We start from the raw sequence: 230,686 nt of genomic DNA, 5'->3' as shown, positions 1-230,686 counted from the left end.
CTGGGCGAGCCAATCGGCGGCGAGGAGGCCGAGCGCATCGGGCTCATCAGCTTGTGCGTGCCGGAAGACGAACTGCTGCCCAAGGCTTTCGAGGTCGCGGGGCGGCTGAGTATCAGCAGCCAGAGCGCCGTGCGCTGGACCAAGTACGCCCTCAACAACTGGCTGAGACTGGCGGGGCCGAGTTTCGACGCCTCGCTGGCGCTGGAATTTATGGGCTTCTCGGGGCCGGACGTGCATGAGGGGGTAGCCTCACTGCGCGAAAAGCGCCAGCCGAATTTCAGCGACGACCCCGATGTTTGAGCGCCAGACTCACTGGCAACCGAACTGAGCGAAGTCTGATATAACCGCATCTCCAAGCTCCACAGGGTGTTCACCCGTCCCAGCAATCCGGCATACCCGCACGCCGAGGTTGTCTAGAGAGGCGGCCTCCGCCTAAAATGACCGCACCGACATGCTTACGACCGTTGCCAAAGCCTTTCAGGTGTTGTCTTTATTTACCCCGACCCGTCCGGTCTGGGGCGCGACCAGTGTGGCGGCAGAACTCGGTCTTAAAAAATCCACCGCCCATGATCTGCTGGGCAGCCTCGCCGAACTGGGGATGCTGCACCGGCAGGGTGGGCAGTACACCGCTGGCCTCAAGCTGCTGAGCCTTGCCCGCAGCGCTGAGGGCACTTTTCCGTGGCTGGACGCCACCCGCCGCGAAATGGTGACGCTGGCGGCTCAAACGGGTGAAGCCATTCACCTCAGCACCTTGCAGGGCTACCGCCTGCTCGATTTGGAAGAAGTGCAGGGCGTCGGGGCGGTGCGGGTGGTGTTCGACAGCCAAATGCCGCCGCACTGCACCGCTATGGGAAAGGTGCTGCTCTCCGATGTACCGCCGGAAGAATTGGCCCGCCTGACCAGCAATTACAATCTGCGGGCGCTGACGCCCAACTCGATCACCACCGCCGACGAGCTGCACGGCGAACTGGCGCGGGTGGCCGAGCAGGGCTACGCCTACGACGTGGAAGAAGTCTACGAAGGCGTGTGCTGCATTGCCGTGCCGGTACGCAGTGAGCGCGGCAAAACGCTGGCCAGCATCAGCGTTTCGGCTCCGGCTTTCCGGTTTTACAAGCACAAAGATGAGCTAAGAAGCGCCGTGCTGGCTGCCGGAGCGCGGTTGTCATCGGCCCTGAGCAGCCCCACTCCCAGCATTTCAGCCCACAGCACCTCGGCACACAGCAGCCCCCCTTCAAACCGCGCTTAGGTTTTTTCTTTTCCGCTGACCCCGCCCCTTTTCTTTAGGAGGTTCCACCATGACCGCTGCCCTAACACTGCCGCCCGATCCACGTTTAGAAGGCACCCTCAGCGTCCTCTCGCCCTCCGGCGAACTGCTGCGCCCCGACTTGGTGCCAAGCGACGAAATTCTGCTCAAGCTCTACAACGGCATGCGCCGCGCCCGCGTTTTTGATGACCGGGCGATGGTCTTACAGCGCCAAGGCAAACTCGGCGTTTACCCATGCTTCGGCGGCATGGAAGCCACCCAGGTGGGCGCGGCGCTGGCCCTACAAGACGGCGACTGGGTACTCCCCACTTACCGAGGCACGGCGCTGGCCATGATGCGCGGCATGACGCTGGCCCAGATTTTGCTGGCTTGGCGCGGCCATCCGGCGGGCTATCAAGTCGACCCCAAGCTCCACATCCTGCCGTTTTACATTCCGATCGCCAACCAGATTCCACACACGGCGGGCATCGCCTTGGCTGAAAAGCGGCGCGGCACTGGCCTGCTGGCAATGTCCTTCATCGGCGACGGCGGCACCTCCGAGGGCGACTTCCACGTCGGCGTCAACTTCGCGGGGGCGTTTTGCGCTCCGGCCATCTTCGTGATCGAAAACAACGGCTGGGCCATCAGCACACCGACCAGCGTTCAAACGGCGGCCAAGAACCTCGCTTCACGCGCCGAGGGCTACGGCATGCCGGGTATTCGGGTCGACGGCAACGACGTGCTGGCCATGTATCACGTCACCCGTGAGGCCGCCGAGCGTGCCCGCAGAGGCGAGGGGCCGACCCTGATCGAAGCCATCACCTACCGGATTTTGCCGCACACCAGCAGCGACGATCCCAAGCGCTACCGCCAAGAAACCGAAGCCGACGCCTGGCGCGGACGCGATCCTGGCATGCGGCTCAGGGCGTACCTCGAAAGCCGGGGAATGTGGTCGGAGGAGCAGGAACAAGACGTCATGAAGGGCATGGAGGCCGAGATCAAAGCCGCCATGTTGGAAGCCGACCAAGCCGCGCCCATTGAGCCGGAAGCCTTGCTGGAACACATTTACGCCGAGCCGCTGGCCGAGATGAAAGATCAACTCGCCGAGATTCGGGCACTGGAGGCCCTCAAATGACCGTTGCCGCCGAGCGCCAAGCTGCACAAGAACAAATCAAAACGATGACGATGGTCGCGGCTGTCAACGACGCCCTGCGCGTCGCCTTGGAGCGCGACGACAAAGTCATGCTGTTCGGTGAGGACGTCGGGATGGGCGGCGTCTTCCGGGCCAGCGACAACCTGCAAAACCTCTTCGGTGAGGAGCGGGTCTTCAATACCCCGCTAAGCGAAGCCGGAATCATGGGCCTCGCCGTGGGTCTGGGCATCGCGGGCGAAAAGCCGATTGCCGAACTTCAATTTGCCGGTTTCATTTATCCGGCCCTAGAGCAGATCAACGCCCAGATAGGCCGCTACCGGCAGCGCACTCAGGGCAACTTTCCGCTGAGCATGGTGGTGCGTGCGCCCTACGGCGGCGGCATCCACTCGCCGGAAATGCACGCCGACAGCCCCGAGGGCTTGGTGGCGGCGGTACCGGGCGTCAAGATCGTGATTCCCAGCACCCCCTACGACGCCAAAGGTCTGCTGCTGGCCGCCGTGGATGATCCTGATCCGGTGTTTTTCTTCGAGAGCATTAAACTTTACCGCTCGGTGAAAGGCGAAGTGCCCACCGGTCACTACACCGTGCCGCTCGGCAAAGCCCGAATTGCCCGTGAGGGCGACGACTGCACCGTGCTGTGCTACGGCGGCATGGTGGAAATCTGCGAAGAAGCAGCGGTGGCGGCGGCGGCGGCGGGCGTGAACGTCGAAGTGGTTGACCTGCGCAGCATCGTGCCGCTGGATTTTGAAGCGATTTCCGAGAGCGTCAAGAAAACCGGACGGGTGGTCATCGTTCACGAAGCGGCCCGCCGGATGGGATTCGGCGCGGAGTTGTCGGCGCGAATCGCCGAAGAACTGATCGAGTACCTGCACGCCCCAATCACCCGCGTGACCGGCTGGGACGCGCCGTATCCGCCGTTTACAGCTGCCGAGCACATGTACCGTCCCGATGCGGCGCGGGTGGCAGCGGGCATCCGTAAGGTGCTGGATTATTAAGGGCTGGAGTAAAGGCGGGGTGGCCGAATGAAGGAGATTCCCGAAGGCCACACCGCCGAACTCAGTATTCTCGTGACCGACAGCATGACCGTGAATTTTGAAGAACTCGGCGCGGGGCATCCGGTTTACGCGACGTACTGGATCGCCAAGCACTTTGAGGAAGCCGGACGCAAACTGCTGCTGCCTTTTTTGGAAGAAGGCGACGGCGGCATCGGCACCAACGTCAGCGTCGAGCACACCGCTTCGGCGCTGCCGGGAATGCGGGTGAGCGTCACGGCGGTGGCCGTCAAGACCGAGGGGCGGCGTCTATACGCCGATCTGCGGGCCATTTCCGAACTCGGAGACGTGGTGGCCACCGGACAGACCGTGCAGTACATCACTCAGGCCACGAAACTCGAACACGGCTTTGACACGTTGCGGCAGCGCTGGAACGAGTACCAACAAGAGGAGAAGCATCATGCGTGATTTAACGCTGCCTACTTTGGCCGAATCGGTGGTTGAAGGCGAAATTTTGGCTTGGCTGGTAGAAGAAGGCGACATCATCGAAGAAGGCCAGCCTGTGCTGGAAGTCATGACCGACAAAGTGACGGTGGAGTTGCCCGCCCCGTTTGGTGGCAAGGTCGTCAAGCGGATGGTCAGCGTCGGCGACATCGTGCCGGTTCACGGCGTGCTGGCGCAGGTGGAAGAAATTCTAGACGGTGTGGTGGCGAGTAAACCCGAAACCACCCAACTCGCCCCCTCCCCAATCCCCGACGCGCCCACTCAGGACAGCGAAGCCGAGATTGAACTCGACGCCGAGCGCAGCATTATTGAAGGCTCAGCCGCCCACCAGAGTGACCCGAACAAAGCCAAGGCGGCGTTTGCGGGATTCAGTAAGGGCGGCAAGTCGGGCGCAACAGCGGTGGCGACCAAGCCCGCGCCCGCCGCGCCCCAACCTGTTGCCGCCGCACAGCCCACCACCAAGGGCTTATCCGAAACCACGCCTGCGCCCGGACAGGTGCGGGCCGTACCTTCGGCGAGGCGGCTGGCCCGCGAACTGGGCATTTCTATTGCGGAAGTGCTCGGCAGCGGCCCGAATGGCCGGATTCGCTCCGGCGACGTGCACGCCCACGCCAGCGCTCCAGCGAGTGCGCCGGTTCAGGTTCAGGCTCCGGCCCAAATGCAAGCGCCACTGCCAGCCAAAACCAGCAGCACCGACTGGCCCCCGCCTGCGCCGCCGGTTTACCGCACGCCTGCCGGATACGAAAGCCGCGAAACCCGCACCCCGCTGCGGGGCGTGCGCCGCGCCACTTCGCAGGGCTTACTAGCCGCCACGCTCCACAGCGCCCAGACCCACACCATCGAGGAACTCGACTGCACCGGCCTGATGGCCCTGCGCGACGAGCTCAAAGCCGACGCGCAAAAGCAGGGCGTCAAGCTCTCTTACCTGCCGTTTTTCCTCAAGGCGGCCAGCTTGACCCTGCGCGAGTTTCCGGCGGTCAACAGCAGCCTAGACACCGCGTCGGGCGAAGTGGTCTACAAAGACTTCGTACACTTGGGCATGGCCGTCAATACTGAGGGCGGTTTGGTGGTGCCGGTCATCCGCGACGTAGACCGCAAGGGCCTGCTGACCCTGGCCCGCGAAATCAGCGAGTTGGCCGAAAAAGCCCGCAGCAACACGCTCAAACCCGCTGAGATGAGCGACGCCACCTTCACGGTGTCCAATATCGGCTCGGTGGGTTCGATGATGGGTGTACCGATTGTCTCGCCTCCGGCAGCAGGCATCATGTCGGTGCACAGCATCGTCAAGCGGGCAGTGGTCGTGGAAGAAAACGGCGCGGACGTGATCGCCATTCGGCCGATGATGTACCTGACGCTGAGCTTCGATCACCGCCTCGTGGACGGCGCAGACGCGGCCCGTTTCCTGAAAAAAGTCCTGTGGCTGCTCGAAAAACCTTCCCGGTTGGTGTTGGGCGACTAAAGCAAAAGCGTTCAAGATACCTAAAGCAACGTCCAGACTGCCCGGTTAAGAGCCGTGTTAGAACACATCCTCTAAGGTCATCATCACACCCCGAAGTTCAACCGGCACAGCGAGCCGGTGGGAAGGAGATGATGGCCTTGTTGATGTTTGGACGCACCCTACTTGTTTCACTACTCTTCAGTGCTCCAGCCTTCGCTCAAAGCAGCGGCGTCAGCGGGCGGCTGCTTTTTTTTAATGATGAATGCTCGTTTATGCTCGACCTCGGCCTGAATACCCCCAGCAGCAGCTTGGGCGGCAAGCTCAGCGGCGTCAAGTGCAAAGAGGGTTCTGCCGCCGCCGTCAGAAAGCTCATCACCAAAGACGCCCGCGTGCAATTCAAAGTCACCAAAGTCAGCAGCTATCCAGAAGGAACACTGACGTTTAGAAACCAAGACATTGCCGATTGGCTGGTCAGCAAAAAGCTGGCGGTGCGCGGCTCTTAACACATCAGCCGAACAGCACAATAAATATAGCCCTCCGTGGTTTTTCGTATTCCACTCGCCAGCAATCTTTGGTGAGTTTCTAAACGCTCTCCCAAGCTGCTCTTTTGAGTGCTGATGTGCCAAGCTTGGAGCATGAATCCTCTCACTTCAAAGCGCGTAACGGTCATTACTGGCGCGGCGCAGGGCATCGGGCGCAGGGCGGCAGAGCTGTGCGCCGAACGCGGCGACGCTTTGGCCCTTTTGGATTTGCAGGCCTCTCCCCTGCCCGCCGGAGCCGACGCCATTTCGCTTGAGGGCGACCTCAGCGACGAAGGGGTGGTGCTGGCCCACACGCAGGCGATTATGCAGCGCTGGGGGCGGGTAGACGCGCTGGTCAACAATGCCGGGATCAGCTTTATTACGCCCGCCGAAGACACCACGGCCACAAATTTTAAGCGGGTGCTGGACGTCAACCTGACCGCGCCGTTCTTGCTGTGCCGCGAACTCGGCAAGGTCATGCTCTCGCAGCGTGGCGGCAGCATTGTCAACGTGGCCTCGGTGGCGGGACTGCTGGGCATCATTGATAGGGCGGCTTACAATGCCAGCAAACACGGCTTGATTGGCCTGACGCGCACGCTGGCCGCCGAGTGGGGCGCACGCGGGGTGCGGGTCAACGCGGTGTGTCCCGGCTGGGTCAAAACCGAGATGGACATTCATGACATGGGATCGGGCGCATACACCGACGCCGACATCAAGGGCCGGGTGCCGATGGGCCGCTTTGCCTCACCCGACGATATCGCGCGGGCCATTTTGTATTTGACCGATCCGGCGCAGAGTCCGTTCGTCAATGGCGTGAGCCTCAGCGTGGACGGCGGCTGGGCTTCGGACGGCAGTTGGGAGCAATTGCGGCGCGGCAAACAAGCACTTTAGATAAGGATGTTCACTTTGACCGAGCAGGCGGGCTTGGCAGATGCCGCTTTGCCTGAGAACAAACAAGAGTGAACTAAAGAGAGCGTTTGGAAGGATGGACAGCTGAGTATGCTTCTGGCTCAGCTCATTACCCTGACAAGCGCTCTAAAGCTGTGCCAGCACGAAGAAAACCTTTGAGAGAAAACAGCAGTAAACGCCTGCTCAAACGGCAAAAATTTCATTTAAACATTATTTGAGGGTCATACGTTACCACCGTGAAACATTTCCACCCTGAAAACAGTTACAGCCCAGAGGAGGTGGACTCAGGACAGCTCGAAGCGCTGCTGACGCTGGTGAGCGAGTTTGGGCGCGTGAAATTCAGCTCGCAGGATATTGCTCCGCCGTGGAGCCGCCGGATGCAGGCGCAGCTTCAAGCGGCCGGGCTGAGTGACGTGGCCGGCCCTGAGCAGATGGGGTTGCTGTGGCAATTTTACCGCTCACACCGGATGCTCGGGGGCGTCAGCAACGAAGGGCAGCGCATGAGCGAAGTCAGCGGGCGACTCGGGATTCCGCTGAGCAGCGCCAGCCGCACGGTCGATCTGCTGGTGCAGCGCGGCCTGCTGTCACGCCGCAGCGACGACCATGACCGCCGGATCATCTTGGTGAGCGTCACGCCGCTGGGCCAAGCTGTCTACGCCATTTTTGACGACGCCTTTCGCCACCACCTTGCTGGACTGCTCAGTCAACTCACGCCGGACGAGCGCGGCCAACTGCTGCACATCGGCACGCGGGTCTTTGAAATCTGGAGCAGGGCAGTCAAAGGTGAAGCGGCTGAATTGACGTAGCCGTAACCGCCCACTTCAGCAGACTGCTTTTGGCTCTTTTCAGCACGACTTGGCACCACGTTTGGAGGCCCGCTTTGTTCCACCACTCTGCTTTGAAATGGCTCATTGTCAGCGCTGCCTTGCTCGGCCCGGCACAGGCCCAGACCGAAACGGCAGCTCCACCCGTGCCGCCCACAGCTCCCACAGTCCCGACCTCAGCACCCGCCATCACCCCGCTCAGCCAGTTTTTTGCGCCGCTGCAACAGTATCCCAGCTTGGTGCAAGCTCGGCTGGCGCTGCAAGCGGCCCAGATTCAGCAAAACGGCGCAGACTTTCCGGTGAGCGGCTCGGTGTCGGGCGGCTTGTCTGACATCTTGAATGCCGACAGCCTGCCTGCCGTGTGCGCCACCTCGCCGCTGGCGCTGCTGACCAGTCCGTGTGCGCCAGTGGGCGGCAACACCGGCACGCTGAATCTGGCGATTCGGGCCACACCTTACCCGGTGGGCGACACGGCGGCGCGGCAACAGCAGGCCGCCCTCGCCACCGAACAGGCCCAGCTTGGCTACCGCTCGGCGGTGGCCGCTTTGGAAGCGCAAGCGCTCTTGGCCGCTCAGCGCGAAACCCTGAGCCGCAGCACCGTGAGTCTGGCCCAGCAGGTGCAGGCCACCGCCCAGCTCGCCCTGCAAGCCGCCCAAAACCGTTTGCAAGGTGGCGGCGCGACCCTCACCGACGTGCAGCAGGCCCAATTGGTGCTGGCCCAAGCCGCCAGCGGCGCGGCGCAGGCACAAGAAAACCTGGCGCTGGCTCAGGCCACCCTCAAGGACTTGACCGGCAACGCCGACGCGCCCAATTTGCCCGCCGTGTTGCCGCCCACCAACGGCCTGCCCGTCAGCGTCAGGCATGCCCAGTTTGGGCTGAGGCGTGCCCAGATCACTCAGGCGCAGGTCAGTTGGAACGCGCTGCCGAATGTGCAGGCCAGTTACACCCACTACACCTCCGACACCGCTGGAGTGGGTCTGTCGCTGGACTCACGCAACTTGTCGCCTGCAGTGACCTTTACCTATTCGCCGCGCCCGCCGCCACTGAACCGGGTGCGCGATCAGGTGAGTTTGGGCATCAACTTCGACGCTTCGGCCAGCATTCTGAGTGCGCCGGAATTGGCTCAGAACGCGGTCAATCAGGCGCAGGCAGGCATAGACGCCGCCCGCCGCCAAGCGGATTTGCAACTCTCAGCGCTCAATGCCGCGCTAACGCAGGCGCAAAGAGGTCAGCAACTGGCCCAGCAAGCCCTCAGCCTCGCCCAGCAGCAGCAGCAAAACGCCCTCACGCGTCAAGACCTTGGCCTCAGCGCTCCGCTGGACATCGCGCAGGCCGCGCTGACCACCTATCAAGCGCAGTTGGCGCTGAACCAAGCCGAACTCGTGGTCACCGACGCCACCACCAAGTTTTACAGCTTCTTCGCCCTGCCTTTGGACAGCGCCGACCAAAAAGCCGCTTCCACACAGCCTTAATCACCCTCCTTCTTTAGAGGTCACCATGAAACGAATCCCCCTGCTTCCCCTTGCCGTTTTGCCGCTCACCCTGATGCTCAGCTTCGCAGGCGCGGCCAAAGCCCAAAACGCTCTGACGCTGGCCAGCGCACTGAACCAAAGCGCCGCCCAGCCGAGTGTCACCGCCGCCCGCGCCGCGCTGGTGACGGCCCAAAGCGACTACGCCAAAGCCAAAGCCGATCCGCTGGCGACCAAAGTCACTTTGCTTAAAGCCCAGCAGGCTTACGACCTCGCAGTGGCCAACGTGAAAGCGGCAGACGCGCAGGCTGACAGCCAGATCGTGATGGCCTATACCCAGGTGCTCGAAGCCCAAGACGCCGTGAAACTGACCCGCGCCGGACTGGATCTGGCCCAGAAAGGCGCTCAAGTGGCCCAGACCCAGTATGAGAAAGGCGGCGGCACCCAGATCAGCGCTCAGGTGGCCCAGAATCAGGTGCAGGCCGCCCAACAAGCTGCCAACGTGACCGAAGACGGCTTGGCCCTCGCCACCGCCAACTTGCGGAGCTTGGTCGGCGCTTTCACGGCGGTGGCCCCAATTCCGGCCAGCAGCTTACCCGCCTCGGTGGGCGCGAACACCGTGGAAGACGTGCTGGGCCGCAACCCCACCTTGATTCAGGCCCAGCAGAGCGCGGCGGCGCTGCAACTGCAAGTCAACTTGCTCGACCCGCTGGCAGTCTCGGCCTCACAGATCAACACCCTCAAAACCCAGCTTCAGCAAGTTCAGTCCGGCGCGGCCACCGCCGAGCGCGGCTTCCGGATTCAAACGCAAGCACTTTATAACAGCTACTTGCAAGCGGGCAAAAACCGCGCCGTCAAGCAGGCCGCCCTCCAAAACGCCGATAAGCAGCTGAGCGCCGACCAAGACCGCTTTGCTAAGGGTCTGATTTCGCAGCTTTCTTTGCTGCAAAGCCAGATCGCCGAGCAGCAGGCCGCGCTCGCCAAAGAGCAGGCCGACGACGCGGCCCTGAGCGCCTACTACGCGCTGGTGGCCGGGCCGGGCGGAGTCGGAGGAGTGGGAGCGGGCGGACGCTGAGGGAAGGCAACCGATTCGCTCAGCCACCCCCCTAACCTCTCCGGAAAAGGGGGAGGAAAAACAAGGGTGGGCAGAGCGAACTCTCTCTCGCTCCCTTCCACCAAAACCCCACTTTCAAGGAGACTTCATGACCACCGCTTCCGCCCCCTCGTCTCCGCCTGTTCAGCCGAGCGCCGCCACCGGGCAGCTAGAAAACTGGCGAGCGCCGCTGCTTATTCTGGTGATCGGCGCGTTTATGGCCGTGCTCGACACCAGCATCGTCAATGTGGCGCTGCCAGATATGATCAACGTCTTCGGAGTAGATCAGGCAGGCATCGAATGGGTGTCTACCGCCTACACGCTGGCACTGGGCGTCATCACGCCGCTGTCAGGCTGGCTCGGGGCCAAGTTCGGCATCCGGTCTATGTACGTGGTGGCGCTGATTATTTTTACCATCGGCTCCGGGCTGTGCGCTTTGTCGTGGAGTCTCAACAGCATGATCGCCTTCCGCATCGTGCAGGCAATCGGCGGCGGCTTAATCATGCCTGCCGTACAGGCCATGATGATCCGGATGGTGCCGCGCAACCAGCTCGGCGCGGCGGGCGGCATCTTCGGCATGGCGATTTTGCTGGCCCCCGCCATCGGCCCCACGCTGGGCGGCTACCTGGTGGAATTCGTGGACTGGCGCTGGATTTTTACCATCAACTTGCCGGTGGGTGTGCTGGCCATCTTTATGGCGCTGCGCGGCGTGCCGAACGTGGCTCCGGTACACACTGAGGCGTTCGATTGGTGGGGCGCGGGCGCGATTGCCGTATCGCTGTTCAGCTTGCTGCTGGCCACTTCCGAGGGCACCGCTTGGGGCTGGGGATCGGAGAGCATCGTGCTGCTGCTCTACACCAGCGCCATCAGCATGGCCTTCTTTATCTGGTGGCAGCTTCACATTCCGCACCCGCTGCTCAATTTGCGCCTCTTCAAATACCGCTCTTTTGCGATTGCCAATATTCTTTTGATGGTGATCAGCATTTCCCTGTTCGGCGTGCTGTTTTATCTGCCGGTGTATATGCAGAGCATTCGCGGCCTCGGCGCATTTCAATCGGGGTATTTGCAATTGCCGCCCGCCCTCTTGACTGGCATGGTCATGCCGTTCGCGGGGCGTCTTTATGACAAAATAGGGCCGCGTGTCCTGGTTCCGGTAGGCCTGTTGTTTATTGCGATGGGAATGTTCTTCTTTAGGCAGCTCACCATCGAAACAGCCTTCTTTTCGATTATCTGGTGGAATTGCGTGCGCTCAGTCGGGATGGGCCTGGCCATGATTCCCACCCAGTCGGCCTCGGTCTCCGAGATTCCGCCGATGCAGGCGGGTCAGGCCAGCGCCATCACCAACGTGATCAACCGCCTCGGCGGGGCGTTCGGCGTAGTGCTGATGGTGCAACTCTTTGACCACTACAACCACACCGAGCAGGCCGGATACACCAACTTGCTCCAGCAGGGCAATGTGGCGCAGCAAAACACCATCAGCACCATCATGGCCAAGCTGCAAGCCAGCGGCCTCGATCCGGCCCATGCTCAGGCCGCTTTCAGCGCTCTGTTGCAGCGCCAAATCGGCACCACCGTCTTTACCAACACCTTTGACATCGTGATGGTCGTCATTGCGCTGGCGCTGGTAGTCTGCGCGGTGGCAGCGACTGCACTTAAAAAAGGCAAGGTGGCGGCTGAGCCGGGTCACGCGGCGATGGACTGAGGGCCGTTCTCAAAAGTGAGTTGGTTTTGCTTCATTCATTCACGCCCGCCCCATCTCCAATCCAAACTTTTGAACCCAGCATGTTCTGAGAGGAAACCACACCATGACAGCCGCACAAACACCCGAAGGCAATACACCCGATCTGAAAAAACCTGATCTTCAAGCGCCCGCTCCGCAAGCCAAAAAAACGCCGCCCGCTCGCCGCGCTTTGGGGCTGACCGTCGGCCTGCTGGTGGCGCTCGGTGCGGGAGGCATCGTCTGGTGGTACGCCTATAACGGCTCGCAACACGTCAGCACCGACAACGCCCGCGTGGCCGCCAACACCGCCAACATCGTGCCGGAAATTCCGGGCCGGGTGCTCCAGTGGAACGTCGCAGTGGGCACCACTGTCACGGCGGGGCAAGTCATCGGGCAAATCGACACCTCCACCGTGGCGCAGTCGAGCGCCGCCAACGCGGGGGCGCTCTCGCAAACCGCGCCGCTGACGGCCTCGCGCTCGCTGATTCGCGCTCCGATCAGCGGGCAAGTCATTCAGTCCAGCGCTCTGGTGGGGCAACTGGTCGCCACCGGGCAGTCGCTGGCCGTCATCGCCGACGATTCCAGCGCTTACATTTCGGCCAATGTCAAAGAAGACCAGATCAGCAAAGTCAAACTGGGCCAGCCGGTGCATGTTACGCTGGACGCCTTGCCGGGACAGACCTTAAGCGGGCGGGTGCAGCAGATCGGGCAGGCCACCGCCAGCACCTTTTCACTCCTGCCCAGCGGTGGGGCCGACAACGGCAACTTCACCAAAGTCGCGCAGGTGATCCCGGTGTCCATTTACCTGAGCACTGCCGACCGCTCCAAGCTGCTGCCGGGTTCGAGCGCCAGCGTCACCATCGATCTGACCGATCCGCCCAGCACGCCCACCAGCGTCAAAACCGCGACAGCCGCTCCCGAGCCGCTCAAGGTGCAACTCAACGTGGTCGGCACGCTGACGTCCGGCAATGACGTCACCATTGCCGCGCAGGTGGCGGGCAACGTCACCAAAGTCGGAGCGCAGGTCGGCGACAACGTCACCAAAGGCGAAGTGCTGGCCCGAATTGACGACAGCAATTTGCAGGCGCAGCTCGCCGGAGCGCAGGCGGCGCTCAGCCAGGTGCAAAACGGCGGCAACTCGGCGCAGGCCAACTTGCAACTGGCGGCCAGCACCCTTGACCGCGTTTCGGCAGTCTACAAACTCGGCGGGGTGTCCAGACAGGACTTGCAAAACGCCCAGACCCAGTACACCAACGCCCAGGTCGCAGCTCAGAACGCGGGCGGCGGCGCGGTGGAGGCGGCTCAGGCCAACGTGCAAAACCTCAAGCTGATGATCGGCAAGGCAGTCGTGGTAAGCCCGATTGACGGCGTGGTGTCGGCGCGGAACGTGGAGGTCGGCGAGGTGGCGGCTCCCGGCGTACCGTTGATGACGATCGTGCAAAACGACCCGCGCAAAATCGTGGCGACCATTCCGGCGGCTCAGGCCAATCTGATCAAAGCAGGTCAGCCGATGCAGATCAAGTTCGACGCCTTCCCCAACCGCAGCTATTCGGCCAAGATCACGTCTATCAATCCCGCTTCGGTGGCGACCGGCGACTTTTACCCGATCGAAGCGAGGCTGGACGCGGCCAACGCCGAACTCAGAGCAGGGATGGTCGCCACCGGCACCATTAACGCCGATGTCAGCGCCGGTTCACCCACCGTGCCGAGCAGCGCGATTGCACGCATCGGAGCGCAGAATTACGTCTATGTGGTCAAGGACGGCAAAGCGGTTCGCACGCCGATTCAAACCGGACTCAGCGGCACGGCAGGCGGCCAAGCTGAAGTGGCCGTCAACGGTGGATTGCCCAGCGGAGCGCAGATCGTCACCAGCAACGTGAACGCCCTCTGGGACGGCGCTCCAGTAAAGGGCAACTGAAGAATTGGGCTCCGAGACTTAGAAAAAAGCGGTGGCTTGGCGTTGCGTCGGGCTGCCGCTTTTTGATGACACGGCCTTGTGTGGGGCGGAATTGTTACACCCTCACCTCCTCCCATAAGGCGCGATGGGTGAAAAGAACCCACTTCACACCTGTAAATTAGGTCAAGCCAACAATTCCCCTCGCCGCACTTTCCCGCGCAGAGCGTCCAACTCCGGCTTGAAGTAGCGGTCTTCGGCCAAAGTCGGCACCACTTCGCGGATCACTTCGTGAGCGGCTTGCACGCCCGCGCCTGCCGTGAGCGGCTGAAAGTCAAGCGCCTGAGCGGCGCAGAGCAGCTCAATGCTGACGACAGTGAACACGTTCTCCAGCACCTCACGCAGCTTGCGGCAAGCGTGTGCGCCCATGCTCACGTGGTCTTCCTGGTTGGCGCTGGTGGGAATGCTGTCTACGCTGGCCGGATGACACAGCACCTTATTCTCACTGACCAGTGCGGCGGCAGTATATTGGGCGATCATCAGGCCAGAGTTTAGGCCGCCGTGCGGGGTCAGGAAAGCAGGCAGGCCCGAGAGCGCCGGATTGAGGAGCTGCTCACAGCGGCGCTCGGAAATGCTGCCGAGTTCGGCCAGCGCCACACACAGCGCATCAGCAGTCAGCGCCAGCGGTTGGCCGTGAAAGTTACCGCCGCTGATGACCTCATTCGTTTCGGGCAAAACCAGTGGGTTGTCAGTGACAGAGGCGAATTCAATCGCCAGCACCCGCTCGGCGTGCCGGATCACGTCCAGCGTGGCTCCGTGAACTTGCGGCACAGCCCGCAAACTGTAGGCGTCCTGCACCCGCCCACAGTCGGCATGCGAGGGCGCGATTTCACTGCCCTGCAAATAAAAGCGCAGCTCGGCGGCGACTTCGAGTGCCCCCGGATGGGGCCGCAACCGCACAACGTCGTCGCGGAACGGCTGGTGACTGCCGCGCATGCCTTCCACCGTCATGGCGGCGGCGAGGTTGGCACTGGTCAGCAGGGTTTGAGCGTCCAGCACGCTGAGGGCCAGCAAACTGCCCATCAGCTGGGTGCCGTTGATGAGGGCCAGCCCTTCTTTGGCTTGGAGTTGCAGCGGCTTCAACTTCAGCTCGGCCAGCACCTCGGCAGCCGAACGGACTGCGCCGCCGTAATCCAGCTCGCCCAGCCCGATCAGCGCCAGAGCAAGGTGGGCCAGCGGCGCGAGGTCGCCCGACGCGCCCACCGAACCCTGCGCGGGGATGACCGGCAGCGCGTCGGCATTGAGCAGGGAAAGCAGCAACTCCACGACTTCTTCGCGCACGCCGGAATGCCCCAGCGAAAGCGACTGGGCGCGGAGCAGCAGCATCCCGCGCACCACTTCACGTGGCAGCGGCGCACCCATTCCAATGGCGTGTGAGACGATCAGATTGTGCTGGAGCTGGCCGAGCTGGGCAAGGTCGATGCCGATGGTGGCAAACTTGCCAAAGCCGGTGTTGACGCCGTAAACCGCCGCTGAGCCGTCCACGATCTTTTCAATGACCGCCCGCGCCGTTCGGATGCGCTGACGGGCGGCGGGAGAGAGTTCCACGACTCCAAATTCGCGCACCACGCGCTGAAAATCGCTGAGGGTCAGGGTTTGGTCTAAAATCATAATAATCTGCCTTTGATCCAGCTTGATTGAATGGGATTTGCGCCCAGCGTGTAGGGAAGGTCGCGCCAATCGGCGGAGTGCAGCGCTAAGAAGTCGGCCCGCTGGCCCACGCTCAAGGCTCCCCTATCGGTCAAGCCCAGCGCGGCGGCGGCATTGACGGTGGCGGCAGTGAGGGCTTCGGCGGGGGTCAGGCGGTCAAGGCGTACTCCCAGGGCCAACGCCAGCTGAGCCGAGAACACGGGCGCACTGCCCGGGTTGAGGTCGGTGCCGAGCGCCACGCACGCCCCCGCATCGACCAGCGCACGGGCAGGGGCGGCGGGTAAGCCCAGATGCAGGGTCACGCCCGGCAGGACGGTGGCGACGGTTGGACTGGCGGCCAGCGCGGCGATCTGCGCCTCCCCGCTGGCTTCCAAGTGGTCAACGCTCAGCGCACCGAGTTCGCAGGCCAGTTCGGTGCCGCCCAGCGCGTGAAACTGGTCGGCGTGCAGTTTGAACTTGAGGCCGCACAAGCGGGCCGCTTCCAGCATGGCGCGGGTCTCTGGAACGCTGAAGGCTTCCGTTTCGCAAAACACGTCCACCGCTTCGGCCAACTGTTCACGGGCCACGCAGGGAATCAGACTGTGGCAGACCTCCTGAACATACTCGGCACGGTTTTCTTCGGGTGGAACGTGAAGCAGCAGCGTCGGGCGCAGGTCGGCGGGAACCTTAGCCCGTAACAGGCGCACCGCTTCCAGCATTCGCACTTCGGTTTCAAAGTCGAGGCCGTAGCCACTTTTGATTTCGATGGTCGCTGCGCCTGACGCCGTAAGTGCTTGCAAGCGTGGCAAGGCCAATGCCACCAATTCGTCCAAACTGGCTTGCCGGGTGGCCCGCATGGTGCTGCGAATGCCGCCGCCCCGCGCCAGAATGGTCTCGTAGGGGACGCCTTCCACGCGGGCCTCGAAGTCGCTGAGGCGGTCTCCGGCCCAGACAGCGTGGGTATGAGGGTCAATCAGTGCTGGGACAACGGCCACGCCGCCGAGGTCGTGCGTCTGCTGAGCCTTGGGGGCGTCTTTTGCACGGCCCACCCAGGCGATCAAGCCGTCGCGGACAAGCAGGGCGGCGTCGGGGAGGATGGTCAGCTCGCGCATGGCCGCGCCGCGCTGGGGGCCAGCTTCGGGCGTGACGAGCTGGGCGATGTTTGTGAACAGAACTTCAGTCATCCAGCGCCCCGCACAGCGTTTCCATGATCAGCCGGGCCGCGATCAGCTCGCTGCGTCCGCTGGGATCGAGGTTGGGGGCCAGCTCCACCACGTCTAGACCAACCAGTGTGTTGCGGGCGGTCACGGCGCAGATGAGACGCGTGGCGAGCGCGTAACTCAGGCCATCCGGTTCGGGGCTGCTGGTGCCGGGCAGTACGGCGGGATCGAGGCCGTCTACATCCACGCTCAAATAGACGGATTTCCCAGTGGGCAGGGCGTCCAGCACGGCACTGAGGTTGGTTTCCAGCTCGGTCATGGTGACCAGAGTGTGGCCGCGCTGACGGGCCGCCGCCACCGCTTCAGGATCGAATCTCAAGCCGCGTAGCCCCAGCGTGGTGATGTGCTTAAGGTTGGGTAGGGCGTCGCAAGCCCGCCGAAACGGACTGGAATTGCTGAATTTGGTGTCGTTGCGAACGTCGGTGAAGTCTAAATGGGCGTCCAGTTGAACGATGTGCAGATCGGGAACATCGTCGTAGGCGCACAGCAGCGGGAAGGTGACGCTGTGATCGCCGCCCAGAAAGACTGGCAGGCGGCAGCGACTCCGCACGGCTCGGGCGGCTTCGGTGGTGCGCTGACGCATCAGTTCGGGTTCTAAGCTGGGCAGCACCACGTCTCCAGCGTCTACGAAGCTCACGGCCTCTAGGCGGGTTCGGCCATCCAGCCCCGTGAAGGGCGGGACATACCGCAGGGACGCTTCCCGAATGGCACGCGGCGCAAATCGAGCGCCGGGGCGGAAGCCGAGGGCGATGTCGTAGGGCACGCCCAGCACGGCCACGTCGGCTTGCCAGTCGGCGTCGGGGGCGTGGTGCGGAGCACGGGCGAAGGTGGCAATTCCAGCGAAGGGGAGGTGGCTAGGAGTCATGTTTTGGTTTCACAACTCTCTTGAGAAGCTGAAACACCGAGTAACACCCTACAGACCACTGTTAAAGCCTGCTGTCTCATGCCCGTTCCTCGATCCCCAGGCTCGGCAAATCCAGCCCGCGTTCCCGAGCCACATCCTGCGCCAGCGTGTAGCCGGCGTCGGCGTGGCGAATGACGCCCATCGCCGGATCGTTGGTCAGGCAGCGCGACAGCCTCCAGGCGGCTTCCTCACTGCCGTCGGCCACCGCCACCAGACCCGAATGCTGGCTGTAGCCCATGCCCACGCCGCCACCGTGGTGAAAGCTCATCCAGCCCGCGCCGGAGGCCACGCCCACCGCGAAGTTGAGCAGCGGCCAGTCGGATACCGCGTCGGAGCCGTCGAGCATCGCCTCGGTTTCGCGGTAAGGACTGGCGACACTTCCGGCGTCGAGGTGATCGCGGCCAATCACGATGGGGGCCGAGAGTCGCCCATCAGCGACCATTTCGTTGAAGAGTTTGGCGGCCCTGTCACGCTCACGGTACCCCAGCCAGCAGATGCGGGCGGGCAGACCCTGAAAGGCAATCTCTTTGGCGGCGTAGGTGAGCCAAGATTGCAGGCGCTGGTCGTCGGTGAACAGCTCCAGCAAAGCCTGATCGGTGGCGTAAATGTCGGCGGGATCGCCGCTGAGCGCCACCCAGCGGAACGGCCCGCGCCCCTCGCAGAAGCTGTCGCGGATAAAGGCAGGCACGAAACCGGGGTAGTCAAACGCATTGGCGACGCCAGCGATGCGGGCCTGTTCGCGCAGATTGTTGCCGTAATCGAAAGCCACCGCTCCGCGCTTCTGGAGCTCCAGCATGGCCCGCACGTGCTCGGCCATGCCCGCTCTGGCGCGTTCCAGATAGGTTTCGGGCTGACTGCGGCGCAACTCGCCCAGATCTTCGTCAGCCTGTGCGGGCGGCAGATACCCCCACATCGGGTCGTGGGCGCTGGTCTGGTCGGTCACCAGATCGGGCGTGAACCCCCGGCGCACCAGTTCCGGCACGATTTCGGCGGCGTTCCCGAGTAAGCCGATGCTGAGCGCTTGGCCTTCCCGCTTGGCGTCCTTGGCCAACTTGAGAGCCGCGTCCAGATCGGGGGCCACCGTGTCTAAGTAGCGGGTGTCCAATCTCTTTTGAATGCGGGTCGGATCCACCTCAATATTGATGCTGACTCCGCCCGCCAGCTTGACCGCCAACGGCTGCGCTCCGCCCATGCCCCCGAGACCCGCCGTCACGGTGATGGTGTGCTTGAGCGTGCCGCCGAAGTGTTTGTTGGCCGCACTCGCAAAGGTTTCGTAGGTGCCCTGCAAGATGCCCTGGGTGCCGATATAGATCCAGCTTCCGGCGGTCATCTGGCCGTACATCATCAGCCCAGCTTGGTCGAGCTTGTCGAAGGTTTCCCAGTTGGCCCAGTGCGGCACCAGGTTGCTGTTGGCGATCAGCACGCGCGGCGCGAGGGCGTGGGTGGTCAGCACCGCCACCGGCTTGCCCGACTGCACCAGCAAGGTCTGGTCGTTCTCCAGGCGGTCAAGCACTTCCACGATTTTGTGAAAGCTCGGCCAGTCGCGGGCCGCCTTGCCGCGCCCGCCGTAAACGATCAGGTCTTCAGGGTGCTCGGCCACTTCAGGATCGAGGTTGTTCATCAGCATGCGCTTGGCGGCTTCCTGAATCCAGCCTTTGGCGGTGCGGTTTGGCCCACGCGGAGCGCGAATCTGGGTTGGAGTGGTCATGGCTCAGTCTGGGCTGATGGTGAGACAGGCTCAAGAGGAGTGTCCAGCCATGCGGGACAGCTAGACTTTAAGAATGCAGACCCTGACCAAAGCCGGAACCGTTTTGCGGGCCTTCAGCGCCGCGCAGCCGCAGTGGGGCGTGCGGGCACTGGCCGCCGAGTTGGGCTGGCCCCGCGCCACCGTTCAAGCTTACCTGTCGGGCCTGCACGACGCCGGATTCGTGCGGCGCGTCTCCGGCGGCCAGTACCGCCTGAGCTGGCAACTCGCTGAGTTCGGCGCTCAGCTCAGCGCGGCCCTGCCCTGGTTCGGGCCAGCCAGAAGCGCCCTCGCCAGCTTGGCCGCCGCCACCCAGTCGCTCGGCTTCATCTGCGTGCTGGAAGGACCGCAAGTCATCTGCATCAACCGCGCTTTGGGCGACGCCAGCGCCGATCACCGCCAGGTTCAGACCGACGTGACCTTGCCGGCCAACGCCACCGCCGCCGGGAAGGTGCTCTACGCTTTTGCTCCGTTGCCCGCACCAGATTTTGAGCGCTTCACCGCCAGCACCATTACCACCCCCGACGAATGGGCAGGCGAACTCCAAAAGGTGAGATCGGACGGTTCCGCGCTGGCCATCGAGGAGTGGGTGGCAGGTCACTGCGCCGCCAGCGTGCCGCTTTGGTGGGAGGGCGAAGTGGTGGCCGCCTTCGGGATTCAGCTTCCGACGGCGCGTTTTCTGGCGCGTGAGCGGGCGCTGCTGGCAAAGGTTCAAGTGGCGGCGCGTGAGTTTGGTGGGCCGAGTTAGAAGACGACAAACGCTCTAATGGGTGATCAGCACATCCACCAGCGCGGCGCGGCTCACACTCAGGCCCACGCTGCCCGCCAAGTTGGCACTCAGGGCGGTGGTGTGTCGCCTTCCCAGCACAATGAGGTCAGCCCCAGTTTCGGCGGCGATATCCAAAATCACGTCGGCGGCTCTGGCGGCGCTGCGAAGGTGAGGGTAAACATTCAAACCGGCTTGTTCGGCGCGGGCCACCACCGCCTTCAAATGGGCCTCACGAACGTCGTGGAGGCTCTGGGCAATCTGCTCTTCCATTTCGCCGCTGCCGGGAATGCCGGCGGCCATACTGGCCATCACGCCGCGCTGAGTGGGCACCACCACGACCACGTCCAGCACCGCTCCAAACTGCTGGGCCAAACCAATCGCCCGTTCCACTGCTTTTTGAGAGTGGGCCGCGCCGCCCGTCGCCACCAGAATCCGGTGATAGCTCTGGGGCGCGGCCTGATCTGCGTCATTGTTTAGCATGGCCTGAGCTTAGAGCATCCCCCCGAAAATAAGGGCGAAATAAACTTGAGGATGACTTGAACGAAAGCTGATTGATTGTAAGTTCACCGATCAAACTGTACAGTACGGTTTGAAATGAACAAATCCGTTATTCTCGAATCTCCCCGCGCTACCGCCAAACGTCAGCAGATCATGGCGGCGGCCCGGCAGCTCTTTTTGTCGCAGGGCTACGGACGCACCTCCACTGAGTCCATCCGGCAAGTGGCGGGCGTCAGCAAGCAAACGCTGTACGTGTATTTTCCGGCCAAAGTGGAGCTGCTCAGCGCGGTGGTCATGGCGGAACTCTGGGCTTTTGACGCTCCGCAAGCGCCCGCTGCGCCAGTGAGTCTCAGCGAACTCCGCGCCCGGTTGCTCGGCCTCACCCACACCTTCACGGCTCAGGTGATGCAGCCGGACGCCCTCGCACTGCTGCGCCTCTTGATCGGCGAGGCGGTGCACCTGCCCGAACTGCGCGGCACGTTGCGCCGGGCTTTTCCAGCTCGGCTGCTGGCCGGCGTGGAAGCCCTCCTGAGCGCCGCCCACCAAGCCCGGCTCATTGACGCGCCCAACCTCAACCTCAGCGCCCGCATGTTGATCGGGCCAGTGATCAGTTTCGTGGCGTTAGACGGTCTGCTCAGTGACCAGCCGATCAGCCAGGGGCCTCCCACGCCGCCGAGCCGGGAGACGCTGGCCGAGCTGGTGGATTTGTTTTTGCTGACCGTAAAAAAGTGAGTACCGCAAAAGGAGGAAGCCAGTGAACACCACACAAGTGCTGATCGCGGGCGCTGGCCCGACTGGGCTGATGCTGGGGCTGTGGCTGACCAAGTTGGGCATTGATGTCAAGATCGTTGACCCCAAGCCCGGCCCGGCGGAGGAAACCCGCGCCATCGTGGTGCAGGCCCGCACGCTGGAATTTTATGATCAACTGGGCCTCGGTCAAGAAGCGCTGAGTCGGGGCCGACATATTGACCGGGTCAACTTGTGGACGCGGGGCGATCTGCGGGCCTCCGTGCGCTTTGACGGCGTAGGCCGGGAGCTGACGCCGCATCCGTACTTGTACATTCTGACCCAAGATCAGAACGAAGCCCTGTTGGTGGAAGCACTAAAAGCGCTGGGTGTACAAGTGGACTGGGAAACGGCGCTGAGCGGCTTTGAGCAGGCTGAGAGCGGTGTGACGGCCAGCCTGACACACGCGGAGCACACCCAGACGGTGCGGGCGGCTTACCTCGCGGGTTGCGATGGAGCGAGCAGCGCGGTGAGGCACCAATTGGGCATACCACTTTCGGGCGGCACCTATTCGCAGCGCTTTTTTGTGGCGGACGTGGTTGCCAGCGGCGAGCTGCACGAAAACGATTTCAATATGTCGCTGGACGGCGATCAGTTTCTGGCTTTCTTCCCGCTGCCGGGCCGCCACCACCACCGCATCGTGGGGCAACTTCCGCCGGACGCTGGCGAGCATCCGAGTGTTGAAGCGGTGCGACCGCAAATTGACCGGCAGCAGATTGCCAAGGTAGAAGACGTGCAGTGGTTTTCGACCTACAACGTGCATCACCGCGTGGCGGATCAGTTTCAAGCGGGGCGGGTCTTGCTGCTGGGCGACGCGGCACACGTCCATAGTCCGGTGGGCGGACAGGGCATGAACACCGGACTGGGAGACGCGGCCAACGCGGCTTGGAAGCTGGCGCAGGCGGTAACAGGTGACCCGGCAGCCCTCGCCAGCTACGGCCCCGAGCGGCGGCCCTTCGCCGCGACGCTGGTCAAAACCACCGACCGCGCCTTCAGCGGCGTCATCAACCCCTCGCCGCTGGCCCGCTTGATCCGTAACGAGTGGGCTCCGGTGGCCCTGAAACTGCTGGGCCGCTCTCCGATACTGCGCCGCCTGCTGTTTTTGACGCTTTCACAGCTCCGCATTCGCTACCCCACCAGCCCGCTGAGCGTGGGCCGAGCAGGCAGGGTCAGCGGCGGCGAGCGTCTGCCCTGGGTGAACAGCGAAAGCGGCGGGAATTTTGAGGCCCTCCAATCGCTGAGCTGGCAAGTTCACGTCTACGGCGCACCATCGCCGGAGATTTTGACGTGGTGCGGACAATGGCAAGTGCCGCTGCATGTCTTTGGGTTTGGGCGCGGAGCGCAGCAAGCCGGCTTCTCAGAAAACGCTTTTTATCTGGTGCGACCAGACGGATATGTGGGAATGGCCGCACCAGAATTCGAGTGGACGGCGGCGGAAAAGTACGCGGAGCGCTGGCTGCCAGCGGCGGCCGAAACTCAGAAGGTTGGACAGCAGGTAACAGCGCTGGTCTAAAGCGATCGTCGCACTTGCGCTCACCGTCCAACCAAGAGCTTCTTTTTGACCAGCGCTCTAACAAAACAAGTCAGGCCAGCACGCTATTCTTAAAGCATGTCCGATTCGGCCCCGCCCGCGCTCCGCGCTGATACCTTGCTTGAGCGCTTGTGGGAACGGAGCCAAGCCCTGAGTGCCGCCGCCGATTTTGCACAGGTTTACACGTTGACGCTCAGCGCCCTCCAAACCGACTTGGGAGCGACTTCAGCGGCCATCGTCTTGAATGAGCCGCGCGGATCAGGCGTGCGGGTGGTGGCCCAACAAGGCGCGGCGCTCTCTGCCGATCTGCTGCGCCCAGAAGCCGATCCCGAGTCCGGTAAAGGCGTGATTGTACGTTTGCAGGGCCACGCGACATCCGGCCATCTGGCATTTGAAGTCCCCGAAGCGCTGAGCCGCTCCGAGCGGCACTTTGTCGGCAGCTTGGCCGCTCACATCATCGCCGCCCTAGACCGGCTGGAGGAGCAAGACAAAAGCGCCACACCTCCGCAGGCTGGGCCACCACTTTCAGCTCCAACCGGCACCGAACAAAGCCTTTCCGGGGCGGCCAACCAAGCAGCGGCCAGCCAAGCCGAAGCGCTCGAAGCTTTTGTGCGCTTCACCGAAGTTTCGGCGCAGAGCAGGGAAGTGCCGGTGCTGGCGCAAAAGGCCATTGAAGTTTTGCAGAGTACGCTGGGCGGCGTCAGCGCGGCCTACTATCAGCCCGAAGAAGACCACTGGCAGATGAACGTCTGGTCGGCCGATCTGCCGCCCGAAGCGGTGGCGCGGCTGCGCTCAGGGCGCTACGACGCGCCGAGTTTCCGGCAAGCCCTCGCGCTGGGTGAGCCCCTGTTCGTGGACGGCTGGGATCCCCGCGACGATGGAATGGAGCCGTCTCAGGCCTACCGAGCGGTGGCGATTTACCCGTTTTTTCAGGATGGAGCAGCCTGCGGAGCGCTGACCGCCGCCAGCCGCGACACCGCCGTTTGGACAACCCGTGAGCGCACCGTTTTTCGGGCGGTGGGCCGCAGTTTCGGGCTGGCCCTGGAGCGGGCCGAACACCGCCGCGCCTTAGAGGAGCGCACCGAGGCGCTTGACGCCTTCGTCCGTTTTTCCGAAGCCAGCAGCCAGACCAACGACCTCGCGGCCCTCTCGGAGCAGGCCTTCAGCGTTCTGGACACCTTCTTTCCGAATTTCAGCGGCACCCTGCACGAGCGCTCAGATGAACACTGGGAACTCCGCGCGTTCACGCCCAACCTCAGCAGCGACCTGACGCAGCGGGTGGTGTTGGGTCTGCCGCTGGGCACGCCGCTGTTTACCGAGGCGCTGGAAAGCGGCGAGGCGCATTTCGTGGACGACTGGCACGACTCGGTGCCGGGCAGCGGCGAGCCGTTCCGCACCACTGGCGTCTATCCGGTGCTGATCAGCGGTCAGGTGCGGGCCTTTTTGAGTGTCTGGCTCAGAAACCGCGTGCAGTGGCATGACCGTGACCGGGCCATCGTGCGGGCGGTGGGGCGCAGCCTGAATCTGGCGCTCGAACGTGCCGACGCCGACGCCGCGCTGCGGACGCAGGGCGCTGAACTCGCCGCCCGCACCAAAGCGCTCGAAGCCTTCTCCGCGCTGACCCGCGACCTGACTTTGCAGGCCGAGGAGCTGAGTCTGGTACGGCGGGCGCAGGAAGTGGCGCTGTCGATGTTGCCGCCGGGAACCGCCCTTTACTACCGGCTTGAAGGTGAGCTGTGGCGGCTCAAATCGCAGGTGGGCGACCTCGGAGAGCCGGAGTTGCAGCGCTTGATCGACGCGGGCCTGCCGTTTGAGGCCACCCAGAACCTGCTGATTCCCTGGACGACCCGGCAGCCGTACTATCAGGGCCGCTACGACCCCGACACCGACAACCTGGCAGAATTTACCCACGAAGTGGGAGCCACGGCGACCTTGCCGGTGATGGTGGCGGGCGAGCCGACCGGCGTTTTCGTGGTGGCGCTGTTTGGTCAGCAGATCTGGAGCGCCGCCGAACGCGCCACCTTAGAAGCGGTGGTGGGCAGTCTGGGGCTGGCCAAAGAAGGCGCAAGGAGCGTGCTGGCGCTGCGTGAGCGCTCCGGCGAGTTGGAGCGCAGCAACCACGAGTTAGAGCAGTTCGCCTACGTCGCCAGCCATGACCTCCAAGAACCACTCCGCACCGTCACCAGTTTCGCGCAGCTCTTGGTGGGCAAATACCGGGGCCAGCTCGACCCCAAAGCCGACGTGTACCTGAGCATGATCACCGAGGGCACAGGCCGCATGAGCCGCCTGCTGCAAGATTTGCTGGCTTTTTCGCGGGTGTCCACCAGCGCCCAGCCGATGAAGGCGGTGGCGCTCAGCAGTGTGCTGGAAGCGGTCGGCCATGATCTACAAAACCAAATCCAGCGCAGTCAAGCCACGCTTGAGGTTGGCCCGCTGCCCAGCGTGCAGGGCGACGCGACCCAGCTGCGCCAAGTCTTTCAGAATCTGGTCGGCAACGCCATCAAATTCAGCGCTCCTGACCGGCTGCCTGCGGTGAGCGTGATTGCCCAGCCAGACGGCCCGCATTGGCGCTTTGCCATCAGCGACAACGGTATCGGCATCGCTCCCGCTTTCTTCGAGCGTATCTTCACCATTTTTCAGCGCCTGCACAGCCGCGAGCAGTATGAGGGCAGCGGCATCGGGCTGGCGATTGCCCGCAAAATCGTGGAGCGGCACGGCGGGCAGATGTGGCTGGAATCCGAGGAAGGCCAGGGCAGCACCTTCTTTTTTACCCTGCCGGACGCCGACAAGACGGTGGCAGAGGTGCAAGGGTGAACTTCGATAAAGCTTTTGGAATATTGGACGCCAGCTCTATTCCTGCCGTCGCCGCCAGCATCGTCACGGCTGAGGGGGAGCAGGTTGAGCACCAGCGCGGCGTCGCCAACCGCCTGACCGGTGAGGCGCTGACTCCCCAGCATCAGTTCGACCTCGCCAGCTTGACCAAAGTGCTGGTGACGCTGCCGGAAGTGCTGGCCCTGATCAGCGAAGGCAAACTGAGCCTGACGACAACGGTGGGCGAGGTGCTGCCGGAAGCGGGCTGGATGCAGGAAGGCGGCCTCAAAACCCAGAGCATCGCAGCGCTGCTCAGCCACACGGCGGGCCTCAAAGCGTGGGCACCACTCTACCTTTATCCAGCAGACCGCAGCACCTTGATTCAGCGGGTGCTACAGGAGCGCCAGTTCTGGACGGGCGGAGCGGGGCCGCTCTATTCGGACTTTGGGTTCATGGTGCTGGGCGCGGTGGCCGAACGGTTGCGTGGGCAGCCTTTAGATGAACTGGCGGCCAAGCGCAGCGGCCTGACGTTCAATCCGGCTGGCCCTGCTGTCGCCACCGAAACCGATCCCTGGCGCGGGCAAACCTTGCAGGGCGTGGTACACGACGAAAATGCCTTCGCCATGCAGGGCGTCAGCGGCCACGCCGGAGCGTTTGGGACGCTGGGCGCGGTGACGGATTTGGCGCGGCGATACTTGAACGAAACTTTGTTGCCGCCGCCAATCTTGCGCCTCGCCCGACAGGAGTTCGCCGCCAACGCCGAGGTGCGGCGCGGGTTGGGCTGGCAACTCAGCACGCTGGACAGTTTCGGCGGGAACCTTGCCAGCCCCGAAGGCTACGGTCACACTGGCTTTACCGGAACGAGCGTCTGGATTGAGCCGCAGCGCGGATACGCCATCACGCTGCTGACCAACCGCGTCCACCCGGCGCGGCACGGCACGGCGGGCGAGATCGTGAGGCTGCGGCGCGAGTTCCACGACGCGGTGCATTCGACTTTGTCGAAATAACCGAACACCGGCTGAGCTGTCTCCACAAACCGCGCTATAACAGCTTGTCTACTCAACTCAGCAGGGAGCAAATTATGAATCTCAACGATAAAACCATTTTAATTACTGGCGCGGCCTCAGGCCTCGGTGCGGGCACGGCCCGGATGATCGCGGGCGCGGGCGGACGGCCCATTTTGCTGGATTTGAACGCGGAACTCGGACAGGCGCTGGCCGAAGAACTCGGCGGCTTGTTTGTCAGAACCGACGTGAGCAGCGAAAGCGAAGTGCAAGCGGCGCTGGCAAGTGTGCAGGACAAGTTCGGTAACTTGCACGGCGTGGTCAACTGCGCCGGCATCGCGCCCGCCGCCACCACCGTGAGCAAGCGCGGAGCGCACCCGCTGGAACTCTTTGAAAAAGTGATTAAGGTCAACTTGATCGGCACTTTCAACGTGGCCCGGCTGGGCGCGGAGATGATGCAGCGCAACGACCCCGGCGAAGACGGCGAGCGCGGCGTGATTATCAACACCGCCTCGGTGGCGGCGTTCGAGGGCCAAGTCGGACAGGTCGCTTACAGCGCCAGCAAAGGCGGCATCGTCGGCCTGACCGTGCCGATGGCCCGCGATCTGGCCCGCTTCGGCATCCGGGTGGTGACAATTGCGCCGGGCATTTTCGGCACGCCGATGCTGTCGGCCATGCCGCAAGACGTCCAGGACTCGCTGGCGGCGCAAGTTCCCTTTCCGGCCCGCCTTGGCACACCTGAAGACTACGCCGCTCTGGCCAAGCACATCTTTGAAAACCGGATGCTCAACGGCGAAACGATTCGGCTCGACGGCGCGGTGCGGATGGGAGCGCGGTAAGAAAACTGGAGGGCGTGCAGGCGCTCTAAGCGGGCGCTCCTAAGAAAGTCTAAACTCCTGTCCCGCTCTCGGCCCGCTTTCTTGTGCTTTTAGCTCCTAGACTCGGTTTATGAAAATTGGCATTCTGGGAGCAGGACACATCGGTAAAGCGCTGGCAAGGCTCCTCGCCGAAGCGGGCCACGACATCGGCATCAGCAATTCACGTGGGCCCGACACCCTGCGGGAGCTGGCCGAGCAACTCGGACACGGCGTCAAGGCCTACACCAACGAGGACGCCGCCCGTTTCGGTGAGCTGGTCATCGAAACGGTGCCGTTCGGCCACTACGCCGACTTGCCCGCCGTGCAAATGGAAGGCAAAATCGTGATCGACACCGCCAACTACTACCCCGAGCGCGACGGCCAAATCGACTTGGGTGGCCTTTCCGAGAGCGCTTTTATGGCCCGTCACCTGTCGGGGGCGCGGGTGGTCAAAGCGTTTAACGCTATTCAAGCCTCCCACCTGGAAACGCTGGGCGATACCAGCAAGCCGCTGGGCGAGCGCCGCGCCATTCCGATCGCCTCGGACGACGCGGAAGCCAAAGCAGTGGTCAGCACATTGATCGAGGAGATCGGCTTCGCGGCGGTGGACAACGGCAATTTGGAGCGCAGCAAGAACCAGCAGCCCGGCACGCCGATCTACGGCGCGGAAGTCAATGCGCAGCAGGCGCAAGACATTTTGGCAAAGCAGTGAGTTAAAAGCCCAACGCATTCAGGCCCTTCCCTTTGGTGGGCGGGGCCATCTTGTTGAGTGCCGCGCCCGACTTTCCCGCACGCTCTCACACTCGCAGCGCTGCATTTTGCCTACCCTGAAAGGTATTCGCCCCGCTTCTCAAAACCCATTCAAGGAGTCCCCCATGTCCAAAGCCGTTATCGTTGCCGCCTCCCGCGTGCCCACCGCAAGATTCTTGGGCGCTTTGCAAGATGTCAGCGCCGTCGAACTCGGCGCAACCACGCTGCGGGCCACTTTAGAGCGGGCTGGAATAGACGCCGCCCTGATCGAGGAAGTCATTATGGGCCAAGTCGTGCAGGCGGGCAGCGGCCAAAATCCGGCGCGGCAAGCAGCGCTCAGGGCGGGCCTCAGCAACGAGGTCGGAGCGCTGACCATCAACAAAGTCTGCGGCTCGGGCCTTAAAGCGGTGATTCTGGCCGCGCAGAGCATTCGGGCGGGTGACCAGAGCGCGGTGCTGGCAGGCGGTATGGAGAGCATGAGCAACTCGCCTTACCTGCTGCCCGGAGCCCGAAAAGGCTACCGCGCCGGAAACAAGGAAGTCATCGACGCCAATACCCAAGACGGCCTGTGGTGCAGCATCAACGACGAGGGCATGGGCATGACCGGCGAGCGGGTGGCCGACAAGTACGGCATCGGGCGAGAAGCCCAGGACGCGTACGCGGCGGGCAGCCACGCCAAAGCGGTGGCCGCTCAGCAAGCCGGGCACTTTAACGACGAGATCGTGCCGGTGACGGTTCACGGGCGCAAAGGCGACACGGTGGTGAGTCAGGATGAAGGCCCGCGTGCCGATTCCACCGTAGAAAGTCTGGGCAAGCTCAAGCCCGCTTTCAAAAAAGACGGCGGTACGGTGACGGCGGGCAACGCGCCGGGGCTCAACGACGGCGCGGCCAGCTTGCTGATCATGAGTGAGGAGGCCGCGAAGGCGCAGGGCCTGAAGCCGCTGGCCGAGATTCTGGATTACACCACCAGCGGCATGGCCCCCGAGTGGCTGATGATGACGCCGGTTCCGGCCACCCGCAAGCTCTTGGGAAAATTGAAGATGCAGGCCAGCGACATAGACCTCTGGGAACTCAACGAGGCCTTCAGCGTGCAGAGCTTGGCGGTCAGTCAGGAACTCGGCTTGGACGCGGCGCGGGTCAATGTCAACGGCGGAGCGGTGGCGCTGGGCCACCCCATCGGCGCTTCGGGGGCCCGGATTTTGGTGACGCTGCTGTACGCCCTCAAGCAGCACAACAAGGAACTCGGCGTGGCGACCCTCTGCATGGGCGGCGGCAACGGCCTAGCTCTGGCTATTCGGCGCTTGTGAGCGGGTTCGGCTTTCAGCCCGACGACGATCAGCGCCTCATCGTTGAGCATGTTCGGCAGTTTTGCCGCGAAAAAGTCGCGCCCAAAGCCGCCGAGTACGACCGCAGCGGCGAGTTTCCGTGGCCGCAACTCAAAGGGATGGCCGAGCTGGGCCTGCTGGGAGCCAGCGTGCCGGAAGAGTGGGGCGGCTCGGGCCTAGACAGCGTTACCTACGCGCTGTGCTTGGAAGAAATCTCGGCGGCGGACGCCAGCGTGGGCGTGATCGTCAGCGTGCAAAACGGATTGCCGACGCAGATGCTGCTCAAGTTCGGCACAGAGGCGCAAAAGGAAAAGTACCTGCGCCCTATGGCCACAGGACAGCATATCGGCGCGTTTTGCCTCACTGAGTCAGGAGCCGGGTCGGACGCGGCGGCCTTGAAGCTGCGGGCCGACCCGGACGGAGACGGCTGGGTCTTGAACGGGGCCAAAGCCTGGATCACCAGCATGGGGCAGGCGCAGACCTACCTGGTGCTGGCCCGCACGGGCGGCGCGGGGGCCAGTGGCGTGTCTTGCTTCGTGATCGATAAAGACACGGCGGGCCTCTCCTTCGGCAAACCAGAAGAAAAGCTGGGCCTTCACGCGGCCCACAGCGGCGCGGTGAACTTCGACGGTGTGAAGGTCAGCCAAGATCAACTGGTGGGCGAGGAAGGGCAGGGGCTCAAAATCGCTTTGGGCAGCTTAGATGCTGGGCGCATCGGGATTGCCATGCAGGCCGTCGGGATTGCCCGCGCCGCTTTTGAGGCCGCTGCCGATTACGCTCTGGAGCGCGAGCAGTTCGGCCAGAAGATTTCGGAGTTTCAGGGCGTCAGCTTCAAGATTGCCGAGATGGCCGCCCGCATTGAAGCCGCCCGCTTGGTGGCCCTCAAGGCCGCTTGGCTTAAAGATCAGGGGCAACCTTTCAGCAAGGAGGCCAGCATGGCCAAACTGCTGGCCTCAGATACGGCGGTGGAAGTCACGCGGGACGCCATTCAGGTGTTCGGCGGCAACGGCTACAGCCGCGACTTTCCAGTCGAGCGGCTTTACCGCGACGCCAAAGTCACCGAGCTGTATGAAGGCACCACCGAGATTCAGAAACTGGTGATCTCGCGGGCGGTGTTTAGGGAGCGGGCGGAGTAGAAGTGCTCGGCAACATGACGGAGCTTGAAGTCATGTTGAACGTATATGGGCCGCAGCAGGCCGGGGTGTTTCAGGACTAGGCCAAAGAAAATAGGCTGGATATAAACGCCCGCAGCCGCTCTTCTAATCAACGAGCGGCTGCGGGCAACAAAGTGAATCTTAGGTTTTAAGCCAGCGCTTCACGATTTCAGCGAGGCCATATCAATGACGAAGCGGTACTTCACATCGTTTTTGAGCATCCGCTCGTAAGCCGTGTTGATGTCCTGCATGTCAATCATTTCCACGTCGGCCACGATGTTGTGCTCGGCACAAAAGTTCAGCATTTCTTGCGTCTCGGCCACGCCGCCGATGTTGCTGCCGGCCACGCTGCGGCGGTGCGAAACCAGCTGTCCACCGTTGAGGCCCACCGGCTCCAGCGCTCCCACGATCACGAGTTGGCCGCCGCGCCTGAGGGTCTTGAGATAAGGCGCGAGGTCGTGCGAGGTGGGCACGGTGCTGAGGATGAAGTCGAAGGCGTTGCGAACCGTTTTCATGGCTTCCCGGTCGCTGCTGATGACGACTTGGTGTGCGCCGAGCCGCTTGGCGTCTTCCACTTTGCTCTGAGAAGTGGTGAACACGGTGACTTCGGCCCCCAGCGCCCGCGCAAATTTGATGCCCATGTGGCCCAGCCCGCCCAAGCCCACCACGGCGACTTTGTGTCCGCTGCCGATCTTCCAGTGGCGCAGCGGCGAGTAGGTAGTGATGCCGGCGCACAGCAGCGGGGCCACACCCTTGAGGTCTAGGTTGTCCGGAATGCTGACCACGAATTTGTCGTTGACCACGATCTGCGTGGAGTAGCCGCCGTGGGTCGGCTCTTTGGAACCGCGCTCGTAGCCGTTGTAGGTCGGGGTAAAGCTGTTTTCACAGTACTGCTCCTCGCCCCCCTCACAGGCGTCGCAGTGCTGGCAACTGTCCACCATCACGCCCACGCCCGCCAAGTCGCCCACTTTAAAGGCGCTGACCTGCTGGCCCACTTCCGTGATCCGCCCCACGATTTCGTGGCCCGGTACCAGCGGGTAGATGCTCGGCCCCCACTCGCTGCGGGCTTGGTGAACATCGGAGTGACACACGCCGCTGTAGAGAATCTCGATTTGAATATCGTGAGGCCCCACGGCGCGGCGGGTAATCTGGTGCGGCTCAAGCGGAGTCGATTTGTCGGGCGCGGCGTAAGCCTGAATGGGAGCGGAGGTCTTTGCCTGCGGATCAGAAGATAAAGTCATAACTTCCACTCTAGAGCAGTGCCGGGCAATTGAATACAGCAGAACTCCCACAAAGCCTGCGATTGAACATCAAAAAACGGGGCAAGGCAAACCGTCTCCCCTGCCCCTGTAAAGCAGAACACGTCCAGCCGCGTCAGCACGGTGTTCGAGCTGTATTCGGACGGGTTGGAGACGCTCTAGGCCGTGCAGGGCGCAGATACCCTGAGCCACTCGGCAGCCTCATCGAAGCGCTGGATTAAGGCGCTTGAGCCGGAGCAGGCCGCCTGAACGCGCTAAATTACGGCATGACCCTCCCTTCACCGGAGCATGTCCATGTGGCATGACACCTACTTGCAAACGGTCTTGCGGCCCGACTACGACTACGCCCGCGCCCACCTGCTCCCGCACCTGTTCGACGCCCTGAGCGCCCACGCCTGGATGCTGGATCAGCAAGGTGTGACGGGAGCGGCCAGAGCGCTCGAACTCCTGCGTGAACTGCGCCGTGAACCATTTCCGGCCTACGATCCCAGCATCGAGGACGTGTTTTTTACCTTGGATCTGCGGCTCGGCCAAGCCGACGCGCAGGCAGCCGGAGCGCTGCGAACCGCCCTGTCGCGCAACGATCTCGACATGACCATTTACCGCCTCAGCGCCCGCTCACGGCTGATGCGGGCGGTGGTGCGTCTGATCACTTTGCGCCTGACTTTGCTTGATCTGGCCGGACGCGAACGCGAAACGCTGATCGTGGCCTACACCCACCACCAACCCGCCCAGCCGACCACGCTGGCGCATTATCTGTGCGGCCTGGAAAACGTGCTGGCCCGCGATGTGGAGCGGCTTTTTTCGGCGCTGACTCGGCTCAATCTGTGTCCGATGGGCGCGGTGGCCCTCGGCGGCACCAGCTTTCCGATTGACCGTGACCTGACCGCCGAGCTGTTGGCCTTTGACCGCCCCATCGAAAACACCTACGACGCCGTGTCGACCAGCGATTGGCAAGTAGAAATTGCCGGAACCATCACCACAGCGGCCACCACGCTCTCAAGAGCGGTTCACGACCTGCTGTTCTGGGCCTCGCGGGGCCTGCTCACGCTGGCAGACGGCTTGGTGCAGGGTTCCAGCGTGATGCCGCAAAAGCGCAATCCGGTGGCGCTGGAACACGCCCGCACCAAGCTCAGCAAAGCCATCGGCGCGTCGGGAGCTGTCGTGCTGAGCGCCCACAACGTCCCGTTTGGCGACATCAACGACCCCGGCCCCGACATGCAGCCGCCGCTGCACACCATGTGGCAAGAATTTGGCGAAGCGGTGGACTTGCTGACCGTGACGCTGCTTTCGCCCGGCATCAACCGAAGGAAGTGGCGTGAGGAAGCCGAGGGCGGTGAAGCAGCCATTACCGAGCTGGCCGACGCGCTGGCCCAACACGATCAGGGCGGATTCAGAGAAGCCCACGCCGCCGTCAAAGCGCTGCTGCTGCGGCTGCACCAAGCTGGGCGCAAACTGAGCGAAGTCACGGGTGATGATCTGGCGGCGGTGGGCGTGAATTTACCGGAAGCGGTTTGGCGTTCGGCGCTCGATCCGGCCAATTTCGTGGCGCGGCGCACGACGTACGGCGGCCCAGCGCCCGAAACGATCAGCCAGCATCTCACCTTTGCCCGCCAGCGCTTGGAAGCCGACGGTCAGCAGCACGAAACGGCGACAGCGCGGTTCGCAGCAGCCCGCGCTGCTTTAGCGGATGTTCATTTAGATAGTGTGCCCACCGCTCCCAGCAGCGCAGATTAAGACTCATCTCACGGCCAAACGTGAGCTAACTTGAGAAAATAAAGCGGCATTGGCCTTATGCTGCACCACATCTTCACTTCATCTCAATTTTTTACCGGAGGATTCTTATGAATAAACTTCTACTCAGCTTGGCCCTCGGCGGCCTCTCAGCGGCCAGCTTCAGCCACGCCGCGCCCGTGACCATCACTTACTGGCAGTACGACTACGCCAGCAAAGTCACCGCCATCAACGAACTGATTAAAAAGTTCGAGGCTGCCAACCCCGATATCACGGTTAAGCAGGAGAACTTTCCCTACGACGCTTACAGCCAAAAAGTCGCCTCCAGCGTGCCCGCAGGACAAGGGCCGGACGTGGTGAACTTGTATTACGGCTGGCTGCCGCAGTATGTGGACGCCGGATATTTGCAGCCGCTGCCCACCAAAGAATTCCCCACTGTTTTGACCGATTCGAACTATGCGCCGATGGTCAAGACCGCCAAGATGAACGGCAAGTACTACGCGCTGCCCACCGCCGTGCGCACCCTGGCTATCTTTTACAACAAAGACCTCTTCAAAGCCGCCGGCATCAAAGCGCCGCCCAAAACCTGGGAAGAACTGATTGCTGACGCTGGGAAAATCGTGCAGGGCACCCCGCCCCGTTACACCACGCTGGGCTTCGGCATTCAGCCGGACGGCCAGGATTACCACGTGCTGCGCGAAGTGCTGGTGCGGCAGTTCGGAGGCCAGCCTTACAGCAAGGACGGCAAGACGGTCACCTACAACTCGGACGCAGGCACCAAGGCCATGACTTTTTACACCGACCTGATGACCAAGTACAAGCTGGGCGTGCCGAACTTCTTCCCCGGCAACAACAGTTACCGTGACGCCTTCATCGCTGGCAAGGTCGGCATGATCATTGACGGCTCGTTCGCCATCAACACCATCAAAAGCGGTGCCAAGTTCGACTGGGGCGTGGCTCCCTTGCCAGTGCTGACCGCCAATTCCAAGGAAAAGGACAACTTCGGCTCCTACTGGGTCAACGGCATCACCAAAAACGCCAAGGGCGATAAGCTGGCGGCTTCGATCAAGTTCCTGAAATTCTTGACCAGCGCCGATACTCAGCGCTACTGGCTGCAAAACGTCGGCGAAATTCCCGCCAGCCGCAAGCTCGCCGCCGATCCTGCCCTGCGCAAAGACCCGGTGTTCGGGCCGTTCGTCAGCAGCTTGCCGTACGCTTCTTCCACCATCTTCGTAGATGAAGCTGGACAGCGCAAAGCCTGGGTAGACGCCATCAATACCGTGCTGCTGCAAGGCAACGCGCCTGCCAACGCCGTGAAGGCCGCCGCTGCCAACGAGCAGAAGATTCTGGACGATTACTACAAGAAATAAGGCGTTTGAGCTCAACAACTCGCTGAAAATTCATCTCCTATAACTCGCTTTCAATTCATATATCCCTTCTTTCACAACTTGCCTCTTCCTTCTTTCAAGGGACAAGTCAGGTTGTGAAAGATTTTGTTGAGGCCAGAATGAGCAAACCAGTCACCGCTAAGTATCAAATAACTCATCTGCCTACTCTCTTGAAAAAAGTCGGCAGTCCGTGACGACTTCTCCCGCTACACCAGCTCTTAAACGAACTGGCAGCCTTAAGCGCAGACAAACCATCACTGCCTATACTTTCTTGGCTATTCCGCTGATCTTCTTTTTGGTCGTGCGCTTTTTACCGACTTTTGTGGCGTTGCGGCTCAGCCTCTACGACTGGAACATTCTCAAAGAAGTGCAGCCTTACGTGGGCGGCAAAAATTACAGCCGCCTGATTCAAGACGGTATTTTTGGCAAAGCGCTCGTCAACACGGCGCTGTATACCATCATCGGTGTTCCAGCACAGATTGTCATTGGGCTGATTGTCGCGCTGCTGCTCGGCAAGATTCGGGCGCTGCAGGGCGTTTTTCGGGCGCTGTATTTCGCGCCTTACGTCACGCCCATCGTGGCGGCGGCGTGGGTCTGGCAGTGGCTGTTTAGCCCGCAGTTCGGCCCGGTCAACACCTTCCTGATTTGGCTGCACATTCCGCCGCAGTCCTTTCTGACTTCCCCCAGTCAGGCGCTGGCCACTACGGCGGCGCTGGTGGTCTGGCAAAATCTGGGATTTCAAGTGGTGCTGTTTTTGGCTGGACTCGCCGCCATTCCGAGCACTTTTTACGAAGCGGCTGAAATTGACGGCGCGTCTGGCAGTCAATCGTTTTGGAAGATCACCCTACCACTGCTCAATCCCACAATTGTCTTCAGCGTGGTCACCGGAACCATTTCGTATCTGCAATTGTTTACTCAAGTCGTCAATCTCAACTTCACCGATCAAGGTGGGCCACTCGGCAGCACCATGACAGTGGCGCTTTACATCTATCAGATGGCTTTCGGGCGCTTTCAAACAGGTTACGCTTCAGCTATCACGGTGGTTCTGTTTGCGATTATTCTGGTCATCACCTTATTGCAGCTGCGTTTTCTGACCAAGCGAGTGAACTACTAATGACCGTTACCCAAAACAGCGAAATCAGCACGACAAGCTTGCCAAAACCGCCAAAACGCCGTGACTACAAAACAGTATTGGCTTACTTATTCCTGACGGTGGGTGCAATCGTCACTCTCTTTCCATTCGCTTGGATGATACTGACCAGCTTAAAAAGTTTTCAGGAACTCTTTAACTTGGGCTTTTGGCCCGAATCGCCCACGCTCGCCAACTACTCGCAGGTCATCACCCAGACCAAATTCCTGACCTGGTTCGGCAACAGCTTATTAATTGCGGGCGTCACTACGCTCAGCGTATTGTTTTTTGATTCGTTGGTGGGTTATACACTCGCCAAGTTCGAATTTCCAGGCAAGAATATAGTCTTTATTCTGATGCTCTCCACCCTGATGATTCCTACCGAAATGCTCATTATTCCGTGGTTCGTGGGCGTCACCGATATCCATTTGCTCAACTCCACGCCGGGTGCCTATTTCTCGATCATATTTCCGGGCCTCATCAGTGCTTTCGGGGTCTTTTTGATGCGGCAGTTCTTTGAATCACTGCCCAATGATTTGATAGAAGCGGCCCGCATTGATGGTATGAGTGAATTCGGCATTTTCTGGCGAATCGCCTTGCCGCTGGTGCGCCCCGCCCTGGCCAGCCTCGCCATCTTCACCTTTTTGGGCAACTGGAATGCCTTCTTGTGGCCGCTGATCGTCATTCAAAAGCCGGAGTTTAGAACGCTACCCGTCGGCACCGCCCTTTTTAACGGCGAAGCGGGCACGCAATGGGGACTCATCATGGCGGCTTCCAGCTTGGCGGTCATTCCAGTTTTGTTGGTATTCGCTTTCTTCCAAAAACAGATTATTGAAGGGATTGTACTGACGGGACTCAAGGGCTAAACCGTCTCCCCCGCGCCGTAAGGTAGACGAGTGCGCCGCCGTCAGCAGGCTCACAGGCACGCGAATGACAGCGCACTCCAGACTGCCGCTTCCAACTCCTTCATCTTGGGCAATCAGATAAACGCTATCGCCCTCAGCGGTATTTCAGGGCTTCCATCAATTCTTCGACCAGCTCAATGCTGTCGCCGCGCTGATGGGCGGTGGCCACGTGCGCTTCCAGATGACCACGCAACACCACCTCGCCTGCCCCCGCCAGCGCCCCCTGCACCGCTTTAATCTGTCGGAGCACGTCCACGCAGTACACCTCTGGGTCATCGAGCATCCGCACGATGGCGTCGAGGTGGCCACGGGCAATTTTGAGGCGGTGAGAAGCGCGTTTACGTGAATCCGGCGGCATACACAGTTTGCCCGCCGCGCTGCAAGTATCCGGCTGAGAAGACTCGTTCGACATAATTAGAGTTTATACCCTCCCCCCTGGGGTGTCAAAAGTGGATGTCAAATGTGATGTTCTCTGCTGCGCCTTGCGGCCCGTCTGTTCTATTCTTCTTCTATATCCCCCCTGGGGGGACTGGAGGCAACGAAATGACGCAAACGCTTGAGTTGGGTATCGAGGGCATGACCTGTGCCAGTTGCGTGGGGCGAGTAGAGCGGGGGCTGAAAAAGGTCGCGGGAGTAGAAGACGTTGCCGTCAATCTCGCCACCGAGCGGGCCAGCGTGCGCTTTGATCCGGCTCAAACGGACGCCCAAGCACTGCTGACCAAAGTGCGCGACGTGGGCTACCTTCCCGTGACCGCCGAACTGGATTTGCCGATCACGGGAATGACTTGCGCCAACTGCACGGGCCGGGTGGAACGGGCGCTGAGTAAGGTGAGCGGGGTGCTGAGTGCAAGTGTCAACCTCGCCAGCGAACGCGCCCACATCGAGTATTTGCCTGCCAGTACCGCGCCCAGCCAACTCAGGGCGGCGGTGCGGGAAGCGGGGTACGGCGTACTGGAAACGCAGAGCGGCGCGGGCCAGGAAGACGCCGAGCAGGCTGCCCGCCAAGCCGCGACGGATAAACTGCGCTCGCAAGTCATTTTCAGCGCTGTATTTGCCATGCCGCTGCTGCTCATCAGTATGCTGCCGATGCTGATTCCGGCCCTCGACGCCGCCCTGATGCGGGCTTTGCCGATGAGCGCCCTCAACTGGGTGATGCTGGCACTGGCCGCACCGGTTCAATTCGGCCCCGGACGCCGCTTTTACCGCCTCGGCTGGACTGCCCTGCGCCACCGCAGCCCCGATATGAACACGCTGGTGATGATCGGCACTTCCGCCGCCTTCTTCTACAGCCTCGCAGTGACGCTGTTTCCCGGCATTTTTCCGGCAGGCACCGCTCACGTTTACTTTGAAGCGTCGGGCGTGGTGATTACCCTGATTTTGCTGGGCAAGTATTTTGAGGCTATCGCCAAGGGGCGCAGCAGCGAGGCCATGAAAACCTTGCTGTCGCTGCAACCCAAAGAAGCGCGGGTTGTGCGCGGGCAGACAGAAACTCTGCTGCCAGTTGACGAGGTGCAGGTCGGCGACGTGCTGCGGGTGCTGCCCGGCGAAAGCCTGCCGCTCGACGGTGAAGTGCTGAGCGGCGTGAGCTTTGTCAACGAAAGCATGATGACCGGCGAGAGCCTGCCGGTGCAAAAGGCCGTGGGCGCGTCGGTGGTGGGCGGCTCCCTCAACGGCAACGGAGCGCTGAGCGTCCGGGTCACTCGGGTGGGGGCCGACACGGCGCTCTCACAGATCATCAAATTGGTGGAAACCGCGCAGGGCAGCAAGCCGCCGATTCAGGGGCTGGCCGACAAGGTCGTGGCAGTGTTCGTGCCGGTGGTGCTGGTGATTGCCGCCGTGACCTTTGCCGCTTGGTTCTTTTTGGGCGGCGCACTTTCTGGAAACGGGGGAGCGCTTGGTCAGGCACTCATCAACATGGTGGCAGTGCTGATTATCGCCTGCCCCTGCGCCATGGGGCTGGCGACGCCGGTCAGCGTGATGGTGGGCACCGGCAAGGCGGCTGAACTCGGCGTGCTGTTTAAGAGCGGCGCGGCGCTGGAAGGTTTGCAAGCCGCCGGGGTCATCGCCTTTGACAAAACAGGCACCCTGACGCGGGGCCAGCCCGAACTGACCGACTTGGAACTGATGAGCGGCTTTGAACGGGCTGAAGTGCTGCGCCTGATCGCCAGCGCCGAGCAAGACAGCGAACATCCGATTGCCCGCGCCATCGTGGAAGCCGCCAAACGAGAAGGGCTGCCGCTCACCGCGCCGCAGTCATCTCAGGCCATACCTGGCTTCGGCTTGGAAGCGGTGGTGGGCGGCGTGCGGGTGCAGGTCGGCGCAGACCGCTACATGGTCAAGCTGGGGCTGAGTCCAGACGCTTTTGCGGCGCAGGCCAAGCGGCTGGCCAATGAAGGCAAAAGTCCGCTCTACGCGGCGGTCGACGGTCAGGTAGCGGCGCTGCTGGCGGTGGCCGACCCGGTCAAAGCGGGGAGCCGGGAAGCGGTGGCGGCGCTGCACCGAGCGGGCCTTCAAGTGGCGATGATTACCGGAGACAACGCCCGCACCGCTCAGGCCATCGCCCGGCAACTCGGCATCAATGAAGTCAGGGCCGAGGTCTTGCCCGCTGACAAAGCGGCCACCATCAAGGCGCTACAGGCGGGCGGCCAGAAAGTGGTGTTCGTGGGCGACGGCATCAACGACGCTCCAGCGCTGGCTCAGGCCGACGTGGGAGTGGCGATTGGCACCGGAACCGATGTGGCCGTAGAAACTGCCGACGTGGTGCTGATGTCGGGCGACGTGCGCGGCGTACCCAACGCGCTGGCCCTCTCCCGCGCCACGTTACGCAACATCCGGCTGAACTTGTTCTGGGCCTTCGCTTACAACGCGCTGCTGATTCCGGTGGCGGCAGGCGTGCTGATTCCGGCCTTCGGCATCCGGCTCAGTCCAGTGCTGGCCGCCGCCGCGATGGGTTTTTCGAGCGTGTTCGTACTGAGCAACGCGCTAAGGCTGCGGCAATTTAAGCCGCCTGTCCGGGTGGCAGAGGTGGAAGCGCAAGCGGCTGACGGACGGTTGGCCCGAACCTGAGCGCTCAGGAAACTAAAAGTAACCTGACCTCCCCTTTTGCCTGATTGACAGGGCAGACTTTAGACAATCGACTCACGCTTCTCACGCCCATTGAGTCTTCTTGAGCCATGACCTTTCAAATCAGTTCACGGCTGCGCCCACTCAAATACGGCGGCTTAGCTCTGGCCCTCAGCGCCGCGCTGGCTTCCTGCGCCTTCGTAACCGGCCCCAACACCGCCGCGCCGGATTTGGGCCTGAAGCTGCCCAACGGCTTTCACACCGAGATTTACGCCAGAGGCTTCAAAAAGCCGCGCATGATGGCCACCGCTCCCAACGGTGATATTTTTCTGAGCGACAATGACACCGGCAAAGTCTGGGTGCTGCTTGACCGCAACAATGACGGTAAGCTCGACAGCAAGCAGGTCTATGCCCAGAACCTCAACGAGCCGAGCGGCTTGGCCTTTCACGGCGGCTATTTGTACGTGGCCAACACCGACGCGGTGGTGCGCTTTGCCTACAAGTCCGGTGACACGATGGCTTCCGGCGCACCCGAAAAGCTGGTGGACTTGCCCAATAAAGGTAAGCACTACTCGCGCACAGTGGTCTTCGGGCCAGACGATAAAATGTACGTGGCGGCTGGCAGCGACTGCAACGCCTGCGAGGAAAGCGACCCCAAACGCGCCGCCGTGTGGATCTACGACGCCGATGGCAAAAATGGCCGCCCATTTGCCACTGGCCTAAGAAACGCAGTGGGCCTGGCTTGGCAAGGCGGCACGCTTTACGCCACCGCCAATGCCCGTGACTTGCTCGGCAACAACACCCCGCCCGAGTCTTTTTTCAAAGTCAGCGACGGCAAGAATTATGGCTGGCCCTACTGCTACCCGCTGGCGGCCAACGCTACTCAAGTCTGGGACAAGGACTTCGGCAAGAAAGATCAGGCGTACTGCGACGCGGCTCAGCCCGCCTTTGCGACCACCACCGCCCACGCCGCACCGCTGGGACTGGCCTTTTACAACGCCGCAGCCTTTCCCGCCGAGTACCGAGGGCTGATGTTCGTCGGCCTGCACGGCTCTTGGAACCGGGTGGAGAAGTCCGGTTACAAAGTCGTGACCGTCAACCCCCAAAGCGGCGAGGTCAAGGACTTTATGACCGGATTTGTCGCCAGCCCGAGCACCAGCGTGACCACCTCCGGGCGGCCCGTGGACTTGCAGGTGACGCCGGACGGGTCGCTGCTGCTGAGCGACGACGGCAACGGCCTGATCTACCGGGTGTCTTACGACGGTAAGTCCTGAACCCGGTCTAGAGGCGAGCGTCCAACTCGCCTTGTTCCAGCGCCAACACACCCAAAACATACGGATGAACGGCTGAAATTCCGGCTCCTTCGCTGAAGCGCCGCAGACCTTCCAAACCCAGATGAAACTCCCTCACAGCGCGGCCCCGCTTGGCTTTGACGGCCCGCGCTTTGAGGCGCACGAGGTGTTGCGGCTGAGTATATTCTGGGCCGTAAATGATTCGCAGGTACTCGCGCCCGCGCACCTTGAGGGCCGGTTGCAGCAGGCGCTTGTCGTCTTGGCGAAAGTGGAGCGGCTTGACCACCATGCCTTCGCCGCCCTGAGCCGTCAGCGAAAGCCACCAGTCGGTGGCGGCTTGCTGGCTGGCCGGGTCATTCAAGTTGAAGATCTGCGCAGCAGTGCTAATAAATAAATCCGGCGCGGCGTCGACCAACTGACCCAGCATCTCCAGATGCCACAGGTGCGTCTGATCATCGTGGACGGCACCCTTTGAGGCCAGCAAATGAAACGGCGCGACTTTGAGATCAGCCGGAGTATCGACTTGCCGCACATACGCCCGGTAAGCTTGGCGGTACGCGTGGAGGTCTTCGGCCCGCGTCTGGGTGTGGCTCAGCACCTCGGCAAGGGGCAGGCCGCGCCGCTGGGCTTGCTCTAAAAGCTGCACGGCAGCGCCGAGGGCCGTTTCTCCAGCGGCGGCGACTGGCGCGTATTGCCCGCGCAGCAACTCGCCCGCTTTGAAGTTCCACGGCAAAATCTCGGCGTCCAGCAGCAGCCAGTCGGTTTTGAGCGCTTCCCAAAGTCCGGCCCGCGTCGCCGCCTGAGTCGCCCGTTCCAGCAGATCACGCTCCCAGGCCGCGTCTTTGAAGAAAGGCCGCCCAGTGCGGGTGTAAATCGCTCCGCTGGCATCTTGCCTGAGCAGCAACAGGGTGCGTGAACCCATGTGCTTTTCTTGGCAGATCACCTCGGCTTGACCCTCAGCGCGGTAGTAAGCGAAGGCTTCGTCGGGGTGTTCGAGGTAGTCTGGGCGCGAACTGGTTTCCACCGGACTCATGGTCGGCGGCAAATACAGGGCGTCGGCGGGATCAATTCCGAAACGCCCGAAGACTTCCAGCGCCCCGCGCATCTCGGCGGCTTTGAGGTTGACGCTGCCAAAAGTGCGCGTCTCCAAGCGCTGATCGCCGCTGAAATCGGCCCACTCCAGCGGAGCATCGGCTCCTCCAGCAAGCGGTAAAAAAGGGCGACTGGGCGCGGCGTACTGGGCCAAAGCAGGCACGCTGACAAGTTCCAACTCTGGATAGCGAAGGGCCGTCAGTGCGCCGCCGAAGACGCAGCCTGTGTCTAAGTTGAGGGTGCGGTTGACCCAGACTGGGCGGGCGACTGGCGTGTGGCCGTAGATGACCCGTCCTCCGCCGCTGTATCCCTTGGCCCAGTCGCGGCGCACCGGCATTCCCCACTCATCGGTGGAGCCGTCCACGTCGCCGTAGAGGGCAAAACTGCGCACACGGCCCGATGAGCGCCCCTGATAAGCTTCGGGCAAGCCCGCGTGGGCGACCACCACCGCGCCGCCGTCCAGTTGCAGATGGCCGGTCAAACCGCGCAGAAAAGTGCGAACTTGGGTTTTGAAGGCCTCGCCGCGCTCCTCAAGCTGGCGCACGGTGTCGGCCAAGCCGTGCTTGAGGGTGGCCTTTTGGCCGTCCAGCACCCGCATCAGCTTGTCGTCGTGGTTGCCGATCACGCACAACGCCTGACCCGAATGCACCATTTTCATCACCAAGTCCAGCACACCCGCCGAGTCTGGCCCCCGGTCAATCAAGTCGCCCACGAAGACTGCCGTGCGGCCCTGTGGGTGCTGGCCGTTTACATAACCCAGCTGGGTCAGCAGCGCTCGCAATTCGCTGAGGCAGCCGTGAACGTCACCGATAAAGTCGAACGGCCCCAAGAGGTCTTTTTTGTTGGCGTTCAGCGGCACCCGCCGGATTTGAGCGGCGCTGATCTCCTCCTCGGAGCGCAGCGCCCAGACTTGCCGGAAACCTTCTTTGGACAGGCCGTTGAGGGTGCGCCGCAACTCCAGATGCTGGCGCTTGATCACGTCCGGCGATAAGGCCCGGTCAGAGCGCTCGGCGTGGCGGGCTTGCAGCACCTTCAATGGCAAATCCAGCACGATGGCCACTGCCGGTACATCGTATTGGCGGGCCAGCTTGATGAGGCGCTGGCGATCATCCGGGCGCACGCTGGTGGCGTCAACGACGGTCAGGCGGCCCCGCGTCAGGCGCTTGCCCGCCACGAAAAATAAGCTGTCGAAGGCGTCGGCGTTGGCGTCCAGCGCAGCTTCATCGTCGCTGACCAGCCGCCGGAAAAAATCGCTGGAGAGTGTCTCGCTCGGCAAAAAGTGCTGCGCCGCGAAATGGGTTTTGCCTGCCGAGGACGCACCGACCAAGGCCACCAAGCAGAGTTCGGGGAGGTCAATCGGGATTTCAAGCGGAGACACATCAGACATGAGCGGGTTCATCCTTACTGGGGCGAGAGATTTGAGGAGTGAGCCGCTCAAACACGCCCACCTGAGTCAGCGCCCCGAAGTCTGGATGCTCCTCGCCGACGCCCTCGAAGCGCACCGCGTAACCGTACTGCGCTGATGCCGCTCGCGCCCACGCCTCAAACTCGGCCCGCGTCCACTCGAAGCGGTGGTCAGCGTGACGCAGGTTTGGGTGGAGGGAATCCGCGTGGGCAAAGATGGCGTTGTACTCGCGGTTGGGCGTGGTCACGATGACAGTTCTCGGCTGCGCGTCCCCAAACACATTGGCGCTGAGCGTGTCCAGCCTCGACGGATCAAGGTGTTCAATGACTTCCACCAGCGCCGCCGCGTCGTAGCCGTGCAGGCGGGCGTCCCGGTAGGTCAGCGAGCCGTGCAGCAAAGTCAGACGCTGCTCAAGTTCGGGGCGCTCATCCAGCTTGAGCTGGCGGCGGGCAAATTCCAACGAGCGGGCGCTGACATCCAATCCGGTCAGTTGGCGAAATTGGGCGTTTGGCAGCAAGCGGCCCAGCAATTTGCCCTCGCCGCAGCCCAAATCCAGCACCCGCGCCGCGCTGCTCTTTCTTAGCAATTCGGCCACCCGCTCAAGCCGCTCTTCGTGAACCTGAGAGCGGGGCGGGGCCGCCGGAATGCCCAGCCGCTCGCCCGCCTGCTCGATCAGCGAGCGCAGTTGCAGGTAGCGCCGCACGATCAACTCGCGCTCCGGATGGGTTCCGAGCCAGCCCGCACCGCGCCGCAGCAATTTGTCCACTTCCGTTTCATCCAGAAAATACGGCTTGCGGCTGCCGTCCAGCACTGGCAGAAGGATGTAGAGGTGTGCCAGCACCTCACTGAGTTTGAGCGTGGCCGACAATTTGAGGCTCAGGTAAGGCCGCTCGCCCCATTCTGGATAAAGCGGGTCGAGGGCAATCGGAGTAGCCACGATTTGGTAGCCCAGCGGCGCGAACAAGCGCTCTACGAGGTCGGCGGGGCCGCGTGCGGCGAGGCAGGGAATCTCCACGCTCAGCGGCAAGGGAAGGTCGGCCAAGGCTTGCCGCTCCTTGCTGCGCCCGCTCATGGCCGTGCTGAAAGTGTCCAGCAGCGCGGCGGCCAGAAAGTGACCGGAGGCGTACGGGCGGTCATTGACGTAAGGCTCTAGGGGCGCACTCTGCTCGGCCTTGACCTGCCGCGAGAGGGCCACCGGATCCACGTCCAGCAGCAGCGCGGCGGTGGCCCGCTCGTCACTGACTTCAGGGAAAAAGACCCGCGCCTGACCGAACGGCAAGCTGGCCTGATGGACGCGGTCAGGGTGCTTGTAGAGCAGATAGCCAAGGTCGCTGGCCGGGTAATCCGGCGAGCCGAGTTCGGGCGCGGGGCAGGTGAGGGTCAGCGTCAGCAACATTCTGGGTACAGGCTAGCAGGCGGGCCGGCAGGGGTGCGTCGGCCAAATGGCGCAGCAGTTAGGCGGGCAATTCCTCCGGCAAGAAGTGCAAGTCCAATTCGGGCAGACCCTCCACAAACTGCGTCAGCAACTCCACAGCGCCCAGCAAGTCGCGTTCGTCCACCACTTCCACCGGGCTGTGGGTGTAGCGGTTGGCCACCGACACCGCTCCCGCCGGAATGCCCGCGCCCGAGTGTTGCAGCGCCCCCGCATCGGTGCCGATACCGCGCAGGAGTTCATACTGCACCGGAATTTGGCCCGCTTGCGCCGCCGCCGCCAAACCGCGCCGGACGGCCGGATGAGCCAAAGTAGAAAAGTCCATTACCTTGATAGCCGCGCCCGCGCCCAGCACCAAATGATCGCCGCCCGTTTCGGGGGTGTCGTCGGCTGCCGTCATGTCCACCGCGAGGGCCACATCTGCCGGATAAGCCTGGGCGACGGCAGTGGCTCCGCGCAGACCAACTTCTTCCTGCACCGTAAACGCCACGATCAGGGTGACGGGCGGCGCATCGGTCTGGTAGCGCTCCAGCAAGGCCAGCAGCACCGCGCAGCCGGCCCGGTCATCGATGGCGTGAGCGGTGTAGCGCCCGCTGCCCCTGCCCAACTCAGCCAGCTCCCCGCAGAAGCCCACCGCGTCACCGAGTTGCACACCCATTTCGGCAGCTTGTTCGGCACTTTTCGCGCCGATATCCACATACAGTTCGGGATAAGGCACCACCCGCTGCCGGTCGGCGTCGGCCAGCAGGTGAGCGCTTTTGGTGCCGATGACGCCCAAAAGCCGCTCCGCTGCCGTGCGAACCCAGACCCGCTGGGCCGGCAGAATCCGGTCATCGGTGCCGCCGACTTTTTCAAGCCTTAAAAAGCCCTGCGGTGTGATCTGGCGCACCCGGAAGCCCACTTCGTCGGTGTGGGCGGCCAGCAGCAGTCGGCGCGGCTGCCCTTTGGCCGCATGGTCACCTGCTGTATGGTCACCCGCCGCCCGGCGTGTGGCGATCACGTTGCCGAACGCGTCCACTTCGACGCTGTCGGCCAGCGGAGCCGCCAAGCGCAGCAGCGCCCTCACCACGTCTTCCTCCGCGCCGCTGGGGCCAGTCAGGGCGACGAGTTGGCGCAGATAAGAAAGGAGCGTGGCTGTCCCCGAATCAACTAAAGGCGTGTCAGACATACCGCCAGCATACAAGCCGATTGAAGCTGCACGCCACTTCGCCTCCCTGCACGGCCCTATTCATGAACCGGCCCAGCGCATGGTGAACAGATCAGCCAACTTGGGCGCGAACGGTGAGGCGAGCGCCGCGCCCAGCAGCGCGTGGTGGGCCGCCTTGATCCGCGCCGACGCCGGACGGCCAAAGCCCATATTGATCTCGGCCTGCTGCGCCCCGCGCTTTGCCGCTTGCCGCCGCGCCGCGCTGAAACGGTTAAAGGCAGCTTTTTGTCTGTTACTCAGTTGCTCGCTGTGCGCTGCCTCCGAGAGCAGCGGGGCCAGCGCCGCCGCGTCCAGCCAGCCGAGAGTCATACCTTGCCCGCCAATCGGACTGACTTGGTGGGCCGCGTCACCGATCAGAGACACCCGGCCCCGCACCATCTCAGCGGCCAGCATCCGCCGCGTCTCGAAGGCGCTGAGCATCTGGCACTCGGCGGTGGGCAGGGGCAGGCCGAGCCGCTCGCGCACGGCGGCGGTCAGATCGACTGGGGTCGCGTCGGGAAGATGCTCAGATGTCCAGACCACCCAGCGCCGCAGACGGTTGGGCAAAGGAAAGGACTCCACCACGCCCTTTTCCGAAAGCTGAATCAGGGCGTGCTGGCCGTAAACGGTGGTGTCGGGGAAATCGCCCATCAAGTAGGTGTCGGCGTAGCGGCGACCCTGATAGGCGATTCCGGCGAGTTGGCGCACCGCACTCCGCGACCCGTCAGCCCCGACCACGAAGCGGGCGCGGAGGTGCTCGACTGCTCCGCTCGTATCTTCAACCGTAACTTCAACACTGTGGCCCTCATCCTTGAGACTGAGGAGCTTGAGGCCGCGCCGCAAAGCATCGGGAGCCAGCTCGGCCAGCCGCTCAGCCAGCAAGCGCTCAGTTTCGCGCTGCGGCAAGCTGAGAATAAACGGATACCGCTCCGAGACGCCCGACAGCGACAGCTCACCGATCACGCCTTGCTTGCCGCGCAGCACGCCGCCCAGAATCGGCAGGCCAGCGCGGATCAGGGCGTCCGTCACGCCAATCTGCTCCAACACCGAGAGAGCGGGCGGGTGCAGACCGATGGCCCGCGAGTGGGCGCTGACCGACAAGCGCTGCTCCAGCACCTGAATATTCAAACCGCGCTGCGCCAGCAAGCTGCCCAGAAACAAGCCAACTGGGCCGCCACCCACGATCAACACGTCAAGCATGGCGGGTGTACTGGTAAAGGAGGAGATGACGAAATGGAAACTGCCGCCTGAGCCGCCAGCCGCTCGGCAGCATTCGGCGCAACTCCGAGGGCGTGAAGCTGCGCCGAATGGAGAGCAGACCGTCGGCGCGGATGAATGAGTCTTTAAACAGGGGCAGAGTCAAGGTGCTGAACACCGCGTAAGGCAGCGGGTGGCGCTCCAAGTCGCTGTGGATGACTTTGCCAAGGCACAAGCGCTGGCAATCGTCCAGTAGAGCCGCCAGCTCCTCGGCGCGGAGGTGGTGGAGCAGGTGATTGGAGATCACGAAGTCGAAGAGGCGGCCCTCGCGCACCAGATCGTGGCTCATGGCCTGCCGGAAACGAATCGGGGAAGCGCCCACAAGTTGCGGCAGGGCCGAGGCGTAGCGAATGGCCCGCTCGTCGGCGTCGATGGCGGTGATGTCGAGCCGCAGACCATCCTGAGCCGCCCAGCGTCCCAACTGACGCGGCACGTCGCCGCCGCCGCAGCCGATGTCGAGCAGGCTGCTGGGCCGGGTGGCCGACAACAGCGGGCGCAACTCACGTTGGTACACTGCACGCCAGCCTGAAACCACCGCATTGACCTGTCCGAAATTCCGGTAAGTCTGCTCCAGCTGGGTCAAATCGCAGTCGTCGGCGTCCATCGCTTCCGGAACGCCGGTCAAGCGCCGCCGCAAGTCGGGAAAGAGCGGTGAGGGGCCGAGTGTCAAGCTAGCTCCCTCGGCAAACAGTCATCAGGCCCATCTCGACGGTCAGGCCGGGGCCGAACGCCATGGCGCACAGCCGCTGGTGGGGCTGGGACTGCTCAGCAGCGCTGTTCAGGTGCTGTTCCAGAATGAACATCACCGTGGCACTGCTCATGTTGCCGTAGTCGCGCAGCACTTCCCGCGAGGGCGTAAGCTGCTCCGCGCTGAGTTCCAAGCTGGCCTCTACCTTGTCGAGAATGCTGCGCCCCCCCGGATGAATCGCCCAGCGCTCGATCTGAGAGTAAGGCGCGTCGGTGAGCGCCGATTCGCGGGCCAGCATCGGTGCCAGCGCTCCCTGGATATGGGCCTCGATGATGTCGGGCACGTAGGTGCTCAGCACCATCTCAAAGCCCTGGTCGCCAATGCGCCAGGCCATATCCTTCTGGCCGATGCCCACCGGGGTCAGGGTCGTCTCGAAGTCGTCGAAGCGCAACTTGGCGCGGTGGCCCAGGTCGGTGCGGGCGCTGACGATAGCGGCGGCGGCTCCGTCGGCAAACAGGCTGCTGGCAATCAGGGTATCGGGGTCGTTGGCGACGCGCATGTGAATTGAGCACAGCTCAGCGCAGATGACCAGCACGGTGGCGTCCGGTTGGGCCTCGCAGAAGGCTTTGGCCATCCGCAGAGCCGGAAACGCCGCGTAACAGCCCATGAAGCCGACGTGAAAGCGCTGGGTGGTGGGAGCAAGGTCGAGCGCCCGAACCACGTCGTATTCCGGCCCCGGCGCGTAAAAGCCGGTACACGACACGGTGATGACGTGGGTGATGTCGCTGGTCTGCACTTCCGGGCAAGCAGCCAGGCTGCGGCGAGCCGCCTCGATAAACAGCTTGGGCGCTTCCTCGGCGTAGAGTTCGTTGCGCTCCCTGGTGCTGGGTTCCAGCAGTCGCCGCTCGGCGGGGTCGTAGAAGAGTCCGGCAGGCAGACTCTGATCGGCGCTTAAGTTGGCCTGCTTGAGTTCGGAGATGACGCTGGCCCGCCGGTCAATGCCGGAAGCATTGTAAATCGAGCCGACCAACCGCTGCGAGAGGCGCGTGAGCTGCGGCTGAATCTTGACCATGTCGCGCAATTCGGACTGGTCGTACACCGTTTCAGGAATGGCGCTGGCCAGCGCGTGAATATAGACAGACATAGCTTAGCCTAGAGACTTGAGCTGACCCAAGCTGTAACAAAAGCAGAGACGGGCTTAAGCAAGGCTTGGGGATTGAATGTATGGATCAGAGAAACGCCGATTTCAGGCCAGCCGCACCGCCAGATGATAAACCTTAAGCATGACCACTCTCCGCTTCTTCGCGGGCAGTTACACTAGCCCGCTGCCGCACGCTCCCAAAGCCGAAGGTAAGGGCATTTACAGCCTGAATCTGGATCTGGACAGGGGCCTGCTCACCGCGCCCCACCTGGCCGCCGAGGTGGCTCAGCCGTCCTTTTTGGCATCCCATCCCCACCTGCCAGTCCTCTACGCCATCAGCGAGCTGGACGAGGGGCAGGTCAGCGCTTATGGCATTGAGCCAGATGGAAGTTTGCAACTCCTCAACCAGCAGTCCACTCAAGGCGCGTCTCCGGCACACGTCAGCGTGGACGCGGCGGGGCGCTACGTCCTGTGTACCAACTATGTCAGCGGCCTCTCGGTGCTGGCTTTTCCGGTATCCGGTGACGGCAGCCTAGAGCCGTGCGCGGCCAGCGACACCCACCACGGGCACGGCCCGAATGCCCAGCGGCAAGAAGGCCCGCACCCCCACAGCGTCACGCCTTCGCCAGATGGCCGACATGCTTACGTGGCCGATCTGGGCACCGACGAGGTGGTGGGCTACGACCTTGACCCAGATCGGCTGCTCAAACGAATTGGACGGGCCAACCTCCCGCCCGGCAGCGGCCCGCGCCACACCGCTTTTGATCCGGCGGGGCTGTTCGCCTTCGTTACGCTGGAACTCTTACCGGGAGTGGCAATTTTGCGACGCGAACCGGAGAGCGGTGAACTGGCCCTGATGGACATCTGCCTGGTTCAGCTGCCCGATTTCAGCGGCACCAACGCCCCCGCCGAGGTGATGGCCAGCCCCGACGGGCATTTCGTGTATGTCTCCAACCGGGGACACGACAGCGTGGCCGTCTTCAGGTTTGATCCGGCCAGCGTCCGCCTGACCTTGCTTCAATACGCTCCGACGCTGGGCCACACACCGCGCGGCTGCGTCCTGACGCCAGACGGCTCACTGCTGCTAGCGGGCAATCAGGACAGCTCGAGCATCACCGTTTTTCGCCGCCAGCATGACAGCGGCTTACTGCAAGTCATGGGCACCTTTGATTGCCCCACGCCGACCAGCTTCTGCTTTGGGTGAAGTGTGTTGGGGAGAGGGTCAGCTTTTCGCTCGTCCCACCACCGCCCACAGAGGATCGCCGCCGCGCCGCCCTTGCATGGGGCTGCGGTCGAGTTGCACGATGTCCGTCCAGTTGCCCGCTTCCTCCAGATAATGCTGCACCAACGCCTGCTGCCCCGCACTGCCGAGCTGATGCCAGATCGCCACCGCCTTGCTGGGAAAGCAGCGGTTGGAAAAGGTGATGACCACCGGCCCGCCCGCCGTGACCACCCGTCCCAGATCGCGTAGCACCGCCACCGGGTCGGTCAGGTAATCCACCGAGACGCACAGGCCTGCTGCGTCGAAAGAATTATCCTCGAAGGGCAAGTGAGCGTCGGTATTGAGGTTTTGCACCACGTAAGCGTTCAGGCACGGGTTGCGGGCCAGCTCAGCTTCGTTGAGGCCCAGCCCGACCACCCGGCCATACTCCACTTCCGGCGGCAAGTGGCTGATCCAACTGCTCATCACATCCAGGACGCGCCCGCCCGCCGGAAAATACTCGCGGTAAAGCTGGGTCACGGCGGCGATGGCCCCGTCGTCGATGTGGGTCACGAAGCGCGGAGAGCGGTAAAACAGCTCGTCGGGCGTCTCGTCTTGCCGCCGGAAGGCATTGGGGAGCAGTTGACTGGTGAGCGGCTTGTCCATGCCCATAGTTTTGGCCGGTCGAGCGGGCCGCGCCGTAAGCTGTACGGCAAAGTCGGCCTCCCGCGTTTTGAGCCGCAGTCGCGCTGCCTGAAGCGTGCTACGGTAGCGCCAGAACACTCAAACCACGAATGAGGACTGACTTTGCCCATACACTCCAGTGACTATTCAGGCGCACACCCCTCCCCAGCAGGAGGCCGCCCGTGATGCTCTCCGGCGTTCGGGTGGCCGACTTTACCCGCGTGCTGACCGGGCCATTTTGCACCATGCTACTGGGCGACCTCGGTGCGGACGTGATCAAGGTCGAGCCGCCACAGGGCGACGACACCCGCGCCTGGGGGCCGCCGTTTCAGGTATCAAGTAGCGGGCGCGAGTCCAGCTATTTTCTGAGCGTCAACCGCAACAAGCGCAGTCTGGTACTGGATCTCAAGAGTGAGGCGGGTCTGGAGGCGGCCCGCGCTCTGATCGCCAGCAGCGACGTGGTCGTCGAGAACTTCCGGCCCGGCACCTTCGAGCGGCTGGGCTTCGGCTGGGAAGCACTCCACGCCGAGTTTCCGCGCCTGATCTACGCCAGCGTTTCGGGCTTCGGACAAAGCGGGCCTTACCGCGAGCGGGCCGGTTACGACGTGATCGCGCAGGGCATGGGCGGCATGATGAGTTACAACGGCGAACCCGGCGGCCAGCCCCTGCGGGTGGGCGTGGCAGTGGCCGACGTGTTCTCGGGAGCGCTGCTAACGCAGGCGATTCTGGCGGCCCTTTACCAACGCGAAAAGACGGGTCAAGGCGAGCGCTTAGACGTGAACCTGCTCGAAAGCGTCATCGCGCTGGGCAGCAGCCAAACCGGGCGCTATCTTGCCACTGGCGAAATCCCCGTGCCCGTCGGCAACGAGCACCGCAGCATCGTGCCTTACGGCACATATGAATGCGGCGACGGTTTTATCAACATCGCGGCGGGCAATGACGCGCTGTGGCGCAAACTGGGCGTGGCTCTAGACCGACCCGAAATGGCGGCTGACGAGCGCTTTGCCACCAACGAGCGGCGGGTGCAGCAGCGCCCCGAGTTAGAGCGTCAACTGGCCGAGGCCCTCTCGCATTTCGGGCGCGAGGAAGTCACCCGGCGCTTGGAAGTGGCGGGCGTGCCGTGCGGCCCAGTCAATGACATGGCCGAGGTGTTCGCCGACCCGCATGTGCAGGCCAGGGGCGTGGCGGTAACGGTTCCGCACGCCTCACTGGGCCATACCACCGTCACGGCTCCCCCGTGGGAAATCGGTGGAGTGACGCCCACCGTGCGCCTCGCTCCGCCCACTCTCGGCCAGCACAGCGAGGAGATTTTGAGCGAACTCGGACAAGACACGCAACCTTAAATCTCTCTTCCCTACCCTACCTCAAGGAGACTTCATGCTCGACTATTTCCAAACCCGTTCGCTGCTCGGCCCCGATGAGCAGCTTGTGATGCAGAGCGTGCGCGGCTACGTGGACGCCAAACTGATGCCGCAAATTGCCGAGTGGTGGGACGACTCCGATTTGCCGGTGCGCGAGGTCATGCGTGAGTTCGGCGCTCAGGGCCTGCTCGGCCCGACCACGCCCGAGGAATACGGCGGCTCTGGCGCGAGTTACAGCGCTTACGGCGCGATGATGTATGAACTCGAGCGCTGCGACAGCGGCCTGCGGAGTGCGGCCAGTGTACAGGGCAGCCTGGTGATGTACCCAATTTTCACCTACGGCAGCGAAGAGCAAAAGCGGCAGTATTTGCCGGGTCTGGCGTCCGGTGAGCTGATCGGCTGCTTCGGCCTGACCGAACCCGACGGCGGCTCCGATCCCGCCGCCATGCGGACCCGCGCCCGCAAAGACGGCGGCGATTACGTGCTCAACGGCAATAAAATGTGGATCACCAACAGCCCGGTGGCCGACCTGGCGGTGGTCTGGGCCAAAGACGACGAGGACGTGATACGTGGCTTCATCGTGCCGAGGGACGCCAAAGGTTTTTCCACGCCCAAAATTCAGCGCAAGATGAGCCTGCGGGCCAGCGTCACCGGCGAAATCGTGCTGGAAGACTGCCGCATTCCGGCTGAAAATATGCTGCCCGGCTCCGGCGGTCTCAAAAGCCCACTGGGCTGCCTGACTTCGGCCCGTTTCGGCATCGCCTGGGGAGCGATGGGCGCGTTGGAGGCGGTGTATCAGACGGCGCTGGATTATTCGGTCAGCCGCACCACCTTCGCCAAGCCGATTGCCTCACGCCAACTGGTGCAAGACAAGCTGGTGCGGATGGTCACCGATCACTCGGCGGGCTTTTTGCTGGCGGCGCAACTCGGGCAGCTCAAAGACAGCGGCAAGATGACCTTCGGGCAAGTTTCGCTGGCCAAGCGCAACAACGTGCGGGTGGCGCTGCAAGGTGCGCGTCTGGCCCGCGAGCTGCTGGGCGGTAACGGCATTACCACCGAGTATCCGGTGATTCGCCACATGCTCAACCTCGAAACAGTGGACACCTATGAGGGCACGCACGACATCCATACGCTGATCGTGGGGCGCGATCTGACGGGTTTGAACGCTCTGGGATAGTCAGTAGGGCAAAGAAATCGGGGCGAAAAGGCTGTCAATATGCCTTTTCGCCCCGCTCTCATGCTGCTCTTTTTAGTGGCCCAGCACTTTGCTGAGGAAGGCCTTGGCCCGCTCGTGTTTGGGATTGTTGTAAAACTCTTCGGGGGTGGTGTCTTCGACGATGTTGCCCTCGTCGAAAAACACCAGCCGGTCGGCCACTTCGCGGGCAAAGCCCATTTCGTGGGTGACGCACAGCATGGTCATGCCAGACCGGGCCAGGCCCTTCATCACGTCCAGCACTTCCTTGATCATCTCGGGATCGAGCGCCGAGGTCGGCTCGTCAAACAGCATCACCTTGGGTTCCATCGCCAGGGCGCGGGCAATCGCCACGCGCTGCTGTTGACCACCGGAGAGCTGCGCCGGGAACTTGAGCGCCTGCTCCTCGATGCCGACCCGCGTCAGCAGTTCCATCGCTTGCTTTTCGGCGTGGGCTTTGGGCGTCTTGCGAACGCGCATGGGAGCCAGCGCCACGTTTTGCAGCACGGTCAGGTGCGGAAAGAGGTTGAACGACTGAAACACCATCCCGACTTCGCGGCGAATGGCGTCGAGGTTCTGGCCTTCTTTAAGTTCGATGCCGTCCACGATGATGGTGCCCTTGTCGTGTTCTTCGAGGCGGTTGATGGTGCGAATGAAGGTGGATTTGCCGCTGCCCGACGGCCCGATGATGACCACCACCTCACCCGGCTGCACGGTCATGTTGACGCCGCGCAGGGCGTGGAAGCTGCCGAAATTCTTGTGAACGTCCACCGCTTTGATGATCGGCTCGGCGTTGGGCTGTAAAGCGGGTTTTTGCAGGGACGCGGTCATGGGTTGGCTCCTTGTGGCAAAGGGTCGGGCGGATGGGCTTGGGCAGTAGACTTGGTGTTCAGCTTACCGCGCTCCCGCCGGCGCTTCCAGCCTGCGGGCCAGCAGCGAGAGCAGGTAAGCAAAGATGAAATACAGCAGCGCCACCGTCAGGTAAATTTCAAAGGTCGCCGTGACCACCCGGTTGGCGGTGATGCGCCCGGCCCCAGCCAGTTCGATCAAACCGATGATACTGACCAGCGAGGTGTCTTTGAAGAGGCTGATAAATTGCCCGACCAGCGGCGGAATCATGTTGCGAACCGCCTGCGGCAAAATAACTTGCAGCATAGTCTGGGTGCCCGAGAGTCCCAGCGCCCGCGCCGCCTCGGCCTGCCCTGTCGGCAGCGCCTGAATGCCTGCCCGCACGATTTCGGCCACGTAAGCGCCGGTAAACAGCGCCAGCGCCGCCACCACTGCCCAGAACTGAGTCCCCTCGCCCAGCACGTAGGGCACGAAGATGAAAAACCAGAAAATCACCGTGATGAACGGCAAGCTGCGGAACAGCTCCACGTAAATGGTGCTCAGGCCGCGCATCACCGGCAAGGTGTTGGTGCGGCCCACTCCGAACAGCAGGCCCAGCGGAATCGCGCCCACGATGCCCAGAATCGCCAGAATGAGGCTGAGCGCCAGCCCGCCGATGTTGACCTGCGGGCTGATGGTGGGAAACAGCATGACCACGCCGATTACGACGCCCAGTACCAGCGGCACCCAGGCGAATTTGGCTTTGAGCTGCGTCATCAAGAAGGCCGCGCCGCCGCCCAGCACCAGCGCCCCAAAGCCCCACAGCCGCCAGATCTCGTCGGCGAACTGCTCGGAACGAAAGCGCCCGATCAGCAAGAACAAGAAGTTGCGCTGCACCTCGTTCCAGCTCGGCAAAGTCACGATCCAGCGCACCAGCAGTCCGGCGATAAACAGCACCACCGCGCTGGCCACGATCACCGACCAACGCTTGTAGGTCTGCTGGGCGGCGTAGGTGAACTCGGCACCCTGACGGCGGCGGTGATCGGCGGCGGCGGTGATGCCCGCGCCGAGGTGCAGCGCGGCAATGGCGATGAGGGCCAGCACCCGCCCGTCCCAGCTTCCGCCCTGCAAGACGGGAAAGGCGATGGCCCACACCAGCGCGGCCGCCGCCAGAAACTGCACGCCGTAGAGGGTTTGCCCGACCAGCAACTGGCCCAGTCCCGGCACGAAATACGAGAGCCACGCCAGCGAAGCGCCGCCGCTGGGCTGAACCGAAGGTTTAACGGTCATCTATTCAGCTCCCTTAACGGCCCGGCAGCGCCAAGCGGCGGCTGAGCAAGTTGAGTAAGAAAGTAATGGTCAAGCTGAGAACAAGGTAAGCCACCGTGATGGCGGTAATGCTCTCGAAGCCCCGGAAAGTGTAGCTCTGCACCTGCGTGCCGTAATAAAACAGCTCGGCCACCCCGATCTGCGAGGCCAGCGAGGAGTTTTTGGTGAGATTGAGAAACTGGCTGCCCAGCGGCGGCAACACCGCCCGGAACGCCTGCGGCAGGGTCACGAGGCTCAGCACCTGCGAGCCGCTCAGACCCAGCGACTTGGCCGCTTCAGTCTGGCCTTTGGGCACGCTGAGAATCCCGGCGCGAATGGTTTCGGCGATGTAGGAACTGGTGTAGACGCTCAGCGCCGCGATAACGGCCCACTGCTCGGGCGAGTGATCAAACAACCAGTTCTTGATCGGCGCGGGCAAGACATTGAGCACCCCGAAGTTCCAGAAGAAAATCTGCACCAGTAAGGGCGTGTTGCGGAAAAACTCCACGTAGGCGGCGGCCACCCGGTTGACCACCGGATTGAGGCTCAGCCTTGAGACGCCCACCAGCGTGCCGAGCAGCATGGCGAACACGATGCCGATCAGCGCCAGCCGGATGGTCAGCAGCATCCCGATCAGGATGGTGGTGAGGTAAGTGCCCTGGGTCAGTTGGCTGGGCTTGCTGAAAATGCTCCAGTCTAGGGTGATGCTGTTGGCGGCAAAACCCGCCCGCACCCGCAGAAAGGCAAACACCGCCAAGGCCACGACCACCACCACAGCGATCACTTGCTGATACACGCTTCTTTGCATGGCGCTCCTTTGGCCGTGAATCCACCAAAAAGGGGAACGAAACATCTGCTCCGTCCCCCCCGACTTGAGGTTAAGAAACGCTTAAGTACAGCAAGATTACCGTTTCGGGATTCCGCATAGAGCGCTCTATCCCTCCACTCCCATCTAGCCGTACTTTTCCCATCTCTCGCTCCGCTCGGCTTATCTAAAGATAAACATTGGCGTACTTAGATCAGCGGCGCACGGGGAACTGCGCGGGAATTTCCTGAGCACGCTTGGGATCGGGCAAGGCGTACTTGGTCTTGGGGCCAAACCACTTGGTAAAAATCTTTTTGTAGGTGCCGTCGGCCCCGGTGCGGCTGAGGCTTTCGTTGACGAAGTTACGCCACTTGCTGTCGTTTTGCTTGAGGATCATGCCGTACGGCTCGGAGCTGAAAAACGGCCCGACGATGGCGTACTTGCTGGGATCAGGTGCACTGGCCTTGAGGCCCAGCAAAATGGTGCTGTCGGTGCTGACGGCGTCGACCCGGCCCTGCTGGAGGGCGGTGAAGGCGTCGGTGTACTGCTGGAGGCTCACGACATTGGACTTGGGCGCGGCGGCCTTGAGGTTGAGTTCGGAAGTGCTGCCCTGCGCGGTGCCGACCCGCTTGCCTGCCAAGTCGCGGGTGCTCTTGATCGGGCTGCCCGCCGGAACCAGTAGGCGCTGACCGTCGAGGAAGTAGGTGTTGGAAAAGTCCACCGTGTCCATGCGTCCGTAGGTGGCAGTGGCGGTGGAGGCGGCGATATCGACGGTGCCGTTTTGCACGAACTCGATGCGGTTTTTGCTGGTGACCTGCTTGAGCACCACTTTAATGGGCTTTTTGCAAACTTCGGTCAGGTCTTTGCCGATTTCCTTGACCAGATCAACGTCAAAACCGGTCACGTCGCCGTTCTCGTCCACGAAGCCGAAAGGCGGGCTATCGTATTTGACGCCAGCGTTGAAGACGCCGTCAGCGCAAATCTGATCGCGGATAGAGGCGGCCGAGGCGACGCTGCCGAGCAGGGTCAGCGCAGTGAGGGCAAACAATTTGGTGGCGAATTTGGTCATGATTTCTCCTTGAAATAATGTAGCGATAAAATGAAGATAGCATAAATACCGAATGCTGAGAATTTTGCTGCGCCCAGACGTACACCGTCTTTACGGAAGCTGCGCTGAGACCAAGACCCACCTCTAAAGAAAATGAGACACCAAATTCATTTGATTTTGACCAATCTGATAGTTCTTAGCGGCTCTGGGTATCCGCTGCGTCACGCAGAGCGTCGCCAAAGAAATTAAAGGCCAGCACCGCCACAAATAAGAAGATTCCCGGCAGCAGCAGCCAAGGATACAGATTGACGGTCTGCAAGTTGCCCGCATCTTTGAGCAGCAGGCCCCAACTGGTCATCGGTTCCTTGATGCCGAGGCCCAGAAAGCTGAGGGTGCTTTCGCCGAGGATGTAGCCGGGCAAGCTGAGGGTGGCGGTGATGACCAGAAAACTGGACAGGTTCGGCACGATGTGGCGCAAGATGACCCGCAAATCCGACGCGCCCACCGCCTGCGCCGCTGAAACGTACTCCACATTGCGTGCCGAGAGCACCTGCCCGCGCACCACCCGCGCCAAGCTCGCCCAGCCGATCAGGGCCAGCACCGCCACGATGCCGAGGTAGACATACGTGGAAGGCCAGCGGGCCGGAATCAGCGTCGAGAGGGCCAACAAAATCGGCAGTCTCGGAAAGCTCAGCAGCACTTCGACCAGGCGTTGAATCAGGTTGTCAGTGCGCCCACCGTAGTAGCCGCTCAGCCCGCCCATGACGATGCCGATGGCAAAGCTGATGAGAATACCCACCACGCCCACCGTCAAGCTGACCTGCCCGCCGACCAAGGTGCGCGAGAACAGATCGCGGCCCAGTTGGTCGGTGCCGAACGGGAAGTAAAACCGATTGGTTTCTGGGCCGGCATCGACGCCGAAGAGGTGCAAAGTGGTTTGAATCCCGAAAAAGCTGTACGGCTCACCGCGCACCAAAAATTCAATCGGTACGGGCGTAGAAGTGTCAGGCACGCTTGTTTTGGCAAACGTCACCGGATCGCGTCCCGTTTTGGAGCCGTAGACGAAGGGGCGCATGAATTGGCCCTGATGCACCCAGTGCAGCGGCTGAGGCGGCTGGTATTCAAAGCCCTGATGCTGAGTGGTGATGCCGTAGGGCGCGAGGAAGCCGCCGAGCAGGGCGCTGAGATACAGCACGACCAGCATCCAGCCGCCCACCACACCCAACTTGGATTTGCGGAATCGGCGCAGGGCCAGCGAAAACGGCGAGGGCGCGGCGGCCGTAGGAGTGGGCAGGGTGGTCACGAGTACCGCACCCGTGGATCGACCCAGGCCAGCACCAAGTCGGCCAGCAAATTGCCGATCAGCAGCAGCACCGCCGAGAGCATCAGCAGGGTCAGCGCGGTGTACTGGTCTTTGTTGAGCAGCGATTCGTACAGGAGCGGCCCGATGGTCGGCAGGTTCATGACGATCGAAATGATGATGGTGCCAGAAATCAGGGTCGGCAGACTCAGCCCAGCGAGGCTGATCAGCGGGTTGATGGCGTTCCTGACTGCGTGACGCCAGATCACGGTGCGCTGAGCGGCTCCCTTGGCCCGCGCCGTCCTTATATAGTCTTGCGACAGCACGTCGAGCATCGAGGCCCGCATCTGGCGCATCAGGCCCGCCACGCCCTCTAGCCCCACCGCCAGCACCGGAATCCACAGGTGGGCCAGCAGATCGCCGAGTCTGGCCCACGACCAAGGCGCGTCGATCATCTCCGGCGAAAACAGGCCGCCCACATTGCGGCTGCCCAGCCTGAGCGTGAGAACGACCAGCAGCAGCGCCAGCAAAAAGTCCGGCACGGCCAGGCCCACGTAGCCCAGAAAGTTCGCCACGCTCGCCGCCACGCCGTGACGGTTAAAGGCGGTGTAAATGCCCAGCGGCACGGCGACAATCCACGAGACCAGCAAGGTCAGCAGGGCGATAAACACCGTCCAGCCCAGCCGCTGACCGATCTGGGTAATCACCGGGGCGTTGGACGCAAACGAAAAGCCGAAATCCAGCCGCGTGATGACGCCCCACAGCCACCGCCCGTACTGCACGATGGCGGGCTGGTCGAGGCCGAGCTGCCGGGTAATAGCCTCTACAGTGGCCTTGGTGAAACGCGGGTCTTCGAGGTACTGATCGGTAAACGAACCGGGTTGAAGTTTAATCACGGTAAAACACACCGCGCTGATAATCAGCAGGGTGGGAATCATGCCGAGAATGCGCCGCAGAGCGAAGATCAGCATTCGGCGTGCGGCGCGTGGCTGATGGGGTGTGAACGGGACAACATCGGGTCAAGCATGGTTGGGGCCACCTCAGCGGGATTCATTCTTGAACACTTGTCAAAACCAAACATGTGGCTTAGCAAAAAAGGCCGCGCCTTTCCCACAAGCCACACGTTGTACGCGGTAAGTCTTACTTCTGGTACACCAGCGGCACCGGATTGTAGCCGGGAATCACACCGAGGTTGTAGATGTAATTGCCGTACTTATTGCTGATGACTCCGATGTTGTCGGGCTTGGCAATCGGCGTGACCGGCAGGTTCTGGGCAAACAGGTTCTGCCAGCGGGCATACAGGGCCTTGCGCTGGGTTTTGTCGGTGGTGACGCTGCCTTTGTCGAAGATGTCGTAGATCTGCTTTTCCCACGGCTGCATCTTGGCGAGGTTGGGTGTTTCGCCGTCTTTGGCGGGTTGCAAGCTGCGGTGCCAGTAGTACAGCGCTCCACCGGGTTGCCAGATCGGCTTGCGGAGTTCGGGGTCGGGCTGATCGCCAAAGGCTGCCAGAATCACCTGCCAGTCGCCGCTCAGGCCGGTCGAGAGGAGCTTGCTCGACAAAACGCCCTTGAGGTTGACCTTGACGCCAATTTGTTTAAAATCGCTCTGCAAAATAGTCGCCATCGGCGGGTAAACGCTGGAATCGGTGCCGTAGGTCAGATCGAATTCCAGATTCTTGCCCTTGCTGATATTGCGGACGCCGTCACCGTCGGTGTCTTTAAGGCCCAGCGCGTCGAGCGCCTTGCCAGCGGCGGCCAGATCGAATTTGCCGAGCTGGGCAGTCGTCTTGATGTAGAAAGCAGTGTTGACTGGCGCAACGCCGTGTCCCGGCAAGGTGGCGAGGCTGTTGTACACCGTGTCAATGATGCGCGGGCGGTTAATCGCCGTTTGCATGGCACGCCGGAAGCGGGTATCGGAAAAGATTTTAGCCAGCGCGGGGTCGGCGGCGTCGAAATTGTACGCCAAGAAGGGCGGGCTGCCGAACAGCGCCTGACTGCGAATGACCTTGAAGGCTGCGCCCGCCACTTCTTTTTGCTTGAGGTCGGGAAACTGAGCGCCGGAAATGTTGATCTGGTCTATGTTGCTCGCCAGAAACGAGGCGACCTGCGCCTGCGGATCGCGGATAATCAGGAAGTCCAGCGAAGCGAGGTAAGGCAGCTTGTTGCCAGCACTGTCGACTTTCCAGTAGTTGGGGTTGCGCACCAAGCTGACTTTCTGACCCGGCGTGTAGCCTTGCAACTTGAACGGCCCGGTGCCCACGATATCGGCAGGCGGGGTGGTGGTGGGCCAAGCGTTGTTGACGTCCGCACCCTTATATTTGCCGAGTTTGTGCTGCGGCATGATGAAATTGCGGAGCTGCAACAGAAAGGTCGGGCTGGGCTGCGGCAAGTTGAAGCGCACCGTGCCCGCGTCCACCTTCTCCACCGTGATCTGTTTGCCGCCGAGCATGAAGCTGGCCGCGTCTCCGGCCCGCGCCTCGGGGTTCATGATGAGCTGCTGATAGGTGAACACCACGTCGTCGGCGTTAAAGGCCTCGCCGTCGCTCCACTTGACGCCCTGACGCAGCTTGAAGGTGTACGCTTTGCCGTCGGGGCTGATCGTCCACGACTCGGCCAGCGCGGGTTCAAGCTTGTAGGTGTCGAGGTTGAACTCCACCAGACCGTCAAAGAGCTGCTGGGCGATCAGGCCGAGGTTGTTGTCAATCACGCCGTAGTACATCAGACTCTGCGGGCTGTCGCCGAGGGCCAACGTGTAGTTGCCCCCCGCCTTGCCGGTGGTGACGCCGAGCTTGGGATAGGCCGCCATTTTCTTGGGCGCGGCGGCGGCGCTGCCAACCAGAATCAGGGCGCTGAGCAGCACCGTAGAAGTCAGCAACGTGGAAGAGAACGTGGAGCGGTATGTCATGGAGAACCTCCAAAAAGTAGGTGAAGGGGCTGAACGCGGGGAAAGCGAACCGATCCGAACTGAATTTCAACTGAAGCTGCCGCCCACTATAAGACCATTCCTAGACCACTTGCAAGCGTGGTCAGCGGTAATCGGCGTGTTCCTGCTCCCAGTTGGTACGGAAGTGGTACGGTAAATGAAGATGCCTGCCCGCCTTTCTTCTCCAGTGCCCTCAGCGCTTGCAGCGGCCTTGCCGAGCGGGGCGGGGCTGTCGTCGAGCCCACGCTACTTGCAGGTGGCCGGAGCGCTGCAAGCCGCCATCGAGCGCGGCGAGTACCCTGCCGGAAGCGCTCTGCCTGCCGAGCGCGAATTGGCCGCGAGGCTGGGCGTCTCGCGGGTCACGGTGCGCCAAGCCACCCTCAAGCTGGCCGAGCGCGGCTTGGTGGTGCGGCGGCACGGCAGCGGCACCTTTGTGGCCGCCAGCGGGCCGGAGCGCATCCAGCATCCCTTATCGCGCCTGACCAGCTTTACCGAAGACATGCACTCACGCGGCCTGAGCGCGGGCGGGCAGGTGCTGAGTTTTGGCGCGGGCCACCCCAACCCGCAAGAAGCCATGCAGCTCGGCCTCTCGCCGGGTCAGCGGGTCTACCGGGTGCGGCGGCTGCGCACGGCTGGCGGGGAAGCGCTGGCCGTCGAGGAGAGCATTCTGAGCGCCGAGCGGCTGGGCATTCTCAGCGCCGCCGACGTGCAGGACGTGAGTTTATATGCCTTGATGCAGCAGCGCGGCGCGGCTCCAGTGCGTGCTCTGCGGCAACTGCGGGCCGTCAATGCCGATCAGGAGTTGGCTGAGCTGCTGGGTGTGCCTTTGGGCGCGGCTCTGCTGTCCACCGAGCGGGTGGCGTGGGACGCGGCGGGAAGAGCAGTGGAACTGGCCCGCGCCTCTTACCGGGGCGACCGCTACGACTTCGTGATGGAGCTGCGCGAAGCGGGGACGTAAGACGGCAGCCGCTGAAATCGGTTCAATGCCTTGATCCTAAGCAGCGTGTTGACTTCCAGTCCGTTCACTGACGTGTCCCCTTTTGCAAGCGCCAGACCAACCGGGTCGGTCAGGTCAGACTCGGTTCATTTGATGGCGCTATCCGGCACAATGCTCTACCCTCAGCTCATGCCTAGCGCTCACCGCTCTGACTTGCTCATCGTTACTCCGCATTCGTCTGGGGCGCTGCCGCCGGAAGTGCTGCGAATCATGCTGGGCGCAGACGCTTTTGATACCGACAAGCGCGAAGCCTTTTTGCGCCGCGTCTTCTTGGAAGGCGACCCGTATACCGACTTGATTTTCAATGTGCCAAACGCCGCGCACCTGAGCGCACCCTGGAGCCGCTTTGCCGCCGACCTCAACCGCGAGCGCGACGATGAGAGCGACAACGGTGTGCTCAAACTCTTTGATTTTGCCCGCTCGCCGCTGTACCCCTCAGGATTCAGCTTCTCGCCGGAAGCCAGAGAAGCGCGGCTCAGGGCGATTTGGGATCCTTTTGAAGCGGGCCTGAGTGCGGCGCTGATCGGCAAGCGCCTACTGATTGTGGGCCACAGCATGGCTCCCTACGGCCCGTCACTGGGCCCAGACACCGGAAAGCCGCGCCCCGGCATCACCTTGATGCTCGGCACGCCCGCCGAACCCTCGTTTCCAGCAGCCCAATTCACGGCCCTTCAAAACGCCGCCGAACAAGCCTTCGCGCAGGTGCTGACCGGCGAAACCTTTACGCAAGTCGCTGTCAATGATCCGTGGAGCGCCGACGCCATCAGCGTGCGCCACGCCCGTCAAAGTGGCGCGGCGGCCTTTGGAATAGAAGTCAACGCGGGTCTTTACCTCACGCCGGACGGTCAGGTGCGGCCTCAGCAGTTGGCAAGGCTCAACGCGGCGTTTGAGGTGTTTGCCGACTCAGCGCTGGCGGTGGTGGGCTAAATCAAAGCGGCAAATTGGTGGGGCATCGCTCAAGACCAAGACTGAACCGGAGGTGAGCAGATGACCAATCAACGGGTACTTCTGACCGGCGGAACGGGAAAGCTGGGGCAACGGGTGGCGCGTGAACTGGTGAAAGAGGGGTTGAGGGTACGCGTCCTGACTCGGCAGCTTCCAAGTCACCCTGATCCCGCTTACGAGTGGGCGCAGGGCGATTACGTCAGCGGCGCGGGCTTGGCGGACGCCTTCAGAAATATAGACACCGTTGTTCACACCGCCCACGACCCGCAGCGGCCCAAGCGCGATCTGGCGGGGGTGGCGCGGCTCCACAGTTACAGCCTCGCGGCGGGGGCGCGTCACTTTATCCAGGTCGGGATCGTGGGCGCGGCGCGGGTGCCGGGGTTTGGCTATTACGCTGCCAAAGTGCAGGCCGAGGCCATGCTGGCAGAGAGCGGCTTGCCCTTCTCCATCTTCCGCGCCGCCCAGTTTCATCCGTTCGTGGCCGGGTTGCTCAGCAGTTTGGAACGCGGGCCGCTCGTTGTGGTTCCAGTGGGAACGCTGCAACCTGTAGACATCGGCGAAGTGGCCGCCGCACTCGCTCAGCACGCCCTCAGAGGTCAACCCGGCGTGGAAGAATGGGTGGGGCCGCAGGTGCTGACCCTAGAACACTTGGCCCGCCAGCACCTCAGAGCCAGCAAAAAATCCAAGCCCGTCAAAGCCTTGAACTTGCCTCTGCCTGTCTTTAAAGCCATTGCGGGCGGCGCACTCACTGATGCTCAAGCGGCGCGGGGGCGCAAGACGTTTGAAACTTGGCTGGCCGAAACACAGCCCGCCTGAGACACCGGGTTCTTGAGAAACTAGGTCAAAGTGCCCGTTGCAACTCATCTAAACTCACCGACTGCACGCCCTGCACCGCTTCCAAATCAGGAATGCGGGCCGCGTCCATTTCACCGCTAAGAATGCCGTAGCGCTCCACGCGGCGGGTATTTTGACTCACCAAGCCCGCCACCCGCTCAATGTGCTGCAACGTTTCTTGCAAAGCGGCAGGTGAAGCGCAGACCTCAGCTCTCAAAGTGACGTGCACTTTTTGAACTTTGCGCCCTTTTGAACTGCTTTGTCCCTGAAGCGGCTGGTTTCGTTCGGCCTGAGCAGGTTGTTTGGTGAGTGCTGGACTGGACATCGTAACGGGCCTCCATGTTACAGCTTAATCCAAAAACCGCGTCCAATTGCTGCCAACACACGAAAGTTCTTTGGGCTCTCTGCGTCTTCTTCAAGGAAAGTGTGCTTTAATATAATACGGATATTATATTATGATCTAAGCAGAACAATTGCCGAACAGTCGAGTGCAAAGACGGTTCTCAATCTTTAAATGGCCTGAAAAGCGAAGGGAATATCGCTGCTAATTCCCAAAAATATGAACCAAAAGAAGGAGCGACCCTGACATAGTCGCCCCTTTTCGCTCACTTCACTTCATAGAACTTCATACTTGTGGGGGTGGCACCTGAACCACGCCCACGCCCACATCGGTGGCGGGCGCGGCGACCTGGCGGACGTGCTGTTTGAGGCTGTTCCACAAAGCTTGGCCCGAAAGCTCAGGAAACTGCTGTAGATAATGCGGCGTCGCCATGCTGATGCCGGAAATCCGCTTGTAACCGCCGCCAACCCACGCCGAGTACACGCCGACGCCCGGCGCGGCCACTTCCACACTGCCGACTGCGTCCACCGCTCCGCAACTGAAGAACGCCGGTTGGTCGCGGCCATCCACCGCCGCCACCGCCAAAATAGACGGACAGGCCGCCGGGTTACCCACCGGAGCGATCAAAGCTGGGCGCTGGCTCTCGTTGCCCGCCGCCGCGATCAGCAAAATGCCCTGCGAAAGCAGCGTGGACGCCACCCGCTCGTAGGGGTCGCTGTAAGGCTGTCCGACTTGCCGGGCGCTGCCAAGGCTCATGGACAAGATGTCTGCACCCTGATCGGCGGCCCAGTCGATCGCGTCCAGAATCTGATCGTCGTAGCCGTGCCCGTACTGATCGAGGACTTTGGCAATCAGCAGTTCGGCATCTGGAGCCACCGAGTAACGGAAGCCGCCCGCCGACACCGCCTTGCTTGCGATCACGCCCGCGCAGTGGGTTCCGTGTCCGTTTTGGTCTTGCACGTCCGGTTCGCCCGGCACAAAGCTCTGGCTGTTGCCGGGCAGTACGGCAAAGTCGGGATGCATCAAATCGAGGCCGGTGTCGATCACCGCCACCTTGATATTTTTGCCAGTCACGGTTTGCCGAGCGGGGTCGAGGCCGATCTGTTCTAAAGCGCGGTTGACAGGTGAAGAAGCAGGCAGCGTTTCGGCATGTAGCGCAGACTGACCAGCTGGATCTAGCAGCACCAGCGGCGGCAGGTGACGGCGCTGATTACGGGCCACCGCGGCCATCAACTCGTCTACTTGCTGCGGGGTCAGGTTGGCCACCGCCACCGCCAAGCGTGAATATACGCGGGCGTGAACACCGTTGCGCTGCTGCAAAATGGTACGCGAGGTGCGGCCTTGCGCGGCGGGGCCGGCCAACTCAGCCACGTTCAGCACGCGGGCCAGCACGGTTTCATTGTCGCCAGTCGCCGACTCGAACACGATCACGTATTGGGGATTTTCGCGCAGCAAGAGTTCCATAACGCTGATTGTCGCTCAAAAGTGGCAATGGCAGCACGGCCAAGCCGAAAGAGATTCGGGAGCTGATCCACAAAAGTGAAGAAGAAGTAAAGCCGACCTTCTCTGAGCTGACATTAAGTCAACGGCTGGACAGCGCACACTGGGCCATGCGAGTGCACGTTCGAACTTTACTTGGCTTTTTTGCTCTGCTGGGCGGCTTCACCCACGCTCAGGAGTCGGCACCACCCTCCTCACCTCAGGCCGCACCCCAAACTGCGCCGCTCACCCCACAAACCGTACCGACTCGACCTGAATCTACCCAACCAGCAGACAATCTAGCGCTTCCCGATCCCGGCACCATCATTCAGGCGAGTGTGACCTCAGGACTGTTGGGCGGGCGCGAAGTGGCGGGCGTCAATCAATTTCTGGGCGTGCCTTACGCCGCGCCGCCGCTGGGCGACCTGCGCTGGAAGGCCCCCCAGCCCATGCCCGCTTGGCCCGGACGGCGCGACGCTTCACGCCCCGGTGACATCTGTATTCAGCGGCCCAACGCCATCACCGGCAACCCTGACCGGACGCTGAGCGGCAGCGAGGACTGTTTGTATCTCAACGTGTACGCGCCACTCAACGCCGCGCCTGAGAGTGCCACACCTGAAAAGAATGCTGCGCCTAAAACTACTGCCGCTCCGGTGATGGTCTGGGTTCACGGCGGCTCGTTTGACACCGGCACCGGCAGTATTTATGACGGCTCGGTGCTGGCCCGCGAGTACGGGGTGGTGGTCATCACGCTCAATTACCGCCTCGGGCCGCTGGGCTTTTTGGCCGCGCCCGCGCTCGGCCCGGAAGGAACCGGCAATTACGGCCTGATGGATATTCAGGCGGCGCTGCGGTGGGTGCAGAGCAACGCGGCGGCTTTCGGCGGCGACCCGCACAATGTCACCGCTTTCGGTGAATCGGCGGGCGGCATTGCGCTGTGCGGCTTGCTGACTTCACCTTTGTCGCAGGGCCTGTTTCAAAAAGCCATTTTACAAAGCGGCCCTTGCGCGGCGGGCATCAACACCGCGCCGCTCAGCCAAGCGCTGGACATCGGCGCACGCTATACCCAAGACTTGGGCTGTCCCAATACCCCCGCCGGAGCCGGGTGCTTGCGCGGCAAAACCAGCACCGAACTGATGAACGTCACGGTGCCGGGCAGCCGTGCGCCCAACGCAGTGGCGTTGCCGCCCGTCTACGGCGACACTGTGTTGCCCACCTCGCCTTATCAGGCGTATCAAACCGGCCTGTTTATGCATGTTCCGGTGCTGATCGGCACCAACCATGACGAGGGCACCCTGTTCACCGCTTATCTGGCCGGTGCAGACCGGGCCATGAGCACGCCGCTGTACTGGGGGCTGTTGACAGTTCTCAACCCGCCCAAACTGCTGACCCTCATCAAAGAATATCCAGACACGCTGCGCCCGACCACCGGCTTGACCGCCGCCGCCGTCGTCACCGATGGCCTGTTTGCTTGCCCAGTGGCCAGTGTGACCCAGCAGCTCAGCCGCTTCGTGCCGACTTACGCTTACGAATTCAGCGATCCGCAGGCCGTAACCCAGCTCAGCACTACCCGCAGCGTGCCGAGTTTGGGCGCTTACCACGCCTCCGAGCTGATTTATGTGTTTGGCACGGCGCTGAGCGGACTGGCTGACCCCGCCGATTTCACGCCGGCTCAGCGCCAACTCTCTAAGCAAATGCAGCAGTACTGGACAAATTTTGCCAAAACCGGCAATCCCAACGGCGCGAAGTCGGCACCAAAACTGACCCCATGGAGGGCCACCACGCCGCAGCGCCCCAATTGGTTGACGCTCGCGCCGCAGGGCAACACCCAGAGCGGCGACTTTCTGGCCCAGCATCACTGCGCTTTTTGGGATGAGCTGGACGGGCGCTGAGGGGCTAGAGGGTAGACAGGCGGTTGCCAAGCTGCCTCCTTTTGTTACCTTGTCCCGTCCTGCTAAGCCCTAAACTCGCGTGTGACTTTTCCGCAGCGCTCCGCGCCCAAAATTTCTGCCGCCAGCGAGACTTCAAAGCGCCAGCAACTCAAAGACTTGGCGGCCACCCTGCGGCTAGTGTGGCGGGCCAGCCCAGCCCAGACGACTTGGTTTGCTCTCACCACTTTGCTGGCCTCGGTGCTGCCCGCCGCCAACTTGTATGTCAGCAAACTGCTGCTCAACGCGGTGGCGCAGTCGGTGACGGGCGGCGAGTCTTACGCTTCACTGCTCTCGCTGCTGGGCCTACAAGTCGGCTTGGTCATCACCAGCGGCGTGCTGAGCACCGTGCAGAACTCGGCCCGCGAACTGCTGGGCGACAGCCTCCAGCACCAGATCAGCGCCATGATTTTGCAAAAAGCCACTGAGCTGGAAGTCGAGCGCTTTGAGAACGCCGAAACCTATGACCGCCTTCAGCAGGCCTACCGCGAGGTCGGCGCGAGGCCGGTGCAGGTGGCGACCCAGATTGTCGGGCTCGCAGGCGGCCTCGTCACGCTGCTGTCGGTGGGCGGCCTGATGGCGCAGCTCGGCCCGCTGATCGTGCCGCTGATTTTGCTCTCGGCGCTGCCGGGGGTCTACGTCTCCAGCCGCTTTGGAGTCGAAAATTACCGGATGCTGCGCTGGCAAACCCACGACGCCCGCGTCCAGAATTACTTCGGCAGTATCCTGACCAGCGACACCCTGGTCAAAGAAGTGCGGCTCTTTAATGTGGAGCCGTACCTGTTGGCCCGCTGGCGCGAGTATTACCTCGGCTTCCGCAAGCAGCTGGAAAGCATCGTGCGGCGGCGCGGCTGGGGTAATCTCGGCGCGTCGCTGGTTTCGGCGCTGCTGGTGGGCGCGGCCTCGGCGCTGGTGCTGCGCCGGGCCGCTGCCGGGCAGCTGACGGTGGGCGACTTCTCGCTGTTCGCGCTGGGCATCGCTCAGATTCAGGGCACCCTGTCGGGCCTGCTGAGCGGCATCAGCGGCATTTACCAGAATCTGCTGTATATGCGAAACCTCTACGAGTTTTTGGAGTTGCCCAGCCGCGACCTCAACGCAGGCGAAGTTTGGGAAGGCCCGATTGACACCATCGAGTTTCAGGAGGTGGCTTTCCGCTATCCGCTGACCGAACGGGACGTGCTGCGCGGCCTGAGTTTCACTGTTCGGCGCGGCGAGGCGCTGGCGCTGGTGGGCGAGAACGGCGCGGGCAAGACGACGGCCATGAAACTGCTGACCCGCCTCTTCGAGCCAACGGCGGGCAAGATTTTGCTCAATGGACAAGACGCCGCACGCTTCAGTCCGCGCAGCGTGCAAAAGCAGATGAGCATCATCTTTCAAGACTTCGGCCAGTACCAGATGCAGGCGGGCGAGAATATCTCGCTGGCCGAAACTGAGCGCCTGGGCGACGAGGCCGGCCAGCAACTCGCCGTGGAGCAGGCCGGGGCCGACTTCGTCAACGAACTGCCGGAAGGCCTTAAAACCCCGCTGGGACGGCTGTTTCAGGGTGGGCGGCAACTCTCGGGCGGACAGTGGCAACGCTTGGCGCTGGCCCGCTTGTACTTCCGCGACGCCTCGGTGCTGGTGTTTGACGAACCCACCGCCGCGCTGGACGCCCGCGCCGAGTTCGACACCATTCAGGCGCTGCGGGAGCAAGCCCGTGACCGCATCACTCTGCTGATCTCGCACCGCTTCTCCACGGTGCGGCTGGCCGACCAGATCATCGTGCTGGACGAAGGCAAGGTGATGGAAGCGGGCAGCCACGACGAGCTGATGACGCTGAACGGGCGCTACGCCGCGCTCTACAATTTGCAGGCGGCGGGCTATCTGGACAGGGCCAGCCAAACCACTTGAGAGCAGCAGCCTAACGGATTGGCTTAGCGGGTTGGCGGCACAATCACGGCCAGCGTGCAGCGCGACACGCAGACCATTTTCCCCGCTTCGTTTTTAATTTCAATGTGCCAGACCTCGGTGGTGCGGCCCTGAAAAATCGGCGTTCCGGTGGCCGTGACCGTGCCGGACGCCACGCTGCGCAGGTGATTGGCATTGATCTCTAGGCCCACCGCGACCATGCCGCGCTCCCTGACGTTCAGGTAAGCGCCGATGCTGGCCACCGTTTCGGCCAAGACCACGCTCGCGCCGCCGTGCAAAATCCCGAACGGCTGATGCACGCGGGCCTCGACCGGCATGCTCGCCACCACTTTTTGCCCGCTTTGCTCAGAAAAGGTGATGCCCAGATGCTCCACCAGCGTGCCCTCTGTCAGAAATGCGTCTTGGGTCATCCGTTTGCTCCTTTGGCGGCTGGCCGCAAGATGAGGCAGGTGGTGGTAGCCGTGGCACAAACCTTGCCCGCTGCGTCCAAAATTTGCGCTTCGGCGGTGGCGACCCGCTGGGAGACGCTGATGACTTTGCCCACCGCCCGCACCTCGCCCATACCGACTTTGAGGGGCCGCAGGTATTTGACGGCCAGATCGAGCGTGGTGTAACCGACGCCAGCCGGCAACTTGGTGTGAATACAGCAGCCCAGCGCCGAGTCGAGCAGGGCCGCATACACGCCGCCGTGAACGCTGCCGATGGGATTGTAGTGAAACTCTTCGGGCGTCAGGTAAAAAGTCACTTGGCCGTCTTGCACATCGGCTTCGCGGGGCAGCCGGAAGCCCAGCGTATCGCCGATGGGCGGCGGCGCATACTCGCCTCTGGCCATACCGCGTAGGTATTCGAGGCCGCTGAGCTGCTGAGCGGCTTCCGCGCCGATCAAGGGGTCTTGCCAGGTGTAGGTGCGCTGCCTGGCCTCTAATGCAGGCGCGGCAGAAGTAGAAGTCGACTCGCTGATACTCACTTTCTCAGCATAGCCAAGTCCGCCTTCCTCCAACAGCAAGCGCGTGCGGTTTATCCGTTCTTCGGGGTGATCGGGGCCTGAAGTCGTTGGGGGGCGAGTAAGCTAAAGGGATGCGCCTAACGTGTTTGCACTTTCTTTCTCAGCGGGGTGTGTCTTGACCCGCGTCTTAATCACCGGAGCGCTCGGCCAGGTCGGCACCGAGTTGACGCTGGCCCTGCGGGAGCGCTACGGCGTCTCGGAAGTGCTGGCCACCGATATTCGCAGCCCCAGTCCCGGTCATCCGGCAGCGAACGGCCCGTTTCAGCTGCTCGACGGGCTGGACGCGGCGGGTCTGCTCGCCACCGTGCAAGCCCAAGGAATTCAGGAGATTTATCACCTCGCCGCGCTGCTCTCGGCAGTGGCGGAAGCCAAACCCGCGCTGGCGTGGCACCTCAACATGCAGAGCCTCATCAATGTGCTGGACGCCGCCCACACCTGCGGCTGCCGGGTGTTCGCACCCAGCTCGATCGCGGTGTTCGGCCCCGACACGCCCCGCGACCTTGCGCCGCAGCTCACCAGTTTGCGGCCCACCAGCATGTACGGCGTCACCAAAGTGGCGGGCGAACTGCTGTGCGACGACTACGCCCGGCGCTACGGGGTGGACGTGCGCGGCCTGCGCTATCCGGGCCTGATCTCAGCCTCGGCCCCGCCGGGCGGCGGCACCACCGATTACAGCGTGGAGATGTATCACGCGGCGGCCAGCAGCCAACCGTACGCCTGCTTTCTGGCTCCCGACACCGCGCTGGAGATGCTGTTTATGCCCGACGCCGTGCGGGCCACATTGGAACTGATGGACGCGCCAAAGTCGGCGCTGCGCTACCCCAACGCCTACAATTTGGCCGGAATGAGCCTGACCCCCGCCGCGATTGCCGCCGCCATCCGACGCCAGCTGCACGCTTTTGACTTGCCGCACTTCGAGGTGAGTTATGCTCCCGATCCTGTGCGTCAGGCAATTGCCAATGGCTGGCCGCGCAGCATAGACGACGCGGCGGCCCGTCAGGATTGGAGCTGGCAGCCTGCTTACGACCTCCAGCGCATGACCAGCCAGATGCTCGCCGCGCTGACCCACCACACCACCGGAGGACTTGCCCATGGCGCTTGACCGCTTTCACCCGCTCGCCCAGCAAGAACTCGATTCTCTCCGCGCCGAGGGCAAACGCAAGAGCTTTGAAGCGGTTGGTGGAGCGCGTCATCCAGCCGCAGGGCGAAAGCGGCCCGCGCTTCGTGCTGCGCGATGACCCCGCGCCGTATCTGCGGATGAACGCCAACAGCTACCTCGGCCTGAGCTTTCACCCCAAGCTGATTGAGGCCGACGAAGCGGCGGTGCGGGCCTACGGCGTCGGCCCCGGCGCGGTGCGTTTTATCAGCGGCTCGTATTTGCCGCATGTGCAGTTGGAAGCGCGGCTGGCGGCGTTTCACGGGCGCGAGGCTTCCATGATTTTCAGCTCGGCCTACGCCACCGTGCTGAGCGTGCTGAGCGTGCTGATTACGCCGCAGACCGCTGTCATCAGCGACGAACTCAACCACAACTGCATCATCAACGCCGTGCGGCTTTCGCGCCCCCACAGCAAAGCCGTTTACAAACACCTCGATCTGGACGGATTGGACACCCAACTCACGGCAGCCAAAGGTGCGGCGCGTGCCCTCGTCGTCACAGACGGCATTTTCTCGATGCGCGGGGCGCACGCGCCGCTGGCTGAGATCGCCGCCATCTGCCGCGCCCACGACGCCGATTTCCCCGAGGGCGTGCTGCTGGTCGTCGACGACTCGCACGGAGTCGGGGCCTTCGGGCAGACCGGGCGCGGCACCGAGGAGTTTACCCACACGCAGGTCGACGTTTTGATCGGCACGCTGGGCAAGGCGTTTGGGGTCAACGGCGGCTACGTGACCAGCAGCCACGTCCTCATCGATTATTTGCGCGAGAAGTCGCCGACCTACATCTACTCCAACCCCATCACCGCCGGAGAAGCCACCGCCGCCCACGCCGCGCTCGATTTGACCGATAGCGAGTGGGGCCGTGAGCGGCTGACCAGATTGCGCTCGCTCACCGAGCAGTTTCGCAGCGGCCTCAAGGAGCGCGGCTTTGAAACTTTGGACGGCCAGCATCCGGTGGTGCCGCTGTTCGTGCGCGATCAAGCCAAGTTGGTGGCGCGGGTGGCCGATCTCAAGACCAAAGGCATCCTGGCCACCGGCATTTCTTATCCGGTGGTACCGAAAGGCGACGAGAGCGTCAGATTCCAGATCAACGCCGACCACACTCCCGCCGACGTGGATGAAGTTCTGGCAGCGCTGGGCAGGGCCACTCCCTGAACTGAGCGCCGTGCGCTAATGTTGGCTTAATGTTCACTGCTTCCCTGATCAGCTGGCCGCACGGTTGGCGTTTGTTTAGTTCTCCTCTTGGCATGAGTGCCGCCTGATGACTGCTCGAGCGGCTGGCAAAAAACCCGCGCCGAGCGGCTACGCCCGCGTGTCGTGGTGGCTGTTCATACCGACCCTGCTTCCCGTGGTGGTTTTGTCGGTGTGGCCGCTGCTTCAGGGCGTCTATCTGGGCTTCACCGATTACACGCTGGGCGCGCAGAGCCGGAAGTTCATCTGGTTTGGCAATTTCGCCAAGATGTCCTCAGACCGCCAGTTCTGGAGTTCGTTTCAAATTGGGGCCGTCTGGACGGTGACGGTGACGGCGGGCGTGATCGTGCTGGGTATGGGTCTGGCGCTGCTGCTCAACGCCCGCTTGCCCGGACAGGCCGTGGCCCGCGTGCTGGTACTGATTCCCTGGGCCATTCCGCCGGTCATCAAGGGTATGATCTGGCGGCTGATTTACCATCCCAGCAGCGGCTTTCTCAACGGCTTTTTGGTGTCGGTGGGTATTCTCAAATCGCCGATCGACTGGCTGGGCAGCTTCACCTGGGCTTTGCCCGCCGTGATCGTGGTGGGCATCTGGACGGGACTCCCGCAGGCGACGGTGGTGCTGCTGGCGGGCCTCCAGACCATTCCCGAAGACCTCCACGAAGCGGCCTCGCTCGACGGAGCTTCAAGCTGGCAGCAGCTTCGCCACGTCACTCTGCCGCTGATGATGCCGGTGATTCTGGCGGTTTCGGCGCTGGAATTTATGTGGAATTTCAATTCGTTCGGTCTGGTCTACACCCTCACCGAGGGCGGGCCTGCCGGAACCACCCGCCTGCCGATGCTGTTCGCCTACGAGGAAGCCTTCCGCTACGGCAACATCGCTTACGCCTCGGCGCTGGGCCTCGCCATCGTGCTGATCATCGGGCTGGCACTGCTCTACAGCGTTCGCAGCCAGTTTTTGTCGGCCACCAAGGCGGCGGCGTGAGCGCTCCTGAGAGCTTTTACCGCCGCAAATCCAAGTTTTCCGGCTCCCGCTTGCTGATGTCGCTGCTGATGTGGGGCTTCGTCCTGTTCTTGGCGTTTCCGGTGGTGTGGCTTCTCTCCACCGCCTTCAAACCCAACGCTGAAATCTTCGGCGCGGCCAGCTTTTTTCCCAAAGCGCCGACGCTGAGCAATTTCTCGGAGGCCATCAGCGACCTCGGGGTCTTGCAGAGCGCCTTCAATACCTTCAAAGTCAGCATTATCTCGGCGGCACTGACGCTGGCGATTGCCACGCCGGCTTCCTACGCGCTGGCCAGACGGCCCAGCGGCATCAACAAAGCGGTGCTGATCTGGATTTTGGTGACGCAGACCTTTCCCGTCATCTTGGTTCTGGTACCGCTGTTCCTGATTCTGGCCCGCTTCGGCCTGGTCAATACCCACCTCGGCCTGATTTTGGTGTACGTAGTGTGGAGCCTGCCGTTCGTACTGTGGATGCTGCAAGGCTACATCGCGGGCATTCCGGTTGAGCTGGAAGAAGCGGCGGCGGTGGACGGAGCCACGCCTCTGCAGGCCATTCGCCACATCCTGGTGCCGCTGATCTTGCCGGCACTGATCGCCACCGGCTTATACGCTTTCATCAACGCTTGGAATGAGTTTTTCTTCGCGCTGGTGCTGCTCAAGTCGCCCGAACTGATGACCATCCAGGTCAATTTGTCGCGGCTGCGGGGCGTCGAGGGCCTAGCCCGTTGGGGGCCGCTGGCGGCGGGCAGCGTGCTGGCCACCATTCCCACGCTGATTTTGTTCGCCTTTATGCAGCGCCGCTTGGTGTCGGGCCTGCTGGCGGGCGGGGTCAAGGCTTAAGAACCGTTAAGATAAATTTCCACCTTCAACGTTCAATCTATTCTCCAGCTCACAGCTCAGCGAGGACGCTTATGCAAACACCTAAAAAGATCGCCCTGATGACCGCCGCTTTGCTCGTTACCGTGCAGCCCGCCGCCCTCGCACAAAACAACGCTCCGGTCAAACTGCGCTTCGTCAGTCTGGCGTGGCAGACCCAAGCGATTGCGGCGGTCAAGACGGCAGTGGCCGGCTGTAACGCCCAGAGCAAGAGCTATCAGGTGGATTACCAGCAAGTCTCCTGGGACTCGGTTCAGGACTACCTGACCACCTCATTCGAGGCCAAGAGCGTGCCGGACATCTTTCACTACGAATCCACGCCGGTCATGGAATTCGGCGCACGCGGCTACCTGACCGACCTTTCCAAAATGATTCCGGCAGAAATGAAAAAGGACGTGGCCAAAGGCGCGTGGGAGACTGTCACCGCCGACAACGGCAACATCTACGGCGTGCCGTTCTTGTGGGAGTCGCTGATTACCCTCTACAACAAAGACCTGTTCAAGGCGGCGGGCATCCGGGTGCCGACGGTGGCCAAGCCGTGGAGCTGGACCGAGTTTCAGCAGGCTTCCAAAAAGCTGACCATCGACAAAAATGGCGACGGCACGCCGGAGCAGTACGGCTCGGCTTTCGGGCTGCGCTCGCCCACCAACCGGATTTTGAATCTGGCGCTGGGCTTCGGCGGCAACTATTTTTACAAGAGTGGCAACAAGTACGTCATCAAGGTAGGCGACAAAGAAAAAGCGCTGCTCAAAATCCTGCTGGACATGCATTACGCCGACAAATCGGCGGCCCCAGACGGCCTGACCGCCCAGAGCCCCGAGCTGTTCGCGGGCTTTTTCTCCGGCAAGTTCGCCATGCTGCCGGGCATCGGGGTGTGGGCACGTCAGACCATCGCCGAGAGCGGCCCCAAGAACTTTAACTGGGGCGTGCTGCCGCCGATGAAGGCGCTCAGTCAGGCGCAGGGATCGGCCACCCAGACCTTGAGCATTCCCGCTTCCAGCACCCACAAAAAAGAAGCCATGCAGTTCATCAACTGCTTAACCAATCGCACCAACGACGGCAAGCTGGCGGCAGGCGACTGGCTGTTTCCCACCCGCACCTCATCCCTCAAAGGCTCTTACTTTCAGTCGCCCAACAACGGCTGGAAGACTGCTTCCGAATCGGCCAAATACCTGACGATGGCTCCGTTTCAAGAAGTCAGCGGCTTTACTGAGGTCAAGAGTAAAGTGCTGACCCCTACCTTTCAGCAACTGCTGGCCAACCGAATCACGCTTGACGACGCTGCCAAGCAAATTGAGCAGCAAGGCAACGACATTCTGGCCAAGTATTACAAATAAGAGGGTGAGCCGTGGGGAAGGGGCAGAGCGCTTTGCTTAAGCCCCCTCCCCTATTTGCCGCGCTCCTTCTTCGATGAGGGCTTGGGCCTGCTCACCGAGCAGAGCAAAGCGCTCGTCGGTGGTTTGTCCGGCGTGGTAGCGGGCGTAGATCTGCTGCAAAATCACTGCGAGCTTAAAGACGCCCAGCACTTCATACCAGCGCAGGTTCGAGAGGTCGCGTCCCGTTTGCTCGGCGTAGCGCTCCAGAAATTCGGCACGGGTCAAAAAACCCTGCGCGGCGGCAGGTTCGCCAACCGGCGTGCGCTGGTGCTCCGGAAAGCCGCGCTGCGTCCAGTAGGCCATGGTCAGCCCCAAGTCCACCAGCGGGTCGCCGATGGCCGTCATCTCCCAGTCGAGCAGGGCCACCACTTTGGACGGATCATCTGAAGCGAGCATCAGGTTATCCAGCTTGAAATCGTTGTGGACAATGGTGTGAGCGCTTTCAGCAGGCACGTTGGACAGCAGCCAGTCAACCACCTGCTTGCTGTGGACGCTCGGGTGCGTCTCGGCGCGTTGCCAGCGTCCGGCCCAGCCTTCGACCTGGCGGCGGTTAAAACCTTCGGGCTTACCTGAGTTGCTCAGGCCGCTGCTGACCAGGTCTACGGCGTGCAGCCGCGCCAGCGTGTCGACCAGCGCTTCGGACGCTTGGCGGGGGGCGCTGGGCAAGTCGGCGTATTCGGGCGGCATGGAGGTGCGAATGATCACACCCCTGCGCCGCTCCATCAGGAAAAAGGGAGCCCCCAGCACCGCCGCGTCCTCGCACAAAAAGACGGGACGCGGCGCTTCGGGGAACACCGGATGGATTTTTTCGAGGAGGTGAAACTCGCGCACCATATCGTGGGCTTTGGGCGCAACCGGCCCCAGCGGAGCGCGGCGCAGCACGTACTCGGCTGCACTGTCACCTGCTCCGGCCTTCACCAGATACGTCAAGTTGCTGTGGCCGCCGGGAAACTGCTCGACTTCAAGCTGGACGTCGCCCAGCACCGGCCGCAAAACCGCATGCAGAGCGTCCAGATCAAGTTCCTCACCCCTGCGGACGCGGGCCGTATCAGAGGAAGGGGCGCTCACTCTGGTTTGCTGCCAACGCTGGCATTTTGTAGCAGCGCCATCGCTTTACCGCGCAGCCGCCGCATTTTGCCGATCCAGTTGTCGTAGTTCTCCGCCTTGACTTGAAAACTCTGCAAGGTGCTGGCGTGGGTGGTGATCAGAAATTTTTCCTCGCGCAGCGCTTCCAGCACGGCTTCCACCAGCACGTCGGTGGTCACAGCGGTCTGCTGGAGCAGAGGAGCATTCTGAATCATCGGTGTCCAGACGCCTTCCGGGCACAGGCACGACACTTTAATACCCCGGTCTCCGTAGGTGATGGCCAGCCACTCGGCAAACGCCAGCGCGGCGTGCTTGGTCACGGCGTAGGGCGCGGAGTGCAGCTCGGTCAACAGGCCCGCCGCTGAGGCAGTGTTGAGCAGGTACCCCTCACCGCGTTCCAGCATGCGCGGCAGCAGGTGGCGGGCCGCCCAGACATGGCTCATCACGTTGACGTTTTCAATCAAGCGCCACTGTGAGTCGGGCGACTCCGGCCCCGCGCCGATGGCGATGCCCGCGTTGGAGCAAAACAGATCGATCTCGCCTTCATTGGCCCAGACATCTTCGATGAGGCGCTGAATGTCTTTTTCGTGGCTGACATCTACTGCCACGAATCTGGCTCCAGCCGCCTCGGCCTCGTGCTGGCCCGCCTCGGCGCTGCGGTCTGAGGCGATCACCCGCGCTCCTTCCTTGACGAAACGCTCGGTCAGGGCCTTGCCGATGCCGGACGCGCTGCCGGTGACGACAACGGTTTTACCTTTAAGCTCCATTTCCTTTCCTCCGGGTGTCCACGCCTTGCCGCTTGAGTTCCATTTTGGCTACCGTTTCCAAATGCACGATGTCGGGGCCGTCGGCCAGCCGCAGAGTGCGGGCCTGAGCGTACATCTGGGCCAATGGTGTGTCGCCGCTGACGCCCGCGCCGCCGAACACCTGAATGGCGCGGTCGATGACTTTAAGGGCCACGTTTGGCGCGACCACTTTGATGGCAGCGATCTGCGAGCGGGCGGCCTTGTTGCCCACCGTGTCCATCATGTGGGCGGCTTGCAAGGTCAGGAGGCGGGCTTGGTCAATCTCGATGCGGCTCTCGGCGATCAGCTCATGAATGTGCTGGTGAGCGGCCAGCGGTTTGCCGAACGCCACACGCTCAGCGGCCCGCGCCACCATCAATTCCAAAGCCCGCTCAGCCTGCCCGATCAGGCGCATGCAGTGGTGAATCCGGCCCGGCCCGAGGCGGCCCTGCGCGATTTCAAAGCCGCGCCCCTCGCCCAGCAGCATGCTGGTGATGGGTACACGCACATTCTCGAAGATGACCTCGGCGTGGCCGTGCGGCGCGTCGTCGTAACCGAACACCGTCAGCATCCGCTTGACGGTCACGCCTTTGGCGTCCAGCGGCACCAGAATCATCGACTGCTGCAAGTGGCGCTCGGCGTTGGGGTCGGTCTTGCCCATGAAGATGACGACTTTGCAGCGGGGATCGCCTGCGCCCGAGGTCCACCACTTGCGCCCGTTGAGTACATACTCGTCGCCGTCGCGGGTGATGCTGGATTCGATGTTGGTGGCGTCCGACGAGGCCACTTCCGGCTCGGTCATGGCGAAGCAGGAGCGGATTTCACCGTTCAGCAGCGGCGTCAACCAGGTTTCTTGCTGCTCTTTGGTGCCGTAGCGGGTCAGCACTTCCATGTTGCCGGTGTCAGGGGCATTGCAGTTAAAGATTTCGGGTGCCCACCAGACCCGGCCCATGATCTCGCACAGCGGCGCATAGTCGAGGCTGCTCAGACCTGCACCGAACTGGCCTTCCGGGTCGCTTTCACGCGGCAAAAACAGGTTCCATAAGCCCGCTTCACGCGCCAGAGGCTTGAGGTCTTCAATGAGCTGCACGTGTTCCCAGCGGTTACCGGTGTCGACTTGCCGGGCAAACTCGGCCTCGTTGGGATAGATGTGCTCCTGCATAAAGGCGCTGAGGCGCTGCTGCAAGTCTTGGGTGCGCCCTGAGCGGGTAAATACCGCAGTGGTCTGATCTAATGTACCGGTCATGGTTGACCCTCCGAAGATGCGAAAAGGTGGGAGAGAAACAAGGTTGGATGCTCCTCAACCCTAACCTGTCTGATAGGCTGTTGCAAGGGCAGGAGTTTGAGTCCGCTCTGCTCACCACCAGTGATGACTAAACTTCCCACCACCGACCAAACTGCTGACAGCCGCGCTTTTCAGGTCAGCCGCTACTTGATGGAATACATCCGTCACGAGCGCTTGAAAGCAGGTGACGCGGTGCCAAGTGAAGTGAAACTGAGCCGTGAGCTCAATGTCAGCCGCAGCGTGGTGCGCGAAGCTTACCGGACGCTGGCGGCCACCGGGGTGATCGACATTTCCAACGGCAAGACCCCCAGAGTCAGCCGGATCGACTCGCTGCCGGTCAGCGCCCTGATGCGCCACGCCATGTACACCGGACAGGTCACGCCGCTGCAAATCATGGAGTTGCGCTCGGCGCTCGACACCCAGGCGGCGCGTTTGGCAGCCCGTCACGCCACGCCCGACGCGCTGGAGTCACTTCAGCGGGCGCTGGACGCCATGCGTGAAGCGGGGCCGATTGGAGGCGCGTACATTCGCCACGACGTTCACTTTCACGCGCTGTTGGCCGAGGCGTCGGGCAACCCTTTGATCGCGCTGCAAGTCACAGCGCTGAGCAAAGCTGCCCGCTACAGCATCCGCGCCGGGCGCAATGCCGAGCCGTCGGCGCTGGGGTTTGCCGAGCTGCTGATGCGCCACCAAGTGCTGCTCGCCGCAGTGAAAGCGGGCCACGAGCAGGCCGCTGTGGAGGCCAGTCAGATGCATTTCACGGCGGCGGAAGCAGCACTCGACCTTGCCCTGCAAGAGGAATGAGCATTTCGGTCAGTCTGTTTTGAAAGAACTGTTGAACCGGAAGGTCAACAGGCGCAAGAGGTACCGTTCTGCCCAAGACAGCGGAAGAAGAAAAGAGCGGTCGTCAGGAAAAGAATTGTAAAAATGACGGGGTTGCATTTTTGGAACGGATTGAACGGCAACCGTATACTCTAAACCTTATGACTTCATCCAATCCTGTTCTTTTGTCTGAAACCAAGAACGCTGTCCTGACGCTGAGTCTCAACCGCCCCGAGCGCCTCAACGCCGCCAATGACGAGCTGCTTTTCTCACTGACCGAGGCCCTCAAAGCTGCCGAAACCGATCCCGCCGTGCGCGTTGTTGTCATCACCGGGGCGGGGCGCGGCTTTTGTGCCGGGCAGGATCTGGGCGACGTGCAAAACCGGGAAGGCAGCACCAACTTCACCGAGCACCTGCGCCACACTTACATTCCGCTGATTCAAACCATTCGGAGCCTGAAAAAACCCGTTATCACGGCGGTTAACGGCGTGGCGGCGGGCGCGGGCGCGAGTCTGGCCCTCAGCGGCGATGTCCGGCTATGGAGCGAGAACGCCACCCTGATCGAGGTGTTTTCCAACATCGCCCTGATCCCCGACGCGGGCAGCACTTGGTTCTTGCCCCGTTTGGTAGGCGCGGCCAGAGCTTTTGAAATGATGGCCTTTGCCGAAAAAGTAAGTGCCGCAGACGGGTTGAACATGGGCCTGTGTGAACAGGTCTACAGCGCCGAAACCTTCGCAGATGATGTGCAGGCCTACGCCGAGCGCCTAGCGGCCCGCCCACTGAACGCCCTCGCCCTTACCAAGCAGGCGCTCAACTTTGCCCTGAGCAGCTCACTAGACGCCGCGCTGGACAACGAATCGGTCTTGCAACAACTGGCAGGCGACCATGCTGAGCACGAAGAGGGCGTGCGGGCCTTTGCCGAGAAACGCAAGCCGGAGTTCGGGAAATTCTGAGCGCCTGAGCTTCCCGAACTCGCAGACGGGCGGCTCTTCTCTGAGAGCTAAGAATCTACTCCGCCCGTCTGCCCGCCCGGTAGCGCCGAATCAAAGCGTTGGTGCTGCTGTCGTGCTGCAAATCCGGCTCGGCCCCGGCTTGCAGCTCCGGCACGATTTTGGAGGCCAGCACCTTACCGAGTTCTACGCCCCACTGATCAAACGAATTGATGTTCCAGATCGCGCCCTGCACGAAGACTTTGTGTTCGTACAGGGCGATCAAGCTGCCCAGAATGCGCGGGGTCAGTTTGTCGGCCAAGATGGTATTGGTGGGCCGGTTGCCTTCAAAGACGCGGTGCGCCACTTGTTCAGCCTCGACACCGTCGGCTTCGACTTCCTGCCGGGTCTTGCCGAACGCCAGCGCCTCGGTTTGAGCGAACACGTTGGCCATCAGCAGATCGTGGTGCGGCGTCAGCGGATTGAGCGTCTGAATAAAGCCGATGAAATCGCAGGGAATCAGCTTGGTGCCCTGGTGAATCAGTTGATAAAACGCGTGCTGGCCGTTGGTGCCGGGCTGTCCCCAGATGACTGGGCCGGTCTGATAATCCACCAGATCGCCCTCAAGCGTCACATGCTTGCCGTTGCTCTCCATATCGAGCTGCTGCAAATAAGCGCTGAAGTGCGAGAGGTATTGGTCGTAGGGCAAAATAGCAACGGTCTGGGCGTCAAAAAAATCGTCGTACCACACGCCCAACAGGGCCAGCAGCATCGGCAGATTTTTGTCGGCGGGCGCGGTGCGGAAATGCTCGTCCATCTCGTGAAACCCGGCCAGCAGCTCTTGAAAGTGGGCGGGGCCAACGGCAATCATCAGCGACAGGCCGATGGCGCTGTCCATGCTGTAGCGCCCGCCCACCCAGTCCCAGAAGCCGAACATGTTGGTGGTGTCGATGCCAAACTTGCTCACCGCCTCCGCGTTGGTGGAGACGGCCACGAAGTGCCGCGCCACCGCCGAGTCGTCTTTCAACGTTCCCAGCAGCCAAGCCCGCGCCGAGGTCGCGTTCGCCATGGTTTCCTGCGTGGTGAAGGTCTTGCTGGAGACGATAAACAGCGTCTCGGCGGGGTCAAAACCGTGTGTTTTTTCGACGAGGTCGGTGCCGTCCACGTTCGAGACGAAGCGCACGGTCAGGTTGCGCTGACTGTAGAACTTAAGGCCCTCGTAAGCCATCACCGGGCCGAGATCAGAGCCGCCGATGCCGATATTGACGATATTTTTGATCGGCTTGCCAGTGTAACCCAGCCATGTCCCAGCCCGTACCTGATCAGCGAAGGCGGCCATCTTGTCCAGCACCGCGTGAACTTCCGGCACCACGTTCACGCCGTCCACCATCACCGTGCCGCCCTTGGGAACGCGCAGGGCGGTATGCAGCACGGCTCGGCCTTCGGTCACGTTGATTTTCTCGCCCGCAAACATGGCGTCGCGCTTGGCGGCCACGCCGGTCTGTTCGGCAAGCTGTAGCAGGAGCCTGAGCGTTTCGTCGGTCACCCGGTTCTTGGAGTAATCCAGAAACAGGCCCGCGCCCTCGGCAGTCAGCTTTTCGCCGCGCCCGGCGTCGTCGGCGAACAACTCCCGCAACTGCTTGTCTTTAAGCTGATCGTAGTGACGCTCTAAGGCTTGCCAAGCCGGCTGTTGGGTTAGAGAAGTGGGTTTTGTCATGGGTGCTGCCTCCCGGCGGGCACAAAGCAGTGGAGGAAAAGTGTGCCGAGCCAAACAGTTTCAGGATAGCAGCGCCGCATAAACCTGTTTACCCAAACTTTCTTTAGAAATAACAGTGTTGAGCAATGCGGCAGCAAAGAACCCCGCGCTAATCTGCCGCGCTCTGCTACACTTTTTGCGGATAGAGTTGCGCCAACCGTTCATATGAGCGCTTTCTGTCGGCCAAATCGGGGATCATGCTGCCGATCATCAGCTCATCCGCGCCGGTCATCTCCAGCACTTGATCCAGCCGCGCTTTGACCGTTGCCGAACTGCCAGCCACAAACCGGCCCGTTCGGCGCATGGTGGCGAGCTGGGCGCGTTCGGCGGGCGTGTACGGATAGCGCTCCGCTTCCTCCACGCTGGCAAATGGCTCGGTCTGGCCGCGCACCAACCGCAAGAACATCAGGCCCAGCGGCAAGGCCAGGCGCTCGGCTTCGGCGTCGGTGTCGGCCACGATCACGGTTTGCGCCACGATGACTTTGGGAACCGGGAACTGCTCGGAAGGCCGGAAGGCTTGTCGGTAGGCTTTGATCGCCTGCGCCGCCAAGTCGAAGTCGGGGTTGATGTGGGCGGCAAAAGCCAGCCCCGCGCCGATTTCGGCGGCCACCGACGCGCCGTGACCGGAGCTGCTCAGCATCCACAGTGGCGGAAGCGGTTGATCATAAGGCGCGGCGATCACGCCTTCAAAAGCGCTGCCCGCAAACGGATGCTTACCCGCGAACTCGCGCCCACCGAAGGCCAGCAGTTCGGTGAGTTGAGACTCGAAATCGTCTGCTTGCAAAGCTTCACGCGACCTTCTGAGGGCCAGCGCCGTCCTCATGTCGGTGCCCGGAGCGCGGCCCAGTCCCAGATCGATGCGGTCAGGGGCCAGCGCTTCGAGCGTGCGGAACAGTTCAGCGACTTTGAGCGGCGAGTGGTTGGGCAACATCATGCCGCCCGCGCCCAGCCGCAGCGTGGTGGTGCGCTGGCTCAGCGCGGCGATCAGCAGTTCGGGAGCGCTGCTGACCAGCGACTGCATGTTGTGATGCTCGGCCAGCCAGTAGCGCTGATAGCCCAAAGATTCAACGTGCTGCGCCAGTTCCACAGTGTCTTTAATGGCCTGAGCGCTGCCGCCAGCGGTAAGCGGCACCAAATCGAGAACGGAAAGAACAGGAGAGGTCATGCCCATAGTCTGCGCCGCACGGGGAAAGTCAACCGCAGACGCGCTCTCTTTTGGAATACTTCACTGGCTTGCTTTGTTCCGGAGCAGGTAACAGGCGGCCAGAACACGGACAATGTGCTATCAAAGCGGGTATGTCCTTTGTCCTGCCCCCACCCGAGCGCCACGCCCTCGCCGACGGCACTTTGATTTACAGCTTTCCGGTGCGGGTCTTCGGCGACTTTTTGGCCAACATCTACGTCGTGCGGCGCGGCGAATACACGGCCCTGATCGACACCGGCAGCGGCACCGAGCAGAGCAACGCCGACTTGCTCACAGGCTTTTCGGCGCTCAGCGAAATGGACGCCCACATCACCTGGGTAGGCTTGTCACGCATCGTGATTACCCACGGCCATATCGACCACCACGGCGGCTTGGACTTTGTGCGGACGTTGACTCAGGCCCCCGTCGCCGTTCACGAGCTTGACCAGCCAGTGCTAAGCGCTTACCGCGAGCGAATTGTGCTGACTTCACGGGCCTTGAGGGCCTTTTTGCACGGAGCAGGCGTGGACGCGGCTGGGGTAACGGCTTTTATGAAGATGTACGGCGCGGGCAAAATCCGTTTCGTGGGCGGCCCCGTTGACACCGAACTCCATCACGGCGACCTACTGGACGGCCTTTTTAAAGTCATTCACACGCCGGGACATTGTCCGGGGCAAGTCTGCTTGCGCGTGGGTGAGGTGCTGCTGAGCGCCGATCAGGTGCTGGCCCACACCACACCGCATCTCTCCGCTGAGAGCATCACGCCCGGCAACGGCTTGTCGCATTACTTGCACTCGCTTGACCTTCTGGACGCCGAAGAAGGCATTGTGCTCACGCTGGCTGGACACGAGGAGCCAATTTCAGATTTGCGTGCCCGCACCGCCGACATTCGCGCCTCACACACCCGCAAAATGAACCGCATTCTCAGCATTTGCGCCGCTCCCAGCAGCTTGCAGACCATTACCAGCCAACTCTATCCGCGTGTCAAAAGCTACGACACCTTGCTGGCGCTCGAAAAGGTAGGGGCTTTGGTGGAGTATCTCAGTGCACGCGGCGAAGTGCGGGTGGCCAACCTTGAGCAGATGGAGCGCGACGAAGAAGCTTCACCGCTCTACCAGACAGCCTGAGCCAAACTTTTCTGGCTTTTGTAATACCTTTGTCAGATCAGGTGAGCTAATTTTGGAGCACAAAAAAACCAGCGCCTAGAAAGACGCTGGAGGAATAAAACGTAGGTTGTAAGGCATTTTTTTAGTTTCCGAAATCTTTGATAGCTTTATTCATATTACCCTCTTGATAAATCTCTAGCAAGCTTATTTAGCTTTGAAGATGTGCGGCAGGATGTAAGTTATTACTTAGTTTCCGAAGTCTTTGATGGCTTTGCTCATGATTCCCCCCTGATGGTTCTGTGATTGACTCGATTGAAAGATAAGTGGTAGGGTGTAATCTGCTACTTAGTTTCCGAAGTCTTTGATAGCTTTGTTCATGATTCCCCTTCTATAATTTGTTATGAACGAATGCGAGATTTGTTCTTGCCCTGAAGGAATTAATCTTTTACGGTAACCGGAAAACTCTTAACGTTTTCTTACTGCTCATACAGCTATAGTATTGATAATTTTATGACTACCGAAGCGAGAACGATTAACGAAGCGTTGGCTGCTTTTGAACATGGTCAATACAAAACCGTCATCACGCTTCTGACAGGCCAAACCGACCTCAGCCCAGAGGGCTTGCGTGTACTTGGAAATGCCTATGTATTTAGCGGCCACTTTGAGCAAGCTGAAGAACCGCTCGAAAGAAGCAGCCGAGCAGGCGACGCAGAAGGGATGGTCGAATACGGCAATCTTCTCCGCTTGACTGGCCGATTGGCTGAAGCAAGCACCCATTTTATGGAAGTCACCCCAAAATTGTCGGGCGAATTGTTTCTACGTGCCCAGCGTTGGTGGGGAACGGTTGATTTCCTTGCGGGCCGTACTGAAATGGGCTTACAGCGCTGTGAGATAGCATGGCACGGTTACATGGCGCTGGGCGATGATGAACTCATTGGCCGCGTCACCCAAACTATTGCTCAAATGCACCTTACAGCTGGTGATCTCAATAGAGCTGGACAACTCTACCAAGAAGCCATACGCCGCTTGCCACTGACAGATCAACCCATTTTCCGAATTTCAGCTTTAGGAGGCTTAGCAGAAGTTCAGATATCACTGGGAGAAGTCAAAGAGGCCCGAAAGACTTTAGATTCTACACAAGAAGCGCTTCAATTTACAGATTCACTCAAATCCCACGTTCATATTCTCTCTGTCGAGGCTGAATACTACCGTTTGTTCGGAGATCAAGAAAAATACACCAAAATTCTTCATGAACTTCAAAGTGTAGTAGAAGATTTGCAGGATTTCGAGTCTTCTACGTGGACAGCCGCTAGCCTCGCTGACCTCTATAGCTTGCGGGGCGATCACAGTTTGGCCATGGAAACGCTCTACGAACTCGCGCCCGAGGGCCATCACCCGCTGGTCATTGCCACGCGGGGCATGTTGCTGCGCCGCCGCCGTCTTTACGGAGCGGCCATTGAAGCCCTTCAGGAAGCGCTCGATTCGCCGCGTCTAGAATCCCGCGCCCAACTGCGCTCGCTGCTGCATTTGGCCGATGCTCAGGCCAAGAATGGCGACACCGAGGGAGCAGGCACGTCGCTCAAATTGGCGATGGAAGGCTTGCTGTCGGCCCGCGACCTGATTCTTTACTCGCCAGATATCACCGAACTCTCGGATTTGGCGCAACACGCCCTGCTTGAGCCGGATTTGTCGCCCTACATGGAAGTCTTGCTCGGTAAGCTCGCAGTGTTGATGGGCCGCGACAGCGTACCAGACAACACCGCACTGCATCTGCGGATTCAAACATTGGGCCGCGCCGCCGTGTTCAAAAACGGTGAGGAAATCAAATTGAGCTTGCAGGGTAGCGTCCTCACTTTGGTGTATTTGGCCCTCAATCCCAGCTCGACGCGCAAAGAACTCGAAGCCACACTCTACCCAGACCGTGAAGGCAAAACGGCAGGCGATTATTTTCGGGCGGTGTTCCGAGAACTGCGCGTCAAACTCGGTCAGGAAGTGCTGTGGATGGACGGCAGCCCCAAATCGCCGCACTACCGCATAGGGCCGGGCGTCCACGTTGACCTCGACACCGAACACCTGCGCGAAGCCCTCAGAAGCGGCGACACGGCGCGGGCGCTTTCGCTTTACCGGGGGCCGTTTTTACCGGATTCCAAAATGGAAAGTGACTGGGTGGACGACACCCGCGAGGAGTTGCGCCGCAGCCTTTCGGCTGAGCTGCGCTCCAAACTTCAAAAGGCGCGTGATGATGGGGATTTGCGCCGCGCCCTGCTGCTGGCCAATCAATCGCTTAAGCTCGACCCCGGCGACCTCGACATGCTCGAAACGCGGGTGGCGGTGGCCCGTTTGGTGGCTTCACCACAAGACTTGGCCCGCTACGTCGTCGAGTTGCAGCGGCAAATGAGCTAAAACCTGCTCCAACTCAGCTGCTGCCGGATATAACTGAACGGATTTACATCCGGCAGCAGCTGAGTTGATTTTGGCCTCTCCACCCACTTGAGGAAGGGATGAAAACCCCAACCTGTGATTGTCGAATACTTAACAAAATGGTTTGAGGCCTACTCCCTCATAGTGGCGCTTCACCCAGCACTCAGCGCCCGTTCATGTGACGCAGTCTATCAGTTTTTGCCCGCTCGGGAATGCGGGAAATAATAGGGCACTTCACTCATATTGGCAAGCGGCGACTCGCCAACGCCTTGCTATGATGCCGACCATGACTTCCACCCTCAACGCCCGACCCTGGTTCAAAGACGCAGTGGTGTACCAAATTTATCCGCGCAGCTTTCAAGACTCTAACGGCGACGGTATCGGCGATTTGCGCGGCATTCTTTCGCGCTTGGATTACTTGGCGCGGCTGGGCGTAGACGTCCTCTGGCTCTCCCCTATTTTCGCTTCACCCAACGACGACAACGGCTACGACATCTCGGATTACCGCGCCATCATGGCCGAGTTCGGGACGATGGCGGATTTTGACGAACTGCTCGCCGCAGCGCACCAACGCGGTCTCAAAATCATGCTGGATCTGGTGGTCAACCACTCCAGCGACGAGCATCCGTGGTTCGTGGAAGCCCGCGACCACCCCGACTCGGAAAAGCGCGATTACTACATCTGGAAACCGCCTGTGAACGGTGACATGCCGACCCACTGGCAGGCCTTTTTCGGCGGCCCAGTCTGGCAGCTCGATGAAGCGTCGGGCGAGTATTACCTGCACTTGTTCAGCGTTAAGCAGCCGGATCTCAACTGGGAAAATCCCAAGCTCCGCGCCGAAGTCTACGACCTGATGCGCTTTTGGCTCGACAAGGGCATCGACGGCTTTAGGATGGACGTGATCAACCTCATTTCCAAAGACCAAGCTTACCCAGACGCTGAGCCGATAACAGGCACGGCGCTGACCTCCGGCTACCCGTATTTTATGAACGGCCCCCGCGTGCATGAATTCTTGCAGGAAATGAACCGCGAAGTGCTGAGCCACTACGATTTGATGACGGTGGGCGAAACGCCGGGGGCCAGCGTGGACGACGCCGTGCGCTACTCCGATCCCCAGCGAGGCGAACTTGATATGGTGTTTCAGTTTGAGCACGTGGGACTGGGCAGCGGCGAACGTGGCAAGTGGAGCAACCTACCTTGGACACTGCCGGAACTGAAAAGCATTCTCAGCCGCTGGCAAACTGGTCTGCACAATCGCGGCTGGAACAGCTTATATTGGGACAACCACGACCAGCCCCGCGCCGTTTCGCGCTTCGGTAATGACTCCCCCGAATTCAGGGTGCCCAGCGCCAAGATGCTGGCGACTTTGCTCCACTTTATGCAGGGCACGCCGTACATTTATCAGGGCGAGGAATTCGGGATGACCAACGTCCGTTTTGAGCGCGTCGATCAGTACGACGACCTTGAGACGCTGGGAGCCGAGCGTGAGCTGCGTGAACTCCACGGTTGGAGCGAAGAGCGCATCATGGCCAGCATCCACGCCATGAGCCGCGACAACGCCCGCACGCCGGTTCAGTGGGACGCCTCACCCAATGCCGGATTTACCAGCGGCAAACCCTGGCTGGAAATTAACCCGAATTATCCCAACATCAACGCGGAAGCCGCCGAGGCCGATCTGGATTCGGTCTGGCACCACTACAAGCACCTTATTGCCCTGAGAAAATCGCTGGACGTGGTGCGGGACGGCACGTATGAGCTGCTGGACGCCGAGCATCCCAGCATTTACGCTTACCTGCGCAGTGACGGCCACACCAAGCTGCTGATCGTGGCCCACTTTTCGGCCAAGGCGGGCCAGTACCGCATTCCTGCCGAGTTCGTGGGCGGCGAAGTCTTGAGCAATAACTATTCAAGCTTGCAACTGACCGAAAAATTGAACTTGGAGCCATATCAAGCTGTGGTGATTCGGGCAAAGTAAGATGTGACAAAAATGGGGTGTCCGCAAATCAGCGCGGACACCCCATTTTTGTGCAACGGATTAGACTGGTTGCGGCTCCAGCGTCACCACTTCCAAAAGGTGCCACAAGGCCAGCGGCGCAGCGGCGTCCCAGCCCTGCGGGTGGCAGGCGGCAGGATACGGCACCGGCACGTCGGCCTGCCCTTCGCGCTTGAACCCGGCCAGCAGCTCGCTGAGGCGCTTGTCGCCGGCGGCGCGGGCCACGTCAAACAGAGCGCGGGCAACTTGCTGGGCCTCGCGGCTCAGGCCGTAGCGGGCCATCCCCAGCGCGGCGGCAGCGGTGTCGTGCGGCCAGACGCTGCCATTGTGGTACGACACCGGGTTGTAGCGAATTTCGCCTTCGCCCAGCGTACGAATGCCCCAGCCGCTCCAAAGCTGCTCGCCCAGCGCGGTGGCCGCCACTTTGGAAGCGAACTCCGGCGGAATGATGCCTGTCCAGAGGGTGTGGGCCGGATTGCTGACCAGAACCTTCATCGGCTGCTTGTCACCGTTGAGGCCATGAACATAATACTGACGCTCCGGCCACCAAAAGGCGGCATGGAAGCGCTGGCGCAACGCCGAGGCCCGCTGTTCCCACTCGCCAGCCAAGCCCGCTTCACCGAGCTGACGGTACAAGCTGGCGGCGGCCAGATAAGCCGCGTAAGCGTAGCCCTGCACCTCCACCACCGCGATGTGGCCGCTAGCGTCTACACCTTCAGCAGTAAAGGTGCTGTCGCCGCTGTCTTTCCACACCGCGTTGGTGATCCCGCCGCTCGGGTCAGGAGTGTACTCGATGAAGCCGTCTTGATCGGGGTCGCCGTCGGTCAGGCACCAATTCAGGGCCGCTTCCCAGTGCGGGCGCAGCTCAGCAGCCAACTCGGGGTGCTGGCCGCTGAGTTCGCCCACCAACCAGACAAACAGCGGCGTGGCGTCAGCGGTGGCGTAGTAAGGACGGTGCGGAGTGCGGCCCAGGCGGGTCAGCTCCCCGACGCGCTCCTCGTGGAGAATCTTGCCGGGTTCTTCCAAAGTCGCTCTGTCGTATTTGGTGCCCTGCTTAGCCGCCAGATACCGCGCCACCGAGAGCGCCATTTCCGGTAAGGCGTCTTTGACCATCAGGGCGATGATGAGGCTGTCGCGGCCAAAGGGAGCCACGAACCAGGGCAGGCCCGCCGCTGGAAACGGGCCCTGCGGCGTATGAAACGACAAACTGCGGAGGTCTTCCACGCTCTGGGCCACCACCTGCTGATCGAGCGGGTCACTGAGCGGCGCGGAGCTGAGGCGGGCGTGGAGGGCATCGTACTCGCTGGCCAGTGCAGCGGCGTCGCCGGAGGTCGCTGTTTCGTCTCCTTCCAGTAAAAAGGTGCTGACCTTGATGTGGGTTTCGGCCTCGCTCAGCGTCCAAATCAACTTTTCGCCGTCCCACTCGGCAGCGGGCGAGACTTGCACCAGGGCGCGGCACAGCAGGCCGTCTTGAGCGGTGTAACGGAACTCCACGCCGCCGTCTGCCGCCTCGGCGCTGACCTGACGGTGTTCGATGCCCTGCGGCCAGCCACGCACCTCGAACATGTCTGCAAAGTCGGCGGCCAAGCTCAGGCTCAGCGTCTGCGGCCCGCTGCCGATATAGCGGGTGACGCTCAGCACGTCGCGCACTTCGCTGCCCAGCACCGTCAAATCGCGGGCAATTCCGACTTTCATGGTGTAACCCACGTTGGCGTTGGCGCTGTGTTCGCGCAGCCAGAACGGATAGCGTTCATGCTGCATCAGGGCCTGAGGAGTTTCGTTACCGAGTTGCCACTGATAGCGGCTCAGAAAGCGGGTATCCCGGCGGTAAAGGCCGCTTTCACCTTCGGCAATGGCATACTGAGCGTCACCTACAAAATACAAATCATTTTCTTTGAGAACAGTGCGGGTATTCAGCATGAACATCCTTGTAAGGAGGAGGGAAATAAAGGAGAGTTGGAAGGCCAGCTTATAGGCGGCGACAAGAGAAAGCAGACGAAGGGGGCGCAGGCTTTTGTCGTTCTCCTCCGCCCCAAAACTGTACTAAACGGAGGCGGCTTAGCCTTTGACGGCGCTGTCAGATCCAGTGTCCACAAAATAGCGCTGGAAAATCACGAAGACGATAATCACTGGAATGGCGCTCAGCACCGCGCCGGCCAGAATCAGGCCGTAATCGCCCTGCCCACCGTAGGCCGAGCGGAAGTTCGACAAGCCGACTGTCAGCACGAAGTTGACCTGATTTCTGAGCAGCACCAGCGGCCAGAAAAAGTCGTTCCAAGCGCCCTGAAACTGGGTGATGGAAAGCGCGATCAGCGCCGGGCCAGCTTGCGGCAACATCACTTTCCAAAAGGTGGTGAACGGCCCCGCACCGTCGATGCTGGCCGATTCTTCCAGCTCTTTGGGCATTCCCTCAAAAAACTGCTTCATCAAGAAGACGCCGCCAGCGGCCACCAAGCCGTTGAGCCACAGCCCCCACAAGTTGAGCAGCCCGAGTTGCTTGAGCAGCACATAATTGCTGACCAAGTTGACTTGACTCGGCACCATCTGCACAAACAGCACGCCCAGCAAAAAGATCAGGTTTTTGCCGGGAAAGTCCAAGCGGGCCAGTGCGTAACCGGCCAACGAGCAAAAGACGATGGCCGACACCACCCGCAAAAAAGCGTACAGGAAGGTGTTGAGCACCCAGCGCATAAACAAGCTGATGCCGCTGCGCGGATCGGTGGTTTCGTTGAAGGCGCGGCGGTAGTTGTTGAAGGTGTAGCCGAGCACGCCGGGCGTGACGTTGCGGTAAGCGAAACTGCGGTCAAAATTCTGCTTGTCACTGGGCGGCAGAGTGCTGGCCACGATGCTCTGGCCGCGCTCCACGTCCACTTCGAGGGGGGTGCGTTCGAAGACCGGGCCGCGCAGATAATACTTCTCGCCAGACTTGATCAGTTCGACTTGTTGTGTTTCGTTGAGGTCGTACTGCTTGGCCTGCGCCTGCGGCGTGTCGAGCGTCACATCCACCGCTTTGCCGTTTGCCAAAATAGCCGTGAGCTTGTCGGTGGGCACGCCCAGTTTGGCCCGCACGACCTCGCCAGTCTGCTGGGTCAGCGCCGGGTAGTCAATGCTGACTTTGTAAGTGCGCTGGTCGCCCGTTTCTCCCGTTTTTTCGGTCTTGACGGTGCTGTAGTCTTTGGCCTGCGCCTGACGGGCCAGCGCCACCAAACTGGTCGGCTGATACGGAAACAAGAAGATGGTCGGCGGGGTTTGCGGCGCATCTTTGGGAACGGCCACCGTCACGTCGAAGGTCAGGCTGCGCCCCGGTTTGAGGCCGCCGTTCCAGCCGTCGCCGCCGCCCTGCACGCCGAGGCTGTAGGCCTTGCCGATAAACTCCGGGGTGACTTGCGGAATGATCAATCGCGGCGGGTATTCGTTGGGATTGTCTTTGAGGCTGCTCAGTAAGCCCATCAAAAACGGCCCCAGAAAGAAAAAACTCATCACGATCATGAACAGGTAAAGCCACCCGGCTTTGGCCCAGCGCCGACGCGCCAGCCATTCCTCGCCCTTGCCCGCCTTTGCAGGCTGCCGCGCAGAAAGTGCGGTCATACGCTGGCCTCGGAAGGAAAGAACTTACGCTGAATAAAGACCATCACCAAAATAATCATGGCCAGAATGATCGCGCCCGCCGCTGCCATATTGACGGGTGCGGTTCCGGCTTTAAAGGTGTTGATATAGACGTAATACGCCAAAGTAATCAAAGTGGACTGCGGCGCGGCGTCACCGATGACCGCCACTTGGTCAAACATCTGCATGGTACCGATGAGGCCTACGGTAATCACATAAAAAGTCACGGGGCGCAGCATCGGCACGGTGACGTTCATCAGTTTTTCAAAAGGAGTCGCGCCGTCGATATCCGCCGCTTCGTAAAGAGAGCCGGGAATATTTTGCAGGCCCGCCAAGAAAAAGAGCATCAAAGTGGGAATAGTCGTGAAGGTGTTTTGAATGATGATGACCAGCAGCGGAATGCTGAGAACCTGAACGCCGCCGATACTTAGCCACACATCAGCAAAGTACTGGAAATCGAAAGCAGGCACTTCGCGGACTTGCAGCACGCCAGTAAAACTCAGCACCACAATCGCGGCAATCGCAAGGAGAGCGCTGATGGCCGCCAAAGCCGGGTCAAACCAACCGGCAGGCAATTGACGTGAGCGCTCAAACAACACTTGGGCAATTTGGGCAACAACCAAGATTCCTACAAAAGCCAGAATAAACGGCTGATACATCTGAAACTGGGTGATGACGTAGTTGGCCACTCCGCGCCGCTGAAACAGCCACAAAAAAATCAAAGTGATCACGACAGAACTGGTGATGCTGGGCATATACCAAGCCGAGCGAAAAAAGCCCATGCCGCGAATCTTATTGTTGAGGGCCACTGCCATCAAGAGAGACAAAATGGTTTGCAGGGTGGTCACGGTAACAGCAAAAATCAGGGTGTTGGCCAGCGCCCGCCGAAAGAGGACATCATTGAGAACGTCCGCGTAAGGCTTCAGACCGATCAGATGCGGCACGTTGAACAAGTTGAAATCGGTAAACGAGTAATAAATGGCCCGCCCGAAAGCGTAGACAAAGAAAACCAGCGTGGAGATCAGGAAAGGAGCGAGAAACAGATACGCGGTGGCAGTAGACTGATTCTTCTTAAACATAAAGCCTCTTGAACATCAAACTCTCCCTGTCCGCAACGCGGTCACTTCATATAAGAGAGGGTCGGGGGCACCCTGCTCGGCTCCCGACCCTGCCTCAACTCCGGGTAAGGAATTAGCGGCTTTGGAAAGTGTTCATTTCGCTTTGGGCCTGCTTGAGCGCGTCGGCACTGCTTTTTTGCCCACTCAGCACGGCGGCCAGCGCAGTGTTGATCGGCTTGATCCAATCGGGGCCCTGAACGCCGAAGTAGTAAGGACGCACCGTGCCGTCGGTTGCACCGTCAAACACGGCCTTGCTGTTGGCCGCGCCTGCATCGGTCTTTTTGAGGAAAGCGTTACTTTGCAGCGAGGTGCGGCTGGGAATGGCCAGGCCCTGCTCCAGCACGTACTGCTGCACCTGCGGGCTGGTGAGGATGTTCAGCACCTTGACGGCGGCGGCTTTGTTCTTGGTGCCGGAATTGATGGCCCAGCCCACGGTATAGACGAAGTTGCCGCGCTTGCCGGTCTTGTCGTCTTTGGGAATCAGCGCGGTGCCGTACTTGAGGTTGGGCGCGTTGTCCTTGAGGAAGCCGACAATCCAGTTGCCCTCGATGGCCGCAGCCACTTTGCCGGTGCCGAGGCAGCCACCCGACCAGCTCTGCGAGATCTCGGAAGGCTGCACGCCGACTTTGTTTTTGGCCAGACCCGTGAAGTAGTTGAAGGCCCGCACGAACGCCGGATCGAGCAAGTTGGTTTTGCCTTTGGAGTCAAAGGGTTTCCAGCCCGCCGCGAAGGCGAACTGACCCATCCGGGCATAATCGGGAGCCAAGCAGATGCCGTAGTAATCGTTCCCCAGCGCTTTTTTGACGTTGGTCAGCTTGGTTTGCAGGCTGCTCCAAGTGTCGGTGTTGTCGGGGTAAGCCACTTTGGCTTCGTCGAACACCGCTTTGTTGTACTCGACGGCGAGGGTGTTGAAGTCTTTGGCAATAGCGTAGGTTTTGCCGTTCCGGGTGAAGGCGGCGTTGAGGCTGTTGATGTAGGGGCCAGTAGCCACTACACCGTTGAGCGGCAAGATTTTGCCGGTGGCCACGAAACCGTCTAACGTTTCGGCAGGCAGATAAAACACGTCGCCCGCATTGCCCGCCGCCAGCAAAGTGGTGAGCTGCTGGTTGTAGTCGCCCTGCAGCGGCTCGTAGGTCACGTTGATCTTGTCTTTGGCCAGCGCTGGCTTGACAAAGCGGTTGATCAAGTCGCCCACGATGGCGGGGTCTTGGCCCGCGTAGCCGTTGATCTTGATGGTGGTTTGAGCGGCAGCTTGGGTGGTGGCCGCCGCCGCGAGAAGCATCAGGCCGAGCATCATTTTGTTACGCATACTCCCTCCTAGGGAACAAAGCACGGAGAAATCAACAGAGAGCGGAGAACTGAGATTCAGTTTTAAAACTCAGGGGACTGAGCTTGAACTGGGCGGCGCAGCCACCGTTGCGCCCAGTTTGAGACGCACCGGAATGTGCTGTCCGCGTGCCGGCAGGCCCTCCACCGCTTCGCGCATCAGCTCTAGGGCGCATTCAGCGATGCGCTCAATGTCTTGCGACACGGTGGTCAGCTTGATCGGCAGTGCCAATTCCGGTAGGCCGTCAAAGCCCACCACCGACACGTCACGCGGCACCGTGAGGCCCATATCTTCGAGGGCAGCCACCGCGCCCACCGCGCTTTCGTCGCTCTGGGCAAACAGACCGGTGAAGCGAACGCCACTTTCCCACGCCCGCCGCACCGCCCGGTAGCCGCCCAGCAAGGTGAAATCAGCCTCTAAGGTCAGCGTCTGCGCTCCTGCGGCCACAGCCGCCTGCAAAAAGCCGCTCTCACGGTCTTGGGCGACCTGCGAGGGGCCGCCGCCGAGGTAAACCAAGGCGCGGTGTCCGGCTTTGGTGAGCTGCTCGGTGGCCAGCCGTGAACCGCCGATGTCGTCGGGAGCTACCCAAAACGAAGCGGGGTGGTGGCCGATCAGCACCGCCGGAACGCCCAATTCAGCCAGTAGCGTCAGCCGCTCGTCGCCGTCTTGGGAGTTGTTGAGCACCAACGCCGCGTTGGGCAACGAACGCAGACTGGCCAAGTCGTGCTTGAGATTGACCAACTGCACGCCCTGCGGCGCGGTGCGGGCTTCTAGGGCGCGGGTAAACAGCACGTGGTAGGGCGAGAGCAGCGGATCATGGCGGCCAAACGACAGCCCCAGAGTCTGCCCCTTGCGCCAAGACAACTGCCGCGCTGCCGGATCGGGAGCGTAGCCGAACTGATCCATCACGGCCTGAACATGGTGCCGCGTCCTGAGCGCCACCGTCTGGTGTCCATTGATGACGCGGCTGACCGTACCCTTGCTGACGCCAGCGGCGCGGGCAATGTCATCGATGGTGTAGCGCAGTGTGGTCATTCGTTCCTTAAACAGCGGCGCGAGGGCGATAAGGGGAAAGGCGGGAGAGGCTTGTAACCGGTTACAACAACTAAGCAAAGAATAATTCTCGACACCTGTCAGCTCAGGAATACAGAGGTTTTGTAAGCGGTTACAGTGACATTGTGGGCTTTTTTGAGCGGATGTCAAGAGGGAATCAAAACGGCTGACCCGCTGTACCAACGAACAGGGGATTTTGGCTGGGTTCTTGGTTAGCTCAGGCGCTGCCGAGCGCTTTCGAGCGCCTGAGCCAAGGCGGGTGAAGCTTCAGCAATCTGGGCATCGGCGGCCAGCGCCTGCGCGAGGTTGTGTTCCAAACCGCGCAGCTCAGCGGTTGTTTGAGCCCGGCTGAGGCGCAACTGAAACACCAAATTAAACGCCAACCGCACTTCCTGACGCACCTGATCGGCCCACTCGCTTTCAGGTGTCAAGCCTTCAAAAAAGCAGCCCTGATACTGCTGAAGGGCCGTTTCCAGATCCGCCGCATTGAGGCTTTGCCGCACGGCGTCCAAGTCGAGGCTCAGCTCGATGCCGCCGCCGAGCTGGTAGCGCGGGTGGCGCAACGTATCGTCGAGTTGCACGACGCTTTGCCCCAAAACGGCCCGCAGTTCGCGCACGGTGGTGCGAAAAAAAGTGGTGGTTTGGGAGCGGTCAAATTCAGGAAACAGCACCGCTTGCATGTCGTTGCGGCTTTGGTGCGGGTGCAAGTAAATATAGATGAGCAGCAGCGCCGCGCCCGCCGAGAGGGGCGCGGGGGCTTGGCCACCTTGAGCGTCGATGGTAACACCCACGCTGACGTGTCCCAGCGCCCGCACTTCGAGGCGCATTGGCTTGGGCCGCAACGCTGGCCCCGTTTGAAGGCGGGCCAAGAGCGCCTGCATCAGCGGCGCAAGCTGCGGCTCAATCAAAGCGTACTCCACCAATTCACCCAGCTCCTCCAGATCGGCGGCGTACCCACGAAAATCCTGCGTTTGGCCGAGGTGAACCAAGACGCGCCGCAGCGTTTCTCTGGCCGCTTCCGCTTGGCCGAGACTCAATTGCAAATCAGCCGCAAACAGTTGGCCGCGCCAAAGCAGCCGCTGATCTTGGGGGCCAGTTTCCCGGCAAGCGGCCTGCAGGTCATCTAAAGCCTGAACTTCATACCGTTGGCGGCGCATCAGAAGGCCCCGCACCAACTTGAGCCGGGGAGGCAGACCCTGCCGGGTGCCGAGGTCGTACAAGCACAGCAGCGCTTGATCGGCTCTTCCCTGTACGCTGAGTAGTTCGGACTGCTGGGCCACCGTCCACAGCCGCAGCTCGTAGTCTTGAAGCTGATCAGCCAACGTACCGAGGCCACGCAAATCGGCTTGCAGCGCCGAGCGCTCACCGCCCAGCAGCCGGACTTCCAGCTCAGCCTGCAGCAGACTGGCCCGTGCCCACCGCTCAGCGCCACTGGGCAGCGTCAGCGACAGGCGGCGGCCTTCTTCCAAGCTGCGCTGGGCTTCTTCCGCCTGGCCCAAACGGCTTTGGGTCACGGCCCAGCCGCTCAGACACGCGATTCTGGCGGAGCAGGGCGAGGCAGGCAAAGCCGTGAGCGCCTGCTCGAAACGGGCGCTGGCCTGCTCCAGTTCGCCGAGTTGCAAGTGCATCTGCGCCAGTGCGCCCGCCGCCGCCGCTCGGGCAGGCGACGGCCGGCGGCGACTGGACTTTTTGGTGGCCGGGTCGGCCAACACCGGACTCAGGCTGCGGCACAGAATCAGCGCCCGCTCCACTTCACCGCTCAAAAACAGAGCCTCACTCCAGAAGACTTGGGCGCGGCGCTTGAGTTCGCCGCTGGGCAAGCGCCCAATTACCGCCGCCAAACGCCCGGCAGCGGGCCTGACTTGCCCACACCGACTCAGCCAGCGGCCGTACTCGACTTCAGCCTCCAAGTCGCCCAAGGCCGAGGCGCGGCGCAGGGGGATTTCGGCTTCGAGCACTTGACCAGCCGCCCCGTGCGCCAAACTGAGCCAGCGCCAATACGCGCCGCACCGCCTGTGCAGCGGATTGGCGCTCAGATCGCTGAGCAACGTTAAGGCCCGCCACGGGTCTTCGGCGGCCAGTGCAGCGGCCACTGCAATCAACTCAGCGGCCAGCGGCGGAGTGGAGTTCACGGAGTGAGTCTAGGCCACTTCAGCGCACAGACCCCACTTGCTGCCGCTGTGGACACTGCAACTTTGGCAGGCAATCACTGGAAAAACGGCTGAAGCTGGCCCGCCTGAGAGCAGCTTTTTTTCAAGCCGCCGCCCATAAAGTATTTTGTCCGTGCTTATTGTTTAAGATGAAGGCCGAGGTGACGCCCCGCTCTTTTACCTTTGATCATGATGACAGATTCCTCTTCCGCTCCTGAAACTCCACCAGCCCCCTCTCCCGGAGCGTGGTTGGCTGAAGCGTGGGCTTGCCGCCGTAGCGATTCCAAGCGCACGGTCGACTTGGCGCGGGCGGCGCGGCAGGTCATTGAGGAACTGGCTGATCTGGCCCAGGCCGCGCTGTGCTTGGGGTACGGCTTGATGCGCCTTGGCGAATACGCTTCAGCGCTCGGAGAAGTTCAGCAGGCGCTGGAGCTGTTCGGTGAACTCGGCGACCAAGATGGACAGCGCAAAAGCTTAAATGTGCTGGGCATTCTGCAGTGTGAAGGCGGCGACTTGATCGCCTCACTCAAGACCTTTATCCAGACGCGGCAACTCAGCGCGGCGCTGGGCAATGTTCAAGGTGAAATCGAAGCGCTCAATAACATCGGCATTGTGTACAACTCAATGGGCGACTCGACCAACACGCTCGAATGCTACCTGACGACCTTGCCGCTGAGTCAACAGCACGGCCTTAGAGATGTCGAGTGCCAAACGCTGATCAATCTCAGCGTCGCTTATCACGATTTAGGCCGCTACAGCGAAGCGCTGGCCGCCGCTCAAAGCAGCCTTGAGGTCGAAGCCGGAAGCGAACCCACCCTGCGGGCTTTAGCGCTGCACAACGCTGGAAGGGCGCATTTCGGGATGCAGGCTTACTCCTTGGCCCAAACCTGCCACCAAGAAGCTCTGGCCATGTTCACTGCGGTAGGCGACCAAGCCGCCTGCGCCGAGGTGTATGTCGAACTTGGCCGGGTGGCCCAGCAGCAACTCGACCTCACCGGAGCGCAGGCGCTGTACGAACACAGCCTGGCCCTGCGGCAAAAAGTCGGGGAAGTGCGTGGCCAGGCCGAGAGTTGGCTGCGGCTCGGTGAACTGCTGGGCCGCCTCAGACAAACCGACGCGGCCTTAAATGCCCTGCACGAAGCGCGTACCTTCGCAGCACAAAGCCAAGCCCGCACCGAACTGTGCGCCGCCGATTTGGCGCTGTGTCAGATGTACCGTCAGGCCGGGCAACACCGCGAAGCGCTGCATCACCTCGAGCAACACCTTCAAACCAAAGAAGTGCTGTTCAACGACGCCTCGGATCAGCGGCTGCAACGCCTGCGGCTAGAGTTCGACGTTGAACAAGCTGGGCATGAACGCGACCTTGCTGAGCGGCTCAGCGCCGATCTTCAGCAACTCAACTTGGAATTGGAGCGCACCAACAACAAACTGGAAGCCGCACATCAGCAAACCTCGCTGCTCTTGGCGCAAGTCGAGCACCAGGCCAATGAAGACGCCCTGACGGGACTGGCCAACCGCCGCGCTTTTGACGCGGCCACCGAGCGGCTGCAAAACGATTTGCTGGCCCGTTACGGGGGTGAGGAATTTGTCATTTTGATGCAGGGTGCAGACGCTGCGACCACCCAGGCCGTCTGCGAGCGTCTGCGCCGAAGCATCGAGGATTACCCTTGGGCCGCTGTGCGAACAGGCCTGCGCGTCACCCTGAGCTTGGGTGCGGCCACCGCTCACCTTGACGGTTCCCCCGAAGGACTGATCCAGGCCGCCGACGAAGCGCTGTATGAAGCCAAGCACGCCGGGCGCAACCGAATCCGCCTGCACTCGCCAGGAAACACCGAGCGGCGTCTATACAGACAGTCGATCAAAAATAAAGACTTAGGTTGAGAAAGTCTGAAGGCTTGTGCTGTCATTTCTTTGAGAGATGAGTTTATACACACTCCAGCTTAGTAGACGTGCGTTTCTTCATTGACTGTTCGGCCGGTGTCGCCAAAATCGTCACCGAAGTCAACGCCGCGCCCTATACGAGGAGTGTCCATACGCCATGTCTAAACTAAAGGCACCTCATTTGAGAGGACTGTCACTGCTTTTGTTGAGTGCGGCCTTGGTGGGCTGCGGCGATTCGGTGCCGCGGGCCAGTCTAACGGCCGTCTTAGCCCCACCCACCCCCAACTGGGTACAGCATGTGACGGTTACTACTAGAGCATTTGTCATAATAGAATCTTAGGATGAGCATGTTTGAACCAGTGTTGAATATCTGTCTCTGACACGGCACCTAAGGCAACGCCGATGGCATCATAAAGCTCCGTCACGACTGTCACGACTCGCCAAGCCCCACCCCGAACCAGTGCCTTCAACTTGAAAAACATGAGTTCAATCGGGTTGAAATCCGGACTGTAGGGTGAGGTAAACATGACCTCACTTCCATGCGTTTGGATGAGCGTCCGAATGGACGCTCGATGATGTGACGAGAGATTGTCCATCACCACCACTTGCCCTGGCTTTAACGTTGGACACAGTATTTCGCGAACATACCATTCAAACGCTATGCCATCAAGGACGATGGCGGCCTGCGGCCCTGCCAAGCTCAGTGCACAGATCAAGGTCTGATTTCGCCCACGATTTCGCGGAACGCGGTCAACGGCACGCTCATTGCTCGGCGCACGGCTATATCCACGCGTCATCGCGATATGGAACCCACTTTCATCAAGAAAGACCAATCGGTCAGGCGTTTGGAGGTACGGTGCAAGGTCAGTGAGGAACTGCGAACGCAGTTCCTCACGGCGTTCTCTGGCGACCAGTGTTTTTTTTGTGGGTGATCTTGTGGCGGCGAAAGACCCGGTCAACCGTTTTGTAACTGATCTTCAACCCGGTGATAGTTTCCAGCATGTCCGCGTGTTCTTGCAACGTCGCATCTCGGTGGGTTTCAAGCTGTGCAAGAAGCTGTTGCTCATGGAGGGCCATCACCGTACGGCGACGGCCCGTCGGTGTGGCAACAATATGCAGGGTATTTTGGTGGTGCCGTTTCAAATAGCTTTTGACAGTATCAACATGGACAGAAAAATGTTTTGCCGCTTCACCCGGCGAAGCGCCACCCAGCACCAATGCGACAATCCGAGTCCTAAGTTCCAAACTGTACCCACGTATTCCTACTGTATTCATGAAGCTATTATGTCAAATGCTCTAATGTGCCGCAGAGCCGCTTTACCAGCGCGGGCGCACAAATCTTGGCTTGGCACCCCGAAGAAGGCTTTGCCCTGCTCGGCTGGCAACAAGCGCCGCTGAGTGTCCAGGCTGGACAAACCAGCGAAGCCAACGTGGATCTTTTCTCTTCGCCGGAAGTGCAGAGCAGCGGCGTGTGGGCGGGCGGACGCTCGGCTTGGGGCGGCGGCTCCAATCACAGCGCTTGGTCACCTGATCTCCTGACACAGATCAACTTTTCTCAGAACTCAACCACCTGGAAGCAGATAGACCTCTCGGGCGGGCGTCTCCTTGCGCCAAAGCTCGGCGCGGGAATTAAAATTGCGGTGATTGACACCGGCGTAGACCTCAACCATCCGGGATTGCAAGGCCACTTTGCGCCGGCCAGCGAGTGGAAAGATTTTGTGGACGGCGACGCTGTTCCGCAAGAAGTTCAGCCGACCGGGGCAGCTTATGGACACGGCACCGGGGTGGCCGGCATTCTTGTGCAGATCGCGCCCAAAGCTGTAATTTTGCCGATCCGGGTGCTGAGGCCCGACGGTTCCGGCGACCTTTCGGCGGTGGTGCAGGCGATGGACTGGGCCATATCCAAAGGGGCCAAGATCATCAATGTGTCGCTCGGATCTAACACCTCGTCACTCTCGCTCAACTCCATCTTGTCGTTGGCTGCCATGCGCGGGGTACTGTTGGTGGCCTCAGCAGGCAACAACAATCAACCCAGACTGACTTCTCCCGCCGCAAACACGGCCAATTTCCTCCTGAGTAGCAATTATCTGATTTCGGTGGGCAGCGTAGACGCGGACGACGTCAAATCCAGCTTCTCAAATTATGCCTACTCGCTCAAATTAATGGCTCCTGGTGAGCACATCTACACTGCTGTTCCCAATAATCAAGTCGGCTACTGGAGCGGTACTTCCTTTGCCGCCCCGATGGTCAGCGGCGCATTGGCACTGGCCCTGGGACAAGGCGCGGAGGCCGGCAGCTTGCCCGGTAAGCTGGCAAGTGGAAGCGACGATATCTTGAGTTTCAATAAAAACTACGCCCATCAGCTCGGCAGTGGGCGACTGAATTTGGGGAAATTCTTAAAATCGATCAACTCAGGCTCATTTAGATGGTTCTAAAAGCTCAGATCTCGCAAAATTCCCACTTAAAGTCAGAAAATGCTCCTTCAACAGATATCAAGTACAGAGTAGAAAAGCCAAGCTTCCTCGACACGAGAAAGGCTTGGCACTCCAATTAACCTTACCAGAATCAATGAGTCTTTAAGGTTATGGCCGTCCGGTCGCCCCGCGCCACCGTCATCAGATCAAGTTTCCACTTTTTCATCATGCCCATTTTCATGTTCATGTTCTCTTTCCAATCTTCAGCCATGATGGCTTTATCGTAAAAGGCGGATAAGCCCTTAGCGTCTTTGCTTTTGTAAACCAAGGTGACACCATTCATGCTGTGGCTGTAATTCAATAGGCTTTAGCCAAGAGGTTTGGTAAACGCCACTGTATTGCCTGCCATCATCATATTCATCATGGGGTTGGCGGAGTATTTGAACATGGGTGCGCCCATCATTCCCACCATTTTCTCTTCAGGCATTTCGGCATCCATCTTCAGGCCAGACATTTTGGCATCAGGCATCTTGCCGTCCATTTTCTGAGCCAATGCAGGAGCAGCGAAGGTCAGGGCCAATAATCCAAAAACGAGCAATCTTATATTGTTCGTGCTGCCTTCTTGACACTCTCTCAGCTTCGTTTCGGGCAAGATACCTTCAAAACGAATTCACCCTCTCCTGTACTTAGAAAGAGGGTGAAACAGTTCAGTTTAAGCTTTTTAAAGATTCTTTATCTCCGCCTGCCTTACCCAGCGGCAGTCTTGAGGAAAGCGGCAGAGTCATAATAGGTGCGGAAGGCCGTGACTTTTTGGCCGTCATGCTCAATGACACTGATCCCTCGGTACTCGATGGCTTGGCCGCCTTTGAGTGTGCCTTTGCCGACCCATTCCATCACGCCCATGTCCTCAGCGTCTGCATGGTGGGTAAAGTCGCTGTGAATCGTCTCAAAGTCCGACAGGTAGCGTTCCCAGAATGTTTTCGCGCCGTCTAGGCCGCTCCAATCTTGCTGGGTCAGGTTGTGCAGCGTAACATTCTCGCCGTGCAGAGCGAGCAGTGCGCTGAGATCGCCGCTGTCTTCGGCAGTGTGCAGGGCCATCATAAACTGCTGGGTCAGGGAGTTACTGGTCTGAGTCATGCGCCCAGTTCAACATCAGGGCGCGGCGAAAAGCGTAAGCCTTCTTTCACAGCCCTCATTGTCTCAAGTTCGCATGAAGCGCTGCCCAAGGCGGGTATGCTGTGGGCAATGACGAGTGCTGCTGATTTTGCTTCCCCTGCTCCCCGCGTGGCCCCCAACTTCATTACCGAGATCATTGAGCGCGATCTGAAAAGCGGTAAGTATCCCAAAATCGTGACCCGCTTTCCGCCGGAACCCAACGGCTACGCCCACCTCGGCCACACCTTCGCCTGCTTTTTGGATTTCCAAACGGCCCTCCAGTACGGCGGCACTTACCATCTGCGCCTAGACGACACCAACCCGGCGGGCGAGAGTGTGGAGTTTGCCGAGGCGATTCAAGACGATCTACGCTGGCTGGGCTGGGACTGGGGCGAGAATTTATTTTATGCGTCCGACAACTTTGAGCGTTATTACGCCTACGCCGTGCAGCTCATCGAAATGGGCAAAGCCTACGTGGACAGCGTCAGCGGTGAGGAAATGGCTCGCCTGCGCGGTTCGGCTACCCAGCGCGGCACGCCCAGCGCTTACCGGGAGCGCAGCGTGGCCGAGAATCTGGAGTTGTTCGCCCGGATGCGAGCCGGGGAATTTGCCGACGGCGCACACATTCTGCGGGCCAAAATCGACCTTTCCAGTTCCAACATGAAGCTGCGCGATCCGGTGCTCTACCGCATTCTGCGGGGCGAGCATTACCGTCAAGGCTCGGCGTGGTGCATCTATCCGATGTACGACTTTCAGCACCCGCTGCAAGACGCTATCGAGGGCGTGACCCACAGCATGTGCAGCCTCGAATTCGTGGACAACCGCGCCATTTACGATTGGCTGATGGAAACGCTGGCGTTTGAGCCGCGCCCGCACCAGTACGAGTTCGGGCGGCGCAGCCTCGAATACACGGTGGTCAGCAAACGCAAGCTGCGTAGGCTCGTGCAAGAAGGCCACGTTTCCGGCTGGGACGATCCGAGGATGCCCACCCTACGGGCTATTCGGCGGCTCGGCGTGCGGCCTGAAGCGGTCAACGCTTTTGCCTCGGCCATCGGGGTGAGCCGCACCAACCGCACTGTGGATTTGGCCGTCTACGAAAACGCCGTGCGCGACGATCTCAACCCCCACGCTCCCCGCGTGATGGCGGTGCTGGAGCCGCTGGAAGTCGTGGTCAGCAACGCCGAGGGGCAAGCTCTGGAAGCCAAAACGCTGAGCCTTCCCTACTGGCCGCACGATGTCATTCAGGCCAGCTTGGACGGCCTGGTGGCTTTGCCGAGTGGTGAGCGGGTGGAACCTGACCAAGCGGTGCGTGAAGTGAGTTTGTCAACTCAAATTTACATCGAGCGCGGGGATTTTGCCCTCACTCCGCCCAAAGGTTTCAAGCGCCTGACCCTTGGCGGCGCAGTGCGGCTGCGTGGCGCGGGCATTTTGCGGGCCGATGAGGTGATTCAAGACGAGGCCGGACAGGTAACGGGGATTCGGGCCACCCTGCTTGGCGAGGAGAGCAGCATCAAACCCGCCGGAGTGATTCACTGGGTAGACGCGGCAACGGCCCTCAGCGCCGAGTTCCGGTTGTATGACCGCCTGTTCAGCGTGCCAAACCCTGATGGCCCTAACCCCAACGACATCCTGCCGGAATTCGACCCCGAGCAGCCCGGCCACGAAGACCTGACCCAGCCGCTCAGCACTGACTTTTTGCGCTTTCTCAATCCGGAGAGCCTTAAAGTCGCGCAGGGATACGTGGAGGGAAGCGTGGCCGCAGACCCCGCAGGCACCCGTTATCAGTTTGAGCGGCAAGGCTATTTCTGGCCCGATCCGGAAGACAGCCGCCCTGAAGCGCTGGTGTTTAACCGCATCATCACTTTGCGCGACACCTGGACAGGCAAAGCCGAACCTGCGACCAAAGCCAGAGCCGTTAAAACTGAGCAGAAAAAAGCCGAGGCCCCCACCCTCAGCGCCGAGCAAAGCACCGAAGTCGCTCGTCTGCGCTCGTTGGGCGTCAGCGAGGCTGAAGCGGTGGTGCTGGCCCGCGATCCACTGCTGGGGGCGTATTTCGGCTCCACCACTCAGCAGGCCGGACAGGTGGCAGCGTGGGTGGTCAACGACCTCTCGGCGGCCGTGCGGGCCGGACAGGTAGCCCTCAAAGTCAGCGGCCTCTCCGCGCTGGCCGAACTGCTGGCAAGCGGCGAGATCAGTACCCGGATTGCCAAGGACGTGCTTACCGAGAGTCTGGAGAGCGGCGAAGCGCCCACCGAAATCGTGCAGCGGCGCGGCCTCAAAGTGGTCAGCGACAGCGGCGAACTGGAGCGCATCATTGACGGAGTCCTGAGCACCAATCCCGACAAGTTGGCTGAGTACCGGGGCGGACGCGCGGGGCTGCTGGGCTTTTTCACCGGGCAAGTCATGAAAGCCAGCGGCGGGCAAGCCGAACCCAAAGCGGTGGCAGCACTGCTGAAAGCCAAATTGGACGGCTGAAGTAAGCAGCAAAAGAGCGCGGAACCTGATGAAGTTCCGCGCTCTTTTCGTTTTCCTTTTAAGCCTGCACCAAGTCCTGATATTCGGGGTGGCGCTCGATGTAGGCGGCGATGAACGGGCAGCTGGGAATGACCTGCTTGCCCTGCGCTTTCACGTCGTCGAGGGCATGCTTGGCGAGTTGACTGCCCAAGCCCTCTCCCTCATGGCCGTCCTCGACTTCAGTGTGGTAAAGGTTGACCGTGTTGCCGCTGACTCGGTACTTGGCAAGCCCGACCAACTGATCTCCGCTGAAAATTTCGTACTGATGCTTGGCGGAGTTGTCGCGGAGTTCGGTGGCTGGCTGACTCACTCTGCCAGTTTAGCGCTGATCTCCACAAGGCGCTTGGCTTGGTGGCGGATGGTGGCTTTGTCTTCTTCCGAAAGCGGCTGACCGTTCGCCGTGACGCTCGCGCCGTAAGGGTTGCCGCCAGACGCGAAAATAGCTTTATCGGTGTACCCCGGAGCCACGATAATGCTGCCCCAGTGCTGGGCGGTGACGTACAAGGTCTGCAAGGTGGTTTCCTGGCCGCCGTTGGGGTTCTGAGCCGAAGTCATGGCGCTAAAGCCTTTATTGGCCAGCTTTCCCTCTCCCCACAAGCCGCCGAGCGTGTCGATGAAGGCCCGCACCTGACTGGCCGCGCCGCCGAACCGGGTGGGCGCAGAGAACAAGTAGGCGTTGGCCCACTCCATGTCGGCGGGGGTTGCTTCCGGAACGTCGGCACTTCGCTCCTGCTGGGCCTTCCAAGCGTCTTGGGAGTCAATCGCAGCTTGGGGGGCAGTTTCTGGCACCTTCAGCACCCGCACTTCGGCCCCGGCAGCGCGGGCGGCTTCGGCGGCAGTGTTGGCCATTTGGTGATTGGTTCCGTAGGTGCTGTAGTAGATGATGGCGAGTTTAACAGTCATGGTGGTTCCTCCCGCGCCCGTGAAAGGAGCGCTTTCAGAGATCACTCTACATTAAACAGTTTGAAAAGTAAAGCAGTTTGCACAACGTCTATCAGGAAGCCAACCAGTTGGTAAACTGAGTCAGTGTCCAGTTTCTTAACGCCGCAAACCCTCAGTTGGCTAGGGCGGGTTGTCCCAGACGCCAAACTTAGCCGCGTCCAGCCGCTGGCGGGCAGCACCTCTGCCAGCGTTTACCGCCTTGACTTTTCCAACAGATCGAGCGCAGTGCTCAGGCAGTTTGATGTTCTCCCCGACTGGCTGAAATTGGAGCCGGATTTGGCTCTACACGAAGCGCGGAGCTTAGAGTGGGCCGCCCAAATGAGCTTGCCCACACCGAAGCTGCTGGCCTTTGACGAAAGCGGTGAGCAATGCGGCGTGCCGAGCGTGTTGATGTCGCATTTGACAGGAACAGTGGAACTCAATCCACCGAATCTCACGGGCGAATTGGATCAACTTGCGGCAGCACTCTCGGAGATTCACCGCGTCTCTCCCACTGATTTCGGCTGGGCGTATGCGCCTTATGCCGACCTCAGCAAGCTGACCGTACCGACTTGGACAACCGCGCCGCGAGCGTGGGCTGGGGCGATTGAACTTTTACAGGGGCCACGCCCGACTTTCACGCCATGTTTCATTCACCGTGATTTTCACCCCGCCAACGTGCTGCGGCAAAGCGGGCAAGTCAGCGGGGTGGTGGATTGGGTTAACGCTTGTGTCGGGCCAGCCGCAGCCGACGTGGGTCACTGCCGCCTCAATCTGGCTCAGATGTACGGTTTAGAGGCCGCCGACGCCTTTAGAGCAGCTTACGAGTGCCACACAGGGCACCGGCAAGAGCCGTACTGGGACGCGCTGAGCTTGGCAGACCTGGTGGACGGGCCAGCGCCACCGAAAGTTTACGCGGGCTGGCCTGCTTTTGGACTGACTGGATTGACCGACGAACTGATTCGGGCGCGGCTGGACGCTTTTTTGCTAAGCTTAGGTTTCTAGCGTGTTTGGGGAAATCCCAGATCCACTTTGCTTCCCGCCGGATCGGGCCAGCGTGAAGTGATGACCTTGCTCCGAGTATAAAACTTGACGCCTTCGGGGCCGTACATGTGGGTGTCGCCAAACAAACTGGCCTTCCAACCGCCGAAGCTGTAATACGCCACCGGAACGGGAACCGGCACATTGACGCCCACCATCCCGACTTCCACATCAAACTGAAATTGGCGGGCTGCGCCGCCGTCGCGGGTAAAAATAGCGGTGCCGTTGCCGAACTCGTTGTCGTTGATCAGCTTGAGGCCCTCAGCGTAACTTTCAGCCCGTACCACGCACAGCACCGGCCCAAAAATTTCGTCGTCGTAGGCGTCCATACCCGGCTTCACACCGTCGATCAGCGAGACGCCGAGGAAGAAGCCGTCATTGTCAAACTTGATGTCGCGCCCGTCTACCACCACTTTTGCGCCCTGCTCCTGCGCCGACTGGATGTAACCGGCCACCTTGTCGCGGTGCTCACGGGTAATCAGCGGCCCCATTTCGTTGCCTTCCACGTCGCCCGCACCGATCTTCAATTTGGGAATGCGCTCTTGGACGGCCTCAATCAGCTTGTCACCTGCGTCACCCACCGCCACCACCACGCTGATCGCCATGCAGCGCTCGCCCGCCGAGCCGTAAGCGGCAGAGACGGCCGCGTCGGCGGCCATGCCGATGTCAGCGTCAGGCAGCACCAGCATGTGATTTTTGGCTCCACCGAGGGCCTGCACCCGCTTGCCGTTTTTGGTGCCGGTTTCGTAGATATATTTGGCAATCGGCGTAGATCCCACGAAGCTCACCGCAGCGATGCCGGGATGTTCCAAGATAGCGTCCACCGCTTCTTTATCGCCGTGAATGACGCTGAACACGCCGTCCGGCAGGCCCGCGTCGCGCAGCAGTTCGGCCAAAAAGAGAGCGGCGGACGGGTCTTTTTCGCTGGGCTTGAGAATGAAGGCGTTGCCGCAGGCCAGCGCGTTGCCGACCATCCACAGCGGCACCATCGCCGGAAAGTTGAACGGGGTGATGCCCGCCACCACGCCCAGCGGCTGCTGAATGCTGTAGACGTCCACCCCAGTGCTGACCTGTTCGGAGTAGCCGCCCCGCAGCAAAGTAGGAATGCCGCAGGCGTATTCCACGTTCTCTATACCGCGTGCGACCTCGCCCAGCGCGTCGCTGTGGACTTTGCCATGTTCGCGGCTCACAATGGCGGCCAACTCATCGCGCCTCGCTGACAGCAATTCACGGAACTTGAACATCACGCCCGAGCGCACACTGAGTGAGCTGGAACGCCACTTTTTGGCAGCGGCGGCCGCAATCTGCACGGCGAAGTCCAGTTCGGCTTTGCTGGCCAGCGGCACATTGGCCTGAACTTGTCCGGTGGCCGGGTTATAAACGGGAGCGGTGCGGCCCGATTTGCCCTCAGCGGGCGCATTGCTGAGCCAGTGGGTCAGGGTATGGACAGTAGCGGGGGGTTCAGTGGTGGTTGTCATTTGGACTCCTTAAGGGGAGGGGCTAAGTGAGTGCGGCGAATCTCTTCAGTCCGCTGCCACTGGCCCCAAAATCATCTGATCCACCAAAGCCAGCGCCTCTTCGTAGGCATCTAAGCCAGCGTCCAGTTCCTCTTTGGTAATCACCAGCGGCGGGCAGACCCAGATCATGTTGAAGCGGGTATAAGCATAAATGTGCTTGCTCTTGAGATACGCGGCCAGTTTGCCCATTTCCGGTGAAGTTCCGTTGAACGGTGCAAGCGGCTCTTTGGTCGCCTTGTCTTTGACGAGTTCCAGCACGCTGAACAAGCCGATATAACGAACGTCGCCCACGCAAGCATATTTGGCTTTCATGGCTTCCAAGCGCTCGCCCAGATGCTTGCCGAGTTCTAGGGTATGTTCAAACAGGTTTTCGTCTTCATACACCTTCAAGTTGGCAATCGCTGCCGCCAAACTCACCGGATGGCCGCTGTATGTTAAGCCACCCGACAAGAAATGGTTCTCAAAGTAATCGGCGATCTCTTGGTTCACGATGACCGCGCCCAAAGGCATGTAACCGCTGGTCAGGCCCTTGGCACAAGTCACGATGTCAGGTGTAATACCGTAATGCTGAGTGGCCAACCACTTCCCGGTGCGCCCAAACCCGCTCATCACTTCATCGGTGATCAGCACAATTCCGTACTTGTCGCACAATGCACGCAGGCGCGGATAGTAACTGTCCGGCGGAATCAGAATACCGTTGCTCCCCGTAATCCCTTCCACCAAAATGGCAGCGATGGTGTGCGGCCCTTCCATCTGAATGACTTCTTCAATGTGGCTGACGCTGCCCTCTTCCCACTGCTCGGCGGTCATGCCCATCGGGGGGCGGTACATGTAGGGATCAAACACCCGCACGATACCCGGAATGCCCGGCTCAACAGGCCAGCGGCGTGGGTCGCCCGAGGCGCTCATGCTGCCCATCGTCGCGCCGTGATAGCTGCGGTAACGGGTGATGATTTTGTCGCGCCCAGTGTAGAGCCGAGCCATTTTCATGGCGTTTTCGTTGGCTTCACTGCCGCCCAGCGTAAAAAAGCTCTTGGCGAGGCCGGTGACTTCGCTCAGCTTCTTGCCGAGTTCGGCCCGCACGTCGGTGGCAAAACTGGGGCCAGCAAAGCACATCTTGTCGACCTGATCTTTGATGGCCTGCAAGACTTTGGGATGCTGATGGCCCACGTTGATGTTGATGAGCTGCGAGGCCATGTCCAACCAACTTTTGCCGTCAGCGTCAAAGAAATAGCTGCCTTTGCCTCCAGTCATGTGAATCGGGTGGGTCTGGTTTTGCACGCTCCATGAAAAGAGAGTGTACTCGCGGTTATCGGCGATGACTTGGTCGGTGTTGGGATGGACTTCGGGCATAAGTTGGCCTCCCTTGAGTTGAAGGTTCTCAGTCTAGGACAAACGCTCCCGCTGTGCCAGATGAGCCGAGACCATTCGGCCCAGTTACTCTGCCAGCTCCGCTTTCAATTCCTTGACCAATCCCGCCAGACGCTTCTTGGCAGCGGCGGCGCTGGCTTCCCGAAACAGCTTGGAAGCGCTGACTTTGCCGGTCGTACAGAGTTTTTCGAGGCGGTGAAATTCGGTCTCGCTGAGCTGACCTTTGAGCAAGATTTTCAGAGATGGACGGGTGCTGACCCACTGCTCGGCGGGCGAGAGTTCAAGCAAAGTGCCTTGCTCGTCTTCATCGGGCAAAACCAGCGGCTTGGGAGCTACGGGGTTGCCAGCCTTGCTCGCTACGCCCTTTTCCGGCTTGGGCTGGCGCTGCTCTGGGGGCGCGTAGCGCTCTTCAGCGTCGGCCAAGATATCCCAGGCGTAAGCGCCACGGCTGCGGCGAATGGTGGGAGTCTGGGCCAAAATCGCTTCGGCCAAACTCACCCGGTCCTCCACGAAAGTCACGGGCGAAGCACGGACAAATTTTTTGGCCATGCTGTCGCTGACACTCATGGCTTTGATGCGCCCCACCAACAGGAGTTGCTCCGGCGTCAAAGGATGGTCAGGACGCTGGGCGTTGAAGGTGTAGATGATCTCCTGCGCCGAGCCGCGCCCCAAGTACTCCACCGATTTCAAAAATTCGCGCCGAACGAGCTCGCTGTGCGGCGGCTCAATTGCCCTCCGAATCCGGTCAGGCGTGAGGTCGCTGAGGCGCAGCAACTTGCCCCAATCAATCAAAGCCATTTTCAGCACTTGGGTACGCTGGGCTTCCTCGTCACTGAACAGCAGAGCGTCCAGCAAACGGTACATAATCCCCGCTTGATTGGACGGCAGCGAGAGCATAAAGTCCAAGTCCACCGGCTTGAGGTGCCGCGCCCGTAAGTTCTCGGCGATGTCACGCGGCAAAGTCACGCGCAACTTGGTGCCGCTGCCAAAGGTCTTTGGGTTGAGCGAAGTGCCAGTCAAATTGATGTCTTCCAGCTTATCGACGAAGCGGAAAGTGGCCCGCCGCACACCTTTGCCGCTTTGGTCAATCCAGCCGCTGATGCGGTAGGTGGTGCCGGTCAGGCGCATCAGGCCGTCGTGAAGCTGCTGATAGGATTTGCCGCTGTCGTTGCGCCCCATCGCCTTAAGCAGTTCGTAGGGGGTGATCAGAACGCCGTCCCCAACAGGGCAACCCTGTTCCAAATACATGTTGGTCAGCACCAGCATCAGGTCGTTGTCGGGGCCGTGCGGATAACCGTAAGCATTGCCCAAACACTCCACGTTCATGGCCCGGCCCGCGATCTCAAAAGAATGTTCCCAAGTGGTCTCACCGGGCTTGAGTCGCTTTTGAAAGCTGATCAGCGAGGCCTGCGCCAAATTGATTTCGTCAAACCGAATGCTGATTTGGGAAACGCTAATTGGGGCCAACTCGCCTTTGACCACGGTCATAATCTAAACTAACACATCTGGGCAGGCCGTCAAGAGCCGCCCACAAACACCAAAACACGCTCAAAAAAGCTTCAAAAGTATTTTGTGAGAAGAGAATGTGAGCCGGCTTGCTGCCGCCCTTGATGATGATTCAAATCTTTTAAGATCTTTTAAAGCTTTAAAAGAAAAAGATATTGAAGATCATCATCAAGGAATTTTGGCAAATGCTGTCTCAGACGGCAAATTCTGATTAAACCCACCGAATGTCACGGGCGAAATCACCTCAAACCCACCGAATGTCACGGGCGAATTTTGGCAAACCCACCGAATGTCACGGGCGAATGGAAAATCAAACCCACCGAATGTCACGGGCGAAATTCACCCAAACCCACCGAATGTCACGGGCGAATTTAAATCCCTCTAGAGCCGAGTATCCTCAAACCCACCGAATGTCACGGGCGAATTTAGGAACTTGATCACCTAAACCCACCGAATGTCACGGGCGAATTTCGGCAAACCCACCGAATGTCACGGGCGAAATTATTCCAAACCCACCGAATGTCACGGGCGAATTTTTGGGAATCGCAGAAAACTGGAGTCCTGTTTAAGAGCAAAGATGAGACAGAAAAACGCCCAACTCGGTGGGAAGTTGGGCAGAATTTGTCTAGATTTTAATCTTTCGATTTCCTTAACGAAGCTAAAAACTTACTCAGCTTCCCCGATAAGTGCTGTAAGACCAAGGCGAAACGAGTAGGGGGATGTGGTAGTGCGCTTCGGTATCGCCTACGGTGAAACGCAGCGTCACGATATCTAAGAAAGGCGGCTTTGCGGCGGCTTCAAACGTGCTGAAGTACTCGGCGACGTGAAAAGTAAGCTCGTAGGTTCCTTTTTCCAGCGCTCCACGTTCAATTAGCGGCGCGTCGGTGCGTCCGTCGGCATTGGTGGTGGCGGTTTTGAGGGACGTACGGTTTTGTCCGTCCACCCGAATCAATTCGATCTGCACGCCCACTGCTGGGCAGCCCCTCGCCGTGTCTAAAACGTGGGTGCTGAGTCCGGCGTGGCCTGCCATTAAGCCCGCTCCACCCAGCCCTCGATTTGGCCGTAAGGGTCGGCGTCGGCGTGAAAGACGCTCTTGGGGTTGGTGACGCCGTGACGCTCGGTGTTGTACTGGATGTGGTGGCGATTGGGAAAGGCAAAGTGGATTCGGCTGATTTCGGGGCAGCGGGTCAACACCGTTTCGCCGATTTTGTAGAGGGTTGCCTGCATACTGGCCGAGTAGTGATCGGTGAAGGTGTCCATCAGCGAGGTGTAAACGCGCTGCCATACGTCGTCATAGTCGCACTCGTCGACCTGATATTCCCACTTGGCCGTGACCACGGTCGCCAGAATGCGGTCATTCGTTTCGGGGAGGGTGGTGAAAGGCTCTTTGAGGTAGCCTTCCCAGCCGCTCTGGGTGGTCTTGAGGATGTACAGCTCGTCGATGCCGCTGGTCACAGTAAACGTTTTGCCGTCGCCTTCTACGACTGCGGTGTGCTTGGGCATCTGGCGCACGAAAGCGTGGTCGTGGGCCTCGCCGTTGGACTGCATCCGGTCCCAAAGATGTTCGGTGAAGTAAGCGGTGGCGCTGGTCACTTTGGGGCCCTGCTCGACGAAGTGACGAATCAGGTGCTTGCCGTATTCTTCGACGCTGCTGGTCAGGCCGTCTACTGCCAGGCCGTAAATGGTGTTGCGTACCGTGTCGGTGGCCAGCAAATCGGTGTTGTCGCCCTCCACGTGGGCTGCGTCAAAATCGCCGCGCATAGCGACGCGCACCCAGACGTCTTTGATTTCATGCTTGGGCTGGTCGCGGAAGACTTTAAAGAGACGCACGTCGGCTTTGCCGTAGTGGTTATCGCCCATTTTGACTTTGACTTTGGTTTCGGTGGCGCTGTTGGGAATCGTCTGGGTCATGTTGGTTCTCCTGTTGGGTGGAGTTAAGAGGCGCTGATTAACGGACGAGGTCTAAAATCCGTAGGCGGGCAATTCGGCTGATCTCAAATAGGGCAGCGGCGCGTTCTTGATCGGGGGTGTTGCTTAGGCGGCTTCTGGCTCCCTCGAAGATGCTGGCTTTGGTGTTCTCGCGCACGCACACCACGTAAGGCAAGCCGAATTTCTGGTGATACGCTTCATTGAGCTGCTGAAACTCAGCGAATTCGTCGGCGCTGAGGTTGCCCAGTCCCGCCGAGGCCTGCTCACTGGCGCTTTCGGGAGTGATTTCTCCGGCCAGCGCTGCTTTACCGGCCAGATCGGGGTGGGCACGAATTAGCGAGAGTTGCGCGGCTGAGGCGTCGGCTGTGACGGCGGCGCTGAAAGCCTGCGCGATGTCCTCAGCGCTTCCAAAAGGCCGCGCTTTGGCCGCTGCTGTGGCGTACTGAGGCGAGTTCTCCAGCACGCCGCCGAAATAGTCGGTGAAAGCCTGGGGCATCAAAGCATTGATCTCAACCAAACTGAGCGCGGCGGGCGAGTGGGTGATCTGGGTCAACAGAAACCTCCAAAAGCTTGAATGAGAAACGGCGGGTGAGTCAGGTAGTCAGAAACTACTTAGACGCCTAAGTATTTTGGTATGCTCATCTTAAGTAAGGGCTCGGCTCTTGTCAAGCCGTCTGCTGCTCGGCTTCCCTCCCTGAGTTACCCCCGACGTCCAAAAGGCTGCACTGAGAAAAGGAGCGACAGATTTTTACCCAATGACAAAAGACTGTGTTAAGCTCACTGCCGAAGTGAGTCCCCGCATGACATCAACCACGGCCCCAGCGCCTACTGGCGATCTGCCCACCACCGCCCGACTTCTTGAGCGGATTCGGGAAGATTGGGCGCAGCTTCGCCCCGACCTCGACCCTCAGCCGATGTTGATGGTGCTGCTGCTTGACCGCCTGCACAGTGCGCTATCGCGCCGCATCGAGCAGACGTATTTCGAATCGGACATCAATGCTTCCAACTGGGATCTGCTGCTGACTTTGCTGCGCTCGGCACCGCCGGAGGGCCTGACGCCCAGCGAACTCAGCCAACTCAGCGCCATTTCGGGGGCTTCGATCACCAACAGGGTGGCGCGGCTGCTCGACAAGAAATTGGTGGAGCGGGTGGTGAGCGCCCAAGACCGCCGCTCGGCCCAGATTCGGTTGACGCCCACAGGCCGGGCGCTGACCGAGAAGCTGCTGACGCCGCATGTCGAGAACGAAACGCAGGTGCTGAGTGTCCTCACTCAAGAAGAGCAGCGCACCTTAGAGCGCCTGGCCCTCAAATTGGTCAGCCATTTGGAGTGCCAAACGGCTCAGGAGTAAAGCCCGCCCGAATCAGCGCTCTGGGCGGTGCTCTGAGCGCTGAATGCCGCCGAGCAGCAGCGCCACGAACTGATCGGCCACGTCCTGGGGGCTGAGCGGGCCGCCGACTTTGTACCAGTTAGGCAGCCAGTTGGCCCCCGACAAAGCCAGCACCGCCGTTAAGCGTACGTCGAGTCCCGGCACGAATTCGCCCGCCGCCACCCCTTCGATCAGAATTTCGCGGAACAAACGCTCTACTTTGTCGCGCCGCACGGTGATGAGCGTTTGGCGCTCGGGGGGCAGGTGCCGCCACTCAGTAAACAGCACTTTTGCAAAGCCCAGGTTGCGCGTGACGACAACCACGTAAGCTTCGAGCGCAAAAGTCAGTTTGTCGGCGGCTGATCCTCGGCGGCTCACGGCAGGCTGGAGCGCTTCGTCAAACTCGTCGGCCATGCGGGTCACGATTTCCCACAGCAGCTCTTCTTTGCTGCTGATATGGGCGTATAAGCTGCCCGCTTTGATGTTCAGGGCGCTGGCAATGTCGCGCATTGAGGTGGCGCGGTAGCCCACGTCCGAAAAAAGGTGCGCCGCCGCTTGGTAAATTTGCTCGCGCCGTTCGGAGGGCGCACGTTCATCAGGCACCCGCACATGCTAGCAGGCAGTCGACAGAGGCGGAGTGCTTGACTTTCATCACAAATCTAATGAAAATAAAATCAACTGGCAACGTTACCAAACAGGAGACTGAAAGCGGCTTACCGACATGGCAGCGGTTTTCGGGTATGCCGTCAAGAATTTACACGAGAGGCAAGGCGTTCTGGCAACGTTACCAGACCCAACCCAAATGGGGGAAAACGGATGACCAAACCCAGCGTTTTGGATGTGGCCCGCAGCGCCGGAGTGGGCGCGAGCACCGTTTCACGGGTGCTGAACAACCACCCTCATATTTCCGAAAGCGCCAAAGCGCGGGTGCTGGCCGCCGTGGAAGAACTGGGCTACACGCCCAATCTCAGCGCCCGCAGCTTAAGAAGTGGGCAGACCGGAGCCATCTCGGTGCTGCTGCCGATGACCGGCACGGCCTTTTACGAGACTTTGCTGAGTGCGGTGCAGGCGGGCCTGGAAGCACACGACTACGACCTGGCACTGTTTCCATTGTTGGGCGAGCGGCGCTTTCGGCGCTTTCGGGAATCGGGGGCGCTGCTCTACCACGCCGACGCCCTCTTGATCGTTTCGCAGAGTCCTGATCAGTTGTACGCGGGGCGGCCTCCTTTCAACAAACCAGTCGTGCTGCTCGACGCCCACCACCCGCATCACCACAGCATTTCCTTTGACAATCCGGCGGCGGGACGGATGGCCGCCGAGCTGGCGCTGAGCTGCGGCTTACCGATGGTGCTGTTGGACGTGGCCGAGGGGCCGGGAGACTGGCCCTCGCCTGCCTTTTTGGAGCGGCGCGGCGGCGTCCTGGAAACGCTAAGCCGCCGGGGCGTCACTCCCATTCAGACATTGCACGCCCATACCTCGCCGAACTACGGGCGTGAGGCGGCCCAGCAATTGATCGCCAGCGGGATCAGGCCGCCGTTTTTTCTGCTGGCCCTCAGTGACGATCTGGCGCTGGGCGCGTCTCGGCAGCTTTTGGAAGCGGGCTGGCAGGCCGGGCGCGATTATTTGTTGCTGGGTTTTGACGGCAGCTTGGAAGCCGCGCAGGCCGGAATGAGCAGCGTTGCTCAGCCGGTGAGTCAGATGGGTGGGGCCGCTGCCGAAACCCTGCTGGCCGCGCTCGGCGGCGGGCTGAGTACCCTCACGCAGCGGGTCTTTGCGCCCAGTTTGCAGGAGCGGGCCAGCACCGCAGCCAGCCTCATACTGGGGAGCCGCTGATGACGGCGCAACTCAGCTCGGCCCGTGCGCCTCCAAAAATACCGATAAAGTAGCGCGAATTGAAAGTACGGCGGCATTCATTCAGATAAATTCACCTCAGTAAACCAAGAATCCGCAGTTTAATCGAATGTAAGCACAATAAAATCAACATCACTCAAGAAAAAGCCCAACTCCACCAAACATTGACCGTTTCACGCCTGCCTTCAGGCCAGAGGAGAAGATAAAATGACTGTTTCTAGGCCCAGAGAATCCGACGCCGCGATTATTTCGCGCAGCCGCAGCGCCGTGCCGCCTGAGGGCGTCCGGGGGGTGATGATCGCCATTGGCATCCTGACAGTGGTGATGGGCGGCGCGGCCCTAGGAGCGTGGCTGCTGTCCGGCGCGGTGGCGGGCATTTGGCCCAAAGCTCCGCCGTACCTGATCTTGGTGCTGTTCGTGCCGCTCTTGATCGCGCTGATGTTGGGCGCACTGCGGATGTTTCGGTGGATGCAGAGCTGGTACTACATCGTTCCGGCGCTGGTGTTTTTGCTGGCCTTCACCGCCGTGCCCATCGTACTGACGGTCAACTACGCCTTTACCAATAAAAGCGGCGTCAACAGCGGCGCGGGTGACACGGCTCTCAAGACGCCGGTGACGCTCTCCGCTGACCGCAAAACCATCACCTTTTCCGGCGCTCTGCCGGCGGACAAAGTCAATCTGCCGACCTTTTTGCAGTGCACCGAACCGACTTGCACCGGTGAAAGCATCGTGCTGTACGACGAGGAAGGCTCAGTGCCGGTGTATTACAAGATTGCCAGCATCAGTCCTCCCGGTGCTGGCCCGACCAGCGTGACGCTGCTCAGCTCGGTGGCTCCCAGCTTTATCGTCACCGACGCCACCCGCCTCAACCGGATTCGCAACGTGGGCCTAGAGAACTTCCGCCAGATTTTTGCGCGGGCCAGCGTCGAACTCGTTCCGGTGTTTATCTGGACCATCACCTTTGCTTTTCTGACTGTCATTATCAACGCGGTGGCCGGCCTGATCTTGGGGATTTTGCTGTACAACCCGCGCCTCAAGGGACGCAACTTCTACCGCACGCTGCTGTTTTTGCCGTGGGCCATTCCCGCCGTGATTACCGTGCAGATGTGGGTGGCGCTGTTCAATCAGCAGTTCGGGGTGGTCAATAAAGCGCTGGGGCTGCTGGGCTTTGCCGCCGTGCCCTGGCTGGGCGACCCGCTGTGGGCCAAAGTCTCGGTGCTGGTGGTCAATTTGTGGCTGGGCTTTCCCTACATGATGACGGCCACCATCAGCGCTCTGGCGACCATCAGCGATGACCTCTACGAAGCCGCCAGCATCGACGGAGCAAGCCGCTGGCAACAGATCACCGGCATCACGTTGCCGCTCCTGAGAAACAGCTTCACGCCGATTTTGCTCTCGGGCTTCGCCTTCAACTTCAACAATTTCGGGATTATTTACCTGCTCACCCAAGGCGGGCCGCCTGTCGCGGGGCGAACGAGTACGGCGGGGGCCACCGACATCTTGCTGTCGTGGGGCTACAACACCGCCTTCGGTGCCAGCGGCGGGCAAAATTACTCGCTGGCCAGCGCTATCGCCCTGATTATCTTTGTTTTGACACTGGGGATTAGCCTCATCAACTTCAAAGCCGCTGGCGTATTCGAGGAGGCCCGCAAATGACCGCCGCTCCCCAGCCCAACAAAGAACAGCCCACCCACGACATCGACGGACACGACACTGCGTTTGTTTATGTTCACCGCGAACCCGGCCCCCTGCGCCGCGCCGCGCCTTGGGTTTTGCTGGCCGTCATCGTGGCCGCCTTCATCGCGCTGGGCTACTACCTGGCTAAAGACATGGCGGGCCGCCCAGCCAGCTTCACCATCTACAAAATCGGCAACGGCTGGCTGTATTTTCTCGGCTTTTTGGTGGTGGCCTCCGGTGTGCTGGCGCTGACCAGTTTCATCGGGCAGCGCATCGGCATTCAGCGTACGGGGAGAAAGATCAAATACGGCGACGTACTGGGTGTGCAACTCACCCATCTGTTCCTGATGCTGGTGGTGCTGATCGCCATTTACCCGCTGTTTTATGTGGTGCTGGCGGCGTTCGATCCCAAAAACAGCCTCTACGCCTTTCCCAATTTCGATGCGCCGACGGTGCTGGGCAAGTCCGGCATCTTGCCGAGCTTCAAGGGCCTCAACACCGAAAACTTCGCCAAACTTTTCGACGGTGTGCAGATTCCGGCGTGGGAACTGGTGCTGGCAGCTTTGGCGGGCGCGGCTATCGCGGTGCTGATTTTCACAGCGGTGGTGCGGCGCATTCGCGGTCTGAGCGAAAACGGTACCACGCCGACCCAAAGCTGGGCGGCGCGGATTTTGGTGGTTTCGCTGATTGTCTTGGTGCTGTTCATCGGCCCGGCGCAATTTACCGGCGCGGGCACCGAGTCTAAGTTCTTGCTGTCGGTCAGAAATACCTTGCTGGTGTCGGGCGTCACCGGGGCGCTGGCGATTTTGCTGTCCACCACCGCCGGATACGCCATGGCGCGGCTGCGCTTTCCGGGCCGCTTCCAGACGCTACTGTTCTTTATTTTCGTGCAGATGTTTCCAGTGTTCCTCGGCCTGGTGGCGGTCTACGCCCTGATGTACGGTCTGGGCCTGCTCAACTCGTTCACCGGCCTGATTCTGGCTTACTCCGGCGGCGCAATCGCCTTCAACACCTGGATTTATAAAGGCTACGTGGAGTCGCTGCCCGAGAGCCTGGAAGAAGCCGCGATGGTAGACGGCGCGACCCGCTGGGGGGCGTTTACGCGGGTGGTGCTGCCACTTTCGGGGTCGATGCTGGTGTTCATTTTTCTCAACCAATTTATCGGCACGTACGCCGAGTTCATTTTGGCCAACGTGCTGCTGACCGGCGTGGAACAGTGGACGATTGGCCTGCTGCTCAAGAATTTCACTTCGGGGCAGTTCAACACCAAATGGGGCATTTTTGCCGCCGCCGCGACGCTGGGTTCGTTGCCTATTGTGGCGCTGTTCTACGGCTTTCAAGGCTACTTCGTGGGCGGCACGACGGCGGGGGGCGTCAAAGAATAATCGGAAGGTAGTTAGTAGCAAGTGGAGCGTGGTGGTTGTTCACGCTCCACTTTTTTTGGCTTTATTCTGCCGAGAACTGGTACTCCGTGACCGACTCGAACACTTCACCGGGCCGCAGCACTGTACTCGGAAAGCTCGGTTGGTTGGGCGAATCGGGAAAATGCTGGGGCTCCAAACAAACCGAGGAGCGCTTCCCGTAAGGCTGGTTGCCAAAGCCCACGAACGAGCCGTCGGTGAAGTTGCCGGAATAGACTTGCAGGCCGGGTTCGGTGGTTCGCACCTCTAGTCTTCTGCCGCTGCTTGGGTCGTGCAATGCAGCTGCATGTCGCAAACTTCCAGCTTCTCCGTTCAGCACGAAATTGTGATCGTAGCCGCCCACGAACTCAAGCTGAGGATCGGCCTGCTCAATGCGCTCACCGATTCGGCGCAGGCTGCGGAAGTCAAACGCCGTGCTGGCCACGTTCGCCAACTTGCCTGTCGGAATGGCGTCGGCGCTCACGGGCGTGAACTGATCGGCGTTGACACTCAATTCGTGGTCGAGCACGTCGCCTGCGCCGCCGGTCAAGCTCCAAAACGGGTGGTGGGTCAGGTTGAGGACGGTGGCTTTGTCCGTCTCGGCCCGCCACTCCAAGTGCAGGGTGTGGCCGCTGAGGGTATAAGTTGCGCTGACCCTGAGCTGGCCGGGAAAGCCTTCCGCGCCGTCCGGACTGATATGGCTCAACTGTAAGCGGTGGCCTCTGATCTCGGCTGTCCAGATTTGGGTATGGAATCCGTTGGGGCCGCCGTGCAGGGCGTTAGGGTCGTCGTTGGTGGCGATTTGGTGGGGCTGAGTGTCCAACTCAAACTGCCCCGCCTTAATGCGGTTGGCGAAGCGCCCGATCAGCGCTCCGTAGTAGGTGGCCTGCGGGTGGTTGAGGTATGGCCTCAACTCCTCATGGCCCAAGACCACGTCGCCCCAATGGCCTTGTCGGTCAGGAATTCGCACCCTCACCAAGCGTCCGCCGTAATTGCTGATCCACACCTGCATGAACTCGTTTTGCAGGCTGTAGAGGGAAACGGGCTGAGTGCTGGCAAGCTGGCCCCAAATGGTTTGTTGCCAAGCTGGCGGCTGAGTCTTTTGGCTGGTCACGGTTTATTCTCCACTATCATCGCCGCTTATTGATAACGACTTAAATCTGAGTCGCCCGCTTTAAGCATGCTCCGTGCTGGACGTACTCCTCCGTTTCTGGTTTGGCTGAAAGCAACCTGAATCTTTGCCGGTATTAATAGGGGGCCGCCGCACGCCGCACGTGTTGGGAGGGGCCGGAGGAGACATTGAGCGTGCCTTTGAGAAACAGGAGCAAATACCCGCAGCGGAGCGGCTTTAAGAAAGCGGCTTGAGGCGTCGGCCCAGTAAAGAACACCGCTCAGATCAGCTGGGGAGGTGAGGCGCAGGAGGATTCGGGCAAGAGAGAAACAAGTCAGCAAACGTTCGTACAGAGTTTGAATTGAATGTGCCTACAATGCCTGACGATTGGCTCAGAGGCCTCTGGCCCCTCTTCTCTCCGCTTCGTCGGGCAAAGCCCCAAACCGCTCACCAAATTTCCCTCGTACTCAAAACCAAAGGAATTGCTTTGACCAACCGTGCTACCGCCACCGTTTTCCTCAATACCGAGCGCCGCATTGGCGAGATTTCTCCGCTGATTTTTGGGGGCCTCGCCGAACACATGGGCCGCTGCATCTACGAAGGCATTTACGACCCGGCCTCACCGTTGGCCGACAAACGCGGTTTTCGGAGCGACGTTTTGAAGGCGCTCAAGGACATCAATTACCGGATTTTGCGCTATCCGGGTGGCAATTTTGTTTCGGGCCACCGCTGGCAAGACGGCACCGGGCCGCGTTCCGAAAGGCCGCGCCGCCGCGACCTGGCCTGGCGCTCGGTAGAAACCAACCAGTTTGGCCTGCACGAATTCATGGAATTTGCACAGGAACTCGGTGCGCTGCCGATGTGGGCGGTCAACCTCGGCACCGGCAGTATTCAGGACGCTGCCGACTTGGTGGAATACCTGAATTTGCCGGTAGGAACGAGTTTCAGCGACTTGCGTGCAAAGAACGGCCAAAAGAAACCGTACGGCGTCCAGTATTTCTGCCTCGGCAACGAGATGGACGGCCCTTGGCAGCTCGGTCACCTGGACGCGGTGGGCTACGCCGACAAAGCCCGTGAAGCGGCCAAGCTGATGAAGTTGATGGATCCTGAGATCAAATTGGTCGCCTGCGGCTCATCTAACACCGATATAGCGACTTATCCCGAATGGGACAGGACTGTGCTGGAGCGGATGGGCGATGAGATCGAGTATTTTTCGATGCATGCTTATGCGGGCAACCGCACAGATGATACCGATTCGTTTCTGGCCAGCAGTCTGCACTTTGAAGACCACGCCAACACCATTGCGGCGGCCATTCGCATCGCCAAAGCCAAGAACCGTTCCAAACACGATGTTTATCTTTCTTGGGACGAGTGGAATGTTTGGTACAAGACCGAGGGCGATGACGGCAACTGGCAAGAAGCGCCGCACCTGATCGAAGAAGTGTTCAACTTGGAAGACGCTTTGGTGGTGGCGCAGTGGCTCAGCACCTTTTTGCGTAAGGCCGACATCATTAAAATTGCCTGTATCGCTCAAATCGTCAATGTGATCGCGCCGATCATGACCAAAGAAGACGCCCTGTTCAAACAAACCACCTTCTATCCGCTGATGCTGTTTAGCAATCACGCGGCGGGACACTCGCTCGACTTGCTGGTGCAGGCTCCTGTCCACGACACCAAAATGTACGGCGGCGCGGCGCAACTCGATGCTTCGGCCAGCTTCGATCCCGAAACGGGTCGGGGAGCGCTGTTTTTGGTCAACCGCTCGCAGACCCAGAGCCTCGACGTGACGCTCAAATGGGAAGATGTGGCTCCTGAGGGCTTCACGCAAGGCTGGCAGATGAGCGGACACGATCCCAAAGCGCACAACAGCTTTGAACAGCCTGACGAGGTGACGGCCCACGAAATCGAATTGCCCGCGCTGGAAGGCCCACAAACCACGCTGAGCTTGCCGCCGCTGTCGTTCACGGTACTGCTTTCGCGTCACGCGCCCGCTTGAGGCGGCGGCGAAAAGACACGCCCTGATCGAAATTTTCCAGACCCAAGCGCTACAATGACGCTATGAGAATGGATTCTCAACTCTCCCCCACTCTGCTGGATGATGACCTGTGCGAGGTCAATTGCGTTCATCCTGAAGCGGTGCAGGCCGCCCGCGCCGCGCTGCCGGATACTGGGCAGGTCGGTGAGGCCAGCGCCCTCCTCAAAGTGGTGGCCGACCCGACCCGCTTGCGGCTGCTCAGCGCCCTAAAAACTTGTGAGCTGTGCGTCTGTGACCTCGCGGCGGTCATCGGCCTGAGCGAGAGCGCGGTGAGCCACCAGTTGCGGCTGCTCAGGGCGCACCGGCTGGTGACCTTCCGTAAAGAAGGGCGGGTGGCCTACTACCGCCTACTCGATCAGCACGTCAGCGGTTTAATCGTCAGCGCTCTGGATCACGTCCGCGAGTAGAGAACGGGCGCGGGCGTATGCTGGAGCCATGCGTTTTTTGCTGGCTGGATTATTGCTGCTTTCGGCGTGTGCGGCCCGTCCCAGCGCCGCCAAACCCAATCCGTACATCACATCTCCGGCGTGGATTTTGGCCCACCAGGGCGGTGAAGACTTGTGGCCCAGCAACACCCTGTTGGCTTTTGACAACGCTGCCAAACTGGGCATTCAAATGCTGGACACCGATATGCACGCCACCCAAGACGGCGCGTTGGTGCTGTCACACGACGAAACGGTAGACCGGCTGACCGATGGACACGGCAAAATCCGTGAACTGAGCCTGGCCCAGCTCAAGAGCTTCGACGCTGGCTACCGCTTTACCGCAGACGGCGGCCAGACCTATCCGTTTCGGGGGCAGGGGCTGAGCATTCCCACGCTCGATGAAGCGCTTTCGGCCCATCCCGAATTGCCGTGGACGATTGAAATCAAGCAGGACACGCCCAGCATCGCGGCTCCCTTTTGTGCAGCGCTGCGCCAACACGGCGTGACTGGTAAGGTGATGGTGGCCAGTTTCAGCGACAAAGCCATGCAGGACTTCCGCGCCGAGTGCCCTGAAGTGGCCACCAGCATGACCGAGAGCGAACTCCGCCCGCTGGTGCTGCTGAGTAAAATTGGGCTGGCGAACTTGGCGGGAGCGCCGGGTCAGGCCGCCCAAGTGCCGGTGCGCTCCGGCGGCCTAGAAGTGGTGACGCCCAGCTTTGTGCGCCAGATGCACGGGCGCGGCGTGGCGGTGCATGTGTGGACGATCAACGATCCGGCTGAGATGCGCCGCCTGCTGTCAATGGGCGTTGACGGCATCGACACCGATAGGCCGGACTTGCTCAGGGCTGTGCTGGCCGAAACGAAAGTGCCGTGATGGGGTCAGTTGCACGGGAACGTTGCGCCCACGCTTTGAGGAGATGAGTTTACGGTGCTAGCATCAGTTTTTATACTTTCTATTGCTAGGGCTAGAATTGAGGCTGGAACACCGCTGCAAGTCGCGTTTTACTCACCCACAACCCGCTGACCACAGGAGACGATGTGATCCACTCCCGCAGGGTGATGCTCAGTTTTTTCCTTCTTCTGTTGCCTGTCTCGGCGCAGGCCCTTACGCCGGTCGAGCAGGCAGCGGCCCTCCTTAAAGCAGGTGACAGCGCTCTGGCCGCTCATCAGTTCGCCGCTGCCGAGCAAAACTATCAGCGGGCGGCGGACGCTTTTCATCTGGCGCAACTTCCTGCTCAGGAAGCCGCCGCTTACGAAAAACTGGCTGCCGCCTACGAGCAGGAAGCGGACGCCGATTTGTCAGCGGTTCCGGCGGCTCCGACCACCCGCGCTCCCACTCCCGCGAAAGTGGCAGCGCCTGCCCCAAAACCAGCGCCCATTCCGAAAACCGCGCCTGTACAAAAACCAGCGCCCGCCGCGCCTCCCCGGAGTGTGCCAGCTGCTCAGACGACGAGCGTGACTATTCTTGTTCCGGCGCAAGTTCCGACTGGCAAAGCATTCAGCGTTCACGTTTCCGGTTTTGCAGGCGACCCTGGCGATTGGGTGACGGTGGTGCCGGTCGGCACGCCGGACAAGCTGTATGACGAATATTATTACGCCAACAGCAAACGTGAGGCGGACTTCACTTTCAAGTCACTTGATCCGGGGCAGTACGAGGTCAAGGTGTTCTTTGACAAGCCCAGTCTCCAGAATATCGTGCAGGCCCGCCGCACCTTCACGGTAACGGGAACAGCCAAAGCCAAAGGCCCGGTGCCGGTTGCGTTGCCCAAAGGTGTTTACCAGTGTTTCCTCTATGCGCCGCACGTCAATTTTTCGGGCGGCTTTACGATGCAGTTAGAACCCTTCCTCGACATCAATTTGGGCAGCGCCGAGTTCCCCTTCCGCTACGACGCCGCCGCTGGCAAGCTGCGCTTCACGGGTGGGATATTCAAAGACGCCGTGGCCGACGCTTTCTTTCGGGGGAAAAGTCCGGCCATCGGCTTTAACCGCCCGTTGGACGGCACCCTGGTCAATTGCTGGCCCCGCTGACGATTCTGCTGATGACCGAGGTAAAGCTCCAAGCTGGGCCAGCATCAACTTGCTGAAGAGGCTGTTGGCCCAGCCGAACCACTCGCGGGTAAAAATGGCGGGGTCGTCGACGTTAAAGCTCTCATGCATCAGGTGAGTGCCAGCGGTGGTGCTCACCTGATGCATGACTGCCATCACCGTTTGGGCCGCTCGGTGAACACTTTTACCTAATGTCGCAGTATTGCCGGTCACACGCTAGGAGCCATAAGCCAGCCGGATGGGTAGCACAGCGAGTCGAGTTCAAACTTGCGCTCCCATACCAGCGGGTGCTGCTGCGGTTGATCTGCTGCGTGGCCCGCGCTGCTGGGTACAGCATTAAACGAATTGGCGTAAGGATCGGCCAGCAGTTGCTCAGCTTGGGTGGCGATCACGCCCGTGATTAAGCCGCCATATGGCCGGAATATCGCCCGTCACCACGAAGATTTTGCCATCCGTCTGAGGTTGTAGGGTGGTTTCTAGGCTGTTGGGAAAGCAGCGTTCAAACGTCAAAGCGACTTCCGGCTGCTGACTGAAGGCCGCTGGGCACTGGACTGTTGGTGACTGGGCTGGGTGGTCACGCTTCTCAGCTCAATTGATGCACGATCTCCTTGGTCTGGGTATAAAGCTGCTTGAACAGCTCAAAATTCTTATCGTAGAGGGCGCGTTTGGACTGATCCGGTTGAATCAGACGATCCGCCTTGACCCAAGTTTTGAGATCGTCGCGGTGCAGCCTGCCCGACACTAATCCCGCCAAAAAGGCATTGCCGTAGCTCGCGCCGATGGTCAGCGCTGGAACTTCCTGAGCGGCTCCCACGATGTCGCTGACGATTTGCAGCCACGTCGGGGTTTTGGCTCCGCCGCCCACCGCCACGATGCGCCGCACCTGCGTGCCCATTTCGCGGAAGGTTTCGATGTTGTGACGAATGCCGTAGCCCACTCCTTCCAGCACCGCCCTGAACATGTCCTCGCGGGTGGACGACAAACTCAGGCCCGCCACCACGCCGCGTGCGTGCGGGTTGTTGAGTGGAGTGCGCTCCCCGCTGAAGTACGGCAGCATCAAGAGTCCATTTGCGCCCGCCGGAACCCCCTCGGCAGCGGCGAACAATTCATCGTAGGCGTCTTTTTCGGAAAGGTCGCGGCTGAGTTCGTCGGCAAACCAGCGGGTCAGGCTGCCGGTGGTGGACATGCCCGCCGCCAGGTTGAACTGCCCGGCGAACGCGCCGCCCACCGTCCAAACGCGGGGATCGGGTGCGGGGGTTTCTTCCACCAAGATAAAGAAAGTCGTGGAGCCGTACATCACCATCAAGTCGCCGGGCTGCACCACGCCCACGCTGATCGCTTCGCTCAGCGCGTCCACCGCACCTACCGCCACCGGCGTGCCGACTTTGAGGCCAGTCAGTGCAGCGGCTTCCTCGGTGACGTGTCCGGCGAGTTCGTCACTCCAACCGACTTGCGGCAAGACTTCCAAGCCCTTGTCGCCCAGCACGGGCGCGGCGTATTTGCCCGTCCAGTTGCGGGTTGGCGGGTCGTAGAGCGGCATGTAATGGCTGGCTTCGTGGCGGTTCATGACGTGCTTGCCAGTCAGCCGGAAGGCCAGATAGCTGCTGGCGGTGGTCAGCGTGGCGGTCTTGGCCCAGACTTCGGGCTCATGGTCGCGCAGCCAGCGGATTTTGGAACCCACCGCCTGACTGGTCAGCGCCATGAGGCTGTGCTCAAAAATGACGTCCTCGCCAATTTCGGCGTTGAGCAGGTCAATCTCAGCGTGGGCGCGGGTGTCCACCCCGTACAAAATGCCGGGGCGCAGCGGCTTACCCGATTCGTCGAGCGGCAACAAGCACGGCCCAATCGCGCTCAGCGCCACGCCCGCCACGTCGTCGCCGCTGTAGTCGCCGCTCAGCAGAGTCTTGATGATCTGCGAAACGTCGCTCCACCACACCGCGTCGGCGTCCTGCTCGGCGTAGCCGGTCTGAGGAAAGCTGACCCCGTGCGCGATCACATGGGATTTCAGCACGTTTCCGGCCAGATCGGTCAGCACGCCTTTGGAGCTGTAGGTGCCGACGTCTATGCCCAGCAGCAAGTTGGCCAGCGGCTGATCTGGGGCTTGTTTAAGCTGGGTCACTCCCCACCCATCTCGATCATCACTTTCATGCTCTTGGCCCGCTCGGTGTCGGCAAACACGAACGCTTCGGGAGTCTGGTCAAAGGTGAAGCGCTGAGTAATCAGCATATCCAAGTCAACCGCGCCGGACGCCACCAATTCAATCGCCGCCGGATAGCAGTTGGCATAGCGGAAGATGCCGCGAATGTCGGTTTCACGGCTGGCCGCGCTGACGATGTCGAGGCTGACTTCCGATACAGGCGGCAGGCCCACCAGCACCGTCACGCCGCCCGGACGCGGGGCTTCCAGACTCATGCGGCAAGTCGGCACGCTGCCCGCCGTCTCGAAGGCCACGTCCACCCCGCCGTGCGAAATCGGTAGGCCACTGATCTCTGCCGTAATCTCGCGGATACGCTGCACGGGGTCTTCGGTGCGGGCGTTGATGGTGTGGGTGGCTCCGACTTTGCGGGCCATCTCCAGCCGGAAATCTTCCAAGTCCACCGCGATCAGGGTGGTTGCGCCTGCGGCTTTGGCAGCCTGCAAACTGGTGCAGCCGATTGGCCCCGCGCCGATGACTGCCACGCTGTCGCCCATTTTGACGCCGCCGCGCCGCGCTGCCCAGACGCCCACTGCCAGCGGTTCGATCAAAGCGGCTGCGTCCAAGCTCATGTTGTCAGGAATCTTGAAGGCAAAGTCCTCGGGCCAGACCACCCATTCCGAGAGCGCTCCGTCTACCGGCGGGGTCGCCATGAAGTGCATCTCGGGGCAGAGGTTGTAATGCCCGGTTTTGCAGTACGAGCATTTGCGGCAGGGCACGCCGGGTTCCAACGCCACCCTATCGCCCACCTTGAGGCGCTTGACATTCTCTCCTACCGCCTCCACCGTGCCGCTGACTTCGTGGCCCAGCACCAGCGGCGACTCCACGATGAAGTTGCCGATACGTCCGTGCGTGTAGTAATGCACGTCGCTGCCGCACACGCCGATGCGCTGCACCTTGACGCGTACGTCGCCTGGGCCGGGGGCCGGAACTTCGCGGGTCTCCCACGCCAGTTCGCGCACGGTGTTCAGCACGCTGGTTTTGGATGATTTGGGTTCTGCGGTTTGGGTCATGCTGTTTGCTCCTGTGATTGTCTCGAATAAAGTGAGGGACTTCGATCAGAGTAGCCACTCACCAGACGGTGTAGCCGCCGTCCACCACCAAGGTATGCCCAGTCACGAAGCTGGAAGCGTCGGAAGCCAGATACACCACCGCCGGAGCGATTTCACGCGGCTCGGCGAGGCGGCCCATCGGGGTTTCTTTGAGCCACGTTTCACGCCATTCGGGAGTTTCTAAACCCAGAATGGTCATCGGCGTGGCCGTATAGCCCGGAGCCACCGAGTTGACCCGCACGCCGCGACCCGCCCACTCACCGGCCAGCGAGCGGGTCAGGTGAATGACCGCCGCTTTGGAAGCGTTGTAGCCCGACTGCGGCTGCGGGTGGTTGGAAATCATGCCGCTCATGCTCGACGTGCTGATGATGCTCCCTTTTCTGGCGTCCAGCATCTTCTTGCCGAACTCGCGGCAGCACCAGAACACCCCGTTGACGTTGACCGACATCACCACTTCCCAGTCGGCGTTGGAGATGTCCTCGGACGGCACGTTGCGGACGATTCCGGCGTTGTTGACCAAGATGTCCAGCGCGTCCAGCTTCTGCGCCAGCGTCCGCACAGCGGCGGGGTCTGTCACATTGAGCGGCTCGAATGCCGCGCCGATGCTGCTGGCCGCCGCTTCACCCACCGCCGGATTCATATCGGCAATGGTGACTTTGGCTCCAGCTTCGCCCAGCGCTTTGGCAATCTCAAAGCCGATGCCCTGCGCCGCGCCAGTCACCAGGGCGGTTTTGCCGTCGAGCTTAAAGAGGTCAAGGATGTTGGATGATTCGGGGGCTTTGGTCATGACTTGGGATTCCTTTTGAAGTGAAGGGGGCCGAATTAAAATGGGCACAGGTTAAAATACGGTCTACTCATTGCCAACCGATTCCATCCGCGCTTTGAGGCGGCTGCGGCTTTCTTTGAGTTTGTCCATCGCCGCCAGCGGGCCGTTTTCTTGCAAGTCCTGGCGGGCCGCCAGATAAGCCGACTTGAAGCGCCCGTTTTGGCCGAGGTCGCCAAAGACTTCTTTGAGTTGCAGGAAGGCGGCGGGCTCCTCGGCTTCGCGGCTGACTGCTGCCGTCAGCATCTCGGCGCGGACATCTTGCAGAGCCGGAAACTGGCCGTCACGCACGGCCTCCACGTAAGCCGCCCACGACGCCACCACCAGCGCGGCGTGGTCAATGTCGCCGCTTCCCGCAAGTTGCTCGCGTACCACCGGCAGCAAAAACTTGGGAATGCGCTCGGAGGCGTCAAAAATCAGGCGGGCCAGGGTGTCCTGAATGGCGGGGCTGGCAAAGCGGGAGATCAGCTCGTGGCTGTACTCGTCCAGATCGACTCCCGGCACGGGCCGCAAGGTGGGCACGCCTTCTGTTTTCATGTAATCCAGCAAGAACCCGGTGAAGCGCGGCTGCTGGCAAACTTCATGCACGTAGGTGTAGCCCGCCAGCAAGCCGAGGTAACTCATGGCCTGATGCGAGGCGTTGAGCAGCCGCAGTTTCATCAGCTCGTACGGCTCCACGTCGCTGACCACCTGCACACCCACCGTCTCAAAAGCGGGGCGGCCCAAGGTGAAGTGATCTTCCAGAACCCACTGGGTAAACGACTCGGCGATCACCGGCCAGCCGTCTTCTATGCCGTACTCGTCGGCCACTTCGCGGCGGCTCTCATCGGTGGTCGCGGGGGTGATGCGGTCGACCATCGAATTGGGGAAGGCCACATTCTGGGCAATCCACTCGCCCAAATCCGGGTCTTTGAGTCGGGCGAACGAAGTGAAGGCGAGCTGCGCGACGTGGCCGTTGCCCTGCATGTTGTCGCATGACATCACCGTGAACGGCGCGACACCGCGCTCACGCCGCAGCCGCAGCCCTTCGGTAATGTAGCCGAACACGGTGGTCGGCACCGCGCCTGCTGCGAGGTCGTGCTGAATGGCCGCGCCGGAGGGATCAAACTGGCCGGTGGCGTCGTTGACGCTGTAGCCGCCCTCAGTGACCGTCAGCGAAACGATTTTGGTGTTGGGGTCGGCCAATTTGTCGATTACGGCTTGCGGCGAATCGGGCGCGAACAAAAACTGGTTGATCGCCCCGATCACGCGGGCTTCTTGCTGACCGTCTGGGGACTTGGTGACGAGGGTATACAGGTTGTCTTGATCAGCAAAAACGTCACGCATCTTGGCGTCGAACGGCAGCACGCCCACGCCGCAGATGGCCCACTCGGTACTGCCGCCGGCATTCAGGAGGCGGTCGAGGTACATGGCTTCGTGCGAGCGGTGAAAGCCGCCCACGCCGAAATGCACGATGCCGGAAGTGAGCCGGGCCGGTTCGTAGCCGGGAACCGCCACAGTTGAAGCGAGGTTGGGCAGCGCGGATAAGTTGAGTTTAACCATGAGGATTCTCCAGCAAAAACTTGTACGGTGATCGTAGATGAAGGCAAGTACAGCAGAGTGAAAAGCGGCTCAGTCCACCAACTGCACGATGAGTTCGGCGCGTGAGCGGCCCGCGTTGATCAGGGCGGCATTGTTTTGATCCACCCGCTCCACCCACGCTTCGGCGGCGTCGGGAGCTTTGCCGAACGCCACATGGCGGGCGATCAGCCGCGAGAGGCGCAGCTCTTCGGGCGGTTCCAAAAACCACACGGCGTCGAGTTGGGATCTGACCCGGCTCCACGCGCCCACTTCCAGCAGTAAATAGTTGCCCTCGGTGAGAATGAGCGGGGTTGAGGCGAGGACGGGCAAGGCGCTGCCGATGGATTCTTCGATGCTGCGCTCGAAGGTCGGTGCGTAGATGACTTCCTCCATCTGGTGCCGCAGCCGCTCCAGCAGCGCCGCGTAGCCGTCCGCGTCGAAGGTATCCGGCGCACCCTTGCGCTCCCGGCGGCCCAGCCGAATCAGTTCGCTGTTGGCGAGGTGGAAGCCGTCCATGCCGACCACCGTCACCTGATCGCCCAGAGCGCTGGCAATGGCCGCGCAAACGGTGGACTTGCCTGCGCCGGGCGCTCCGGTGATGCCGAGGATGCGCCGCTCACCAGATTCGAGCAGGGCACGGGCCAGAGCGATCAAGTCGGCGGTGGTGCGCGGCTGTGCGGGTGATGGAGCGGCTGACGAGGCGGCTGATGGTATGGGGGAGCCGGAAGCATCGTCAAAATGGGGATGAAGGGTGTCCATGAATCTCCTCCTCGGAAGCAGGATGGCGTAAGTGGATGAGGCGGTGAGGAGGGATCAACTTGCCCTGAGCAAACAGGCTCTGAATCGCTTGTGGGCGTTCCAGAGCCTGTTTGTAGGCGGGGGTCAACTCCACTCACCAAAGGGTTGTGCTCGCTGAACTTGAAAAGGTCAGGGAAGAAAGCTTACTTGACCGCTCCGAAGGAAAGGCCGCGCACCAGTTGGCGCTGGGCAATCCAGCCGAAGATGAGAACCGGCAGCACCGTCAGCACGGCAGCGGCGCTCATCTGCGCCCAGAACAACCCACGTGAGGTTTTGAAGGTGCTGATGAATACGCTGAGTGGAGCGGCGTCGGTGGTGGTCAGGTTGAGGGCAAAGAACACCTCGTTCCAGGCGAAGATGATGGCCAGCAGAGCGGTGGCGCTGATTCCCGGCAGCGAGAGCGGCAAGGCAATCCCGAAAAACTCCTTGGCGACGTTGGCTCCGTCCACTCTGGCCGCCTCGTAAATCGCCTGGGGAATTTCAGTCATGTAGCTGTGCATCATCCAGACCACCAGTGGCAGGTTCATGGTGGTGTACATGATGATCAGGCCCCACCAGGTATCGAGCAGCCCCAGATCCCTGAACAGCAGGTACAGCGGCACGATCACCCCGACAGCGGGCATGAACTTGGTGGACAGCATCCAGGTCAATACGCCCTTGGAACGCTTGGTTGGATACACCGCCAGCGCGAAGGCGGCGGGCAGGCCCAGCACAAAGGCCAAGACGGTGCTGCCAATCGCGGCAATCAGCGAGTTTCTGAGGGCCACACCATAAGCGGGCAGGGCATTCTGGAAGTTTTCGGTAATCGGCGTGAAGGCAAACACCGGCGGAACGGCGAACGCCTGCGCTTCTGTCTTGAAGGCGGCCAGCGCCATCCACAGCAGCGGGAAAAAGAACAAAAAGGCCAGCAGGTAAGTCAGCGCCGTCAGCAGAATGCCGCTGGTCGAGGGGCCGCCCTTTTTCTTGGGCGCGACAGTCACCGCTTGTTGAGACGGAAGGGTGGTCATCAGTGGCCTCCAGGGCTGACATTTTTGCTGATCATCCGCAGCAGGAAGATCGCCAGAATATTGGTCAAAATCACGGTAATCACGCCCGCCGCGCTCGCCACGCCGATGTTGTATTCGGCAAAGGCCTTTTGATAGATGAAGTACGGCAAGTTGGTGGTCGCTACCCCGGGCCCGCCAGAAGTCGAGGCGTAGATTTCACCAAAGACCTGCAAGACGTTGATGGTTTCCAGCAGCACCACCACTTCCAGCGCCTGCGTCCAGTGCGGCAAAACGACGTAGCGAAATTCCTGAAGGGGTGACGCGCCGTCGAGCCGGGCCGCCTCGATCTGGTCGTCCGGCAAAGATTGCAGGCCAGTGAGCAAGATCAGCATGGCAAACGGGGTCCATTCCCAGGTCACCATGCCGATGATGGTGGCCATCGGGTAAGCCGAGAGAAAATCAATCGGCGTGCCGCCCAGCGACTTGACCAGCCAGCTAAAAAACCCGAAGACTGGATTGAGCAGCATGTTCTTGAACACCACCGCCGTGACCAGCGGCATGATCAGGAAGCTGCTCATCAGCACCGAGCGCACGAACCCCCGGCCCGGGAACGTCCGGTTGAGTAGTAAAGCCAAGCCGCCGCCCAGAATCAGCGTCAAGACCAATGTTCCAGCGGTCAAGATCATGCTGTTGAGCAGAACTTTCAAATTGTCGCTGTCGGTCAGCAGGCCCAGGTAGTTAGAAAAGCCGATAAAGGGACGGCGGTCGGGTTCAACCAAGTTGTAGCGGAAAAAGCTGTAATAGATCGTCATGAAAAACGGCACTTGAGTGGTCAAAATCAAATACAGCATGGCGGGCCAGATCATCACCGAGGGGGTGATCTTGAAACCACCCTTGGGCTTGGGCGCAGTCGCAGAGATAGGCACAGCGGTCATGGGTGACCTCCAACAAAAAAGAGACGGCGGGACAAAGAAAAGCTCAAACGGCAGTTGATCTCTTCCTTACTGGGCCGCCAAAAAGCGACCAGGGGCCGACAATCCACTTTACAAGCTGTGATTGAAGGCCGGTGACTGGTCGCTGCGGTCTGGAAGGGGATGAGCTGGGCGAAAGTAAGCTGCATCCCTCAAATCGGCTTACTTCTGGTAGCCGCCTTCTTTGGCGACTTTTTGCGCGGCGGCCTGAGCTTGGCTGAGCGCCTGATCAATGGTGGTCTGACCGCTGATCGCGCCGGCGAGGTACTGACCCACCTGGGTGCCGAGCGCCTGGAACTCGGGGATGGCCACGTACTGAATGCCGGTGTAGGGCACAGGGTCCTTAGTGGCCTTGGTCACGTCGGCGCTGCTGATGGCTTTTTGCACGAGGCTACTGAACGCTCCAGCGGCTTTTTTGTACTGAGGATTGCTATAGGTGCTGGTGCGGGTGCCGGGGGGCACGGCCGCCCATGTGCCTTTGGTCTTGGCGACCAGGGCGATGTAGTCCTTGCTGGTGGCCCAGGTGATGAACTTGAAGGCGGCGTCTTCCTGCTTGCTGCTCTTGGGAATCGCCAAGTTCCAGCTCCAGTACCAATGGTTGCCGCGCGGGGTGCCGGGGCCGGTGGGGGCGTTGGCAAAGCCCACCGAGTTGACGATCTTGCTGCTGGAAGGATCGCTCAGGAGTCCGGCGGCCACGGTGGCATCCACCCACATCCCGCACTTGCCCTGGCTCATCAAGGTCAGGTTTTCGGTGAAACCGTTGGAGGTGGCTCCGGGGGGGCCGTACTTCTTGATCAGGTTGACGTAGAAGGTCATGGCATTTTTCCAGGCCGAGCTGTCGAGCTGCGGCTTCCAGTCGTTGTCGTACCAGCGTCCGCCGAAGGTGTTGGCCACGGTGGAGAACACCGCCATGTTCTCGCCCCAGCCGGGCAGGCCGCGCAAGCAGATGCCGTAAACGCCGTTTTTGGGGTCGTTGACCTTGGCCGCGAAGCCCTCGATTTGCGTCCAGGTGGGGTTGACCGGCATGGTGACGCCCGCTTTCTTAAAGAGGTCTTTGTTGTAATACGTCATGCTGCTCTCGGCGTAAAACGGCACGGCGTAAAGCTGACCGCCGATGGTCAGGGCGTTGCGGACGCCGGGAATGATGTCGTTGACGTTGTAGCTCTTGGCAATGTCGGGGTTCTTGGCAAAGGCGGGAGTCAGCGGGTCGAGCCAGCCGTTCTTGGCCCAGATCGGCACTTCGTACGCGCCAACGGTGGCGACGTCAAAGCTGCCTGCGCCGCTGGCCACGTCGAGAGTGATCTTTTGGCGCAGTTCGTTTTCCGGCAGCACCACCCATTTGACATTGATGTCGGGGTAGAGCTTGTTGAATTCGGGGGTGAGTTTTTGCATCGTCACCATGTCAGGGTTGTTTACCGTGGCGATGGTGATGGTGCTGGCGGCTTGAGCATTGCCCAGAGCCAGCGCGGCGGTCAAAAGTGCAGCGAGTGATTTCATGTTTCCTCCGAATAAGGGGGTTGGGCGGCTCTCACCAAACAGCTTTGTCAAGAAACTTAAAAAGCGCTCCACGAGTCATGGCTGAAGGAAACCGCTGCAAACAGGACGATACCTGGCTGCCAGCGAGTTGAAGCACTTGATCACTTCAGTGTGTTATTGGACTCGTGTTCATAGAGTAGTTGTTTTCTCATGGTTTGTCTAATTGTACTGAGTACAGTCATGGACACGTGGCCAACCATTGAGCGCGGAGCCTTGAATGCGGCTGGTCACGTGGCCTATTGCCAATCAAAACTGTCTACACTGTGAAGCGTGCCGAGCATTACCGATGTTGCCAAACAAGCCGGCGTTTCGCCCACCACGGCCAAACGCGCGCTCAAAACGCCGCACCTCCTTCATCCCGAAACGCTTGCAAAGGTCATGGAAGCGGTGTCCAAGCTGCATTACGAACCTGATCTGCGGGCTGGAGCGCTGCGGGCTGGGCAAAGCCGCACGGTGGGCGTGGTGTTGGGATCGGTGGTGGAGCCGTTTTTTGCTCAACTGGCCCGCACTCTTGGTCAGGAGTTGCGGCGGGGCGGCTACAACATGCTGCTGACCGAAAACGAGTACCAGAGTGCCCACGAACTCACCGAACTCAAGCTGCTCTACGGCCAGCGGATCGACGCGCTGATTTTGCGTGCCGGTTACGGCGACGAGAGCCGCGAATACTTGGAGCGGCTGCACAAACGCGGCGTGTTTATCGTGCAGGTGGATTACTGTTTGCCCGGTGCGACCTACCCTTCGGTGATGCTCGGCAACGTAAAAGCGGTGCGGGAAGCGGTGCAGTATTTGTATGGGCTGGGCCACCGCCGCATTGCCGCCACTGGCAAATACGACCCGCTACTGCATCCCGAAGGCCGCTCGTATACCTTTCCCACCGCGATGGCCGAAGTGGGCTTGGAGGTGCGGCCCGAATACGAACGGGTGATGTTTTTGACCGAGGAAAACACCTACCAATACACGCTGGACGTGATGCGCCTTGCCTGCCCACCCACCGCGCTGCTGGCCCTGACTGGAGCGAGCGCCGCCGGATGTTACCGCGCCCTGCAAGAACTCGGCCTTAAGGTGCCGGACGACGTGTCGCTGCTAAGTTTTGACAACTACTCGTGGATGAGTTTGGTCAGTCCGGCCATCACGGTGCTGGCCCAGCCGATCGACGACATGGCCCGCGCCGCTGCTCAAATGGTTCTCCGGGCGCTGAGCGGTGAGGACAAGCGGCCCGCCGATATTGTCTTCCCAGCCGAGCTGATCGTGCGCGGAAGCTGCGCTCCGCCGCAGGCGCAGCGGGTGTTGGAGCGGGCCTAGCCGCTGAGCTCTGGGGCGCGAATTCGCCATGAAAAGCGGGGCTGAAAGTGCCGAGGATGGCGGTCAATCTGTGACGACATTTTGATGGAGAATTGAACGCCACCCGTCACCGGCTCGCCCTGATTCCCCCGCGCCTTGACCCTCTTGCATTTAGTTAGACGGCGTACTAAACTTTACCGGTAACGACAACTTGATCGCTGTTCTGCATGGATAACCAGTGATCCGCCTCACGGCGTCAACCATGCGCTTACTTCTTAACTGGAGGTGGGCGCATGGTTGGCCGTGAGGCATTGTTGTTTGGATTGCGCAGTTCAATCTCTCAAGATCAAGGCTCAGCGCAGGAAATACCGGCAAACCCGGCTTCATTGGAGGACACTACCCCATGCAGACTGTACAGCTCAACGTAAATGGAACCCGTAAAGTGGCCCGAGATGTCCGGCCACACACCACACTCCTCAACTATCTGCGCTCGGAAGGGCTGACCGGCTGCAAAGAAGGCTGCGCCGAGGGCGAATGCGGAGCCTGCGCCGTGCTGCTGGCCCGCCCCACTGACGACGGTGGCACGCGGTTGGAGTCGGTCAACGCCTGCTTGGTGCTGATGGGTACGCTGGAAGGCCAGGAAGTCGTCACCGCTGAGGGCATCGGCCAGCCCGGAGCGCTGCACCCCATTCAACACGAAATGGCTGTGCGCGGCGGCTCGCAGTGCGGCTACTGCACCCCCGGATTCGTGGTCAGCATGGCCGCCGAGTATTACCGCCCAGAACGGGGGGAAGGTGACCCACACGGTGTTCATCAGGGTACTGGCCCCAACGGTTTTGACATCCACGCGCTGAGCGGAAATCTGTGCCGCTGCACCGGCTACCGCCCGATACAGGACGCCGCCTACGCGCTGGGGAGTCCCGCCGAGGGCGATGTGCTGGCCGAGAGACGCACCCAGCCTGCCCCCGCGCCGCAGCCCACCCACCTCAGCACTCCCGACGGCGACTTTCACCGCCCCGCAACTCTTGCCGAAGCGCTGGAGTTGCTGGAAGCCAACCCCGCCGCCAAGCTGCTTTCCGGCGGCACCGATTGGGGCGTGGAAGTCAACATCCGCCATACCCGTGCTGCCGTCACCATCGCGCTCGACGGCTTGCCAGAGCTGCGCGGCCTGACTTGGACGGACGAGCACCTGGAAATCGGGGCGGGCCTGCCGCTGACCGAAATCGAGCGCCGCCTCGGTGACCAAGTACCGCTGCTGGCCGAGTGGTTTCCGCAATTTGCTTCGCGCCTGATTCGCAACAGCGCCACGCTGGGCGGCAACATTGGCACCGCTTCGCCCATCGGTGACAGCCCTCCAGTGCTGCTGGCGCTGGACGCGGACGTGGTACTCGTCGGCAAGAATGGCGAGCGAGAAGTTAAAGTCAGCGAGTTCTTTACCGGCTACCGCAAAACGGTGATGGCCGCTGGAGAACTCATCAAAGCCGTCCGGATTCCTTTGCCGCTTGCGCCCACCACCGGCTTCTTCAAAATTGCCAAGCGCCGCTTCGACGACATTTCCAGCGTGGCGGTGGGCATTGCTCTGGAACTGGACGGAGAGACCGTCAAACACATTCATATAGGACTGGGTGGAGTGGCGGCCACGCCGATTCGCGGCACCAAAGCGGAGCAGGCGTTGACGAGCCAGATATGGAACGAAAAGAACGTTCGCGCCGCCGCCAAGTTGCTTGGCAGTGAAGGCACCCCGCTGGACGACCACCGCGCTTCCGCCGCTTACCGCGCCGCCATGTTGGAGCAGACACTGTTGAAGTTTTACTCTGAACAAACCGGACAGGGGGCACTTGTATGACTAAGGTTGTCATGACACGTCAGCGCAGTGGGCTTGAACGAAAAGCCGTCTTTGAGCGGGTAGGAGTATGACGCACAGCTTGTTTGAACGCCCGCCCGTCGGTGCCGTTGGCGACGCCATTCCGCACGAGAGCGCCGATCTGCACGTCACCGGCTACGCGCTCTACACCGACGACCTCGGGGTGCGCCTCCAAAATTTGCTGCACGCTTGGCCGCTGCAAGCGCCGCACGCCCACGCCCGCATCCTCAGCATGGACACCGCGCCCGCGCTGGAAGTGCCCGGCGTGGTGCGGGTGCTGACCAAGGCCGACGTGCCGGGCGTCAACGATTCCGGCGTCAAGCATGACGAGCCGCTGTTTCCCGACGAAGTCTGCTTTTACGGCCAAGCCGTCTGCTGGGTGCTGGCCGACAGTGCCGACGCCGCGAGGCAGGGCGCGGACGCCGTCAAGGTGGAGTACGAACCGCTGCCCGCTGTGCTGACGGTTCAGGACGCCATCGCCGCAGGCAGCTTTCAAGGTGCTCAGCCGGTTTTGCGGCGCGGCGACGTGTCGGTGGGCTTTGCTGAGGCCAAGCACATCTACGAAGGCGAATTTGAGTTCGGTGGTCAGGAGCATTTTTATCTGGAAACGAATGCTTCGCTGGCCCACATTGACGAATCCGGTCAGGTTTTCATCCAGAGCAGCACCCAGCACCCCACCGAAACGCAGGAAATCGTGGCGCACATTCTGGGCCTGACCTCCTCGCAGGTGACGGTGCAGTGCCTCAGGATGGGCGGCGGCTTCGGCGGCAAGGAGATGCAGCCGCACGGCTTCGCGGCCATCGCGGCGCTGGGCGCGACCCTGACCGGGCGGCCCGTCCGGATGCGCCTCAATCGCACCCAAGATTTGACCATGACCGGCAAGCGCCACCCCTTTCACAGCAAATGGAAGGTCGGCTTTGACGACAACGGGCGGCTGGTGGCCCTGCAAGCCACGCTCAGCAGCGACGGCGGCTGGAGTTTAGACCTTTCCGAGCCGGTGCTGGCCCGCGCCCTGTGCCACATCGACAACGCTTACTACATCCCGCATGTGGAAGTGCATGGCCGCATCTGCAAAACCAATAAGACCTCTCAGACGGCTTTCCGGGGCTTCGGCGGGCCGCAGGGCATGCTGGTGATCGAGGATATTCTGGGCCGCTGCGCTCCCCTGCTGGGCTTGGAGGCCCATGAACTGCGCCAGCGCAACTTCTACGCGTCCGGCGAGGCCACGCCTTACGGTCAGCCTGTCCGGCACGCCGAGCGGCTTCAAACAGTGTGGAGCGCCCTGCTCGACAGCAGTGATTTTGCCGCCCGCAACGCTGAAATTCAGAAATTCAACGCCGCGCACCCGCACACCAAACGCGGCCTCGCCATTACGCCGGTCAAGTTTGGGGTGAGCTTTAACTTCACCGCTTACAATCAGGCCGGAGCGCTCGTTCACGTCTACAAAGACGGCTCGGTGCTGATCAACCACGGCGGCACCGAGATGGGTCAGGGCCTGCACACCAAGATGATTCAGGTGGCGGCCACCGCTCTGGGCGTGCCGCTTAGGAGCATCCGCCTCGCGCCGACCCGCACCGACAAAGTGCCCAACACCTCGGCGACGGCGGCGAGTTCGGGGGCTGACCTCAACGGCGGGGCCATTAAAAATGCCTGCGATCAGATCAAAGAGCGCCTCGCGGCGGTGGCGGCGGGTTCGCTGGGCGTGCATCCCAATGACGTGAAATTTGAAAACGGGCGGGTCTATCCGCTGGGCCACCCCGATCAGGGCATGGACTTTGCCCAACTCGTCCACGACGCCTATCACCTCCGCACCCAACTGTGGGCGGCGGGCTTTTACCGCACGCCGGGCCTGCATTGGGATCGGGAAAAAGTGCAGGGCGAACCGTTCAAATACTTTTCCTACGGCGCGGCGGTGGCGGAGGTGGAAGTGGACGGCTTTACCGGAGCCTACCGCCAACTGCGCACGGATTTGCTTCACGACGTGGGCGACAGCTTATCGCCGCTGATCGACATCGGTCAGGTCGAAGGCGGCTACGTGCAGGGCGCAGGCTGGATGACCTTAGAGGAGTTGCACTGGGACACCTCCGACGGGCCAAATCGGGGGCGGCTGGCGACCCAATCGGCCAGCACCTATAAGCTGCCCAGTTTCTCGGAAATGCCGGAAGTCTTTAACGTGGCCCTCTTGGAGCAGGCCACCGAAAGCGGGGTTGTTTACGGCTCAAAAGCTGTCGGTGAGCCGCCGCTGATGCTGGCGATCAGCGTGCGCGAAGCCCTGCGCCAAGCGGCCGCCGCCTTCGGGCCGAGCAAGAGGGCGCAAGAACTCCGGCTGCCCGCCACGCCCGAAGCGGTGTTCTGGGCGCTGGACAGTGCGCGGCAGGCGGCGGGGGACGCGGTGGCGGCAGACGACTAAGGGGCAATCACTCCGCCCACCACCCCATCCTTACCCCTAAAGAGGGACGCGGAGTGGGAAAAGATGTTCGTTTTTTCTATCCCGCGTCCCAGAAGGAGCTCAAATGAACTGGTTAGCCGCCCTCAACCACCTGACCCAGACCAACCAACCCGGCGTCCTCGTGACTGTGGCTTCGGTGCGGGGCCACGCTCCACGCGAGGCGGGGGCCAAGATGGTGGTCAGCTTAGATGCCATTTGGGACAGTGTGGGCGGCGGCAACCTGGAGATGGCGGCCTGCGAGCGTGCCCGCGCCCTGATGAGAGCGGGTGTGCAGGCTCCCGAACTGCTGACCTTGCGCCTGACCGACAGCGCCAACAACGAGTATGGCCGTCAGTGCTGCGGCGGCGAAGTTACTTTGCTGCTCGAACCGCTGGCCACCGTACGCCCGCACATCGCCATTTTTGGGGTCGGACACGTGGGCTTAGAACTCGGGATGATGCTCTCGCGCTTGCCGGTTAACTTGCATCTGGTGGATTCACGGGAAGCGCAACTTACGCCCGAGCGCTTGGCCCTGCTGGAGCGAGGCGCGGCCAAACTCCACGTCCACCACTCGCCCATTCCCGAAATGAGCCTCTACGATTTGCCTGCCGGAAGCCACCTCGTCATCATGACCCACGACCACGCCGAGGACGCGGCTTTGTGTGACGCGGCGCTGAGGCAGCCCGAACTGGGCTTCATAGGTCTAATCGGCTCCAAAGTCAAATGGATCCGTTTTCAAGAACAGCTTAAAGCAGTGGGCCACACCGAGGGAGATTTGCAGCGCCTCACCTCCCCGGTTGGCCTCAGCCACATCAAAAGCAAAACGCCCGCTGTGATCGCCATCAGCGTGGCGGCTCAGTTGGTGGCCGTGCTGGAAGCGGCGCAGAGCCGACCTCTTTTTCCCAGCACCCAGCCGCCGTCAGCTGCCAAAGGAACTCCATGACTTTATACCGCGCCACCTTTCTCCACACTCCAGTCAACCCCTTCCACCATTCAGACGCGCTCAAAATAGAAGACGACGGCGGCTTGCTGGTGCAAAACGGCCAAATTAGAGAGAGCGGCAGTTTTGCTGATCTCAAGGCAGCGCACCCCACCGAGACGGTGGAAGACCTGCGCGGCGGGCTGCTCCTGCCCGGTTTCATTGACACCCACGTGCATTATCCGCAAGTTCGCGTCATCGGCGGCTTGGGCGTGCCGCTTCTCGACTGGCTGGACAAGTACGCCCTGCCGGAGGAGGCCCGCTTCGGTGATTCTGCCCACGCCGCCACCGTGGCCCGTGAGTTCGTGTCGGGCCTGATCAGCAGCGGCACCACCACCGCATTGGTGTTCGGCTCGCACTTTGCCAGCGCAGTGGATACTTTGTTTCAGGAAACCGAGCAGGTGGGTTTGCGAACCGTGGCGGGCCAAGTGGTGAGTGACCGGATGCTGCGCCCAGAGCTTCACACCACCCCCGAGCGGGCCTACAGCGAAGGCAAGGCGCTGATCGAAAAGTGGCACGGCAAAGGTGAGAACCGCTACGCCGTCACCCCGCGCTTTTCTCTGTCGGCCTCGGAAGGTATCTTGGAGGCCTGCGCGGCGCTGATGAAGGAATTTCCCGGTGTGCATTTCACCTCGCACAGCAACGAGAACCTGAAAGAAGTGCAGACGGTGCGCCAACTGTTTTTAAAGAGCCGCGACTACATCGACACCTATGAGCAAGCTGGACTGCTGGGCCGCCGCAGCGTACTGGCCCACAACGTCCACATGACCGACCGTGAGCTGGGCGCAATGGCTACGCACAATTGCACCTCGGCGCACTGCCCGTGCAGCAATTCGGCGCTGGGGAGCGGATTTTTCCCGCTCAAGCGCCACCTCGCGGCGGGCGTGCGCGTCTCGCTCGGCACCGACGTTGGCGGCGGCACCGGTTTCTCGATGCTCAAGGAAGGCTTGCAGGCGTACTTCATGCAGCAACTTCTAGGTGACAGCGGCGTTCCGCTTGAACCGTCTCACCTGCTCTACCTTGCCACCCGCGCCGGAGCCGAAGCGCTGGAGATGGACGGGCAAATCGGAGATTTCAGTGCGGGCAAGGCCTTTGACGCCTCCCTCTTTCAGCCGCCGGAAGGCTCGACCATGCAGGCGGTTCTCAACAACGCCCACAGCACCGAACGCGCCCTCGCCTCCCTCTTCGCGGGCGGCACACAGGCCGATGTCAAACGCGTCTGGATCGGGGGCAAAGAAGTGTTTACCCGCCGTGAAACTGCACAGGCCGAGCCGGTCAGCGCCTAGATGGTAAGCGCTTAAATGACACGCGCCCAGTCTCGTGACGGCCCACATCTAACGCCTCTGCCTTAACCCACTTCGCCCGCCCGCCGCCCATTCCCGCCCAACCGCACTGCTCCACAGGAGAAGTCCATGTCACGAGCCTCCGACCTTCCCGTTTCGCCCCCCGTTTCGGCTCTTGACCGGTATTTTGAGATCACCAAAACCGGCTCGAACATCCGGCAGGAAATCCGCGCCGGAATCACCACCTTTCTGACCATGAGCTACATTCTGTTCGTCAATCCGCAGGTGCTGAGCAGCGCCATCAAGATCGACAACGCCTTCGTGCAAATCCTGATGACCACCGCCATCGCCGCCGCTTTCGGCTCGCTGGTGATGGGGCTGATCGCCCGCTATCCGTTCGCGCAGGCTCCGGGCATGGGACTGAACGCTTTTTTTGCCTACACCGTGGTGCTGACTCAGGGCATTGCGTGGCAAACGGCGCTGGGCGCGGTGTTTATCTCGGGAGTGCTGTTTGTGGTGCTCAGCGTTGTGGGCGCTCGGCAGGCCATCGTCAAGGCCATTCCGCTCAGTCTCAAGTTTGCGATCACGGCGGGCATCGGGGCGTTCTTGGCCTTCCTCGGCCTCAAAAATGCCGGCATTGTCGTCACCAACCCCGCCACCTTCGTGGCGATGGGCCGCTTGGTTGACCCGACGGTGTGGGTGGCGCTCATCGGCCTGATCATCTCGGCGGTGCTGCTGAAGCGCAAAGTAACCGGCGCGATTCTCTACGGCATTTTGATCACCACCGTGATTGCCATCATCAGCCGCGCTCCAGTGTATGCGGGCGGCCCCAAAGGTGCGCTGCAAGCCTTCCCCGGTTTTGAAGGCAAGATCCTCGGCATCTTCGCCACCCCAATCTGGCCTTCGGGCTTGGTGGGTCAACTCGACATCGGTGGCGCGGTCGGCTTAGGACTCATCAGCGTGGTGTTTACTTTCTTCTTCGTGGACTTCTTCGACGCCACCGGCACTTTGACCGGCCTGGCCCAGCGCTCGGGCTTTCTGGATGCCAATGGCGATATGCCCCGCGCCCGCCGCACTTTTGCGATGGACGGTTTGGCGGCGATGTTCGGGGCGTTCATGGGCAGCTCTACCACCACCGCGTACGTGGAGTCGGCCTCCGGCATCGGCGCGGGCGGGCGCACCGGCCTGACGGCCGTGACCGTCGGGGTGCTGTTCCTCCTGAGCATGTTCATTTGGCCGCTGGCCGCCGCGATTCCGGCTGCCGCCACCGCTCCGGCGCTGATTTTGGTGGGCGCGATGATGATGGAAGGCGTGATTCACGTGGACTGGGAAGACATGTCCGAAGCGCTGCCCTCGTTTCTCACCATCATCTTGATGCCGCTGACCTTCAGCATCGCCAACGGCGTCAGCCTCGGCGTGATCAGCTACTGCCTCGTCAAAGGCCTCAGCGGCGAGGCCCGCAAAGTCAGTCCGATTTTGTACGGCGTGGCGGCGCTGCTGATTATTCGTTACATCTGGCTGGCGGAGGGTTAAACATGACGGATGAAATGAACGGCGTGACGCTGAATCATCCCGAAGTGCTGGCCTTACTGACTTGGCTGGACGAACTGCACTTGCAAGTTCCTGCTGCGGCTGATCCGGCTCTGCACGCGGCTGTGGCCAAACTGCGCTCGGCAAAAGGTCAGGAAGCTGAACTCGTGGAGGGCTCTGGGCGGGTCTACGATCTGAGTCCAAAGAGTAAGTAACCTCAACCACCCACGCGGCGCGGGCCTGTTCTCAGTAGAGGAAATAGGCCCGCGCCGTTTTGTTTTTTATACATCGTAGATTTAGCTATCACTATCACTATTCCGATTTTTCAGCTAAGATAATGCTGATATGAATTTACATCGACGCAACACCGTGAGGGGCGCTCTGGCTGGTGTGGGTTTGATTTCTCTACTCACCGCTTGCCCGAGGCCAACGCCGCCGCCGCCCTACGCCGCCTTCAATTTGACCTTCAAGTTTCCGCCGCTGCCCGCTTCCGCCAACTTGGGGAACACTTATCTCGCCGCCATCGCTTTTGACGCCGACACCGGGGCCATCAGTGTGGTCAACAGCCAGTCGCTCGGGTACGGCACTCCGGGCGGCTCTCAAAGCAACACCGTACAGCTGAATTTGTACGGCCTCGACGGCCTGCTGAACGGCACGGTCTACGGTCAAAAAGAAGCCAAGAAAATCAACTGCTCTCAGGCCTTTGCCAAAGGCGAAGCCGACGGCATCAAGGACATCAAAGTCACGCCGGAAGGGGCCAAGACCTGCAACGTCTACTTCGTTATCTTCGAGGACAAAGACGGCAACCGCTCGCCGAGCAACGCCGAAGAGATTTATATGACCCACGACATCGTGAGCTACGCCAGCAGCCCCTTGACCTTCAGTTACGGCAGCGAAGACGGCCATTCTGCGGTGAGCGGCAGCCGCAACAAAGGCTGGTCATTGGTGCGCCACCAAGTTTTGCAGCCGACCAGCACGCCGGGTCAGTACTTGGTCAGCATGAACAGCGCTCCCGCCGAAGATCAGGCTATTGCGATCAACATGCACGTCCCCAGCGCCTTTTACACCAGCCAGAGCTTGCCCAACGCCCAGCTTGGCGGGAGCCAGAAATGAAAACCACTTACGCCGCTTCTGCTTTGCCGCTGCTGCTGCTGGGTAGCCTGCTGAGTGCTTGTAGTCAGAGCAACGCCGCCACCGGAGGCCGTCCCGAACTGCCCACCGCCAGCGAAGTGCGCCACCCCGCCGCGCCCAAAGGAGCGCCCGTGTTCCTGAGCTTGCTGACTGAAGGCAATGTCAGCTTGTACCAAGTGAGCGTCAAGGAAGACGCCACTTCCACCAGCGTCAATCCGCTGGCGCTCGGCGACGGGTACAAGGGCCGCACCGTGCCGATCAGCGAGGCGCTGCCCGCTGACGCGGTTGACATCAAGGTCAGCGACGCCACCGCCAAAGTGGTGCTGCTGCACTGGGTGATGTGGCAAGACAAAAATAACAACGGCTCACTCGACGGCGGCGAGAGTTTGCCGCTGCTCAGCCATGACCGGGTGGTCTACGCCGACCAAGCCGTGAACGTGACGTTTCAAACCCTGAGTCCCGATATGGTTCAAAAGTGGAACTTCGCTCAGGGCTGGAGCCGCGCCGCCCACTACGTCTACAAACCGCTGGACACCCAAACCTACCGCCGGAGCTTGGAAACCAACGGCCTGAGCCGCTTTGAACTGCACCAGCCCACGCCCCTCACCAGTATGTAATTCAAGTCTGCTTGAACGCCCCACTGCGAGGTGGGGTTTTTTGTTGCTGCCGTAGTGCCTCTGCACCCAGTCCAAAATTTTGAACTGGGAGGCGGGTCAGGGGCTTTTTTGCTGTCTGTGTAGGCCCTTGTCCTTTTGCTGCCGGTGGTTCAAGTCACGGCAGACACACCAAAATGTCAATTTATTTTTAGAATTTGACCTTAATCCTTTCGCGGCAGAGTTGACACAAGGCTTAATGTCTGCTTAACTCACTTTAATATTTAGCCAACTAAGTATTCCGTATGTGGCAAATTGCCGCTGTGGCGTTTCGCTCTATCCCGCAAGCTTGGCGGGATCTGGGGGGCCTAGTCATGACCAAAATCGCTCGTTCACCGTCCGCCGTTCACCCCGTCGATGAAATTTTGCCGGCTCAGAACATGATCGCTTTTGGCCTCCAACACGTACTGAGCATGTACGCGGGCATCGTGGCGGTGCCGCTTGTGCTGGCCAGCGCCCTGGGACTCCCCAGCAGCGACGTGGTGCTGATTATTGGGGCTAGCTTTTTTATGTGCGGCGTCGCCACTTTGATTCAGACGCTCGGCTTCGGCGTGTTTGGGGCCAAGCTGCCGATCGTGCAGGGCACCACCTTCGCCTCGGTGGCCACCATGATTTTGATCGGCAAGCAAGCGGGGCTGCCGGGGATTTTCGGCGCGGTGATCGCGGGCGGGCTGTTCACGGTGCTGGCCGCGCCGTATTTCTCGCGCCTCCTGCGCTTTTTTCCGCCGGTGGTGGCCGGCACCGTCATTACCATGATCGGCGTTTCGCTGTTGCCGGTGGCGATCAAGTGGGCGGGCGGCGGCGTGCCGAGTTTGCCGACTTTCGGTTCACCCAGTAACCTCGCACTGGCCGGCATTACTCTCCTCATCGTGCTGCTGATCACCCGCTTCGGGCACGGCTTCGTGGGCCGGGTAGCGGTGTTGCTGGGTCTGGTGATAGGCACTGTGATCGCTGCCGCCGTGGGCAAAGCCGACTTCTCCGGCGTGGCGAACGCGGCTTGGTTCGGCTTCTCGGTTCCGTTTCACTTCGGCACGCCGACCTTTGCCCTGGTGCCGGTGCTGTCGATGATCATCGTGATGCTGGTCGTGATGGTAGAAACCACCGCCGATCTGCTGGCGATTGGCGAGGTCGCTGGCAAAGAAGTGGACGCCAAAACGGTGGCCAATGGCCTGCGGGCCGACGGGCTGTCTACCGCGCTGGGCGGGATCTTTAACGCCTTCCCCTTCACCGCCTTTGCCCAAAATGTCGGCTTGGTGCGCTTTACCGGCATCAAGAGCCGCTTCGTGGTGGCGGTGGCAGGCGTGATTTTGATGATGCTGGGCTTTTTGCCCAAACTCAGTGCGCTGGTCTCGGCCATTCCGCTTCCAGTGCTGGGCGGCGCAGGCTTGGTGCTGTTCGGCAGCGTGGCGGCGGCGGGCATTCAAACGCTGGCCAAGGTCAACATGGCCGACAACCGCAACTTGATTATCGTGGCCATCAGCATCGCGCTGGGCGTCATTCCGTCTACCGTGCCGAACTTTTACGCCCAGCTTCCCGATCAAGCGCGTTTGTTTCTCGACAGTGGCATCACGGCGGCCAGCTTATCGGCGATCTTGCTCAATATCCTCTTTAATCTGCTCAGCACGGGCCGCGAGCGCTTGTCGTCCACGGCGGAAGTGGCCGCCCACGCGCCGCAAGTGGGTGACATTCACTAACGCTAAACACGCTCCACTCAAATGCTGCCCGAAGTTCAGAGGGCGGCATTTTCGCGTCTCCTCTTGTGATTTCCATTCCAATCTGTTATGTTATAGACGTAATCAAGATAACGATATTAAGATATGGACTTAAGGAGGAACCGATGCTCTACCGTCATGGCGATGTTCTGGTTCAAAGTGTTTCCGAGCAGAGGGTTTCCGATCTGCCTGCCGCCCACCCCCGCCCCGGCGTTACGCTGGCACGCGGCGAAGTCACCGGCCACAGCCACCGCTTCCGAGACGTGGCAAGCGTGCAACTCTACACCGTCGGTGCGGACACTTACGCGCAGGTGCTGGCCGAAAGCGCCGAGCTGATTCACGAAGAACATGCCACCATCACCTTGCCGCGCGGCCTCTACAAAGTCTGGATGCAGCGCGAATACAGCCCCGAAGCCATTCGGCGGGTGCTGGACTGATGCTGGCCAGTCTGGGTACAGGTTCGCTCAGCGCGGCGCAGGCGAGGAAAGCGATTCTGAGCGGCCAAGTCTGCGGCCCGCTCAGCTTCCGGGGGCGCTTGGATTTATCCGGCGAAAAGAATTTTCGCTTGCCCGAACACCTTAGCGGCGACACGCTCGATATCAGCGGTACCCAGCTGAGCGCCCTGCCCGAACACCTCCAAGTCCGCGAGTTGATCGCCAAAAACCTGCCGCTCAGTGAAGTTCCGGCCAGCTTGCGGGTGCAGTTCCGGCTGACACTGGACGGCTGCGCCCGCTTGCAACATCTTCCCCAAAATCTGACGGTCGGTTCGCTGAGCCTGCAAGATTGCCTCTCGCTGGAGACGCTCCCGGAAGGCCTCAACGTCTGCTTTCTCAACGTGAGCCGCTGTGAAGCGCTGGCCAACTGGCCCCGGCAGGCCGAGGTGAGTTTCGGGCATCTGCTGGCCCGCGATTGCCTGAGCCTGCGCGGTCTTCCGAGCTGGCTTAGCCAACTGGCCCAACTCGATCTTTCCGGTTGCCGGGGCGTTACGGCGCTGCCGCCACACCTCAAAATCAGCGGCTGGCTGGACGTGGCGGGCAGCGGCCTGACTGCTCTCCCAGCCCAGCGGCCCGCCTTGCGCTGGCGCGGCGTGCGAATCAGCGAGCGGCTGGCCTTTGAGCCGGAAACCATCAGTGGCGCAGAAATCATGGCCGAGCCAAACACCGAAGTGCGCCGCGTGATGATGGAGCGGGTCGGCTACGAGCGTTTTCTGGACGAAGTGGGGGCGCGAGTCCTTGACCGTGATACCGATGCGGGCGGCGAACGGGTGCTGGTGTGGGTGGAGTTGCCGGAAGACGAGCCGTTTGTGGCGGTGTGTGTCAGTTGCCCGTCGACAGGAAGGCGCTACACCCTGCGCGTGCCGCCGACCATTACCCGAGCTCAGGCGGCCTCGGCGTGGCTGGCGGGCTTTGACGAGCCGAGTCTTTATCGGCCAGCGGTGGAAGCGTGAAGCTGCTGAGCGCGTGCCAGATACGCTTCCAGTCGCCCAGACTCGGCCCACACGCCTGAATCGGGAATGCGGGCCAGCAAGCCTTCGCCGTAAATATCCGCTGCGCCGAGTTCCGGCAAATGCACATACCCGATGTGGCATTCGCAGCTTGAGCGGCTGCATAGGCGGGGCCGCAGCAACTCGCGCACGTCCTGAGCGTAGATGTTGCCCAGAGGCCGCTCGATAAAGTGGCAACGGCGGGCCGTGCCGTCGCCGTCCACGCTGATGACGCTCTCGCCCGCGCCGCAAGCGTGGCCGCGTGTGCGGTAGCGGCGGGTATTGACTTCAAACAGGGGATCGGCGGCGCTCAGGCGGGCCAAGTCGGTGGGTGAATAGTAGCCCTCCCCCACCTTGAAAGCGTTGACCCACAAATAAATTTCTGGCGGCAAAGTGGCCCGCAGCGTCTCTATTTCGGAAAAGTGGCTTTTCTTGCCGACCACGCCGACGCTGTAGTGCACACCCAACGTGTCGAGCTCGGCACACTTGGCCAGAAAGCGCTCGCGTTTGACTTCATTCGGGTGGTAGGTGGCCCACAACCCAATTTTGCTGCGCTCAGCGTGGCTCAACCAAGCCAGCGAACCCGACAAGTTGGTTTGAATGGCAAGTTGCCGGATGTGCGGCGCGTGGCTGAGCCGTGTCAGGGCGGCCTGATAACGTGGCCTGACCAGCGCTTCGCCCCAGGGCGTGAACAAGACGGACAGATCAAACGGTTGCGCTTCGGCCCAGCTGACGAAGCGTTCCAGCGCCGCCGCGTCTGCCGCGTGCTCTGCCGCCGTCTCGGTGTGCTTGGCGAAGGGGCAATACGGGCAAGCGTAATTGCAACTCGAAAGCGGGCCTCTGTAAATCACGGAGAGGTGACTTACCTCCACTGGTACTCCTCGCTCAAAGCACGAACGGCAGGCGAATACAGCCACGGCCCCAGCGCATCTGATTGCTCCAGTCCGGCGGGGGTGAGGATCAGCCGGCCCGTTTGCCAGTTTGCTAAGCCGAGTTCTGAGAGTTCGGCAAGCTGCGGAAAGTCGCTCAGCGCCCCGCTGCCGAACTCGCGGGCATACAGCGCCGCGTCCAGTCCAGAAAAGTGCAGCAGCGATTGCAGCGCGAACCTGCGCCGCCGTTCGTCTGGGCTGAGCTGAATGCCGTGTGTGATAAAGCCGAACGATTCGGCGGGCCGCGCCACGTAATCGGCAATGATCTCGCGCACCCCCACCGCGCCCACCGCGTATTCGCTGGAATAGTGCAGCGACCGTGTGTACGAGCGAGCGCCGCAGCCGAGGCCCACCATCCCGTCAAGCTGACAGGTATATTCCGGTTCGGATGTCAGTGGCAGATCGGCCCGTTGAAACCGGCGCATAGAAGTCTGCGTGTAGCCGTTGGAGAGCAGGAATTCGCGCCCCAACTGGTAGAGTTCCAGCCGCTCGTCGTCCCAGGTGCGGCCCAGCCGTCCGATGCCGGTCAGCGGGCGCACGTACAGCGGGTACAAAAACAGTTCTTCCGGCGACCACTCCAGCGCGGCTTGCAGCGAGGCCAGCCACGTTTGCGGCGTTTGATGGGCGAGGCCGTAAATCAGGTCGATGTTCAGCCCGCTCAGGCCAGCGGCGCGGATGTTGCCCAGCGCCCTCAGGACTTCCGCTGTGCGCTGGGCGCGGCCCACGCTGCGAACCTCAGCTTCTATAAAGCTCTGCACGCCGATGCTGACGCGGCTGACGCCCCTTTCAGCCAGTACCCGCAGGCGATCCGGCGTGGCGGTGGCGGGCGAGGTCTCCACGCTGGTCGGTAGGCCCGCCACGCCGAACTGTCTGTCCAGCACCCCGAAGACCCTTTCCAAGTCGCCTGCTTCCAGATAAGTCGGTGTGCCGCCGCCGAGAGCGACTTGCGAAAAAGTGGCTCCGCCCAGCTCACGGCTGACCACTTCGGCTTGGCGTTCCAGCGCGGCGAGGTAGCCCTGCTCCAAGCTCAGTGGGGCGTTCACAGTGGTAAACAGGTTGCAAAAGCCGCAGCGCATTTCGCAGAAGGGAATGTGCAGATACAAAAACAGTGCCGAGCGGTCTTGGGTGGCCCACGCCTCCGAGAGTTTGATCGGCGGGTCAAGCGGGCGGTAAGCGGTTTTGTGCGGGTAAGCGTAGGTGTAGCTCTGGTAAGGCCCGCCGCTGAGCAGATCAGGCAGGGAGGCAGTGGCGGCGGTCATGCTTTAGTTTGCCGCAGCAACGTCTCAGCGTAAGGCACCGTCCACACCTTCGGATGGGCCAGTCGGTGGCCCCAGTAGCCGTCGTCTCCGAAGCAGGTGCCGTGATCGGCGCACACGATCAGCAGCGTGTCGCCGCGTGCTTGCAGCGCTGCCAGCAAAATGGGCAGCGCCGCATCTACCGTTCTCAGAGCTGCCCGCTGACTTTCCGGCGAGTCTCGCTTTGCTCCCGCCAGATAAAAATGCGTCGGCGTGTGGGTGGCGGCCACATTCAGCAGCAAAAAAACTTTTCGTTCGGGTGGCTGGGCGCTCAAAGCCGCCGCCGCCTTGTGCATCTGAACCGAGGCCGAATCGGGATTTTTGACGCCGCTGGCGGGCGACCAGTGCGCTTCATCAAACAGATTCGGCAAGACGCTGCCCAGCGCCGAGCGGCCATTAAAAAAGCCCACCCCGCCGACGCAGAGCGTGCGGTAGCCGCGTGCCGAGAGAGCGGCGGGCAGCGTCGCTTCGTCGAAGGTAAAGGTCTGGGCCGAGGTGCTGCGGCTGCCTTCAAAGCTGGCCGCAAAGAGGCGCGGATGCCGCCCCGGACGCGCGGGCGTCGGCAAGAAGCCCGACAAAAAAGCGTGGTGAGCCGCGTAGGTAAAGCTGCCGGGGGTGTGCCGCTCTTCCCAAGCGCCGCCCGGTAAGAGAGCTGCCAAGTTCGGCGTTTCCCCGAGTTCGAGCGCCCGCACGGCCACGTCAAAACGCAGGCTGTCCAGCGTGACAAGTGCCACGTTACATGTTCCAATCAGCTCACGGGCGGGCAGCATCAAAGCGGCCCCAGTGCGGCCAGCTCCGCCGCGTAAGTGTCTTGACCGTCCACCAAAACGCCCCGGTGATAATCTCCAAAAGCGTTGACTTCCAAGACCGCGTGGCGCTTCCAATTCGGGGTCAGCAGCACGTCCACGCCGCCGTAAAGAGCGCCGGGAAAGGCGGTGAGGGCAGCTTGACAGGTTTGCTGCACTGCTGCCCAGCGCTCCTCGCCCACTGCCGCCAGCAGAGCAGCCACGTCGCCGCGCTGATTGCCACCGTGCTTGTTGCCCAAATGCAAATTGGTGATCGGCCCCTGCGCTTGCCTGACCAAGGTGTGCTGCGCCCGCCCGCCGATGACCACCACCCGCAGATCGATGCTGCCGCCGCCGCTGTTCTCGGTTTTGGCGACGTTGGCTTTGGGCAGCCAGCGCTCCACGTGCAGGCGCTGCGGGGCGAGAGCGTCGATCAGCTCGGCCACTTCTGCCCAAGTATGGAGCCGCACCAGCCACCGCGAGTTGTAGAGCCGCCTGCTGTCTCGCCGCACGGTGGTCACGGCGCTGACCCGTTTGCCCTGCCACTGCAAGGCCACCGCCCCCGACGCGCTGGAGCCGTAAGCCAGCTTGACGAACACCCGCGACCAGCCGCGCTGCCCAGCCGCTTCCAGCAACTCATCCAACGAATGGACTTCCGGCAGCGCGTCCGGCACGGCCACGCCCGCCGCTTGCAAACGGGCGTGGGTGGCGGGCTTGTCGAACATGGTCAGGATGTGGTCGGTCACGTGCATTCGGCTGTGCGGCGGGGCGCTGCTGAGATCGGCGTCGAGCTGCCGCAGCACGGCGCTGAACCCCGCGTACCAAGCGGCTGAGTCGGCCAGTTCGCCCGCCGCGAGGTCTGCGGGCTGGCCGCCGCCCAGCTCAATCAGGGCCAGTTCGGTTTCTATGTCCTCACCAGTGGATTCAAACCGCACCACGCTGCCTCGGCGCACTTCATCTGCCAGCTTCACCCGCCCCGCCAGCAAGTCGAGATACGAAATCACCCGCGCTGGGGGCCAGCCGAGGCCGCGCAAGCTGTCCTGAAAAGCGCGGGCGCGGCGGCCCTGCGGCAGGGCGATCAGCAGCACGTCACGGGGCGGGGGATTCACGGAAGACCTGTCGTCAAAACGGCTTCATTCTCCCAGCGCCACGAACCGCCAATCGTCTTCCTCGTCTTGCTGCTCGGAGGCGTCCACTTCAATCGGCAGGGCTTTAAGCTGCTGCATCATCTCGGTGCTGCAAAAGTGGTGGCTGACATCCAGCTTTTTGAGGGTTTTGACGCGCTCGCTGCCCAGCAAAGCCGCTGCGCCCTCGTCGGTCAGTACGCCGAGCGACAGGTCGAGTGTCTCAAGCTGATCCAAAATCGGGGCGTGGGCGAACATCTGGGCGATCTCGTCTTGGTGGTCGCTGTTTTTCAGGCCCAGATACTTGAGCGCCGGAAAGCGCTGGCCGTCGAGCAGCGGCGTCAGATCGTCGGCGGCGTTGGTGGAGCCGTACTCCTCGGTGCCCAGATACAGCTCCAGATGCTCCAGCTTGGGCAAGTTGGCCGTGACCACTTCGCGCACCACTTCGGCGCTGAGGCCACCCGCTTGAAGAGTCAGCTCGCGCAGCTGTGGCAGCGAGACTTGGCCGAGGCTGAGGTTGTTGCCCCCGCGAATGCCCAGATGGGTGAGCTGCGGATAAGCGCTCAGAATCGGTGAGAGGTCGGCCTGCACGATCCACGACACCTCGTTTTCCTCGTAGGTGATGTCGCCGATAAACAGCGCCCGCAAACGGGGAAGCTGGGCGTGGGCAGCCACCAGCGCTTCCACCATCTCGTCGGGGGCCGCGTCCTCACCCGCTTCGGCACTCCACATCCCGACCACCAAGCCCTGACTGTTTTCCACATTCGGCAAAGTCAGAAACGCCCGAAACTTGTCCGTCCAGCTCGTTTTCTCGTCGTACTCCACGCTGATGCGGTGAATGGTGGTCACGGTGTCGCCCAGCGGCTGCCCGGGTTCCCAGGGCGTGACCTGCAAGCCGCCGAATTTGCTCAGGTGTTCGCCAATCGTCATGGCTTCAGTTTAGCCAAGAAGCGGCGCTATGGTGAGGCTATGGCCCGCTCTCAATCCGCCGACTGCCCCCCTTTTTACGCCCGCTACGTTGACCTCGCGCCGGAAGACGACGTGCTGAGCGCCATGCAGGTGCAGGCCGACGTGACCCGTCAGGCCATTTTGAGGTACGCAGACCGCCCTGGTTTCCGTTATGCGCCGGGCAAATGGAGCGTGCGGCAAGTGGTGGGCCACATGGCCGACACCGAGCGGCTGTTCGGCTTCCGGGCGCTGTGGTTTGCCCGCGCCGACCCCGCGCCGCTGCCCGGTATGGAGCAAGACGACTGGATGGCGGCCAGCGACTTTGACGCGGTGAATCTGGAAGAAGTGCTGGCCGGATTTCAAGCGGCGAGGGCCAGCAATCTCCTGCTGCTGCGCCAGCTCACCCCCGACGCTTGGGCGCGGCGCGGCGTTGCCAGCGGCCATCCCTTCAGTGTGCGGGCGCTGGCCCATATCCTGTTGGGCCACGAGCGGGCGCACCTGCAAGTCTTGTCGGAGCGCTACCCATAAAGCGATTGCGTTCCGCTCCAGCTGTTATCCATGGGTGTGTCCCTCGCCCGTATGGGCCAGCCGAGTGAGTTCGGTTTTGTCGAAGGCCACCACGGTTCGGCGCTCGATGTTGATGAGGCCCAAGCGGTAGAACTCGCCCAACTTGCGGCTGACCAGCTCCGGCACCGTCCCGAGGAGGGCCGCCAGTTCGCTGTTGGTGGGTAGAGCGTGGGGCGAGTCGGCGTGCGCCAGCAGATACACGGCGAGGCGCTCGCTGAGTTCACTGAAGACGAGGCGGTCAATTCTCGACAACAGCTCGGCCTGCTTGCGGGCAAAAGCGGCGATCACCGACTGGGCCAGATCCGGCGCATGGAAAACCGCTTGTCGCACCGCTTCGATCGGCAGCAGCAGCAGCTCGGTGGGCGACTGAAGAGCTTGCGCGTAAGCTGGATACCTGGCCTGATTTTGAAAAGCGGCCACTCCCGCCACGACTTGCCGGGGCCCTTCGACGTGCAGCGTCAGCTCACGTGTTCCGTTCCGCGCCAAGCGGTAAACCCGCACGCTCCCTGCGCTGACGATGTGCAGCGACTCGGTCACGTCACCGGCGTGAAAGAGCATGTCTCCGCGCTTCAAGCTGCGGAAGCTGCCCAGCGCTGCCAAGGGGCGCAGGACTGCGGGCTGCGCTCCACCAAACATCACTGTCCGGCTCAGCAACTCAAGGGCGCGTTCACTCACAGCGCTTATGCTGCCATACCGGCAAGCCAAAATGGTTTCAGGGTTCGATTAACTCAGCGGTGAACCAACTCAGCGGTGGATCAACGTCACCACCACGCTGCTGTCTTGGGTGGCGAACAGCGACAGCGGCTGGTCTCCGTCGTGCGTCAGGATTTCGGCGGCCTTGAGCGTGCAGCTCTCTTCAGCCGTCACCTCGACCTGACCGCTCAGTACCGTGACGACCACCTGAGCGCCGGGATGCTTGTGGGTCGGTACGCCTTCACCCGCCGCGAACGTGAAACGCAGCACCCGGCCATGTGGGGTTGCGGTGATGATCTGTGGAGGCTCGGCCCGCTTCACGGCTTATCCAGGGGGAGGGTAGCGAAGCGCTCCAGATTGACGCGCATTCGGCTGGCCATCTTGAGAAGCGCCTCGGCTTCGGGCGGGTCAAGCTGCTCACGTAAAGTCTTGTCCCAAAGCGCCAGCCAGCGCTCAAAATGCTGGGCTTCCAGGCCGTGGCCCTGGTGGGCTGGCCCGGGTTGGCCCCGGTAAGTGCTCGGCCCGCCTGTCGTGGCCCGCCAAAAGCCTTCGAGGCGGGTCATGTGTACCGGCCAGCCGTCTTTCGGAAAGGTGCCGAGTTTGGCACGGAAGACGGGCGCGAGCAGCTCGTCTTGCATTACCCGCTCGTAAAAAAGCCACAGCACTCGCCGCAATGTGATTTCACCGATCTGGTCAAACAGACGGCCCGCCGTAACGGGCGCAGTCACGTCATCACCGCCGCGCCGCACAGCACCAAGCCTGCCGTCAGCGCCGTGTGGGTGGCCCAGCGCGGCGGCGGGCGCTGCTCACTGCGTGCCTGAAGCACATGCCAGCCCACCAGCGAGACCATCAGCAGCAGCGCTCCAAATTCAGTGAGCAGAGCCGCCGAGAAGCCTCCCTGCCAGCCCTGAGCAAAAATGATCAGCGCCAGCCCCAGCATCAGCGGCCCCGCGACGCGGGCGTAAGCCTTGCCCACACTCGTCCGGCGGGCGCGACGTATCTGCGCGTCTGGAAAAAAATCTGAAAATGCTGGACTGACAATGAAGGTCGTAAACAAATACATTCCCATCCACAGGCCCACCAGCAAGATATTGACGGCTTCCAAAACATTCATCGAGGCTCCTTACCTTTTGGGAAATGAGTGGTGGTTGGTGATCACGTGGGTCACCCCTCCAATCTGATCAGCTTTGCTTTGCTTGTCCATGACTTAGGTCAAGGTCGCTGGGGCAAGGGTGGAAGGTTTTGCCGCCGATCTGTCGCCACTGGCCTCAACGATCTTAAGCTGTTTGGAAACCGGACACGACTTTGCAGCGGCCCTGACGTTGTGCGTTCAGCCGCGTGTGTCGCTGAAATGGAGGATGGCTGAGCGTGCTTCTTGCTCAGCCATCCTCTCAAAGGCTCTAGTAGCGCGGTAACCACAACTGCCGAAATGGTTGGAATCTAGATGCTCTCCCCCACCGCTTGCTGGCGGGCCGCTTGGTAAGCGCTTAGGCCCTCGGCAACGTCCACTGCCGCCACCGCTTGCCCGCTGGGAGCCAGCGTCATCATGGCCGCCTGCACCGAGCCGTACAGTCCGGCAGCGGGCATGGCCAGCACCGCCGCGCCCTCGGCAGCGCCGGGTTCGCGAGCAGTTTGCTGCACCTCTAGCCCCAGCGCCCCCGCCACCAGACCCAGCCAAAAGGCGCTGCGAGCGCCGCCGCCGGTAGCCAGCAAAGTTGTGAGGCCAGACAGTGGCCGCATCACGTCATACGTGTCGGCCAGCGCGAAGGCGGTGCCCTCCAGCAGCGCTCTGACCATCTGCGGGCGGCCATGCGACAAGCTCAGCCCGCTGAAACTGGCCCGCAGATCGGGATTCATGTGGGGGCTGCGCTCGCCCGACAAAAACGGCAAAAAGGTGACGCCCTCGGCAGACTGAATTCCGGCGGCTTCGTCCAGCAGGGTTTGGAAGGGCGTCTCGGGGGCCAGCTTGTCGCGGAACCATTGCAGCGCTCCCGCCGCGCTGAGGGTCACACCCAGCAGGTTGTAGCCGCCGTCGGCATGGGCAAACAAATGCACGCGCCCCAAAGGGTCGGGCGTCGGCTCAGCGAGAGGCGCGAACAGCACCCCGCTGGTGCCGAGGCTGACGCTGCCGAGTTCCGGCCGCCCGCTGGACAGTCCCAGCGCCACGCCCGCCGCCGCGTTGTCGCCGCCGCCCGCGATGATGGGTAGGCCCGCCGGAAGGCCGGTTGCGCTGGCCATCTCCGGCAAAAGCTGGCCGACCACTGCCCACGATTCCACCACCTCGGGAAACAGATCGGCGTCCAGCTTAAGAGCGTTCAGCACGTCTTTATCCCAAGTTTTGGTCGTCAGATTCAGCGCCCCAATGCCCGAAGCGTCGGACGGCTCGGTGCGGGCCTGTCCGGTCAGCAGAAAGCCGAGGTAATCTTTGGGCAGCAGCACCCGGCGCACGCGGGCAAAGTTTTGCGGTTCGGCGGAGCGCAGCCACAGCAGTTTGGGAAGCTGAAAGCCGCTCACGGCCCTGTTGCCGGTGCGGGCAATCAGTTCGGCGCGGGGAATGGCAGCTTCGATCTCGGCCACCGCCGCCCCGGTGCGCTGGTCATTCCACAGCGGCGCGGGGCGAATCACGTCGCCCTCAGCGTCCAAAAAGACCGCGCCGTGCATCTGTCCGCTGAGGCCCAAGGCCAAGGGCGTGTGGCCCGCCCCCTTAAGCTGATCGCTCACGTCGCCCAGCGCTTCCAAGGTTGCCGCCGTCCAGTCTCTGGGTCGCTGCTCCGTCCAGCCGGCTTGGGGGGTCAGCAGCGGATAAGGCCTGAGGGCCTGCGCCATTACCTCGCCCGCCGCACTCAGCGCCACCACCTTCACGCCGCTGGTGCCGAGGTCTAGGCCCAGCACCACGTCCACACCGTCCGGCGTCAACGCATTCCCAGAATCAGATCGATGGTGAGCTGATCGAGGTGCTCCAGGCCGGGGCCGCGTGTGCCCAGTGCTGAGCGGTCAAAGGTGCGGCTCTTGAGCGCTTGCGCGTTCTCGGGGCTGAACTTCTTGCTCAGCGCCTCCAGTTCGCTGTCCTCCACCCGGTAGGCGCTCAGCGCCGCTTGAATCTCGCTGTCGTCGTTAAATTGGCGTGCTTTTTCCTTCAGCATCAGGTAGGTTCGCATACAGCCCTTGGCAAACGCCCACACGCCCGCTTCATCCTCGGTTCTCAGGGCGTGGGCGTCAAAGTGCTTCATGCCGCTGTAGTGCGTGTCTTCCAGCAGTTTGACCAAAAAGAAGGCCGTCTTGATGTTCTCGGCCCCGAAACGCAGATCCTGGTCGAAGCGGCCCATTTTCTGATCGTTGAGGTCAATGTGAAACAGCTTGCCTGCGTCGATCACCTGCGCCACCGCGTGCGCAAAATTCAGACCCGCCATGGTGTCGTGGGCGAATTCTGGGTTGACTCCGAAGCGGTCTGGTTTGTCCAGCGTGGCGATAAAGCCGAGCATGCTGCCCGCCGTCGGAAAGAAAATATCGCCGCGCGGCTCGTTGGGCTTGGGTTCGAGTACGAATTTGTAGTTGTAGCCCTGCGACTCGCTGTAGTCGGCCAGAAAGTTGAGGCTGTCGCGGAACCAGGCCAGCGAATCGAGCAGTTTGCCGCCCGCGTCCACCTCGGTGCCCTCACGCCCGCCCCAGAAATCGTAGACGTCTGCGCCGAGTTCGTGGCCCAGATCCATGCTCAGCATGGTTTTTTGCAGCGCGTAAGCCCGGACGCGGGCGTCGGCAGAGGTAAAGGCCCCATCTTTGAACGCTGGATCGGTAAACAGGTTGGTGGTCGCCATCGGCACCTTGAGACCGTGATCGTTAAGGGCCGCCTTAAAGTCCGAGACGAGACGGTCACGCTCAGCGGCGCTGGCGTCGATCGGCACCAGATCGTTATCGTGGAGGTTGACGCCGTAAGCGCCCAGCTCAGCGAGCCTCTGCACGATGTAGGGAGCGCTCAGCGGTTTGCGGGTCGGTTCACCGAATGGGTCACGGCCAATGCTGCCGACCGTCCAGAGGCCGAAGGTGAACTGATCTGCGGGGGTGGGGGTGAATTCGGTCATGTGTCTCCTTGATGCAAACTGGGCGGCTTTCTGCCTGGCTTTAAATTGGCTGGCTTCAAACTGAAATCTGGCTCGAACGAAAAGAAAATTTGCGCTAGGGCGTCAGTACCTCGCGGCGCGGCAACTTTCCGGCAATGATCATTTCCAGCACTTCGTCTTGGGTAATCTGCGAGGTCAGGGCGCTGCCGACCACCTGGCCGTTTTTCATGACCGTCACGCGGTCAGCCAGATCAAAGACGTCGTGCAGGTCGTGGCTGATCAGGAAAATGCCCACGCCCTCCTGTTTGAGCGACTGGATCAGTTCATTGACCTGTGCGGTTTCCTGCGGCCCCAGCGCGGCGGTCGGCTCGTCCATAATCAGCACTTTGGCCTTGAAATAAATGGCCCGGCTGATGGCGATGCACTGGCGCTGCCCGCCGGAAAAATTAAAGACCGGCTTCTTGAGATCGGGCAAGTTGACCTTGAGGCGGTCAAGCACCTTGCGCGATTCGAGTTCCATGGTGTCTTCATCCAGCGTTCCGCCGCGCAGCAGTTCGCGGCCCAAGAAGATGTTGGCGGCCACGTCCAGATTGTCGGCCAGCGCCAGATTCTGGTAAATCGTCTCGATGCCCAAGTTCTGAGCGGTGCGCGGACTGCTCAGGCGCACTTCTTGGCCGTTCATCAAAATCTGTCCGGCGTCGGGCGTGTAGGCCCCCGAAAGCATTTTGATAAGGGTGGATTTGCCCGCGCCGTTGTGGCCCAGCAGGCCCAGCACTTCGCCGGGGGCCAGCGCTACGCTCACGTCTTGGAGCGCGTGAATGCCGCCGAAGCTCTTGGAGATGCCGCGCGTCTCGATCAGTGGCGCTTGAGTCGCCATGCTCATTTGGCCCGCCGCTTTTGAACCAGCACGTCCAGCGTGACCGCCAACATCAGCACCAGGCCCTGCACCACGTTTTGCCAAGCGCTGGGGAGGTCGAGGAGCAACATGCCGTTAATGAGACTCGCCATCAAAATGGCCCCCAAAAATGCGCCGGGAATGCTGCCGGTGCCGCCCGAGAGCGAGGTGCCGCCGATGACGGCTGCGGCGATGACGCTCAGCTCGGCCAGCGTGCCGGTGGAGTTGGTTCCGGCGTTGAGGCGGGCGGTCTGAATGGCTCCGGCGAGGGCGGCCAGCAGCCCCATCAAGCCGAACACCATGATGGTCAGGCGTTTGGTGTTGATGCCGGCCAGCCGCGCCGCTTCGGGGTTGCCGCCGTAGGCGAACACGTAGCGGCCAAAACGGGTGGCCCGCACCACCCACATCATGATGGCCGTCACCCCCAGCATCAGCAGCACCGGCACCGGAATGCCGCGTGGCAGCCCGCTGCGCGGATCGGGGTAGCTGTTCATCACCAGCACGAAGGCCAGCACCAGCAGGAGGCTCGCCCCGGTCAGCAGCGCTTGAAGCGGCACTGAGCGGTTGGGCAGCCCGCGCCGCGCCCGCTGCTGATAGACCCGCAGATCGGCCAACAGGATGGCCGCCATGATCGCCACGCCCACGATCCAGCTCCATAAACCGCCGATAGAACCGTTGAGGCCGCCGCCCAGAATCTGAAAGCTCTCGCTCAGCGGCGCGACGGTCTGGCCGCTGGTCAGCAGCCAAGCCCCGCCCCGGAAGATCAGCAGGCCGCCCAGCGTGACGATAAATGACGGCACCCCCAAAACCGCGACCCAGGTGCCCTGAATCACGCCCACCAGCACGCCGAGCAGCAGACCCAGCAGCAAGGTCAGCAGCGCGGCCCACCAGGTGTTCTGGCTAAAGAGCTGGGTGTTGATGACGGCCATGAACATGCCGGTAAACCCCAGAATTGAGCCGATCGACAAATCGATATTGCGCATCACAATCACCAGCACCATGCCGCTGACCATCACGCCCACCGAAGCGGTCTGCACCGAGAGGTTCCATAAATTGCGGGCCGTCAAAAAAATGCCGCCGGTCAGCAGATGAAAGGCGAGCCAGATTCCGGCGATGGCCGCCACCATAAACACCAGCCGTGCGTCCAGGCCCAACTGGGACATCAGGCGCTTGGGCGGCGCGGCAGTGGTCTTGATACTCTGCATAAAGTCTCCAAAAGAGGGAATGAAGAAAAGGGAAAGAGGCGCGTGGACGGCCTCTTTCCCCAGAACGTCAAGCGCCGTTTATTTGCAGGCGACGGGCGCGGCTGTACCGGTCACACCGTTGCAGATTTCGGCCTTGGTTGCCCACTTGGCCGTAATCAGCGTGCCCAGGTTGCTGCGGGTAATGACCACCGGCTTGAGCAGGATGCTGTTCACGGTGACTTTCTTGGGGCCGCCGTTGAAGGTGCCGCTGCCCATCACTGCGCTGAGCTTGGCTCCATTCGCCAGTTGCACCGCGATTTTGGCCGCTTCGGTGCCGAGCGTGCGCGAGTCCTTCCAGACCGTGCCGGTTTGCAGCCCTCTGGCAATGCGGTTGAGCGCCGCTTTGTCGGCGTCTTGGCCGGAGATCGGCACTTTGCCCGCCAAGCCGACGCTGGCCAGGGCCGCCACTGCTCCGCCCGCCGTGCCGTCGTTGGAGGCCACCACCGCGTCCACCTTGTTCTGATTGGCGGTCAGGATCTGCTCCATGTTGGTCTGGGCAACTTCCGGCTTCCAGCCCTCGGTAAACTGATTGCCCACATTCTTGATCGCGCCGGACTTGATGGCCTTGTCCAGCACTTCGAGTTGCCCGGCGTAGAGCAGCGCGGCATTGGGATCGCTGGGGCTGCCCTTGATGAAGGCGTAATTGCCTTTAGGCTTGACGCCCAAGATCATGCGGGCTTGCAACCTGCCGACTTCTTTGTTGTCAAACGAGATGTAAAAGGCCCAGGGATCTTCGATGAGGCGGTCATAGGAAACGACCGGAATACCGTCGGCTTTGGCTTTGGTAATGGCGGGCAACACCGCTTCGCTGTCTTGGGCCAACACGATCAGCACGGTCGCGCCGCGTGTCACCAGACTTTCGATGTCGGAAAGCTGCTTTTCGTTGGAGCTCTGGGCGTCGGCGCTGAGGTACTTGGCCCCCATCTTGTCGAGCTGGGTTTTGATGGCGGCTTCATCGGTCTTCCAGCGTTCTTCTTGAAAGTTAGACCAACTGACCCCCACCACCACTTGCTTTTGTGCCGTAGCGGAGGAGGCGAGGAGGCTCAGGCCAAGAACAGCGGAAAGTATACCCAGTCGTTTCATAACAACTCCTTATCGGGGCGCTCAGCGCCAGTAAAAAGAAAGGGAAAGCGGTTTAAATCCACTCCGCCGCCGTGTTACAGGAAGAGGCGGACATTTGCGGGCATTCGTCCGCAAACTTATGTGAGGAAAACGATTTCGTGATTTGGAGTATACGCTTTTCTTCTCAGCCGTCAAGAGGGGTTCAGGCCCAGCGGGTTGGACGAACGTGTTCCCGCTCCTTGCCAGCGAGTAAGGCTTGACCAGACACCAAAAATAGACCGTCCATGCGCTGTTTCTACGGACGGTGGTGGGCCAGGGAGGCTCACTGCTGGATGATTGCTAGCACGGGCCTTTACTCAAACGTGCGGTGCTGCGCCGCACCATCAGGCGGGTGGGCAGCAGCGTCTGAGACACAGGTGCGCCGCCAAGACGGGCCAGCAGCACCCGCACGCCCTCCGCCGCCATCTCCGCTGCGGGCTGATACACCGTGGTCAGGCCGCCCGCGATGTATTCCGCGCCGAGGATGTCGTCAAAGCCCACCAGCGAGAGGTCTCCGGGAACGCTCAGCCCCGCTCCAGCCAGAGCTTGAACCACCGCTGCCGCGCCCAGATCGGTTTCAGCGAAAACGGCGCTGACCTCGCCGAGGCAAACGGCGTCCACCAATTGCTCACCCTGATGGATGGCCGCCAGCGCAGGAAGCCCTGCGGCTTCCAAGGCTTCCCGGTAGCCCGCTTCCCGGCGCTGAAAATGCTCGACGCCGCTGGCCTGACCACCGCCGTAAAAGGCGATGCGGGTGTGGCCCAGGTTCAAGAGGTGCTCCACGGCCTGCCGCGCTCCAGCTTGGTGATTGACGTCCACCGTGCTGATGCCGGGCAACTTTCCTTGTGTCCACAGGGCCACCACCGGCATCGGCAACTGTGCCAAGTCTTGAAGGAGTTGGTGGCCGCGAAGCGGATCGCAGCTGACCAGAAGTCCGTCTACTCGGCCGTCCAGATAGGTGCGGTGCAGGCCGCTGCTGCCCGGATAAATCACCAGAGCCGGCACGTTCAGGCTCCGCGCCGCGTCGCTGAGGCCCGCCATGATCGCGCCGTCGAAGGTGCGCCGCACCGCGCTGGAAGTCGTCAGACCGCCCAGCAACTGGTCTGGTTCTGACGACCCCACCGCCTCCAGCACCACGCCCAGTTGTCCGGTTCGCCGCGTTCGCAGGTTGCGGGCGGCCACGTCCGGCACGTAGCCCAGCGTCAGGGCCACTTGGCGCACCCGCTGGGCGGTCTCGGCCTGCACGGCGTAACCGGTGCGTCCGGAAAGCACCTTTGAGACTGTCGCGGCACTGACCCCAGCGGCGGCGGCCACTTCCTTGATCCTGACCTTCATGGCCGCAGTGTTTCACACTCAGCGTGCGGCGGGTGCCGGTTCCCACTGGCGGCGGCCCAGACCTGAGCCGCTTCAGGCTTGACGGGCGTCCAGCGGGCACTTACCCTTAAGCATCGGTTAAATCAGCTCCAGTGAGGGCGTGAACCGCCTGAGACCTACTCCAAGGCTCTGCCGCCGCTTTGCTTTGTCTTTGATGCGAGGTTGCCCATGCTTACTGACCCTCTTCAGCCCAGTGCCGCGCTGCCCGAACGCTCGCCCAGTGGCAGCGCTTGGCAAGAACTCCTGCCGCCCATGAGCGCCCACGAAGCATTGGTGGAAGCCAACCGCTGCTTGTACTGTTTTGACGCGCCGTGTTTGCAGGCTTGCCCCACCCACATTGACATTCCCACGTTCATTCGCAAAATCAGCACCGAGAATTTGCGCGGAAGCGCCCGCGTCATTTTGGAAGCCAACTTTCTGGGCGGCACCTGCGCCCGCGTTTGTCCGGTGCAAGAACTCTGCGAGGGGGCCTGTGTGCTGGGCGCAGACCACACTCCCATTCAAATTGGACGCCTCCAGCGCTACGCTGTCGATCACGTGCAGGAACGCGGCGTGCAGCTCTTTAAGGCCGGAGTGCCGACTGGCAAAAGCGTGGCGGTGGTGGGCAGTGGCCCCGCCGGAATCAGCGCTGCCGCCGAACTCGCCAAAGCGGGACACGCCGTGACGTTGCTGGAAAAACGTGAGTTGGCCGGTGGGCTGAGCAGCTACGGCATCATCAGCTTGCGTGAGCCGCTGGAAGTCGCTCAGCGTGAAGTGGAGGCGGTCAAGGCTTTGGGCGTCGAGGTGCAGACCGGGCGCGAACTCGTCGGCGCAGCGGATCTGGACATTTTGCTGGCCGAGTACGACGCCGTGTTTTTGGCACTGGGCCTCGGCGCGGTTCCGGCGATGGGCATTCCCGGCGAGGAGCAACTCGTGGACGGGCTGGCTTTTATCGAGCAGGCCAAGCTCGACCCACTGGGCTTGCAGGTCGCCCAGAGCGTGGTGGTGATCGGCGCGGGCAACACCGCCATCGACGCCGCTACCATGGCCCGCCGCGCCGGAGCCGAGGTGCAGATGGTTTACCGCCGCACCGAGCGTGAGATGACCGCCTACCGCCACGAGTACGAGTTCGCGCTGCATGAAGGCATCGGCTTCACTTTCCTGACTCAGCCCATTGAAGTGCTGAGCACAGGCGGCAAGGTGACGGGCCTGAAATGTCTGAAAATGGCGCTGGCCGAGCCGGACGCTTCAGGCCGTCCGCGCCCTCAACCTGTACCCGGCAGCGAATTTGTCATCGAGTGCGGCACGGTGATCAAAGCCATTGGACAGGAAAAACCAGCTCTGGCCGCAGCGCTGGGCCTGGAACTGGCGGGCGGTTACATCAGGGTGGATGACGGCCTTGAAACCAGCTGGCCCGGCGTGTATGCGGGCGGCGACTGTATCCGGGTACGTGGCAGCGCCAGTACGGTCATGGCCGTTCAGGACGGCAAGGTGGCGGCGGCGGCGATCAGTGAGCGGCTTGCCACTGCGCGGCCCACTTCCATACAGCTCGGTGCCGAGCCAGCCGCAGAAAAACCCTGAATTACGTAATTCAGAAGGGGTGTCACGGTGGGTTTTGTGGCTCAGCCCGCCGTTCAAACAGCACCGCGTACTGCTGACGGCTGCTTCTCGGCTCGTAACTGTCCAGCCAGCCCTCAGCGCCTTCGATCCAGGCGTGGCCCGTCACCGCGCCCTCCTCCCGGCGCACCCCGCTGACAAACACCGCCGGATACCCGCGCCGCACCAGTGTGCGGTAAGTTGCCAGCGCACGCGGCAAGCAGTCTCCTGCTGAGGAAGCGTAGAGGAGGCGGGTCAAGCGGCGCACGCCCGCGATGAGTTGCAGCTCTTCCTCGGCGCTCAGCGGCGGCTGATTTTGTGCTAAGGGCCAGCTCTCCAGCAGACGTCTTGGATCGGCGCGGCGCTGACGGTACACTGCCCAGACATCCGGCAGAGTGGCGACCAGCATTCTGGGCCAGTCGCGCACACGCCGCAGTTGGCGTGGCCCCCACAACTTGCGGCCATCTCGCTCGGCGGCCCAGCGGAGTCGGCGAGCAGCGGCGGCGTCATTTAAACGGAAAATGCCTTTCCACGGATTGCATACGGCCAAGTAAGCCCGCCAAGTCTGAGTCAGGCCCAATTCATCGGCGCGGCGCTCAAGCTGCTGGGGCGTCAGAGCAAATCTGTCTTTCAGCGCCCGCAGATCGGGGTAGTCGGCGGGTTTGCAAAATCCTGCGTCACCCGTCCAAGCGCGGGAAACCGCTAAATGCAGCGCCATGTCGGGCGGCGCAGGGACGCGCACCTTGACGCCTTGCCAATCGGTTTCTTGGCTGGCTTCCCAAAGCTGTTGGGTCAGACGCTGCAAACGGCCACGTGGCCCATGCGTCCATTCGGCGGCGTAGCGGTGAACATCCAGCCGCACCTGCCGGTCAGGGCTGTACAAGTGGGCCAGCTCGTGCGTCCAGTCTTGTGGCCGCTCCGAGTGGCCGTCATCTTGCCAGCCCAGCGCCACAGCGGCCGCCTTGGCACGTGGCAAGTCAGCCTCGTGAATCAAAATGTCCACGTCGCCAAAAGGCCGCAAACCCACCTGTGGATACACCAACTCGCTGAGGGCAAAGCCTTTCAGCAGCACGCTGGGCACGTCCGCCGCTTGCCAAGCCGAGAGCAGGGTCTGCATCTGGCGGCGAATTCTCATGCTGCGGGCCAGCAAAGCCAATCGGCCGGATTGCAAAGCGGCCTGCGCCGGATGCTCAGCGCTCAGGCGCGAGGCGATTTCTCCAGCGAGGCCGGCTTGCTCCAGAAGAGACACGTCTGCGGGCCGCACATCCGGCGGAGTTTGAACGAGCAAATCGGCCAAGCGGGCGGCGACTTCGGGCCAGGATTGATCGGGTGAAGGTTGGGTAGGCACAGGTCGAGTGGGCCGAGATTGACTGGGAAGGGGTTGAGTGAAAAAAGGCATCGGCTCCTCCAGATGCAGCATAACCAAAAAACCCGCTCCCAAAGCTGGGAACGGGCTTGAGAAAGTGGAGTTTAGGGGCAGGTGGTGGCGGGAGAAGCGCTGTTGCGGGGTGCGGGCGCATCGGCGGTGAAGTCGGCGCTGTTGTTGTCGGTGTCGGTGCAGCCAGCCGCTTTGCGCTGAACCGATTTGGTGTTTGCCGGTGCAGGTGCGGCGCTGCCTTCAGACTGCACGCCCACGCCAGCGCCGAAGCCTACACGGTCAACCAAGCTGCTGTTCAAGGTCAAGTCTATGCGCCCCGTTGAAGCAGAAATATTTGCGCCGAAGGCCGTTTCGTCCGGTGTCGGCAGGGGCGCGGGCGACGCTGCACCTGCCGCGCCCTGAATCAGGAAGTATTTGCCCGCGCCGAGGCTGCCGTTGAGGGTAACAGAGCCGCCAGAACCAGCCGAAGCCGCGCCGGAGAAGTACTCGACTTTGTAGCCAGTTAAAGTGATGCTGGCATTGGTCGGGTTAAACAGCTCCACAAAGTCGTTGGTGTACTGAGCGCCCGTGTTGCCGCCGCCGCCGTACACCTGACTGATCACCAGATGGTTCACGGCGCTGCCGCCGCCGGTGCTGGGAGCCGCCACCGTGAGGCTCTTGCTGGCCGTTGCCGTCTGGGCGTCGCTGCTGCGCGAAACCGTCACACTGATGGTGGGCGTGCTGGCAGTGGTGTAGGTGTGGGTCAGGCTCAAGGTATTGTTGGTGATTGCCACGTCGCTGTCGGTCTGTCCATCGCCCCAAGCCACGGTGGCGCTCTGGGCACCGCTGCTGGTCAGGTCAAGGGTGTAAGCGGTGTTGGTGGTGGCCGTCGCTGCGCCCGACAAGCTGACGGTGGGAGCGGGGTTGGCAATAGCCGGCAAATTGAAGCCGACTTTCAGCGGATCGTGGTCGCTGCTGCGGTAAGCCGAGTCGTTGTAAAGATTGGTGATTTGATCGGCGCTCTTGAAATCCAAGTTGTAATCCAAGATGTCCGGTTCGTCGGTGTTGTCGTGCCACTTGGCCGAGTCGCCGCTGAGCAGCGCTTTCATGCTCTGGGTCACGAAGGCGTGATCCAAGCTGCCGAATTGCCCGTCGAACTGGTACGAGTACACGCTGCTGTCAAACACGTTGAACAGGTCGTCGCCCGTGTTCGCCACGCCGTCGAGCCCTTTACGCAAGTTGACCAAGCTGGTTTCCTGGTCGTAGGCGTTGAAGTCGCCCACCGCGATCACGTTTTGCACGCCCCTGCCAATCACGATCTGGTTCTGGATCAAGTCGAGTAGGCGGGGCACTTGCTGCTCGCGCCGCGCCGCGCTGCCGCCCTGCCCGTCGTTTTGGTCGGCGTTGGCTCCGCTGCCGCTGCCTTTGCTCTTCATGTGGTTGACCACCACGGCAAACTGCGTGCCGTTGGCGGCCTGAAACACCTGCGCCAGCGGGTAACGGTCATTGACCGGGTCGGTGTCGCTAAGCGCCGCGCCCACCAAGCTGACTTTGCTCGGCTTGTAGATCAGCGCGACCTGAATAAGGTCGGTGCCGGGGTTGGGATTGCTGACGGCGGCGTAGGTGCCTGCGCCCATTTTGGCGTTGAGTGCATTGACCAAATCGCGCAGCGCGTCGCCGCCTTTGCCTTCGGCGGCGTTGTTTTCGACTTCCATCAGCCCGGTGACGTCGGCATTCAAACCCGCGAGGTTGCTCACGACTTTATCCAGTTGCCGCAGGTACTCGGTGCAGTTGTTGGCTCCGCGCCCTGCCGCGTCGGTTCCGCCGTCGGTGCAGCCGCTGTTGCTGTCGTCGATGGTGTTGTCGCCTCGGTTGTTGCCCAGCGTCGTCCAAAAGTTGAGGACGTTGGCACTGGCGACCGTGAGATTGCCGCTGACGGTCGGTGCGGGCGGACGGACTGGGCCGGTGAAGGTGGCGTCGGCCAAGGTGGTTTCAATCCGGTAGGTGTCGGGCTGGCCGCTGTAGTCGAAGCCGTAATGCACCACGCCCACCACGTCGGCGTTGTCGCCAGTTCGCAGGGTATTGGCGGCGCTCAGCGGTTTGTTGTCCCGGCCAAACAGGGTGGCGACATTCTGGGCCGTACTGGCGTCGTCGATAGAGATGGTGCGCTTGGCGATGTCGGCGGTGTGCGCGGCGTATCCGGTAACGCTGGGCGCACTTAGTTGGGTGAACTGGGTCAGGCGGGTATCGGCCACCTTGACGGTGTTGCCGCGTCCCAGCTTGTAATTCTCGGTGACGATCCCCTGCACGCGCACCCGCATGCCTTCGAGGGGTTCCCAATCGGAAACCGGCAAAGTCACGGTGATCGGTGCTGGCAAGGCGATACCGCTGGCGACCACCGTCACGCCGCCCGGCGCAGGATTGATCTGGGTGACGGTGTTGAACTCGCTGACGGGGCCAGTTACCCGCACGAGGTCGCCCACCTTCACCGCGCAGGCGGCGGGGCAGTAGACAAAGACGCCTTCGCTGGTGGCCGCGTCAGTATCGGCGTCCGCGTCCGGCGACTGGATAAAGAAGCCCTTGAGCTGCCCAGCGTCTTGGAAGTTGGCGGTCACTACGCCCTGAGTCGTCAGCGTCTGTCCAGCTTTGGGCGAGGTCGGGCCGCTGCCCTGAATCTCGTGAACCGGGGTGTAATCCAGCGGCGCTTGGTCATCGGCAGTCGTGACCACCACACTGAAACTGAACGGATCAGTTTTTGGCGAATTGGTCGGGAAATCCACCGCGAAAGTGATGTTGGTGCTCGCGCCCGGAGCCAGTGAGGTCACAGAGCGCCAGCCGCTGCCCGCGACACCGTTCACGATGAGGCCGCTGGGCGCAGCCGGGTGCAGGCCAGCTGTACCGGCGATGGCCGTGTAAGGCGTCGCTTCGGGATCGGTGCTGACCGTGCCGCTGGCCGCGCTGAAGACCTTGCCGGTCACGGGCGTCAGGTTGCTCACCAGGGCGTCAGGCACCGCCGTGCCGCCAAAATCCGTCACGTTATTGAAATACGTGCTGCCCACCGTTGGGGCGCTGGCAGGCGTCGTAGTGCTGCCGTCGGGGTCGGTGTTGATCGGTACAAAGCTCAGATGCTGAATGGTCTGGGCGGTGTTGTTGGTCAGTTTGTAGACCGCCCGCACATGCCGGGTGCCGCCAACGGCGAAGGTGTCGAGGCCGATCAACGTCGCGGGCAGACTGTCGGGGGCGTCCACCAAAGCCTGAGTCTTAAGGCCCGCGCCCAAGCGCTGCAAGCTGACGCTGGGTTTGGAACCGCCCACGCCCTGAAAATGAATTTCGTAGACGCGGCCCAGCGCTGAGGCCACCGGCTTTGGGGCAGGTACGGTCACGGTGGGCCCAGTTACGGCAGGCACAGTCACGGCAGGCACAGTCACGGCGGCTTGTCCAGCAGGCTGCTGAACACTGCCGCAGCCGCTGAGCAGGGCCGCGCTGAGTAGGGCGAGAGCGAGGCCCGAACGGGTCAGCCATGTGGTGGTGGGTTGGGCAGGGGCAGATTTAAGCATTAAAACTCCCAGTCATTGTTGCGAGTGTTGGTGAAGTTGAGGCTACCGACGCCGATTGGAAAGCTGCGGGCGAGGGTCAGCGCTTGCCATTGGCCCGCTTTCTCTAGGCGCGGCGAGCTGTAAGGAAGTTTCTTGGTGTTGACGGTATTGGGATTTTCGGCTTCTGGTGGGGTTGGGGTAAGCAGATTCATAGCATCTCCTTGGAGAGAGTAGACTTCATCTTCCCTTTATCTACTCGGCAGCACTGCGCCGCGTTGGGAGGATTATTGCGGTGGTTCGCCGACTTGAAGACCAATGCCGACCAAGTATGCGGGGAGCTTGTAAAGTTTTTGTCAGCATCAGCACCCTAGCAAAAGTCGTGCGCCGATGACACGGCGCTGCTTACGAGGCGCTAGCATCGTTTGTGGAATGGACACCAAAATGATCTGGACGACAACTCCCGAAGTGATGGCCACCGAGCTGCCTGACGCGGTGGTGATCTTGGACGAAGGCGGCGAGATGTACCAACTGAGCGGCGTAGCCAGAGCGATTTGGCTGGCCCTTCCCGCCGACTTAGAAACGCTGACGGCAACAGTGACGGCTCAGTTTGAAGTTGGCGTGCAGGCCGCCCAAGCCGACATTTCCGCTTTCCTGAGTGAGATGACGCAGAAGGGTTTGCTGACCCAGAGCGGATGACCCAGCAGGCCTTTGACAGTCTGTCGACCCGGGTTACTTTCAGCGCCCAAACCGCTCAGTGGGCCGCCGGATTGAGGCCGCCGCTCCTTCACCAAATGCTGGCCACGCCGCTCACCACCCACTTGCAGCTTGAGCGCGGGCCTGCGCGGGCAGACGGGCAACCTGTGCGGCTGAGTTGGTCGGGCGGAAATGTAGAAGCGCGGCGCTCAGGCAACCGCGTTTGTATTCCGGAGGTGCTGGCCTTTGACGTGCAGCCCCGTCTCACCCACGTCGAACTCGGCCCCGACGCCGAGTCGAGGGCCGCCGACGCTTGGCTCGGTCTGCATCTGGCCTTTGCCGAAACGCAGCGGGCAGCGGGGTGGCTGAGTCTACACGCCGCCCTGCTTAAACTGGCGGGGCCAAACGCAGCTGAGCGCTTGATCGCCATCACCGGCCCGAGCGGCGCAGGAAAAAGCACCGCCGCCCTGCGGCTGATGCAGCGCGGCGCGGCGGTGGTCGCCGAAGACAGCGGTTGGCTCTCGCCGGAGGGCGAGGTGTTTGGCTGGGACAGCAATTTGCGCCTGCGGCCCGGTACGCTCTCCCAGTTTGCTCCGTCGCTGAGCCGCGCAGGCCAAGACGCTCACGGCAAAGACGTGATTGAAGTCGGGCGGTCGGTGGGCGGGCCACTTGCGTCAATCTGGGTGCTGGGAGCGCCGCACGGCCAGCTCCTCAGCGCGGCGGATCAGGTGCGGGCCTGGTGGGAGATGAGCGGCCTGCCCATCACGCTCGCCGCCCGCAGGGGTGCTCAGCAAGCCGTTGCCCGCTGCTGCGCCCCCAACCTGACCAACATCCCGGTGTATGGGCTGAACCGTGACCGCTTGTTCGAGCTGGAAGATTTACTGAAGCGCTGAAGTTGGCGTCGGAACGATACGGGTCACGGCGATCTTCTCCCGAATGAACAGGGTGTCGATTTTGGGGGCCATCTCGGTTTTCCACACCTCACTTTGATAAACCTTGGCGTACAACTCTTCGCGCTGCGCTTCGTTTTCAAAGCGGCGAATCCAGATATAGATGTCGGGGTCTTTTTCGTCCACGAACGAGCCCGTCACGTCCATTCCTTTCGAGACTTGAAAGGGAATGACCGTTTCTTCCATGAACTTCACCAGTTCGTCGCGGCGGCCTGCTTGAGCTTGATAACGGCGGTATTCGTAAAACATAGATGGCCTCCAGGGGCGCGGTAAGAAGCGGTGCCGCGCCTAAGCCACTGATTCTAGCTGCATAGCTTCTAGCTGCACAGCGCTCAGTCCGTTTGCGGCCCGGTCTGATTGAGCATCAAGAAAGCCAGCAGGTTGCCCACCGTTTCGTGCGCTTCTATAGGATGCCTCAGCGACTGATCGCCGCGAATCTCATAGCGGTTGCGCCGCCCGACCCTGACCCGTATCAGAATCCCGGCTTCTTCCAAGTCGCGCACGATGCGCTGCACGGCGCGTTCGGTGATGCCCACTGCCTGCGCCGCTGAGCGCAGGGGCATGTCGGGTTCGCGGGCCAAATAAAGCAGAACGTGGCTGTGGTTGGAAAAAAACGTCCAGCCGGCGGGCGCTGAGGAGCGCTCAGGCCGCTGCGGTGCGGGTGATGGAAGATCGGAGGCTGGGGTCATGGCAGGTGGTGAAGCTGAGTGTAACCGAGTCGAGGGCCGCCGCGCCCTTGACAGCACGTTCACCCTCCTGATATACGATATGTGTTACGCGAAAAGTTTTTCGTATATTCGCCTCCACTTTCCCCCTCACTCGTTTCACGGAGTCCACCATGTCCAGCACCCTCACCGCGCCGCACGCCGCTTCCGCTTCCCTCACGGCTATCCCAGTGGCCATTACCTGTGGCGACGGCATTGGCCCGGAAATCATGAGCGCCACCTTGCGGGTACTGGAGGCGGCGGGAGCGCGGATCGAGACCCGCGAAGTCCGCATGGGCGAGACGGTCTACCTTGAGGGCCACACCTCCGGCCTTGCGCCCGACGCCTGGGACGTGCTGCGCGGCACCGGCGTATTGCTCAAAGCGCCGATCACCACTCCGCAGGGCGGCGGCTACAAGAGCCTGAACGTGACGCTGCGCAAGAGTCTCGGCCTGTATGCCAACGTGCGCCCCTGCCGCGCTTACGCGCCGTATGTGACCACCCACCACCCGGCGATGGATCTGGTGATCATCCGCGAGAACGAAGAAGACCTCTACGCGGGCATCGAGCACCGCCAGACCCGCGAGGTCATTCAGTGCCTCAAGCTGATTACCCGCGACGGCTGCGAGAAGATCGTGCGTTACGCTTTCGAATACGCCCGCCAGCACAACCGGCGCAAAGTCACGGCGCTGAGCAAAGACAACATCATGAAGCTGACCGACGGCCTGTTTCACCGGGTCTTCGACGAGATCCGCGCCGAGTATCCCGAGTTGGAAGCTGAGCACCAGATCATCGATATCGGCACGGCGCGGGTGGCGACTCGGCCCGAACTCTACGACGTGATCGTGACGCTCAACCTCTACGGCGACATTCTCTCGGATGTGGCGGCGGAGGTGGCCGGTTCGGTGGGCTTGGCCGGCAGCGCCAATATCGGGGCGAAGTTCGCCATGTTTGAAGCGATTCACGGCAGCGCTCCCGACATCGCCGGGCAGAACATCGCCAACCCCAGCGGTCTGCTGCAATCGGCCGTGCTGATGCTGGAATATCTGGGTCAGCCGGACATCGCCAGCACCATCAGCAACGCCTGGCTCAAGACTCTGGAAGACGGCCTGCACACCCGCGACATCGCCTCGGAGCAGACCCTTCAGGTGCTGGGCACTCAGGAATTTGCCGACGCCGTGATCGAGCGCCTCGGTCAGTTTCCGGCCCACCTCAAGCCCGCGCCCACGCCCCGCGAGGCCGCTGAGCCGCCCAAGCCCAAGCCCCGCGCCCCGATCATCAAGCAACTCGTCGGCACCGATGTCTTCTTCGAGTGGTTTGAAGGCGAGCGCGATCCGGAAGCGCTGGCGGCGGTGCTGCAATCGGCCCAGCTTGAGCACCTGCCGCTGCTGATGATCACCAACCGGGGCGTCAAGGTCTGGCCGCAGGGCATACCCGAAACCTTCAAGTCCGACCACTGGCGCTGCCGCTTTTTGTCAGCCGGGTCGATCACCCACGCTGACGTGCTGGCGCTGCTGTCCAACCTGAATCAGACCGGGCTGGACTTCATCAAGACCGAGCACCTCTACACCTTTGACGGCGTGCCGGGGTACACGCTGGGTCAGGGTCAGTAAGCCGCCAGCCCAGCACCCGCCCGCTTCAGCTCTTAAAGCCGTGCGGGTGGGTGCGGTGCCAGTCCCAGGCGGTCTGGACGATGCCGTTTAGATCGGTGAACTTGGGGTCAAAACCCAGCTCGCCTTTGATCCGGCTGGGATCGGCCACCAATGACGGCGGATCACCAGCGCGGCGCGGGCCTTCCTCCCGTGTGAGCGGCGTGCCCACCACCGCGTCCACCGCATCCAGCACCTGCCGCACCGAGAAGCCGTGACCGAGGCCCACATTGAAGGCCTGCCCGCTCACTGCGCCGCCAGAGAGGGCCTGTACCGCCAGCACATGCGCGTCGGCCAGGTCGAGCACATGCACGTAGTCGCGTACGCAGGTGCCGTCGGGGGTGGGGTAATCGGTGCCGTTGACAAACATTTTTTCGCGCTGACCGAGGGCGGTGAGCAGTGCCAGCTCGATCAGGTGGGTTTTGTTGGGATGGTCTTCCCCGATGGTGTGGTTGGGGGCGGCCCCGCAGACGTTGAAGTAGCGCAGCACGGTGTAGGGCAGGCCGTGAGCCACGCCGAAATCGTGCAAAATCTGTTCCACCATCCATTTGCTGTGGCCGTAGGTACTGGTGGGCCGCTTGGGAGCGTTCTCGGGAATCGGCACGCTCTCGGCGTCTCCGTAGACAGCCGCCGTCGAGCTGAACACCAGCGGAATCTTGCGCGTCTCCACGATGGCCTGAAACAAGTTGAGGCTGCCGGTAACGTTGTTTTGGTAATAGCGGCCCGGCGAGCGCATACTTTCGCCCACCTCGATCAGCGCCGCGAAGTGAATCACCGCGTCGGGCTTTGCGCTCAGCAGCGCCGCTTTGAGGGCGGGCGGGTCGAGCAAGTCGGCCACGATCAGGTGCGCGTCCTTCGGCAAGGCTTCCCTATGCCCGCTCGACAAGTTGTCCAGCACCGTGACGCTGTGACCCGCCGCTAAAAGTTGCCGCACCGTATGCGAGCCGATATAGCCCGCGCCTCCCACGACCATTAAGTGCATGTGTTCGCTCCTTTTGAACAGATGTGATGAAGAAGAGCGGCTCAGACTGCTTCGCCCCGATTTTACCCCGTCCAGCGCCACCGTAAGCTCCACGCCCCCTCTTGACGCCTGACCTCTTGTTCCCTACACTTCATAACATACGAAAGAAATGAAAGAAAGGGAGGCGACAAAAGTGCGCCAGCGGCAAACCCAGATTTTGCAATTGCTTACGCGCCAGGAGCAGGTTTCTGTCTCTGAACTGTCCTCTTTGCTCAGCATTTCGGAAGTTACGGTTCGCAGCGACCTCGAGCAGTTGGGGCAGGCCGGTTTACTGCGCCGTATTCGTGGCGGCGCGGCGCGGCCCCTATGCACCGAGCAACCGCTGGAGGAAACCAGCAAGCAGCACGCGGCAGCCAAGCGCCGAATCGGGCGGGCAGCAGCGGGTCTGGTGCAAAACGGTGAGACTATTTTTTTGGATGTTGGCAGCACCACCACCGAAGTCGCCCGCCACCTTCCGCCCACCCTCAGCGGCGTGACCGTCGTGACCAACGGGCTCAATATCGCCTTGGAGCTTCAGCGGCTTCCCAACTTGCAAGTGATTGTCACGGGCGGCACCTTACGGCGGCTGCAACACAGCTTGGTCAGTCCTTACGGCCTAGAAGTGCTTTCGAAGATTCGGGCAGACCGTTTGTTTTTGGGCTGCAACGGCGTTCACCTTCAGCACGGCGTGACCAGCGTCAACCATGAGGAAGCCGAAATTAAGGCCCAGATGGTGCGGTGCAGCCGCGAGGTGGTGGTGGTGGCCGATGCCAGCAAACTCGGTTTTGTCAGCCGCGCCCATATTGCTCCGCTCACCAGCGTTCACACGCTCATTATCAATCAGTCTTCGGGTCAAAGTCTCAACGGGTACGCGGCTCAAATCCAACAGGTGCTGTGCGTTTAACGCGTCTGCCCTTCCGAACGCTCCTTGTTTGACACGTCCTCTACTCGCTTCACTTCCCCGCTTTCTACGTCCTTACAGGAGGATTCATGAAAAAAGTAGCTCTCAAATCCGGCGCTCTGCTCCTTTCCTTGGCCCTGGCCGCCAGCACCGCTCACGCCGCCGACCCGGCGTTCCCCAAAGGCCCCACCAGCCCGGTGACGCTCGAAGTCTGGTCATGGGTGCCCGGCCTCGATAAGACGGTAACTGCCTTTACCAAGCAGTACCCCAACATCAAGATCAAGATTCTCAACCTCGGCGGCGGCCCGGCCACCTACACCAAACTTCAGACCGCCATCAAGGCCGGAAGCGGCGCACCCGACGTGGCGCAGGTCGAGTACGGCTTCCTGCCCGCCTTCGCCGATACCGGCGGCCTGGCTGATCTGAGCAAGTACGGCGCAAATGACTACAAGAAGTATTTCGTGCCCTGGACCTGGGGTCAGGTCAGCCCTGACGGACAGGCGGTCTACGCCATTCCGCAGGACACCGGCCCGTTTGCCATGGTCTACCGCGACGACATTCTCAAGAAGTACAACATCGCCGTACCCAAGACCTGGGCTGAATATGCCAAGGCGGCCGCCACCGTCAAGACCAAGAGCAACGGCGGCGTCAAGCTCGGTAACTTCTACTCTACCTTCGCGCCCTGGTTCATGGCGCTCGCCTGGGCCGACGGCGGACAGTTCTTCCAGCGCCAAGGCGACAGCTGGGTGCAAACACTCAACAACTCCTCGTCCAAGAAAGTGCTCAACTACTGGAACGACCTGATCAAGAAGGGCGAGGTCGGTACGCTGGCAGGCTTCAGCGCCGATTACTGGAATGCGGCGGGTGCGGGCAAACTCGCCACCAACATGGAAGCGGCCTGGGGCCCCGGCGGCTACGCGGGCAGCCTCGGCACCAAGTCGGCGGGGCTGTGGCGCGTCGCGCCGATCCCGCAGTGGACGGCGGGCAGCAGCGTCAAGAGCGGCAACTGGGGCGGCAGCAGCAACGTCGTGACCACCCAGAGCAAGAACCCCGAAGCGGCCACCCTGTTCGCGCTGTGGCTCAACCTGTCTTCAAATGCCATCACCGCCGATTGGAACAACGGCGGCCTCTTCCCGGCCTCCGACGCGGGTCTGGCGCTGCCTGCTCTGGCCGTGACCAGCAAGAACCCCAGCAAGTTCTTCGGCGGCCAGAACATCAGCTCCGTCTACGCCCAAGCTTCACGCGGCGTGAACGTGAACTTCCAGTGGGCACCCTGGTTCCCGTTTGTCAACGACAACTTCAGCAAGCAGATGGACAAGATGCTCAAGGGTCAGCTCACCCCCGATCAAGCGCTCGACGCATGGCAGGCCGAGTCGCTGGCCTACGCCAAGCAGAACGGCTTCACGGTCAAATAACACCAGTGGGGTTGTGGGGCGTGGTCAGCGTAAGGGCAACCTGGGCCAGCCATGCACCACTGCACAAGCTGGCCGCCTGACGAAACAATAAGCGCACGGCTCGTCAGGTGCCGAGCGGGAGGGGCGCGAACGTTGCATCCCTCCCGCTTCATTTGCAGTGCCGAATCAAGGAGGTGCACTGATGACGCGAAATCGAGCGACGCCCTGGTTCTTTCTGACCCCTTTTCTGCTGGCCTTCGTGGCATTTTTTATCGCTCCGGTGGGGTACGCCCTTTATCTGAGCCTGTTCATCAAAAAGCGCAGCGGCTTCGGCCCGGCCAAGAACGTGTTTGGCGGCCTGGAGAATTACGTCCGGGCCTTTCAGGACTCCGATTTCCTCCACTCTCTGCTCAATATCCTGCTGTTTCTGGTGATCCAAGTTCCGCTGATGCTGATCGTCGCCACTGCTCTGGCGCTGATTCTGGACAGCGTCAAGAGCGGTTTCGCGCAGCGGTTTTTCCGCACGGCCTTTTACCTCCCCTACACTGTGCCGGGCGTGATCGCGGGCCTGTTGTGGGGCTACCTCTATTCCAAGAACCTCTCGCCCCTCAATCAGATCACCGGCCTCAAGACCGATTTTCTCAGCAGCGGGATTTTGCTGTTCAGCATCGGCAACATCGTCACCTGGACCTGGACGGGCTATAACATGATTACCCTCTACGCCGCGCTGCAAAACGTGCCGACGGACATCTACGAGGCCGCCCGCATCGACGGCGCGAGCAATTGGAACGTGACCCGCTACGTCAAGTTACCGCTGCTGCGCCCGGCATTGACCCTGACCGGCATCTTCTCGGTCATCGGCACCATGCAGATCTTCTCCGAACCGTTTGTGCTGCGGCCACTCGGCTACGTGCCCGACAACATCACGCCCAACACCTACCTGTATCTGGCGGTGGCCCGCGACGGCAACTTCGGTTACGGCGCGGCGCTGGCCATCGTGATGGCGCTGTTCACTTTCGTTCTCAGCGGGTTTTTTCTGAGAAACGTCCGGGGAGAAACATGACCGTCACACAGGGACTCCAAAAAGCTGAAATCACCACCGCGCCGCGTAAGCCCAGACCGCGCCGAGAGGGCTTTTCCGTCTTGCAATTTGCGCTGCTGCTGTTATTTTGTGTCTACAGTTTGCTGCCGCTGTGGTGGGTCATTACCACCATGACCAAAGACAACACCCAGCTGTATGCCACTTTTGGGCTGTGGTTTTCCTCGCCCAGCCATTTCGTGGACAATCTGCGGACACTCTTTACCCGTGATGACGGCATTTTCCTTCGCTGGATGCTCAACTCGATCATCTATGCCGGGGCCTCGGCGGTGGGCAGTATGCTCTTTGCGGCGATGGGCGGCTACGCCTTTTCCAAGTTCAATTTTCGGGGCCGCGATCCTCTTTTCAGCGCGATCTTGGCGACCATCATGGTGCCGAGCACGGCGCTGGCCCTGCCCATTTTCCTGCTGATGCAAAATATCGGCTTGATCAACACCTACTGGGCCGTCATCTTGCCGGGGCTGGTCAATCCGTTCGGGTTGTACCTGATGCGCCTATTCTGGGACGCCGGCTTTCCCTCGGAGCTGATGGAAGCCGCCCGCATCGACGGCGCGTCGGAAAACAAGATCTTTTGGCAACTCGGGTTGCCGCTGGTCAGCGGCGGTCTGGTCACGGTGGCGCTGTTTTCGTTCGTCGGTGCGTGGAACAACTTCTTTTTGCCGCTGGTGGTCGTCAACAAAGACACGCTCTTTCCCCTGACGCTGGGCCTGTCGGTCTGGAACCAGACCAGCGTCAGCAGCGGTCAGGATCCGATCTACACCGTGATTGTGCTGGGCGCACTCATCAGCATCCTGCCACTAATCATCGCCTTCTTGAGCCTGGGACGCTACTGGCAGGGTGGACTGGCCAGTGGAGCAGTGAAAGGCTAATACCTGCGAGCAACCCTTCAGTCTTTTCGCTCTCCTTTTTCCTCCACTACCCCGTCTCCTTCAAAGGAATCCATGACCGAATATCTTCAGCTCGCCACCTGTGATTACCCCGAACACGTCCCGGCAGACCGTCCGGCCATTTACGCCGAGCAGCAGCGCGAACTGGGCCTGACTTATGTGCGCCTTGCCGAGTTTGCCTGGAGCCGGATGGAGCCGCGCCCCGGCGAGTTCGAGTGGGCCTGGTTGGACGAGGCCATCGACGCTTACCAGCGCGGCGGCATGCAAGTGGTGTTGTGTACGCCCACGCCCACGCCGCCTGCTTGGCTGATTCGTGCCCACCCTGAAATCCTGCCCTACGACGAGCAGGGGCGGGTGCGCGAGTTCGGTTCGCGGCGGCACTACGATTTCGCCTCACCCATCTACCGCGAGCATTCCCGCCGAATTACGCGGGCGATTGCCGAGCGCTACGGTGAGCACCCAGCCGTGGTGGGCTGGCAGACCGACAACGAGTGGGCCTGCCACAACACGGGGCGCAGCTACGGCGGCGCGAGCGCGGCGGCTTTCCCGGCGTGGCTGGAGGCCAAATACGGCAGCCTGGAGCAGCTCAACACCGCCTGGGGCAACGTCTTTTGGAGCATGGAGTACACCGACTGGGCGCAGGTGAAGCCGCCGATTTTGCTCGTCACCGAGCCGAACCCGTCGCATGTTCTGGACTATTACCGCTTTTGCTCCTCGCTGATCGCTTCATTTCAGGCCGAGCAGATCGCCATTTTGCGTGAGCGGTCGCCGGGCCGCTTTGTTACCCACAATTTCATGATCTTCGAGAGCGGCTTTGATCACTACGAAGTCGCCAAGGGCTTAGATTTCGTCTCGTGGGACAACTACCCCACCGGGATGCTGGAGTTCTTTGCGCCCAGCGGCCAGAGTGACGACATCAAAACCCACTTCGCCCGCACCGGCCACCCCGACTTGATCGGCTTTAACCACGACCTCTACCGGGGCATGCTGAAAGGCCAGGAAGGTTTAGGAAGGCAGGGCGCAGGCACGCCCAGCGGCCCCTGGGTCATGGAGCAGCAATGCGGGCAGGTCAACTGGGCACCCTTCAACCCGCTGCCAGCACGCGGCGCGGTGCAACTCTGGACGGCGCAGGCCTGGGCGCACGGCGTGGACGTGGTGAGTTATTTCCGCTGGCGGGCCGCCACGATGGCGCAAGAAGTCATGCACTCGGGCCTGCTGCGCCACGACGAAACGCCCGACCGGGGCTACGAGGAAGTCAAAGCGCTGAAGCTGAGTGATTTTCCGCTCGGCGAAGTCCCAGCCAAAGTCGCTTTGCTCCACGATTACGACAGTTTGTGGCTTTACGACGCCCAAAAGCACAGCGCGTCCATGAGTTACTGGACGCAGACGGTCACCTATTACATGGCGCTGCGGAGTCTGGGACTGGATGTGGACATCCTGCATCCAGACGCCGATTTGAGCGGCTACAAAGTGGTGGTGGCTCCCGCCCTGACTCTTATTTCGGCTGAGCAGGCGCGGCAGTTTTCGGCGCTGGCGGCCAGTGGCACCAGGTTGGTTTTCGGCCCGCGCACTGCCTTCCGAACGCCCGGCGGCGAGACGTGGAGCGAGGGGCAATTTGGCCCCATGAGCGATTTGATCGGTGCAAAGTTGCTGCAATACGACTCGCTGCGCCCTGGCCTTACCCAAAGTGTCAAGTACGGTGAGGGAACATTCGCGGCGACGGACTGGGCCGAGAGCTATCGGCTCAGCGGCGCAAGAGCTCTGGCGAGCTACGCCGGCGGGCCGCTGGATACTCAGGCGGCAGTCATCCGAAAAGGGCACGTCACCGTCATCGGCGCTCACCAGCAAGAACTCATTGGCACGGTCTTGAGCGAAATTTTGATGAATGTCGGCATTTCGGTAGAAACTTTGCCGGACGGGGTGCGCCTCAGTCGCCGGGCCGGCAAGACCTTACTCCAGAATTGGAATCCGCACCCTGTAAAGTGGCAGGGCCGCCTCCTCGCTCCGGTGAGCTTCACGGTGCTGGATGCTTAAAAGGAATCCATGACCCCACTCTCCGATCTCGCTTCGCCCCAAACCACGCCTTTTTATGCCCAGGACTTCACTAAACCCGATGGCCGCGCCCTGACTTTGTACGGCCTCTTTCCGATTGAACTCGCCTCACCCGTTCCCAGCCCCAGCGACGAACCGGTGGACGCCCGCCCCGAAATGCGCTGGCATCCGCTGCGGGGCGAGTGGGTCATGTACGCCGCGCACCGCATGGGCCGCACGTTCTTGCCGCCGCCGGAATACAACCCGCTCGCTCCCACCTCCGATCCTGCTCACCCCACCGAGTTGCCGCGTGGGCGCTACGACATGGCGGTGTTCGACAACCGCTTTCCCAGCCTGAGCCTCTTGGCCCCGCAACCAGAACCCGTGCCCGGCACCGACCCCCGGCCCGGCACCGGCAAGTGCGAGGTGGTGGTGTTTAGCCAAGACGCTTCCGGCACGCTGGGAGGGCTGAGCGCCGAGCGGGTCGAATTGCTGCTGCGAATCTGGGCCGACCGCACCGACCGCTTGGAGGCCACCGGCAAAATCAAGAGTGTACTGGCCTTTGAAAACAGGGGCGTGGAAGTCGGCGTGACCTTGCACCACCCGCACGGCCAGCTTTACGCTTACGACCACATTCCGCCGGTTCAGGCCCAGATGCTGGCGAGCGCCGAGGCCCATTTCAAAGACAGGGGCCAGCCGTGGCTCAGCGATTTTGTCGCCGCCGAGCGTGAGGCCGCCGTGCGTCTGATCTTGGACGCCGGAGAGGCCCTCAGTGTGGTGCCGCCGTTTGCCCGCTACACCTACGAAACGTGGGTGCTTCCGGCGCGGGCGGCTTCGCGCCTGTCTGACCTGAGCAGCGCCGAAGTCACTTCGTTTGCCCGCGTTCTCAAAGACGCCCTACTGCGCTTAGACGCCCTCTTTGGTGTGCGGATGCCCTACCTGCTCACGCTGCATCAGTCTCCCCTCGGCGGCGAGTATCCGGCATTTCCGCTGCACATCGAGATTTATCCGTACCTGCGCTCACCCGGCAAGCTCAAGTACCTCGCGGGCACGGAGCAGGGCGCGGGCGAGTTCGCCAATGACAACTTCCCCGAGCGGGCGGCTGCCGACTTGCGGGCCGTTCAACTGTGAAGGCTATTTCACTGTGAAAGAGGTGGAGCTTTGAAGACGCCAGAAACTTACCAATCGGTCTTCGGCGGTGAGCCGGAAGTCGTTGCCAGTGCGCCGGGGCGGGTCAATTTGCTGGGCGAACACACCGATTATCAGGGCGGTTTCGTGCTGCCCACCGCCATTCCTCAGCGGGCCACCGTCAGCTTGGGGCGCAACGGCACACAGCAGCACCGTCTTCGCAGCGCCAACCTCAACCACACGCTGGACGTTCCGGTGGGTGAGGTTGGCAGCAGTTTCGCGCCGTACCTGACCGGCTGCTTCGAGCTGAGCGGTGTCACCGAGGGCCTCAACGCCTTTATCTTCAGCACGGTTCCCAGCGGCGGCCTGAGCAGCAGCGCGGCGCTGGAGGTGGCGGCGCTGCGGGCACTGCGCGAGTTGTACGGGCTAGCGCTGGACGACGTGGAATTGGCCTTGCGTGGCGTGCGGGTTGAACACGAATTTGTGGGCGTGATGTGCGGCGTGATGGATCAGATGGCTTCCAGCCTTGCCGACACCAAAACGCTGCTGCTGATCGACACCCGCACGCTGGAACGCCGCGCCGTGCCGCTGCCGGAGGGGTCGGAGGTGCTGGTGCTCGATTCCGGCGTGCCGAGGCGGCTGGCCGAGTCGGGCTACAACGAACGCCGCGCTCAAGTAGAGGAAGCTTGCCGCTTGCTGGGCGTGCCGCAACTGCGCGACGTGCTGAGCGTTGCCGAGCTGAGCGGTTTGCCGGAGCTGCTTGGGCGGCGTGCCCGCCATGTGGTCAGCGAAAACGCCCGCGTGCTGGCCGCCCTCAGCGCCAATGCCGCCGAGTTTGGCCGCCTGATGAACGCCTCGCACGCCAGTTTGCAGATCGATTATGAAGTCTCACACCCGCAGGTCGATGAATTGGTGGCGCTGCTGCAAGCCCATCCGCAGGTCTACGGCGCTCGGATGACCGGAGCCGGATTCGGCGGCGCGGTGGTGGCGCTGATCCACGAAGGTGCGGCGGGTCTGGCCAGCAACGTCTTGTTCGACTACCACGAGCAAACCGGCGTGCGCGGCGTGCAGGTGGTGCCTTAGCCCTGATCTCCGTGTTCTCAACCCTTCCCTTCCCACTCTTTCCCTCACGAGGCTCCAACATGACCACACCCCACCACCACTGGACGCTGGACGTTCATCCTTCTGAGCTGCGTGTGCTGACCAACGGCTACCAATCGTGGAGCGAGGCCGAGCTGCGCCCACTGACTGAAACCCAGACGCGGGCCAGCTTGGAATGGATGATCGACCAGGGCCAAGACCCCGCCTTCCCACCCAGCGGCGAGGCGGGTGTCTGGCGCAGTCACAGCCTCTTGGCCCTGATTCGGCCTGGCGGCGGCGGCTGGGTCGGTGCTCAGCTTGACGCCGCCCACACCTTTGCCCACTGGGAAGTGCGGGCGGCGGGCGAGCAAGTCCTCGTCACCTGCACGCTGGAAGGCCCGGACGTTGCGGTGGCCTGGGAAGAAACCAGCAACGTGATCGGCACCGTGGAGCGCCTCAGTGCTCAGCTCGGCCAGAGCATGCACGCCCGCACGCCAGCGCCGCTGCGGGTGTGGTGCAGTTGGTATAGCTACTACCGCAGTGTCACGCTGGACAACATGCTCGACAATGCCCGCCTCGCCAAGCAACACGGCCTGCCCTTTGACGTCTTCCAGCTCGACGACGGCTTTCAAGCCGATTTGGGCGACTGGACAGAGCCGAGTGAGCAGTTTGGCGGCCACGCCAAAGACCTGCCCGCCGAACTCCGCAAACTCGGCTTCCGTGCCGGGCTATGGCTGGCTCCCTTTTTGGTGGGGCCAAATTCTAAACTGTTTGCCGCTCATCCGGATTGGCTGCTCAAAAACCGGAGCGGCACCCCGCTGCTGTTCGGCCACAACTGGGGTGGTCAGTACGCGGCGCTCGACACCACCCACCCGGAAGTCTTGGTGTGGCTGCGCGAGCTGGCGGCGACTTGCCGGGCCTGGGGCTACGACTACCTCAAGGTGGACTTTTTGTACGCTGCCTCTCATCCGGGTGTCCGGCACGACCCCTCGGTGAGCCGTGCCGAAGCGTACCGGCGGGGCATTCAGGCGCTGCGCGAAGGCTTAGGAGACGACGGCTTTTTGCTGGGCTGCGGCGCTCCCCTGTCGGCCAGCATCGGGGTGATGGACGCCATGCGAACCGGGCCGGACGTGGCTCCCTACTGGGACGACGAAGCGCGGAGAATGCTGCTGGGTGACGGCAGCGTACCGTGCAGCCGCAATGCGCTGCACACCGCTCTATCGCGCTGGTATCAGCAGACTTGGTATCAACCCGACCCCGACGTGATGATTGCCCGGAGAGAACGCAGCTTACTCAGCGATGATGAGCGCGGCGCACTGCTGGGAATGCTGGACGTGATCGGCGGCCTGCGGGCCAGCAGCGACCCGGTGGAAATGCTGGACGAGGCAGGCTTGAGCTTGCTGCGCCAGAGTTTAGAAATCAGCACCCCAGACCGTCCGCTGACGCTGACCGAAAGTCACGGCGGCGCAGTCACGCACTTTTCACGCGGTACCTTCAATTTGCAGGAAACCCCAGCAGATAGAGTTCAGCCGCACAGCTACCGGCCAAACCCCACTTGAGCCAGCTTCAGCGTCCCCGTGCCGGACTGCCCAGCAAAGCCACCAAGCGCTCGACCTGGGCTTGCTGGTTTGCTTCGAGCGTCGCCGCCGCTTCTTTTTGAATGCTGCGCCACGCTTCAAAGCTGCGCTCGGTGGTGTGGGTCACGGCGGCGTTGACGGTGAAGTGCAGGCTCGGTGAGCGCTTCATGGCCGCTTCGATCCCCTCGCCGCGTGCGCCGAGCAGCGCTCCCAGAATGCCTTTTTCTTCGGCGCGGCGCTGCAACTCACGCCTAAGTGCGCGGTCTTTGATGCGTTCAACCACTTCCCAAGCGGCGTCTTGCACCAGTTCGCGGCCCGGCGCGGCCCGGAAAACCTCCACCCACAAGTCCTCACCGCTGCGTCCGGTGCGCTGGGCCAAACCGCTCGGCAACTCGGCCCAGTGGGTTTCAAAGTCGCGGGCGTCTTCGACCAGCACCTTGATCTGGCGGGTTCCGGCTTCCAGCGTGACCCGGTGGCCCTCGGGCAGCACGGCCCAGGCGCTGCGGCCCTGCTCGTCGAGGGCCTGCATGCTGGTGTAAGCGTCAGCGAGCATTTCCGCCGAGTCGCTGGCGCTGCCCAAGCGGGCGCGGTCGGCGTACAGGCCCACAGCGCCGCCGTCTTCCAGCCGGATTTCGTGCTTGACGTGGCGCAGGCCGTAGCCCCAGACCTCGTGGGCGGCGCTCAGGGCGGCGCTGAGTTGCTCGGCGCTCAGGTTGGCCACGCTGAGGTCAGGCAAAGCGGTTCTGAGCAGGCCTTGCAGCGCCTGAGTGGCCGAGCCGCTGATGGCCGAAACGGGGGCGGTAGAACTTACGTCTTTTTGCACCGCTTCTTTTTTGGGTTTGGTGGCTTGCGTCATCTGGCTCCTTGTGGAGGTGAATTCGGATCGGTGGACATTCACCTCAATTGTTATTCTGTTATATCACAAGTGGGGATGTTTTATTCGGTATTTGGCGCAGTATGCCGTCTCGCTGTTGGCTTGCTCAGCCATTTACATTAGCGCCGCAGGACTTCCTCGCGGCCCAGTAGCAGTTGGCGCAGGGTGCTGTAACGCTGCTCGATGTCGGCCCTATCGCCTGAATTCTCGGTGACGCGCAGGGCGTCTTCGCGCACCATGTCGGCGTGGCGGCGAATCACGGCGCGGCGCTGTTCGTCGTGGAGGCAGGAGGCCGTCACCGTCAGCACCTCCAAGAGCCGGATAGTGACACTGGGGCTGCCGGCTCCGTACTGGCGGATCATGTCAAACATGCGGGCCAGCAGACCCTCAAAGTCGGTCACGGGCATCACCAAGCGCAACTGCTCACCACGGTAAAAAATGCCATCAGGCCAGCGGCGATCTTGCAAGCTGCACAGCGCGTCACCAAAGCGGTCAATCACGTCGATGGCCGTCACCGGATCATTCACTCCTGGCGACAGGGCGCGGGCCGCCACTTCGCTGAGCTGACGCACGCTGTATTCCAAGTCTTGTCCGGTGGTACGGGTGTCGCCCAAGGTCAGCGCGTCCATCACACCTTTGGGCAGTCTCGGTACGCCCACCGCGATCAGCGAATTGGGAAACACATAATCGCCGGGCCGCACCAACAGCCGCAGCGCCACATGGTCTTGCTCCGTCTTTTTGAGCAGCAACTCGGTGTCGAGCAGTTGCAAGTAACCGCTGCTGGGGGCGTGCAGTTCTTCGCCGCCGTCCCAGAAGTTGTCGGGCGGCGCTCCCGCTCCTGACGAACCCTGATCTTGCTGCTCAGTGGCGTTCATCAAGGCTTGCCGCATATCGTTTCGCAGCGAGTTGACCACCCGCGTCATGCTGATGCTGCCGGTGATGTGAGCGAGGTAATACACCAACATCCCCACACAGGCCAGCCCAAAAACCAGTGCGGCGGTGGTGTTGTAATGCGGAACAAACGGCGGGTCGCCGCCCTGTACGGCCCGGAGGGTATACAGCGAGAAAGCGAACGTAGAAATGAAGGTGCCGAGCGTCAGCTGATTGCCCCTATCGGACGTGAAGTTGCCCAGCAGCCTCGGCCCCATCGAGCCAGCGGCGTAGGAGAGCGCGGCGATGGTGATGGAAAAAACGGTACCGGCCACCCCGATGCTGCTGGCGGCGATGGCCCCCAAGAGGCTCCGCGCCCCCGTTTCGCCGCCGCCATACACAAAGGTCAACCACTTGGGCACCCCGTAAGTCTCTTCGAGTTTGACGCCCAGCTCGGCCAAAACCAGTGCCAGCACCGTCATCACCGCCGGAATAAACCAAAACTGCACCGAGAGTTCGCGCAGGCGAAACAGCAGCCGGTTCACGCCGAGGGCTCTGTGCTGCTTTGACCTGTATTTTGGAGATCAGGCTTTTGGAGATCCGTTTGTTGGGGGCTGGGCGGCGATTGGCCCGCTGACGCTTTGGCGCTCCGCTTATCCTCAAGTTCGAGCTGCTGGCGAGACTCGGGGTTGTCTTTGCGGGCGGGCCAACCTTCGCGCTGCCTGGCGCGGTCGCCGTCCACCGTTTCGGTTTGGTCGTGAAAGAGAATTTGCTGGGTGGGCATCGGCAAGTCTATTCCCGCCGCGATCAGCACGCTCTTGAGCTGCTCCAGCACCTGATCTTGGGCTTCCACCACTTCGCCCCGCTTGGGCGGATCGACCCAAAACCGGATATTCAAATTGACCGAATAATCGCCCAAACTGTCCACCAACACGCTCGGTGCGGGGTCTTTGAGCACGTCGTCAATCTTGCCGATGGTGTCAAGAATCAGTTTTTTGGCCTGTGCAATATCGTCGCCGTAGCCGATACCTACCGAGACGCTCAGGCGGCGGTTGTCGTAAGCGGTATTGACCGTGACGCGGTTGGTATACAAATCTGAATTGGGCACCACCACCAGGCGGTTGTCATAAGTCCGCAGCAAGGTGGCCCGCACCTGAATGTCTTCCACGGTGCCTTCACTGCCGCCGGTCACGATCTGGTCGCCAATGCGGAAGGGGCGGGTAATGAGAATCAAGATGCCTGCCAGGAGATTTTGAAAAATGTCTTTGAAGGCAAAGCCGATGGCCACGCCGCTGACCCCCAGCGCTCCAAACAGTGAGGCCGCCGTCAGTGCGGGGAAAATAATGGTCAGCGCCACCAGCAAGCCGATGCCCAGCACCACCCAAGAAGCAATCCGCGAAAAAACCAGCGCAATGCCTCTGGGTTGTCCGGCCCGCTCGGCCACAGACACCACCGCGTTGCGAACCAGCCGGGCGATAAACATGAACACCAAAAAAAGAACAACCCCAATCAAGAGGTTGGGGATAATCAGTAAGACACTCTGCGCCATGCCTTGAAGCTTGGTCACGATAGCTGATAGGTCGAGGTTCATCTATGCAGCAGAGTAACAAGTCGGGCGCGGCAAGAGGGTATTTTGCGCCCAGAACAGCGGCAAACTCGGCTAACCTTTGCCTTCTTGCCGCCCCAGACGACTTTGCAAGACCACTACCAGCAAGAGAAAACCGCCGCGAATCACGCTTTGCCAGTAGGGCGAGAGCGAGATGATGCCCTTGCCGTTTTCAAAATTGAGGATGTTGAAAATGAGGCCCAGCAGCATCGCGCCGACCAAGGTTGACCAAACGCTGCCCACTCCGCCGGTCAGCAGCGTGCCGCCGACCACCACGCCGGCAATCGCCGAGAGTTCCCAGCCCAGTCCCTCGGTGGGCTGCCCCGCGCCGAGTTGAGCTGCCAGAATCATGCCTGCTAAGCCTGCCAGCGCCCCCGACAGCACATAAACGCCCAGCTTGATGCGGCCCACGTTCAGGCCCATCAGCTTGCTGGCGTCCTCGCCGCCGCCGATGGCCAGCGCGTGGCGGCCAAACGGTGACGAGCGCAGGGCAATGCCGCCGATCACAAAGGCAATAATCATAATCACGCCTGGCACCGGCAGCCGTAAAAAGTCGCCCTGCCCCAGCCATGTCAGGGCGGTGTTGCCGGGGTCGATGCCCACCCCGCTTTGGTTGCGGGCCAGCAGCAGCGCCATCCCCCGCGCTCCCAGCAAAGTGGCTAGCGTGGTGATGAACGGCTGGATGTTGAGGCGAGTGATCACCAGCCCGTTGATCAGGCCCACCAGACCGCCTGCTGCCACCGCGCCCAGTACCGCCACGACCACGCCGTAAGGGCTCAGCAGCGCCGCCACCACGCTCGACATCGCCACCACGCTGCCCACCGAGAGGTCGATGCCGCCAGTGATGATCACGAAACACATGCCCAGCGAGATGAGGCCGAACATCGAGTTGTAGCGCAAAAAAGTGGAGAAATTGTACTCGCTCATAAAGCCGGTGTAGCGCAGCGCCCCAAAAACAATCAGCAAAATCAGGGTGGCCAGCACCCCGTACTGACTCAGAGCGCTCAGCAGTTGGGTGCGCCCAGGGTTGGCGCGGGCGGCTTTGCGGTCAGTGGACAACATTCATTCCCTCCGGCGGCGCTGCTGCAAAGCCACCGCGACGACGATAATGGCGGCCTTGACCACCAGCGCGGCGGCGTCCGGCACACCTTTGGCCAGCAAGGTAAAGCGGATCAGTTGAATAATCAGCGCCCCGAACAGCGTTCCCAGTACCTGCGCTTTGCCGCCGGAGAGGAGCGTGCCGCCCACCGCCACCGCCGCGATGGCGTCGAGTTCCATGTTCTGCCCGACCTGATTGGCGTCCGAACTGGAGTTGATGGCGATGACGATCAGCCCGGCGATACCGGAAAGCAGCCCGCTGATGCTGTATACCCACAGCTTGACCTTTGAGACCGGAATGCCCGACAGCCCCGCCGCCGTTTCGTTACCGCCAACAGCCAGAACCGAGCGGCCAAATACCGTGCGCTTGACCACCCAGTACGTTACCGCCACGATGATCAGCATCAAGATGACCTGAAAGGGAATCCCGAAGGGGCGGCCCAGCCCGATGTAGGTAAAAGCGGGCGTGCTGAAGCTCTGAAGCTGCCCGTTGGTGATGACCTGCGCGATGCCGCGTCCGGCGATATACAGCACCAGCGTGGCGACAATCGGCTGGAGCTTGAGCCGAGTCACAAACAGGCCGTTGAGCAGGCCGAACGCTCCGGCCACCAGCACCGGCAGGATGAAGGCCAGCAGGATGCCCAGCCACTGCAAGTTGGCGAAGGCCGGACTGAGGAAAATCAGTGGAGCCAGCACGCCGCTGATGGCCATCAATGATCCCACCGAAAGGTCAACGCCGCCGGTGGCGATCACCAATGTCATGCCCATCGCCACGATGATAATGGTGGCCACCTGCGTCAAATTGACGTTGAGGGTCTGCACACTCAGAAAGTAAGGCGTGAAGAAGGCGTTGAAAATGAGCAGCGCTGCCAGAATCAGGATGCTGGCCCGCACCTGCTTGAGGTCGGCCAGCAGGCCTTGCCAGCCGCTGCTGCCCCGCATGGAGCGGGCCGCGCTCACGCGACCACCGACTGAGTTGGAGGCTGGGTGGGCGGTTTGGGCGCGTCTTCCGGCTCCAGGCCCTGCGCCATGGCGTGCAGCAGTTGCGGTTCGGTGATGCTCCCGCCCGATAAGTTCGCTACCGTTTTGCCGTCGCGCAGCACCGTGACGTGCTGGCAGCCCTCGATCAGTTCCTCAAGTTCGCTGGAAATCATCAGCACCCCTAGACCCTCTTGGGCCAGCTCACCGATGAGGCGCTGAATCTCGGCTTTCGCGCCCACGTCGATGCCGCGTGTCGGTTCGTCCAAAATCAGCAATTTGGGGTTCATGGCCAGCCAGCGGGCCAGCAGCACTTTTTGCTGGTTGCCGCCTGACAATTCGCGGATCGGCTGATCCGGGTCGCTGGTTTTGATGCCGAGCTGGGCAATGAAGCGCTCGACGACCTCGGCCTGCTGCTGGGTGTTGACCACGCCCGCTTTCGATAAGCGCGGCAGCAAAGCCAAAGTCAGGTTCTCGCGCACGCTGAGTTCCGGCACGATGCCCTCGCCCTTGCGGTCTTCGCTGCAAAAGCCCAGACCCGCTTTAATCGCCTCGCTGGGGCTGCGGAAGTGGATCGGCTGCCCCGCGAAGCGTACTTCTCCCCCGTCTGCCTGATCGGCCCCGAAAATCACGCGGGCCAGTTCGCTGCGGCCCGAACCGAGCAGACCTGCCAGGCCCACCACCTCACCCTCCCCAACTTCCACCGACGCGCCCGAGAGCCGGGTGCCGCGCACGACGCTGCTGGCCGACAACAGGGGACGCGCCGCCTTGCTAGTCTCACTCCGTACGAAGCCGGTCTGCGCTCCGACATTCTTGATCTCGCGGCCCAGCATCTGCTCCACGAGTTGCAAGCGGCTGATGTCGCTCATATTTCCGGCGAAGACGGTGCGCCCGTCGCGCATCACCGTGATGCGGTCGCATACTGCGTAGAGTTCATCTAAGCGGTGAGAGACGAAGATCACCGAGACGCCCCTTTGTTTGAGGCCGCGAATCACCCCGAACAAAGTTTCGACCTCGCGCTCGTTGAGGCTGCTGGTCGGCTCGTCCATGATGACCAGTTGAGCCTGAATAGAAACGGCGCGGGCCAGCGCCACCATCTGCTGAATGGCAGTGCTGAAACTGCCCAGCGGTCTTCTGACATCCAGCTCAATGCCCAACTCCGTGAGCAGGCGGGCGGCCTCGGCGTTCATGGCGGGCCACTGAATCAGGCCAAAACGCTTCGGTTCACGGCCCAGAAAAATATTCTCGGCCACACTCCGCAGCGGCACCAGATTGACTTCCTGATAAATGGTGGCGATGCCGCCGCGCTGGGCCGCCAGGGGTGAGGCAAAATCTACCGCCGCGCCCGCGAAGGTAATGCTGCCGCCGTCGCGCCGGTAAGCGCCGGTCAGCACTTTGATGAGGGTGCTTTTGCCGGCACCGTTCTGGCCGATCAGGGCGTGAACCTCGCCGCCAGCGATGCTCAGGGAGGCGTTGTCAAGGGCTTTGATACCCGCGAAGGCTTTTTGAATGTTTTGCATATCGAGCAGCAGCTTGCCAGTCGGAGCCGAAGAAACAGAAGGGGCAGCAGTCAAAGGCGCTTCTCCTTGAAATTGATTTGGAAGGACGTTGAGGAAAGAAAGCGGAGTGGCGCGGCCCGTTCACTGTGCGCTTGATTCATTGTGCCCTCTATTCAGACAGCCAAACCGGCGGATTTATTTCAGAAATTTTGTTCTAGCAAGGTTTTTCTGGAAAGGGTTTCAGCAAAAACTGCGTCACGCGGGCAAGGCGTGACGCAGCAAAGCACTCAGAACCCTAAAAACTCAGTACGCGCTGGCGAGTCCCGCTTTGGCGGATTGCGGCGTGTAGTCGCGGTCAGCGTTGATGATCTTGGCCGGGAGTTTCTTGCCTGCCGCGTAGTCTTTGAGGGTGGCAAACGCCTTGGGGCCAAAGCGCGGGTTGCACTCCACGACGTAGTTGATCTTGCCGTCCACGACCATCTGCACCGCTTCTTTACCGCCGTCAATCGACAGCACCAAGATGTCTTTGCCGGGTACCTTGCCCGCAGCTTGAATCGCCGAGACCGCGCCGATGGCCATTTCGTCGTTGTGGGCGTAAATGACATTGGCTTCAGGGTGGGCTTGCAGCAGCGTTTCAGCGACCTGACGGCCCGTGTCGCGGGCGAAGTTACCGCTCTGGCTGGCGACGATCTTGAACTTGGAATTCTTGGCGATCACGTCGTCAAAGCCCTTTTTGCGGTCGTTGGCGGGGCTGGCTCCGGTGGTGCCTTCCAATTCGATGATGTTGGTCTTGCCTGCCGCGTTTTTGATCAGCCAATCGGCGACCCGCTGGCCTTCTTTGATGAAGTCCGAGCCGACGAAGGTGACGTAATCGGTGCCCGCTTTGGACAGAGCGGGATCAATGTTGCGGTCGAGCAAAATCACCGGGATTCCGGCTTTGCGGGCTTCGGCGACCACCGGGGCCAGCGGCTTGTCCTCGCGCGGTGCAAGGAAAATGGCGTCGACTTTCTGGGCAATCATGCTGCGCATATCGGCGACTTGTTTGGCTGTCGAACCGGCGGCGTCAGTGTAGACGAGCTGGTGGCCGAGTTTCTTGGCTTCGTCCTGCATGCTCTTGGTCTGGGCAATGCGCCAGGGGTTGTTGCTCTCGGTCTGGGCAAAGCCGACTTTGTAGCTGGCTTTTTGCGCCAACTTGGGCAGCATGGTTTGGGCCAAGACGGTGCCGGTGACGAGGGCCAGGGCCAACGTGGCGAGTTTCGCGGGTCGTTTCATAATTCTCCCTTGCATGCGAAATCCAACTTCTGCTGAAAAAACCAGTTGGGTTGAAGTTCGCCGAGACGGCTCCGTAAAGAGAGGAGCGCTTTAGAAAAGCGGCCTGATTTGAGCTGATTTGACTTGTGGGGATTGAACAGCGCAAAGTTACCAAAATCTCCCGAAAATGTCAACTTTTTTTGACTTAATGAGGCTTTGATCGTCTTCTGACTTATCCTGATGAGCCGTATTGGTTAAGCAAAGCGGCCCCGATTCCTGCCTGCTGATGGGTTCGGAAGCCCACTCAAACATCAGTTTTGCTTCTTAGCAGGCTTTTTAATAGAGTTGAATTCTGGCGTGCTGTCAGCAACCGATCTTGCATTCCCACCATTAAACTTGTAAGTTTGGTGGGTATCCGCAGGTACACCGGACTGCGGCTTAGGAGGAAAAGCTATGCCGATTGCAGGGAGCCGCAGGTTGGTGGCAGAAGGGCAGCGGGCGCTGGCGATCATTCGCGCTGTGGACAGCGAAACGCGGCTCTCGATGCTGAGTCTGCTGTCACACAGCCCCATGAACGTCAGCGAACTGACGGCGGCGATTGGTTTGCCGCACTCCACCGTCAACTTCAACCTCAAGCTTCTGGAAGCTGCTGGCCTGCTCGACATTCAGTACATGCCCGGCACACGCGGGCGGCAAAAACTGATCAGCAAACGCTACGAAGAAATTTTGATTCAGCTTCCCGGCGCGGCCATCAGCGCCCAGCCAAACGTCGTGGAAATCTCGATGCCTATCGGCAATTACCGCTTTTCGGATGTGGCGGCGACTTGCGGGTTGGCCACCGAGTCCAAATTGATCGGCATGGTGGATGACCCGCGCTCCTTTTTTGAGCCGGAACATGTCTTTGCCCAGATCATCTGGTTTCGGCACGGTTCGCTGGGCTACGAGTTTCCCAACAACTTGCCGCACGGAGCCGAAGCGGCTGAATTGGAAGTTTCGTTTGAACTCTGCTCGGAAGCGCCGGAACACGACCTCGACTGGCCCTCGGACATTACGGTCTGGCTCAACGGCACCGAGATCGGCACTTGGACGAGTCCGGCGGATTTTGGTGGCAGCCGGGGCAAACTCACGCCGCTGTGGTGGCCGATCAATCACAGCCAGTACGGCGTCCTCAAGCGCTTCAAGGTTAACCGCGAGGGCAGTTTCATCGACGGCAAACAGGTCAGTGACGTGACGCTCTCGGCCCTCGACTTGATGGCCCAGCCGCAGATTCAGCTCAAAATCGGAGTCAAGTCTGGCGCTCGGCACCAGGGCGGCGTCAACTTGTACGGGCGCAAATTCGGCAACTGTGAGCAAGACATTTTGATGCGGCTGTGGTACGAGTTCAGGGAAGGTGAGCGCCCTTACGTCATCAAATAGCGGGTGATCCGTGTCTAGGCCCGCTCATCATTTTCCGCTAGACTCACTTTTGAAAACTGGCTCGACCGGCACCAGCGGCCATACGCTGACTTGGAGGAGACTGCTAATTACGCGGTCTCCTGCTTTCGTGTCCCGGTTTGACAAGCTGCCCGCTTCCCTTTTCTCCGCTCTCTCGTTTTTGAGCTTCTGGCTCCTTTTTGGACGGACTTATGCACGAAACACTTTTGCACGCTTCAGCGGCTTTACCGCCCACCACCGAACACCAGACCCTCCTCGATTTGCTGGGTATTCACCTCAGCGGCGGCAGTCTGACGGCTTTGGCAGTGGCCCTCTTTATCCTGACCTACGCCATGATCTTGCTCGAAAAATACGTTCACCGCACGGTGGCCGCACTGCTGGGAGCCTGCTTGGTGATGGTGCTGGGTATTCTGACGCCCGACCAGGCCTGGGGCAGCATCGATTTCAACACCATCTTTTTGCTGTTCGGCATGATGAACATCGTCAATGTGCTGAGCCGCAGCGGCTTTTTTGAGGTGGTGGCGCGGCGGGCGATGGTGCTGACCAAAGGCAATCCGGCGCGGGTGCTGTGGATTTTTAGTGTGCTGACCGCCGTGTTCAGCGCTTTTCTCGACAACGTGACCACCGTGCTGTTTATGGCTCCGGTGGTGGTGACGGTGGCGCTGCGGCTGGGCCTCAAACCTATTCCCTACTTGATCGCGGTGATTTTGGCCAGCAACACCGGCGGCACCGCCACGCTGGTGGGCGACCCGCCCAACATCATCATCGGCTCGGTGGCGGGCAAGGGCTTCGGGGAGTTTTTGGTCAATGTCGGGCCTTACGCGGTGCTGGCCAGCGCCATCGGCATCGCGCTGATGCACCTGCTGATGCACTGGCGCGGCGAGATGAGCAGCACCGGCAGCGCTGAGAAACTGAGGGCGGTGCTGGCCGACGAAACGCCCATTCGCACCGACCCCAGACTTATGAAACAGGCGCTGGGCGTCTTCGCCGTCACGCTGTTTCTGTTTATCGTGGGCCACCCTTTCGGACTGGAAGCGGGCCTGGTGGCGCTCACCACCAGCACCTTTTTGATGCTGATCGCTGACATGACGCCGGTCGAGCTGTTTGAGCAAGTCGAGTGGACGACCTTGCTGTTTTTCATGGGCTTGTTTATCGTGGTGGGCGGCCTAGAGCATGTCGGCGTCTTTGAGACGGTGGCGGCGAGCCTCACCAACTTGATCGGCAACGACATGGGGCTGGGTATTCTGGTGGTCGGCTTTGCCAGCGCCCTGATCAGCGGACTGGTGGACAATATTCCCTTTACCATCAGCATGGCGAGTGTGCTCAGAGAGCTGCAAGGCACGCTGGGCGAGGTGATGAATCCGCTGTGGTGGGCGCTGAGCCTCGGCGCGTGCTTGGGCGGCAACTTGACCCTCATCGGTGCGTCGGCCAATATTGTGGTGGCCGACATCGCCGCCCGCGAAGGGCACCCGATGGGCTTTGGGCAATTTATGCGCTACGGCACGCCGGTTGCGCTGGTGACAGTGATCGTGGCATTGGGGTTATTTTACTTGGTATTTCAGGCCACTCACTAGACCACCAGCTCAATAAGGACATGACTGATGCGAATTCTCGATCTCACTGCCATTTTGGTCAGCCTCACGGCGGCGCTGACGTTCCTGAACGCCCGCTACCTCAAGCTGCCCACTTCCATAGGTATTACCATCGGCGGCCTGATCGTCAGTTTGGTTGTTTTCGGCTTGGTTGAACTCGACGTGCCTTTTGCCAGAGACGCCGTGGAATTGGTGCGTGGCATTCAGTTCAGCGACTTCGTTTTTGAAGGCGTGCTGTCGTTCCTGCTGTTTGCTGGAGCGCTGGGTGTCAACTCGCCTGCGCTGTGGAGTTTGCGCGGCCCGGTGATCTCCTTTGCACTACTCTCCACCGCTCTTTCCATCGCTTTAGTGGGTGGCGGGATGTATTTGCTGCTGGGTTTGTTCAATCTAGATATTCCGCTGGTGTACTGCTTACTGTTTGGCGCACTGATCTCGCCCACCGACCCCATCGCGGTGCTGGGGATGCTCAAGGAAGCCAAAGTGCCCAAGCGCATCGAAACGTTGGTGGCCGGAGAAAGCCTGTTCAACGACGGCGTGGGCGTAGTGGCCTTTGCGGTGCTGGCGAGTGTGGCGGCGGTAAGTCAGGTTGGAGGCAGTCATGGCGCAGGCGGACACGGCCCGGAGCTGAGCGTGGCAGGCGTGGCCGGATTTTTTGCCCAAGAAGCGCTGGGCGGCCTCGTGTTGGGGGCCGTGCTGGGCTATATCGCCTGGCTGGCGCTGAGGGCGCTCGACGACTTTGTGGCCGAGGTGCTGGTGACGCTCAGCTTGGTGCTGGCCTGCACGGCAGTCGCCACTCAACTGCACGTTTCCGCGCCGCTGGCCGCCGTCGCCGCTGGTCTGTTGGTCGGCTCGCTGAATGACCGGGTTCCCTCGGCGCTGTCGGCCCGCGAGCGCTACGAGGGCTTCTGGCACCTGACCGACGAACTGCTCAACATCTTCTTGTTCGCGCTTTTGGCTTTAGAAGTGGTTGCGGTGCGCTTCAGCGTTCAGTCGCTGTTGTTGGGCGCTTTGGCTATTCCTTTGGTGCTGCTGGCCCGCACCATCAGCGTGCAGATTCCAATTTCGGTGCTCAGGCGGCGGCATGAGTTTTCGCCGTTTACCCGCCGCCTCATGATCTGGGGCGGTCTGCGCGGGGCCATCAGCGTGGCGCTGGCTTTCAGCGTTCCGGCGGGCAAGGAGCGTGATTTATTTTTGGTGATGACTTACGTGGTGGTGGTGTTTTCCATTGTGGTGCAGGGCCTAAGCGTGGGTCGGCTGGCCGCCAAAGCAGGCGCAGATCATGAAGCCCGCGAGCGACCCGCAGAGAACTGAGCGGCTTTTCAGGCTCAGGGTTCAGCTCCCGTCTGACCAGCAGGAGCGGGCTTTTCCGTTTCCGGAGTTTCCTGTTCGGCTGCGTCTTCACTGGAGTGTTCGATTTGTTCGATGACCTTCAAGATCGAATGGGGGTCGCTGGCCTGCTGCATCACGTCGGCTTCTTCGTCCAGGCGGTCGCGCACGCTGGGCAGGTCGCGGCGAAGTTCTTCGAGCAGGGCCACGATTTTGGCGCTGCGCTGCTCGGTCAGCAAAATGATTTGCAGTTGCAGTTGCGAGCGCTGCTCGGCGAGGCCAGCTTGCCGCGCCTGTGAAATCAGCACGGTGGAGGTGATCACCAGTCCCAGGACGCCGATCAGTCCCTGCAACCAAAAAAAAGGCGGGCTGTCCCAAGATCGGTGGACAAAAAAGTGAAGATTGAGATTGAGGACAATCCACATCAAAAACACCGTCAGCGCCGTGAAGATGAAATTGGGGCGGCTCAGCAGGCGGGCGAAGCGCTCCACCGGGCGGTGTAGGGTGGTCAGGTTGGCCTGCGACTGCTGTTCCATCAAGGTATGGATGGCCGCGTTTTGCGAGAGCAGTTGCTCCAATCTAGAATCAGGCGAGGAGTCGGGTCGGGAGTCGGTGAGCGTCACATCCTGTATTGTCACCGTTTTGCCCTGATCCAATGCTGACCATTCGCCCAGTAGACCCACTTCTCAGACGCTGAGTCTCCCAAGAGTGCCTAAGAACAAAGCAACTTCATTCGACTCTCCCCAAAAAGTGAGGTATACATGACCCCCTCTCCCCTTTCTGACTCCGATGTAGTCATCGTTTCCGCCGTTCGTACTCCGATTGGCAGCATTCGCGGTGCACTTTCCAGTGTGCGGCCCGACGACTTGGCCGCCCACATCATCAAGGCGGCTGTGGAGCGCAGCGGCGTCAACCCCAGTGACATTGAGGAAGTGATTCTCGGCTGCGCCAACCAAGCGGGAGAAGACAACCGCAACGTGGCGCGGATGGCCGCTTTGCTGGCGGGATTGCCGCAAACGGTGGCGGGCCTGACGGTCAACCGGCTATGCGCTTCGGGCCTGAGCGCTCTCAACACTGCCGCCCGCGCCATCAAAAACGGAGACGGTGAGGTGTATGTGGCGGGCGGAGTCGAGAGTATGACCCGCGCTCCGCTGGTGATGCCCAAGGGCTCGGCAGCGTTTGCGGGCGGTAACGTCACCGCCTACGACACCACGCTGGGCTGGCGCTTTCCGAATCCGGCGATGGAAGCCCTCTTTCCGCTGGAGGCAATGGGCCAGACTGCCGAAAATATCGTGCAGCAAAGCCGCGAGGGAACTTACGAGGGCGGCGAGATCAGCCGTGAAGATCAGGACGCCTTCGCGCTGGAGTCGCAGCGGCGCACCCTGGAGGCCATCAACGCTGGGCGGTTCAAAGACCAGATCGTGCCGGTACCGATTCAGAGCAAAAAGGGCACGACCCTCTTCGACACCGACGAGCATCCCCGTCTCAAAAAAGTGGGCGAACGCTTTGAACTCGCCACCGACTTGGAGACGCTGGCCAATCTCAAGCCTGCTTTCCGCAAGGGCGGCAGCGTCACGGCGGGCAACGCTTCGGGCCTCAACGACGGAGCGGCGGCGCTGGTGCTGATGAGCGCCAAGAAAGCGCGGGAGCTGAACCTTGAGCCGTTGGCCCGCTGGGTGGGCGGCGCGGCGGCGGGCGTAGACCCCCGCGTCATGGGCCTCGGCCCTATTCCCGCCACCCGCAAAGTGCTGGAGCGCACCGAGCTGAGCGTTCAAGACTTAGATCTGGTGGAACTCAACGAAGCCTTCGCTGCACAGGCGCTGGCCTGCATCCGTGAATTGGGCCTCGATCCGGCCAAAGTCAACGTGAACGGCGGAGCGATTGCGCTGGGGCATCCGCTGGGCATGTCGGGGGCGCGGCTGGCGGTGGCCCTTGTTCACGAACTGCGGGCGCGGGGTCAGCGCTACGGTCTGGCGACGTTGTGCGTAGGCGTCGGGCAGGGCGAGGCGGCGATTTTGGAAGCGTTGTAGAGGGAATTTCAGAGTCTCGGCTCGCCGCGCCGGAACTCCACCACCACTTTTAGGCCGCTGGGCTGGCTGTTTTCAAAGCTCAGTTCGGCGGCGTGGACTTTGGCGGCGCGGTGGACGATGGCCAGCCCCAGACCATTGCCCTCTCCGACGCGGGCAGCGTCCACGCGGTAAAACGGCTCGGCCAAGCGGGGGAGCGCGGCGCTCGGTACACCGGGGCCAGCGTCACTGACTTCTAAGCGCACCAGTTCAGACTCGCCCACGACGCAGACCTGCATGTCGGCTCCCTGTCCATGCCGGAACCCATTTTCGATCAGGTTTTCAACCAAATGGGTCAGCAAGGTCGCGTCTCCCAGCACGGTGGTGTCGCCACGCGTTTCAAAATCCAGCTGCACATCTGGGGTGCGCTCGCGCAGGCGGTCCACCACTTCTCCGGTGAGGTGGGCCAAACTCAGCGGCAAGGTTTGTACTTCCCGCTCGCCGCCTGCCAGCAGCAGCAGATCATCGGTCAGCCGCCGCATTCTTTCGATGTCGGAAAGTGCTTCGCCGATGTCCTCGCGCAGCTCGATCGGCGTGCGTGGCCCGGCCAGCGCTCCTTGCAAGCGGGTCTTGAGTGCTGCCAGCGGGGAGCGCAGGTCGTGGGCCGCCGCTTGAGTGAACTCGGCCTCGCGCTCGCGCAGATCGGCAAGCTGGGCAAAGGTGACTTGCAAGGTGCGGGCCAGCCGTCCCAATTCGTCGGGCTGGCCCGCGCCGGGCAGCGCCAAACGCAAATTGCCCTCACGGCCCAGCCGAGCGGCCACCGCTTCGAGTTGTGCTAGTGGCCGCAGCAGCCGCCCGGTAAAAGCAAAACTCAGCAGCGCCACCAGCAGAGTCGCCGTCGGCACAGTGATCGCCAGCGCCCGCAGGTAGGCCCGCAGCGGGTTGAGAACGCCGAGCAGGTCGCTGGCCAGTTGCGCGGTGGCGGGCTGCCCACTGAGATCCATCGACGCGATCAGCACATTGTGTTTGGCCAGCGGCCGGTAGCCCAGCGACTCGGTGAGCGCAATGGCAGGGAAATTGTTGGTTTGCGCCACGATTTTTCCAGCGCTCAGCACCCGGATGTCCACGTTCCGGGGCAAGGCGGTAAGTTTGAGCGGCGCAGTGCCGGAGCGCAGTTGAGCCTCCAAACTGGTTTCCAGGGTGGGCACCAGCATCTCCAAGCGCTCATGCTCAGAAAGCGATAAAAAAGAGCGCAGCGCCAAAAACTGCACGCCCGCCACCACCACCACCACCAGCGCCGTGACCAAAGCCATGCCCAGCGCCAAGCGCAGCCGGATATTCACGGCACCCGGTAGCCCAATCCACGCGAACTCAGCAGCATCTCGGCGGCCAGCTTGCGGCGCAGGTAACTGACGTACACGTCCACCACCCGCGCCGCGCCGCTGAAATCCGGCCCCCAGACTTTAGAGAGCAGTTCTTCGCGGCTAAACCAGCGGCCCTTAGACAGCACCAGGGTTTCGAGGAGAGCGTATTCGCGGGCGGTCAGGCCGACCAACTCGCCTTGCCACCAGACTTGCCGCTGCCGGGCGTCAAGGAGGCCCGCGCCCTCACCGAAGGGCATCTGGGCCGTGCGGGCGACTTCACCGCGCCGCACCACTGCCCGCAAGGTAGCCAGCAGCTCTGGAAGTTCAAACGGCTTGACCAAATAAGCGTCACCTCCGATGTCGAGTCCTTCCACGCGGTCTTCAAGGGCGCTGCGGGCCGTCAAAAAGACAATAGGAACGCGGTTGTCGTCTGCCCTGAGGCGGCGGGCCAGTTCAAACCCGCTTAGGCCCGGCAGCATCACGTCTAGGAGCAGCGCGTCGTAATTGCCGGAGTTCGCCGCTGCCAAGCCGCTCTGGCCGCTGACTTCCAGCTTGACCTGATGGCCCGCTTCGCTGAGCGCCCGCGCGGTGGGCTGGGCGATTCGCCCGTCGTCTTCAACCAGCAGCAGCCGCACCGATCACCCACCCCCCTACCTGATTCTCCGCGCTCAACATGGCCTTACCTTAATCGCTTCCCGTCCAGCCAGCGTGAGCAAACCCCGAATGGGGAGCTTGAGCGGCGCTTGAGAGGCGGTTCAGTCATCAGCTCAAACTTGATTTTGCTGCGTGGCTGCGCGGCGCTCGCGGCTGCTTGTCAGTGCCATCACCACGAATCCAGCTTCCAAGAGCAGCGAGATGATTCCGGCGGGTTCGCCCCAGTTGCCGATATCGCCTTTGGCATTGGGCAAACCGACGCTGCGGGTCAGAACGAAAAAAAGGATGGCTCCCGCCGAGATGAGGCCGCCCAGCCAGTATCCGGCCCGCCACAAACTGGACATCAGCCACGCGCCTGCCGCGCCGCAGCCGACCACCAACAAGATGTAGAGCCAGCCCAGATACGGCGTTTCGCCCAGTTTGTCAGGAATGTCGCGAAAGTGAATCCAAGCGATGCCCGCCAACAAAGCCAAGCCCAGCCAATGCCGCCAAAGAGAAGAAGCAGTCGAGTTCATAGTGGTCTCCAAAAAGAAGAGCCTTATCTCGGGCGCTCTCCAAGCTGTATCACAACAGCGCAGTGTTGGCCCAGCGTTAGAAATACTTTTCATCAAGAAAGTGTGAATATTTGGCGGGTTCACGCAAACTTGAGACCGCGTTGAAACGGCCTTCAGTCAATCTTCAGGCGGCCTTAAATCGTCTCTTTCTCTTACTTTCGTCTAACACAGCCTGTTTAAGTTCAGTGCCAGTTGAGTTTCTTCGATCGCTGAAGTACTCACGGAGGATAGATGAACGCAAAAACAATTCTTTTGGTTTCTTCACTTTTAGTCGGCTCCGCTTTGGCAGGCGGTGCGGGAGCCCAGAGCAGCACCAAGTTGCCGGTCAACCAGTTCACTACCCTGCCCAAGAGTGGTACTGACGACCTCTCCAAGTCGACCAAAGCCTTGCAGGCGACCCTGACCGAGTTGCAGGCGCTCCAACTCCAGACCAAGCAGGCCCACTGGAATGTTTCCGGCACCTTATACTACCCGATTCACCTTCTTCTTCAGGAGCACTATGAGGGCGTCGCCAAGTACGCTGACGACGTGGCCGAGCGCCTACTCTCAGTGGGCAGCTCCAGCGACGGACGCGCTCCGACCATCGTGCAGACCTCGGGCCTCCCCGAAATCCCCGGCGGCTTCCTCGATGACGCCCGGGTGCTGAGCTTTTTCACCACCCAGTACCAGACGGTAGGCGCACGCCTCAAAATGCGGATCGACGACATCGAAAAAGTGGATCCGACCAGCGCCAACTTGCTGCAAGAAGTCGAAAGCGGCATCGAGAAATACCAGTGGCAAGTCCGCGCCACATTCCAACAGACCAACACCGACCCCAACACCGGAGCCGACATCAACGGCGGCAAGCCGGTCAGCCTGCCGGGCAAATAAAGTCAGCCGACTTTAGATCAGCCGTTTCAGAACAATCAAAGCTGGAACGTGTCTTTTTTACTGGACATGTTCCAGCTTTTTCGTTGTTAAAGGTTCTTTACACTGGTGAGAAGCAGTTCCGAAACTGAACACTCGCCAAGCTGCTGCACCTGCACGACCCGTCTGCCGGAGATGTCACGTAAGATGGTCAGTGAGATGAACGTGGCCGACTTGAGCTTGAGTAAGTTGAAAGTGAATAGCACCCACTCCAGGCGGTTTGGCTGGAGTGGGGCCGTGCGTATTGATCTCGGCGGAGTGCGTCTCAAGTTACCGGCTCATGCTCTTTGCCAAAGGCAGCAGCCATGAGCGAGCATCTAGGCACCGGCTGGGCTTTTCCAGTAGGGCCGGACGCCCGAGGCAGGGTCGGCCTCATCAGCGGCATCCGCGCCGTCGAGCAAGCCATTTTGATGATTTTGATGACCCCCAAAGGTCAGCGGGTGATGAGGCCGGATTACGGCTGCCAAATTCACGAATTGGTGTTTGCGCCCAACGACGCCAGCACGCTGGGCTTGGCGTCTTACTACGTCCACGAAGCCCTCACTGCTTGGGAGCCGCGTATCGAGCTGACCGACGTGGATGCCGACAGCGATCCGGCTTATCCTGAGCGGATTGTCATCAGCATCAAATACCGTATTCGCAGCGAGGCTTCCGAGCAGTCGCTCGTCTTTCCCTTCTACCGTATGCCTGCCGATGTGCAGGCCCTGAGGTAAACCTTGCCACTGCCCACCGTTAACCTCGATGACCGGCGCTTTGATGACCTGATTGCCCAAGCCCGCCAGCTCATTCCGCAGTATTGCCCCGAGTGGACAGATCACAACACCTCCGACCCCGGCATCGCCCTCCTTGAAATCTTTGCTTGGATGACCGATTTGATGCTTTTCAGGGTCAACCAAGTGCCGGAAAAGATGTTCATCAAGTTTCTGGACATGATCGGGATGCAGCTTGATCCGCCGCGTGCGGCTGTGGCTCCAGTAACTTTTTATCTGGCTGCTGCGCCCACAGAACCGCTGACCATCAGCGCGGCCACCGAAGTTGCTACCGTACGAACCGAAGTCACCGAAGCAATTGTCTTTTCAACCGAAACCGATTTGACCATTTATCCGCCCAACCTCAAGGCTGCCTTCACCGGCAACGCGCTGGGCGAGAACACCTTCACCATCCATGATTTGGAGCGCCTCGGCGTACTGGGCCACAAAATCGCGGTGTTTTCAGCGGAGCCAGTGCCGGGCGACGCCTTTTACTTGTGTTTAGAGCACAATCACGGCGCACACGTCTTGTCGCTGTTGATGGCCTGTGAGGTCGCGGGCGGAGCGGGCGTCGATCCTAAAGAGCCGCCGTTCGTCTGGGAAGTCTGGCAAGGCAGTCTCAACCGTTGGTCGACTTGCACCGTTGAGTATGACGGCACGCTGGCTTTCAACATCACCGGCGAAGTGATTTTGCGCCTCCCCAGCATGGCCGAGGAAGAGTTTTTCGGTGAACGCGGCTACTGGCTCAGGTGCCGCATTACCTCCGAGCAAAATTACGCGGGTTATAAAGTCTCACCCGATATCGAGTCGCTGCGGGTCGAGTCGCGCGGCGGCACCGTCAGCGGGCGGCACGGAGTGGTGGTCAAACAGGAAGTACTAGGGCGCAGCGACGGCAATCCAGGGCAAAAATTTAAGCTGCTCAACAGTCCGGTGCTGTTTTTGGACTCGGATGAAGACGTGATTTTGAGCGAAGTGCCGGGCGCTGCTCCGCATATCTGGCACTCGGTTGCCGATTTTGCCGATAGCAGTGCCAACGACTATCATTTTCAGCTCGACCACCAAAGTGGGGAAGTCACCTTCGGGCCAGCCCTGCTTCAGCCCGACGGAACGGTCTACCGCTTCGGAGCTGTTCCTGAGCCAGGCGCGACCCTCAAAGTGCGGCGTTACCTTTACGGCGGCGGCGTGATCGGCAACGTCCCCGCCCGCGCCCTGAGCGTCCTGAAAGCCAGCATTCCTTACGTGGCCCGCGTCATCAACCACGCGCCAGCGCTGGGCGGGCGAAATTCGCAAACGCTCGACGACGCTGTTACGCGGGTGCCGCATGTCCTGCGAACCCGCACCCGCGCCGTGACCGCCGACGATTACGAGTATCTGGCGGCGCAGGTCGACGGGGTAGCCCGCTCGCGCTGCATCACACCCAACGTGTCGTCGTCGGCGGGGCAAGCCTCGTTTCCGGGGCAGATTCGGGCACTCGACGTGCAGCCGGGGCAAGTCAGCATGGTAGTGCTGCCGCGCATCGAGGTGCCAGTGGGCCGCATTGCTCCCGATCAATTGGTGCTGTCCGCTGAGCTGCGGGCCAGCGTGCAGTCGCACCTCGACGAGCGCCGAATGGTCGGCACCACTTTGGAAGTGCGCCCGCCACAGTACGCTTGGGTCAGCGTCTCGGCCCTGATGCGGGTGCCGGTGGGCAGCTCCCGCGAACTCAAAGCGGGGGTTCAACGCGCGGCGCTGGCAACTTTATACCGCTATCTCAATCCTCATACCGGCAGCGCTTCGGGTCAGGGCTGGCCGTTCGGACGCCCCCTTTACCTGTCTGAACTCTATAGCCTCCTCAGAAGCGTGCCGGACAGCGATTTCGTTGAAGATATTCAGGTGTTTCTCAGCGATCCGGGTCACGCCGATTCGCGTGAGAGTGTCGGCCCACAACTGCTGTTGCCCCCGCAAGGTCTGATCGTCTCCGACTTGCATACCGTGCGGGTGGAGTAGCGGCGGGAGCGGTTGTGGCTGTGCTCCACTTGCGAAGGTAAACCGAAGCGCAACTTGCAAGTTGCTGGCTTGTCCGGCACCATAAGGGCATGTCTCAACCTGCAAGTTGTCTGGGCGACCTCGGCACGCATACAGGCGTCACCACCTCCGGCGCGGCGACGGTGCTGATCGGGGGGCGGCCTGCGGCCCGCATGGGCGATGCGCATCTGGAGACGCCGCCGATCGTGACGCCTTTTCACGGCCCGCAAGTCATCGCTGGCGGATCGTCCTCGGTGCTGATTGAGGGCAAGCCTGCCGCCCGCGCCAACGATCTGATTAGTTGCAGCGCTACGCTGATCGCCACGCAGTTCACGGTACTCATCGGTTAATGATCGGCGAAATTCACGAAGCGCTGCGAACCATGCTCCAGCACGAAGGCAAAATTCCGGCGGGTGACATCGACATCACCTTCGCGGTGCCGACCCGTGAATGGGCTTCCGGCATCAGCCGTCCGACTCTTAATTTTTATCTTTACGACATTCTGGAAAATCTCAAGCTGCGTGATATGGGATTTGAGCGCTTATCGGCCTTTCCAAGCGAAACCCAGCGCCTTCATCCGCGCCGAATTGATCTCAAGTACGTCATTACCGCCCATTTCAAATCCCAGACCGCAGAACTCGAAGAACAGGAATGGCAGGTGCTGTGGCGGGTGCTGGCCACGTTGATGCGCAACACCGACTGGCCAGATCAACTTCTCCCCCAAGAGGTGCGGTCGCTGGACGTGCCGCTCTCGGCGCAAGTTGCCAATCCTGAAACCGCGCCGCGCCCCAGCGAACTGTGGAGCGTGTTGGGCACGCCGCCTCGCCCCAGCATCAATTACGTGCTGACGGTGCCGCTCGATCTCAATATCGAGTACCTCCGCACGCTGGTGGTCGGCGTCAACGTGGGCATTCGCAACACCGATTCCGGCGAAGTGGTCTACTCGGTGGAGCGCTACGGCTGGGTGTTGCGCGGCCCCGACGGGGAAGGCGTGGCAGGCGCTGAAGTCCGCTTGCCAGACGCGCCAGGCTTGAGCTTCAGCGACGCAGACGGCATTTTTACCACGCGGCTGCCACACAATGAGGTCTCACAGCTCCTGGTACGGCTTTTTGGCGAGAGTAACTGGCAAATCCTGGGGAGTGTGCCGGGCAGTGTGGAAATTACCTTGCCCGATGAGCCGCTTCCGAATGAGCCGGAATCAGACAACCCACCAGCAATCAAGCCGCAAGCAACCAAACCGCAGAAGAAGACCAAATAGAGTTGCAAGCAATAACGCCTTCAGGTTACTTGAACTGAGGGCGTTTTCATTTATCGTGGGTTTGGCTCAGCATCAAAACCAAATCGTCGGCTTAATTGAGTTTGATCAGTGAGCCCTTGACATTCACGACGCCTAAGCCGCCATCAATATCAATACCACTTTGGGCTTTAAGATTCATCTTGCCTTTGGACTCTATAGAAATATCACCCTTCATGGTGATGGTCAGCTTGTTCTTCTTGCTGTCGATATGAATGACATTGCCGTTCATATCCTCAACTATGATGCCGGGCGTATCGTCACTGTCGTCGAGAATAATTTTGTGGCCCTTGCGGGTGTAGTGAACGCGGTGGATGGTCTTGCCGCCTTTCACCAACTGCTTGGTCTTCTCCGGCGGCAAATCAAGGCCGTTCCACAAACCGCCGATCACGTAAGGGTGATGCATGTCGCCCATTTCAAAGCCGCACAGCACTTCGTCGTTCACTTCCGGAATCCAGGCCATCCCGCGCTTGTTGCCGCCGCCGGGAACCGCGATCCGGGCCCAGTCGCTTTCATGCTTTTCCGAGAGCCAGGGAAACTTGATCTTGACCCTGCCCTGATCTTTGGGGTCGTCGTTGTTGGTCACGATACCGATCACAAAGCCGTACTGGGTTTTGGGCTTGTGAGCGCCTGCCAGCGTCTGCGCCACGTCCGGCGCACGCATGCCGCTGACCGTAAACTCGGTGGTGTAACCGCTCTGGGTCTGAAATTGGTGGTTGACCGCCGAGAGGACGTAACTGCCCGAATAGCGGTCACTTACCCCGGTCAGGTTGACGGTTCGTCCCGCCTTCATCTTGGGGGAGCCGCCTGCGACGCCGGTGGCCTCGACGAACTTCTGGCGCTTCTCATCGGCGCTGCCCGCCACATACAAATCGGCCAGCTTCTCTTTGCGGACCACGTGCTGCGTCAGGGTGTAGTCCGCTGACAGATCTGTTTCCCCGGCGGCGGCGACGCCCGGTTCGCCTTTGCCTTTGCCGGTCGAACTGACCACCGCTTTTTTGCGCTGTGGATCCCAGCTTCTGAGGGTGGTGCCGCTGGCCTGCTCCAGGCTGCTGACACGCGGCTGAAATTCAATCAGGTTGACGCCCCACTGCAAATCCCCTGCCGTTCCCAAGCTGCCCATCGGAACGCAGTGGAGCTTGCTCCCTTCCACGAACAGTAAGTAGCCGAGCTTGACCGCTCTATCTCGCAGGAACTCGAGGTCGGTCTGGTTGCTTTGCAGCACGTAATCATGCACGAAATCGGCTGGCCCGACCACCGGCGTCAGGCCGTGCAAGCTGGCGATTTTCTTGACCAGATCCATGTCGGTGACATTCTGGAAGGTGCGGGTAAACGTGCCGCGTGCCAGCAGGTGCAGCCGGTCAAAGGCACGCACCACGAGTTGCTGACCGTGTTGCAGCAAGTGGGCTTCCACTTCGACCACTTGGCCGTCGAAGACATCGCTTTCGCGGTTGGTGTCTACAGCGATAGAAACGGTCACTGAACTGCCATTTTGAAACTTGCCTTTTTCGTCGTCAATGAACTTGTAGGCTTTGCCCTCCGGTTTGATTGGTGTCAAATCGCGCAAAGTGAGCGTCAACATGTCCGGTAAGTGCAAACTGCTTTCGACGCTCAGCGACTGCAAGCTGAGCATCTCCTCGGTGGCGAGGTCACCGTTCACCCGAATATAGAAATTTGGAACGGAGCCGCTCAAGTTGATGGAGGTCTTGGCTTCAGCGGTCATTTCGCTTCACCGCCCGTACTTCTGGCGCAAATCGCCTGTGTAACCAGAAGCGTCGTGGCGCACCCGCTCGCTGATCATTTCGCTGGTGCTGCTGCTGGCCATCAGTGAAGAATGTTCAAGCGATTCTTGAAATTCAACGGTGACCATCGCCCGAACCGGCATTCCAGAAGGCGTAAAAAGGGTGTACTGCTGCTGCATACTGGTCATCACCGCATTAAAGAGCCAGTTTTTGCCCCACTGAAACAGTACACGGGGAGGCCGTCCCTTCTGTGTTTTGGGATCGCGCAGCGAATCTTCAATATTCATCATCTGCCATAGCTTATCGGTGTAAACCCGGACATCTTTAACTTCTCTGTCATTTTCGCGCAAATAGGTGTCAAAGAAAAGTTGCAAGCTGAGTTTTGCACCGGAGCTGCCAGAAAAAGTCAAGTCGAAGGCGTTTTTGGTACTGTTATCGGCCTGTCCCCAGTTGTTACTGCGCTGCACTTGATACTCTTTGGGATTGAACAGGCAATCCACCGAAATCTTCGGGCCTTCAATCGTGTGGATATTGGCTTTAATCAGTGGGCCATCGGACATGATCTCCCTCCCCAAACATGCCGCTCTCTAAGCGGCGTTGAAAGAATACTGGTGCGGGCAAACCAGAACAAAGTGTCTTATGCTCAGCCGAAGCACCCAGAAGCGAAATAAGAACTCAGTACAGTAAATCACGAAACGGAGTCTGGTGGGAAAGTTCAGATTAGGGCCCGTCTTGAGATGTGCCGGACAAGGTGCTCGTTTCTGTATTTGTCTCTGCGCTGGCTGACGCTGTGTTGGCCGCCATCACTTGAACCGTCTGAATTTTGCGGATGATCTTGTCTCCGGCGGTGGCCCGAAGGGAGAAAATGGTACTGCTTTTGGCCACTCTCGTCGCTTCGCCTTTGGCGGGCTGCGGCTGCGAACCAAGTCCGGCGATCACGACTTGATCGGCTCCGCTCACGTCCCAGCGAATGACCACGCTCTCTCCAGCGCTGACTTGCTTAGGCGTTACGCTGAAGTCGTTGATCTCCAGCGAGTTGTTGGGCGTATTGGCCGGGGGTGCCGGCTCAGGTGCGGGCGTGCTGGGAGCGTTACTGCCCTCAACAATCACCTTGACTTTGAAATTCGACGAATCGGCCAGCAAGGTATAGATGGTGGTCGCGGTCGGTTTGACAATCAGTGTGCCGCTTTCCTGCATGGCCCGTCCCCGCGTGCCTGCGTAAGGAAACAGCCTGACCGATTTGGCGTCTTTGGTTCTCCATGTCAGGGTCACGGGCTGCCCCGGCGTGACGGTAGACGGCTCAGCAGTGAATTCGATGACTTGTCCCCTGATTCGCCCCGCGCTTCCCGGCTGTGGTGAAGGGCTTGCTGAAGGAGTAGGTACTGGATTTGGCCGCGTTGGGGTGGGGACTGGGGCTGGCGCACTGGCTGAGGGCTTGGGTGCGGCGGGCGCTGTCACCGTCACACCTCCCAATTTCCGCAGTCTGTCGGCGACCAAGCTATACATCACGCTGGCCTTCGGTTTGAGGGTGAGTTTGCCGCTGCTGTCTAAAGCGACGCCACCGGGAAACAGCTTGACGGATTTGGCGTTTTGGGTATCCCAAGTGATGGTGACGCTCTGGCCCAATTGGATAACTCCCGGTTCCACTTTAAAGGCCGTAATTTTGGGACTGGGAGCGGCGGGCACAGCCGGACTCGGCTTGGGCACCACCACTGGAGTAATGGGGGTCTGAGGATTCGGGGTGACTTGCACATTGGCCCGGCCCCTCACACCGTCGGCCAGCAAGGTGTACACCGTATTCGCCGATGGCGTGACGACCAAGCTGCCGCTGGCATCCAACCGCTGCCCGCCCGGAAAAATCTTGATGAGCGCAGCGTTTTTGGTGGCCCAAGTCAGTGTCACCGGCTGTCCACTGCGGACGCTGGACGGCCGGGCGGTGAAGTTTATGACCTGCGGACTCGGCGGCGGCGCGGCAGTGGGTTGCTTGTCAGGCACCGGGGTGGGTGCAGCCGGCTGTGGGGTCGGAGTTGAGGGTTGGGACGTGGTTGGTTGAGGTGAGGTCACTGGTTTTGGAACTGTAATCGGCCCAGCCACGCTGACGCTGCTTTGAGGTGTCGGTTTGGGCTGAGGTGCCGCAGGCGTTGGCGCGGCAGGCAACACCGGCAGCGCCAACATTCGCGCTTGACTGCCGCCGCCGCTTTTGACGGTGATGGTCAATGAGATGTCGTTGGCAGGCGCGGTGATGGTGGTCGAACCCGAAGCAGGCAGTGCCAGGGTGCCTTGGCCGGGAATCCCGCTGAGTTCGGCGGTGTCGGCGTTTTCGCTGACCCAAGTCAGGGTGACAGGCTGGCCCACTCTGGGTTTGCGCGGCGAAGCGCTGAAGATAGTCAGGTTGGGCGTTTTCACTCCCGGCGTCACTGGAAAGGTGCCTAGGTCGGTGAGATTTTGACCGTTGCTGGCCGAGAGGTGGAAAATGGTGTTCCCGTTGATGACGACTTGCCGCTGCCCATTGGACTCCACTGGCCCGAACGGATCGAGCGTGATTTTAGAAGCGTTGTTGACCCGCCAAGTCACCGTTACGGTGTCGCCGACTCTGGGGTTAGGCGGGTTGATGGTGAATGTTTCGAGGTTGGGCGCAAGCACCTTGAGATTGACGGTCTTGCTCAACTCTTGGTCGCCGACCTTTGCCCGCAACACAAAGGCTTGATCGCCCTGCACGGTGTAATCGGCGCTGCCTTGGGCCGGAACTGTGCCAATCTGGTCAATGCTGACGCTACTGGCGTTGCGAACTTTCCAGCTCAGCTTCACGGTGTCGCCGACTTTGGCCTGGGTGGGAGTTACCTCGAACGAGTCGATGTTGGCCTCCAACACCTTGACGTTGACCGTTTTGCTGATGTCTTCGCCGCCGTTGCTGGCTTTGGCCGTCAGGGTAAAATCCGTGTTCTGGGTGACTTTGATCTGCTTTTCGCCTTTGGCTGGTACGGTGCCCAGCGAACTGATGGTGACGTCTTTCCCGTTGCTGACATTCCAGCGCAGGGTCACTTCTTGGCCGCTGGAGACATTCTCCGCCGATACCGTAAAGACATTGATGGTGGGCGTGGGCAGTGTGGGGCTGACGAGAACCGAAGTCGATGTGGAGTTGATGCGCCCGTACACCGTGATCTGAGCGTTGGTCTGCTCTTTGACACCTTCCGGAATCAGCAGCCGCCCAGTGCCCCTGAACAGCGTTTTGTTCCACGGCTTGACCACGATGCGGGTAGCGTTGCGCGTTTCGAAGTCGAGATAAAACGGTTGGCCGGTGCGGGGCTGCTGGCTGGTGGTCTTGGGTTGATTGGGATTTTGAGCCGCGCCCCCGACTTTTGGATCAACGGGCACCACCGTGACCGATACGACACTGGGCGTTTGCAAAAGCCACAGCGCGAAGAGGATTCCGAAAATCAGCATCAGCGGCAGCGCCCACAGCGGAATGACTGGCAGGTGCAGCAGCGAGATGTTTTCAGGATGATCGCGCCCGATATTGGGCTGCGGGTGCAGCTTAAGGGTGCGCTGGCGCGAGGTGGCGATCCAGCGAATCGGCAGCTTGATTTGCACGCGGTGCTCAAACGACGCGCCCGGCAACACCTCGACGCCCTGCGGCAGCGCTTCGATCTTGACTTTGCCGATGCCCTCGCGCAGCCGCATCATGTTGTTGTAGATGATGGTGCGAACCGGAATGATGTTGCGCAAGTCGCCGCCGGTGGGCAGCCGCAACGATTCGAGCGGCGACTGGAGGTGAATCTGGCCTTCCTCGTCGCGCACCGTCATGTTGTAGGTGATCGCCACGTTGGAAGCGTTGATGAGCTTGAGGTCGTAATGGGTGTGCCGCCAAGCGCTGCGCCGACGCGGGGTGACTTCGATTTGGGTTTCGGTAAACGGCAGCACCTTCCAGTTCATCGGCGCGTAGCCGAACTCAGCTGGGTTTTCGCGGCTGCGGGCCACCACCTGCACGGCATAAAGGTCAGCCGGATACTGCGATTCTCTGGGCACCAAAATCCGCAGGCTGGTCGAAGCCGTCATGCCGGGGTTGAGTTGAATCTCGTGGTAGAGGTTTTGAACCCACTCCGGCGGCACGCCTTCCACGCCCATCTGAAAGTGATCCACCGTGCGCCCGGTGTTGGCCAGTTCGACCTTGAGGACGGTGACGGTGCCAGGGGTCAATTCGATGTCATTGTCTTGGACTTGCACGCCGATGCGGGCTTGCTGCACCACTTTTTGCGGAGGTTGCAGCCGCAGCCAAAACGGCTCGACCCTTAGCATTCCGCCGTCGGGCCACAGCGTGCGGGTGCGGGGAGCCAGCGCTGCGCCGCCCAAAGTGGTGCCGTTGGTGGACGCCAGATCGCTGACAAAGACGCCGTCGTCGTCCACTTCGATATTGAGGTGGTGGCGCGAGACGCCGACATGCTCGAGCACGATGGCGTTGGTGCTGGCCCGGCCCACCGTGATAATCGAAGCCCTGAGCGGCTCGACCCGCAGGAGTTGCCCGTCGTCGCCCACGATCTGAACGCGGGGAAAGGGTGTGCGGTCACGCATGGCTTCGATGCGCGGCGCGGGCGGCTCCGGCACGTCGGGCAGCACCATCGTCGGGCGCGGCCCCTGCGGAATGAGCTGATTGAGCACCCCTTGTAGGGCGTCTTCGAGTTCCTGCGCGGTGCGGTAACGGTATTCGGGCGCTTTGGCGAGGCAGGTCAGCACCAATTCTTCGAGGTCTTGGGGAATGTCGACCCGAATTTGGCCGGGGGGAATCGGCGCGACGTGCTGGTGTTTTTCGACGGCTTCCGCGAGGTCGCGGGCTTCAAACGGCACCAGGTTGGTCAGCAGCTCATACAAGATGACGCCCAACGCGTAAATGTCGCTTCTGACCTCGGTTCGCACACCTCGGCACTGCTCCGGCGACATGTAGGCAGGCGAGGTGACAATCAAGCGGTCATGGACGCCGTGGGTGTAGTTTTGCAGCTCGCCGACCCCGAAGTCGGCCACCAACACGCTGTAAGCGGGCCGGCCCATGATGGCGCGGGCCGGATTGAGCAGCAGGTTTTCGGGCTTGAGGTCGCCGTGCATCAAGTTGGCGTCGTGGGCGTAGGCCAGCGCTCCGGCGGCTTGGCGCACCAAATCCACGACCACCAAGAGGTCCATGAACTGCCCGCTTTGCCCCTGCGCCTGAAGCAGTTGGCGCAGCGAACCCTTTTGGGCCAAGTTCATGCCGTAATACACGTGCTGATCGCGCTCTAAGATTTCGCTGACGCCCAAGATGTTGGGGTGAGACAACTGCCGCCACTTTTGATGCAGGCGGCGGAAATTGGTGATCACCTTGGGCTGAGCGCTCAGCTCCGGCGCGATAATTCGCAGGGCGCTGATAGATGCCCCGTCGAGGTTTTGAGCGGCATAGACTTCACCGAGCCAGCCTTTGCCGAGGGGCCTGAGCAGTCGGTAGCCCTCGAAGATGGTTCCTGTTGCAGTCATAGCTGATGTCTAGTTTATCAAGAATACTGGCCGAGAGACGTTTGTCTTAATTTCGGCAAAGCTGTTCATTTGGCTTTGACCCAAAGTTTGGCTGAGTTCCTGAGGTGGAAGGGTGGTTAGGTTGGGGAAGGCCGCTGGTCATCAGCCTGACCGACGAAGCGCAGCTCGTACTGCACGTGCGCGGGCAAGTGCTGGGCGATGAGGCGCTCAGCATTCTCGCGGCTGGTGGCCGAACCGCCAGCCGCCGAGCTTTGATCATCCGGATCCGGCAAGATCACCGTGACCCAAAACGGTTTTTTGGGGTCTTCGATGACCAGTGGTGTGACCCCGCAGCCCAGTTCGATGGCCCGCACCAAGCCGTAGCGGGTGCCGCGTGAGCGCATCAAAGACATGGCCTCGCGCAGCCACTGCCGTTTGCGGTCTTCGGGCCAGAGCGGATCGACTTCCAAGCCCAGCCACGCCGCGAACCAGTCCACCAATTTGCTCGGCGCAGTGGAGGGCGAAAAATACATTTCCAGATGGTCTTGGCGGTGTTGCAGCGGCTCCCAGATGGTTTGGAAGATCATCAAGTAGCGCCCCAGAAATTCCGATTCACTAAAGAGGGTCGGAAGGTAATCGAGATAAGCGCTGGCTTTCCCCTCGGCCTTCGGCGCTTGGTGCAGCGCTCTGGGGGGCCTGACCGGCACGATTTGAAAGTCGCGGCGCACCGGCAACTCTCTGATCTCGTCCGGCGGCTTGAGAACGTCGCTGTTGGCGACATACGCCAGTACGTAGGGGCCAACCCGAATCAGTGCGCCCTCTTCAAGGATTTGGGGTTGGTGCGCTGCCAATTTGAGACTGCCCAAATACGTTTCGCCGTTGCCCAAGTCGGTCAGCACGAAGCGGTTGTCTTGACGGCGCACCTCGGCGTGGCGAATGGCCACCGCCGCGTTGGGGAGCGCCAGGCCGTTGTCCGGCGTGCGGCCAATCGAGAGCAGATTCATATCGAGGCTCAGCATCTTGAGCGTGTCGCCCTGAAGCTGGACGAAGAGTTGGTCGGGCATGGCCCTATCCTAACAAGCGCCGCCTTTAATCAGCGTAATCAGCGCGTGAACTGGCGCGGAGCGATCCAGTCTGAGCCACATTCTGCGGGTCATCCGGCATAATGTCAGCCTATGCTGCCGCTCGCTCTTCACCGTTCACGCTCACTGGGGCTGGCGGTACTGCTCGCGCTACTTTGGGGCCGCAGCGCCGCGCAGGAATGCACTTTGCCAGTCAGTCCGCCGCCGACGCAGGGACGGGTGGTGTTTTTGCTCGACACCTCCGGCTCGATGGAAGGCCGGGGGCAGAGCGTGGCCAACATCTTCCCCAAAATCAAAGGAGCGCTGGTACGCGGGATGGTCGGCAGCACCGCGCCCGGCAGCGTCGAACTGTTGACCTTCGACAAAGGGCCGAGGCAGCGCTACCACTTTGCCTGGCCGCAGGAACGCGCCGAGTTTGACAAAACGGTGAATACTTTGTCGGCTCCCGGCGCGAGCACTTGGCTTTACAGCAGCTTGCAGAGTTTGTTTGCCAGTTTGCCGCTCAGCACCGAGTCGGCCACCACGGTCTACGTCATCACCGACGGCCTCGACAACAACCCGGCCAAAGACGCCACGCTCGACAGCGCTCTGCAAGTCTTTGACAGCGTGCGCGGCCCGTTTGACAAGCTGTATTACATCGCGCTGGGCCAGCCGATTCCTCCTGAAATTCAGTCGCGCTTTGCCAGCACCACGTTTGCCAAAGCCCTCTCGCTGCCCATCAACCAAGCGCCGGATCTGACTTCGGTGTCGCTTTCGCGCTCGCTGGTGACGGTGGGGCCGGATGCCAGCTTTGCGTTCCAGCATCCCGCCAATACCCAACTTCGGCTGGAATCGGGCAACATCGGCGGCGCGACCGTGAGTATCCGTGATCCTTCGGCGGCGGGAGCGCGGGTCAAGCTCGACGTTGACGGCAGCGTTCCGGCGGGCAGTGTGGGCTATATGTGTTCGCGCTCACCCGACGGCAACCAAGACGTGCTGCTGCGCTTTGACGCCGACACGCCGCCGCCGGGCAACATCGCCGCCGCGCCGATTGACGTGCTGGGCACCTTGAAGTTGCTCAATCCCGATTTTGGCCGGGTGCTGCAGCGTGGGCAGAGCGCCGTGCTGAACTACCGCGCCGTCAACGGGCCGGTGACGGTGGAAGTGGCTCAGGTGCCCAGCGTCATTGGGGCGAGTTTGCCGGATCAGACGATCAGTCTCTTGGAGGGCGAAGAAGTCTCGCTCAAAGTCACGGACAAAGCCCTCAAGCACGATCAGCAAGCTGCGCCGATGCTGCGCCTCAACGACACCACCCCTTACGCCGTGCCCAAAGTGATCGGTAAGGTCATCAAGCCCTTTCCGTGGTGGTGGCTGCTGACTTTGCTGCTCATTCCGCTGATCTGGCGGCTGATCAGTTGGGCGCGGCGACCTTTCGTGCCGTATGCCCTGTCTGTTGACCGCAGCTTACGAATTTATCTGCACGACCGCAGCGGGCGGCGGCGTAGCCGCTTATTCTTGCGCCAAAACCAGATGGACGTCGGTGTGAAGTTCAGGGAAGTGCGGTTGCGCGGCCTGAGTCTTGAGCGCTTCCGCCCGGAAGTCACCGAAGAAGAAATTCTCGACAACAGCAATATCGAGAGCATCAAAAATTACAGCGTTCAGAATTTGCGCCGCGCCGTCAAACTGCAAGCCCAGCCCGAAACACTGCGCCTGCACAAAGCCGGTGAGGAGGAAGGAGTGTTTTTGGCGGTGCAGGAAACCCTGCTGCTGCGCCAGCTTTATATTTTCACCGACTACCAAGCGCCCCTTGCGCGGGTGCGCCCGCCGATGCCGCCGGAAGCGCCGCCAATTGAGGTGATCGTGACGCTGCTCGACGGCCCCAACATGCAGGAATTCGAATTGCCCTTGAATGACGTGGATTTGGCCGATGTGTTCGGCAACAACCACCTGCGCGGCTTGGTGGTGCGCCGCGAGCCGGGGCTTCTGCGGCTGCGCTCACTCGATTCGGCTATGCGCCTGCGCCATATCAGCCGCGAATTCAGGGCCGAAGATCCGCTACCGCTGGCCGTGATGCTTAATCTCAATACTGCCCAAGGCGCTTACCAAGTCAGGATCCGCAGCAAAGCCTCATCAGAACGCTACGGCCGCTAAACAAATCGGGTACGTCACCGAATCCAGCTTTCTCAAGAAAAGCAGGTGGGGATGGCGTCTGGCCTCCCTACGCTGGGCTTAATTCACCTCCTCCGAGTGGGCGAAAACGCCCACCGGATCGACGACACCAATGTTCAAAAAACCAAATGGTTTGACGTGTGGAACTAAAAATTTCAAACTCAAATTATTTGATGTAAAGCAAAAATACTGAATTCAAAGACAGAGTGAAGCTGTCCTCTTTTTTGAACTTGGTTGAACCAAAGGGGGTTGCTCGTGTATACACAAAGAGTGTGATATAGATTACTTGGCTGTTCTGCTCTACAGAGAATGCTTATAATTGGGTGCATATCTATCCAATCTGCCGTACCATACTCAGGAGCGAGGTAAACAGTTTATGCCCGAATACCTGTCCCCAGGTGTCTACATCGAGGAAACTTCAGCCGGAGCGCGTCCAATTGAGGGCATCGGCACGACGACTGCCGCCTTTATTGGTTTTGCCCCTTCCGGGCCTGCCAACACGCCGATTTTCATCGCCAACTGGACGCAGTACCTCCAGAATTTTGCCACCCGCGAACCCGACGGCACGTTCTCGCCGCATATGCCCGGCACCTACCTCTCGCACTCGGTTTACGGTTACTTCAACAACGGCGGCACCCGCTGCTACGTCACTCGGCTGGTTCCGCCCAGCGACGAGAAGAAGAACACCGTGGATATGCCCAAAACCTTACAACTGCCTACCCGCGCCTCCAAAGCGATTCCTTCGCTGACGGTGGGTGTCAAGGGCACGCCCAGCAGTGACGTGCAGGTCGAGATTCAGCCTGCTGTGCCCACCGAGCAAGATCCCAGCCCGGCCGACGGCGTGTTTACGCTCAAGGTGCGCCTCGACAACAGTGAAGAGACGTTCGAAAACGTCTCGATGGCCAAAAAGCATCCCCGCAACGTGGTCGAAGTGGTCAATCAGCAAAGCCAGATCATCGAGATCTTGGAGCAGAGCACGGCTGGCCCGTTGGCTGAGCGCTTGCCCGAATTCGGCACTTCGCTGATTCACTCCGGGTTTGTTCCTACCGACACTGCGCTGGTTCTCAAGAGCAACCACTTTGTGGGTAGCTCCCACGACCGCAGCGGCATCGAGGGTATGGAAGTCGCTGAAGACGTGACCATGATCTGCGCTCCCGACTTGATGAGCGCTTACCAAAATGGCCTCATTGACGAAATGGGCGTCAAGGCCGTGCAGCGGGCCATGATCGATCACTGCGAACGGACTCAAAACCGCATCGCTATTCTCGATCCACTGCCCGATATGACGCCCCAGCAGGTCAAACAGTGGCGCGAAAAAGACAGCAACTTTGATTCTTCCTACGCAGCGCTGTACTACCCCTGGATGAAGATCAACGGCCCCGAGGGCAAGCCGATCACCATTCCGCCGAGCGGTCTGATGGCCGGTATCTATGCCCGCACCGATGTTGAGCGCGGTGTCCACAAGGCCCCGGCCAACGAAGTGGTGCGCGGCGCACTCGACCCGGCCATTCAAATCACCAAGAGTGAACAAGATATCCTCAACCCTATCGGCGTCAACTGCATTCGCAGCTTTACCGGGCACGGTCTGCGGGTCTGGGGAGCACGTACCCTGGCCAGCGACGCTCGCTGGCGATACATCTCGGTGCGGCGCTTGTTCAACTTTGTTGAGAAAAGTGTGGAACGCGGCACCCAGTGGGCGGTCTTCGAGCCGAACGACGATGAGCTGTGGTCAAAGCTGCGCCGCGACATCTCGGCTTTTTTGACAGTGGTTTGGCGCAGTGGGGCCCTGTTCGGCAAAACGCCGGGCGAAGCGTTTTACGTCAAGTGTGACGCCGAGATCAATCCACCTGAAGTCCGCGACTTGGGGATGGTATATGTCGAGATCGGCATCGCGCCTGTTAAACCGGCTGAATTCGTGATTCTCCGCTTCGGTCAATATGCCGGCGGTGGTCAATAAACGTAAGCGTGTTGGTTGGCTGGCCAGTAGCGTTTGAGACGTGAAAGCGGTGAAGTGAAATTTGTTGAGGAGGAAAGAGAATGACGACTGCAACCCGTAAAGACCCGTTGGTGGCCGCCTACTTTGCCGTTGACTTTCAGAACGGCGTTCAAGGCGCTTTTCGTGAATGCACCGGCCTGGGCAGTGAAAGCCAAGTGGTGGAGTACCGCGCCACAGACGAGCGAGGCAGAGCCGTACTGATCCGCGAGCCCGGCACCATGAAGTACACCGACATTACCCTCAAGCGCGGTATTACCGACAGCATGGACATGTGGCAGTGGCGCAAACAAGTTGAAGACGGTGACATTGACGGCGCACGCCGCAGCGGCACCATCACCTTGTACAACCAGCGCGGCGAAGCGATTGCCCGGTGGACGTTCGAGCGGGCTTGGCCTCAGAAGCTCAACGGCCCCACCTATGACGCCAAGACCAACGAAGTCGCCATCGAAGAGTTGACGATCACTCACGAAGGCTATAAGCGCACCCAATAATCACTGAACCACTCTTCTGAGATTTTTGAGCCGTTCTGAATATCGGAAGAGCGATACACCCAACAGCAAACCAGCGTTACAGTCGTGGCGGAAAGCGGGCAACAAGCCGCGTTCCGCCACATTGATTGCGAATGTTTTTGGTCTAAAGCTCCAACAGATAAGCTCATATGAGATAAACGGCAGAAAATGGCCGACGAAATGGAGACACAGATGAGTGCGTGGGCGCAACAATGACCAGTCATGGGGCCTTCACCGGGGGCATTTACAGACAACCGTTCGATCTGCCGGTTGGGTACACCGACGCTTTGGGAACACAGCACCGCTCTGGACAGATGCGTTTGGCCACCGCTGCCGATGAAATTGAGCCGCTAGGTGATGCACGTGTCAAGGAGAACGAGGCCTTCTTCGGGTTGCTCCTGCTGAGCCGTGTGGTGGTGCGGTTGGGTGATTTTTCACCTGTACCGTTGGAGGTGATCGCCGGACTTTATGTGAGTGACTTTGCTTTTTTGCAGGCACTGTATATTGAACTCAACAGCTCCACTCCCACAACTTCACCTGCTCTTGGGTTGACGACTCTTCCGGCGTCAGCTTCTCCTGCTTTTCAGGAACGACCTACTCTGCAAGGCAGCATCGAAACGAGTTGTCCACAGTGCGGAGCCGAACTGATTCTCGACTTAGACGCTGCTAGCGACTTGGCACCAGCTTAAACGACTCATCTCTCTGTGTTTTCTTTCTTTTCCTCTTTACAGACTCCTCAACAGCCACCCAACTAAATAAAGACATCCGAATTGAAGAAAATCCATTTTAGAATATGAGTTTCATCAAGTTTGAGCTTACCCCGCGCCTAAGGAGGCACCCTCTATGAGTTCACCGAATTCAGCGCCTTCTGGTGGCGCGGCAGCGTCTCAGGGAAGTGCTTCCGCTTCCAATACCAGTGATGTGCCGATTGATCTTAAAATTCTCGCTGAGAAAGTCTACCGCTTGCTGCTGGCTGATATCAGCATCCAAAAGCGCCGCATCAGTCAAGAGAGGAGGTAAGCAGAGATGGTGATCGACGAAGGTGGGAAGAGCGGTGACAAGTCCAAAACAGCCAAATCCACGAAGGCCAATACCAACAGCCGATTTTACGTGAGAATAGGTAATTCTGCTGGGGCTAGCAACGCAACTACGGCAGTTTTTTCAGAAGTAAGTGGCCTCCAAATGGAAACAGAGCTTTTTGAATACGCTGAAGGCGGCAACAATGAATACCTTCACCGTCTGCCAGGCATCACCAAAGTCGGCAATGTGACGCTTAAGCGCGGTATCACCAAAGAAAATGAACTGTTACTTTGGTATTCCAAAGTGGTACGCGGCGTTATGGATCTGCGAATGGTGACGATTTCGGTTTATGCCACCCAACAAGCTGGAAACTCGTCGGTTAAGCCCTTGATCACTTGGCAACTGCTCAACGCTTTTCCCTGTAAATGGTCGGGGCCGCAACTGGCTGCCAACGGAGATACGGTGGCTATTGAAACCATCGAGCTGGCCCACATGGGCGTCCTCGCCTTCGAGTAAAGAGGGAACGCCAGTTGAGAAGTCAGCTTACACGTTAGCCGCTCTGCACGGCGTCAGCCGCTGAGGATCACCGCTTGCCGTTTTGGAGGCCCGCCATGCCCAAACCCCAAACTCTGACTGAACACGCCGCTTCATTGCGGCAGTACCGCCAACACTTCACGGTTATTTTCAATGCCAATACGAATTTGGTCGCGTTCCGGCCACCGGTTGCTGGTGCCAGCGTTTCGGTGCTCAATGAGTTGCTCAGCCAACTGCCGAATCAACCGGTGGCTCAGCCGCTTGTTCCTTCATCAACTCTGCAACCCCAATCTCCCAATGCGGGGTCAGTGGGGTCAGCTGCTGGGCCAGCAGCCACTCTTGTTGGACAGGTTGCACCAACGCGAATCCGCGTTCCAGCTCGGCTCAAATGGAGTGTGCCGGAAAGTTTAGCTCCGCCTCAGGTTGAGTCGGAGGCCGCCCAGACGTTGCTTGACGGCTATCCTCCAGCCTCAGCGCTTTTTGAACCTTTTCTGGAGTCGCTGCCAAACGGTATGGCTTCCTATCTCCCCGTTGAAGCCGCTGAGCTGAGTCAGTTTCAAAATGCTGATGAGGAGCTCCAGAATTCTCCTCCCCTACCAGAGCCACACTGGCAATCGCCGCCGCTGCCACCGCGAGAAGAGCAGATCGTAGCTCGGCCTGAGCAGTTGCTAACAGATACTGCGGTGTTTCCCCCTATTTCTCCTCCACTGGCTCAAGAGCCGCTGCCTGCTGGCCCCGTTCGCAGCGCAGTGACGGGTCAACTCGGGTTCCGAGATTTGCTGGCCTATACCGCCGAGGCTGAACAATCCGCTTCGGTAGAATCCAGCACAGCCGTGCCGCAACGGGAAGCGCCGCAAGGTGTTGCTCCAAGTCGAGCTGGCGAGCCAACGGGTTCTGAACAACAACCTGAGCCAACCCAATCTGCTGGGCAAAGTACCGCTCCTGAAGCGATGTTGGAAACAACGCCGAGATCAGTTCCCCTTGAATCTGTAGAAATTGAAAGGCTGCCCACCGAGCCTCAAGATGTGCCGGCAGTGTCTAAAGCTCAAGGTGCTTCTGAAGTTCAGCCGGCTACTCAACAGCTCACCGCACCACAGCCAACTCAGCGGCAGGAATGGCAACAGCCGCCCCCGAGGGTCCAAGTTACTCAGTCTGTAGAGGCCGTTTCTCCGCAGCTAGCATCTGATGAGCTACCGTTTAATATTCGCGCCGAGGAAGCCAGCGCTGTGACCGCGCCGCTTAATCAGGCTACTCCAATTGCAACACCGCCTGCTTCGACAGCACCGGTGCCAAGTCAAGCGTCTGGTGAAATCCCTCTTGATACCGGCAGGCCGCTGCTGGATATTCCGGCAGGCTTCACGCCACCTGGTGAAGACGCTGAAGCGATGCGGAAGTTGAGGGAATTCTTGCCGCCAACGGCTCCCGGAACGGGCATCAGCTTGCCGAGACGCCCTAGGCCCGTACCGCTGCAGCCCACCAAGGCCGCTGAGGTCGTTCCTGAAGCGCCGATTCACAACCCAGAACAAGCCATGTCTTTTTTAGAGCGTCTCAACCGAATGTCAGAAGTAGAGAGCGCTGGGCTCAGCGAAAACCGTTCGCTCAGCTTGGCTGAACTGATGACGTGGGAAAAAAAGTCCCTAGCGCCGATATCAGAGACGACTGAATCGGCGCTCAAACCTCAAAATGCAGCTTCAGATTCCAATTCCACCGGCGCTGCCGCAACGCCCGCTACAGAGCTTGAGGCACTCGTCCCAACCCCAGTGGAGTTGCCAGCCCAAAATAGGACTGAGACGCACCAATCAGTTGTGCCAGTCAATCAGCCAGTACCGACCCCCTCTCCTACGAGAACGGTCAGCCCTCGACAAGCGCAGGAGAATATAGTTCCCCCGCCACTGCCGCTGTCTCTTTCGGCTGCAACCCAAGCGCCATTGGATACGGCGGCTCCTCTAAGAATTGCTGAAAACGCGTTGCAGCATGAACTGGAAGAAACGTCTCCGTTCTTGCCAAGTTCTGCTGAGACGATTTTAATGGAGCCGACTCCAGTGGCATCTCTAGCAAACGAGGAAATTCAAGCTCAAGCGGCGGAGCAATATAGCGCCGATCTGCTCCCGCTGTCCTCTAAACCTGCCGTGCCTTTGGCCAATCTAGCCGTTCCGACTTCAACGCTGCTGACGCCTCAACATTCGCAAGCTCTCAGCGAGGCAGTTTCCAAGCACTCTGCACTGAGTCTTCCTCTTGACCTTTCTTCGACTCCTTCGCTACAGGCAGCTGGCGAACCATCTCAGTTCTCTGTGCCGCCTATGCAAGTGGCCTCCGAACAAACGCCGTACAGTTCAGCTTTGCCGCAGGATGAGGCGCCGCTTGCGCCTGAACTCTCCCCCATGAATTTATTGTCGGCCAGCGTTGCCAATCAGATTCAAGCTCCTGCCCCAAGTCCTCGACGCCAGCCAGAGCCAAGAGAACCTGTGCCTGACGCTGGAGCAGCGCTGCTGCGTGCAGCCTTGGGTGGCCTCTCACTGGGTCAACTTGCCCAAAGTGGGCTGCATCCGGAGGCTGCCAGATCTACTGAGCAAACTTCCCGTGTGGCAGGTGATCGGGGCGACAATATAGAGAATGCTGACCTCCAACGCCGCGATACGGAGAAAACCAGTTCAATGCGGGAGGCGGTTGAGTCATCTTCTCACGCCGGTACCTTACCAGTTCGGCCGGTGACGCAGGTGGCGGTGCCTACGCCAAGGTCTGAGCAAGCAACTGTAAAACCCGCCCAGCGTCCGCGCCCAGAAGACACTCTGCCGAGCAGTGATACGCCTGACGCGCCGAATCTCCCCGTGTCTGTGCCGGAGCGTCTCGAGCGGCTGCCTTCCGATCAAACTCAACTCAATCAAGCTGAGATTAATGCCGCACCGCCGGCATTGTCACTGCCTGAAGATTCTCAACAGGCCAGTGAGGATGTGAATTTAAGCCAGCTGCCGGTATCCCATTTGGCGGAAGATCAACCGAAAGCCAGGGGCGACGTGGGGGTCGCCGCCCATCAGCCGGTCGCTGATGTGGCCTCCACTGATTTGTTTGCCATTGCTACACCCAAAGTGATGAGCCAAGCAGAGGGCAGCCAGGCAGAAGCCGATACACAACCGCAACGCCCCGGTGCCAGTACCGCCTTGGGTGCGCTGACGGCCGCTCAACTGTTACGTGAGGCCCTCAAGGTTTCTGCTTCCAACTCAGAGGCGCAACCGCGAGCTGCATCCATGACCGACGATGTGCAATCAGTTCCTGCTGATATCACTCCACGTTCGCTCTTGCCTGAGCTTCGACAAGGAGTGCCGTCGTCTTTACAGGATTTGCCTATATCAGAATCGGTAGCCAGTGCTCAGCAATTAAGCCAATTGGCCAGCGTCAGCGAACCTCAGGGCGCACCCACTTCTCCCGGCATCACTCCACCGCTCGACTTATCTGATGAGATCCAGGCCGAAAGAAATGGCCAACAAGTCCAGCCGGAGCGGATTGAAGAACGCGCAGCCACTTCATATACAGCACCTCTTGCGTCTGTGCCGCTTGAGTCCACCAAACCGCCGATGGTCGAAGGTAGAATGTGGGCGGGTTCAGAACCTGTCAATCCAGTTACGCCCTCAGAGCTGCCAGACTTAGCCCCGAAGCCTGCGCTAGCTTCTGAACAAGGTGAACAACTTGTGGATGTTGAGTTTGAAACGTCGGGCAAGGCGCTGGCTGCGGCTTTGGCTCCCACGGCTTCGTCTTCTATTCCTTTACCTGCTGCGCCCGCGCAAGAGCAAGTGAAAGAGGCTGAGCAGTCATCAGTGGAAAACTTAACCCCTTTGCCGCGCCCCGAACTTCCTCCTGCGCCCGTTCTAGGCGAAAGCCAGCCCCTCGCTGGTCGCTCTGAAGCCGATTCGGGTAAGAAAGCGTTTGAACCGTTGAGCGTGGGACAAGAACCTTCGGTCGACCATCCGACGGATCAATCACATACATCTTCGACTGATACCGTCAACCTGCCTGAAGTGGAAATGGTGGCGATTGACGCTGTTTCAGAAGAAGCCCGTTTGCTACCCGCAACGCGTGACAAACCCACTACTTCTCATCCCCATATGGCTGCTGCCATCGCGTCGACTCTCCTCACCCAGAGCCTGAATATTCCAAGGCAAACGGTAGCCGACTTCGCGGCTAGCTCCAACCCCGATCCAGAGTTGCTCCCACTGAGTGCTGCTCGGCCTCCAGTCCAAGTCCCAGAGACGCAAACGCCCGGTGAAATTCTTCCCGGCAGGCCGCTGCCTGAACTTGAAGCTACTCAATCTCCGCTGGCCACTCGATCCGTTGCGGCTGATCCGGATATTGCTGTGCCACACGTTGAAACTGCTGCTTATCAAAACGGGTCTATTTCTGCTGAGCAGCTTCAGCTCCTCTCCCCTGTCGCCGCGCCTTCTCAGCTCAGTGCAGTAGAGCCGTCTAGTCCGCGTTTACGCTTGAGGAGCCGACTAACGAGTGAAGTCCCTGCTTCAGCGTCCCCTTCTACAGCGCCGTTCATCCCCAACAGCGTGACAATGCCCTCTGCGCCGCGTGACGAAGCGAGTCTTGCCGCGCTACCCTTACCCCACTCTGCCTCTCCCCTCCCTTCGGGCACTCAAACTTCTTCTCAAAGTGCTGTTACCCCTCAGCAACCGCCCTCTCAAAGAACTGCTCCTTTGCAGCGCCAAGAGCAGCTGATTCAAAAAGCATTGGCCAGTCCCGGTCACCGCGATCCCTTACCGCTGAGCGTCCGCGCTTTGATCGCTCCGATGCTGGGTAAGGAGCTGGGAGAAGTTCATCTGCTCAGCAACGCGGCAGCTTCAGAAGCCACTGCCGCCGCCGCTGCCGATGCTTTGGCGGTAGGCGACGTGGTACTGCTCAGTCCGGGACAAGATTTGGCCTCGCCGCGGGGCCTGGGGCTGCTGGCCCACGAGCTGACCCATGTACTACGCTCACGTGATCCCAATTTTGTACCTGTCGTAGCGCGGCCAGCTGCTCCGGGTAGCCAAGCCTCAATGTCCA

The 230,686-nt window shown here is 61.0% G+C and carries 196 protein-coding genes, 1 pseudogene and 1 CRISPR repeat array (2 of these 198 only partly in view); of the genes and pseudogenes, 100 read left to right on the top strand and 97 right to left on the bottom strand.

Annotated features, from left to right (window positions below; translation table 11 throughout):
• The 13 genes from EHF33_RS17390 to EHF33_RS17330 form a co-directional block, all read left to right on the top strand.
• Positions 1 to 300, top strand: the end of a protein-coding gene (locus EHF33_RS17390; protein WP_124874534.1) for an enoyl-CoA hydratase/isomerase family protein. Its footprint begins 537 nt before the window's first position; 300 of the gene's 837 nt are visible here — the last part of the coding sequence; its start codon lies off the left edge, out of view; it ends in the stop codon at positions 298 to 300.
• Between the two features lie 151 nt (positions 301 to 451).
• Entirely contained in the window at positions 452 to 1,246 is a 795-nt protein-coding gene (locus tag EHF33_RS17385) for an IclR family transcriptional regulator (RefSeq protein ID WP_124874532.1), read from the top strand.
• Positions 1,247 to 1,295: 49 nt separating this feature from the next.
• Positions 1,296 to 2,378: a pyruvate dehydrogenase (acetyl-transferring) E1 component subunit alpha gene (pdhA, locus tag EHF33_RS17380; protein ID WP_124874530.1), complete on the top strand. Its 1,083-nt coding sequence runs from the start codon at positions 1,296 to 1,298 to the stop codon at positions 2,376 to 2,378.
• Positions 2,375 to 3,391, top strand: a complete 1,017-nt coding sequence (locus tag EHF33_RS17375) for an alpha-ketoacid dehydrogenase subunit beta (RefSeq protein ID WP_277425556.1) — start codon at positions 2,375 to 2,377, stop codon at positions 3,389 to 3,391. Before pdhA ends, EHF33_RS17375 begins: the two co-directional genes overlap by 4 nt.
• Before the next feature lie 27 nt (positions 3,392 to 3,418).
• Positions 3,419 to 3,856 (top strand): thioesterase family protein, encoded by a 438-nt coding sequence (locus tag EHF33_RS17370; RefSeq protein WP_124874528.1) that lies wholly within the window; start codon positions 3,419 to 3,421, stop codon positions 3,854 to 3,856.
• Positions 3,849 to 5,351 (top strand): dihydrolipoamide acetyltransferase family protein, encoded by a 1,503-nt coding sequence (locus EHF33_RS17365; protein ID WP_241191390.1) that lies wholly within the window; start codon positions 3,849 to 3,851, stop codon positions 5,349 to 5,351. The genes EHF33_RS17370 and EHF33_RS17365 overlap by 8 nt, the downstream gene beginning before the upstream one ends.
• Before the next feature lie 128 nt (positions 5,352 to 5,479).
• On the top strand, positions 5,480 to 5,833 hold the full coding sequence (locus tag EHF33_RS17360; protein WP_124874526.1) for a hypothetical protein: 354 nt from the start codon (positions 5,480 to 5,482) through the stop codon (positions 5,831 to 5,833).
• A 132-nt stretch (positions 5,834 to 5,965) separates the two neighbouring features.
• Positions 5,966 to 6,742 (top strand): SDR family NAD(P)-dependent oxidoreductase, encoded by a 777-nt coding sequence (locus EHF33_RS17355; RefSeq protein ID WP_241191389.1) that lies wholly within the window; start codon positions 5,966 to 5,968, stop codon positions 6,740 to 6,742.
• A 254-nt stretch (positions 6,743 to 6,996) separates the two neighbouring features.
• Positions 6,997 to 7,566, top strand: coding sequence for a MarR family winged helix-turn-helix transcriptional regulator (locus tag EHF33_RS17350; RefSeq protein WP_124874522.1), 570 nt, complete (start codon positions 6,997 to 6,999; stop codon positions 7,564 to 7,566).
• Between the two features lie 92 nt (positions 7,567 to 7,658).
• Positions 7,659 to 9,056 carry a TolC family protein gene (locus EHF33_RS17345; RefSeq protein WP_124874520.1) on the top strand — a complete coding sequence of 466 codons (1,398 nt, stop codon included), beginning with the start codon at positions 7,659 to 7,661 and terminating at the stop codon, positions 9,054 to 9,056.
• Positions 9,057 to 9,081: 25 nt separating this feature from the next.
• Positions 9,082 to 10,128 (top strand): TolC family protein, encoded by a 1,047-nt coding sequence (locus EHF33_RS17340; RefSeq protein ID WP_124874518.1) that lies wholly within the window; start codon positions 9,082 to 9,084, stop codon positions 10,126 to 10,128.
• 127 nt (positions 10,129 to 10,255) lie between these two features.
• The gene (locus tag EHF33_RS17335; protein WP_124874516.1) at positions 10,256 to 11,848 is read left to right on the top strand and encodes a DHA2 family efflux MFS transporter permease subunit; all 1,593 of its coding nucleotides are present in this window, start codon (positions 10,256 to 10,258) and stop codon (positions 11,846 to 11,848) included.
• Between the two features lie 103 nt (positions 11,849 to 11,951).
• Entirely contained in the window at positions 11,952 to 13,784 is a 1,833-nt protein-coding gene (locus tag EHF33_RS17330) for an efflux RND transporter periplasmic adaptor subunit (RefSeq protein ID WP_124874514.1), read from the top strand.
• Positions 13,785 to 13,946: 162 nt separating this feature from the next.
• Here the strand turns inward: EHF33_RS17330 and hutH are convergent, their stop codons facing one another.
• The 4 genes from hutH to hutU form a co-directional block, all read right to left on the bottom strand.
• A complete protein-coding gene (gene hutH, locus EHF33_RS17325) occupies positions 13,947 to 15,431 on the bottom strand; it encodes a histidine ammonia-lyase (RefSeq protein WP_124874512.1) in 1,485 nt (494 codons plus the stop codon).
• A complete protein-coding gene (hutI, locus tag EHF33_RS17320; protein WP_124874510.1) occupies positions 15,428 to 16,633 on the bottom strand; it encodes an imidazolonepropionase in 1,206 nt (401 codons plus the stop codon). Before hutI ends, hutH begins: the two co-directional genes overlap by 4 nt.
• A complete protein-coding gene (locus tag EHF33_RS17315) occupies positions 16,626 to 17,534 on the bottom strand; it encodes an arginase family protein (protein WP_124874508.1) in 909 nt (302 codons plus the stop codon). Before EHF33_RS17315 ends, hutI begins: the two co-directional genes overlap by 8 nt.
• A 76-nt stretch (positions 17,535 to 17,610) precedes the next feature.
• A complete protein-coding gene (gene hutU, locus EHF33_RS17310) occupies positions 17,611 to 19,281 on the bottom strand; it encodes a urocanate hydratase (RefSeq protein WP_124874506.1) in 1,671 nt (556 codons plus the stop codon).
• Positions 19,282 to 19,354: 73 nt separating this feature from the next.
• On the opposite strand from hutU, the gene EHF33_RS17305 reads away from it, so the two are divergent.
• Positions 19,355 to 20,065, top strand: coding sequence for an IclR family transcriptional regulator (locus EHF33_RS17305; protein ID WP_124874504.1), 711 nt, complete (start codon positions 19,355 to 19,357; stop codon positions 20,063 to 20,065).
• A 15-nt stretch (positions 20,066 to 20,080) separates the two neighbouring features.
• Here EHF33_RS17305 and EHF33_RS17300 read toward each other — a convergent pair whose 3' ends face one another.
• Positions 20,081 to 20,566, bottom strand: a complete 486-nt coding sequence (locus tag EHF33_RS17300; RefSeq protein ID WP_124874502.1) for a universal stress protein — start codon at positions 20,564 to 20,566, stop codon at positions 20,081 to 20,083.
• 114 nt (positions 20,567 to 20,680) lie between these two features.
• On the opposite strand from EHF33_RS17300, the gene EHF33_RS17295 reads away from it, so the two are divergent.
• The 8 genes from EHF33_RS17295 to EHF33_RS17260 all read left to right on the top strand — a co-directional run bounded on the left by EHF33_RS17295 (position 20,681) and on the right by EHF33_RS17260 (position 30,784).
• Positions 20,681 to 21,316, top strand: coding sequence for a TetR/AcrR family transcriptional regulator (locus EHF33_RS17295; protein ID WP_124874500.1), 636 nt, complete (start codon positions 20,681 to 20,683; stop codon positions 21,314 to 21,316).
• 22 nt (positions 21,317 to 21,338) lie between these two features.
• Entirely contained in the window at positions 21,339 to 22,883 is a 1,545-nt protein-coding gene (locus tag EHF33_RS17290) for an FAD-dependent monooxygenase (protein WP_124874498.1), read from the top strand.
• A gap of 96 nt (positions 22,884 to 22,979) precedes the next feature.
• Complete coding sequence (locus tag EHF33_RS17285; protein WP_124874496.1) at positions 22,980 to 25,715, top strand: GAF domain-containing sensor histidine kinase; 2,736 nt, start codon at positions 22,980 to 22,982, stop codon at positions 25,713 to 25,715.
• Positions 25,712 to 26,719, top strand: a complete 1,008-nt coding sequence (locus EHF33_RS17280) for a serine hydrolase domain-containing protein (RefSeq protein ID WP_164473590.1) — start codon at positions 25,712 to 25,714, stop codon at positions 26,717 to 26,719. Before EHF33_RS17285 ends, EHF33_RS17280 begins: the two co-directional genes overlap by 4 nt.
• Positions 26,720 to 26,793: 74 nt before the next feature.
• Positions 26,794 to 27,555 carry a 3-hydroxyacyl-CoA dehydrogenase gene (locus EHF33_RS17275; RefSeq protein ID WP_124874492.1) on the top strand — a complete coding sequence of 254 codons (762 nt, stop codon included), beginning with the start codon at positions 26,794 to 26,796 and terminating at the stop codon, positions 27,553 to 27,555.
• 109 nt (positions 27,556 to 27,664) lie between these two features.
• On the top strand, positions 27,665 to 28,285 hold the full coding sequence (locus tag EHF33_RS17270) for an NADPH-dependent F420 reductase (RefSeq protein ID WP_124874490.1): 621 nt from the start codon (positions 27,665 to 27,667) through the stop codon (positions 28,283 to 28,285).
• Positions 28,286 to 28,448: 163 nt separating this feature from the next.
• Complete coding sequence (locus tag EHF33_RS17265) at positions 28,449 to 29,630, top strand: thiolase family protein (protein WP_124874488.1); 1,182 nt, start codon at positions 28,449 to 28,451, stop codon at positions 29,628 to 29,630.
• The gene (locus EHF33_RS17260) at positions 29,627 to 30,784 is read left to right on the top strand and encodes an acyl-CoA dehydrogenase family protein (protein ID WP_124874486.1); all 1,158 of its coding nucleotides are present in this window, start codon (positions 29,627 to 29,629) and stop codon (positions 30,782 to 30,784) included. Before EHF33_RS17265 ends, EHF33_RS17260 begins: the two co-directional genes overlap by 4 nt.
• Positions 30,785 to 30,963: 179 nt before the next feature.
• Here the strand turns inward: EHF33_RS17260 and EHF33_RS17255 are convergent, their stop codons facing one another.
• On the bottom strand, positions 30,964 to 32,043 hold the full coding sequence (locus EHF33_RS17255; protein WP_124874484.1) for an NAD(P)-dependent alcohol dehydrogenase: 1,080 nt from the start codon (positions 32,041 to 32,043) through the stop codon (positions 30,964 to 30,966).
• Positions 32,044 to 32,355: 312 nt separating this feature from the next.
• Between EHF33_RS17255 and EHF33_RS17250 the strand changes: the two genes are divergently transcribed.
• The 4 genes from EHF33_RS17250 (at position 32,356) to EHF33_RS17235 (ending at position 37,178) form a co-directional block, all read left to right on the top strand.
• A complete protein-coding gene (locus tag EHF33_RS17250) occupies positions 32,356 to 33,798 on the top strand; it encodes an argininosuccinate lyase (RefSeq protein ID WP_124874482.1) in 1,443 nt (480 codons plus the stop codon).
• A gap of 107 nt (positions 33,799 to 33,905) precedes the next feature.
• On the top strand, positions 33,906 to 35,165 hold the full coding sequence (locus EHF33_RS17245; protein WP_124874480.1) for an extracellular solute-binding protein: 1,260 nt from the start codon (positions 33,906 to 33,908) through the stop codon (positions 35,163 to 35,165).
• A gap of 289 nt (positions 35,166 to 35,454) precedes the next feature.
• On the top strand, positions 35,455 to 36,297 hold the full coding sequence (locus tag EHF33_RS17240; protein ID WP_225429862.1) for a carbohydrate ABC transporter permease: 843 nt from the start codon (positions 35,455 to 35,457) through the stop codon (positions 36,295 to 36,297).
• Positions 36,297 to 37,178 carry a carbohydrate ABC transporter permease gene (locus EHF33_RS17235; protein WP_124874476.1) on the top strand — a complete coding sequence of 294 codons (882 nt, stop codon included), beginning with the start codon at positions 36,297 to 36,299 and terminating at the stop codon, positions 37,176 to 37,178. Before EHF33_RS17240 ends, EHF33_RS17235 begins: the two co-directional genes overlap by 1 nt.
• Positions 37,179 to 37,311: 133 nt before the next feature.
• Here the strand turns inward: EHF33_RS17235 and EHF33_RS17230 are convergent, their stop codons facing one another.
• Complete coding sequence (locus EHF33_RS17230) at positions 37,312 to 37,629, bottom strand: metal-sensitive transcriptional regulator (protein WP_124874474.1); 318 nt, start codon at positions 37,627 to 37,629, stop codon at positions 37,312 to 37,314.
• 131 nt (positions 37,630 to 37,760) lie between these two features.
• Here EHF33_RS17230 and EHF33_RS17225 point away from each other — a divergent pair, with 131 nt between their 5' ends.
• Both EHF33_RS17225 and EHF33_RS17220 read left to right on the top strand, forming a co-directional pair.
• Positions 37,761 to 40,283, top strand: coding sequence for a heavy metal translocating P-type ATPase (locus tag EHF33_RS17225; protein WP_124874472.1), 2,523 nt, complete (start codon positions 37,761 to 37,763; stop codon positions 40,281 to 40,283).
• A 107-nt stretch (positions 40,284 to 40,390) separates the two neighbouring features.
• A complete protein-coding gene (locus EHF33_RS17220; RefSeq protein WP_124874470.1) occupies positions 40,391 to 41,554 on the top strand; it encodes a PQQ-dependent sugar dehydrogenase in 1,164 nt (387 codons plus the stop codon).
• A gap of 7 nt (positions 41,555 to 41,561) precedes the next feature.
• On the opposite strand, the gene EHF33_RS17215 is transcribed toward EHF33_RS17220, so the two are convergent.
• Genes EHF33_RS17215 through EHF33_RS17190 form a run of 6 tightly spaced genes read right to left on the bottom strand, consistent with a single transcriptional unit; the run spans position 41,562 to position 49,776 of the window.
• Entirely contained in the window at positions 41,562 to 44,051 is a 2,490-nt protein-coding gene (locus tag EHF33_RS17215) for a polynucleotide kinase-phosphatase (protein ID WP_206431649.1), read from the bottom strand.
• The gene (locus EHF33_RS17210) at positions 44,044 to 45,465 is read right to left on the bottom strand and encodes a 3' terminal RNA ribose 2'-O-methyltransferase Hen1 (RefSeq protein WP_124874468.1); all 1,422 of its coding nucleotides are present in this window, start codon (positions 45,463 to 45,465) and stop codon (positions 44,044 to 44,046) included. Before EHF33_RS17210 ends, EHF33_RS17215 begins: the two co-directional genes overlap by 8 nt.
• Before the next feature lie 58 nt (positions 45,466 to 45,523).
• On the bottom strand, positions 45,524 to 46,669 hold the full coding sequence (locus EHF33_RS17205) for a M42 family metallopeptidase (protein ID WP_124874466.1): 1,146 nt from the start codon (positions 46,667 to 46,669) through the stop codon (positions 45,524 to 45,526).
• A gap of 60 nt (positions 46,670 to 46,729) precedes the next feature.
• The gene (locus EHF33_RS17200) at positions 46,730 to 47,887 is read right to left on the bottom strand and encodes an FAD-dependent oxidoreductase (protein ID WP_124874464.1); all 1,158 of its coding nucleotides are present in this window, start codon (positions 47,885 to 47,887) and stop codon (positions 46,730 to 46,732) included.
• Complete coding sequence (locus EHF33_RS17195; protein ID WP_124874462.1) at positions 47,880 to 48,614, bottom strand: class I SAM-dependent methyltransferase; 735 nt, start codon at positions 48,612 to 48,614, stop codon at positions 47,880 to 47,882. The genes EHF33_RS17200 and EHF33_RS17195 overlap by 8 nt, the downstream gene beginning before the upstream one ends.
• A gap of 1 nt (position 48,615) precedes the next feature.
• On the bottom strand, positions 48,616 to 49,776 hold the full coding sequence (locus EHF33_RS17190) for a type III polyketide synthase (RefSeq protein ID WP_124874460.1): 1,161 nt from the start codon (positions 49,774 to 49,776) through the stop codon (positions 48,616 to 48,618).
• 139 nt (positions 49,777 to 49,915) lie between these two features.
• On the opposite strand from EHF33_RS17190, the gene EHF33_RS17185 reads away from it, so the two are divergent.
• Positions 49,916 to 50,977, top strand: coding sequence for a lactonase family protein (locus EHF33_RS17185; protein ID WP_124874458.1), 1,062 nt, complete (start codon positions 49,916 to 49,918; stop codon positions 50,975 to 50,977).
• An 18-nt stretch (positions 50,978 to 50,995) separates the two neighbouring features.
• Here the strand turns inward: EHF33_RS17185 and EHF33_RS17180 are convergent, their stop codons facing one another.
• Complete coding sequence (locus tag EHF33_RS17180) at positions 50,996 to 51,640, bottom strand: class I SAM-dependent methyltransferase (protein ID WP_124874456.1); 645 nt, start codon at positions 51,638 to 51,640, stop codon at positions 50,996 to 50,998.
• A 203-nt stretch (positions 51,641 to 51,843) separates the two neighbouring features.
• Between EHF33_RS17180 and EHF33_RS17175 the strand changes: the two genes are divergently transcribed.
• Positions 51,844 to 53,001 carry a CaiB/BaiF CoA transferase family protein gene (locus tag EHF33_RS17175; RefSeq protein ID WP_124874786.1) on the top strand — a complete coding sequence of 386 codons (1,158 nt, stop codon included), beginning with the start codon at positions 51,844 to 51,846 and terminating at the stop codon, positions 52,999 to 53,001.
• Positions 53,002 to 53,035: 34 nt separating this feature from the next.
• Entirely contained in the window at positions 53,036 to 54,196 is a 1,161-nt protein-coding gene (locus tag EHF33_RS17170) for an acyl-CoA dehydrogenase family protein (protein WP_124874454.1), read from the top strand.
• Between the two features lie 72 nt (positions 54,197 to 54,268).
• On the opposite strand, the gene EHF33_RS17165 is transcribed toward EHF33_RS17170, so the two are convergent.
• The 7 genes from EHF33_RS17165 to EHF33_RS17135 all read right to left on the bottom strand — a co-directional run bounded on the left by EHF33_RS17165 (position 54,269) and on the right by EHF33_RS17135 (position 62,404).
• Positions 54,269 to 55,042, bottom strand: coding sequence for an amino acid ABC transporter ATP-binding protein (locus EHF33_RS17165; RefSeq protein ID WP_124874452.1), 774 nt, complete (start codon positions 55,040 to 55,042; stop codon positions 54,269 to 54,271).
• A 63-nt stretch (positions 55,043 to 55,105) separates the two neighbouring features.
• The gene (locus EHF33_RS17160; RefSeq protein WP_124874450.1) at positions 55,106 to 56,329 is read right to left on the bottom strand and encodes an amino acid ABC transporter permease; all 1,224 of its coding nucleotides are present in this window, start codon (positions 56,327 to 56,329) and stop codon (positions 55,106 to 55,108) included.
• Positions 56,330 to 56,342: 13 nt separating this feature from the next.
• Positions 56,343 to 57,155, bottom strand: coding sequence for an amino acid ABC transporter permease (locus tag EHF33_RS17155; RefSeq protein WP_124874448.1), 813 nt, complete (start codon positions 57,153 to 57,155; stop codon positions 56,343 to 56,345).
• Positions 57,156 to 57,366: 211 nt separating this feature from the next.
• On the bottom strand, positions 57,367 to 58,221 hold the full coding sequence (locus tag EHF33_RS17150; protein ID WP_124874446.1) for an ABC transporter substrate-binding protein: 855 nt from the start codon (positions 58,219 to 58,221) through the stop codon (positions 57,367 to 57,369).
• A gap of 175 nt (positions 58,222 to 58,396) precedes the next feature.
• A complete protein-coding gene (locus EHF33_RS17145; protein WP_124874444.1) occupies positions 58,397 to 59,503 on the bottom strand; it encodes an ABC transporter permease in 1,107 nt (368 codons plus the stop codon).
• Positions 59,500 to 60,471: an ABC transporter permease gene (locus EHF33_RS17140; protein ID WP_124874442.1), complete on the bottom strand. Its 972-nt coding sequence runs from the start codon at positions 60,469 to 60,471 to the stop codon at positions 59,500 to 59,502. Before EHF33_RS17140 ends, EHF33_RS17145 begins: the two co-directional genes overlap by 4 nt.
• Before the next feature lie 169 nt (positions 60,472 to 60,640).
• Positions 60,641 to 62,404, bottom strand: coding sequence for an ABC transporter substrate-binding protein (locus EHF33_RS17135; protein ID WP_124874440.1), 1,764 nt, complete (start codon positions 62,402 to 62,404; stop codon positions 60,641 to 60,643).
• Between the two features lie 181 nt (positions 62,405 to 62,585).
• Between EHF33_RS17135 and EHF33_RS17130 the strand changes: the two genes are divergently transcribed.
• The 3 genes from EHF33_RS17130 to EHF33_RS17120 all read left to right on the top strand — a co-directional run bounded on the left by EHF33_RS17130 (position 62,586) and on the right by EHF33_RS17120 (position 65,180).
• Positions 62,586 to 63,380 (top strand): GntR family transcriptional regulator, encoded by a 795-nt coding sequence (locus EHF33_RS17130; protein WP_124874438.1) that lies wholly within the window; start codon positions 62,586 to 62,588, stop codon positions 63,378 to 63,380.
• A gap of 168 nt (positions 63,381 to 63,548) precedes the next feature.
• Positions 63,549 to 64,346, top strand: a complete 798-nt coding sequence (locus EHF33_RS17125; protein ID WP_124874436.1) for an N-formylglutamate amidohydrolase — start codon at positions 63,549 to 63,551, stop codon at positions 64,344 to 64,346.
• A gap of 60 nt (positions 64,347 to 64,406) precedes the next feature.
• Positions 64,407 to 65,180 (top strand): SDR family oxidoreductase, encoded by a 774-nt coding sequence (locus tag EHF33_RS17120; protein WP_124874434.1) that lies wholly within the window; start codon positions 64,407 to 64,409, stop codon positions 65,178 to 65,180.
• Between the two features lie 25 nt (positions 65,181 to 65,205).
• Here the strand turns inward: EHF33_RS17120 and EHF33_RS17115 are convergent, their stop codons facing one another.
• Together EHF33_RS17115 and EHF33_RS17110 are read right to left on the bottom strand one after the other, a co-directional pair.
• A complete protein-coding gene (locus EHF33_RS17115) occupies positions 65,206 to 65,523 on the bottom strand; it encodes a hypothetical protein (RefSeq protein ID WP_124874432.1) in 318 nt (105 codons plus the stop codon).
• Between the two features lie 300 nt (positions 65,524 to 65,823).
• A complete protein-coding gene (locus tag EHF33_RS17110) occupies positions 65,824 to 67,002 on the bottom strand; it encodes a S8 family serine peptidase (RefSeq protein WP_124874430.1) in 1,179 nt (392 codons plus the stop codon).
• Between the two features lie 146 nt (positions 67,003 to 67,148).
• Between EHF33_RS17110 and EHF33_RS17105 the strand changes: the two genes are divergently transcribed.
• The gene (locus tag EHF33_RS17105) at positions 67,149 to 68,909 is read left to right on the top strand and encodes a carboxylesterase/lipase family protein (RefSeq protein WP_124874428.1); all 1,761 of its coding nucleotides are present in this window, start codon (positions 67,149 to 67,151) and stop codon (positions 68,907 to 68,909) included.
• An 81-nt stretch (positions 68,910 to 68,990) separates the two neighbouring features.
• Positions 68,991 to 70,835: an ABC transporter ATP-binding protein gene (locus EHF33_RS17100; RefSeq protein WP_241191388.1), complete on the top strand. Its 1,845-nt coding sequence runs from the start codon at positions 68,991 to 68,993 to the stop codon at positions 70,833 to 70,835.
• 23 nt (positions 70,836 to 70,858) lie between these two features.
• Here the strand turns inward: EHF33_RS17100 and EHF33_RS17095 are convergent, their stop codons facing one another.
• Both EHF33_RS17095 and EHF33_RS17090 read right to left on the bottom strand, forming a co-directional pair.
• The gene (locus EHF33_RS17095) at positions 70,859 to 71,263 is read right to left on the bottom strand and encodes a hotdog fold thioesterase (RefSeq protein WP_124874426.1); all 405 of its coding nucleotides are present in this window, start codon (positions 71,261 to 71,263) and stop codon (positions 70,859 to 70,861) included.
• The gene (locus EHF33_RS17090) at positions 71,260 to 71,820 is read right to left on the bottom strand and encodes a PaaI family thioesterase (RefSeq protein WP_241191387.1); all 561 of its coding nucleotides are present in this window, start codon (positions 71,818 to 71,820) and stop codon (positions 71,260 to 71,262) included. Before EHF33_RS17090 ends, EHF33_RS17095 begins: the two co-directional genes overlap by 4 nt.
• Before the next feature lie 154 nt (positions 71,821 to 71,974).
• On the opposite strand from EHF33_RS17090, the gene EHF33_RS17085 reads away from it, so the two are divergent.
• The 5 genes from EHF33_RS17085 to EHF33_RS17065 all read left to right on the top strand — a co-directional run bounded on the left by EHF33_RS17085 (position 71,975) and on the right by EHF33_RS17065 (position 77,420).
• Positions 71,975 to 72,961 carry an NAD-dependent epimerase/dehydratase family protein gene (locus tag EHF33_RS17085; RefSeq protein WP_124874424.1) on the top strand — a complete coding sequence of 329 codons (987 nt, stop codon included), beginning with the start codon at positions 71,975 to 71,977 and terminating at the stop codon, positions 72,959 to 72,961.
• Positions 72,958 to 74,169: an aminotransferase class I/II-fold pyridoxal phosphate-dependent enzyme gene (locus tag EHF33_RS17080; protein WP_338135046.1), complete on the top strand. Its 1,212-nt coding sequence runs from the start codon at positions 72,958 to 72,960 to the stop codon at positions 74,167 to 74,169. Before EHF33_RS17085 ends, EHF33_RS17080 begins: the two co-directional genes overlap by 4 nt.
• Positions 74,170 to 74,275: 106 nt before the next feature.
• Complete coding sequence (locus tag EHF33_RS17075; protein WP_164473589.1) at positions 74,276 to 75,190, top strand: carbohydrate ABC transporter permease; 915 nt, start codon at positions 74,276 to 74,278, stop codon at positions 75,188 to 75,190.
• On the top strand, positions 75,187 to 76,047 hold the full coding sequence (locus EHF33_RS17070; protein ID WP_241191417.1) for a carbohydrate ABC transporter permease: 861 nt from the start codon (positions 75,187 to 75,189) through the stop codon (positions 76,045 to 76,047). The genes EHF33_RS17075 and EHF33_RS17070 overlap by 4 nt, the downstream gene beginning before the upstream one ends.
• A 71-nt stretch (positions 76,048 to 76,118) precedes the next feature.
• The gene (locus EHF33_RS17065; protein WP_124874422.1) at positions 76,119 to 77,420 is read left to right on the top strand and encodes an ABC transporter substrate-binding protein; all 1,302 of its coding nucleotides are present in this window, start codon (positions 76,119 to 76,121) and stop codon (positions 77,418 to 77,420) included.
• Between the two features lie 36 nt (positions 77,421 to 77,456).
• Here the strand turns inward: EHF33_RS17065 and EHF33_RS17060 are convergent, their stop codons facing one another.
• From EHF33_RS17060 to EHF33_RS17050, 3 genes are read right to left on the bottom strand one after another with little or no spacing between them, the layout of a single operon-like run.
• A complete protein-coding gene (locus EHF33_RS17060; RefSeq protein WP_124874420.1) occupies positions 77,457 to 78,527 on the bottom strand; it encodes a phosphotransferase family protein in 1,071 nt (356 codons plus the stop codon).
• The gene (locus EHF33_RS17055; protein ID WP_124874418.1) at positions 78,524 to 79,312 is read right to left on the bottom strand and encodes an SDR family NAD(P)-dependent oxidoreductase; all 789 of its coding nucleotides are present in this window, start codon (positions 79,310 to 79,312) and stop codon (positions 78,524 to 78,526) included. The genes EHF33_RS17060 and EHF33_RS17055 overlap by 4 nt, the downstream gene beginning before the upstream one ends.
• Positions 79,302 to 80,576 carry an acyl-CoA dehydrogenase family protein gene (locus EHF33_RS17050; RefSeq protein WP_124874416.1) on the bottom strand — a complete coding sequence of 425 codons (1,275 nt, stop codon included), beginning with the start codon at positions 80,574 to 80,576 and terminating at the stop codon, positions 79,302 to 79,304. Before EHF33_RS17050 ends, EHF33_RS17055 begins: the two co-directional genes overlap by 11 nt.
• Positions 80,577 to 80,699: 123 nt before the next feature.
• Between EHF33_RS17050 and EHF33_RS17045 the strand changes: the two genes are divergently transcribed.
• Together EHF33_RS17045 and EHF33_RS17040 are read left to right on the top strand one after the other, a co-directional pair.
• Positions 80,700 to 81,419 (top strand): FadR/GntR family transcriptional regulator, encoded by a 720-nt coding sequence (locus EHF33_RS17045; RefSeq protein WP_124874414.1) that lies wholly within the window; start codon positions 80,700 to 80,702, stop codon positions 81,417 to 81,419.
• Positions 81,420 to 81,598: 179 nt separating this feature from the next.
• Positions 81,599 to 82,390 (top strand): enoyl-CoA hydratase-related protein, encoded by a 792-nt coding sequence (locus EHF33_RS17040; RefSeq protein ID WP_124874412.1) that lies wholly within the window; start codon positions 81,599 to 81,601, stop codon positions 82,388 to 82,390.
• 55 nt (positions 82,391 to 82,445) lie between these two features.
• Here the strand turns inward: EHF33_RS17040 and pgi are convergent, their stop codons facing one another.
• Entirely contained in the window at positions 82,446 to 84,083 is a 1,638-nt protein-coding gene (gene pgi, locus EHF33_RS17035; protein ID WP_124874410.1) for a glucose-6-phosphate isomerase, read from the bottom strand.
• A gap of 166 nt (positions 84,084 to 84,249) precedes the next feature.
• A complete protein-coding gene (locus EHF33_RS17030) occupies positions 84,250 to 85,287 on the bottom strand; it encodes an LLM class flavin-dependent oxidoreductase (protein ID WP_124874408.1) in 1,038 nt (345 codons plus the stop codon).
• Between the two features lie 131 nt (positions 85,288 to 85,418).
• On the opposite strand from EHF33_RS17030, the gene EHF33_RS17025 reads away from it, so the two are divergent.
• From EHF33_RS17025 to EHF33_RS17015, 3 genes are all read left to right on the top strand, one after another.
• Entirely contained in the window at positions 85,419 to 86,432 is a 1,014-nt protein-coding gene (locus tag EHF33_RS17025) for an MBL fold metallo-hydrolase (protein ID WP_124874406.1), read from the top strand.
• A 489-nt stretch (positions 86,433 to 86,921) separates the two neighbouring features.
• Positions 86,922 to 88,814 (top strand): AfsR/SARP family transcriptional regulator, encoded by a 1,893-nt coding sequence (locus EHF33_RS17020; protein WP_124874404.1) that lies wholly within the window; start codon positions 86,922 to 86,924, stop codon positions 88,812 to 88,814.
• A gap of 304 nt (positions 88,815 to 89,118) precedes the next feature.
• Positions 89,119 to 90,807 carry a glycoside hydrolase family 13 protein gene (locus EHF33_RS17015; protein WP_124874402.1) on the top strand — a complete coding sequence of 563 codons (1,689 nt, stop codon included), beginning with the start codon at positions 89,119 to 89,121 and terminating at the stop codon, positions 90,805 to 90,807.
• A gap of 60 nt (positions 90,808 to 90,867) precedes the next feature.
• Here the strand turns inward: EHF33_RS17015 and EHF33_RS17010 are convergent, their stop codons facing one another.
• From EHF33_RS17010 to EHF33_RS16985, 6 genes are all read right to left on the bottom strand, one after another.
• Positions 90,868 to 92,745: an amylo-alpha-1,6-glucosidase gene (locus EHF33_RS17010; protein ID WP_124874400.1), complete on the bottom strand. Its 1,878-nt coding sequence runs from the start codon at positions 92,743 to 92,745 to the stop codon at positions 90,868 to 90,870.
• A gap of 138 nt (positions 92,746 to 92,883) precedes the next feature.
• Entirely contained in the window at positions 92,884 to 94,413 is a 1,530-nt protein-coding gene (locus tag EHF33_RS17005; protein ID WP_124874398.1) for a carbohydrate ABC transporter permease, read from the bottom strand.
• Positions 94,410 to 95,510, bottom strand: a complete 1,101-nt coding sequence (locus tag EHF33_RS17000; protein ID WP_124874396.1) for a carbohydrate ABC transporter permease — start codon at positions 95,508 to 95,510, stop codon at positions 94,410 to 94,412. The genes EHF33_RS17005 and EHF33_RS17000 overlap by 4 nt, the downstream gene beginning before the upstream one ends.
• 112 nt (positions 95,511 to 95,622) lie before the next feature.
• Positions 95,623 to 96,858 (bottom strand): extracellular solute-binding protein, encoded by a 1,236-nt coding sequence (locus EHF33_RS16995; protein ID WP_124874394.1) that lies wholly within the window; start codon positions 96,856 to 96,858, stop codon positions 95,623 to 95,625.
• Positions 96,859 to 96,927: 69 nt separating this feature from the next.
• Positions 96,928 to 97,911 carry a LacI family DNA-binding transcriptional regulator gene (locus tag EHF33_RS16990; RefSeq protein ID WP_124874392.1) on the bottom strand — a complete coding sequence of 328 codons (984 nt, stop codon included), beginning with the start codon at positions 97,909 to 97,911 and terminating at the stop codon, positions 96,928 to 96,930.
• A gap of 230 nt (positions 97,912 to 98,141) precedes the next feature.
• Positions 98,142 to 100,061, bottom strand: coding sequence for a hypothetical protein (locus tag EHF33_RS16985; RefSeq protein WP_124874390.1), 1,920 nt, complete (start codon positions 100,059 to 100,061; stop codon positions 98,142 to 98,144).
• Positions 100,062 to 100,328: 267 nt separating this feature from the next.
• Here EHF33_RS16985 and EHF33_RS16980 point away from each other — a divergent pair, with 267 nt between their 5' ends.
• Positions 100,329 to 101,960 (top strand): tetratricopeptide repeat-containing diguanylate cyclase, encoded by a 1,632-nt coding sequence (locus tag EHF33_RS16980; protein ID WP_164473588.1) that lies wholly within the window; start codon positions 100,329 to 100,331, stop codon positions 101,958 to 101,960.
• Between the two features lie 323 nt (positions 101,961 to 102,283).
• Here EHF33_RS16980 and EHF33_RS16975 read toward each other — a convergent pair.
• Positions 102,284 to 103,235, bottom strand: a protein-coding gene (locus tag EHF33_RS16975; RefSeq protein ID WP_124874386.1) for an IS630 family transposase whose coding sequence is annotated in 2 segments (ribosomal slippage) — positions 102,284 to 102,883 and positions 102,885 to 103,235 — 951 coding nt in all. Because the reading frame shifts where the segments join, the coding sequence is not laid out codon by codon here.
• A gap of 26 nt (positions 103,236 to 103,261) precedes the next feature.
• Between EHF33_RS16975 and EHF33_RS16970 the strand changes: the two genes are divergently transcribed.
• Positions 103,262 to 104,395 (top strand): S8 family peptidase, encoded by a 1,134-nt coding sequence (locus tag EHF33_RS16970; RefSeq protein WP_124874384.1) that lies wholly within the window; start codon positions 103,262 to 103,264, stop codon positions 104,393 to 104,395.
• Positions 104,396 to 104,525: 130 nt separating this feature from the next.
• Here EHF33_RS16970 and EHF33_RS16965 read toward each other — a convergent pair whose 3' ends face one another.
• The 3 genes from EHF33_RS16965 to EHF33_RS16955 form a co-directional block, all read right to left on the bottom strand.
• Positions 104,526 to 104,717, bottom strand: a complete 192-nt coding sequence (locus EHF33_RS16965; protein WP_124874382.1) for a hypothetical protein — start codon at positions 104,715 to 104,717, stop codon at positions 104,526 to 104,528.
• Positions 104,718 to 104,741: 24 nt separating this feature from the next.
• Positions 104,742 to 105,026 (bottom strand): hypothetical protein, encoded by a 285-nt coding sequence (locus EHF33_RS16960; RefSeq protein WP_124874380.1) that lies wholly within the window; start codon positions 105,024 to 105,026, stop codon positions 104,742 to 104,744.
• A 95-nt stretch (positions 105,027 to 105,121) separates the two neighbouring features.
• Complete coding sequence (locus EHF33_RS16955; RefSeq protein WP_241191416.1) at positions 105,122 to 105,511, bottom strand: nuclear transport factor 2 family protein; 390 nt, start codon at positions 105,509 to 105,511, stop codon at positions 105,122 to 105,124.
• Positions 105,512 to 105,619: 108 nt separating this feature from the next.
• Here EHF33_RS16955 and EHF33_RS16950 point away from each other — a divergent pair, with 108 nt between their 5' ends.
• The gene (locus tag EHF33_RS16950; protein WP_164473587.1) at positions 105,620 to 108,004 is read left to right on the top strand and encodes a glutamine--tRNA ligase/YqeY domain fusion protein; all 2,385 of its coding nucleotides are present in this window, start codon (positions 105,620 to 105,622) and stop codon (positions 108,002 to 108,004) included.
• Between the two features lie 58 nt (positions 108,005 to 108,062).
• Here the strand turns inward: EHF33_RS16950 and EHF33_RS16945 are convergent, their stop codons facing one another.
• Positions 108,063 to 108,353: a GNAT family N-acetyltransferase gene (locus EHF33_RS16945; RefSeq protein WP_124874376.1), complete on the bottom strand. Its 291-nt coding sequence runs from the start codon at positions 108,351 to 108,353 to the stop codon at positions 108,063 to 108,065.
• Positions 108,350 to 108,946, bottom strand: coding sequence for an NAD(P)H:quinone oxidoreductase (gene wrbA, locus EHF33_RS16940; RefSeq protein ID WP_124874374.1), 597 nt, complete (start codon positions 108,944 to 108,946; stop codon positions 108,350 to 108,352). Before wrbA ends, EHF33_RS16945 begins: the two co-directional genes overlap by 4 nt.
• A gap of 123 nt (positions 108,947 to 109,069) precedes the next feature.
• Between wrbA and EHF33_RS16935 the strand changes: the two genes are divergently transcribed.
• Positions 109,070 to 109,969 (top strand): phosphotransferase family protein, encoded by a 900-nt coding sequence (locus EHF33_RS16935; RefSeq protein ID WP_124874372.1) that lies wholly within the window; start codon positions 109,070 to 109,072, stop codon positions 109,967 to 109,969.
• Here the strand turns inward: EHF33_RS16935 and EHF33_RS16930 are convergent.
• From EHF33_RS16930 to EHF33_RS16920, 3 genes are all read right to left on the bottom strand, one after another.
• Positions 109,966 to 111,483, bottom strand: coding sequence for a CoA-acylating methylmalonate-semialdehyde dehydrogenase (locus EHF33_RS16930; protein WP_124874370.1), 1,518 nt, complete (start codon positions 111,481 to 111,483; stop codon positions 109,966 to 109,968). The two genes, EHF33_RS16935 and EHF33_RS16930, sit on opposite strands and share 4 nt — an antisense overlap.
• A 45-nt stretch (positions 111,484 to 111,528) precedes the next feature.
• A complete protein-coding gene (locus tag EHF33_RS16925) occupies positions 111,529 to 112,875 on the bottom strand; it encodes an aminotransferase class III-fold pyridoxal phosphate-dependent enzyme (protein WP_124874368.1) in 1,347 nt (448 codons plus the stop codon).
• 84 nt (positions 112,876 to 112,959) lie between these two features.
• Positions 112,960 to 114,381, bottom strand: coding sequence for a replication initiator protein A (locus EHF33_RS16920; RefSeq protein WP_124874366.1), 1,422 nt, complete (start codon positions 114,379 to 114,381; stop codon positions 112,960 to 112,962).
• A 97-nt stretch (positions 114,382 to 114,478) separates the two neighbouring features.
• On the opposite strand from EHF33_RS16920, the gene EHF33_RS21805 reads away from it, so the two are divergent.
• Entirely contained in the window at positions 114,479 to 114,610 is a 132-nt protein-coding gene (locus EHF33_RS21805) for a hypothetical protein (protein ID WP_277425558.1), read from the top strand.
• Positions 114,611 to 114,932: a CRISPR direct-repeat array (repeat unit 27 nt; unit sequence TCAAACCCACCGAATGTCACGGGCGAA). It lies immediately after the preceding gene.
• A 137-nt stretch (positions 114,933 to 115,069) separates the two neighbouring features.
• Here the strand turns inward: EHF33_RS21805 and uraH are convergent.
• From uraH to uraD, 3 genes are read right to left on the bottom strand one after another with little or no spacing between them, the layout of a single operon-like run.
• Positions 115,070 to 115,429: a hydroxyisourate hydrolase gene (gene uraH / locus EHF33_RS16915; protein ID WP_124874364.1), complete on the bottom strand. Its 360-nt coding sequence runs from the start codon at positions 115,427 to 115,429 to the stop codon at positions 115,070 to 115,072.
• Positions 115,429 to 116,310 (bottom strand): factor-independent urate hydroxylase, encoded by an 882-nt coding sequence (pucL, locus tag EHF33_RS16910; RefSeq protein ID WP_124874362.1) that lies wholly within the window; start codon positions 116,308 to 116,310, stop codon positions 115,429 to 115,431. Before pucL ends, uraH begins: the two co-directional genes overlap by 1 nt.
• A gap of 37 nt (positions 116,311 to 116,347) precedes the next feature.
• Positions 116,348 to 116,881 carry a 2-oxo-4-hydroxy-4-carboxy-5-ureidoimidazoline decarboxylase gene (gene uraD / locus EHF33_RS16905; RefSeq protein WP_241191415.1) on the bottom strand — a complete coding sequence of 178 codons (534 nt, stop codon included), beginning with the start codon at positions 116,879 to 116,881 and terminating at the stop codon, positions 116,348 to 116,350.
• Between the two features lie 247 nt (positions 116,882 to 117,128).
• Here uraD and EHF33_RS16900 point away from each other — a divergent pair, with 247 nt between their 5' ends.
• Positions 117,129 to 117,677: a MarR family winged helix-turn-helix transcriptional regulator gene (locus tag EHF33_RS16900; protein WP_124874360.1), complete on the top strand. Its 549-nt coding sequence runs from the start codon at positions 117,129 to 117,131 to the stop codon at positions 117,675 to 117,677.
• Positions 117,678 to 117,689: 12 nt separating this feature from the next.
• Here EHF33_RS16900 and EHF33_RS16895 read toward each other — a convergent pair whose 3' ends face one another.
• The gene (locus EHF33_RS16895) at positions 117,690 to 118,298 is read right to left on the bottom strand and encodes a TetR/AcrR family transcriptional regulator (RefSeq protein ID WP_241191414.1); all 609 of its coding nucleotides are present in this window, start codon (positions 118,296 to 118,298) and stop codon (positions 117,690 to 117,692) included.
• A 213-nt stretch (positions 118,299 to 118,511) separates the two neighbouring features.
• On the opposite strand from EHF33_RS16895, the gene EHF33_RS16890 reads away from it, so the two are divergent.
• The 3 genes from EHF33_RS16890 to EHF33_RS16880 all read left to right on the top strand — a co-directional run bounded on the left by EHF33_RS16890 (position 118,512) and on the right by EHF33_RS16880 (position 122,608).
• Positions 118,512 to 119,528 (top strand): LacI family DNA-binding transcriptional regulator, encoded by a 1,017-nt coding sequence (locus tag EHF33_RS16890; RefSeq protein WP_124874356.1) that lies wholly within the window; start codon positions 118,512 to 118,514, stop codon positions 119,526 to 119,528.
• 312 nt (positions 119,529 to 119,840) lie between these two features.
• Entirely contained in the window at positions 119,841 to 121,202 is a 1,362-nt protein-coding gene (locus tag EHF33_RS16885; protein WP_124874772.1) for an ABC transporter permease subunit, read from the top strand.
• The gene (locus EHF33_RS16880; protein WP_124874354.1) at positions 121,199 to 122,608 is read left to right on the top strand and encodes a sugar ABC transporter permease; all 1,410 of its coding nucleotides are present in this window, start codon (positions 121,199 to 121,201) and stop codon (positions 122,606 to 122,608) included. Before EHF33_RS16885 ends, EHF33_RS16880 begins: the two co-directional genes overlap by 4 nt.
• 61 nt (positions 122,609 to 122,669) lie before the next feature.
• On the opposite strand, the gene EHF33_RS16875 is transcribed toward EHF33_RS16880, so the two are convergent.
• Positions 122,670 to 123,737, bottom strand: a complete 1,068-nt coding sequence (locus tag EHF33_RS16875; RefSeq protein ID WP_241191413.1) for an aldose epimerase family protein — start codon at positions 123,735 to 123,737, stop codon at positions 122,670 to 122,672.
• A gap of 484 nt (positions 123,738 to 124,221) precedes the next feature.
• Here EHF33_RS16875 and EHF33_RS16870 point away from each other — a divergent pair, with 484 nt between their 5' ends.
• From EHF33_RS16870 to EHF33_RS21605, 4 genes are all read left to right on the top strand, one after another.
• Positions 124,222 to 125,730, top strand: a complete 1,509-nt coding sequence (locus EHF33_RS16870) for an alpha-N-arabinofuranosidase (protein ID WP_241191412.1) — start codon at positions 124,222 to 124,224, stop codon at positions 125,728 to 125,730.
• 68 nt (positions 125,731 to 125,798) lie between these two features.
• Positions 125,799 to 126,176 carry an ArsR/SmtB family transcription factor gene (locus EHF33_RS16865; RefSeq protein WP_124874766.1) on the top strand — a complete coding sequence of 126 codons (378 nt, stop codon included), beginning with the start codon at positions 125,799 to 125,801 and terminating at the stop codon, positions 126,174 to 126,176.
• 28 nt (positions 126,177 to 126,204) lie between these two features.
• Positions 126,205 to 127,068 (top strand): glycerophosphodiester phosphodiesterase family protein, encoded by an 864-nt coding sequence (locus tag EHF33_RS16860; RefSeq protein ID WP_124874352.1) that lies wholly within the window; start codon positions 126,205 to 126,207, stop codon positions 127,066 to 127,068.
• Positions 127,069 to 127,232: 164 nt separating this feature from the next.
• On the top strand, positions 127,233 to 128,222 hold the full coding sequence (locus tag EHF33_RS21605) for a hypothetical protein (RefSeq protein WP_241191411.1): 990 nt from the start codon (positions 127,233 to 127,235) through the stop codon (positions 128,220 to 128,222).
• A 27-nt stretch (positions 128,223 to 128,249) separates the two neighbouring features.
• Here the strand turns inward: EHF33_RS21605 and EHF33_RS21600 are convergent.
• The 11 genes and pseudogenes from EHF33_RS21600 to EHF33_RS16805 form a co-directional block, all read right to left on the bottom strand.
• A pseudogene (locus EHF33_RS21600) lies at positions 128,250 to 128,378 on the bottom strand (glycoside hydrolase family 125 protein); the annotation flags it as partial.
• A 71-nt stretch (positions 128,379 to 128,449) separates the two neighbouring features.
• Positions 128,450 to 128,632, bottom strand: a complete 183-nt coding sequence (locus EHF33_RS21800; protein WP_164473586.1) for a glycoside hydrolase family 125 protein — start codon at positions 128,630 to 128,632, stop codon at positions 128,450 to 128,452.
• Positions 128,613 to 128,750: a glycoside hydrolase family 125 protein gene (locus EHF33_RS21990; RefSeq protein WP_124874348.1), complete on the bottom strand. Its 138-nt coding sequence runs from the start codon at positions 128,748 to 128,750 to the stop codon at positions 128,613 to 128,615. Before EHF33_RS21990 ends, EHF33_RS21800 begins: the two co-directional genes overlap by 20 nt.
• A 73-nt stretch (positions 128,751 to 128,823) precedes the next feature.
• Positions 128,824 to 130,359: an FGGY-family carbohydrate kinase gene (locus EHF33_RS16840; RefSeq protein ID WP_241191410.1), complete on the bottom strand. Its 1,536-nt coding sequence runs from the start codon at positions 130,357 to 130,359 to the stop codon at positions 128,824 to 128,826.
• Positions 130,356 to 131,447: an NAD(P)-dependent alcohol dehydrogenase gene (locus tag EHF33_RS16835; RefSeq protein WP_124874346.1), complete on the bottom strand. Its 1,092-nt coding sequence runs from the start codon at positions 131,445 to 131,447 to the stop codon at positions 130,356 to 130,358. The genes EHF33_RS16840 and EHF33_RS16835 overlap by 4 nt, the downstream gene beginning before the upstream one ends.
• Before the next feature lie 58 nt (positions 131,448 to 131,505).
• Positions 131,506 to 132,273 (bottom strand): SDR family NAD(P)-dependent oxidoreductase, encoded by a 768-nt coding sequence (locus EHF33_RS16830; protein WP_124874344.1) that lies wholly within the window; start codon positions 132,271 to 132,273, stop codon positions 131,506 to 131,508.
• A 63-nt stretch (positions 132,274 to 132,336) separates the two neighbouring features.
• Entirely contained in the window at positions 132,337 to 133,851 is a 1,515-nt protein-coding gene (locus tag EHF33_RS16825) for a mannitol dehydrogenase family protein (RefSeq protein WP_124874342.1), read from the bottom strand.
• 69 nt (positions 133,852 to 133,920) lie between these two features.
• Positions 133,921 to 134,628: a nucleoside/nucleotide kinase family protein gene (locus EHF33_RS16820; RefSeq protein WP_124874340.1), complete on the bottom strand. Its 708-nt coding sequence runs from the start codon at positions 134,626 to 134,628 to the stop codon at positions 133,921 to 133,923.
• Positions 134,629 to 134,810: 182 nt separating this feature from the next.
• Entirely contained in the window at positions 134,811 to 135,674 is an 864-nt protein-coding gene (locus EHF33_RS16815) for a carbohydrate ABC transporter permease (protein ID WP_124874338.1), read from the bottom strand.
• Complete coding sequence (locus EHF33_RS16810) at positions 135,674 to 136,588, bottom strand: carbohydrate ABC transporter permease (protein WP_124874336.1); 915 nt, start codon at positions 136,586 to 136,588, stop codon at positions 135,674 to 135,676. Before EHF33_RS16810 ends, EHF33_RS16815 begins: the two co-directional genes overlap by 1 nt.
• 198 nt (positions 136,589 to 136,786) lie before the next feature.
• Positions 136,787 to 138,121 carry an ABC transporter substrate-binding protein gene (locus tag EHF33_RS16805; protein ID WP_124874334.1) on the bottom strand — a complete coding sequence of 445 codons (1,335 nt, stop codon included), beginning with the start codon at positions 138,119 to 138,121 and terminating at the stop codon, positions 136,787 to 136,789.
• A 309-nt stretch (positions 138,122 to 138,430) separates the two neighbouring features.
• Here EHF33_RS16805 and EHF33_RS16800 point away from each other — a divergent pair, with 309 nt between their 5' ends.
• From EHF33_RS16800 to EHF33_RS16745, 12 genes are all read left to right on the top strand, one after another.
• Positions 138,431 to 139,462: a LacI family DNA-binding transcriptional regulator gene (locus EHF33_RS16800; RefSeq protein ID WP_124874332.1), complete on the top strand. Its 1,032-nt coding sequence runs from the start codon at positions 138,431 to 138,433 to the stop codon at positions 139,460 to 139,462.
• A 382-nt stretch (positions 139,463 to 139,844) separates the two neighbouring features.
• Entirely contained in the window at positions 139,845 to 141,287 is a 1,443-nt protein-coding gene (locus EHF33_RS16795) for a xanthine dehydrogenase small subunit (RefSeq protein WP_124874330.1), read from the top strand.
• Positions 141,288 to 141,354: 67 nt separating this feature from the next.
• A complete protein-coding gene (gene xdhB, locus EHF33_RS16790) occupies positions 141,355 to 143,715 on the top strand; it encodes a xanthine dehydrogenase molybdopterin binding subunit (RefSeq protein WP_124874328.1) in 2,361 nt (786 codons plus the stop codon).
• Positions 143,716 to 143,818: 103 nt separating this feature from the next.
• On the top strand, positions 143,819 to 144,676 hold the full coding sequence (xdhC, locus tag EHF33_RS16785) for a xanthine dehydrogenase accessory protein XdhC (protein ID WP_124874326.1): 858 nt from the start codon (positions 143,819 to 143,821) through the stop codon (positions 144,674 to 144,676).
• Positions 144,673 to 145,998: a guanine deaminase gene (gene guaD / locus EHF33_RS16780; protein WP_124874324.1), complete on the top strand. Its 1,326-nt coding sequence runs from the start codon at positions 144,673 to 144,675 to the stop codon at positions 145,996 to 145,998. The genes xdhC and guaD overlap by 4 nt, the downstream gene beginning before the upstream one ends.
• A gap of 126 nt (positions 145,999 to 146,124) precedes the next feature.
• On the top strand, positions 146,125 to 147,528 hold the full coding sequence (locus EHF33_RS16775) for an NCS2 family permease (protein ID WP_124874322.1): 1,404 nt from the start codon (positions 146,125 to 146,127) through the stop codon (positions 147,526 to 147,528).
• A 2-nt stretch (positions 147,529 to 147,530) separates the two neighbouring features.
• Positions 147,531 to 147,740, top strand: a complete 210-nt coding sequence (locus EHF33_RS16770; protein ID WP_124874320.1) for a hypothetical protein — start codon at positions 147,531 to 147,533, stop codon at positions 147,738 to 147,740.
• A 130-nt stretch (positions 147,741 to 147,870) separates the two neighbouring features.
• Positions 147,871 to 148,638: a hypothetical protein gene (locus EHF33_RS16765; protein ID WP_124874318.1), complete on the top strand. Its 768-nt coding sequence runs from the start codon at positions 147,871 to 147,873 to the stop codon at positions 148,636 to 148,638.
• Positions 148,635 to 149,273, top strand: coding sequence for a hypothetical protein (locus tag EHF33_RS16760; RefSeq protein ID WP_124874316.1), 639 nt, complete (start codon positions 148,635 to 148,637; stop codon positions 149,271 to 149,273). Before EHF33_RS16765 ends, EHF33_RS16760 begins: the two co-directional genes overlap by 4 nt.
• Before the next feature lie 350 nt (positions 149,274 to 149,623).
• The gene (locus tag EHF33_RS16755; protein WP_124874314.1) at positions 149,624 to 151,003 is read left to right on the top strand and encodes a nucleobase:cation symporter-2 family protein; all 1,380 of its coding nucleotides are present in this window, start codon (positions 149,624 to 149,626) and stop codon (positions 151,001 to 151,003) included.
• Positions 151,004 to 151,146: 143 nt separating this feature from the next.
• Positions 151,147 to 151,458: a hypothetical protein gene (locus tag EHF33_RS16750; RefSeq protein WP_124874312.1), complete on the top strand. Its 312-nt coding sequence runs from the start codon at positions 151,147 to 151,149 to the stop codon at positions 151,456 to 151,458.
• Positions 151,458 to 152,468: a DUF6745 domain-containing protein gene (locus EHF33_RS16745; RefSeq protein ID WP_124874310.1), complete on the top strand. Its 1,011-nt coding sequence runs from the start codon at positions 151,458 to 151,460 to the stop codon at positions 152,466 to 152,468. Before EHF33_RS16750 ends, EHF33_RS16745 begins: the two co-directional genes overlap by 1 nt.
• Here the strand turns inward: EHF33_RS16745 and EHF33_RS16740 are convergent.
• The 5 genes from EHF33_RS16740 to EHF33_RS16720 are packed head-to-tail and all read right to left on the bottom strand — an operon-like array spanning position 152,444 to position 157,567.
• The gene (locus tag EHF33_RS16740) at positions 152,444 to 153,355 is read right to left on the bottom strand and encodes an STM4011 family radical SAM protein (protein ID WP_241191409.1); all 912 of its coding nucleotides are present in this window, start codon (positions 153,353 to 153,355) and stop codon (positions 152,444 to 152,446) included. The genes EHF33_RS16745 and EHF33_RS16740 overlap by 25 nt on opposite strands.
• 11 nt (positions 153,356 to 153,366) lie before the next feature.
• Positions 153,367 to 154,692 carry an STM4012 family radical SAM protein gene (locus EHF33_RS16735; protein WP_124874306.1) on the bottom strand — a complete coding sequence of 442 codons (1,326 nt, stop codon included), beginning with the start codon at positions 154,690 to 154,692 and terminating at the stop codon, positions 153,367 to 153,369.
• Positions 154,689 to 155,498 (bottom strand): STM4013/SEN3800 family hydrolase, encoded by an 810-nt coding sequence (locus EHF33_RS16730; protein ID WP_124874304.1) that lies wholly within the window; start codon positions 155,496 to 155,498, stop codon positions 154,689 to 154,691. The genes EHF33_RS16735 and EHF33_RS16730 overlap by 4 nt, the downstream gene beginning before the upstream one ends.
• Positions 155,498 to 156,622 carry an STM4014 family protein gene (locus tag EHF33_RS16725; RefSeq protein ID WP_124874302.1) on the bottom strand — a complete coding sequence of 375 codons (1,125 nt, stop codon included), beginning with the start codon at positions 156,620 to 156,622 and terminating at the stop codon, positions 155,498 to 155,500. The genes EHF33_RS16730 and EHF33_RS16725 overlap by 1 nt, the downstream gene beginning before the upstream one ends.
• Before the next feature lie 24 nt (positions 156,623 to 156,646).
• The gene (locus EHF33_RS16720; protein ID WP_124874300.1) at positions 156,647 to 157,567 is read right to left on the bottom strand and encodes an STM4015 family protein; all 921 of its coding nucleotides are present in this window, start codon (positions 157,565 to 157,567) and stop codon (positions 156,647 to 156,649) included.
• A 39-nt stretch (positions 157,568 to 157,606) separates the two neighbouring features.
• On the opposite strand from EHF33_RS16720, the gene EHF33_RS16715 reads away from it, so the two are divergent.
• Positions 157,607 to 158,113 carry a DinB family protein gene (locus tag EHF33_RS16715; RefSeq protein ID WP_124874298.1) on the top strand — a complete coding sequence of 169 codons (507 nt, stop codon included), beginning with the start codon at positions 157,607 to 157,609 and terminating at the stop codon, positions 158,111 to 158,113.
• Between the two features lie 24 nt (positions 158,114 to 158,137).
• Here the strand turns inward: EHF33_RS16715 and EHF33_RS16710 are convergent, their stop codons facing one another.
• From EHF33_RS16710 to EHF33_RS16665, 10 genes are all read right to left on the bottom strand, one after another.
• Positions 158,138 to 158,827, bottom strand: coding sequence for a Crp/Fnr family transcriptional regulator (locus EHF33_RS16710; protein ID WP_241191408.1), 690 nt, complete (start codon positions 158,825 to 158,827; stop codon positions 158,138 to 158,140).
• A 69-nt stretch (positions 158,828 to 158,896) separates the two neighbouring features.
• On the bottom strand, positions 158,897 to 159,166 hold the full coding sequence (locus EHF33_RS16705; RefSeq protein WP_124874296.1) for a cupin domain-containing protein: 270 nt from the start codon (positions 159,164 to 159,166) through the stop codon (positions 158,897 to 158,899).
• Positions 159,163 to 159,573: a group III truncated hemoglobin gene (locus tag EHF33_RS16700; protein WP_124874294.1), complete on the bottom strand. Its 411-nt coding sequence runs from the start codon at positions 159,571 to 159,573 to the stop codon at positions 159,163 to 159,165. The genes EHF33_RS16705 and EHF33_RS16700 overlap by 4 nt, the downstream gene beginning before the upstream one ends.
• Positions 159,570 to 159,959, bottom strand: coding sequence for a hypothetical protein (locus EHF33_RS16695; RefSeq protein WP_124874292.1), 390 nt, complete (start codon positions 159,957 to 159,959; stop codon positions 159,570 to 159,572). Before EHF33_RS16695 ends, EHF33_RS16700 begins: the two co-directional genes overlap by 4 nt.
• A 326-nt stretch (positions 159,960 to 160,285) precedes the next feature.
• Positions 160,286 to 161,761, bottom strand: coding sequence for a xylulokinase (gene xylB / locus EHF33_RS16690; protein WP_241191407.1), 1,476 nt, complete (start codon positions 161,759 to 161,761; stop codon positions 160,286 to 160,288).
• A complete protein-coding gene (xylA, locus tag EHF33_RS16685) occupies positions 161,758 to 162,924 on the bottom strand; it encodes a xylose isomerase (RefSeq protein WP_124874290.1) in 1,167 nt (388 codons plus the stop codon). Before xylA ends, xylB begins: the two co-directional genes overlap by 4 nt.
• A 94-nt stretch (positions 162,925 to 163,018) precedes the next feature.
• Positions 163,019 to 163,780: an ATP-binding cassette domain-containing protein gene (locus EHF33_RS16680; protein ID WP_124874288.1), complete on the bottom strand. Its 762-nt coding sequence runs from the start codon at positions 163,778 to 163,780 to the stop codon at positions 163,019 to 163,021.
• Positions 163,781 to 163,782: 2 nt separating this feature from the next.
• Entirely contained in the window at positions 163,783 to 165,003 is a 1,221-nt protein-coding gene (locus EHF33_RS16675; protein WP_124874286.1) for a sugar ABC transporter permease, read from the bottom strand.
• 78 nt (positions 165,004 to 165,081) lie between these two features.
• A complete protein-coding gene (xylF, locus tag EHF33_RS16670; protein WP_124874284.1) occupies positions 165,082 to 166,125 on the bottom strand; it encodes a D-xylose ABC transporter substrate-binding protein in 1,044 nt (347 codons plus the stop codon).
• 318 nt (positions 166,126 to 166,443) lie between these two features.
• Complete coding sequence (locus EHF33_RS16665; RefSeq protein WP_124874282.1) at positions 166,444 to 167,478, bottom strand: LacI family DNA-binding transcriptional regulator; 1,035 nt, start codon at positions 167,476 to 167,478, stop codon at positions 166,444 to 166,446.
• 207 nt (positions 167,479 to 167,685) lie between these two features.
• Between EHF33_RS16665 and EHF33_RS16660 the strand changes: the two genes are divergently transcribed.
• A complete protein-coding gene (locus EHF33_RS16660) occupies positions 167,686 to 169,077 on the top strand; it encodes an NAD(P)-dependent oxidoreductase (protein WP_124874280.1) in 1,392 nt (463 codons plus the stop codon).
• Between the two features lie 22 nt (positions 169,078 to 169,099).
• Here the strand turns inward: EHF33_RS16660 and EHF33_RS16655 are convergent, their stop codons facing one another.
• From EHF33_RS16655 to EHF33_RS16645, 3 genes are all read right to left on the bottom strand, one after another.
• Positions 169,100 to 170,440 (bottom strand): lasso peptide biosynthesis B2 protein, encoded by a 1,341-nt coding sequence (locus tag EHF33_RS16655; RefSeq protein ID WP_164473585.1) that lies wholly within the window; start codon positions 170,438 to 170,440, stop codon positions 169,100 to 169,102.
• Between the two features lie 122 nt (positions 170,441 to 170,562).
• Positions 170,563 to 174,006, bottom strand: a complete 3,444-nt coding sequence (locus EHF33_RS16650; RefSeq protein WP_124874276.1) for an ExeM/NucH family extracellular endonuclease — start codon at positions 174,004 to 174,006, stop codon at positions 170,563 to 170,565.
• Complete coding sequence (locus EHF33_RS16645) at positions 174,006 to 174,197, bottom strand: hypothetical protein (RefSeq protein WP_124874274.1); 192 nt, start codon at positions 174,195 to 174,197, stop codon at positions 174,006 to 174,008. Before EHF33_RS16645 ends, EHF33_RS16650 begins: the two co-directional genes overlap by 1 nt.
• Before the next feature lie 217 nt (positions 174,198 to 174,414).
• Here EHF33_RS16645 and EHF33_RS16640 point away from each other — a divergent pair, with 217 nt between their 5' ends.
• Complete coding sequence (locus EHF33_RS16640; protein WP_164473584.1) at positions 174,415 to 174,681, top strand: PqqD family protein; 267 nt, start codon at positions 174,415 to 174,417, stop codon at positions 174,679 to 174,681.
• Positions 174,678 to 175,571 carry a phosphoenolpyruvate carboxykinase (ATP) gene (locus EHF33_RS16635; protein ID WP_124874270.1) on the top strand — a complete coding sequence of 298 codons (894 nt, stop codon included), beginning with the start codon at positions 174,678 to 174,680 and terminating at the stop codon, positions 175,569 to 175,571. The genes EHF33_RS16640 and EHF33_RS16635 overlap by 4 nt, the downstream gene beginning before the upstream one ends.
• Here EHF33_RS16635 and EHF33_RS16630 read toward each other — a convergent pair.
• Together EHF33_RS16630 and EHF33_RS16625 are read right to left on the bottom strand one after the other, a co-directional pair.
• The gene (locus tag EHF33_RS16630) at positions 175,557 to 175,877 is read right to left on the bottom strand and encodes an NIPSNAP family protein (RefSeq protein WP_124874268.1); all 321 of its coding nucleotides are present in this window, start codon (positions 175,875 to 175,877) and stop codon (positions 175,557 to 175,559) included. The genes EHF33_RS16635 and EHF33_RS16630 overlap by 15 nt on opposite strands.
• An 83-nt stretch (positions 175,878 to 175,960) precedes the next feature.
• Positions 175,961 to 176,317: a helix-turn-helix transcriptional regulator gene (locus EHF33_RS16625; protein WP_124874266.1), complete on the bottom strand. Its 357-nt coding sequence runs from the start codon at positions 176,315 to 176,317 to the stop codon at positions 175,961 to 175,963.
• A gap of 149 nt (positions 176,318 to 176,466) precedes the next feature.
• Between EHF33_RS16625 and EHF33_RS16620 the strand changes: the two genes are divergently transcribed.
• Entirely contained in the window at positions 176,467 to 177,945 is a 1,479-nt protein-coding gene (locus EHF33_RS16620) for an NADP-dependent isocitrate dehydrogenase (RefSeq protein WP_124874264.1), read from the top strand.
• 25 nt (positions 177,946 to 177,970) lie between these two features.
• Here EHF33_RS16620 and galE read toward each other — a convergent pair whose 3' ends face one another.
• Positions 177,971 to 178,963, bottom strand: a complete 993-nt coding sequence (gene galE / locus EHF33_RS16615) for a UDP-glucose 4-epimerase GalE (RefSeq protein WP_124874262.1) — start codon at positions 178,961 to 178,963, stop codon at positions 177,971 to 177,973.
• Positions 178,964 to 179,111: 148 nt separating this feature from the next.
• Here galE and EHF33_RS16610 point away from each other — a divergent pair, with 148 nt between their 5' ends.
• The 8 genes from EHF33_RS16610 to EHF33_RS16575 all read left to right on the top strand — a co-directional run bounded on the left by EHF33_RS16610 (position 179,112) and on the right by EHF33_RS16575 (position 189,060).
• Positions 179,112 to 179,885: a DeoR/GlpR family DNA-binding transcription regulator gene (locus EHF33_RS16610; protein WP_124874260.1), complete on the top strand. Its 774-nt coding sequence runs from the start codon at positions 179,112 to 179,114 to the stop codon at positions 179,883 to 179,885.
• Positions 179,886 to 179,971: 86 nt separating this feature from the next.
• Positions 179,972 to 181,297: an extracellular solute-binding protein gene (locus EHF33_RS16605; protein ID WP_124874258.1), complete on the top strand. Its 1,326-nt coding sequence runs from the start codon at positions 179,972 to 179,974 to the stop codon at positions 181,295 to 181,297.
• Between the two features lie 181 nt (positions 181,298 to 181,478).
• Positions 181,479 to 182,339, top strand: coding sequence for a carbohydrate ABC transporter permease (locus tag EHF33_RS16600; protein ID WP_124874256.1), 861 nt, complete (start codon positions 181,479 to 181,481; stop codon positions 182,337 to 182,339).
• Positions 182,336 to 183,244: a carbohydrate ABC transporter permease gene (locus EHF33_RS16595; RefSeq protein WP_124874254.1), complete on the top strand. Its 909-nt coding sequence runs from the start codon at positions 182,336 to 182,338 to the stop codon at positions 183,242 to 183,244. The genes EHF33_RS16600 and EHF33_RS16595 overlap by 4 nt, the downstream gene beginning before the upstream one ends.
• A gap of 72 nt (positions 183,245 to 183,316) precedes the next feature.
• A complete protein-coding gene (locus tag EHF33_RS16590; RefSeq protein ID WP_124874252.1) occupies positions 183,317 to 185,296 on the top strand; it encodes a beta-galactosidase in 1,980 nt (659 codons plus the stop codon).
• A 9-nt stretch (positions 185,297 to 185,305) separates the two neighbouring features.
• The gene (galT, locus tag EHF33_RS16585; protein ID WP_124874250.1) at positions 185,306 to 186,424 is read left to right on the top strand and encodes a galactose-1-phosphate uridylyltransferase; all 1,119 of its coding nucleotides are present in this window, start codon (positions 185,306 to 185,308) and stop codon (positions 186,422 to 186,424) included.
• Positions 186,425 to 186,454: 30 nt separating this feature from the next.
• Positions 186,455 to 187,504, top strand: coding sequence for a galactokinase (gene galK, locus EHF33_RS16580; RefSeq protein WP_124874248.1), 1,050 nt, complete (start codon positions 186,455 to 186,457; stop codon positions 187,502 to 187,504).
• Positions 187,505 to 187,563: 59 nt separating this feature from the next.
• On the top strand, positions 187,564 to 189,060 hold the full coding sequence (locus tag EHF33_RS16575) for a glycoside hydrolase family 36 protein (protein ID WP_124874246.1): 1,497 nt from the start codon (positions 187,564 to 187,566) through the stop codon (positions 189,058 to 189,060).
• Between the two features lie 7 nt (positions 189,061 to 189,067).
• On the opposite strand, the gene EHF33_RS16570 is transcribed toward EHF33_RS16575, so the two are convergent.
• The 7 genes from EHF33_RS16570 to EHF33_RS16540 all read right to left on the bottom strand — a co-directional run bounded on the left by EHF33_RS16570 (position 189,068) and on the right by EHF33_RS16540 (position 197,275).
• Positions 189,068 to 189,934: a DNA repair protein gene (locus tag EHF33_RS16570; protein ID WP_124874244.1), complete on the bottom strand. Its 867-nt coding sequence runs from the start codon at positions 189,932 to 189,934 to the stop codon at positions 189,068 to 189,070.
• A gap of 137 nt (positions 189,935 to 190,071) precedes the next feature.
• A complete protein-coding gene (locus EHF33_RS16565) occupies positions 190,072 to 191,367 on the bottom strand; it encodes a DUF2254 domain-containing protein (RefSeq protein WP_124874242.1) in 1,296 nt (431 codons plus the stop codon).
• Positions 191,364 to 192,413: a mechanosensitive ion channel family protein gene (locus EHF33_RS16560; RefSeq protein ID WP_124874240.1), complete on the bottom strand. Its 1,050-nt coding sequence runs from the start codon at positions 192,411 to 192,413 to the stop codon at positions 191,364 to 191,366. Before EHF33_RS16560 ends, EHF33_RS16565 begins: the two co-directional genes overlap by 4 nt.
• A 69-nt stretch (positions 192,414 to 192,482) precedes the next feature.
• Entirely contained in the window at positions 192,483 to 193,490 is a 1,008-nt protein-coding gene (locus EHF33_RS16555; RefSeq protein ID WP_124874238.1) for an ABC transporter permease, read from the bottom strand.
• Positions 193,491 to 194,468 (bottom strand): ABC transporter permease, encoded by a 978-nt coding sequence (locus EHF33_RS16550; protein ID WP_124874756.1) that lies wholly within the window; start codon positions 194,466 to 194,468, stop codon positions 193,491 to 193,493.
• A 14-nt stretch (positions 194,469 to 194,482) separates the two neighbouring features.
• Positions 194,483 to 196,024, bottom strand: a complete 1,542-nt coding sequence (locus EHF33_RS16545) for a sugar ABC transporter ATP-binding protein (protein ID WP_124874754.1) — start codon at positions 196,022 to 196,024, stop codon at positions 194,483 to 194,485.
• A gap of 282 nt (positions 196,025 to 196,306) precedes the next feature.
• Positions 196,307 to 197,275, bottom strand: a complete 969-nt coding sequence (locus tag EHF33_RS16540; RefSeq protein WP_124874236.1) for an ABC transporter substrate-binding protein — start codon at positions 197,273 to 197,275, stop codon at positions 196,307 to 196,309.
• Positions 197,276 to 197,707: 432 nt separating this feature from the next.
• On the opposite strand from EHF33_RS16540, the gene EHF33_RS16535 reads away from it, so the two are divergent.
• The 3 genes from EHF33_RS16535 (at position 197,708) to EHF33_RS16525 (ending at position 201,591) form a co-directional block, all read left to right on the top strand.
• The gene (locus EHF33_RS16535; protein WP_124874234.1) at positions 197,708 to 198,670 is read left to right on the top strand and encodes an ArsR/SmtB family transcription factor; all 963 of its coding nucleotides are present in this window, start codon (positions 197,708 to 197,710) and stop codon (positions 198,668 to 198,670) included.
• A 209-nt stretch (positions 198,671 to 198,879) separates the two neighbouring features.
• Positions 198,880 to 200,262: an ArsB/NhaD family transporter gene (locus tag EHF33_RS16530; RefSeq protein WP_124874232.1), complete on the top strand. Its 1,383-nt coding sequence runs from the start codon at positions 198,880 to 198,882 to the stop codon at positions 200,260 to 200,262.
• Positions 200,263 to 200,289: 27 nt separating this feature from the next.
• Positions 200,290 to 201,591: a cation:proton antiporter gene (locus tag EHF33_RS16525; RefSeq protein WP_124874230.1), complete on the top strand. Its 1,302-nt coding sequence runs from the start codon at positions 200,290 to 200,292 to the stop codon at positions 201,589 to 201,591.
• A gap of 14 nt (positions 201,592 to 201,605) precedes the next feature.
• Here the strand turns inward: EHF33_RS16525 and EHF33_RS16520 are convergent, their stop codons facing one another.
• Positions 201,606 to 202,229, bottom strand: a complete 624-nt coding sequence (locus EHF33_RS16520) for a DUF1003 domain-containing protein (protein WP_241191406.1) — start codon at positions 202,227 to 202,229, stop codon at positions 201,606 to 201,608.
• A gap of 138 nt (positions 202,230 to 202,367) precedes the next feature.
• Here EHF33_RS16520 and EHF33_RS16515 point away from each other — a divergent pair, with 138 nt between their 5' ends.
• A complete protein-coding gene (locus EHF33_RS16515; protein ID WP_124874228.1) occupies positions 202,368 to 203,636 on the top strand; it encodes a thiolase family protein in 1,269 nt (422 codons plus the stop codon).
• An 8-nt stretch (positions 203,637 to 203,644) separates the two neighbouring features.
• On the opposite strand, the gene EHF33_RS16510 is transcribed toward EHF33_RS16515, so the two are convergent.
• The 3 genes from EHF33_RS16510 to EHF33_RS16500 form a co-directional block, all read right to left on the bottom strand.
• Positions 203,645 to 204,955: a sensor histidine kinase gene (locus EHF33_RS16510; protein ID WP_124874226.1), complete on the bottom strand. Its 1,311-nt coding sequence runs from the start codon at positions 204,953 to 204,955 to the stop codon at positions 203,645 to 203,647.
• Positions 204,952 to 205,611, bottom strand: coding sequence for a response regulator transcription factor (locus tag EHF33_RS16505; protein ID WP_124874224.1), 660 nt, complete (start codon positions 205,609 to 205,611; stop codon positions 204,952 to 204,954). Before EHF33_RS16505 ends, EHF33_RS16510 begins: the two co-directional genes overlap by 4 nt.
• A 132-nt stretch (positions 205,612 to 205,743) precedes the next feature.
• Entirely contained in the window at positions 205,744 to 206,145 is a 402-nt protein-coding gene (locus tag EHF33_RS16500) for a hypothetical protein (RefSeq protein WP_124874222.1), read from the bottom strand.
• Between the two features lie 270 nt (positions 206,146 to 206,415).
• Between EHF33_RS16500 and EHF33_RS16495 the strand changes: the two genes are divergently transcribed.
• From EHF33_RS16495 to EHF33_RS16475, 5 genes are all read left to right on the top strand, one after another.
• The gene (locus EHF33_RS16495) at positions 206,416 to 207,054 is read left to right on the top strand and encodes a Dps family protein (RefSeq protein ID WP_124874220.1); all 639 of its coding nucleotides are present in this window, start codon (positions 206,416 to 206,418) and stop codon (positions 207,052 to 207,054) included.
• Positions 207,055 to 207,395: 341 nt separating this feature from the next.
• A complete protein-coding gene (locus EHF33_RS16490; RefSeq protein WP_124874218.1) occupies positions 207,396 to 207,803 on the top strand; it encodes a GPW/gp25 family protein in 408 nt (135 codons plus the stop codon).
• A 3-nt stretch (positions 207,804 to 207,806) separates the two neighbouring features.
• Positions 207,807 to 209,825 (top strand): putative baseplate assembly protein, encoded by a 2,019-nt coding sequence (locus EHF33_RS16485; RefSeq protein WP_124874216.1) that lies wholly within the window; start codon positions 207,807 to 207,809, stop codon positions 209,823 to 209,825.
• 89 nt (positions 209,826 to 209,914) lie between these two features.
• A complete protein-coding gene (locus tag EHF33_RS16480) occupies positions 209,915 to 210,193 on the top strand; it encodes a PAAR domain-containing protein (protein ID WP_124874214.1) in 279 nt (92 codons plus the stop codon).
• The gene (locus tag EHF33_RS16475; protein WP_124874212.1) at positions 210,193 to 211,101 is read left to right on the top strand and encodes a Pvc16 family protein; all 909 of its coding nucleotides are present in this window, start codon (positions 210,193 to 210,195) and stop codon (positions 211,099 to 211,101) included. Before EHF33_RS16480 ends, EHF33_RS16475 begins: the two co-directional genes overlap by 1 nt.
• Before the next feature lie 91 nt (positions 211,102 to 211,192).
• Here EHF33_RS16475 and EHF33_RS16470 read toward each other — a convergent pair whose 3' ends face one another.
• The 4 genes from EHF33_RS16470 to EHF33_RS16455 all read right to left on the bottom strand — a co-directional run bounded on the left by EHF33_RS16470 (position 211,193) and on the right by EHF33_RS16455 (position 219,421).
• Positions 211,193 to 212,860, bottom strand: coding sequence for a VgrG-related protein (locus EHF33_RS16470; protein WP_124874210.1), 1,668 nt, complete (start codon positions 212,858 to 212,860; stop codon positions 211,193 to 211,195).
• A 6-nt stretch (positions 212,861 to 212,866) separates the two neighbouring features.
• Positions 212,867 to 213,439, bottom strand: a complete 573-nt coding sequence (locus EHF33_RS16465; RefSeq protein WP_124874208.1) for a CIS tube protein — start codon at positions 213,437 to 213,439, stop codon at positions 212,867 to 212,869.
• A 160-nt stretch (positions 213,440 to 213,599) separates the two neighbouring features.
• A complete protein-coding gene (locus tag EHF33_RS21795; RefSeq protein ID WP_124874206.1) occupies positions 213,600 to 218,378 on the bottom strand; it encodes an FHA domain-containing serine/threonine-protein kinase in 4,779 nt (1,592 codons plus the stop codon).
• 116 nt (positions 218,379 to 218,494) lie between these two features.
• On the bottom strand, positions 218,495 to 219,421 hold the full coding sequence (locus EHF33_RS16455; protein WP_124874204.1) for a phage tail protein: 927 nt from the start codon (positions 219,419 to 219,421) through the stop codon (positions 218,495 to 218,497).
• A 111-nt stretch (positions 219,422 to 219,532) separates the two neighbouring features.
• On the opposite strand from EHF33_RS16455, the gene EHF33_RS16450 reads away from it, so the two are divergent.
• The 7 genes from EHF33_RS16450 to EHF33_RS16425 form a co-directional block, all read left to right on the top strand.
• Positions 219,533 to 221,569: a vWA domain-containing protein gene (locus EHF33_RS16450; RefSeq protein ID WP_124874202.1), complete on the top strand. Its 2,037-nt coding sequence runs from the start codon at positions 219,533 to 219,535 to the stop codon at positions 221,567 to 221,569.
• A gap of 394 nt (positions 221,570 to 221,963) precedes the next feature.
• Complete coding sequence (locus tag EHF33_RS16445) at positions 221,964 to 223,544, top strand: phage tail sheath family protein (protein ID WP_124874200.1); 1,581 nt, start codon at positions 221,964 to 221,966, stop codon at positions 223,542 to 223,544.
• 80 nt (positions 223,545 to 223,624) lie between these two features.
• Positions 223,625 to 224,074 (top strand): phage tail protein, encoded by a 450-nt coding sequence (locus EHF33_RS16440; RefSeq protein ID WP_206431650.1) that lies wholly within the window; start codon positions 223,625 to 223,627, stop codon positions 224,072 to 224,074.
• 230 nt (positions 224,075 to 224,304) lie between these two features.
• Positions 224,305 to 224,781: a hypothetical protein gene (locus EHF33_RS16435; RefSeq protein WP_241191405.1), complete on the top strand. Its 477-nt coding sequence runs from the start codon at positions 224,305 to 224,307 to the stop codon at positions 224,779 to 224,781.
• 154 nt (positions 224,782 to 224,935) lie between these two features.
• Positions 224,936 to 225,112 (top strand): hypothetical protein, encoded by a 177-nt coding sequence (locus tag EHF33_RS21210; RefSeq protein ID WP_164473583.1) that lies wholly within the window; start codon positions 224,936 to 224,938, stop codon positions 225,110 to 225,112.
• Between the two features lie 6 nt (positions 225,113 to 225,118).
• Complete coding sequence (locus EHF33_RS16430) at positions 225,119 to 225,628, top strand: phage tail protein (protein WP_124874198.1); 510 nt, start codon at positions 225,119 to 225,121, stop codon at positions 225,626 to 225,628.
• A gap of 95 nt (positions 225,629 to 225,723) precedes the next feature.
• Positions 225,724 to 230,686, top strand: the 5' portion of a protein-coding gene (locus EHF33_RS16425; protein WP_124874196.1) for an eCIS core domain-containing protein. The gene runs 533 nt beyond the window's last position; the window shows 4,963 of its 5,496 coding nt (coding positions 1-4,963); it begins with the start codon at positions 225,724 to 225,726; its stop codon lies off the right edge, out of view.

This window comes from Deinococcus psychrotolerans, assembly GCF_003860465.1.
Lineage (GTDB): Bacteria > Deinococcota > Deinococci > Deinococcales > Deinococcaceae > Deinococcus > Deinococcus psychrotolerans.
The sequence above is the reverse complement of the archived record's forward strand: the minus strand, read 5'-3'. Positions and strand labels throughout refer to the sequence as shown.

Bases quoted from the DNA above. Each gene is read 5' to 3' on its own strand.
- EHF33_RS17335 (WP_124874516.1), top strand. From the start codon at position 10,256: ATGACCACCGCTTCCGCCCCCTCGTCTCCGCCTGTTCAGCCGAGCGCC.
- EHF33_RS16830 (WP_124874344.1), bottom strand. From the start codon at position 132,273: ATGACCAAAGCCCCCGAATCATCCAACATCCTTGACCTCTTTAAGCTC.
- EHF33_RS17385 (WP_124874532.1), top strand. From the start codon at position 452: ATGCTTACGACCGTTGCCAAAGCCTTTCAGGTGTTGTCTTTATTTACC.
- EHF33_RS17020 (WP_124874404.1), top strand. From the start codon at position 86,922: ATGACTACCGAAGCGAGAACGATTAACGAAGCGTTGGCTGCTTTTGAA.
- EHF33_RS16990 (WP_124874392.1), bottom strand. From the start codon at position 97,911: ATGACCACACTGCGCTACACCATCGATGACATTGCCCGCGCCGCTGGC.
- EHF33_RS16490 (WP_124874218.1), top strand. From the start codon at position 207,396: ATGAGCGAGCATCTAGGCACCGGCTGGGCTTTTCCAGTAGGGCCGGAC.
- EHF33_RS16500 (WP_124874222.1), bottom strand. From the start codon at position 206,145: ATGAACTCGACTGCTTCTTCTCTTTGGCGGCATTGGCTGGGCTTGGCT.
- EHF33_RS16440 (WP_206431650.1), top strand. From the start codon at position 223,625: ATGACGACTGCAACCCGTAAAGACCCGTTGGTGGCCGCCTACTTTGCC.
- EHF33_RS17000 (WP_124874396.1), bottom strand. From the start codon at position 95,510: ATGTTTAAGAAGAATCAGTCTACTGCCACCGCGTATCTGTTTCTCGCT.
- EHF33_RS16555 (WP_124874238.1), bottom strand. From the start codon at position 193,490: ATGTTGTCCACTGACCGCAAAGCCGCCCGCGCCAACCCTGGGCGCACC.
- EHF33_RS16465 (WP_124874208.1), bottom strand. From the start codon at position 213,439: ATGTCCGATGGCCCACTGATTAAAGCCAATATCCACACGATTGAAGGC.
- wrbA (WP_124874374.1), bottom strand. From the start codon at position 108,946: ATGACTGTTAAACTCGCCATCATCTACTACAGCACCTACGGAACCAAT.
- EHF33_RS21210 (WP_164473583.1), top strand. From the start codon at position 224,936: ATGAGTTCACCGAATTCAGCGCCTTCTGGTGGCGCGGCAGCGTCTCAG.
- EHF33_RS16675 (WP_124874286.1), bottom strand. From the start codon at position 165,003: ATGCAGAGTATCAAGACCACTGCCGCGCCGCCCAAGCGCCTGATGTCC.
- EHF33_RS16760 (WP_124874316.1), top strand. From the start codon at position 148,635: ATGAAAACCACTTACGCCGCTTCTGCTTTGCCGCTGCTGCTGCTGGGT.
- EHF33_RS16805 (WP_124874334.1), bottom strand. From the start codon at position 138,121: ATGAAATCACTCGCTGCACTTTTGACCGCCGCGCTGGCTCTGGGCAAT.
- EHF33_RS17285 (WP_124874496.1), top strand. From the start codon at position 22,980: ATGTCCGATTCGGCCCCGCCCGCGCTCCGCGCTGATACCTTGCTTGAG.
- pgi (WP_124874410.1), bottom strand. From the start codon at position 84,083: ATGACAAAACCCACTTCTCTAACCCAACAGCCGGCTTGGCAAGCCTTA.
- EHF33_RS16515 (WP_124874228.1), top strand. From the start codon at position 202,368: ATGACCCCCTCTCCCCTTTCTGACTCCGATGTAGTCATCGTTTCCGCC.
- EHF33_RS17295 (WP_124874500.1), top strand. From the start codon at position 20,681: ATGAACAAATCCGTTATTCTCGAATCTCCCCGCGCTACCGCCAAACGT.
- EHF33_RS17055 (WP_124874418.1), bottom strand. From the start codon at position 79,312: ATGGAGCTTAAAGGTAAAACCGTTGTCGTCACCGGCAGCGCGTCCGGC.
- EHF33_RS16930 (WP_124874370.1), bottom strand. From the start codon at position 111,483: ATGACAACCACCACTGAACCCCCCGCTACTGTCCATACCCTGACCCAC.
- EHF33_RS17050 (WP_124874416.1), bottom strand. From the start codon at position 80,576: ATGACCGGTACATTAGATCAGACCACTGCGGTATTTACCCGCTCAGGG.
- hutU (WP_124874506.1), bottom strand. From the start codon at position 19,281: ATGACCACTCCAACCCAGATTCGCGCTCCGCGTGGGCCAAACCGCACC.
- EHF33_RS17180 (WP_124874456.1), bottom strand. From the start codon at position 51,640: ATGGACAAGCCGCTCACCAGTCAACTGCTCCCCAATGCCTTCCGGCGG.
- EHF33_RS17165 (WP_124874452.1), bottom strand. From the start codon at position 55,042: ATGACCGCGTCCCTGCAAAAACCCGCTTTACAGCCCAACGCCGAGCCG.
- EHF33_RS17365 (WP_241191390.1), top strand. From the start codon at position 3,849: ATGCGTGATTTAACGCTGCCTACTTTGGCCGAATCGGTGGTTGAAGGC.
- EHF33_RS17275 (WP_124874492.1), top strand. From the start codon at position 26,794: ATGAATCTCAACGATAAAACCATTTTAATTACTGGCGCGGCCTCAGGC.
- EHF33_RS17065 (WP_124874422.1), top strand. From the start codon at position 76,119: ATGCAAACACCTAAAAAGATCGCCCTGATGACCGCCGCTTTGCTCGTT.
- EHF33_RS16450 (WP_124874202.1), top strand. From the start codon at position 219,533: ATGCTGCCGCTCGCTCTTCACCGTTCACGCTCACTGGGGCTGGCGGTA.
- EHF33_RS17075 (WP_164473589.1), top strand. From the start codon at position 74,276: ATGACTGCTCGAGCGGCTGGCAAAAAACCCGCGCCGAGCGGCTACGCC.
- EHF33_RS17200 (WP_124874464.1), bottom strand. From the start codon at position 47,887: ATGCTTGACGTGTTGATCGTGGGTGGCGGCCCAGTTGGCTTGTTTCTG.
- EHF33_RS16665 (WP_124874282.1), bottom strand. From the start codon at position 167,478: ATGAAGGTCAGGATCAAGGAAGTGGCCGCCGCCGCTGGGGTCAGTGCC.
- EHF33_RS16775 (WP_124874322.1), top strand. From the start codon at position 146,125: ATGTCACGAGCCTCCGACCTTCCCGTTTCGCCCCCCGTTTCGGCTCTT.
- EHF33_RS16995 (WP_124874394.1), bottom strand. From the start codon at position 96,858: ATGCGTAACAAAATGATGCTCGGCCTGATGCTTCTCGCGGCGGCGGCC.
- EHF33_RS17185 (WP_124874458.1), top strand. From the start codon at position 49,916: ATGACCACTCTCCGCTTCTTCGCGGGCAGTTACACTAGCCCGCTGCCG.
- EHF33_RS17150 (WP_124874446.1), bottom strand. From the start codon at position 58,221: ATGACCAAATTCGCCACCAAATTGTTTGCCCTCACTGCGCTGACCCTG.
- EHF33_RS16530 (WP_124874232.1), top strand. From the start codon at position 198,880: ATGCACGAAACACTTTTGCACGCTTCAGCGGCTTTACCGCCCACCACC.
- EHF33_RS16890 (WP_124874356.1), top strand. From the start codon at position 118,512: ATGACCAAACCCAGCGTTTTGGATGTGGCCCGCAGCGCCGGAGTGGGC.
- EHF33_RS17225 (WP_124874472.1), top strand. From the start codon at position 37,761: ATGACGCAAACGCTTGAGTTGGGTATCGAGGGCATGACCTGTGCCAGT.
- pdhA (WP_124874530.1), top strand. From the start codon at position 1,296: ATGACCGCTGCCCTAACACTGCCGCCCGATCCACGTTTAGAAGGCACC.
- EHF33_RS16595 (WP_124874254.1), top strand. From the start codon at position 182,336: ATGACCGTCACACAGGGACTCCAAAAAGCTGAAATCACCACCGCGCCG.
- EHF33_RS17140 (WP_124874442.1), bottom strand. From the start codon at position 60,471: ATGCTGATCTTCGCTCTGCGGCGCATTCTCGGCATGATTCCCACCCTG.
- EHF33_RS16495 (WP_124874220.1), top strand. From the start codon at position 206,416: ATGAACGCAAAAACAATTCTTTTGGTTTCTTCACTTTTAGTCGGCTCC.
- galE (WP_124874262.1), bottom strand. From the start codon at position 178,963: ATGCACTTAATGGTCGTGGGAGGCGCGGGCTATATCGGCTCGCATACG.
- EHF33_RS17250 (WP_124874482.1), top strand. From the start codon at position 32,356: ATGTGGCATGACACCTACTTGCAAACGGTCTTGCGGCCCGACTACGAC.
- EHF33_RS16755 (WP_124874314.1), top strand. From the start codon at position 149,624: ATGACCAAAATCGCTCGTTCACCGTCCGCCGTTCACCCCGTCGATGAA.
- EHF33_RS16795 (WP_124874330.1), top strand. From the start codon at position 139,845: ATGCAGACTGTACAGCTCAACGTAAATGGAACCCGTAAAGTGGCCCGA.
- EHF33_RS17255 (WP_124874484.1), bottom strand. From the start codon at position 32,043: ATGACTTTATCTTCTGATCCGCAGGCAAAGACCTCCGCTCCCATTCAG.
- guaD (WP_124874324.1), top strand. From the start codon at position 144,673: ATGACTTTATACCGCGCCACCTTTCTCCACACTCCAGTCAACCCCTTC.
- EHF33_RS16865 (WP_124874766.1), top strand. From the start codon at position 125,799: ATGGATTCTCAACTCTCCCCCACTCTGCTGGATGATGACCTGTGCGAG.
- EHF33_RS16730 (WP_124874304.1), bottom strand. From the start codon at position 155,498: ATGCTGCCCGCCCGTGAGCTGATTGGAACATGTAACGTGGCACTTGTC.
- EHF33_RS16630 (WP_124874268.1), bottom strand. From the start codon at position 175,877: ATGTTTTACGAATACCGCCGTTATCAAGCTCAAGCAGGCCGCCGCGAC.
- EHF33_RS16815 (WP_124874338.1), bottom strand. From the start codon at position 135,674: ATGACCACCCTTCCGTCTCAACAAGCGGTGACTGTCGCGCCCAAGAAA.
- EHF33_RS17160 (WP_124874450.1), bottom strand. From the start codon at position 56,329: ATGACCGTTAAACCTTCGGTTCAGCCCAGCGGCGGCGCTTCGCTGGCG.
- EHF33_RS17340 (WP_124874518.1), top strand. From the start codon at position 9,082: ATGAAACGAATCCCCCTGCTTCCCCTTGCCGTTTTGCCGCTCACCCTG.
- EHF33_RS16765 (WP_124874318.1), top strand. From the start codon at position 147,871: ATGAATTTACATCGACGCAACACCGTGAGGGGCGCTCTGGCTGGTGTG.
- xdhC (WP_124874326.1), top strand. From the start codon at position 143,819: ATGAACTGGTTAGCCGCCCTCAACCACCTGACCCAGACCAACCAACCC.
- EHF33_RS17265 (WP_124874488.1), top strand. From the start codon at position 28,449: ATGTCCAAAGCCGTTATCGTTGCCGCCTCCCGCGTGCCCACCGCAAGA.
- EHF33_RS17135 (WP_124874440.1), bottom strand. From the start codon at position 62,404: ATGACATACCGCTCCACGTTCTCTTCCACGTTGCTGACTTCTACGGTG.
- EHF33_RS17305 (WP_124874504.1), top strand. From the start codon at position 19,355: ATGCAGACCCTGACCAAAGCCGGAACCGTTTTGCGGGCCTTCAGCGCC.
- EHF33_RS16640 (WP_164473584.1), top strand. From the start codon at position 174,415: ATGGACACCAAAATGATCTGGACGACAACTCCCGAAGTGATGGCCACC.
- hutH (WP_124874512.1), bottom strand. From the start codon at position 15,431: ATGATTTTAGACCAAACCCTGACCCTCAGCGATTTTCAGCGCGTGGTG.
- EHF33_RS16475 (WP_124874212.1), top strand. From the start codon at position 210,193: ATGATCGGCGAAATTCACGAAGCGCTGCGAACCATGCTCCAGCACGAA.
- EHF33_RS16600 (WP_124874256.1), top strand. From the start codon at position 181,479: ATGACGCGAAATCGAGCGACGCCCTGGTTCTTTCTGACCCCTTTTCTG.
- EHF33_RS17030 (WP_124874408.1), bottom strand. From the start codon at position 85,287: ATGACCTCTCCTGTTCTTTCCGTTCTCGATTTGGTGCCGCTTACCGCT.
- EHF33_RS17110 (WP_124874430.1), bottom strand. From the start codon at position 67,002: ATGGAACTCTTGCTGCGCGAAAATCCCCAATACGTGATCGTGTTCGAG.
- EHF33_RS17005 (WP_124874398.1), bottom strand. From the start codon at position 94,413: ATGACCGCACTTTCTGCGCGGCAGCCTGCAAAGGCGGGCAAGGGCGAG.
- EHF33_RS16820 (WP_124874340.1), bottom strand. From the start codon at position 134,628: ATGGACACCCTTCATCCCCATTTTGACGATGCTTCCGGCTCCCCCATA.
- EHF33_RS16810 (WP_124874336.1), bottom strand. From the start codon at position 136,588: ATGACCGCTGTGCCTATCTCTGCGACTGCGCCCAAGCCCAAGGGTGGT.
- EHF33_RS17375 (WP_277425556.1), top strand. From the start codon at position 2,375: ATGACCGTTGCCGCCGAGCGCCAAGCTGCACAAGAACAAATCAAAACG.
- EHF33_RS17130 (WP_124874438.1), top strand. From the start codon at position 62,586: ATGCCTGCCCGCCTTTCTTCTCCAGTGCCCTCAGCGCTTGCAGCGGCC.
- EHF33_RS16825 (WP_124874342.1), bottom strand. From the start codon at position 133,851: ATGGTTAAACTCAACTTATCCGCGCTGCCCAACCTCGCTTCAACTGTG.
- EHF33_RS17045 (WP_124874414.1), top strand. From the start codon at position 80,700: ATGACTAAACTTCCCACCACCGACCAAACTGCTGACAGCCGCGCTTTT.
- EHF33_RS16680 (WP_124874288.1), bottom strand. From the start codon at position 163,780: ATGGCGACTCAAGCGCCACTGATCGAGACGCGCGGCATCTCCAAGAGC.
- EHF33_RS16570 (WP_124874244.1), bottom strand. From the start codon at position 189,934: ATGACGCAAGCCACCAAACCCAAAAAAGAAGCGGTGCAAAAAGACGTA.
- EHF33_RS16430 (WP_124874198.1), top strand. From the start codon at position 225,119: ATGGTGATCGACGAAGGTGGGAAGAGCGGTGACAAGTCCAAAACAGCC.
- pucL (WP_124874362.1), bottom strand. From the start codon at position 116,310: ATGACCCAGACGATTCCCAACAGCGCCACCGAAACCAAAGTCAAAGTC.
- EHF33_RS17205 (WP_124874466.1), bottom strand. From the start codon at position 46,669: ATGTCTGACACGCCTTTAGTTGATTCGGGGACAGCCACGCTCCTTTCT.
- EHF33_RS16635 (WP_124874270.1), top strand. From the start codon at position 174,678: ATGACCCAGCAGGCCTTTGACAGTCTGTCGACCCGGGTTACTTTCAGC.
- EHF33_RS17010 (WP_124874400.1), bottom strand. From the start codon at position 92,745: ATGCTGAATACCCGCACTGTTCTCAAAGAAAATGATTTGTATTTTGTA.
- EHF33_RS16770 (WP_124874320.1), top strand. From the start codon at position 147,531: ATGACGGATGAAATGAACGGCGTGACGCTGAATCATCCCGAAGTGCTG.
- EHF33_RS17105 (WP_124874428.1), top strand. From the start codon at position 67,149: ATGCGAGTGCACGTTCGAACTTTACTTGGCTTTTTTGCTCTGCTGGGC.
- EHF33_RS16880 (WP_124874354.1), top strand. From the start codon at position 121,199: ATGACCGCCGCTCCCCAGCCCAACAAAGAACAGCCCACCCACGACATC.
- EHF33_RS16920 (WP_124874366.1), bottom strand. From the start codon at position 114,381: ATGACCGTGGTCAAAGGCGAGTTGGCCCCAATTAGCGTTTCCCAAATC.
- EHF33_RS17245 (WP_124874480.1), top strand. From the start codon at position 33,906: ATGAATAAACTTCTACTCAGCTTGGCCCTCGGCGGCCTCTCAGCGGCC.
- EHF33_RS17175 (WP_124874786.1), top strand. From the start codon at position 51,844: ATGCTCTCCGGCGTTCGGGTGGCCGACTTTACCCGCGTGCTGACCGGG.
- EHF33_RS17190 (WP_124874460.1), bottom strand. From the start codon at position 49,776: ATGTCTGTCTATATTCACGCGCTGGCCAGCGCCATTCCTGAAACGGTG.
- EHF33_RS16590 (WP_124874252.1), top strand. From the start codon at position 183,317: ATGACCGAATATCTTCAGCTCGCCACCTGTGATTACCCCGAACACGTC.
- EHF33_RS16885 (WP_124874772.1), top strand. From the start codon at position 119,841: ATGATCGCCATTGGCATCCTGACAGTGGTGATGGGCGGCGCGGCCCTA.
- EHF33_RS16735 (WP_124874306.1), bottom strand. From the start codon at position 154,692: ATGACCGCCGCCACTGCCTCCCTGCCTGATCTGCTCAGCGGCGGGCCT.
- EHF33_RS16900 (WP_124874360.1), top strand. From the start codon at position 117,129: ATGACATCAACCACGGCCCCAGCGCCTACTGGCGATCTGCCCACCACC.
- EHF33_RS16835 (WP_124874346.1), bottom strand. From the start codon at position 131,447: ATGACCCAAACCGCAGAACCCAAATCATCCAAAACCAGCGTGCTGAAC.
- EHF33_RS17040 (WP_124874412.1), top strand. From the start codon at position 81,599: ATGACTTCATCCAATCCTGTTCTTTTGTCTGAAACCAAGAACGCTGTC.
- EHF33_RS16455 (WP_124874204.1), bottom strand. From the start codon at position 219,421: ATGCCCGACCAACTCTTCGTCCAGCTTCAGGGCGACACGCTCAAGATG.
- EHF33_RS16560 (WP_124874240.1), bottom strand. From the start codon at position 192,413: ATGAACCTCGACCTATCAGCTATCGTGACCAAGCTTCAAGGCATGGCG.
- EHF33_RS17170 (WP_124874454.1), top strand. From the start codon at position 53,036: ATGCTCGACTATTTCCAAACCCGTTCGCTGCTCGGCCCCGATGAGCAG.
- EHF33_RS16605 (WP_124874258.1), top strand. From the start codon at position 179,972: ATGAAAAAAGTAGCTCTCAAATCCGGCGCTCTGCTCCTTTCCTTGGCC.
- EHF33_RS16965 (WP_124874382.1), bottom strand. From the start codon at position 104,717: ATGAATGGTGTCACCTTGGTTTACAAAAGCAAAGACGCTAAGGGCTTA.
- EHF33_RS16470 (WP_124874210.1), bottom strand. From the start codon at position 212,860: ATGACCGCTGAAGCCAAGACCTCCATCAACTTGAGCGGCTCCGTTCCA.
- EHF33_RS17355 (WP_241191389.1), top strand. From the start codon at position 5,966: ATGAATCCTCTCACTTCAAAGCGCGTAACGGTCATTACTGGCGCGGCG.
- EHF33_RS17125 (WP_124874436.1), top strand. From the start codon at position 63,549: ATGCCTAGCGCTCACCGCTCTGACTTGCTCATCGTTACTCCGCATTCG.
- EHF33_RS16925 (WP_124874368.1), bottom strand. From the start codon at position 112,875: ATGCCCGAAGTCCATCCCAACACCGACCAAGTCATCGCCGATAACCGC.
- EHF33_RS17230 (WP_124874474.1), bottom strand. From the start codon at position 37,629: ATGTCGAACGAGTCTTCTCAGCCGGATACTTGCAGCGCGGCGGGCAAA.
- galT (WP_124874250.1), top strand. From the start codon at position 185,306: ATGACCCCACTCTCCGATCTCGCTTCGCCCCAAACCACGCCTTTTTAT.
- EHF33_RS16480 (WP_124874214.1), top strand. From the start codon at position 209,915: ATGTCTCAACCTGCAAGTTGTCTGGGCGACCTCGGCACGCATACAGGC.
- EHF33_RS17215 (WP_206431649.1), bottom strand. From the start codon at position 44,051: ATGTCTGATGTGTCTCCGCTTGAAATCCCGATTGACCTCCCCGAACTC.
- hutI (WP_124874510.1), bottom strand. From the start codon at position 16,633: ATGACTGAAGTTCTGTTCACAAACATCGCCCAGCTCGTCACGCCCGAA.
- EHF33_RS17115 (WP_124874432.1), bottom strand. From the start codon at position 65,523: ATGTCCAGTCCAGCACTCACCAAACAACCTGCTCAGGCCGAACGAAAC.
- EHF33_RS17155 (WP_124874448.1), bottom strand. From the start codon at position 57,155: ATGCAAAGAAGCGTGTATCAGCAAGTGATCGCTGTGGTGGTGGTCGTG.
- EHF33_RS16860 (WP_124874352.1), top strand. From the start codon at position 126,205: ATGCGTTTTTTGCTGGCTGGATTATTGCTGCTTTCGGCGTGTGCGGCC.
- EHF33_RS16535 (WP_124874234.1), top strand. From the start codon at position 197,708: ATGCCGATTGCAGGGAGCCGCAGGTTGGTGGCAGAAGGGCAGCGGGCG.
- EHF33_RS16955 (WP_241191416.1), bottom strand. From the start codon at position 105,511: ATGACTCAGACCAGTAACTCCCTGACCCAGCAGTTTATGATGGCCCTG.
- EHF33_RS16545 (WP_124874754.1), bottom strand. From the start codon at position 196,024: ATGCAAAACATTCAAAAAGCCTTCGCGGGTATCAAAGCCCTTGACAAC.
- EHF33_RS16620 (WP_124874264.1), top strand. From the start codon at position 176,467: ATGTCCAGCACCCTCACCGCGCCGCACGCCGCTTCCGCTTCCCTCACG.
- EHF33_RS16575 (WP_124874246.1), top strand. From the start codon at position 187,564: ATGACCACACCCCACCACCACTGGACGCTGGACGTTCATCCTTCTGAG.
- uraH (WP_124874364.1), bottom strand. From the start codon at position 115,429: ATGGCAGGCCACGCCGGACTCAGCACCCACGTTTTAGACACGGCGAGG.
- EHF33_RS17220 (WP_124874470.1), top strand. From the start codon at position 40,391: ATGACCTTTCAAATCAGTTCACGGCTGCGCCCACTCAAATACGGCGGC.
- EHF33_RS17360 (WP_124874526.1), top strand. From the start codon at position 5,480: ATGATGGCCTTGTTGATGTTTGGACGCACCCTACTTGTTTCACTACTC.
- EHF33_RS17370 (WP_124874528.1), top strand. From the start codon at position 3,419: ATGAAGGAGATTCCCGAAGGCCACACCGCCGAACTCAGTATTCTCGTG.
- EHF33_RS16540 (WP_124874236.1), bottom strand. From the start codon at position 197,275: ATGAAACGACCCGCGAAACTCGCCACGTTGGCCCTGGCCCTCGTCACC.
- EHF33_RS16750 (WP_124874312.1), top strand. From the start codon at position 151,147: ATGCTCTACCGTCATGGCGATGTTCTGGTTCAAAGTGTTTCCGAGCAG.
- xylA (WP_124874290.1), bottom strand. From the start codon at position 162,924: ATGACCGAATTCACCCCCACCCCCGCAGATCAGTTCACCTTCGGCCTC.
- EHF33_RS17235 (WP_124874476.1), top strand. From the start codon at position 36,297: ATGACCGTTACCCAAAACAGCGAAATCAGCACGACAAGCTTGCCAAAA.
- EHF33_RS16610 (WP_124874260.1), top strand. From the start codon at position 179,112: ATGAAAGAAAGGGAGGCGACAAAAGTGCGCCAGCGGCAAACCCAGATT.
- EHF33_RS17330 (WP_124874514.1), top strand. From the start codon at position 11,952: ATGACAGCCGCACAAACACCCGAAGGCAATACACCCGATCTGAAAAAA.
- EHF33_RS16950 (WP_164473587.1), top strand. From the start codon at position 105,620: ATGACGAGTGCTGCTGATTTTGCTTCCCCTGCTCCCCGCGTGGCCCCC.
- EHF33_RS17025 (WP_124874406.1), top strand. From the start codon at position 85,419: ATGTCCTTTGTCCTGCCCCCACCCGAGCGCCACGCCCTCGCCGACGGC.
- EHF33_RS16650 (WP_124874276.1), bottom strand. From the start codon at position 174,006: ATGCTTAAATCTGCCCCTGCCCAACCCACCACCACATGGCTGACCCGT.
- xdhB (WP_124874328.1), top strand. From the start codon at position 141,355: ATGACGCACAGCTTGTTTGAACGCCCGCCCGTCGGTGCCGTTGGCGAC.
- EHF33_RS16550 (WP_124874756.1), bottom strand. From the start codon at position 194,468: ATGCGGGGCAGCAGCGGCTGGCAAGGCCTGCTGGCCGACCTCAAGCAG.
- EHF33_RS16745 (WP_124874310.1), top strand. From the start codon at position 151,458: ATGCTGGCCAGTCTGGGTACAGGTTCGCTCAGCGCGGCGCAGGCGAGG.
- EHF33_RS17270 (WP_124874490.1), top strand. From the start codon at position 27,665: ATGAAAATTGGCATTCTGGGAGCAGGACACATCGGTAAAGCGCTGGCA.
- EHF33_RS16695 (WP_124874292.1), bottom strand. From the start codon at position 159,959: ATGAATGTTTTGGAAGCCGTCAATATCTTGCTGGTGGGCCTGTGGATG.
- EHF33_RS16625 (WP_124874266.1), bottom strand. From the start codon at position 176,317: ATGACCCCAGCCTCCGATCTTCCATCACCCGCACCGCAGCGGCCTGAG.
- EHF33_RS16645 (WP_124874274.1), bottom strand. From the start codon at position 174,197: ATGAATCTGCTTACCCCAACCCCACCAGAAGCCGAAAATCCCAATACC.
- EHF33_RS16660 (WP_124874280.1), top strand. From the start codon at position 167,686: ATGCTTACTGACCCTCTTCAGCCCAGTGCCGCGCTGCCCGAACGCTCG.
- xylF (WP_124874284.1), bottom strand. From the start codon at position 166,125: ATGAAACGACTGGGTATACTTTCCGCTGTTCTTGGCCTGAGCCTCCTC.
- EHF33_RS17315 (WP_124874508.1), bottom strand. From the start codon at position 17,534: ATGACTCCTAGCCACCTCCCCTTCGCTGGAATTGCCACCTTCGCCCGT.
- EHF33_RS16445 (WP_124874200.1), top strand. From the start codon at position 221,964: ATGCCCGAATACCTGTCCCCAGGTGTCTACATCGAGGAAACTTCAGCC.
- EHF33_RS16720 (WP_124874300.1), bottom strand. From the start codon at position 157,567: ATGACGATTGGCGAACACCTGAGCAAATTCGGCGGCTTGCAGGTCACG.
- EHF33_RS17120 (WP_124874434.1), top strand. From the start codon at position 64,407: ATGACCAATCAACGGGTACTTCTGACCGGCGGAACGGGAAAGCTGGGG.
- EHF33_RS17210 (WP_124874468.1), bottom strand. From the start codon at position 45,465: ATGTTGCTGACGCTGACCCTCACCTGCCCCGCGCCCGAACTCGGCTCG.
- EHF33_RS21795 (WP_124874206.1), bottom strand. From the start codon at position 218,378: ATGACTGCAACAGGAACCATCTTCGAGGGCTACCGACTGCTCAGGCCC.
- EHF33_RS16525 (WP_124874230.1), top strand. From the start codon at position 200,290: ATGCGAATTCTCGATCTCACTGCCATTTTGGTCAGCCTCACGGCGGCG.
- EHF33_RS16715 (WP_124874298.1), top strand. From the start codon at position 157,607: ATGGCCCGCTCTCAATCCGCCGACTGCCCCCCTTTTTACGCCCGCTAC.
- EHF33_RS16435 (WP_241191405.1), top strand. From the start codon at position 224,305: ATGACCAGTCATGGGGCCTTCACCGGGGGCATTTACAGACAACCGTTC.
- EHF33_RS17015 (WP_124874402.1), top strand. From the start codon at position 89,119: ATGACTTCCACCCTCAACGCCCGACCCTGGTTCAAAGACGCAGTGGTG.
- EHF33_RS17300 (WP_124874502.1), bottom strand. From the start codon at position 20,566: ATGCTAAACAATGACGCAGATCAGGCCGCGCCCCAGAGCTATCACCGG.
- EHF33_RS17095 (WP_124874426.1), bottom strand. From the start codon at position 71,263: ATGACCCAAGACGCATTTCTGACAGAGGGCACGCTGGTGGAGCATCTG.